Origin of the sequence: Pseudorhodoferax sp. Leaf267, from assembly GCF_001422405.1 — a bacterium.
GTDB lineage: Bacteria > Pseudomonadota > Gammaproteobacteria > Burkholderiales > Burkholderiaceae_C > Pseudorhodoferax.
Map to the genome: position 1 here is coordinate 114,887 of NZ_LMMV01000027.1, position 178,220 is coordinate 293,106.

Annotated in this window: 161 protein-coding genes, 3 pseudogenes and 1 riboswitch (1 of these 165 cut by a window edge); of the genes and pseudogenes, 73 read left to right on the forward strand and 91 right to left on the reverse strand. The window is 67.5% G+C overall.

Translation table 11 applies throughout. The features are described from left to right. The 3 genes in view from ASF43_RS28805 to ASF43_RS28815 are tightly spaced (at most 39 nt apart) and all read right to left on the reverse strand, a layout consistent with a single transcriptional unit that may run on beyond the window. Nucleotides 1-1,390 carry the 5' portion of a virulence factor SrfC family protein gene (locus ASF43_RS28805; RefSeq protein WP_056189517.1) on the reverse strand. Its footprint begins 1,328 nt before the window's first position, so the window shows 1,390 of its 2,718 coding nt (coding positions 1-1,390); its start codon is at nucleotides 1,388-1,390; its stop codon lies off the left edge, out of view. 1 nt (nucleotide 1,391) lies between these two features. Further along, complete coding sequence (locus ASF43_RS28810) at nucleotides 1,392-4,433, reverse strand: virulence factor SrfB (protein WP_056189519.1); 3,042 nt, start codon at nucleotides 4,431-4,433, stop codon at nucleotides 1,392-1,394. A gap of 39 nt (nucleotides 4,434-4,472) precedes the next feature. Then, nucleotides 4,473-5,915: an SrfA family protein gene (locus tag ASF43_RS28815; RefSeq protein WP_056189522.1), complete on the reverse strand. Its 1,443-nt coding sequence runs from the start codon at nucleotides 5,913-5,915 to the stop codon at nucleotides 4,473-4,475. A 273-nt stretch (nucleotides 5,916-6,188) separates the two neighbouring features. Here ASF43_RS28815 and ASF43_RS28820 point away from each other — a divergent pair, with 273 nt between their 5' ends. The 6 genes from ASF43_RS28820 (at nucleotide 6,189) to ASF43_RS28845 (ending at nucleotide 14,942) form a co-directional block, all read left to right on the forward strand. Continuing rightward, on the forward strand, nucleotides 6,189-7,208 hold the full coding sequence (locus tag ASF43_RS28820; protein ID WP_162241867.1) for a serine protease: 1,020 nt from the start codon (nucleotides 6,189-6,191) through the stop codon (nucleotides 7,206-7,208). 59 nt (nucleotides 7,209-7,267) lie between these two features. Then, entirely contained in the window at nucleotides 7,268-7,675 is a 408-nt protein-coding gene (locus tag ASF43_RS28825; RefSeq protein WP_056189528.1) for a 5-carboxymethyl-2-hydroxymuconate Delta-isomerase, read from the forward strand. A gap of 29 nt (nucleotides 7,676-7,704) precedes the next feature. Continuing rightward, nucleotides 7,705-8,511, forward strand: a complete 807-nt coding sequence (locus tag ASF43_RS28830) for an aldolase/citrate lyase family protein (RefSeq protein ID WP_056189531.1) — start codon at nucleotides 7,705-7,707, stop codon at nucleotides 8,509-8,511. A 113-nt stretch (nucleotides 8,512-8,624) separates the two neighbouring features. Continuing rightward, complete coding sequence (locus ASF43_RS28835; RefSeq protein WP_056189534.1) at nucleotides 8,625-9,614, forward strand: Bug family tripartite tricarboxylate transporter substrate binding protein; 990 nt, start codon at nucleotides 8,625-8,627, stop codon at nucleotides 9,612-9,614. Continuing rightward, nucleotides 9,611-10,600 carry a 2-dehydropantoate 2-reductase gene (locus tag ASF43_RS28840; protein WP_056189536.1) on the forward strand — a complete coding sequence of 330 codons (990 nt, stop codon included), beginning with the start codon at nucleotides 9,611-9,613 and terminating at the stop codon, nucleotides 10,598-10,600. Before ASF43_RS28835 ends, ASF43_RS28840 begins: the two co-directional genes overlap by 4 nt. 49 nt (nucleotides 10,601-10,649) lie before the next feature. Further along, the gene (locus tag ASF43_RS28845; protein WP_056189541.1) at nucleotides 10,650-14,942 is read left to right on the forward strand and encodes an NB-ARC domain-containing protein; all 4,293 of its coding nucleotides are present in this window, start codon (nucleotides 10,650-10,652) and stop codon (nucleotides 14,940-14,942) included. A gap of 81 nt (nucleotides 14,943-15,023) precedes the next feature. On the opposite strand, the gene ASF43_RS28850 is transcribed toward ASF43_RS28845, so the two are convergent. From ASF43_RS28850 to alr, 6 genes are all read right to left on the reverse strand, one after another. Next, the gene (locus tag ASF43_RS28850; RefSeq protein WP_056189545.1) at nucleotides 15,024-16,541 is read right to left on the reverse strand and encodes a hypothetical protein; all 1,518 of its coding nucleotides are present in this window, start codon (nucleotides 16,539-16,541) and stop codon (nucleotides 15,024-15,026) included. 25 nt (nucleotides 16,542-16,566) lie between these two features. After that, nucleotides 16,567-18,897, reverse strand: a complete 2,331-nt coding sequence (locus tag ASF43_RS28855) for a PQQ-binding-like beta-propeller repeat protein (protein ID WP_056189549.1) — start codon at nucleotides 18,895-18,897, stop codon at nucleotides 16,567-16,569. Beyond that, the gene (locus ASF43_RS28860; protein ID WP_056189554.1) at nucleotides 18,894-20,237 is read right to left on the reverse strand and encodes an NAD(P)/FAD-dependent oxidoreductase; all 1,344 of its coding nucleotides are present in this window, start codon (nucleotides 20,235-20,237) and stop codon (nucleotides 18,894-18,896) included. Before ASF43_RS28860 ends, ASF43_RS28855 begins: the two co-directional genes overlap by 4 nt. Further along, the gene (locus tag ASF43_RS28865) at nucleotides 20,234-21,223 is read right to left on the reverse strand and encodes a lysylphosphatidylglycerol synthase transmembrane domain-containing protein (RefSeq protein WP_056189558.1); all 990 of its coding nucleotides are present in this window, start codon (nucleotides 21,221-21,223) and stop codon (nucleotides 20,234-20,236) included. Before ASF43_RS28865 ends, ASF43_RS28860 begins: the two co-directional genes overlap by 4 nt. Further along, complete coding sequence (locus tag ASF43_RS28870; protein ID WP_056189561.1) at nucleotides 21,213-22,187, reverse strand: glycosyltransferase family 2 protein; 975 nt, start codon at nucleotides 22,185-22,187, stop codon at nucleotides 21,213-21,215. Before ASF43_RS28870 ends, ASF43_RS28865 begins: the two co-directional genes overlap by 11 nt. Before the next feature lie 165 nt (nucleotides 22,188-22,352). Next, on the reverse strand, nucleotides 22,353-23,456 hold the full coding sequence (gene alr, locus ASF43_RS28875) for an alanine racemase (RefSeq protein ID WP_056189566.1): 1,104 nt from the start codon (nucleotides 23,454-23,456) through the stop codon (nucleotides 22,353-22,355). Between the two features lie 148 nt (nucleotides 23,457-23,604). Between alr and lplT the strand changes: the two genes are divergently transcribed. Beyond that, entirely contained in the window at nucleotides 23,605-24,885 is a 1,281-nt protein-coding gene (gene lplT / locus ASF43_RS28880; RefSeq protein WP_056189569.1) for a lysophospholipid transporter LplT, read from the forward strand. A gap of 11 nt (nucleotides 24,886-24,896) precedes the next feature. Further along, a complete protein-coding gene (locus tag ASF43_RS28885; RefSeq protein WP_056189572.1) occupies nucleotides 24,897-25,385 on the forward strand; it encodes a glutathione peroxidase in 489 nt (162 codons plus the stop codon). A gap of 13 nt (nucleotides 25,386-25,398) precedes the next feature. Here the strand turns inward: ASF43_RS28885 and glcF are convergent, their stop codons facing one another. From glcF to ASF43_RS28910, 5 genes are all read right to left on the reverse strand, one after another. Then, nucleotides 25,399-26,637: a glycolate oxidase subunit GlcF gene (glcF, locus tag ASF43_RS28890; protein ID WP_056189575.1), complete on the reverse strand. Its 1,239-nt coding sequence runs from the start codon at nucleotides 26,635-26,637 to the stop codon at nucleotides 25,399-25,401. Nucleotides 26,638-26,655: 18 nt separating this feature from the next. Then, nucleotides 26,656-27,768 carry a glycolate oxidase subunit GlcE gene (glcE, locus tag ASF43_RS28895; RefSeq protein WP_056189578.1) on the reverse strand — a complete coding sequence of 371 codons (1,113 nt, stop codon included), beginning with the start codon at nucleotides 27,766-27,768 and terminating at the stop codon, nucleotides 26,656-26,658. Between the two features lie 194 nt (nucleotides 27,769-27,962). After that, a complete protein-coding gene (locus tag ASF43_RS28900) occupies nucleotides 27,963-29,375 on the reverse strand; it encodes an ammonium transporter (protein ID WP_056189580.1) in 1,413 nt (470 codons plus the stop codon). A 28-nt stretch (nucleotides 29,376-29,403) separates the two neighbouring features. Continuing rightward, entirely contained in the window at nucleotides 29,404-29,742 is a 339-nt protein-coding gene (gene glnK, locus ASF43_RS28905) for a P-II family nitrogen regulator (RefSeq protein ID WP_056189583.1), read from the reverse strand. 22 nt (nucleotides 29,743-29,764) lie between these two features. Next, complete coding sequence (locus tag ASF43_RS28910; protein WP_056189585.1) at nucleotides 29,765-30,502, reverse strand: TorF family putative porin; 738 nt, start codon at nucleotides 30,500-30,502, stop codon at nucleotides 29,765-29,767. A gap of 205 nt (nucleotides 30,503-30,707) precedes the next feature. On the opposite strand from ASF43_RS28910, the pseudogene ASF43_RS28915 reads away from it, so the two are divergent. From ASF43_RS28915 to ASF43_RS31090, 5 genes and pseudogenes are all read left to right on the forward strand, one after another. Continuing rightward, nucleotides 30,708-31,643: pseudogene (locus ASF43_RS28915) on the forward strand (YifB family Mg chelatase-like AAA ATPase); the annotation flags it as partial. A gap of 730 nt (nucleotides 31,644-32,373) precedes the next feature. Then, the gene (locus ASF43_RS31075; RefSeq protein ID WP_156373563.1) at nucleotides 32,374-33,582 is read left to right on the forward strand and encodes a site-specific integrase; all 1,209 of its coding nucleotides are present in this window, start codon (nucleotides 32,374-32,376) and stop codon (nucleotides 33,580-33,582) included. 553 nt (nucleotides 33,583-34,135) lie between these two features. Next, a complete protein-coding gene (locus ASF43_RS31080; protein WP_156373564.1) occupies nucleotides 34,136-35,548 on the forward strand; it encodes a hypothetical protein in 1,413 nt (470 codons plus the stop codon). Nucleotides 35,549-35,568: 20 nt separating this feature from the next. After that, entirely contained in the window at nucleotides 35,569-37,728 is a 2,160-nt protein-coding gene (locus tag ASF43_RS31085) for a hypothetical protein (protein ID WP_156373565.1), read from the forward strand. 4 nt (nucleotides 37,729-37,732) lie between these two features. After that, complete coding sequence (locus tag ASF43_RS31090) at nucleotides 37,733-38,215, forward strand: hypothetical protein (protein ID WP_156373566.1); 483 nt, start codon at nucleotides 37,733-37,735, stop codon at nucleotides 38,213-38,215. A gap of 158 nt (nucleotides 38,216-38,373) precedes the next feature. Here the strand turns inward: ASF43_RS31090 and ASF43_RS28920 are convergent, their stop codons facing one another. Further along, entirely contained in the window at nucleotides 38,374-38,658 is a 285-nt protein-coding gene (locus tag ASF43_RS28920; protein ID WP_056189588.1) for an H-NS family nucleoid-associated regulatory protein, read from the reverse strand. A gap of 1,207 nt (nucleotides 38,659-39,865) precedes the next feature. Between ASF43_RS28920 and ASF43_RS30230 the strand changes: the two genes are divergently transcribed. The 6 genes from ASF43_RS30230 (at nucleotide 39,866) to ASF43_RS30235 (ending at nucleotide 47,402) form a co-directional block, all read left to right on the forward strand. Further along, nucleotides 39,866-41,212, forward strand: a complete 1,347-nt coding sequence (locus tag ASF43_RS30230) for a metallophosphoesterase (RefSeq protein WP_082498236.1) — start codon at nucleotides 39,866-39,868, stop codon at nucleotides 41,210-41,212. Nucleotides 41,213-41,226: 14 nt separating this feature from the next. Then, nucleotides 41,227-42,294 (forward strand): GTPase-associated system all-helical protein GASH, encoded by a 1,068-nt coding sequence (locus tag ASF43_RS28940; RefSeq protein ID WP_056189599.1) that lies wholly within the window; start codon nucleotides 41,227-41,229, stop codon nucleotides 42,292-42,294. 5 nt (nucleotides 42,295-42,299) lie between these two features. Continuing rightward, nucleotides 42,300-43,331, forward strand: coding sequence for a hypothetical protein (locus ASF43_RS31095; protein ID WP_156373567.1), 1,032 nt, complete (start codon nucleotides 42,300-42,302; stop codon nucleotides 43,329-43,331). Continuing rightward, nucleotides 43,324-44,199, forward strand: coding sequence for a hypothetical protein (locus ASF43_RS28950; RefSeq protein WP_156373568.1), 876 nt, complete (start codon nucleotides 43,324-43,326; stop codon nucleotides 44,197-44,199). The genes ASF43_RS31095 and ASF43_RS28950 overlap by 8 nt, the downstream gene beginning before the upstream one ends. Nucleotides 44,200-44,206: 7 nt before the next feature. Next, nucleotides 44,207-46,264: a hypothetical protein gene (locus ASF43_RS31100; protein ID WP_156373569.1), complete on the forward strand. Its 2,058-nt coding sequence runs from the start codon at nucleotides 44,207-44,209 to the stop codon at nucleotides 46,262-46,264. Between the two features lie 112 nt (nucleotides 46,265-46,376). After that, a complete protein-coding gene (locus tag ASF43_RS30235) occupies nucleotides 46,377-47,402 on the forward strand; it encodes a DUF4365 domain-containing protein (RefSeq protein ID WP_082498237.1) in 1,026 nt (341 codons plus the stop codon). 285 nt (nucleotides 47,403-47,687) lie between these two features. Here the strand turns inward: ASF43_RS30235 and ASF43_RS31105 are convergent, their stop codons facing one another. From ASF43_RS31105 to ASF43_RS31110, 8 genes are all read right to left on the reverse strand, one after another. After that, on the reverse strand, nucleotides 47,688-48,251 hold the full coding sequence (locus ASF43_RS31105; RefSeq protein ID WP_156373570.1) for a hypothetical protein: 564 nt from the start codon (nucleotides 48,249-48,251) through the stop codon (nucleotides 47,688-47,690). A 132-nt stretch (nucleotides 48,252-48,383) separates the two neighbouring features. Then, the gene (locus ASF43_RS28965; RefSeq protein ID WP_156373571.1) at nucleotides 48,384-51,047 is read right to left on the reverse strand and encodes a DUF2726 domain-containing protein; all 2,664 of its coding nucleotides are present in this window, start codon (nucleotides 51,045-51,047) and stop codon (nucleotides 48,384-48,386) included. Between the two features lie 459 nt (nucleotides 51,048-51,506). Further along, the gene (locus ASF43_RS28970; protein ID WP_162241868.1) at nucleotides 51,507-52,292 is read right to left on the reverse strand and encodes an HNH endonuclease; all 786 of its coding nucleotides are present in this window, start codon (nucleotides 52,290-52,292) and stop codon (nucleotides 51,507-51,509) included. A 300-nt stretch (nucleotides 52,293-52,592) separates the two neighbouring features. Then, nucleotides 52,593-52,847 carry a hypothetical protein gene (locus ASF43_RS28975; protein WP_056189619.1) on the reverse strand — a complete coding sequence of 85 codons (255 nt, stop codon included), beginning with the start codon at nucleotides 52,845-52,847 and terminating at the stop codon, nucleotides 52,593-52,595. After that, on the reverse strand, nucleotides 52,844-53,545 hold the full coding sequence (locus ASF43_RS30240; protein ID WP_082498258.1) for an NIF family HAD-type phosphatase: 702 nt from the start codon (nucleotides 53,543-53,545) through the stop codon (nucleotides 52,844-52,846). The genes ASF43_RS28975 and ASF43_RS30240 overlap by 4 nt, the downstream gene beginning before the upstream one ends. Nucleotides 53,546-54,134: 589 nt before the next feature. Then, nucleotides 54,135-54,671: a hypothetical protein gene (locus ASF43_RS28985; protein ID WP_200932630.1), complete on the reverse strand. Its 537-nt coding sequence runs from the start codon at nucleotides 54,669-54,671 to the stop codon at nucleotides 54,135-54,137. Nucleotides 54,672-54,718: 47 nt separating this feature from the next. Next, nucleotides 54,719-55,588: a hypothetical protein gene (locus tag ASF43_RS28990; RefSeq protein ID WP_056189621.1), complete on the reverse strand. Its 870-nt coding sequence runs from the start codon at nucleotides 55,586-55,588 to the stop codon at nucleotides 54,719-54,721. 389 nt (nucleotides 55,589-55,977) lie between these two features. After that, the gene (locus ASF43_RS31110) at nucleotides 55,978-56,493 is read right to left on the reverse strand and encodes a hypothetical protein (protein ID WP_156373572.1); all 516 of its coding nucleotides are present in this window, start codon (nucleotides 56,491-56,493) and stop codon (nucleotides 55,978-55,980) included. 138 nt (nucleotides 56,494-56,631) lie between these two features. On the opposite strand from ASF43_RS31110, the gene ASF43_RS28995 reads away from it, so the two are divergent. Continuing rightward, complete coding sequence (locus ASF43_RS28995; protein ID WP_056189624.1) at nucleotides 56,632-56,871, forward strand: helix-turn-helix domain-containing protein; 240 nt, start codon at nucleotides 56,632-56,634, stop codon at nucleotides 56,869-56,871. Between the two features lie 305 nt (nucleotides 56,872-57,176). After that, nucleotides 57,177-57,785: pseudogene (locus tag ASF43_RS29000) on the forward strand (ATP-binding protein); the annotation flags it as partial. A gap of 4 nt (nucleotides 57,786-57,789) precedes the next feature. On the opposite strand, the gene ASF43_RS29005 reads toward ASF43_RS29000, so the two are convergent. From ASF43_RS29005 to metH, 3 genes are all read right to left on the reverse strand, one after another. Next, entirely contained in the window at nucleotides 57,790-58,623 is an 834-nt protein-coding gene (locus tag ASF43_RS29005) for a PEP-CTERM/exosortase system-associated acyltransferase (protein WP_082498240.1), read from the reverse strand. Nucleotides 58,624-58,950: 327 nt separating this feature from the next. Beyond that, on the reverse strand, nucleotides 58,951-59,610 hold the full coding sequence (locus tag ASF43_RS29010; RefSeq protein ID WP_082498241.1) for a glycine zipper 2TM domain-containing protein: 660 nt from the start codon (nucleotides 59,608-59,610) through the stop codon (nucleotides 58,951-58,953). A 163-nt stretch (nucleotides 59,611-59,773) separates the two neighbouring features. After that, on the reverse strand, nucleotides 59,774-62,548 hold the full coding sequence (gene metH / locus ASF43_RS29015) for a methionine synthase (protein WP_082498242.1): 2,775 nt from the start codon (nucleotides 62,546-62,548) through the stop codon (nucleotides 59,774-59,776). A 24-nt stretch (nucleotides 62,549-62,572) separates the two neighbouring features. Continuing rightward, a riboswitch (S-adenosyl-L-homocysteine riboswitch) is annotated at nucleotides 62,573-62,651 on the reverse strand. Nucleotides 62,652-62,770: 119 nt separating this feature from the next. Here metH and ASF43_RS29020 point away from each other — a divergent pair. Then, nucleotides 62,771-63,190 (forward strand): putative toxin-antitoxin system toxin component, PIN family, encoded by a 420-nt coding sequence (locus tag ASF43_RS29020; RefSeq protein WP_056189630.1) that lies wholly within the window; start codon nucleotides 62,771-62,773, stop codon nucleotides 63,188-63,190. Then, nucleotides 63,187-63,411, forward strand: a complete 225-nt coding sequence (locus ASF43_RS29025; RefSeq protein ID WP_056189633.1) for a ribbon-helix-helix domain-containing protein — start codon at nucleotides 63,187-63,189, stop codon at nucleotides 63,409-63,411. The genes ASF43_RS29020 and ASF43_RS29025 overlap by 4 nt, the downstream gene beginning before the upstream one ends. Before the next feature lie 10 nt (nucleotides 63,412-63,421). Here the strand turns inward: ASF43_RS29025 and ASF43_RS29030 are convergent, their stop codons facing one another. Further along, nucleotides 63,422-64,123 carry a GntR family transcriptional regulator gene (locus ASF43_RS29030; protein ID WP_056189635.1) on the reverse strand — a complete coding sequence of 234 codons (702 nt, stop codon included), beginning with the start codon at nucleotides 64,121-64,123 and terminating at the stop codon, nucleotides 63,422-63,424. An 84-nt stretch (nucleotides 64,124-64,207) separates the two neighbouring features. Here ASF43_RS29030 and ASF43_RS29035 point away from each other — a divergent pair, with 84 nt between their 5' ends. The 5 genes from ASF43_RS29035 to ASF43_RS29055 all read left to right on the forward strand — a co-directional run bounded on the left by ASF43_RS29035 (nucleotide 64,208) and on the right by ASF43_RS29055 (nucleotide 69,091). Further along, nucleotides 64,208-65,197, forward strand: a complete 990-nt coding sequence (locus ASF43_RS29035; RefSeq protein ID WP_056189638.1) for a tripartite tricarboxylate transporter substrate binding protein — start codon at nucleotides 64,208-64,210, stop codon at nucleotides 65,195-65,197. 4 nt (nucleotides 65,198-65,201) lie between these two features. Then, nucleotides 65,202-66,932 (forward strand): L-arabinonate dehydratase, encoded by a 1,731-nt coding sequence (gene araD, locus ASF43_RS29040; protein WP_056189641.1) that lies wholly within the window; start codon nucleotides 65,202-65,204, stop codon nucleotides 66,930-66,932. Nucleotides 66,933-66,947: 15 nt separating this feature from the next. Beyond that, nucleotides 66,948-67,658 carry a ribonuclease activity regulator RraA gene (locus tag ASF43_RS29045; protein WP_056189644.1) on the forward strand — a complete coding sequence of 237 codons (711 nt, stop codon included), beginning with the start codon at nucleotides 66,948-66,950 and terminating at the stop codon, nucleotides 67,656-67,658. Between the two features lie 23 nt (nucleotides 67,659-67,681). Continuing rightward, nucleotides 67,682-68,641, forward strand: a complete 960-nt coding sequence (locus tag ASF43_RS29050; RefSeq protein WP_056189646.1) for a tripartite tricarboxylate transporter substrate binding protein — start codon at nucleotides 67,682-67,684, stop codon at nucleotides 68,639-68,641. A 141-nt stretch (nucleotides 68,642-68,782) separates the two neighbouring features. Continuing rightward, nucleotides 68,783-69,091, forward strand: coding sequence for a putative signal transducing protein (locus ASF43_RS29055; RefSeq protein ID WP_056189649.1), 309 nt, complete (start codon nucleotides 68,783-68,785; stop codon nucleotides 69,089-69,091). 128 nt (nucleotides 69,092-69,219) lie between these two features. On the opposite strand, the gene map is transcribed toward ASF43_RS29055, so the two are convergent. Continuing rightward, on the reverse strand, nucleotides 69,220-70,014 hold the full coding sequence (gene map, locus ASF43_RS29060) for a type I methionyl aminopeptidase (RefSeq protein WP_255358170.1): 795 nt from the start codon (nucleotides 70,012-70,014) through the stop codon (nucleotides 69,220-69,222). Next, complete coding sequence (locus tag ASF43_RS29065) at nucleotides 70,011-70,292, reverse strand: ParD-like family protein (protein ID WP_056189654.1); 282 nt, start codon at nucleotides 70,290-70,292, stop codon at nucleotides 70,011-70,013. The genes map and ASF43_RS29065 overlap by 4 nt, the downstream gene beginning before the upstream one ends. Before the next feature lie 148 nt (nucleotides 70,293-70,440). On the opposite strand from ASF43_RS29065, the gene mprF reads away from it, so the two are divergent. Beyond that, a complete protein-coding gene (gene mprF / locus ASF43_RS29070; protein ID WP_082498244.1) occupies nucleotides 70,441-73,062 on the forward strand; it encodes a bifunctional lysylphosphatidylglycerol flippase/synthetase MprF in 2,622 nt (873 codons plus the stop codon). Continuing rightward, nucleotides 73,059-74,396, forward strand: a complete 1,338-nt coding sequence (locus tag ASF43_RS29075) for a virulence factor family protein (protein WP_056189660.1) — start codon at nucleotides 73,059-73,061, stop codon at nucleotides 74,394-74,396. The genes mprF and ASF43_RS29075 overlap by 4 nt, the downstream gene beginning before the upstream one ends. A 296-nt stretch (nucleotides 74,397-74,692) precedes the next feature. Here ASF43_RS29075 and ASF43_RS31115 read toward each other — a convergent pair whose 3' ends face one another. From ASF43_RS31115 to ASF43_RS29080, 5 genes are all read right to left on the reverse strand, one after another. After that, on the reverse strand, nucleotides 74,693-75,271 hold the full coding sequence (locus tag ASF43_RS31115; RefSeq protein ID WP_156373573.1) for a GNAT family N-acetyltransferase: 579 nt from the start codon (nucleotides 75,269-75,271) through the stop codon (nucleotides 74,693-74,695). A gap of 381 nt (nucleotides 75,272-75,652) precedes the next feature. Beyond that, nucleotides 75,653-76,432, reverse strand: coding sequence for a hypothetical protein (locus tag ASF43_RS31120; RefSeq protein ID WP_156373574.1), 780 nt, complete (start codon nucleotides 76,430-76,432; stop codon nucleotides 75,653-75,655). A 5-nt stretch (nucleotides 76,433-76,437) separates the two neighbouring features. Beyond that, nucleotides 76,438-76,812: an ASCH domain-containing protein gene (locus ASF43_RS30245; protein WP_082498245.1), complete on the reverse strand. Its 375-nt coding sequence runs from the start codon at nucleotides 76,810-76,812 to the stop codon at nucleotides 76,438-76,440. Further along, nucleotides 76,778-77,857, reverse strand: a complete 1,080-nt coding sequence (locus tag ASF43_RS30250; RefSeq protein WP_082498246.1) for an N-acetyltransferase — start codon at nucleotides 77,855-77,857, stop codon at nucleotides 76,778-76,780. Before ASF43_RS30250 ends, ASF43_RS30245 begins: the two co-directional genes overlap by 35 nt. A 725-nt stretch (nucleotides 77,858-78,582) precedes the next feature. Beyond that, nucleotides 78,583-79,449 carry a gamma-glutamyltransferase gene (locus ASF43_RS29080; RefSeq protein ID WP_369803361.1) on the reverse strand — a complete coding sequence of 289 codons (867 nt, stop codon included), beginning with the start codon at nucleotides 79,447-79,449 and terminating at the stop codon, nucleotides 78,583-78,585. 97 nt (nucleotides 79,450-79,546) lie between these two features. Between ASF43_RS29080 and ASF43_RS29085 the strand changes: the two genes are divergently transcribed. Continuing rightward, nucleotides 79,547-80,101, forward strand: a complete 555-nt coding sequence (locus ASF43_RS29085; RefSeq protein ID WP_056189667.1) for a fasciclin domain-containing protein — start codon at nucleotides 79,547-79,549, stop codon at nucleotides 80,099-80,101. A gap of 110 nt (nucleotides 80,102-80,211) precedes the next feature. Here ASF43_RS29085 and ASF43_RS29090 read toward each other — a convergent pair whose 3' ends face one another. From ASF43_RS29090 to ASF43_RS29155, 14 genes are all read right to left on the reverse strand, one after another. Next, nucleotides 80,212-80,703 (reverse strand): hypothetical protein, encoded by a 492-nt coding sequence (locus ASF43_RS29090; protein ID WP_056189671.1) that lies wholly within the window; start codon nucleotides 80,701-80,703, stop codon nucleotides 80,212-80,214. A gap of 324 nt (nucleotides 80,704-81,027) precedes the next feature. After that, nucleotides 81,028-81,930 carry an ACP S-malonyltransferase gene (locus ASF43_RS29095; protein ID WP_056189673.1) on the reverse strand — a complete coding sequence of 301 codons (903 nt, stop codon included), beginning with the start codon at nucleotides 81,928-81,930 and terminating at the stop codon, nucleotides 81,028-81,030. Nucleotides 81,931-81,934: 4 nt separating this feature from the next. After that, the gene (locus ASF43_RS29100; protein WP_056189676.1) at nucleotides 81,935-82,792 is read right to left on the reverse strand and encodes a triphosphoribosyl-dephospho-CoA synthase; all 858 of its coding nucleotides are present in this window, start codon (nucleotides 82,790-82,792) and stop codon (nucleotides 81,935-81,937) included. Then, nucleotides 82,792-83,442, reverse strand: coding sequence for a malonate decarboxylase holo-[acyl-carrier-protein] synthase (mdcG, locus tag ASF43_RS29105; RefSeq protein ID WP_056189949.1), 651 nt, complete (start codon nucleotides 83,440-83,442; stop codon nucleotides 82,792-82,794). Before mdcG ends, ASF43_RS29100 begins: the two co-directional genes overlap by 1 nt. Nucleotides 83,443-83,611: 169 nt before the next feature. Continuing rightward, on the reverse strand, nucleotides 83,612-84,319 hold the full coding sequence (locus ASF43_RS29110; RefSeq protein ID WP_056189679.1) for a biotin-independent malonate decarboxylase subunit gamma: 708 nt from the start codon (nucleotides 84,317-84,319) through the stop codon (nucleotides 83,612-83,614). A gap of 5 nt (nucleotides 84,320-84,324) precedes the next feature. Continuing rightward, complete coding sequence (locus tag ASF43_RS29115) at nucleotides 84,325-85,311, reverse strand: tripartite tricarboxylate transporter substrate binding protein (RefSeq protein WP_056189682.1); 987 nt, start codon at nucleotides 85,309-85,311, stop codon at nucleotides 84,325-84,327. 43 nt (nucleotides 85,312-85,354) lie between these two features. Next, nucleotides 85,355-86,251 (reverse strand): biotin-independent malonate decarboxylase subunit beta, encoded by an 897-nt coding sequence (locus ASF43_RS29120; RefSeq protein ID WP_056189685.1) that lies wholly within the window; start codon nucleotides 86,249-86,251, stop codon nucleotides 85,355-85,357. Between the two features lie 2 nt (nucleotides 86,252-86,253). After that, nucleotides 86,254-86,583 (reverse strand): malonate decarboxylase acyl carrier protein, encoded by a 330-nt coding sequence (mdcC, locus tag ASF43_RS29125; protein ID WP_056189687.1) that lies wholly within the window; start codon nucleotides 86,581-86,583, stop codon nucleotides 86,254-86,256. Nucleotides 86,584-86,595: 12 nt separating this feature from the next. After that, nucleotides 86,596-88,278, reverse strand: a complete 1,683-nt coding sequence (gene mdcA / locus ASF43_RS29130) for a malonate decarboxylase subunit alpha (protein WP_056189690.1) — start codon at nucleotides 88,276-88,278, stop codon at nucleotides 86,596-86,598. Nucleotides 88,279-88,286: 8 nt separating this feature from the next. Next, on the reverse strand, nucleotides 88,287-89,663 hold the full coding sequence (locus ASF43_RS29135; protein WP_056189693.1) for an SLC13 family permease: 1,377 nt from the start codon (nucleotides 89,661-89,663) through the stop codon (nucleotides 88,287-88,289). Nucleotides 89,664-89,831: 168 nt separating this feature from the next. Next, nucleotides 89,832-92,024, reverse strand: a complete 2,193-nt coding sequence (locus ASF43_RS29140) for an alpha/beta hydrolase domain-containing protein (RefSeq protein WP_056189695.1) — start codon at nucleotides 92,022-92,024, stop codon at nucleotides 89,832-89,834. A gap of 156 nt (nucleotides 92,025-92,180) precedes the next feature. Continuing rightward, the gene (locus ASF43_RS29145) at nucleotides 92,181-93,092 is read right to left on the reverse strand and encodes a LysR family transcriptional regulator (protein ID WP_056189698.1); all 912 of its coding nucleotides are present in this window, start codon (nucleotides 93,090-93,092) and stop codon (nucleotides 92,181-92,183) included. Nucleotides 93,093-93,102: 10 nt separating this feature from the next. After that, nucleotides 93,103-96,150 carry a PAS domain-containing protein gene (locus ASF43_RS29150; RefSeq protein ID WP_056189700.1) on the reverse strand — a complete coding sequence of 1,016 codons (3,048 nt, stop codon included), beginning with the start codon at nucleotides 96,148-96,150 and terminating at the stop codon, nucleotides 93,103-93,105. Between the two features lie 52 nt (nucleotides 96,151-96,202). Further along, entirely contained in the window at nucleotides 96,203-97,249 is a 1,047-nt protein-coding gene (locus ASF43_RS29155) for a homocysteine S-methyltransferase family protein (protein WP_056189703.1), read from the reverse strand. Between the two features lie 91 nt (nucleotides 97,250-97,340). Here ASF43_RS29155 and ASF43_RS29160 point away from each other — a divergent pair, with 91 nt between their 5' ends. The 3 genes from ASF43_RS29160 to ASF43_RS29170 are packed head-to-tail and all read left to right on the forward strand — an operon-like array spanning nucleotide 97,341 to nucleotide 100,160. Then, nucleotides 97,341-97,760: a rhodanese-like domain-containing protein gene (locus ASF43_RS29160; protein WP_056189706.1), complete on the forward strand. Its 420-nt coding sequence runs from the start codon at nucleotides 97,341-97,343 to the stop codon at nucleotides 97,758-97,760. Then, complete coding sequence (locus tag ASF43_RS29165) at nucleotides 97,757-99,694, forward strand: RecQ family ATP-dependent DNA helicase (RefSeq protein WP_056189709.1); 1,938 nt, start codon at nucleotides 97,757-97,759, stop codon at nucleotides 99,692-99,694. Before ASF43_RS29160 ends, ASF43_RS29165 begins: the two co-directional genes overlap by 4 nt. A gap of 43 nt (nucleotides 99,695-99,737) precedes the next feature. After that, complete coding sequence (locus ASF43_RS29170; RefSeq protein WP_056189712.1) at nucleotides 99,738-100,160, forward strand: DUF1810 domain-containing protein; 423 nt, start codon at nucleotides 99,738-99,740, stop codon at nucleotides 100,158-100,160. A 6-nt stretch (nucleotides 100,161-100,166) separates the two neighbouring features. Here ASF43_RS29170 and ASF43_RS29175 read toward each other — a convergent pair whose 3' ends face one another. Next, nucleotides 100,167-101,570, reverse strand: a complete 1,404-nt coding sequence (locus tag ASF43_RS29175; protein WP_056189715.1) for an 8-oxoguanine deaminase — start codon at nucleotides 101,568-101,570, stop codon at nucleotides 100,167-100,169. A gap of 72 nt (nucleotides 101,571-101,642) precedes the next feature. Beyond that, a complete protein-coding gene (locus tag ASF43_RS29180; protein WP_056189718.1) occupies nucleotides 101,643-103,955 on the reverse strand; it encodes an ATP-binding protein in 2,313 nt (770 codons plus the stop codon). Here ASF43_RS29180 and ASF43_RS29185 point away from each other — a divergent pair. From ASF43_RS29185 to ASF43_RS29190, 3 genes are all read left to right on the forward strand, one after another. After that, nucleotides 103,954-105,273 (forward strand): threonine ammonia-lyase, encoded by a 1,320-nt coding sequence (locus tag ASF43_RS29185; RefSeq protein WP_304437979.1) that lies wholly within the window; start codon nucleotides 103,954-103,956, stop codon nucleotides 105,271-105,273. The genes ASF43_RS29180 and ASF43_RS29185 overlap by 2 nt on opposite strands. Nucleotides 105,274-105,320: 47 nt before the next feature. Then, nucleotides 105,321-105,467, forward strand: a complete 147-nt coding sequence (locus tag ASF43_RS31480) for a hypothetical protein (RefSeq protein WP_200932631.1) — start codon at nucleotides 105,321-105,323, stop codon at nucleotides 105,465-105,467. A 340-nt stretch (nucleotides 105,468-105,807) separates the two neighbouring features. Further along, nucleotides 105,808-107,688, forward strand: coding sequence for a phosphoenolpyruvate carboxykinase (GTP) (locus ASF43_RS29190; protein WP_056189726.1), 1,881 nt, complete (start codon nucleotides 105,808-105,810; stop codon nucleotides 107,686-107,688). A gap of 159 nt (nucleotides 107,689-107,847) precedes the next feature. Here the strand turns inward: ASF43_RS29190 and ASF43_RS32390 are convergent, their stop codons facing one another. Further along, entirely contained in the window at nucleotides 107,848-108,552 is a 705-nt protein-coding gene (locus tag ASF43_RS32390; RefSeq protein ID WP_369803364.1) for a hypothetical protein, read from the reverse strand. A gap of 160 nt (nucleotides 108,553-108,712) precedes the next feature. On the opposite strand from ASF43_RS32390, the gene ASF43_RS29200 reads away from it, so the two are divergent. Beyond that, nucleotides 108,713-109,669, forward strand: a complete 957-nt coding sequence (locus tag ASF43_RS29200) for a LysR family transcriptional regulator (protein ID WP_056189729.1) — start codon at nucleotides 108,713-108,715, stop codon at nucleotides 109,667-109,669. A gap of 6 nt (nucleotides 109,670-109,675) precedes the next feature. On the opposite strand, the gene ASF43_RS31125 is transcribed toward ASF43_RS29200, so the two are convergent. Continuing rightward, entirely contained in the window at nucleotides 109,676-109,858 is a 183-nt protein-coding gene (locus ASF43_RS31125; protein ID WP_156373576.1) for a hypothetical protein, read from the reverse strand. 121 nt (nucleotides 109,859-109,979) lie between these two features. Between ASF43_RS31125 and ASF43_RS29205 the strand changes: the two genes are divergently transcribed. Next, nucleotides 109,980-110,825 carry a metallophosphoesterase gene (locus ASF43_RS29205; RefSeq protein ID WP_056189734.1) on the forward strand — a complete coding sequence of 282 codons (846 nt, stop codon included), beginning with the start codon at nucleotides 109,980-109,982 and terminating at the stop codon, nucleotides 110,823-110,825. 115 nt (nucleotides 110,826-110,940) lie between these two features. Further along, complete coding sequence (locus ASF43_RS29210) at nucleotides 110,941-111,486, forward strand: hypothetical protein (protein WP_056189735.1); 546 nt, start codon at nucleotides 110,941-110,943, stop codon at nucleotides 111,484-111,486. An 11-nt stretch (nucleotides 111,487-111,497) separates the two neighbouring features. Here ASF43_RS29210 and ASF43_RS29215 read toward each other — a convergent pair whose 3' ends face one another. Next, nucleotides 111,498-112,406: a LysR family transcriptional regulator ArgP gene (locus ASF43_RS29215; protein ID WP_056189738.1), complete on the reverse strand. Its 909-nt coding sequence runs from the start codon at nucleotides 112,404-112,406 to the stop codon at nucleotides 111,498-111,500. 193 nt (nucleotides 112,407-112,599) lie between these two features. Here ASF43_RS29215 and ASF43_RS29220 point away from each other — a divergent pair, with 193 nt between their 5' ends. The 9 genes from ASF43_RS29220 (at nucleotide 112,600) to ASF43_RS29260 (ending at nucleotide 119,420) form a co-directional block, all read left to right on the forward strand. Further along, nucleotides 112,600-113,817, forward strand: coding sequence for an MFS transporter (locus ASF43_RS29220; RefSeq protein ID WP_056189741.1), 1,218 nt, complete (start codon nucleotides 112,600-112,602; stop codon nucleotides 113,815-113,817). A 75-nt stretch (nucleotides 113,818-113,892) separates the two neighbouring features. Beyond that, a complete protein-coding gene (locus ASF43_RS29225) occupies nucleotides 113,893-114,471 on the forward strand; it encodes a DUF2889 domain-containing protein (RefSeq protein WP_082498249.1) in 579 nt (192 codons plus the stop codon). A gap of 1 nt (nucleotide 114,472) precedes the next feature. Then, nucleotides 114,473-115,123, forward strand: a complete 651-nt coding sequence (locus ASF43_RS29230; protein ID WP_056189743.1) for a DsbA family oxidoreductase — start codon at nucleotides 114,473-114,475, stop codon at nucleotides 115,121-115,123. A 107-nt stretch (nucleotides 115,124-115,230) separates the two neighbouring features. After that, nucleotides 115,231-116,937 (forward strand): M14 family zinc carboxypeptidase, encoded by a 1,707-nt coding sequence (locus ASF43_RS29235; RefSeq protein WP_056189745.1) that lies wholly within the window; start codon nucleotides 115,231-115,233, stop codon nucleotides 116,935-116,937. 107 nt (nucleotides 116,938-117,044) lie between these two features. Then, nucleotides 117,045-117,467: a hypothetical protein gene (locus ASF43_RS29240; RefSeq protein ID WP_235578408.1), complete on the forward strand. Its 423-nt coding sequence runs from the start codon at nucleotides 117,045-117,047 to the stop codon at nucleotides 117,465-117,467. A gap of 148 nt (nucleotides 117,468-117,615) precedes the next feature. Continuing rightward, nucleotides 117,616-117,942 (forward strand): hypothetical protein, encoded by a 327-nt coding sequence (locus tag ASF43_RS29245; RefSeq protein WP_056189749.1) that lies wholly within the window; start codon nucleotides 117,616-117,618, stop codon nucleotides 117,940-117,942. Next, nucleotides 117,939-118,361 carry a type II toxin-antitoxin system VapC family toxin gene (locus ASF43_RS29250; protein ID WP_056189753.1) on the forward strand — a complete coding sequence of 141 codons (423 nt, stop codon included), beginning with the start codon at nucleotides 117,939-117,941 and terminating at the stop codon, nucleotides 118,359-118,361. Before ASF43_RS29245 ends, ASF43_RS29250 begins: the two co-directional genes overlap by 4 nt. Before the next feature lie 160 nt (nucleotides 118,362-118,521). Beyond that, the gene (locus ASF43_RS29255; RefSeq protein ID WP_056189756.1) at nucleotides 118,522-119,031 is read left to right on the forward strand and encodes a GAF domain-containing protein; all 510 of its coding nucleotides are present in this window, start codon (nucleotides 118,522-118,524) and stop codon (nucleotides 119,029-119,031) included. After that, the gene (locus tag ASF43_RS29260) at nucleotides 119,028-119,420 is read left to right on the forward strand and encodes a response regulator (protein ID WP_235578409.1); all 393 of its coding nucleotides are present in this window, start codon (nucleotides 119,028-119,030) and stop codon (nucleotides 119,418-119,420) included. Before ASF43_RS29255 ends, ASF43_RS29260 begins: the two co-directional genes overlap by 4 nt. 124 nt (nucleotides 119,421-119,544) lie before the next feature. Here the strand turns inward: ASF43_RS29260 and ASF43_RS29265 are convergent, their stop codons facing one another. Both ASF43_RS29265 and ASF43_RS29270 read right to left on the reverse strand, forming a co-directional pair. Then, nucleotides 119,545-121,863, reverse strand: a complete 2,319-nt coding sequence (locus ASF43_RS29265) for a xanthine dehydrogenase family protein molybdopterin-binding subunit (protein ID WP_056189758.1) — start codon at nucleotides 121,861-121,863, stop codon at nucleotides 119,545-119,547. A 106-nt stretch (nucleotides 121,864-121,969) separates the two neighbouring features. After that, the gene (locus tag ASF43_RS29270) at nucleotides 121,970-122,221 is read right to left on the reverse strand and encodes a hypothetical protein (protein WP_156373577.1); all 252 of its coding nucleotides are present in this window, start codon (nucleotides 122,219-122,221) and stop codon (nucleotides 121,970-121,972) included. A 209-nt stretch (nucleotides 122,222-122,430) separates the two neighbouring features. Here ASF43_RS29270 and ASF43_RS29275 point away from each other — a divergent pair, with 209 nt between their 5' ends. From ASF43_RS29275 to ASF43_RS29290, 4 genes are read left to right on the forward strand one after another with little or no spacing between them, the layout of a single operon-like run. Continuing rightward, nucleotides 122,431-122,949 carry a flavin reductase family protein gene (locus ASF43_RS29275; protein WP_056189765.1) on the forward strand — a complete coding sequence of 173 codons (519 nt, stop codon included), beginning with the start codon at nucleotides 122,431-122,433 and terminating at the stop codon, nucleotides 122,947-122,949. 54 nt (nucleotides 122,950-123,003) lie between these two features. Then, nucleotides 123,004-123,903, forward strand: a complete 900-nt coding sequence (locus ASF43_RS29280) for a DMT family transporter (protein ID WP_056189768.1) — start codon at nucleotides 123,004-123,006, stop codon at nucleotides 123,901-123,903. A 31-nt stretch (nucleotides 123,904-123,934) separates the two neighbouring features. After that, nucleotides 123,935-124,513: an amino acid synthesis family protein gene (locus ASF43_RS29285; RefSeq protein WP_056189771.1), complete on the forward strand. Its 579-nt coding sequence runs from the start codon at nucleotides 123,935-123,937 to the stop codon at nucleotides 124,511-124,513. Continuing rightward, the gene (locus tag ASF43_RS29290; RefSeq protein WP_056189775.1) at nucleotides 124,513-124,905 is read left to right on the forward strand and encodes an energy transducer TonB; all 393 of its coding nucleotides are present in this window, start codon (nucleotides 124,513-124,515) and stop codon (nucleotides 124,903-124,905) included. Before ASF43_RS29285 ends, ASF43_RS29290 begins: the two co-directional genes overlap by 1 nt. Before the next feature lie 90 nt (nucleotides 124,906-124,995). Here the strand turns inward: ASF43_RS29290 and ASF43_RS29295 are convergent, their stop codons facing one another. From ASF43_RS29295 to ASF43_RS29315, 5 genes are all read right to left on the reverse strand, one after another. After that, nucleotides 124,996-125,547, reverse strand: coding sequence for a sugar O-acetyltransferase (locus ASF43_RS29295; RefSeq protein WP_056189777.1), 552 nt, complete (start codon nucleotides 125,545-125,547; stop codon nucleotides 124,996-124,998). Between the two features lie 62 nt (nucleotides 125,548-125,609). Continuing rightward, entirely contained in the window at nucleotides 125,610-126,665 is a 1,056-nt protein-coding gene (locus ASF43_RS29300) for a DUF72 domain-containing protein (RefSeq protein ID WP_056189781.1), read from the reverse strand. A gap of 63 nt (nucleotides 126,666-126,728) precedes the next feature. After that, a complete protein-coding gene (locus ASF43_RS29305) occupies nucleotides 126,729-128,264 on the reverse strand; it encodes a phospholipase D family protein (RefSeq protein WP_056189783.1) in 1,536 nt (511 codons plus the stop codon). A gap of 6 nt (nucleotides 128,265-128,270) precedes the next feature. Beyond that, nucleotides 128,271-130,286: an acetoacetate--CoA ligase gene (locus ASF43_RS29310; protein ID WP_056189786.1), complete on the reverse strand. Its 2,016-nt coding sequence runs from the start codon at nucleotides 130,284-130,286 to the stop codon at nucleotides 128,271-128,273. A 208-nt stretch (nucleotides 130,287-130,494) separates the two neighbouring features. After that, on the reverse strand, nucleotides 130,495-131,775 hold the full coding sequence (locus ASF43_RS29315) for a hypothetical protein (RefSeq protein WP_056189789.1): 1,281 nt from the start codon (nucleotides 131,773-131,775) through the stop codon (nucleotides 130,495-130,497). 158 nt (nucleotides 131,776-131,933) lie between these two features. On the opposite strand from ASF43_RS29315, the gene ASF43_RS29320 reads away from it, so the two are divergent. Continuing rightward, a complete protein-coding gene (locus ASF43_RS29320) occupies nucleotides 131,934-132,356 on the forward strand; it encodes a hotdog fold thioesterase (protein ID WP_056189792.1) in 423 nt (140 codons plus the stop codon). Between the two features lie 15 nt (nucleotides 132,357-132,371). Here ASF43_RS29320 and ASF43_RS29325 read toward each other — a convergent pair whose 3' ends face one another. Together ASF43_RS29325 and ASF43_RS29330 are read right to left on the reverse strand one after the other, a co-directional pair. Next, the gene (locus tag ASF43_RS29325; protein WP_056189797.1) at nucleotides 132,372-133,151 is read right to left on the reverse strand and encodes an SDR family NAD(P)-dependent oxidoreductase; all 780 of its coding nucleotides are present in this window, start codon (nucleotides 133,149-133,151) and stop codon (nucleotides 132,372-132,374) included. Next, nucleotides 133,148-133,732, reverse strand: coding sequence for a cob(I)yrinic acid a,c-diamide adenosyltransferase (locus tag ASF43_RS29330; protein ID WP_056189800.1), 585 nt, complete (start codon nucleotides 133,730-133,732; stop codon nucleotides 133,148-133,150). The genes ASF43_RS29325 and ASF43_RS29330 overlap by 4 nt, the downstream gene beginning before the upstream one ends. 166 nt (nucleotides 133,733-133,898) lie before the next feature. On the opposite strand from ASF43_RS29330, the gene ASF43_RS29335 reads away from it, so the two are divergent. Further along, the gene (locus ASF43_RS29335) at nucleotides 133,899-134,249 is read left to right on the forward strand and encodes a hypothetical protein (RefSeq protein ID WP_056189804.1); all 351 of its coding nucleotides are present in this window, start codon (nucleotides 133,899-133,901) and stop codon (nucleotides 134,247-134,249) included. Here the strand turns inward: ASF43_RS29335 and ASF43_RS29340 are convergent. The 4 genes from ASF43_RS29340 to ASF43_RS29355 all read right to left on the reverse strand — a co-directional run bounded on the left by ASF43_RS29340 (nucleotide 134,246) and on the right by ASF43_RS29355 (nucleotide 138,299). Then, nucleotides 134,246-134,641 carry a RidA family protein gene (locus tag ASF43_RS29340; RefSeq protein WP_056189956.1) on the reverse strand — a complete coding sequence of 132 codons (396 nt, stop codon included), beginning with the start codon at nucleotides 134,639-134,641 and terminating at the stop codon, nucleotides 134,246-134,248. The two genes, ASF43_RS29335 and ASF43_RS29340, sit on opposite strands and share 4 nt — an antisense overlap. 444 nt (nucleotides 134,642-135,085) lie before the next feature. Next, nucleotides 135,086-136,102, reverse strand: a complete 1,017-nt coding sequence (locus ASF43_RS29345; RefSeq protein WP_056189807.1) for a nitronate monooxygenase family protein — start codon at nucleotides 136,100-136,102, stop codon at nucleotides 135,086-135,088. Nucleotides 136,103-136,108: 6 nt separating this feature from the next. Beyond that, complete coding sequence (locus tag ASF43_RS29350) at nucleotides 136,109-137,272, reverse strand: acyl-CoA dehydrogenase family protein (protein ID WP_056189810.1); 1,164 nt, start codon at nucleotides 137,270-137,272, stop codon at nucleotides 136,109-136,111. Nucleotides 137,273-137,321: 49 nt separating this feature from the next. Next, nucleotides 137,322-138,299, reverse strand: coding sequence for a tripartite tricarboxylate transporter substrate binding protein (locus ASF43_RS29355; RefSeq protein WP_056189813.1), 978 nt, complete (start codon nucleotides 138,297-138,299; stop codon nucleotides 137,322-137,324). Nucleotides 138,300-138,462: 163 nt separating this feature from the next. Between ASF43_RS29355 and ASF43_RS29360 the strand changes: the two genes are divergently transcribed. Beyond that, a complete protein-coding gene (locus tag ASF43_RS29360) occupies nucleotides 138,463-139,368 on the forward strand; it encodes a LysR family transcriptional regulator (RefSeq protein ID WP_056189816.1) in 906 nt (301 codons plus the stop codon). 9 nt (nucleotides 139,369-139,377) lie between these two features. Here ASF43_RS29360 and ASF43_RS29365 read toward each other — a convergent pair whose 3' ends face one another. Both ASF43_RS29365 and ASF43_RS29370 read right to left on the reverse strand, forming a co-directional pair. Continuing rightward, entirely contained in the window at nucleotides 139,378-139,833 is a 456-nt protein-coding gene (locus tag ASF43_RS29365; protein WP_156373578.1) for a hypothetical protein, read from the reverse strand. A 12-nt stretch (nucleotides 139,834-139,845) separates the two neighbouring features. Further along, a complete protein-coding gene (locus tag ASF43_RS29370; protein WP_156373579.1) occupies nucleotides 139,846-140,055 on the reverse strand; it encodes a hypothetical protein in 210 nt (69 codons plus the stop codon). Between the two features lie 154 nt (nucleotides 140,056-140,209). Here ASF43_RS29370 and ASF43_RS29375 point away from each other — a divergent pair, with 154 nt between their 5' ends. After that, complete coding sequence (locus ASF43_RS29375) at nucleotides 140,210-141,424, forward strand: ABC transporter substrate-binding protein (RefSeq protein ID WP_056189824.1); 1,215 nt, start codon at nucleotides 140,210-140,212, stop codon at nucleotides 141,422-141,424. 389 nt (nucleotides 141,425-141,813) lie between these two features. On the opposite strand, the gene ASF43_RS29380 is transcribed toward ASF43_RS29375, so the two are convergent. Beyond that, nucleotides 141,814-142,824, reverse strand: a complete 1,011-nt coding sequence (locus tag ASF43_RS29380) for a bile acid:sodium symporter family protein (RefSeq protein WP_056189827.1) — start codon at nucleotides 142,822-142,824, stop codon at nucleotides 141,814-141,816. A 104-nt stretch (nucleotides 142,825-142,928) separates the two neighbouring features. Between ASF43_RS29380 and ASF43_RS29385 the strand changes: the two genes are divergently transcribed. Then, the gene (locus ASF43_RS29385) at nucleotides 142,929-143,822 is read left to right on the forward strand and encodes a LysR family transcriptional regulator (RefSeq protein WP_056189830.1); all 894 of its coding nucleotides are present in this window, start codon (nucleotides 142,929-142,931) and stop codon (nucleotides 143,820-143,822) included. Between the two features lie 88 nt (nucleotides 143,823-143,910). On the opposite strand, the gene ASF43_RS29390 is transcribed toward ASF43_RS29385, so the two are convergent. Genes ASF43_RS29390 through ASF43_RS29410 form a run of 5 tightly spaced genes read right to left on the reverse strand, consistent with a single transcriptional unit; the run spans nucleotide 143,911 to nucleotide 148,979 of the window. Continuing rightward, nucleotides 143,911-144,831, reverse strand: a complete 921-nt coding sequence (locus ASF43_RS29390) for an SDR family NAD(P)-dependent oxidoreductase (protein WP_056189833.1) — start codon at nucleotides 144,829-144,831, stop codon at nucleotides 143,911-143,913. Nucleotides 144,832-144,861: 30 nt separating this feature from the next. Continuing rightward, nucleotides 144,862-146,217: an MmgE/PrpD family protein gene (locus ASF43_RS29395; protein ID WP_056189836.1), complete on the reverse strand. Its 1,356-nt coding sequence runs from the start codon at nucleotides 146,215-146,217 to the stop codon at nucleotides 144,862-144,864. An 11-nt stretch (nucleotides 146,218-146,228) separates the two neighbouring features. Then, nucleotides 146,229-147,389: an acyl-CoA dehydrogenase family protein gene (locus tag ASF43_RS29400; RefSeq protein ID WP_056189838.1), complete on the reverse strand. Its 1,161-nt coding sequence runs from the start codon at nucleotides 147,387-147,389 to the stop codon at nucleotides 146,229-146,231. Between the two features lie 7 nt (nucleotides 147,390-147,396). Then, nucleotides 147,397-148,572 carry a thiolase gene (locus ASF43_RS29405; protein WP_056189842.1) on the reverse strand — a complete coding sequence of 392 codons (1,176 nt, stop codon included), beginning with the start codon at nucleotides 148,570-148,572 and terminating at the stop codon, nucleotides 147,397-147,399. After that, nucleotides 148,569-148,979 (reverse strand): Zn-ribbon domain-containing OB-fold protein, encoded by a 411-nt coding sequence (locus ASF43_RS29410; protein WP_082498250.1) that lies wholly within the window; start codon nucleotides 148,977-148,979, stop codon nucleotides 148,569-148,571. The genes ASF43_RS29405 and ASF43_RS29410 overlap by 4 nt, the downstream gene beginning before the upstream one ends. Before the next feature lie 129 nt (nucleotides 148,980-149,108). On the opposite strand from ASF43_RS29410, the gene ASF43_RS29415 reads away from it, so the two are divergent. Both ASF43_RS29415 and ASF43_RS29420 read left to right on the forward strand, forming a co-directional pair. Further along, nucleotides 149,109-150,533, forward strand: a complete 1,425-nt coding sequence (locus ASF43_RS29415; RefSeq protein ID WP_056189843.1) for an FAD-binding oxidoreductase — start codon at nucleotides 149,109-149,111, stop codon at nucleotides 150,531-150,533. A gap of 94 nt (nucleotides 150,534-150,627) precedes the next feature. After that, nucleotides 150,628-151,353 (forward strand): OmpA family protein, encoded by a 726-nt coding sequence (locus ASF43_RS29420; protein WP_156373580.1) that lies wholly within the window; start codon nucleotides 150,628-150,630, stop codon nucleotides 151,351-151,353. On the opposite strand, the gene ASF43_RS29425 is transcribed toward ASF43_RS29420, so the two are convergent. The 9 genes from ASF43_RS29425 to ASF43_RS29465 are packed head-to-tail and all read right to left on the reverse strand — an operon-like array spanning nucleotide 151,331 to nucleotide 158,252. Continuing rightward, nucleotides 151,331-152,089: a hypothetical protein gene (locus tag ASF43_RS29425; protein ID WP_056189850.1), complete on the reverse strand. Its 759-nt coding sequence runs from the start codon at nucleotides 152,087-152,089 to the stop codon at nucleotides 151,331-151,333. The genes ASF43_RS29420 and ASF43_RS29425 overlap by 23 nt on opposite strands. 2 nt (nucleotides 152,090-152,091) lie before the next feature. After that, entirely contained in the window at nucleotides 152,092-153,021 is a 930-nt protein-coding gene (locus tag ASF43_RS29430) for a ParB/RepB/Spo0J family partition protein (RefSeq protein WP_056189853.1), read from the reverse strand. A gap of 3 nt (nucleotides 153,022-153,024) precedes the next feature. Then, nucleotides 153,025-153,576 carry an alpha/beta hydrolase gene (locus ASF43_RS29435; RefSeq protein WP_056189856.1) on the reverse strand — a complete coding sequence of 184 codons (552 nt, stop codon included), beginning with the start codon at nucleotides 153,574-153,576 and terminating at the stop codon, nucleotides 153,025-153,027. After that, the gene (locus ASF43_RS29440; RefSeq protein ID WP_056189859.1) at nucleotides 153,576-154,340 is read right to left on the reverse strand and encodes a ParA family protein; all 765 of its coding nucleotides are present in this window, start codon (nucleotides 154,338-154,340) and stop codon (nucleotides 153,576-153,578) included. The genes ASF43_RS29435 and ASF43_RS29440 overlap by 1 nt, the downstream gene beginning before the upstream one ends. A 12-nt stretch (nucleotides 154,341-154,352) precedes the next feature. Further along, nucleotides 154,353-154,964 (reverse strand): LysE family transporter, encoded by a 612-nt coding sequence (locus ASF43_RS29445; protein WP_056189862.1) that lies wholly within the window; start codon nucleotides 154,962-154,964, stop codon nucleotides 154,353-154,355. Nucleotides 154,965-154,994: 30 nt separating this feature from the next. Beyond that, nucleotides 154,995-155,603 (reverse strand): 16S rRNA (guanine(527)-N(7))-methyltransferase RsmG, encoded by a 609-nt coding sequence (gene rsmG, locus ASF43_RS29450; RefSeq protein ID WP_235578411.1) that lies wholly within the window; start codon nucleotides 155,601-155,603, stop codon nucleotides 154,995-154,997. Between the two features lie 53 nt (nucleotides 155,604-155,656). Next, nucleotides 155,657-157,588 carry a tRNA uridine-5-carboxymethylaminomethyl(34) synthesis enzyme MnmG gene (gene mnmG / locus ASF43_RS29455; RefSeq protein ID WP_056189866.1) on the reverse strand — a complete coding sequence of 644 codons (1,932 nt, stop codon included), beginning with the start codon at nucleotides 157,586-157,588 and terminating at the stop codon, nucleotides 155,657-155,659. Beyond that, a complete protein-coding gene (locus ASF43_RS29460; RefSeq protein WP_056189869.1) occupies nucleotides 157,585-158,004 on the reverse strand; it encodes a type II toxin-antitoxin system VapC family toxin in 420 nt (139 codons plus the stop codon). Before ASF43_RS29460 ends, mnmG begins: the two co-directional genes overlap by 4 nt. Nucleotides 158,005-158,006: 2 nt before the next feature. Next, complete coding sequence (locus tag ASF43_RS29465) at nucleotides 158,007-158,252, reverse strand: type II toxin-antitoxin system Phd/YefM family antitoxin (RefSeq protein ID WP_156373581.1); 246 nt, start codon at nucleotides 158,250-158,252, stop codon at nucleotides 158,007-158,009. A gap of 74 nt (nucleotides 158,253-158,326) precedes the next feature. Here ASF43_RS29465 and ASF43_RS29470 point away from each other — a divergent pair, with 74 nt between their 5' ends. Genes ASF43_RS29470 through ASF43_RS31130 form a run of 3 tightly spaced genes read left to right on the forward strand, consistent with a single transcriptional unit; the run spans nucleotide 158,327 to nucleotide 159,359 of the window. Beyond that, nucleotides 158,327-158,908 (forward strand): NADPH-dependent FMN reductase, encoded by a 582-nt coding sequence (locus ASF43_RS29470; protein WP_056189876.1) that lies wholly within the window; start codon nucleotides 158,327-158,329, stop codon nucleotides 158,906-158,908. Beyond that, nucleotides 158,909-159,172 carry a YkgJ family cysteine cluster protein gene (locus tag ASF43_RS29475; RefSeq protein WP_056189878.1) on the forward strand — a complete coding sequence of 88 codons (264 nt, stop codon included), beginning with the start codon at nucleotides 158,909-158,911 and terminating at the stop codon, nucleotides 159,170-159,172. It abuts the gene before it with no gap. A gap of 46 nt (nucleotides 159,173-159,218) precedes the next feature. Continuing rightward, on the forward strand, nucleotides 159,219-159,359 hold the full coding sequence (locus ASF43_RS31130) for a hypothetical protein (RefSeq protein WP_156373582.1): 141 nt from the start codon (nucleotides 159,219-159,221) through the stop codon (nucleotides 159,357-159,359). A 16-nt stretch (nucleotides 159,360-159,375) separates the two neighbouring features. Here ASF43_RS31130 and ASF43_RS29480 read toward each other — a convergent pair whose 3' ends face one another. From ASF43_RS29480 to ASF43_RS29495, 4 genes are all read right to left on the reverse strand, one after another. Beyond that, nucleotides 159,376-162,357, reverse strand: coding sequence for an EAL domain-containing protein (locus ASF43_RS29480; RefSeq protein WP_082498251.1), 2,982 nt, complete (start codon nucleotides 162,355-162,357; stop codon nucleotides 159,376-159,378). Nucleotides 162,358-162,505: 148 nt separating this feature from the next. After that, nucleotides 162,506-163,363, reverse strand: coding sequence for a transglutaminase family protein (locus tag ASF43_RS29485; RefSeq protein WP_056189962.1), 858 nt, complete (start codon nucleotides 163,361-163,363; stop codon nucleotides 162,506-162,508). Between the two features lie 43 nt (nucleotides 163,364-163,406). Continuing rightward, nucleotides 163,407-163,625: a hypothetical protein gene (locus tag ASF43_RS29490; protein WP_056189883.1), complete on the reverse strand. Its 219-nt coding sequence runs from the start codon at nucleotides 163,623-163,625 to the stop codon at nucleotides 163,407-163,409. A 4-nt stretch (nucleotides 163,626-163,629) separates the two neighbouring features. Next, nucleotides 163,630-163,815 (reverse strand): DUF1328 family protein, encoded by a 186-nt coding sequence (locus ASF43_RS29495; RefSeq protein WP_056189886.1) that lies wholly within the window; start codon nucleotides 163,813-163,815, stop codon nucleotides 163,630-163,632. A 191-nt stretch (nucleotides 163,816-164,006) separates the two neighbouring features. Between ASF43_RS29495 and gstA the strand changes: the two genes are divergently transcribed. After that, nucleotides 164,007-164,615 carry a glutathione transferase GstA gene (gstA, locus tag ASF43_RS29500; protein WP_056189964.1) on the forward strand — a complete coding sequence of 203 codons (609 nt, stop codon included), beginning with the start codon at nucleotides 164,007-164,009 and terminating at the stop codon, nucleotides 164,613-164,615. A gap of 125 nt (nucleotides 164,616-164,740) precedes the next feature. Beyond that, nucleotides 164,741-165,841: an alkene reductase gene (locus tag ASF43_RS29505; RefSeq protein WP_056189889.1), complete on the forward strand. Its 1,101-nt coding sequence runs from the start codon at nucleotides 164,741-164,743 to the stop codon at nucleotides 165,839-165,841. An 80-nt stretch (nucleotides 165,842-165,921) separates the two neighbouring features. Here ASF43_RS29505 and ASF43_RS29510 read toward each other — a convergent pair whose 3' ends face one another. After that, a complete protein-coding gene (locus ASF43_RS29510; RefSeq protein WP_082498252.1) occupies nucleotides 165,922-166,494 on the reverse strand; it encodes a polymer-forming cytoskeletal protein in 573 nt (190 codons plus the stop codon). A gap of 223 nt (nucleotides 166,495-166,717) precedes the next feature. Here ASF43_RS29510 and ASF43_RS29515 point away from each other — a divergent pair, with 223 nt between their 5' ends. From ASF43_RS29515 to ASF43_RS29540, 6 genes are read left to right on the forward strand one after another with little or no spacing between them, the layout of a single operon-like run. Then, entirely contained in the window at nucleotides 166,718-167,749 is a 1,032-nt protein-coding gene (locus tag ASF43_RS29515; protein ID WP_056189971.1) for an ABC transporter ATP-binding protein, read from the forward strand. A 41-nt stretch (nucleotides 167,750-167,790) separates the two neighbouring features. After that, entirely contained in the window at nucleotides 167,791-169,059 is a 1,269-nt protein-coding gene (locus tag ASF43_RS29520) for a PotD/PotF family extracellular solute-binding protein (RefSeq protein WP_056189891.1), read from the forward strand. A gap of 9 nt (nucleotides 169,060-169,068) precedes the next feature. Then, on the forward strand, nucleotides 169,069-169,986 hold the full coding sequence (locus tag ASF43_RS29525) for an ABC transporter permease (RefSeq protein ID WP_056189894.1): 918 nt from the start codon (nucleotides 169,069-169,071) through the stop codon (nucleotides 169,984-169,986). Beyond that, a complete protein-coding gene (locus ASF43_RS29530) occupies nucleotides 169,986-170,870 on the forward strand; it encodes an ABC transporter permease (RefSeq protein ID WP_056189897.1) in 885 nt (294 codons plus the stop codon). The genes ASF43_RS29525 and ASF43_RS29530 overlap by 1 nt, the downstream gene beginning before the upstream one ends. A 9-nt stretch (nucleotides 170,871-170,879) precedes the next feature. Next, complete coding sequence (locus ASF43_RS29535; protein WP_056189899.1) at nucleotides 170,880-171,587, forward strand: GntR family transcriptional regulator; 708 nt, start codon at nucleotides 170,880-170,882, stop codon at nucleotides 171,585-171,587. A gap of 4 nt (nucleotides 171,588-171,591) precedes the next feature. Continuing rightward, nucleotides 171,592-172,341, forward strand: a complete 750-nt coding sequence (locus ASF43_RS29540) for an aspartate/glutamate racemase family protein (RefSeq protein WP_056189902.1) — start codon at nucleotides 171,592-171,594, stop codon at nucleotides 172,339-172,341. A gap of 7 nt (nucleotides 172,342-172,348) precedes the next feature. On the opposite strand, the gene ASF43_RS29545 is transcribed toward ASF43_RS29540, so the two are convergent. Then, nucleotides 172,349-173,314: a recombination-associated protein RdgC gene (locus ASF43_RS29545; protein ID WP_056189905.1), complete on the reverse strand. Its 966-nt coding sequence runs from the start codon at nucleotides 173,312-173,314 to the stop codon at nucleotides 172,349-172,351. Nucleotides 173,315-173,532: 218 nt separating this feature from the next. Here ASF43_RS29545 and ASF43_RS29550 point away from each other — a divergent pair, with 218 nt between their 5' ends. Both ASF43_RS29550 and ASF43_RS29555 read left to right on the forward strand, forming a co-directional pair. Beyond that, nucleotides 173,533-174,048: a Spy/CpxP family protein refolding chaperone gene (locus ASF43_RS29550; RefSeq protein WP_056189907.1), complete on the forward strand. Its 516-nt coding sequence runs from the start codon at nucleotides 173,533-173,535 to the stop codon at nucleotides 174,046-174,048. A 134-nt stretch (nucleotides 174,049-174,182) separates the two neighbouring features. After that, entirely contained in the window at nucleotides 174,183-174,965 is a 783-nt protein-coding gene (locus ASF43_RS29555) for an endonuclease/exonuclease/phosphatase family protein (RefSeq protein WP_056189910.1), read from the forward strand. A gap of 33 nt (nucleotides 174,966-174,998) precedes the next feature. On the opposite strand, the gene ASF43_RS30255 is transcribed toward ASF43_RS29555, so the two are convergent. Together ASF43_RS30255 and ASF43_RS29565 are read right to left on the reverse strand one after the other, a co-directional pair. Then, nucleotides 174,999-175,625 (reverse strand): acyloxyacyl hydrolase, encoded by a 627-nt coding sequence (locus ASF43_RS30255; RefSeq protein ID WP_156373583.1) that lies wholly within the window; start codon nucleotides 175,623-175,625, stop codon nucleotides 174,999-175,001. A gap of 771 nt (nucleotides 175,626-176,396) precedes the next feature. Beyond that, a pseudogene (locus ASF43_RS29565) lies at nucleotides 176,397-177,493 on the reverse strand (IS5 family transposase). Between the last annotated feature and the right edge of the window lie 727 nt (nucleotides 177,494-178,220).

The window sequence follows — 178,220 nt, forward strand, 5'->3', positions numbered from 1 at the left end:
ACTCGGGCGTGTCGCCGGGTTTGGGCATGAGCTCGATGTCGAACTTGGTCAGCACGAAGAACAGCGCGCAGGCAAGCCGGCTGCGCGCCTGCGGCGTCTCGCCCTGGGTCTGCGTGACCCAGTGGCGCACCAGGGAGCTCAGGTCCTTGACCTCGGCGTTGCTGGGCGGCATGCACAGCAGCATGCAGGTCAGCTCGCGCTCTTCGGTGTAGCGCTGGAACAGGTAGGACACCTTGCCCCGGCGCACCATGTTGCGCACGCTCTCGGCGCGCTTGTCGGGCTCGGCCGGCAGGTCGAACATCTGCTCGCGCGAGCGCGCGCCGGGGAAGTCCAGCAGGTCGGTGTGCTCGAAGAAGTCCCAGGGCCGCTGCGCGATCACGATGCGCAGCTCGGCCACCAGCGCGCACAGCGTGGCGCGCGGCACGTCCACGGCCGCGCCGTCCTGGCCCTTGGCGTCGATGGGCACGACCTTGAGCAGGTCCTTCTGGTCCTCGGGCGTGCCCAGGTGGTCCTTCAGGATGTCCACGTCGATGATGCTGCGCGCGCGCGGGATCAGGCACTCCAGCGTGGCACGCGCGTCGGCCGCATGGCCCAGCTTGTCGAGTGCGGACAGCATCAGCGTGAAGATGCCCGTGATGTCCGCGCCCTTGCTGCCGCCCCACAGCAGGCTGTAGAGCTCGATGCGTTGCGGTGTGGCCAGCCGGTGGCCGAAGCGGGTCAGCGCGTCCCAGTAGCCGGCGCGGGCCAGCGGGCCGATGGAGGTCGAGTAGTTGGCCTTGAAGTACTCGCCGATGTCGAACATCACGATCTCGTCGAGGTGCGGCGCCGCCTGGCGTGCCGCGTCTTCCAGCCGCGCCAGCACGCTGCGGATCTCGTCCTCGGCCGGCAGGCCCAGCTTGCGGTTGTGCTGGTCGAAGTCGGACAAAAAGCTGTTGCCCATGATCTTGACCAGGTCGGTCTCGGTCAGCAGCCGCAGCTCCACCGGGAAAGCCGCGTCCGTCGTGCCCTTGACGATGGTGAAGCGCGTGACCAGGCCCGTGGCCTCCTTGCCGCCCTCGGGGTTGATCTCCTGGATGAAGTTCTTGGGCGTGCCCGCGAAGTCCACGACCAGCGGCTGGCCCTTGGCCTTGCCCAGTACCGAGACCAGGTAGGACTTGCCGGCCTGGCTGGGGCCGAACACGCCGGCGCTGTTGCGCCGGCCGGATGACGAGGCCAGCTTGCGCGCCAGGTTCTCCGAGCGCCGCGTGGCCTCGATGAGCGAGTGCTCTTCGTTGCCGACCGAGGTGGCGCTGGTGGCCAGCCGGCGCACCCAGGTGCGGGCCTGGCCGCTGGCGCGCGCCAGCGACTGGGCGCCTTCGAGCAGGGATTGCTGAATGGGATCGATGGTCATCTCAACTGCCCAACAAAATGCCGGTATCGAGCCAGTAGCCCTGCTGCTGGCTCAAGGTCTGCAGGCGCAGGCGCATGCGGTCCTTGGCGACGGGGCGGCCTTCACGGTCTTCGACGCGCTTGATGCGCAGGTTCGGGTTGTCCATGTAGACCTCGCCCGTGCGCTTGTCGGTGGTCTTCTTGCCGGCGCGCTCCAGCGTCACCTTGAGCGGCGTGAGCGGGTTCAGGCTGTCGGCATCGGCCGGCGTGCGGTATTCGATGGCGTACAGGCGCGAGGCGGGCCAGCGGTCCACCGGCAGTTGGCGAAAGCCCAGCGGCATGGGGCCGCGGAACTCGAACGGCTTTTCGGGCAGCTCGTAGTCCAGGTTGTCCAGGTCCAGGTCGTCGTAGAACTCGTCGGCCTTGTGCAATCGGTTGGACTGGTCGAGCTTGCCGAAGTAGCGCGCCGTGGAGCGCGGGCGCAGCTCGTTGGAGCGGAAGTTGAAGTTCTGCAGTTGGCCATTGCCCAGCAGGCAGATCATCGCGCCCACGGCGGCCGTGGTCTTGGGGTCGCCCACGGTGGCGCGGAAGTCGCGGAACGGGTACCACTGGCCGACGCGGAACAGGTGCAGCGGCAGCACGCGGTGCGCGGGCAGCGCGGCACTCTCCTCGATGAGCGCGCGCACGGCCGGCAGCCGCGAGGTGCGGCCCGACAGCAGCAGAAGATCGCAGCGGTAGCGCGCGACGATCTCGCCGAGTGCCTGCAGCATCTCCTGGAACACGCTGCGCACGGTGCGGTCGATGTCGGCGGGCGCCACTTCGAAGCCCATGTCCTGCAGCTTGAAGTCGCGCGCGCCCTGCTTGGCCAACTCGCCGTTGAAGTAGGCCAAGAGGTCGGCCGAGGGCATGCTGTCGGGCGTGAAGAACTCGGCGAACGGGCGCACCGTGGTGGCCGCGGGCAGCAGCGGGTCGTAGGCCTCGTAGTCCTGCAGCAGGCCCAGCGCGATGGGCGAGGCGATCTGCGCGGCGAATTGCTGGCGGCGCACCAGCTCCACGGCGGTGATGCCGCCGCGGTCGGCGCCCAGCAGCTGGTTCAGCGCGTAGTCGGCGCGCTCGCCCATGCCGATCTCGCGCAGCCGGCGGCGGATCGGGTCGATCACGTGCTCGCGCACCACGCGCAGCAGCGCGTCGTCGCCGGCCAGGTTGAAGCCTTCGCGGAATTCCTGCTCGGGCGTGAGCGTGACGTTGGCGCCCGTGCCGTCCGCGCCGATGGACGTGACGACCAGGTCTGTCGTGCCCCCGCCGATGTCGATGGTGGCCAGGCGAAAGCGCTCGCGCGCCACCGGGTCGTGCTGGTTCTCGGGATGGCGCACGCTCTGGAAGAAGCTGCGCGCGTCGCCCGAGTGGTTCAGCGCGATCTGCGTGTACAGGTAGACGGCCTGCGTGGCCGTGGCCTCGTCCCACTGCAGGATGACCTCGGGCCCGCCCTTGCCGCCCTGGCCCTGCACGTCGTGCAGCAGCTGCGGGTGGCCGTCGTCGTCGTGCTCGACGCGGGCCAGGCCCAGCGACAGGTTGGCCAGGTCGCAGGCGGCCTCGGCCTGCTTTTTCAGGATCTCGCGCTCGGCCACCGGCATGGCCGTGGGCATGGTCATGATGATGCGTCGCAGGCGGCGCGGCAGGTTGGCGTTGGCCGGGCGGCGCAGCCGGTGCATGGGCGCGTTCATCATGGCGATGGCCTGCACGAAGATCTCGGCCAGCGCGAAGGACGTGAGGTTGCGCCGCGAGTACAGCGCGCGGATGGCCGGGAAGCCGCGGTCGGGCTCATGCTGCAGCACGTCGGGGCTGATGCGGTGCAGCGCCTCGCCGCTGTCGTTGACCAGCGTGGTGAACATCACGCCGGTGGCGTAGTCGGAATGGCCGAACTCGTCGCCGCCCACGTTGAAGCGCCACGAGTCGCGCCGTGGGTCGTCGTCCCACAGATAGCGCTTGGGGCTGGACAGGCCCGACGAACCCTCGGTGCCCGAGCGCCGCGCCGCGAGCCGTGCGGCCTCCACGCCCACGCGCACCACGGTGGGCCAGCCGAAGGCCTCGGACCGGCCGCTGCGGATGGACAGGTGGTCGCGCCCGAACTGCGCGCGCGCGAACTCGAAGCGGCTGGGGAAGGGGTCGGCATAGACCTGCTCGGCGCGGCTCAGGTCGCGCAGTTGCAGCTTCACGGCTTTGGTGATGTCGGTGCCCAGGTGCTCGGAGTCGGCCTCGATGAGGAGGCCACAGCTGCGCGAGTTGCCCAGGTCCAGCACCAGGTCCACGTCGATGGACGGCGAACGCGGCTCGGTCACGCGGTCCACGAGCTGGAACGCGGGCAGGATGTCCAGGCTGAACAGCAGATCGATGAAGGCGCGGTAGCGCGCCACGTGCTCGTTGGAGCCCTGCATCTGCTCGTGCACCTGCTCCTCGGTGAGCGGGCGGAACGAGAACTGGCGGCGGCGGCGCTCTTCGCGCTCCAGCATTTCCTTGAAGGTCTCCAGGCACCAGTCCTTGACCCAGGGCTCGGCGAAGAACCAGTCCACGGGCTCCTGCGGGCCGGGCAGCGCGAACTTGCGGCCGTTGCGCGTGTCGCCGGGTGACGGCGCGAGGTAGGCCTCGCTCTCGACGAATTCGAGCAGCGTGGTGTCGGCCGCGATGACCAGGCGGTACTGGTGGCCGTCGGCATCGGGCTCGGGCAGCTTGGCCAGGTAGGCGCGCGCCCAGTTGGTCGGGCCGCGGTAGAAGCCCTGGGCCTCGCGGCGCAGCAGCGGCAGCGGCATCCAGACACGGTCGAACATCTGCTCGATGGCCTTCACGTCGACGGCGTACGACTCCACGCCGCGCGGCTCCTCGTCGCCGCGGCGCACGCAGGGCGGCACCTTGTCGTTGTTCAGCGTGGTGCGCGGGTCGAAGTAGCCCCATTCCTTGGGCGCCGGCGTGTGCTTGTCGATCGAGAAGCCGAAGTCGAGGAATTGCACGCCGGTGCCCGGGATCAGCGGCACCACCTCGGGAAAGCGCATCAGTTCGTTCAGGGCCATGGGGCGTGGAATCGGGTGGAGGTCATGTGATGGAAAGGGTCAACGCGACTGGCGCTGCATACCCATGGAGTAGCGACTGCCGTCGGCGTTGACGCCGTAGCACTGGGTCTGCCCGCCGCGCTCCTTGGCGCATTCGATCTTGGGCGCGCCGTAGGCGCTGCCGTTGCTGCACGGGATGGACTGGTTGCCCTGGATGCCGAGCTTGCCGCCGTCCATGCGGCCCTGGACGGCGCCGCGGCAGGTCGTGCCGTCGGGCCGGCGCAGCAGCACCTCGCCCTGGCCGTCCTTGCTGAACTTGAAGGACAGGTCCAGCGGCTGCTTGGTGGTCTTGTCGACCAGGCCGTCGCCGGCCTTCCAGTCGCCTTCGAGGAAGGCCATGGGGCGCGCCTTGTCGGCCTTCTCGGGCATCTGCATCGCGCCCTGGTTGGGCGGGGGCAGCGGGTCGGTGGCGCGCGGCTCCTTGCTGCGCTCGGGTACCGGGGGGTCGGTGGCGCGGTCGGCCACGGGCGGCTCGATGGGCGCCGTCTGGCCCGGCACGGACGCAGACGATGCCGGCGGCAGCGCGGCGTCGGGCTGCAGCGTGGGCAGGCGCGTGTCGTCGGGCGCGGACGCCGATGGCAGCGCCGGGTCTGCGCCGGGCTGCGTGGGCAGCTGCATGTTCGGGCTGGCGTCGCCGCCCGGCGTTGTGGCGCCAGGCGCGGCACCCGGCAGCGGCGCGGACGGCAAGCCCTGCGGCGCGCTGGCCGCGTCGGCCGGCGCCGAGGCCGGGGCCTGGGGCGCGCTGGCCCCGGGCAGCACGCGGCCCAGGTCGATGCCGGTGGGCGTGCAGGCGCGCGGCAGCAACAGCAGCAGCGCGAGCAGCAGCAGGGCCAGCAGCAGCCACAGCAGCCACCACCACCAGGGCCGCTTGCGCTTTTCCACGGCCGCGGCATCGGGCGGCGCGGCCACGGGCGGCAGCGCAGTGGCTGCGGCCGGCGCGGCATAGCGGGGTGCCTGGGCCGCCGGGTCCACGCTGGCGCCGCTGTGGTCTTCGAAACCCCAGAACACGATCACCGGCTGGTCGCCGACGAAGTACAAAAAGTCGCCCTGCGCCGGCACGCGCGTGGCCTGCTCCAGCAGGCTGGCGAACGACGCGGCGCCGCCGGGTTGCGCGCCACCCTTCTCGCGCAGCTCGCGCGCATAGCCCATGAGCTGCGAGCGCATCACTTCCAGGTCGAGCGCGCGCTCGGCCTGCTCCTCGGGTGTCATCTCGTGCCAGCCGCGCGCGGCGCCGGTCACCTCGGCCGTCCAGCGCAGCTCGCCCAGGTCGGGGTCGAAGGTGGGTTTGGCGAAGTAGTTGGCCGCGCGCTCGCCGAGCTTGGTCTTGAGCATGGCGCGCAGCTGCACATGGCTCTGGTAGACGGGCTTGCCGAACGCGCCCAGCGAGCGGTAGCGGTCGATCTTGTCGTGGGCGAGCTGGGCGCCGGTGACGGCGCTGTTCATGGCATGGCGTCCACAGGGGCAGGGCCGAACGCATGGGCCGTTGGCAGCTGGGCATCGCGACCGGTGCAGGTCTGGCATGGAACCACGAACGCATCCCCCTTTCAGCGCCGGTCGCCTTGTAGATGGCCTTGGGTCGTCAACGCAGCGCGCGCTGACTTTACCAGCAGTGACCACGCGCCAAGGGCCGCCCGCGGCCTGCTTTTGCGCCGTATCGTGGACGCGCTGCTCCTGTGTACACTGCCCGCCACCCTCCACACCGAGCGCGCAGCAACCATGGCTGAACCGTCTCCGCAAGGCGCCTCTCCTGCCCCCGCGCGCAGGCCGTGGGGCTGGCTTGCCGCCGCAATCGCGCTGGTGCTGCTGCTGGCCGCGGCCTGGTGGTGGTTCCAGGGCCGCACACCCCCCGTCGATGCACGCCAGGCCGAGCTGGCCGCAGCGCTGGAGCGCGGCAAGACGCTCACCGCCGAGCTCGCGGCCATCAAGCCCGTCGACCCCCAGGAATGCCCGCCCGGCGAGATCCGCCAGCCCATCGCCGGCACGCCGGCCGCGCCGGCCTCGGCCGGCGCACCGGCCCCACCGGCCTCCGCCCTGCCCGCCACGGGCAGCATGCGCCCGCTCAGCGACGGCGCGCTGGCCGAGCACCTGGAGAAGGCCACGGCGCTGGTGCTGGTGCCGGACGGCAACAACCTGGGCATGGGCACCGGCTTCTTCATCACGCCCAATTTGCTGGTCACGAACCGCCACGTGGTGGAGGCCAAGTCCAGCGTGCTGCTGGCCAGCAGCGCCCTGAAGACGGTGCGCCGCGCCACGGTGCTGCGCACGACCACGGGCTCGGACATCGGCACGCCGGACTTCGCACTCGTGCGCATGGAAGAGGGCACGGCCCCGGGCACGCTGGACACGGCCGAGAACATCACCAAGCTGGCCGGCGTGGTGGCCGCGGGCTTTCCGAGCGTGGTGGTGCAGAACGACCAGCGCTTTCGCCGCCTGCTGGCCGGCGACGCCGCCGCCGCGCCCGACCTGAGCCTGACGCAGGGCGCCGTGCAGTCGCTGCAGAGCGGCGCCGGCGGCATGCCGCTGATCGTGCACACGGCCTCCATCGCCAAGGGCAACTCGGGCGGCCCGCTGGTCGACGCCTGCGGCCGGCTGGTGGGCGTGAACACCTTCATCAACGTGGACCAGAGCCAGTCGGCCCGCATCCAGTACGCGATCCGGGCGCAGGCCATGCATGCCTTCCTGCAGTCCTCGGGCGCGAACGCCCGCAACGACCCGCGCGACTGCTCGCGCGGTTGAGGGCCTGCGGGCCCCGCACCTTCCGGCGGCCGGCCCGCCGCCCCTTGAAAGACTTGCCCATGCCCCATCTCGTCGTGCTGTACAGCCCGAACCTCGAAGCCGCGACCGACATGCGCGCGCTGTGCCGCCAGCTGTCGCAGGCCATGCTGGCGCAGCGCGACGAGGCCGGCAGGCAGCTGTTCCCCACGGGCGGCACGCGCGTGCTGGCTTTCGCCGCCACGCACCATGTGGTGGCCGACGGGCAGGACGACTACGCCTTCGTCTACCTGAACCTGCGCATGGCCAAGGGCCGCAGCAGCGCCGTGCAGCAGCAGGCCGGCGAAGACCTGATCGCCGCGGTGCGCCGGCATTTCGCGCCGATCTTCGAGACGCAGCTGCTGGGCGTGACGCTGCAGATCGACGAGGGCCACGAGGTGTTCGACGCCAAGCACAGCAACCTGCACCCGCTGTTCGCCAAGCCCGCCTGAACCTTTCCACCACCAAGACGAGACACGCCATGCACACACCGGTCAACCCCTTCAAGCAAGCCCTGCGCGCACGCCAGACCCAGATCGGGTTGTGGATGAACCTGGCCGACCCGCTGGCCGCCGAGATCTGCGCCTGCGCCGGCTTCGACTGGCTGCTGATCGACGGCGAGCATTCGCCCAACGACCTGCGCAGCGTGCTGGGCGCGCTGCAGGCCGTGGCGCCTTACCCCGTGCACCCCATCGTGCGCATCCCGATGGGCCACGGCCACGTGGGCCAGGCCGCCATCAAGCAGACGCTGGACCTGGGCGCGCAGACGCTGCTCGTGCCCATGGTGGACACGGCCGAGCAGGCCGCCACGCTGGTGCAGTCCATGCGCTACCCGCCGCAGGGCGTGCGCGGCATGGGCGGGGCGCGTGCCTCGCGCTGGGGCCACATCGCGCGCTACCCGCACGAGGCCAACGACCAGGCCTGCCTGCTGGTGCAGGCCGAGACCACGACCGCGCTGGCCAACCTGGACGCGATCGCCGCGACCGAGGGCGTGGACGGCGTGTTCATCGGCCCGGCCGACCTGTCGGCTTCCATGGGCCATGTCGGCAACCCGGGCCACCCCGAGGTGCAGGCGGCGATCTCGGACGCCATCGCGCGCATCCTGAAGGCCGGCAAGGCACCCGGCATCCTGTCGCCCGACGAGAGCCTGTCGCGCAGCTACCGCGCGCAGGGCGCCGTGTTCCTGGCGGTGGGGCTGGACACCAACCTGCTGGTGCGCCACACCACTGCGCTGGCCGCGCGCTTCAAGGACGCGGTGGCCGACGCGCCCGCCAGCAAGACCTATTGAGCGCGCGCACGCAAGGTAAACACGGGTAGCGGCTGCGCAGGTCGGCTGGAAGAATGGCGCGCGCCGCGACACGAATGACGTGTACGCGCCCGAATATCCACAGGAGTTCCGACATGAGCCTCAACCGCCGCCATCTCATCCAGTCCGCCGGCGCCTCTGCCCTGCTGGCCACGCTGGGCCAGCACGCCATCGCGCAGAACCAGCCCGAGCTGCTGCGCATCATCACGGGCTTCGCCGCGGGCGGCACGTCCGACACCATCTGCCGCCGCGTGGGCACGCAGCTGGCACCCGCCTACGCCAAGACCGCGGTGGTGGAGAACCGCACGGGCGCAGGCGGCCAGATCGCGATCCAGTTCGTGAAGTCGGCCGCGCCCGACGGCGCGACCATGCTGCAGACGCCCACGTCGATGCTCACGATCTATCCGCACATCTACAAGAAGCTGGCGTACGACCCGCAGGTGGATCTGGCGCCCGTGTCGCTGGGCTGCGTGTTCGACTTCGGCCTGGCCGTGGGCCCCTCGGTGCCCGCCAGCGTGAAGACCGTGCCCGAGTTCCTGGCCTGGGCCAAGGCCAACCCCATGGGCGCGAACTTCGGCTCGCCGGCCGCCGGCTCCACGCCGCACTTCATCGGCGCGCTGCTGGGCAAGAGCGGCGGCGTGGACTTGAAGCACGCGGCCTACCGCGGCACGCAGCCGGCCATGCTGGACCTGCTGGGCGGCAACGTCTCGGCCGTGTCCGGCCCCATCGGCGACCTGACGCAGCACCTGGCCACCGGCAAGGTGCGCATCCTGGGCGTGTCGGGCAGCAAGCGCAGCCGCTTCGCGCCCGACGTGCCGACCTACGAAGAGCAAGGCATCAAGGAAGGCACACACAGCGAGTGGTTCGCCTTCTTCCTGCCGGCCAAGACGCCCGCCGACATCGTGACGCGCCTGAACGCGGCGCTCAGGACCGCGCTGGCGCACAAGGACGTGGTGGACGGCCTGGCCGGCTTCGGCCTGGAGGCGCAGTCGTCCTCGCCCACCGAGCTGGCCGACCTGGTCAAGCGCGACACCGCCAAGTGGGCGCCCATCGTGAAGTCCGTGGGCTTCACCGCCGAGGGATGACGGCGGACATCCGCCGCGTCTGCGTCTACGGCGCGGGCGCCATCGGCGGCTGGATCGGCACGCGGCTGGCGCTGGCCGGCTGCGAACTGAGCGCGGTTGGGCGCGGCGCCACCTTGGAGGCGTTGCAGACCCACGGCCTGCGGCTGGACCAGGGCGGCCAGACGCACCAGGCATCCGTGCGCGCCAGCGCCGACCCGGCCGAACTCGGCGTGCAGGACCTGGTGCTGGTGGCCATCAAGGCGCCGGCCATGGCCGACGTGGCGCGCCGCATCGGCCCGCTGCTGGGGCCGCACACCATCGTGCTGACAGCCATGAACGGCGTGCCGTGGTGGTTCTTCCAGGGCTTCGGCGGCGACTACGCGGGCCGCAGCCTGGCGGCCGTGGACCCGGGCGGCACCATCGCGCAGGCGATTCCCGCGCAGCATGTGGTGGGCTGCATCGTGCACGCGAGCTGCGCGCTGCACGCGCCCGGCCACGCGCGCCACCATTTCGGCAACAGCCTGATCCTGGGCGAGCCGGCAGGCGGCACCAGTGCGCGCGTGGCGGCGCTGGCCGCGCTGCTGCAGCGCGCCGGCATCGACACCCAGGTGTCCGAGCAAATCCAGAAGGACTGCTGGTACAAGCTGTGGGGCAACATGACGGTGAACCCGATCAGCGCGCTCACGGGCGCCACGACCGACAGGATCATGGACGACGAGCTGGTGCGCGGCTTCGTCACCGCCGTGATGCTGGAGGCCAAGGAGATCGGTGCGCGCATCGGCATCCCGATTGCGCAGCAGCCCGAAGACCGGCATGCCGTCACGCGCAAGCTGGGGGCCTTCAAGACGTCCATGCTGCAGGACGTGGAGGCCGGGCGGCCCGTGGAACTGGACGCGCTGGTGGGCGTGGTGCGCGAGCTCGGGCAGATGACGAGCGCGCCGACGCCGTTCACGGACGCGTTGATGGGGCTGGCGCGGTTGAAGTTGCGGGGCCTGCAGCTGTATTGAGGATGGACGGGGCGTTGCGGGCGGGTGCCTCGGATAGCATGGGCTCGCAATGGCCGAGCGCGACCTGATCTTCTTCAGCTACCGGCATGACGAGCAGGGCGCGTTCTGGCTCGGCCGCGTGCTGGACTTCCTGAAACCGTTCCGGCTCGGGCACGCGCTGACCGCCTGGTCGGACCTGGACATCCGTACGGGCGATCTCTGGAACACCCGCATCCAGGGCGCCATCGAACGCTGCAGGGTCGGCGTCCTGCTGGTCAACCACAACTTCTTCGGTTCCGACTACATCTGCCAGCACGAGTTGCCCCGGCTGCTGCGTGACGCCCATGCCGGCCTGTTGCGGCTGGTGCCGGTGCTGATCGGGCCATGTCCCGACCTGCTGTTGAACCAGCATGGCCTGGACGCCTTCCAGTTCACGCATCCGCTGCACAAGCCGCTGCGCGCGACGACCGGCGTGCGGCGCGAGCAGGCGTTGAGCCAGGTCGCGGTCCAGATCCACGAAGCCTTTGGCGGGGCTGCGGCGGCGCAGCCCGTCGGCCTGCAACGCCCCGCCGGACCAGCGAGCGCCGTGCCTGCCGTGGCCGTTGCCGCAGTTGCGTCACCGGGGGCGCTGCTGGATGTGCCGGCGATGGACCTGCGCCATTTCGTCGCGCGGCCCGACGATCTGGCGGCGCTGCGCGGCCGGCTGCTGCGCGGCGAGGCCCATGCCCTGGGCCTGACCGCGGCGGCCGCCGGGGTCGGCTTGCACGGGATGGGTGGCATGGGCAAGAGCGTGCTGGCACAGGCTCTGTGCCACGACGACCAGGTGCGACACGCCTTTCCAGACGGCATCGCATGGGTGGCGCTGGGGCAGCAGCCCGACATCCTGTCGCAGCAGAACCGGTTGCTGCGCCTGTTCGCCCCCGGCGTACCGCCGGCCGACCGCAGCGACACCGCGCAGCGGGCGCTGCAGGACGCGCTGCACGACAAACGCGTGCTGCTGGTCGTCGACGACATCTGGGATGCACGGCATTTCGGCGCCTTCGACGTGCTGGGCGCGCAAAGCCGGATGCTGCTGACGACACGCGATGCGGCGGTGCTGGCCCAGGCCGGCGCACAGCCGCATGAACTGCAACGCCTGCCGGCAGCGGCGGCGCGCGCGTTGCTGGCCACGTGGTCGGGCCAGGACGCCGAGGCACTGGGGGCGGATGCCGACGCCGTGATCGCGGAAACCGGCGCCCTGCCATTGGCGCTGGCGCTGGCCGGTGCCCAGGCCGCCGGTGGCCTGGCCTGGGCCACGCTGGCCCGCGAGTTGCGCCAGGGGCGGCTGCGCTTTCTGGACCACCCGTACGGCAGCGTCTTTGCCTCGCTGGGCCGCAGCGTCGACCATCTGCCGGCCGCAGACCGCGACCGCTATCTGGAACTCGCGGTGTTCCCGGAGGACGTGGCTGTGCCGGCCGCGACCGTGCACCGCTTGTGGGCCATGGCCGGCCTGGAACCGGCGGAAGGCGAACGGCTGCTGGGACGCCTGGCGCGCAGCGCCCTGCTCAGCGTGGAAGGCGCAGGGCCGACGCAGCGCGTCAGCCTGCACGACCTGCAGCACGATTTCGTGCGTGCACGCAGCGACGACCCGGGCGCCTTGCATGGCCGCCTGCTTGATGCGCACCGCGCGGCGTGGGCCCTGCCGGCCGGGCCTCAGGGCTGGGCCCGCATGCCGCGGGAGGAGCCCTATCTGTGGCATCGGCTCGCAGCGCATCTGCATGCAGCGGGACGGCAGGAGGAGCTGGAGGCGGCCTTGCTGGATCTGGATGTTCTGCAGGCGCGCCTGGCTTCGCTGACACATGGCGAGCCGCCCCGGGCCGATGTGTCGGCGTTGGTGGCCGACTGTGCGCTGGCGCGAGAGGGCTCGGCGGCGCAGGTGGTGGGGCGGGCCTTGCAACGCTCGGCCCATGTACTGGCCGCGGCACCGGAGCAGCTCGGCCTGCAGTTGTTCGGTCGGTTAGGGCGGGAAAGCGACGCGCTGTTGCAGGCACTGGCGCAGCAAGGCGTGCACGAGGCTGCGGCGCAGGCTTGGGTGCCGACGCTGCCGGCGCTGCAGCCACTAGGTGGCCAGCTCGCGGTGCTGGGCGACCAGGACTGCCTCGACGCGCTACTGCTGCCCGATGGCCGTCGCGCGCTGTCTTGGGGAATGGGCGGCACGCTGTACCTGTGGGACCTGGAGCAGCACGGCACGCTCAAGGCGCTCGCTGGGCATGAGGGCCGAGTCTTTGGCGCACTGCTGCCCGATGGCCATCGCGCGCTGTCCTGGGGGCGCGACGGCACGCTGCGCCTGTGGGACCTGGAGCAGCCCGGCACGCACCAGACGCTCACTGGGCATGAGGGCGGGGTCAGCGGCGCGCTGCTGCTGCCCGATGGCCGCCGCGCGCTGTCATGGGGCGACGACCGCACGCTGCGCCTGTGGGACATGGAGCAGCCCGGCAAGCACCAGACGCTCACCGGGCATGAGGACCGGATCCTCGGCGCATTGCTTCTGCCCGATGGCCGCCGCGCGCTGTCCTGGGGGTACGACCGCACGCTGCGCCTGTGGGACCTGGAGCAGCCCGGCACGCACCAGACGCTCACCGGGCATGCAGGCGTGGTCCTCGACGCTCTGCTACTGCCCGATGGCCATCGGGCGCTGTCCTGGGAGAGCGACGGCTCGCTGCGCCTGTGGGACCTGGGGCAGCCCGGCACGCACCAGACGCTCACCGGGCATGAGGGCTGGGTCAGCGGCGCGCTGCTGCTGCCCGATGGCCGCCGCGCGCTGTCCTGTGGGTACGACGGCACGCTGCGCCTGTGGGACCTGGAGCAGCCCGGCACACACCAGACGCTCACAGGGCATCAGGGCAGGGTCAGGGGCGCGCTGCTGCTGTCCGATGGCCGTCGCGCGTTGTCCTGGGGGGACGACCGCACGCTGCACCTTTGGGACCTGCAGCAACCCGGCACGCGTCAGACGCTCACTGGGCACGAGGGCCGGGTCAACGGAGCGCTGCTGCTGCCCGATGGCCGTCGCGCGCTGTCCTGGGGCAGCGACGACACGCTGCGCCTGTGGGACCTGGAGCAACCCGGCACGCACCAGACGCTCACAGGGCATGACGACGGGGTCTTCGGCGCGCTGCTGCTGCCTGATGGCCGCCGCGCGCTGTCCTGGGGGTACGGCACTCTGCGCCTGTGGGACCTGGAGCGGCGCGGCACGCACCAGACGCGCACTGGACATGCAGGTGTGGTCCTCGACGCGCTGCTGCTGCCCAATAGCCATCGGGCGCTGTCCTGGGGGAGCGACGGCTCGCTGCGCCTGTGGGACCTGGGGCAACGCGGCACGCACCAGACGCTCACCGGGCATGAGGGCTGGATCACCGGCGCGCTGCTGCTGCCCGATGGTCGTCGTGCGCTGTCCTGGGGGAGCGACGGCACGCTGCGCCTGTGGGACCTGGAGCAGCCCGGCACGCACCAGACGCTCACAGGGCATGACGACGGGGTCTTCGGCGCGCTGCTGCTGCCCAATGGCCATTGCGCGCTGTCCTGGGGGCACGATGGCACGCTGCGCCTGTGGAACCTGGAGCGACCCGGCACACACCAGACGCTCACCGGGCATGAGGGCCGGATCCTCGGCGCGTTGCTGCTGCCCGATGGCCGCCGCGCGCTGTCCTGGGGCGACGACCGCACGCTGCGCCTGTGGGGCTTGGAGCAGCCCGGAGCGCACCAGACGCTCACCGGACATAAGGACCGGGTCCTCGGCGCGTTGCTGCTGCCCGATGGCCGCCGCGCGCTGTCCTGGGGCGACGACCGCACGCTGCGCCTGTGGGGCTTGGAGCAGCCCGGCACGCACCAGACGCTCACCGGGCATGAGGGCCGGGTCAGCGGCGCGCTGCTGCTGTCCGATGGCCGTCGCGCACTGTCCTGGGGCGACGACCGCACGCTGCACCTTTGGGACCTACAGTACGGCACGCACCAGACGCTTACCGGGCATGAGGACCAGATCCGCGGCGCGCTGCTGCTGCCCGATGGCCGTTGCGCGCTGTCCTGGGGGTACGACGGCAGCTTGCGCTTGTGGGACCTGGAGAAGCCCGGCACGCACCGAACGCTCGCCGGGCATGCGGGCGGGGTCCGCGGCGCGCTGCTGCTGCCCGATGGCCGTCGCACGGTGTCCTGGGCAAATGACCGGACTCTGCGCCTGTGGGACCTGCCAACCCACTCTTCGATTGCCAGCTACCAGGCGGACGCCATCCCCACGGCGGCTCTCGTGACGCCTGATGGCCAGACCATCTTCGTCGGTGACGCCCTGGGCTTCATTCAAATCCTCCGGATCACGACGCCGGGGCCATAGCGCGCGCCTTCAGCCTCGCGTGATCTTGTTGCAGATGAAACCGTGCCAGCGGTGCCGAGATGAAGCCGTAGCGCTGCCCCCTCAAGGCGTGGCCGCGCACCCCGCCACACGCTCGTACACCGACCACCGCCCCTCCTCCACGATCAGACGCGGCATGCAGCGGGCACCCGCAAAGTCCGGCGCCGCCTGCGCCGGCCCGCGCCGCACGAAGAAATACCGGTAGCGGTCCGCGTCGTGGCGCTTCCAGTCGAATTCCATCGGCCGCCAGGCAAAGGCCAGCGGCAGCGGCGGCACGCGGTCGGGACGGAAGCGCACGATCTGCGGCGGCGCGACGGCGAAGTTCAGGTCCACCAGGCCGCCCTGCTCCGCCTGGTACCAGGACGCGAAGTGCACATAGGGCGTGAAGTCGGGCGTCGGCCCGACCTCGGTGGTGGACTCCAGCACCAGCGCCAGCGCGCGCTGGCCCGGCGCGATGCGGGCCACCACTGCGCGGAAGTCCGCCGACTCGCGCCCGAAGCGCCACGACCACCCGGCATTGGCCAGCAGCACCAGCACGCTAGCCAGCGCCAGCGCGCCCACCGGCCAGCGGCGCACCGCGCGCTGCGGCGCGGCCGCGAACGCCCAGGCATAGGCCGGGAACAGGAACAGTGCGAAGCGCTGGTACAGCAGCGAGATCTCCATCGCAAAGCTGGGCACGAACAGCAGCACCGGCAGCAGCACGGCCAGCGGCGCCAGTGCGATGCGGCGCGGTTGCAGCGGGATGCGGTAGCCGGCGAGCCAGGGGGCGGCCAACGCGACGGTGGCGACGAGCGCAAACACGCCGTTCCAGCCCGTGCCGAACGAATAGAACAGGTGCTCGTGGCGCAGCCCGGCATGCCAGTTCACCGCCGGCACGGTGGGCGGGATGGCATAGCGCGCGTCGGCCTGTGCCCGCAGCACCGAGTACACCGCGCACAGCAGCAACAGCAGCAACAGCGGCCAGGCCCGCGCCAGCCCCGCGCGCAGGCTGCGCGCGTGCTGGGCCATGAGCACCAGGCCCACGCCCACGACGTACAGGAACACCAGGCCGTGCGAGAGCATCACGACCACGCCCAGCACACCCAGGCCCAGCCCGCGCTGCAGCGTGGGTACGCGTGCGTGGCGCAGGCAGGCCAGGATGAAGGTCAGGCCCAGCGGCGCGGCGACCTGGAAGGTGAGAAAGCCCCAGCGGAACGCGAAGCCGAAGAAGCTGAACAGGAACAGCCAGTCCAGCGCGGCCGGAGCGCCGAAGGCACGGCGCAGCTTGATGCAGAAGAACACGAAAGCGATGTAGGCCCCGCTCATCACCAGCTGCAGCGCAACCGCCATCGGCAGCACCAGGCTCAGCGGCAGCGCCAGGCCGAAGGCGATGAAGTACGGCGTCCACAGGTTGATCTCCAGCAGGTCGGCCCAGGGGCTGGTGCCCAGCAGCAGGTCGCGCAGCAGCCGCAGCTGGCCCGCGTGCTGGGGCAGGTCGATCATGGGCGGCTGCGGGCTGAGCCAGATCGTCAGCAGGCCCAGGCCCAGGCACAGGAAATAGCCAACACGGCGCAGGGTGTTCCGACTTTCAGGCGTGTTCATGGTGCGCGCATGTCCTCCTGCTGCGTCATGGCCGCGCGGGCTTGAGCTTGAAGGCGATGACCTGGTCCGAGCGGCCCGAGAAGCCCACGTGCGAGCCGCCGGTCGCCACGACCACGAGGTACTGCTCGCCGCCATGCGTGTAGGTGCTGGGCGGCGTGGAGCCGGCGGCGGGCAGCTTGTAGGACCACAGTTCGCGGCCGTCGGTGGCGGCGTAGGCGCGCAGCTGGTCGTCCACCGTGCCGGTGGCGAACAGCAGGCCCGAGGCCGTGGCAATCACGCCGCCGGTGTTGCGCTGGCCGCGCACGGGCTGGCCGGCGCGCAGCAGCTGGTCGTAGGCACCGAACGGGACCTGCCAGCGCTGCCGGCCGGTGTTCAGGTCGATGGCTGTCAGGTGGCCCCAGGGCGGCTTGGAGCCGGGGTTGCCCTGCGGGTCCAGCAGCAGCTGCCAGTACGGGTCGACCATCAGCGTGCGGTTCTTGTCGGCCTCCAGGTCCAGCGCCGAGAAATAGCCGTAGAGCTGCTGCAGCTCGTCGGCCGTGGGCGCGGGCTTGGGGCCGCTGTACTGGTGGGCGCGCTGGAAGGCGGCGAGCGACTCCAGCTGCGCGCGCGGGCGCAGCAGGCTGATGCCGATCAGGCTGGGGTGGTAGGTGTCGCCCTCGCGCTCGCCCTCCCAGAAGCCCTGGCGCGCCGCGCCATGGCAGCTGGCGCAGCGCTGCTGGTACAGGCCGTTGGCCGGCAGCGCGGCACCGCTCTGGTCGCTGCCCTTGAGGTCCTGCAGGTTCAGCCGGATCAGCCAGGGGATCTGGTTGCTCGGCAGGTACAGCGTGGCACTGCGCGGGTCGACCGCCGCGCCCGGCCATTCGGCGCCGCCCTGCAGCCCGTAGGCGGCCACCGTGCCGCCCAGCACCGGCGGCTGGAACAGGCCGAACTTGGCGTCGCGCAGCTTGTGCTGCACGTAGGCGCGCGCCTCGGGGTTCAGGTCGGTCACGTCCTCGGGGCGGAACACCTGTTGCGTGAACGGCTCGGGCAGCGCGACGGCCGGCTGGTAGGGCGCGGTGCGCTCGTTGGGCACGGTGGACGTGGGAGCGCGTTGCAGCCGGTAGTCGAACAGCGGACGGCCGCTGTCGCGGTCCAGCACCAGCGTGTTGCCCAGCTTGGTCACGGCCACGACGGCGTCGACGCGCGCGCCGTCGCGCTCAACGGTGGCCAGCACGGGTGGCGCGGAGATGTCCAGATCCCACAGGTCGTGCGCCACTTCCTGGAAGCTCCAGGCAATGGTGCCGGTCTTCACGTCGATGGCGACCACGCTGCACGAATGCCGGTTGTCGCCCCAGCGCTGCGCGCCGTAGAGCTGCGGCCGCGGGTTGCCGACCGAGACATAGACCATGCCGCGGCCGGCGTCCGACGACATGCCGGACCACGGCGTGCTGCCGAAGATGTAGGCGCCCTTGCGCCGCTCCAGCTTTTCCTGCAGGGGCCGGCGCCACAGGCGCTTGCCGCTGGCCAGGTCGTAACCCTCCACCGCCGGCTGCAGCGTGCCGACGACCAGGGTGTTGCCGACGATGGCCGGTGCGATCAGCGAGAGCTGGTCGGAGACGCGGCCCTGCGTGCCGAAGCTCTTGATGACCTCGCCGCTGGCCGCGTTCACGGCGTAGACGCCGTCGCCGGCCGGCACGAACAGCCGCGACTGCGCGAAGTCCGCATGCGGCTGCCAGACGAGGCCGCGGCGCGCGACCGGCGCGGGCAGCTCCAGGCGCCAGACCTGGCGGCCGGTGCCGGCGTCCAGGGCGAGCAGCCGGCCCTCGGTGTCCGTGACGAACAGGTGGCCGCCGGCGTACACGGGGTTGGTCTGCACCACGGCGCCGATCTTGCGCGCGTCGCCCAGGTCCACGCCGGAGCGGAACACCCAGGCCGGCTGCAGGCTGGCCACGTTCTGCGGCGTGATCTGCGCGAGGCTGGAGAACTTGTCGGAAAAGTCGTTGCCGTGGCTGCGCGTCCACTGCGCGTGGTCGGGCGCGTGGCCGCTGGCCGGCTTGCGCTCGGCCAGCGGCAGGGCCGGCACGGTCTTGAACGCGGGCAGGCGCGCGCGTTCCTCGGCGCTCTCCACCAGCGCCTGGGCCGAGCCGTCGGCCAGCGAGTAGCGCAGCGTGGGGATCAGGTCGCCGTCGGACATCTTGTCCAGCACGCTGTAGAAGGTGTCGCGCCAGCCCTCGTCGCGGATCTTCTGCACCAGCACCGTGGGGTTGTTCTTCTCCAGGATGAACCAGGCGCGCTCGGCGACGCCGCTGCGCCAACCGGCCAGCGCCAGCGCGCCGGCCACCACGGCCAGGCCGAGCAGCAGCCGGCGCCGCCTCATGACGCCGCGCCGGGCACCGGCCCGATCTGCCCTGCCAGCTGCCGGCCCAGGCGCCGGCCTTCGCGCACCGCGTAGTTGGTGCCGCGGTCCTCCGGGTAGATCTGCGCCATGCTGCACAGCCAGAACCCCGGCCTGGGGCCTTGCTCGGACGGGATCAGCCGGCTGTAGTGCTGCTCGACCACGGGCTGCGACCAGCGCGCCTTCCAGACGTGGTGCTTGAGCACCCAGGCCGGGTCGAACGCCGGGAACATCTTCTTCAGGTGCGGCGTCGCGTAGGCGAACAGCGCGTCCGCCGACATGGCGTACAGCACCTCGGTGTGCGGCAAATACTTGGACAGGTAGACGATGTGCCGGCCGCCATAGCTCTCGGCCTTGGCGAAGTTGGTGTGCTCGATCACGCCGACGAAGGGAAAGCTCGGGTCGTTGACGTTGAGCCAGTAGGTGCTGGACAGCGGCCGGTCCAGCTCCAGCACCAGGCAGGTGTTGGCCAGGTATTCGATGCGGCGCAGCTGGGCCTGGTAGTCGGCGCTGGCCCAGCTGCCGACCATGTCGGCCACCAGCGGCAGGGCCGGCGTGGCAACCACCTGCTCGCACTGCACCGTGCCGCCCGCGCATTCGACGACCCAGCCGCCGGCCGCGCCGGGCCGGATCTGGCGCACGGGCGCGCCGGTCTCGATGCGCCCACCCAGTTCGCGGATGCGCGCGGCCAGCGCCTCGACCAGCGCGACGAAGCCGCCACTGAAATAGGCCAGCCGCTCTTCGCCACCCTTGCCGCGGCTGCCGCCGCGCAGCTTGAGCTTGTTCCAGAACCAGACGGCCGAGATGCGCTTGGCCACGGGGCCGAACTTGCCGTTGAGCAGCGGCTCCCAGACGACGCGGTAGACGTTCTCGCCACCCAGCTCGCGCAGCCATTGCTCGGCGGTCTTGTCCTCCAGCGCACGCCAGTCCTTCACGCGCCGCGCGCGCAGGGCCAGCAGGCCCAGGCGGATGCGGTCGACCAGGCCCAGCGGCTCAAAGCGCAGCAGGTCCAGCGGGGTCGACAGCTTGAAGAAGCGGTTGGCGTAGTACACGCCGGTGTTGGTCGGGTTGATCTGCACATGGGACTGCAGGCCCAGGTCCTCGATCAGCCCCATCACGGCCAGGTCATTGGTGAACCAGTGGTGGTAGAAGCGCTCGAGTTGCTCGCCCTCGACCTCGAAGGCCGCGGCCAGGCCGCCCAGCTCGGCCTCGGCCTCGAGCACGGTCACGGGCACGCCGGCCTTGGCCAGTTCATAGGCCACGCTGAGGCCGGCGAAACCGCCGCCCACGATGGCCACGCGCGTGGTGTGCGCAAACGTCATACGGTTCGTTCCTTGGGCAGCAGCCGGTCCGGCGGCGCCATGAGCAGATAGGCCAGGCCCAGCAGCGTGGGCGGCAGCCACAGCAGCAGATGGACCACGATGGCATAGGCCGCGGCGGCGGCGTCGGGGTTGCCCAGCAGGCGCATGGCCAGCGAGGCGAAGTAGTCGAAGGTGCCCACGTAGCCCGGGCTGCTGGGCACCAGCGTGGACAGCGTGGCGACCGGGAAGGCCAGCCAGGCGCCGTGTGGCGCGGTCAGCGCGGGCACGGCCTGGGCCACGCACCAGAACATCGCGCCCTCCAGGCACCAGGACGCGGCGGACCACAGCAGCAGCCGCCCCATCCAGGCGCCGCTCGCCAGCGCCTGCAGGCTGGCCAGGCCGCGTGCGATCTCGGGCGCCAGCCGCGCCGCGAGCGCCGGTGCCAGGCGCGCGAGCAGGCGCTGGCCCAGGCCCACGGCAGCGCTGCTGATGCGCGGCACCAGCAGCAACAGCGCCACGCACGCCGCCAGGGCCAGCAGCGCGGTGCCGCCGATGCGGGCGACCTGCTGCAGCCGCAGGTCGAACAGCACCAGCACCAGGCCCAGCGCGCACAGCAGCATCAGCATGTCCAGCAGCCGCTCGACGAACAGCGTGGCCGTGACGCTGCCGGCGCCCACGCCCAGCTGCCGGTTGAAGCCGACCGCGCGCAGCACGTCGCCGGCGCGCAGCGGCAGCACGTTGTTCAGCGCGAAGCTGGCGACGAAGGGGCCGGCGCAGGCACGCCAGCGCACCGCGGGCCGGGCCGCGCGCAGCATGAGCTGCCAGCGCCGGATGCGGCAGGCGAAGCCCAGGCAGAAGCAGGCCAGGCCCAGGCCCAGCCATGCGGGGTCGACGCCGCGCAGTGCGGCCAGCAGTTCGTCGCCGCGCAGCTGGCGCGCGATCAACCAGACGAAGCCGGCGGTGACGAACAGGCCCAGGCCCAGGCGCAGCCCGCCCCTAGCGCCCATCGCCGGCCCCGGCGCCGCTGCCCGCGCCGATGCGCTCGCGCACCACGTACAGCGGCCGGCGCTTGACCTCGTTGTAGATGCGGCCCACGTACTCGCCCAGGATGCCGATGGAGATCAGCTGCACGCCGCCGATGAACAGCACGGCCAGCATCAGCGCCGTCCAGCCTTCCACCCAGGTGTCGGTGAACAGCCGGGCCACGAGCGCGTACACGATGCCGAGCAGGGCCAGCGCAGCCGCGGCCAGGCCCATGGTGATGGAGACCTGCAGCGGGCGCGTGGAGAACGACAGGATGCCGTCGGTGGCAAAGCGCACCATCTTGCGCAGCGGGTACTTGCTGACGCCGGCAAAGCGCTGGGCCCGCTTGTAGGGCAGGGCCACCTGCCTGAAGCCGACCCAGGCGACCATGCCGCGCACGAAGCGGTCGCGCTCGGGCATGGCGTTCAGGGTGTCCACGACCTGCCGGCTCATGAGGCGGAAGTCGCCCGTGTCCAGCGGGATCGGCACGTCGGACAGCCAGTTCAGCACGCGGTAGAAGCTGCGCGCCGCGCCGAGCTTGAACGCCGATTCGCCAGGCCGCTCGGTGCGCGTGCCATAGACCACGTCGTAACCCTGGCGCCACAGCGCGATCATCTCGGCGGCGACCTCGGGCGGGTCCTGCAGGTCGGCGTCGATCAGCAGCACCGCGTCGCCGACCGCATGCTCGATGCCGGCCGTGACGGCGAGCTGGTGGCCGAAATTGCGCGCGAAGGCGATCACGCGGATGCGCGCGTCCTCGGCCGCGAAGCCGCGCAGCAGCGCCAGCGTGCCGTCGCGGCTGCCGTCGTCCACGAACAGCAGCTCGATGCGCAGCGCGGGCTGGCTGGCGCAGAAGGCACGCAGCCGGCGCACGGTTTCGCCGATCACCTCCTCTTCGTTGTAGCAGGGGACGACGATGGACAGACTCTGTTCGATGTTGGATGTCATGTGTCGCAAGCGGGCCGGCCGATGGGCGGCACGGGGCACCGCCGAGCGCCGCATTCTCGTGCATGCCATGACGCACAGCCGCACAGACGCAAGAGTTGCGCCCACCCTTCGATGGAGGAAGTGGCCCGCCCCGCGCCGGGGTGCGCGGCCCGTGCGCTGGCGCCCTCAGGCCGCGCCGTCGACCACCACCGGCACGCGCTGCGCCAGGGCGCACATCAGCTCGTAGCCCACGGTGCCGGCGGCCTGCGCCACCAGGTCGACCGGCAGCACGGCGCCGCTGGCCGCGCGGCCCCACAGCGTGACCTCGCTGCCGATCTGCGCCTGCGGCACGGGCGTGAGGTCCACGGTGACCATGTCCATGCTCACGCGGCCGACCAGGCGCGTGCGCACGCCGTCCACCAGCACCGGCGTGCCCGTGCCCGCATGGCGCGGGTAGCCGTCCGCATAGCCGCAGGCGACGACGCCGATGCGCAGCGCCGCGTCGGCCACGAAGCTGGAGCCGTAGCCCACGGTGTCGCCGGGCACCAGGTCCTGCACGCTGATGAGGCGGGAGGCCAGCGTCATGGCCGGCTCCAGCCCCCAGTGGGCGGCATCGAAGGCCGGGTGGTCGGGCGCGCTGCCGTAGACCGCGATGCCCGGGCGCACCCAGTCGCCGCGCACGGCGGGCTGGTCGGCATGGCGCAGCGTGGCGGCGCTGTTGGCCACCGAGCGCTCGCCGGGCAGGTCCTGGGCGGCGTGCTCGAACAAGGCCATCTGCGCGGCCACGCCCTTGGGGCCGTCGGCATCGCTGAAGTGCGTCATGAGCGAGATCTCCTCGACCTGCGGCAACGCATCCAGCCGCGTCCATGCGGAGCGAAAGCGCTCGGCCGTGAAGCCCAGCCGGTTCATGCCGGAGTTCATCTTCAGGAACACGCGGTGGCCGACCTGCGTCTTGTGGGCGGCCAGCATGTCGATCTGCGCGTCGCAATGCACGGCATGCCACAGGCCCAGGCGCGAGCACAGCTCCAGATCGCGCGCCTCGAACACGCCTTCGAGCAGCAGGATGGGGCCGCGCCAGCCCAGCGCGCGCACGCGCTCGGCCTCGGCCAGGTCCAGCAGCGCGAAGCCATCGGCCGCGCGCAGCGCATCGAACACGCGCTCGATGCCGTGCCCATAGGCATTGGCCTTGACCACGGCCCAGACGCGCGCGTCCTGCGCGAAGCCGCGCACACGGGCCAGGTTGTGGCGCAGGGATTCGTGGTGGATGGTGGCCTGGATAGGGCGTGGCATGGCAGAAATTTCGCCTGGAAATGGGGCGTCGTCGCCGGGATTGTTTCGATTAATTCTCGCATTCGGTGCGTGATATAACCGGCGCGCACAATAAGAGACAAGTCCTTATCACTTTGCATCAGTTCGACTGATTGCTCCACGACATGCAATGAAGCGCGGTTTTTTCACCATCATGTCGGCCCAGTTCTTTTCGTCGCTGGCCGACAACGCGATCTTCATTGCCGCGATCGAACTGCTACGCGCGAGCGGCGCGCCGGATTGGCAACGTGCCGCGCTGGTGCCGATGTTCGCGCTCTTCTATGTGATCCTGGCCCCGTTCGTGGGCGCCTTCGCCGACGCCATGCCCAAGGGCAAGGTGATGTTCTTCAGCAATGCGATCAAGGTGATCGGCTGCCTGATGATGCTGTTCGGCAGCCACCCGCTGATGGCCTACGCCATCGTGGGCCTGGGCGCGGCGGCCTACTCGCCGGCCAAGTACGGCATCCTGACCGAGCTGCTGCCGCCCTCGCAGCTGGTCAAGGCCAACGGCTGGATCGAGGGCCTGACCATCGGTTCCATCATCCTGGGCGTGCTGCTCGGCGGGCAGCTGGTCGGCCACACCATCTCCACCCGCCTGCTCGCGGTCGACCTGCCGTTCCTGGACACCGGCATCGACACGGCCGCCGAGGCCGCCATCTCGGTGCTGGTCTTCATCTACGCGATCGCCGCCTGGATCAACACGCGCATCCCCGACACCGGCGTGCCGATGCGGCCGATGCCAAAGAACCCGATGGAGCTGCTGCCCGACTTCTGGCGCTGCAACTCACGGCTGTGGAACGACCGGCTGGGCCAGATCTCGCTGTCCACGACCACGCTGTTCTGGGGTGTCTCGGGCAACCTGCGCTACATCGTGCTGGCCTGGGCCGCGGCCGCGCTGGGCTACAGCACGACGCAGGCTTCCTCGCTGGTCGGCGTGGTGGCCATCGGCACGGCGGTCGGCGCGGTGCTGGCCTCCATGCGCATGAAGCTGGACATGGCCACGCGCGTGATGCCGCTGGGCATCGCGATGGGCGTGCTCGTGATCCTCATGAACTTCATCGACAACGTGTGGGTGGCTGCGCCGTTCCTGATCCTGCTGGGCGGGCTGGGCGGCTTCCTGGTGGTGCCCATGAACGCGCTGCTGCAGCACCGCGGCCACAACCTGATGGGCGCGGGCCGCTCCATCGCGGTGCAGAACTTCAACGAGCAGGCCTGCATCCTGGGCCTGGGCGCGTTCTACAGCCTGTCGACCGGGCTGGGCCTGTCGGCCTTCGGCGCGATCACGGCCTTCGGCATCGTGGTCGCCGGCTTCATGCTGGTGATCCAGCGCTGGCACGCGCACAACTGCCGCGTGCACAAGGACGAGGTCGAACACCTGCTCGCCATCGCCCGCAACGACCACACGCATTGAGAGGCAGCGCCATGGCACAGACCCTGTACGACTTCGAAGCGCTGGACATCGCCGGCCAGCCCGTGCCCCTCTCGCGCTTCAAGGGCAAGCCGCTGCTGATCGTGAACACCGCCAGCGCCTGCGGCTTCACGCCGCAGTTCGCGGGGCTGGAGGAGCTGCACAAGGCCTATGGCGGCCAGGGCTTGGTGGTGCTGGGCTTTCCGTGCAACCAGTTCGGCCGGCAGGACCCGGGCAGCAACGACGAGATCGGCGCGTTCTGCCAGAAGAACTACGGCGTGAGCTTCCAGATGATGGGCAAGATCGACGTCAACGGCAGCGACGCGCATCCGCTGTACCAGTGGCTCACGCGCGAGGCGCCGGGCCTGCTCGGCAGCAAGGCGATCAAGTGGAACTTCACCAAGTTCCTGGTCGGCCGCGATGGCCAGGTGCGCAAGCGCTACGCGCCGACGGACACGCCCAAGAGCCTGGCCAAGGACGTCGAGGCCGCGCTGGCGGCCTGACCGCGCCCGGCCCTCAGGCCAGCGCGGCGTCCAGCACCTCGACCCAGTGCCGCACGGGCGTGCTGCACCCGCCCTGCAGGTGCGTGATGCAGCCGATGTTGGCCGACACGATGGTCTCGGGCTGCAAGGCGTTCAGGTGGCCGAGCTTGCGGTCGCGCAGCTGCAGCGCGATCTCGGGTTGCAGCACCGAGTAGGTGCCGGCCGAGCCGCAGCACAGGTGCGATTCGCTCGCGGCCACGCGCACGTCGAAACCCAGTTCGCCCATGTGGCGCTCGACCAGGCCGCGCAACTGCTGGCCGTGCTGCAGCGTGCAGGGCGGGTGGAAGGCGACGACTCCGCGTGGCGCACTGGCGCTCAGGCGGCCGGCCAGGCCCTCGGCGATCTGCGGCAGCAGCTCGGTCAGGTCGCGCGCCAGCGCGCTGATGCGGCGCGCCTTGTCGGCATAGGCCGGGTCGCCCCGCAGCACATGGCCGTAGTCCTTGACCATCACGCTGCAGCCCGAGGCGTTGACGACGATGGCCTCGACCGAGGCGTCGCCACCTTGCGCCACATAGGGCCACCAGGCATCGATGTTGGCGCGCACCTGCACCAGCGCACCGTCCTGGTCGTTCAAATGGAACTTGACGGCACCGCAGCAGCCGCCGGCCGGCACGCGCACGGCCGAGATGCCCACGGCGTCGAGCACGCGCGCGGTGGCGCGGTCGATGTTGGGTGCCATGGAAGGCTGTACGCAGCCCTCGGGCATGAGCACCTTGCGCGCATGGCGGCGCTGCGGCCACGCGCCCGCATCGTGGCGCTGAGGCACCTTGGCGCGCAGCTTCTCGGGCAGCAGGCCGCGCACGGCCTGCCCCACGCGCATGGCCGGTGCGAACGCGGGCGAGGGCAGGCCCTCTTTGAGGGCCCAGCGCACGGCGCGCTCCCTGGGCGGGCGCGGCACCTTGGCGTCGACCAGCTTGCGGCCGATGTCGACCAGGTGGCCGTAGTCCACGCCCGAGGGGCAGGTGCTCTCGCAGTTGCGGCAGGTCAGGCAGCGGTCCAGGTGCAGCTGCGTGGCGCGCGTGGGCGTGGCGCCTTCCAGCACCTGCTTCATGAGGTAGATGCGGCCACGTGGGCCGTCCAGCTCGTCGCCCAGCAATTGGTAGGTCGGGCAGGTGGCGGTGCAAAAGCCGCAGTGCACGCACTTGCGCAGGATGGCTTCGGCCGCGATGCCGTCCGGCGTGCCCTGGTATTCAGGCGAGAGTTGGGTTTGCATGGCGGTGGCGGTGCGGCGTCACAGGTCGGCGACCAGGCGCCCGGGGTTGAAGATGCCGGCCGGATCGAAGGAGGCCTTGAGCGCGGTGTGGATGCGCGCCAGCGCAGGCGCCAGCGGGTCGAAGCAAGCCGCGCGCGCGCCGCTGCGCTCGCCGGGTGCCGCCAGGAACAGGGTGGCGCTGCCCCCTGCGGCCTGCGCCGCCTGGCGCACGCGCGCAGCATCGCGCGGCGCCGCGGCCAGCCAGCGCTGCCCGCCATGCCATTCGACCAGCGGCACGCCGGGCAGGTCGAGCACGGGCGCGGTCTGCGGCACGGACAAGCGCCACAGGTCGCGGGCCTGGCCGATGTCGTCCCAGGGCATGCGCAGCGCGCGGCGCGCGGCCCAGAAGGCGGCGGCCGCCGCCGGCTCGACGCGCTCACCGCCGAGCTGGCGGCAGGCGGCATCGACCGCGGCCACGGCCCCGCGCAGGCGCAGCGTCAGGCCCTCGCCCTCGCGCCAGCAGCTCGCGTTCAACGGCAAGGGCTGGCCTCCCCAAAGGTGCAATTGGCGCAGGGCCTGGTCCTGCGGCCAGTCGAAGCGCAGCGTGGCCTCGGCCGGCGCGACCGGCAGCACCTTGAGGCTGATCTCGGTGATGAGGCCCAGGGTGCCCATGCTGCCGGCCATCAGGCGCGAGACGTCGTAGCCGGCCACGTTCTTCATGACCTGGCCGCCGAAGCGCAGCAGCTCGCCGCGGCCGTTGAGCACATGCAGGCCCAGCACGAAGTCGCGCACGGCGCCAGCGTTGGCACGCGCCGGGCCGGACAGCCCTGCGGCCAGCATGCCGCCACAGGTGGCGCGGCTGCTTTCGGCGGCGCTGCCGGGCAGGTGGTGCGGTGGCTCGAATGGCAGGCACTGGCCTTGTTCGGCGAGCGCGGCCTCCAGCGCGGCCAGCGGCGTGCCGCAGCGCACCGTGACGACGAGCTCGCTGGGTTCGTAGCTGACGATGCCGGCCCAGTCGCGCGTGCTGAGCACTTCGCCGTGCAGGGCCTGGCCGTAGCCGTCCTTGCTGCCGCCGCCGACGATGCGCAGCGGCCGGCCATCGCGGGCGGCGCTGCGCACCCGTTGGGCCATGTCTTCCAAGAGCGTCTCCATGCGGACGATGGTACGCGCGCACCGCGGCTGCGGCCTTTGAGATTTTTTCAGGCGCGGCGTGAGCCTGGGTGCTGCGCGCGCACAAAAAAAAGGACCCGCGGAGTACCGTGCTCCGCGGGCCCAACCTCTTCAGGAGACCTCGCATTGAACCTTTGGATGCGGTGCGGCCGGGCCGCCCGCAGCCTTCACACACATCAGCGGTTGTAGGCAGTCTCGCCGTGCGACGAGATGTCCAGGCCTTCGCGCTCTTCCTCTTCGGTGACGCGCAAGCCCACCGTCATGTCGGCGATCTTGTAGGCGATGAAGGCAACCACGGCCGACCACACGATGGTGAACAGCACGCTCTTGGTCTGGATCCAGACCTGGGCGCCCATCGCGAAGGTGTCGGGCGTCAGGCCGCCCGTGCCACCGAGGCTCTGCGATGCGAACACACCGGTCAGGATGGCACCCAGGATGCCGCCCACGCCGTGCACGCCGAACACGTCGAACGCGTCGTCGGCGCCCAGCATGCGCTTCAAGCCACCCACGCCCCACAGGCAGACCAGGCCGGCCAGGAGGCCCAGCACGATGGAGCCCATCGGGCCCACGAAGCCAGCGGCCGGCGTGACGGCCACCAAGCCACCCACGGCACCGGACGCAGCGCCCAGCATGGAGGCCTTGCCCTTGTGCAGGCTCTCACCCAGGATCCAGGACAGCGTGGCGGCAGCGGTGGCCAGCACCGTGTTGACGAAGGCCAGGCCCGCAGCGCCATTGGCCGCACCGGCGGAGCCGGCGTTGAAGCCGAACCAGCCCACCCACAGCAGCGAGGCACCGACCATGGTCAGCGTCAGCGAATGCGGCGTGAAGGCTTCGCGGCCGTAGCCCACGCGCTTGCCCAGCACATAAGCACCCACCAGGCCGGCGACACCGGCGTTGATGTGCACCACGGTGCCACCGGCGAAGTCCAGCGCGCCGTCCTTGGCCAGCAGGCCGCCGCCCCAGACGATGTGCGCCATCGGCACATAGCTGAACGTAAACCACAGCACGGCGAACACCAGCACGCCGGCGAACTTGATGCGCTCGGCGAAGGAGCCGACGATCAGCGCCACGGTGATGGCCGCGAACGTGCCCTGGAACGCGATGAACACGTACTCGGGGATGGTCGTCAGCGCGCCGAAGGTCTCGGTGGTGACGCCCTTCAGGAAGATCTTGTCGAACCCGCCGAAGAAGTTGCCGTCGCCCGAGAACGCCAGGCTGTAGCCGTAGACGGCCCACAGGATGCTGATCAGCGAGAAGATCACGAAGACCTGCATCAGAACCGACAACATGTTCTTGGAACGGGCCAGGCCGCCGTAGAACAGCGCCAGGCCGGGCAGCGTCATGAGGATGACCAGCAGCGTGGAGGTCAGCATCCAGGCGGTGTCGCCGGAATCGACTTTGGGTGCGGCGGCGGCCGGTGCCGCGGGTGCCTCGGCCGGTGCAGCCGCGGGTGCGGCTGCGGCCGGTGCCTCGACCACCGCCGAAGCGGCTGCGGAGGCGGGCTCGGCAGCGGGCGTCTGGGCCAGCGCCAGCGTGCCGCCCATCCACATGCCCAGTCCGAGTACGAAGGAAGCCAGTATTTTTTTCATTCCCGTGTCTTTCTTTGAGGCGGGCGCTTCAGAGCGCTTCCTTGCCTGTTTCGCCGGTGCGGATGCGCACGACCTGCTCGAGGTTGTAGACGAAGATCTTGCCGTCGCCGATCTTGCCGGTGCGGGCTGCGCCCTCGACGGCTTCGATGACCTGGTCGACCAGTTCGTCGGAGACGGCCGCCTCGATCTTCACCTTGGGCAGGAAGTCGACGACGTATTCGGCGCCGCGGTACAGCTCGGTGTGGCCCTTTTGGCGACCGAAGCCTTTGACTTCGGTCACCGTGATGCCCTGCACGCCGATGCCCGACAGGGCTTCGCGCACTTCATCAAGCTTGAACGGTTTGATGATGGCCGTGACGATTTTCATGGGAGCTCCTAGCGTCAAAAAATCAGAAGGCGTACTTCAGGCCGACGACGACCATGGTCTTGCCCGCGAACTTGTCGTTGACCGTGCGGTACAGCGCCTTGTCGGCATCGGTGCCGATCAGCGCGGCAGACGCAGACCAGCCGTTGCCCAGGTCCTTGCCCAGCGTCAGCGCGTAGTCGGTGTACGAGTTGTCGCTGTAGTTCTTCACCTTCTGGTAGCCGACGTGCGGCGTCAGCGACCAGCCGTTGCCCAGGTCGAACGCGGCGGACAGGTCCAGGTACCAGCTGTTCTTGCTGTCATCGAAGCCGAACAGGTCGGTGATGGCATGCGAGTACTTCAGCGTGAACATGCTGTAGGTCACGGCGCCGTACAGCTCGGTGGTGTTGGGGCTCGCTTGCAGGTCGTGGCCGGGGTACTGGTAGCGCAGTGCGCCCACGTCGTAGCTGATGGCGCCGGCGGTGCCCTTGTAGCCACCGTAGAAGTCGATCTCGACCGGTGCGTCGCCGCCGCCGTCCTTGATCCACTTGATCGTGGTGGCCCAGGTGCCGACATAGAAGCCGCTGGAATGCGCGAAGTCGGCGCCGCCCTGCACGGCCGCCTGGTGGCGCGACTGCGTCAGGCCGCGATAGCGGTAATCGGTCACGACGCCGGCGTTGTAGCTCAGCGTGTAATCCGGGGCGGGCGCAGCCGTCTGCGCGAACGCAGCGCCGGACAAGGCAAGACTGGCAACGATGAGGCTCTTCTGGATGTTCACGATCATGGGTCTCTCCGGATGTAAAAAATGTGTGGCGGAGGCGTAAAGCACGGAGCGTGCCATTCGCTTGGGACGGCCATATTGCTGGCCGGCTGGTCATGGGAAGAGATGTAACAAGCATGTCGACACGCCGGCGCACCGGGCCGGTGCGTGGGTGGGCCGCGCAGGCGATGGGCGTGCACACCGCACCGAAATGGGGAAAGAACGATCGATGAGCCTGTCTTTGGTGCAAAGCCGCGTGTTGTTGGGGCTGGAAGCCGCCGCGGTCACCGTCGAGGTGCATCTGGCCAACGGCCTGCCCAGCTTCACGCTGGTGGGCCTGGCACACGTGGAGGTCAAGGAGGCGCGCGAGCGCGTGCGCTCCGCCATCCAGAACGCGGGCCTGGCCTTTCCACACAACAAGAAGATCACGGTGAACCTGGCGCCAGCCGACCTGCCCAAGGACTCGGGGCGCTTCGACCTGCCGATCGCGCTGGGCATCCTGGCGGCCAGCGGGCAGATCGACGGCACGCGGCTGGCCGGGCACGAGTTCGCCGGCGAGCTGTCGCTGTCGGGCGAACTGCGGCCCGTGCGCGGCGCGCTGGCCATGAGCCTGGCCTTGCACGCGCAGGGGGTGGCCGTGCGCCTGGTGCTGCCCCCGGGCAATGCCGAGGAAGCGGCGCTGGTGCCCAGCGCCCAGGTATACAGGGCCCGGCACCTGCTGGACGTGGTCGCGGCCATGCAGCCGCTGGCCGACGGCGAGCCCGCTGCAGCGCCCGGTGACGGCTGGACCGCGCTGGCGCCGACGCCCTTGCCCCCGCCCGCCGCCTACGCCGACCTGGCCGACGTCAAGGGCCAGGTGGCGGCCAAGCGCGCGCTGGAGATTGCCGCAGCCGGCGGCCACAGCGTGCTGCTGGTTGGTGCACCGGGCTCGGGCAAGTCCATGTTGGCGCAGCGGTTCGCGGGCCTGCTGCCGCCCATGACCACGGACGAGGCACTGCAAAGCGCTGCCGTTGCCAGCCTGGGCGGGCGCTTCACGATGGCGCAGTGGGCGATCCGCCCGACCTGCAGCCCGCACCACACGGCCAGCGCGCCGGCCCTGGTGGGCGGCGGCTCGCCGCCGCGCCCGGGCGAGATCTCACTGGCGCACCATGGCGTGCTGTTCCTCGTTATGTCGAACGCACACGCAGCACTAGCCGCTTGATCCGACTACGGGCGCGTGCTGTCGCTCTGCTTCCGGTATTGAACTGAATAAAAAAATAGTGGGGCAACCGAAGTGTGGGCAGCGCAGCTGTCCACACGGAGGGCGTCAGCAGCATCGGTGTGGTCAACCTGTGAACCCCGAAGGGGCTGTCCATAGGCGCGAGCCTGTGGGCAGACAGGTTGTCCATCACCCTCCACGGTCGGCGAGGGGAAGCGCACGCGACCAACACACAACCCAAGACTGCCTGCCTTCCTAGCTCCTGATCCGACAAGGCTATCCGCTGCTTCGACAGCCGTGATCAGCGGACGACTGCATGTTGGCCTGTCTTCCAGCATCGTCTTGCTCCCCTCCCCTACGAATCCACGCTCAAGGCCAAGGCTGTCAAGCACATGCGTGCGCGCGAACTCCGCGGGTTCACACACCGTCGCTGGCACTGCAACCACGCGTCATTACGTGACCTTCGTCGTAAAGCCCGTTCTCCAGCTGTTGTAAACACAGCATATTCGCATTTTGCGAATAAGTATGTCGCCTTCCAGAATGAAGTGTGGTCCTTCGTCCAAAAATCGAGTCCTATGAACTCTCAGTCAGGCACTCACTACCAGGGGGGCTTTTTGCAAGCAAGTACCCCGCTTGTGCCCACATCCCTTTCATCGTGGACAACCATGAGGTCTTTCATCGTCTAGCGAATTGGTACTTGATCGAACGCGCCCTTGGTGTATGGCACCCCAAAACTCACCTAGACGGGAACGCACCACGAATTCCTTCGCCAATTTCTCTGAAAAACTACGCGGAATGGCTAGTTAATTTTCTTGAATGGGCGGAGCTTCGCTCGGTGAGCATTTACACATGCAGGTATGAGGAGGACATTAAATACCGCTACGAAGCTGAAATGCTTAGTGGAATATGGTCCCGCAAGGGAGAGCCACTGGCCCCTAGGACTATAAACGCCCGGGTGGATCATGCCTGCTATTTCTTAGTGTGGATGCATGACCATGACCTTCGTGGCAGCCCAAACATTCCTTATAAAACAGTCAGTCTCGTCAGGGCCTCGAGCACAAATATATTCTCAACCAAACCAATTAAGGTTGTTGTTCGTCAAGGACGACTGAAAACAAAGACAAAGGCCATCCGAATGCCCAGCGACGATGCCTTGAGCATTTGGCTCGCGGCAGTCTACAAAAGGTTTGGCCACACCTACGGACTGATATGCGAAAGCATTCTGTGCACCGCTATGCGCGCAGAAGAAATTCTGTCGCTAGATGAGAACTGTATTGATAAAGACCCATCGAAATGGTTCATCGTGAATCCAACTCGACCAGTCGAAGACCAGCAAATCAAAATAGCAATCTCCAGAGGAGTCAAAGGAGCATGGGGCGGAAACACCGACGACAGAGTAAAGGTCGGACCTGAAAGAGACATTCTCATTCCTCTTTCGCTTGCGTACGCGTGGCACGATTACCGGAGAAAAGAACGAATGAAAGCTTTCGCACACTGGATGCGCAATGCGCCCCAAGGGAGGCGAAAAGAACACGCAAGCAAAGCAGCTTGCCTTTTCCTTCAGGATGGAAGCGGTGCGAAGATTACCCGGTCGCGTCTTTACTATAGATGGAAAACAATCACTCCACCCGTGCCAGGATGGTCCATTCATGACGGCAGGAATTGGTGGGCATGTGCCAAGCTCTGGCGAGCTCTGAGCCATGCCGGACTGGTCAATTCACTCGCCGAACCATACGAGGGCGCGCGAAACGCCTATGCAAAGGATGTAATCCGCCTTGAGATTATCCCTCAATTAGGTCACGTTGATGAGGACACCGTCGATGCATATCTTAAGTGGCTTACAGCGATGGTCTCTACTCCTGTGAAGCTCAAGCCTCAATTTCGATCACCCCACAATGTCAATTAGGCAACGGACCTCGAAGGATCATCTTCGAGAATTAGCGCCAACACTCAAAGCAGCACAGACGCCTAAAGCTCTAGATATACCCGACGATCCATTGCGCTTTTTCACCCGGCATTCAACGAAGTCGTGCCTAGTTGATCTCACTCCCCTATCAACCGGGCAGTCAGAAAACCCCAACGGCGAGGCTGGCACATGGGCGGGGCCCTTCGCAGGGCGCCCCAACCTCATCTTGGAATTGGCACCGGCACTTCGCGACCGACTGATGCCACTCGCGGAGAAGAGTGTCGCGGCTTATATCAATGCACTTAGGGCATGGTGGAGAGTCATGGATCGTGCGGAGGCCGCCGGCGAAGTTCCCTGCAACTCAGTACGACAGCTAAGCGACATCCATAAACAACTAGCTTACGACCAAAGAATGCGACGAACGCCCTTCACGCTGTTTCTCGCAGTAGTGAAAGTTGTCAGACAAGCACTTGGTCTTAAGCCGTTGTTTTGGCCTTCCCCCGAGGACCCCACGCCATCCAGAAATCTTCCCCCACGATGGCAAGCAGACCATTTGCGCCATGCCCTCAAGCGATCTTGGTATGCCGTGGTAGACCGCTGGAGAAACGTGGATTTTATTCGGTCGACCCCTACAACACTAAATGACGAGCAGGAGCGTTTATGGAAAAACTATAACCTTTACCGATGCACACAAATCCAGCAGAGGAACGTGCGTCCAGATCATAGCTCGATTACGAAAGGCTTCCGCTCGAACAATGCGTTCTACAACGCCGGCTTCAGCGTCAGCGAAATGATGAAGGGATTTTTCCCCGACGGAGATGATATTAGAACAGCGTTCCTCCTGTGCTTATCTTACACAGGATGGAACCCGGCGGTTCTGCTCAGCCTAGACGTCCGGGATCAATTTCTTGAAGATCACCCCAAAGACCCCGAACGCTACATCCTTCGCGGCGTGAAAGCCAAAGCGGACGACACCGAAGTCACAGCAGAGGGCCTATACAAGACAGAGGCTGGTCCAGCTTTCATCATCGACCTGCTCATTAGTAAGACTGCCCCGTTGCGACGGCAGTTGAAGCGACAACTTAGAGGCGTTCATGCCCAGCTGGCTGAGGCAACAGACGTCGATGCAGTTTTTAAGCTAACGGAGAGGGCTGCTCAGCTTGCGCGTGGGATCAGTTCCGTTTGGCTTTATGCAAATCCAAACCACTCTGAAATTCAATGGCTAGATGACAACAATTTCGTTCAAGCTGGACGAAGAAATTTCTTGCAACGCCTTATCGAGAGACTAAATCTTCGCCAACCAGTCGAACGCAGATTGGTGCAAATGGATGCGACTGACTTCCGAGACCTATATGCCGAGAACGCATACAGGGCCAGTGGGGGGTCAATCTTGGCAGTGCAAAGGGTCCTCCACCACAGAAGAATAAGAACGTCCGGCATCTACGTGGACAACAATATGGTCAGATCAGAGAACCAAATCAGGTTTCTGAAACTTACAAATGGCATCTGGAACGAAGTCGAGATTAACGGACAAATTGATCCAACGGTACTGGCAAAAATCTCTAGGACTGGGGAAATCACGTCCGAGGAAAGAGCCAGACTACAAGACTACCGCGATCTCCAGAAGACCAGAATGGGAACAAGGTGCACGGACCCAGGGAACCCCCCTCCACATATTGACCCAACCTTTAAGCCGGGCGACGGCAAGCTCTGCGGAGTGCAGCGTTGCATGCTGTGCTTAGAACATGCGATTATTGTTGAAGAGAGCCTAGATGGTCTAGCGATGCGCTGCGCCAATCTTCGAAAGAAGCGTGACACGATGAGCTTCTCCGCGTTCATGGCATCCTCGTTTAGCATAGAGCTAAAAAATACAGAGCTTGCTCTTTCATTATTCGACCCCAAAACGGTCGATCAGAAACTGATCGAATATGCTGAAGTCGCGGCGACCTGCGGCGATTTTTACTAGATCGAATTACGCGAGAACATATGAATCCTGCGACTCGTCTTACCGAGGATGTTCTGCCGGACACCGTGACAAGAAATTCCATCGGCTTCACGACAGATAAGTCCACGCTGCTGGATGCACCGGTGGAGCGGCTGCTTCAGTTGAAAGACGTTTTTGGCCACGGACAGGCCTTCGATGTGTGGGAAACGCCAGAAATGTGGCTACCCCCTAGCAGCAGACTCGCTCATCGGCGCTCCTCCAACTTGCGAAGTCGAATCACCTCGTACATCAGCGTGCTCCCGCCAGAAGCCAGCATTGATTTTCTTGACCAAGTGGTACTGCTAGGGACACGTTATCTCTTAATGCTACGCGTCGGACCTGCCAGCCTCGGAATGCGAAGCCGGTTTAACTCTCTCGACGCTTCTACTATTTCTGGGATGGCGTACAAGGCCCTCCCTGAGCTTTTGGCCTTCGGCTGCACATCCACAATTCAAAGCTCCGACTACTCTGGTGCGAATGTGCTGCAGTACGTCGACGTTGCCGCTCTCCGGACCAGGGGAGACAACTCGGCAGCGGAGATGCTTAAGGAAATCGAGCGGATGAAGATGCTGCATCAACGTGGCCTTTGGCTTGAAGTACCGGAGGAGCGTAAGGCAGGCATTGTTCCGCTTCTGAACTCAGCTGCACCGATAACGAACCGCACCAAGGATTCCGATCCGCACCTTCCGCTACCAGATAGCTACACGGCGCAGATGGGCTCTAGCAGCCTCTGGTTAAGCAACAATATATCGGATTGCTTGGTTGAAGTGTGCCAATTGATAGGCAAACAATGGGATGCCTTCTTTTTACGAAACGGCCGCCCACCGTCGAGATGCGTTGAAGGACGAATCTTCCGAAAAGTTCTCAAGCATTACAAATGGACTGATGCTGCAGGAAAGCCAATCTCGGAGCTTCCGTTTTTCTACAGGCCTCCCAAAGAAGGGCATATACAAATTAGGGCGAATGCGCGTCGGGAAAATAGCCTTGGCCCTGCTTGGACACCAAAGAACCTACGAGAACTTAAACACCTTATCGGGACCGTTCAGACCGCCCACTATTTTATTGTAGGACTAAGCATCGGACCTCGCGCGTCCGAGGCGCTGAGTCTCGAAAGAAACTGCGTACGCTACAGCCCGCGTGGAACGCCGTTCGCAACGGGTTTGACTTTCAAGCTGGTTGAGAACTTCGAAGGAGAGGAGCGTGACTGGCCAATTCCGGATGCTGCGGTCACCGCGGTTGAACGTCAGTCTCGCCTTATACGCGCAGCGGAGAGCCTCCTTGGCGCCGTGGAGTGGGGGATTGCGACAGGGGAAGTCAGAGAAGAAGCCAATCTTTGGGGCCAGATCGGCGCTCAGTCCCGCGATTCGACTGAGCCCCTGGTCCGAATCAATGCGCGGCTCCAGAATTATGCATTGACGCTCGGCATGGACGTTAATCCCGGCGGACAGAATATCCGATCACATCGTTTCCGAAAGACGCTCGCTAGGCTTGTCGCATTAGCATTGACTCAATCCCCAGAAATTCTGAAGGATATTTTCGGCCACAAGTCGATTGATATGACCCTTTACTACATTCTGAGCGATCCATCGTTAAGAGCCGAAATCGAGACTGTCACGAGAGAGCTTCGCGTATTGATGGCAAAGACTGCGGTGGAGAAAATGCTTGCAACGGAAGTGGAGCAGACCACTTCAGGCTTTGGCGGCTACGGCGGTCGCGCGGCGGCAACGATTTCATCATCCATAGAGGTTCATCGGGCCCGGCTGCATCGCAGAGGAAAAGACTGGGGTAGCGAGACCGCTTATGAATTGGCGGAGCTCCTCACTATGAAGGGCGATTCCTGGGAATGCGTTCGACCAGGTGTGATCTGCACCAAACTGCCGGGGGAAGTTGGCATCTGTAACCTGAAAAGGGGACGCCCGGATGCGTCACGATGTGGAAGCGATTGCGATCATCGCTTGGAAGAGGATTTCCTGCGTGTTGATGTGGACGGTGCAATCAAAGCATGCATTACCAACTTCAACAAGTGTGAGGCGGAAGGCGAGCATCTAGTTGCAGCACATTGGGCGATGCAAATTCGGTCCCATGTGCCTAGATTGTCAGACCTGCAAGCCAAATGGCTGAGCGATCCGACTGTTAGCCGCGTGATGTCGACAGCTGACTAGCCAAATGTCTGGTGTTCAATCTAAAACTGCTGCTGCTCGGAGAGCAAAGTCCAAGTCTGACGACGAGGTGCGCCTGCGTAACCGTAGAGCCCTATTGTCAGCAGCCGAAGCGATGGTCAGCGAACGAGACGCTAATGGCGGTGTTTACCCGCACCACAATGGCGAAATGACAATGCTGGAGGTTTGTGCGCGAGCTGGTCTTAGCAAAGGAACGATCTACAAGTCCGCATACAGAGATTTACGCGACCCAATAAAAGATTGTTGGGCGCCGTCAGTTGAGCAAGAAGTCGCGAGAACTCCGAGCAAGCGCAAGTCAGATCGCGAGCGCGCTAAGGAGTTGGAAGAGAAGTATGATGCGGCACTGGACCGGCTTCGAATAGTTGAGCTGGAAATTCTGGAGTTAAGGATCAAACTAGGCGAGGGTGAGGGAAAAAATCCGCTCCAACCCGAGGACGGCAACTTGGTCTGGCTGCATCCAAGAAGCTGAGTAGCGTCAAATCTGCTTTGCCCGTTCGCTAGACAGCGTCTTTGATTCGAAAGATGAGGCCAGCCCTAATGCATTCGCCGACACCTCAGTCGAACGGAAAATACCGGCCCAACGAAATGCTCACGGCGACACCGCTTCAGGCGGCTACGCAACCTTAGTCAGGAAATCAAGAATTCCTGTCGGTCCTTGCCCTCAATCCACTTCGGCGGCTTGCCGCGGCCGGTCCAAGTAGCGCCGGTGGCAGCGTCGCGATACTTAGGGGCAACTTTCTGGCCGGCAGTAGTTGCCTTGGGCTTGCCGAATACATCGGCCTCGGTCAACTGGTACTCCGTGACGATTGCTCGCACCTTTTCAATTGCAGCTTGGTTCTCAGTCCTGCGCAGTTCTTCGATCTGGGCGTCGAGAGCCTCGCGTTGCTGAAGGAGTTCTTTGTAAGTCGTCATCTGTGCAGTTGCCGTTTTATTGAAAGATGGCGATTTTGCCCTCTTTTCACACTCAGCAGCAACGACTCCCGATGATGCCTGTAACGTTGCGGCAAGAAGGAGGTACGCAGGCATCGCTGAAATTTCTGGATGTCGGCGTGCCTAGCCACGTCGTCGCTATTTGCGTTCGGGCACGGAACTGGCGCACCTAAGCCGACACCAACCATGGTCACTAATCTTGTTAGCGATGTCGCCCCACTACCGTGAAAACATCCTGGCGCTGGCAACGAAAACGCATCCAACAGTTGCAAACTGAGGCGCAAGGTAAAGCCCTACGCCGAATGCTGCTAATGCTGCTCCCAAGGTGACGTAGCAAAACCGCTCGCGAGCCTTTATAGGTAACAGCCTCAGTACCGCCGCGATGACATGTTCGCGGTTGGGCAATTCTGCGGAATGCGTGCCAGCTTGGTCGCTGGGCCCTTCATGCCGTCGCAACATGGCCTTCTGACATGCTCGTCTGGCCCGCGAGGGGCGCGGCTTCTCCTCGTTTGATCGCTTCACCATATGACTCCGTGCTTCCCGGCGTTCCCGATACCTGGTAGGTGCCGCCCCCGGTTGAGGACTGCCAATCAAATGCTACGGAGGGGAGTTTTTCATGCTTGGTACGGCTGTCAGGCACCCGGTCCTGGCGTCCAACGCTGGGGTTTGACCCGTGGTTGTAAGCCCGCAGTCTGTCCAGACCGTGCCGCTTGACAAAGCGAAGTGCTAGCGCCAACGGCATGCTGAATCACGAGCCGACCCGCACTCCTGGTCAGGGGCGACTCCGACACGGATACCCGCGTGGGTCCACATCGCAGGCGGAGACCGAGCTCGCCAACCGGAACTTGAATTGCCCGGGACAAGGCCCCGAAGAGCCAGCCATCGCTCGTGGTGGGAGCCCCCTCTGGCGTTTCCCACCGTCCCTGCGCTAGAAGTGGTGGCGGATGCCTACCGAGTAGGAAGTCGGATCAGACCCGGGTGACTGAAGGCTGCTCTGATGCACTTTTGAAGGCGTCAGCATTGAGTTAGTCGGCTCCATGACCACTGCGGGGCTACCACCTGAAGTCAGCCCACTGCCAGCACTGCAAGTGCCCTGCAGCCCACACGCCCTTATGTCGATCATGCTGCCTGTAAGGTGACAGTAGCGCGTCCGGAGTAGCTAGCTGTTACGGATAGTTAAGATCGTGCAATGCGTCTACTGCACCTGTCCGACATTCATTTCCGTGAACCGGATTGCCTGAGCGCACGCGGCGACCGTGACGTCCCGTACCGAACCCGACTGGAGGCCGACCTTGCTGAGCTTTGTCATGAAGACCAGACGCCGGTCGATGTCATCCTTGTAGGGGGTGACATCGCCTTCAAGGGACATCCTGACGAGTACAAGGCAGCGAAGACATGGTTGTTGCGCATTGCGGAAATCTGCGGCTGCAAGGTCGAGGGCATCCTCACTGTGCCCGGAAACCATGATGTTGACCGAGCCATCTGCGAGGAGGTGGATGTCTCCAACGCCCAGGAGGCAATCGCCAAGGAGGTTGGGTTGGCCAATCGAGACTGGCAGTTATCCAGACAACTCCGCCATGGCCCATCCGCGGAAGCGCTTTTCAAACCTCTGTCGGCATACAACGACTTCGCCGCGCAGTTCGGGTGCAGCGTTTTTCCCGAACTTCCTTCCTGGGAGAAGGACCTGAAACTTGACGGTGGCGTGACACTCCGCGTATCTGGTCTGACCTCGGTACTGATTTCTGGCCTCGGCGGAAGGGACAACGCGCCCGGCAAGCTCTTTCTCGGTACCAACCAGATCGTGTTGAATCCGCAGGAGGGTGTGCTCCACTTGGTACTGAGTCATCATCCTCCGTCATGGTTCTCGGATGCGGCCGAAGCTGAGAACGTCATCAACGCGCGCGCAAAACTGCAGTTCTTCGGTCATGAGCATGACCAGCGCTGCCTGCGCCCACCAGAGTTCTTCCGGTTTCTGGCCGGCGCGGTTAACCCTGACCGACAGGAACCGCGGTGGAACCCTGGGTACAACTTGGTGGACCTGCAGGTGGATGGCGTCGGGCTTGAACGCGCTGTCCAAGTGCACGCTCGGCTCCGGCATTTCCAACAAGCGCCGAACGAGTTGTTTGTCCCACTACTCACACAGGATCGTGAAGAAGTCTGGAAGCTTCGCCTCAAGGTCCCACAGTTGCCAACCTTTGGAGCAGGTCCAGCCGCGAAGAAGGCCCCACCGCAAGCCGAGACAGCAGTTGCTACAGCAGCTCATACTGCCATGGAGGCGGTCGCGCGCGAAGTGCCCCCCTCACCCCCGACGGAGGCCGATGTGACAGAACCGTCCACGGACAATCTCGTCTTTAGATTCTGGCAGCTTAGCGGCAGCCAGATGCGCGACATCGCTCTTGAACTCGGCCTTATAACCAAGGCCGATCTAAAGGTGCCGCCGCACCAGCGTTACCACAGCGCGTTGAAGCTCGCGAGGGAAAAGGGGCTGCTTGTCGAGCTGGCCAAGGAAATCGAGAAGCGCGAGAAATGCGCCTGAACCAAGGGGAATAAGTGCAGAAGCAGTTTTCTGGCTGGTACGCCAGCATGTCATTCCAACAGGATGCGGAGCTGACTGAAAAGCGCTTCGCAGCGATTGAGAGTCATGTCGAAGGGGTCACAACTTCCGGCCTCTCCTTGCTGGCCAGGCTTGCGTTTCGCTTGAACCCCCAGATGGGCTCGCCCGAAGTCGCGGCGCTCCGCCAGAAGCTCGCGGGCAACGCCACCCAGCCAGGCGATGACGAACTCACAATGCTTTCGGCGTCAGCGCTGGCAGTGGCCTTGGGGTCCAACGACGACGCCATCGCCGCACTCACAGCGACCGTTGTAACTTGCATGTCGTGCGGAGGGCTACGCCATCTCGAACAGCCGATGGACCTCGTTGGAATGGCAGGCAACGTTCTACGAAGGCTGTCGGAGACTGCGCGGCGGCGGCCCTCTTTAGAGCAAACAAAGTTCTCATCCCCCACTGTCGATAAGAACGACGAAGTTTTGGCCCAGGCATTGCAGACGGGGGACATGTCGAAGGTTGCCCAGGCCATTGCGACATTGACAAACAAGGCTCTCTCGTCCATGGCACGCCGTCAGCGGGAGTTCGAGGGCGCCATTCAGAAGTACGTCAATATTCAAGACGAGGAGCTCGACATCCTCTGGTGGCTAGAGGGTAACCACAGCTTCGATCTAGCTCTCGATTTTCCAGAGGTGGCTTCTGAGCACCTCGCATTGGCTATGGCCAAGGAACTAGGGGGCCTGACCAAAGTTCTGCCGGGCCCTCCTGCACTATCGTCTCTGCTGTCTCGGACCGGTTTGATGGCTGAGCCCCCCCAGTCGCTTCCCGACGCCATCCAACGCATGCCGCGCGAGTGGCTCGACAAGTCTGTCGAAGGACTGGTGACGGACCGCATCTCACCAGCGTTGACCCCGATCCTCTTTGCCCTGCAGCGCCGACACGAGGTCCATGGAGAAGACCAATGGATTGCCGCTTGGTGCACTACGACCGGCTTGTCGCGCGCGGCCCAGCTAGCGCCCCTCCAACTCGCGGTCGCCGCTTACCGCGAGTTCACGCTTGCAAGGCTCGGATAGTTGATATGGCAGACGAGGAAGAAGCGCCAGTACAGTGCGACAACCCCGAGTGCAACGTCGCCAAGGATCACCGCTGCATAGAAGGTCTGGAACTAACGACTTGCACTCACTACGGCAAGGCTCTTGTCATTGTCGATAGGCCGAAATGGAGCTCGGCTCCCACGCCGCCGCCTGGCGTGCACCTTCCCGGTGCTGAAGCGCTGTCGCGAACAGATGCGCAGCTTTTGCTGCGCAGTCAGCCATGCAACGTCATCGCTCTGGTGGGACCTTTCGATTCTGGCAAGACCAGCCTTGTTGCCGGCGTCTATGACCTCTTCCAGCACGGGCCAGTCGGCGAATTTGCATTTGCTGGATCATCCACCTCGCATTCATTCGAGCGCGCGTGCCACGACTCACGTCGAGCATCGAGGCGCAATAAGCCAAAGATGGAACGCACGCAGACTGGTGACGCAACGTACTTCCATCTCGACCTTGTCGCATCCGGTTGTCCCGACAAGCGAGCGGCATTATTTGCGAACCGGTCTGGCGAGGAGTACACCGATTCGCAGAGCGAGCCAGCGTTGGCTCGCGACTTCGTTGAGCTGCATCGAGCTGATGTACTGACCATCTTGGCGGACGGCCACAACCTGCTCGACACGGGGCTCCGCCATCAGGTGCGCGATGACGTCTGCCTGACCCTTCAAGCATTCGTCGAAGCGGGAGCCACGCGCCCTTGGCAACGGCTTGCGGTTGTCCTGACCAAGCTGGATGCGGTGCTGAAAGATGAAGCCAAGACCGGGCGCACTCTTCAGTTCTTCGAGAGTGTGTTGCGTGACGTGCAGGACCAGTTCTCTAAGAACTTCGTCGAGATTCAGTCATTCCGCGTTGCAGCCTCTCCGCAGTCGCGCAGCGCAGCGCGCGGCGCTGGCATGGTTGATCTTCTGAGGTACTGGATGTCTGCGCCAGCCCGCCTTCAGCCGACCAAGATACCAGCCGTGATTCCGGTAGCTGCGCGCTCCTTCGGCCGACTACCACTGCGCGTGAATCGCCATGACTAAGGCAATCGTTGCGATGGGCCTCCCAGAGTCGGGAAAGACCACTTTCCTCGCCGCCTTGTGGCACCTTCTCACCAACAAGAAGGTGCAGGCGCAATTGAGCCTAGAAAAACTGGCAGCCGAGGAAGCTGCCTATCTGCGTGAAATCGCTATACGGTGGGCTCAGGCCAAGAAGCAGGAGCGAACGCGAACTTCCGGAAATAGGACGGTCAAACTCACCTTGAGGTCGGGCAACGGCGAGGTCTTCGACCTTAGGTTTCCTGACATTGCCGGTGAGGCCTTTTCCGAAATATGGGAGAGGAGGGAATGCACTCCTGCTATTACTGAGGCATTGCGTGCCGCCGGCGTGCTGTTGTTCATCCACGTCGACAAGATCAAATCGCCTGGCTGGATCGCGGATGACAACGCACTTGCGGAGGAAATCGGTGATGTTCCAGAGGACGTTCCAAATGAGGAAGGGGACGATGTGTCTGTGCCCTGGAAAGCCGAAGACTCGCCCACCCAAGTTCAGCTCGTGGACCTGCTGCGCTGCTTGCAAGCGCCGCCGTTGGACGTCGGCGCCCGGAGAATTGCAGTCGTGCTTTCAGCATGGGACAAGGTCGAGGACGAAGATGTACCGCCAGAGCAGTTTCTGGAGCTCCATCTGCCGTTGCTCCATCAATACCTGGCCCACGGGCTAAGCGCTGGCTGGGAGAAGCGCATCTTCGGCGTAAGTGCTCAAGGTGCCGACTACGACGACATGAACGGAGCGCCTACTGCTGACGCCGACAGGATGCGGGACATGGAGGTACCTTCGCAACGCATCAAGGTAGTAGTCGAAGGCGGAACCTCCCATGATCTTACCGAGCCGGTCAACTGGCTCTTGGGATGACGCTGTTGTGACGGTCAAAGTTCACCAGGCGCTGCACGGCTACTCCCACGGCCATCGGCAACTGGCTTGTTCGGTCACTCTTCCGACCAAGGACGCCAGGCTGATGCTCGTGATGAGCGATGTATCCGGGCCTGGCGTCGCGTCGTTAGGATTGCCGTACCTGACCGGCTATCCGCTGACTGAATCAGGCCTGTATGCCCTAGCCAGAACCTGGCCCGCCCCTGAAATGTCACGGCCGGGATGCGTATGGACGCACACGCTGCTCATCGGCTTCGCTGACCTCGCGACATTGTTAACGCCATCAGCTATTGCGGAGTTCTTTGAGCGGCCGACGATGAAGGGCCCACTCGACGCCTTCTCTGCCGATTTTTTGGTCAAGACGCAGGACCACATTGTCGGCCCCTCGCTTTCTTCCGAGGCGACCTCTTGGTTTGCAAGGCTCGCAGGTGCTGTGTATGAGCATCCTGACGTGCCGGTTTGGGCACGTCGAGCCGAAGGTGAGGACATTGAAGACGCTGTCTTACGGCTGTGGGATCAACAGTGGCCGCGGCTCAGGAGGTCCTTCCGGTTTTGCACGCTGACGTCGCGCGACCGATCCCAAGATGGCATGCCCTTCGACCTGCAGCTAACCTCTGGCAGCGAGTCAAGTTCGCATCTGCGCTTCTCATCCACTGTGGAGGGATTCGAAGCAAGTTCAGAGTCGACTGGCCCGTGGCTCGATGACCTAGTGCACGACGCCCGATTCCCGCATGCCTCAACGCTGCGACCGTTCCTGAGGAAGTTGGGCGCTGACATGCTTGGTGGCCGTGAGGCAATGCGTCCCTTCTGCAGTCTTCATGCTGCGCTAGAGGCAACCGATGCGGTTGGCGTCTCTGAGGCGGTTGCGCGCGTTGAAGCGTCCCCGGTGCTCGCCACGTCGGACCTGGTGAAGTCCATCGTCGTACAAGCAGCGATGCCAAACCTCACGGAGATGAAGGGTCAGGTGTTGGACTTCGTCATCGAGAATGTTTCGCTACTTCCTGGGGACTCTGTCAGCAGAACTCAAGGTCAGCTGGCAAAGATGCTTTGGGAGCGTGACCCAAGACGGCTTTTGGAATTGAGCAGCGACTCACGCCAAGGAGTTCGCGAGGCAATCCGAGCAGGGGCAGCGGCGATCCCAGTGGATGCAGTGATAGAGAAGCTCCCAGAGGTCAGCGACTTCGCGGAGCTTCTTTTGACACTCCTTCCTGCCACGGCTGAGGCTCCGGAGTTTTGGAGCAGCACAAACTTGCCGCCGTCTCTTGCAACACGAGCTGGCGTTGACCTCTCAGACGACGCCGTTCTACGGGCAATGATGCTTGGGCTGCGAGCGACTTCCTCGATCTATGCTGCGGTTCATGCTGTGGGTCCGCTTGCATCGCTCGATTGCATCCAACGCTTGCTTGCCTCGTCGCAATTCCGGGATCGCGCCCTCCCTTGGCTTAGAGCCGTGTGCGCGGACACCAACCTAGTGGCGGAGTTCCTGGCCAGGGGGGCCGCGCCCACCGCAGAGTTGTTATTGTTGCTGGCAGACAACCTTGAGCCTGATGCCGTTCCGAACGACCTAGGCGCCGACCCTTGGTACACAGCACTGGAGACGCTCGTCAACGCAGGCGGCGACGTTCCATTTGAGTTGCAGGTCTTCGCATTTCGGCGAGCGCTGGGGCGGCGCTCACGCAGCGTTGGGGAGCTTCTCGAACTCGTCTTCGAGCCGCTGCACCAAACCGCCGAACAAGGGGCCTTCCCTGAGGATCAATGGCGGCGGCTTGAGGTCGCCTTGCCATGGACGCCCTTCTGGCAGCAATGGGACCGAGCGATCAGGCTGCGTCGTGCCGCTGCGCGGAAGTGCTTCGAACTAGACCTTGACGCTGAGACATTGACCAACCTGGTCCGTTCCGACGAGCTGTTTCTTCAGTTAATGGAAGAGATTTGGGAGATTTGGGGGGGCCTGAGATACCTTCGTACGGTGAGCAGTTCACTCGACCGCTACTCCCCCCGCGGCCGATTGCTCAGGCAGTTTCTTAAGCGACGCTCAGCACTGACCTAAGCGTCCGATGAAGCAAAACCTTCCGGAGTAAATCAATAGCATCAGCACTGCTGACGCCTCCCATATCAAAACTTAGGCTTTGCTTTTCCGCAATCAAGAATCATAAAGACCCGTGACCTCTGAGAGCAATCGAATATCGGCTGCAAGCACAGCATTCGTGGATCGCGTGTGCCGAGCCTGGGGCTGGTCGTGGAACGTCGTTGATCAATCTGACGATGATGGTCTCGATGGAATAATTTATCTTCGCAAGCTCAATGTCAATGAAGAAAATCCCAATGATCGAAGATCATGGACGCACTCATTCACGGGCGGCATCATTAGCGTGCAGGTCAAAAGCGGGGCGAGTTATGTCGTGCGCTCCGGGGTCGAGACAGTCGAACTGCGGATAAAGAAATTGGCTGAAAAGAGGGAGTTCTGGACAAAATCCCCCCTGCCCGTTGCACTTGTTTACGTTTTGGATGGTCCCGAGGCGGCCCCAAATCAAGCGTACTGGGTGGACCTGAAGGTTGCAACCAGCTATACGGCGGCGGGCACCATTCTGATACCAAAGAAGAACCGCTTTCAGCCGGGAGTGGAGTGCCGCGCCCCATTCTCCCGACTTGCGAGCGGCCAACTTAGACGGCTCGCATTAGACCGGGTGGATATGACGCTGCCAGGAGCCCTGCCTTCGAAATTAGATTTCAGACTCCCCCTTAAGAAGGCTGCCAGAGAATTTTACAAGCAATGGAGAGAGAATCCCCCATCCATTGCTGGGTTAGGCCCCATCACTGTAAACCGAACAGGCTGGGCCCACATTACGCGGCAAGGCCGCCCCGTCAGCCGAGTCTTAAACAGTTTCGAACTTCTGCCAGCGGCAGCCAGACTTCTATCTGAGGTAAAATCTTGGAAGGTCCTTCGCCGCAGCAACGCTGTCCGTGTCCTAGATTCCCATTCATGGGAGGTGTATGACTATCTAGGAGTATCGGCAATCGTGAAATGGCCAGCCCGAACCGCCTCGGAAGTAATGGTTATTCTCCGGCGAAGAACCACTTATATCGACAATAAAATTATGTCGAATGGCTCTACAGGTACCGTTTTCACCAAACAAGAAGTCTGGTTTTACTCCGTATACGAGCCAGGGCGGCGTCGAAATTGTTGACCGGTGCAGCACCTTCAGTCTGATCCTGACACGCCAAGTCCTGACGGACTCGACGCCGGCGGGCTAAATGGAGCCCTGTAACGCGTGTGCACCGATCAACAACAGTGTAACCGACATACATCTTTGCGACTGGCCTGCACTGCAACTCATCACCTGCTCATGCCCAAAACTGCACTCGCGGCAAATCACAAGAGCGAGCCGCTATCCGAGTAACGAACCAGGCCGCCATCAAGCTCAGGTCCCGGACATACACGACATGGAGAGTCGAGCTGAGCCGCCGTAGAGTCAAGGCACCAACCGATACAAGCGGGACACCAGAGCGGTGTGTTTCCCTCGTACTGCTGGCAGCTTGTAGACGGTCGCTTGCAGCCTAGTTTGAAAGGCCGCCAAAACTTCGTCATCCAGCAGGCTGGAGGTTGCGGCAATGGCTTGCGACAGCGACTTGGAATTCGTCTGCTTGTAGAACTTCTCAATCAGGCGTGGGTAAATGTAAGGCTGCTCCGACCGCAAATCACGAACGGCAATTAGCCAGAGGAACCATGAGGAATCGCCGCGACGAAGCTCATCGTGGACCGCCTTCGAAGCAGAGTTCCAGCCCTTGCTGTTGTAGGAAAAATTTGTGGAGGGTGCGAATGACTCGATGACCTCATGAAGATCGCCTTCGACGTGGTACTTCGCCTCGACATGCTGGCCATTGACTTTGATGTCATAGCGACGGTGCTTCACAGTGACCTCGCGGGTGGAGTCGACGCCCTGTTGCCGAAGGGATGCCGACAAGTATGTGCAGATGAGGCCCTCGTGCTTCAGTTCGGGAACCCAGTCCAGCGCTTGTTTGATGCAGTCACGCATCTGCTCTCGAGCAAAGGCGCATTTGAACAGTCGGGGGAGTGAGAGAGACGGTTTCATGAGGCCCGATGTGCTTCACTGGCGGGGGCTGTAGAAGCTTTTCAACGCGGCAACCATACCGTGCCGGCCGCAGTATCAGCCGACTACGGACAGATTTTCCAGAAGCCGACGTGCTTGGTCATACCCGGGCAAGTCAGCGCGCAGACTACGCACTAGCTCGTCCACATGCTCGGCCACCTGAGCACGGACAGTGCTTTCGGACGGGCTGCCTACCGGTCGGAGGCGCATGAAGGGGACACCCGCGGCAGCGAACAGCCGATCCTTCTTCTCGTCATTTTTCTGCTGCCGCTCCGTGTCGTGCCATACCGAGTCAACCTCGATTGCTAGCATTGGAAGGTAGGTTGTAGACGACACCACCACGATGTCGACGCTCGCTCGCAGGTAGTAGCCAAAATCATCGTCGTTCACCAGCTCCTTCATCCGCTCGTAGGCCATGAGGCTCTGCAGCGAGCAATTTGGAAAGACGAGGTGGTTGGGGCACAGTTGCACCAACACTTGGTAGATGGTGAACTCGCGCTGACTGTTGAACACCTGCTTGATCGCGCTGGTTCCCTGAGCGCGAACGATCCTGCCGACGACCGCATGTTGTGACTCACGCTCGAGCAGCGGTGCTATGTGCGGGTTGATGCGAAAGCTGTGGTCCGTCACGAGCAGCATGCCTAGTTCCACCAGCTTGCTGTAGTGACGTTGCGCCCACGCCATCTCCATGCCTGCATACTCGGCGACCTCTGCCAGCCCGTTATAGCTGTTGATGCTGGCGAACACGCTGAGCAGCTTGCGGGCGGGCGCCGTCAGCGACGGCCACCGATTGACCGCGGTACGTTCGAACTGGTCCTGTCGGTTGAGAAGGCTTGCCCGTGCTTTTGCGTCGGCCAGAAGTTCTCGCACAAGGTCGGCCCGGCGTGACGTTTTCGCGTTCTCGTCCAGGATTTCGACGAGGTCCTGGACTCGCCTGGCCTCCGCCCGGGACCACAGCAGCTTCGCGTTCTTGACCGCTACCTCTGGCACGTCCTTGGCTGAGTCGATGTTGACGAGGTAGTAGCGCAGAGCCTCGGAGGGGTCGCCAGCAACTTGCTCCAGATAACCAAGTTGGAACGACTCGCCTTTTGCGAGCAGGTCGGCGCTGAACGCTCGAGCGAGGTCAACGGCTCGGCGGCGCACGTCATCGCTGACGTGTGAAAGAGCTTGAAAGATCGGCGCAACAACATCGCGCCACAGCCGTTCGGCACGCTCATCCATCGCGCCACGCCTCGGGACGAGTTGGCCCAACGCCTCGAGGACCCGGCCCGCACCAACATCGTCAAGGTCTTCGCCCGCCAGTTCGCCCGTGTAGTAGTTGTATGGCACGGGCTCGTCGGCATCCACTGCTCGCCGCAGGGCGTCAAGCAGTAGGCGCATACGTCCAGCGACACCTTGAACCACGCACGCCGCCGCGAACTGAAACGAAAGGCTTTGCACACACAGCCAAGGCAGGCCTGGCATGTTTTCGTCGCCGTTCTGCTCGTTCTCCAGAGGAGCGTACTCGGTACTGGCAACAAATATCCGGTACAGGCTGCAAAGCTCGTCGAATCTCGAAAACTGCTCCGGGGAGCCCTCATACAGCCGAAGCAGCAAGTCGCCTACCGAAGCCATTCGAAGGCCGTTGGCTCCGATGTCCAGTTCGCGCGGCCCTTCGGACAACTGCACTGTCACGCTCTCACCCAGTGAGTCTGGACTGTCGTTGGCGAACCGCATCAAAGCTCGGACGCCCTCCGCCAGGTATCCATCCGTTATCGCAGGGGGCACCACAAGGCTCGCCACGACCAATCGCAAGCCCTCGCAGGCATCACAGATGAAGGGCTCTTGGTAGCGCTCCAGCACGCCCGGCAGCTCCTCGAACGACGTGTGTTCGAGCTCCCACATGAACGCCCAGGCATTTGGTGTCAGGTGTTGATAAGCACCTCCCCGCGGGTCGTCCCGCGGCAATCCACGCAAGTCAGTCTGCAAGGGGGAGGGCAACGCAAACACCGCATCACCTACCCGGCCGTAGTCCCAAGGGTCCGCCATCCGCAGGTCGAGGTCGAGCCGCAGCACTTTTATGAACGCGCGGCCCTCTTCATCAAGAGCGCCCCCTGCTTCCGCAGACGCGTAGACCTCACTGAGCGGCAAAGTCATATCTGGCAAGGATTCGAGCAACGCGCGTTGCTCCGAGGTCACCTCCTCGTCGTCTTCGTCTCTGGCATTCATCAGCCTCAGCGCTCGGTCTCGGAGCTTCAGAATCCAACCAACGTTAGTTATCTCCATGCACGCCCGCGTCAAGCGGTTGAACACTTGCAGGTTGTCTTCCACCGACCAACGGCGAGTTGCCAAATACAGGTCGAACTGCGGCAGGGTGTGGAAGGCGTCCACTCGCTCAGCCAACTCCTCAAGGGCCTGTTCAAGCTCCTCGCGAACCTCTTTGGTCAGGCTGTGAACCGATTCTGTCCCCGGTGGATGGAGCGCGAGAGTCTTGACGCGCAGCAGCCAAATGGCGGCTCTCGGCCGGTCTTCCACATGAACCGATGTCATCGGGAGCCGCCCCATCTCCAGAACCTTGGCCCAGTCTTGCCCTTCCACGTGTCCACGAACCAACGATTCCAGGTCCGACATCCGATGCAGCGGCTGCGCGGACGCAGGTAGATTCAGAGCGTCATCGACCACCCTCACGGCTTGTCTTGCATTTGCGCCAAGCGCCTGCTTCTTCTTGGACTTCTTGGTCACAGCTGTCGCCTTCTCTCCAGGCGGAGGCGACTGTGCCTCCCTTGTTGTCGTCCACCCCTGATGCCGAGTCCAAATTGGGAACTAGGTTCTTCAAGGATGCCCGGCGCGCCCATCAGAACTGGTGACGGAACGCAGCGCGCAGCCACAAGCTTAAGCGTTAACGAGCTGGAGCACGACCGCATGCCGGGATGCTAGCCCTTGCCGCACTGAGGGTGTCGGGCGAGCACCACCGGAGGTCCCGCTTCGGTCGTGGTCGATAACCACCTGCTGCAGACCGTGTAGACCCGGTCTCGGCCAACTGCTGCCAGTTGCGAACGACTGCTGACAGTCATCGAGCTCTCAAAGTGTCCCAATCCTGCTTGGCTGGTGGTTTCCGCTGTGAAGAGATGACCCGCACCGGCGCAGGTCACTATTCTGATAGTCCCGCGACAGAGGTCCGGCGGCGAGAAAGCGGACCGATCAAAAAGGTCTAGCGTTTGGCCACGTGAACTGGTCGACGATGGTCACAGGCTTCGCGCCTCGCGCCAGGTTGCACGGTGCGCACAGGATTCGAAAATTCGTTGGGTCGTTACCTCCACTGTGCGCCAACGCAATGACGTGATCGACGTGGGGCGATTCTGCGCTGCCAAGAGCTGCAGCGACCGGGCGACCGCATTCGTGACAAAGTCCGGTTTCGCGCGCCAGGAGGTTGCTCATCAACCATGCAGGCAGTCGGCTAACACGCGGAAGCCGTCCGTCGGCCACTAAGCGTTTGTCGTCGGTCACCCTCAGCGGGCGGATCGTCGCGGCAAGTCGCTCGTTGAAGGCTGACAAGATTGCCCGCATCCGCCATGCGATGGCGAACGCGTCATCGACTATGAAATAGAGACCGCGAGCAAAAAGTTCGGCGTGCTTGTCACGAGCAGCCCTAAACGCGTCTGGGTCTTCCGTGGCGAACTCCGAAGGCATCGGTATTCGCATCTCCTGGAATGTGATCGCTAGAAAGTCGCGGGCCTCGGGCAGCAAATCTGCTGCGAACTCAAGGTCATCGTAAGCCACATACCAACTGTTGTAAGCCAAGTCATAGAGAACTCTGTGAAGCGCCGTCTGCGGCAGCGGCTCTGCCGCAGCCAACGCGTAATCGAGTAGCGGCACATCTTCGAACATCAACCTTTCGTTCATGTCCAGAGGATTGCCGTAAACGTACCTGTGCAAGGAGTCGAGAAGCTGTGTCGCCGCAGCGGTACGCACTTGCGAACGTGTCAACCTGTGTCTCATAAAAACGTAGAGTCGAGCCGGATCGGCGAGTTTGCCCGACTTTGGCTGCGTGTCGGCGGCGGTTCTGCCGGAAACCGTTAGACGCCATAGGTGGCTACAAACCGATGGTGTGCCAGTTGATGGTGGCGTACCAAAATGACATCTGCGGAGTTGGTGTCAGTTCAGCGCTGGTGCATTCGCCAGAATCTGATCCTCACCCTTGACTGCCGTGCTGCCCGGCGACTGCAACACGTCATTGAGCGGCGACGACGATAGCCCGATCTGTTTTGTGCGTCGGAAGACCATACCTCATTGCGCGTCAAGGTTCTGCGCCTGCAATGCTAAGTCCAGCAGCTTGCCTTTCTCGCTGTAGTAACGCGGCATCCGCCACTCGGCGATGAGTTCGAAAGAGAGAACGAAGTCGGCAAGCTTCAGGGCATTGAGGCGTTCCAGCAAGAACGGCGTTTCCGATTCCAGCGAGATGACTAGATCGGCCAATACCATAGCGGCCTCAGCGCGCGGGTTCTCTTCGATCCGCTTACGAGCGTGCTTGAGGCCAGTCATGCAGGTCCTTCAACAAGGGGGACGGTGGCTGGCCCATTTCGATTGAAGCCGATCCGCTTGCGCAGCTCATGCAGAACACGAACCAGCTCGACGTCATCATCACCTGGCGGTTCGAAACCCTGAATCGGTACCCATTGCTCCCGTTGAGACGGCTGGACATACAGCTCAACGTCATCCACAAGCAACACCTCCTCGATCTTCGCCAACGGGACGAAGGAGAGGTCTTTCCGGGGCCCTGACCACGCAACGTACTCGACGGATGCAAACCATGTCGGAGCGTGCCGCTCGCGCACGAGCAGCTCAGCGATAGAGCGGAACCGAGATTCGCTGACGGTCGTGAACATGACGATGCGTTGGACCAGGTCTTGGCAGCCGGTGAGGAAGTCGAAGAGATGCGGCCGCGGAAACTGCGACACGGCGCTGCTGATGAGCGTGCCCTCCAGGTCGAGCGCGATAACAAGAACTTTTGAGCTGTGCGCACTGGGGATGACCACTGGCTGGAGCGTCGCGCCAATGGGAGCATCATCAGGCCCGGCCGGTACGAACGTGGCGCTTGGCGCTCTGCATCGAAAGCAGCGGTAGTACCGTTCCTGTTGCTCTTGCGAGCCACCATCTGACACCACTGTCACCGGCACGGAAACATGAACCCAGCCGCATTCTGGGCATCTGACTTCTGCGTAGTGCGAAGGGGTATTCATACGCATCCCCTGGTCACTCCCGGCCGATTCAAACTGGGCGGCATCGCCAGCAGCCCAGCCGGGCGCGGACGGATGCGAATGTTTTCGAATCGTTCGTTACGAAGAAGCTCAGCGAGTCCGTCTCGGCCAGCAGCCAAGCTCAAGTACGCCCACCTGGCCTTTCGCCCAGGCAAGGTGCTTCGAGCACGCAACCAGTGAAGAAGCCATATTCCCGACACGAAGAAACTGCTCGCGTCACACCAGCCCGCGACCGCTTCGTCCACCTGCCCGATGAGTCTTGCCAAGCCTACAAGCTTCTCTGCATCGCACAGCGGTAGCGCCTCCGAACCTACTGCGGAACCGGAAAGCTGGAGCCAGCGCGCGATCAATTTGGGGGAGGTTCCCATCGCCACTGCCAGCGCAAAAACGCATTCCGCAGGACAGCTCGCGGGCATCAGCAACTCCAGAATTTCGCTCGTCGGTGTCCGATACAGTGCTTGTCGCATCCTCGGCCCGGTCATGAGTTCCATCCAGCGGATTTGATCCTGGGCTGTGAACTCAGTCGGTTCTTCGGCCTCCCGAGGAGCCCTGTCAGTGACCGGCCGTGCCATCACCGCGCTGTGCCTCGTGCGCCCCTTGGGACCTGCGGCATGACCTTGCTGCAGGCCTCCGCCCAAGTAGAGACCCGGGTCAGGCGCTTGTCGATGATCGTCCGGTCTTGAGGGCCGAAGAGGTACCTGTGCTGCACCACGCCTTCCATGTGCCGCAGCACGTCCTCGCGGTCGTCCACAAAATGGGTCAGGCCAAGCTCGGCGCAGTGGGTTGCCTTATCCCGCCGCTCCAGGCAAAAGCGGACGTTCTCGCGCCGGATGTTTGTGCGCTGGTAGAAGTTGTGATGGTCGAGCCATTTTCGTGTTCGCTCTTGCACCCTTGGACCAGCCTTCGAAACTAACCAGACAGCCCGCTCGAATCTCTGGACGATCACTGGGACGCACTCAAACATTCCAGGGTGGGGAGGCGTGGAAAGTGCGTCTTTCAATGACCCGCCGATGAACGACGTATCGTCGCTGCCGTTGTCGCACGGTGCTATGAGGACGCGGCCGATGTCCAGGCCTAGCCGGGGCTCAGGAACGTGGATCGGACTCATCGCATCAGGTCCTCGCCGACAACATTCAATCTCGAGTGCGACATGTCTCAATCTGCAGTAGTGCTCTGAGGCTTCGAACCTCGCCTGGGCCCTTGAGCTAGCAGTAGCTCGTCGTCGTAGAGGCCCAGCTTGGTGGAAGCTTCCATCATTTGCTTCAGGCCTCGGGCCTGCCTCCTTTTCATCGCCGCCCGATGTTCGAGAACTGCGCTTCTCGACACGCGCTCGTCCCCAAACTGCGTCGTTCGAATGACATCCAACGCACCAGCATTGACGAGCTTGCGGATCGCGGTCCGAGAAACATGCAGCAGTCGCGATGCCTCGCGTAGATCAATCACATCGTCAATACAGCTCGGTCTCTGCCCCCCCTCGCCGACGCGGGGGTCCATCGGCGCGGTCAATCCGTTCGGATCATCCATTTCGATGGAGTGCGCAGAGTTGAACCGGGCACGCAACGCAATGGCGTCAGCAAGCGCATGGTGTCGTCGGAGGCCGCGTGACCGTTCGAGTTCTGCCCAGCAGGCATCTGCGGCCAGCGCTGCATCCGCATCGCCGAGCAGGTAGGCTACGTGAACCGCCTCGAAACCGAAACGGGGAGACAGCGACGCCGAATCGACGAGCTCTTCGAAGGCAAGTCGGTCGACATGGAAGTCGTAGCAAAGTTCGATACGCTCTCCTTCGAAACGGCGGAGCCATTCGACCAAGGCGCTCCGGATCGTCTCCTGGCTTCCGCGGAGGCCCAGACCCTTGTTGAGTTGCGGCAGTACGTGCTCGACAACGAAGTCGTTCTCCGATGCGTCGACTGCGGTCTCCAGCTCGCCGTAGAACTCTTCGCCCAACGGCCCACACATGCCGATGCTGAGCAGCATGTGCGAATCGCCCGGAAGCGGCAGAAACTCTGCATCAACAAACAGGTACATGTTGAGCTTTCACTTCACCTGCAACCGGAGGATTGCCAGGTCTACAACCGTTGGGATTGGTCCCGACTTTCGTTCCGGCTCCATGAGCGGATGAAACTCGACAGAGAGCCTCAGTTCGAAGGCGACGTCGCAGAAGAGCCCGAACCCAACGTCATCGTCTCCGTGAAGGATTCTTGCCATCACGGTTCTGCTAACGCCTGCGCGCCAGGCGATGGTTGCGGCGTTCCAAGGTGTTTCTCGAAGACGTGCGCGAATCGTCCGAGCGAGATAGCGGTTCCGCGCCATAGAAGCCTCCGAACGATGAACAGATTTAACCGCCACGGTCGAGGGCCACCAGCCGTCCTATGAGGACGAGGTCCAACGGTTGCCCGACTTTCGGAGCATGCATCTCAGGGCGCTCCGTCCGTGCCGCGGCTCGCCTCTGCACCCTCTCGCAACGAGACCCCCGCAGTCGGGGCATCGGCTCGTTGACGTCCTATTGCATCCGCAATCGCTTGGTGGAAGTGCGCATTCGCGCTAACAACCACTGGTGGGACTACCGCCTGCGGCAACGCGACTTTCGCGACTGAGACTAGGGATGCAATTTGGTTGGCTGGGACGGCAGGCGCATCCGGACAGAAATCCAGTCCCTCGTGATCTCTGAACACTGCCACGGAGGCCTCACCCAGCATCCCCACCAGCACCTCGGACACGCGACGCATGTTCCAGCTTTCGCCCTCAATGACAAAGCATTCAATACTCACCGGCGGGTTCTCGTTGGCCGCGAGGGCCCCAGCCAACTCTAAGCCGCTGTCGGCACTCATGGTCTGCAGATGCGCATCGAGTCCGTTGTTGTTCAGAGTGGTCGCCACGATCCAAGGCTTGGTGCTCTCTGGCCACCTGAATGCGGCCGAGGACACTTCCATGATCGACTGCGACAGGCTTAAGCAATGCATCGTTACGAGGAGGTCCGCGCCAAATTGAGATGTATAAGCAGTATATGTTTAAACCGTAGATTTTTACGCTGTAGACGTTTAGTATGAAGTTGTAGAGGCTTGGCCTCTATGAAGAAGAAGAATGTGGCGCGGACGCTCCTGGCGCTGAACGTGCGCCGAATGCGCCAAGAGGCCGGACTCTCTCAGGAACGGCTTGCTGCGGAGTGCGGCTTTCACCGTACCTACATCAGCCAGGTGGAGAGGGAGGTCTCGAACATCACCATCGACAACCTGGATCGCATAGCCGCGTACTTTGACGTCGAAGCAGCCAAGCTGCTGGAGATGCCTCAGGGCCGCGTGACACCCTGATACGAACTGCCGCTCGTGACATTGGCCGCCAAGTGACCGGCGTGGGTACGTTTGGAAGGCGCCAGCTTGTCTGCGGTTCCAAGCGTCCGGCCGCCGTTCATCGCGCGGGCACTTTGCCTGGTCAAGAGAGCGCTTCATTGTTGGACGGCTGGCCCCTCGACTAGCTACCTCCTACTTCTGCCATGGGCGAGGGCCGGCCCCAGTCTCGCATCGCCCCCTGCACATGCGGCTAGCGCAGCTCCACTAGCCGACTGTGTCTACAGAGGGAAGACGTCCAGTCGGATAGCGCACGCTCAAACATAATCATGGACGAGCTGGCCGAGTTCCCGAGGGCGGCGCTCGAGGCACTGCGTGAGCCGCTGGAGACCGGCAGCATCGTGATCGCGCGCGCGACCCGGCGCGCGGAGTTCCCGGCGCGCTTCCAGCTCGTCGCGGCCATGAACCCCTGCCCGTGCGGCTACCTGGGCTCGCCCCAACGCGCCTGCCGCTGCTCGCCGGACCAGATCGCGCGGTACCAGGGCAAGCTCAGCGGGCCGCTGCTCGACCGCATCGACCTGCACCTGGAAGTGCCGGCGCTGGCGCCGCAAGACCTGCTGCAGGCCCCGCCCGGCGAGGGCACGGCCGCCATCCGCGCGCGCTGCACGGCCGCGCGCCAGCGTGCGCTGGAGCGCCAGGGCAAGAGCAACCAGGCGCTGCAAGGGCAGGAGCTGGACATCCACCTGCAGCGCACCGACGAGGCCACCAGGTTCCTGAACACGGCCGGCACGCGGCTGGGCTGGTCGGCGCGCAGCACGCACCGCGCCCTGCGCGTGGCCCGCACGATTGCGGATCTGGCGGGGTCGGAACGGGTGGAGGTCGGCCACGTGGCCGAGGCCGTGCAATACCGCCGTGCCTTGCGCACGGCGACGGCTTGAGCGATCAGGCGTCGACGACTGGCCCGAGCGGCACGGACACGCTGACCGTTTCGCGCTCCTGCAGCGACTGTTCGATGGCGTGGTGCACCAGGTAGGCGGTGTCGATCTGCGCGTGCACCTCGTGCCAGATCGGGCGCACCATCGCGCGCAGGCTGGAATACAGCTCGGACACGCGCATCAGCGACGGCACGCGCAGGCCGCGGTGCTCGATCGGTGCACCAATGGCCTGGATGTTCACGCCGCCACGGGCGAAGTGCTTGGCCAGCCGGGGTTCGGTCAGCGTGAACAGGTATTCGATGCCCTGGCGCTGGGCCATCGCCACGGCACCGAAATACAGGCTGACCGGAATGTTCGGGAAGCGGGACATCGGGTTGCCCGGCTGGGCGGCCGCGCTGTCTGCCGTGGACAGCGCCACCGGGCGGCGGTCCTCGCCCTTGCGGCGGCGGAACTCACCCATCACGGCGAGCCGGGAGACTTCGGCGATGCGGTCGCGCGGCAAGCTGGCCGGGTCGATGATGCTGCGGTCCAGCGAATCCTTGCAGGCGATCTCGAATGGCAAGGGCGCCTGCGGGTTGCGCGGGTCCACCAGCACCACACGTGCACAACCCACCGGTCGCACGTTGTCATCGTTCGTCCGCACCACGCAGTGCAGCGAATGGCGGTCGTAGACGTCCATCTCGCGCGCGTCGGGCCGCACCGGCTCGAAACCCAGCTCACGGGCGTAGACATCGTGGCGAATAAAATACACTTCGTCGCGCGCCGCATCGTCCAGCGCAGGCGACACGCGGAAATATTGCCCAAAACGCTCATTTACAGGGGTGGTCTTGGGGGTATTCATACGAAGATGTGAAAAAAAGGGTTGTGTGTAGGCTGCGACTCGGTGTAGGACAATGCTATTAGTTTTTGTAGGTCGACTCCACCACAAATTGTCAGCAACCGTGAAAAGTTCCCTTGTGCGCGCAATTCACATCATCTTTTTTTGCGTGACACGAAGCCGCCCCCCTCTGTGAGCGGAGCTTGGCTGACCGCCAACTGACGGCTGCACGCTTGTTACAACCTGATCGGGCGAATTAGCAGCTTTTCCCGCCCGAATGGCAAAAAGCCGAGGCACCAGGCCTCGGCTTGCGGAAAACGGGGGTTGCGCAGGGCCCAGCCCTGCAACTGGTCAGCCTCGGGTCGCGACCACCCGGCCCGAGGCCGCCGCGATGCGCGCCACACCGCCTTGCACCACAACGGGGCTGCCGGCGGATACGGGTTCGGCCTGTTCCAGAGTCCGCACGCTGCCGTCTTCCATGCGCACGCGCACGGCGTAATGCGTGGACTGGCGGACCTTCTTTTCGACCGCGTTGCCGGCCCAGCCGCCGCCCAGCGCGCCCAGCACCGTGGCCACGGCACGGCCGGAGCCGCCGCCCACCTGGTTGCCGACCACGCCGCCGACCACCGCACCGGTCACGGCGCCGATGCCGTTGGCCTGCCCTTCATGCGCCACGGGCGTGGACGACAGCACGGTGCCGCAGTTGTCACAGCGCGCCGCGGCCTGCACGACGGGTGGGGTGCTGCGCACGGGCGCGGGTTTGGCACGGACCGGTGCGGCGGCCGCTTTCCCGCCAGCCTCCGCGGGCTCCAGCGCCGAGCCCTGGGCGCCGCTGAGCCTGGACTGCAGGCCCGTTGCGGGTGCCGGCACGGCGTCGGTCAGGTGCATGCCCATGACCACGCCACCGAGCAGTGCGACCAGAAGGCCGAGCACACCGACCGCGAGCCACAGCGGGCGCGCGTTGGATGACTGGGTTGGGGCTGTCGGGATGGTTTGCAGTGCGTCGTGCATGGTGTCCTCTTCTACGGTTCGACATCGGGTTCGGGAACGCACGCGGCATTCCCTTGCGCACCAAGGCTATGCAACACAGCGCTCGCGCCGATGTCGGCTGTGTAATTCCGCGTAAAGAGTTGGTGACAGGCGGGAAACCCGTTCGGCGCGCGGCCGAAACCGCTCAGAGATTCGGTGCCAACGCGCGCTGCATCTCGGCCACGTCCACGCCACGCCGGCGCGCCAGGTCTTCCACCTGGTCTTGCCCGATCTTGCCGACGTTGAAGTACACGCTGTCCGGGTGGCCGATGTAGAAGCCGCTCACGCTGGCCGCCGGCAGCATGGCCAGGCTGTCGGTCAGCGTCATGCCGATCTCTTCGGCCTGCAGCACGTCGAACAGCGCGCGCTTGACGCTGTGCTCGGGGCAGGCCGGGTAGCCCGGCGCGGGGCGGATGCCGCGGTATTCCTCGCGCACCATGGCGTCCACGTCCAGCGCCTCGCGCGGCGCGTAGCCCCACAGGTCGGTGCGCACGCGGTGGTGCAGGCATTCGGCGAAGGCCTCGGCCAGCCGGTCGGCAATGGCCTTGAACATGATGGCCGAGTAGTCGTCCAGGTCGTCGGTGAAGAACTTCTCGCGCTTCTCGGCGCCGATGCCGGCCGTCACGGCGAACATGCCGGCGTAGTCGGCGATGCCGCTGCCGGCGGGCGCCACGAAGTCGGCCAGGCAGCGGCTGGGCCGCATCACGCCGTCGATGGCCTGCTTCTCGGTCTGCTGGCGCAGGCCGTGCCAGGTCAGCGCGACCTGGCTGCGCGACTCGTCGGTATAGAGCGCAATGTCGTCGTCGTTCACCGTGTTGGCCGGGTACAGGCCGATCACGCCGTTGGCCGTGAGCCAGCGGCCTTCGATCAGGCGCTTGAGCATGCGCTGGCCATCCGCGTAGACGCGCACGGCCTCGGAGCCGACCACCTCGTCCTTCAGGATGGCCGGGAACGGGCCGGCCAGGTCCCAGGTCTGGAAGAACGGACCCCAGTCGATGTACTTCGCCAGCTCCGTCAGGTCGAAGTTCTTGAACACGCGCCGGCCGATGAACTTCGGCTTGGTGGGCTGGTAAGTGGACCAGTCCACGCGCGTCCTGTTGCTGCGCGCCTTGGCGATGGGCCACAGCGGCGTCTGCTTCTTGTTGGCGTGCTGCTCGCGCACCTTCACGTAGTCGGCGTTCAGCTCGTCGATGTACGCCGCAGCCTGGTCGGACAGCAGGCTCTGCGCCACGCCCACGCTGCGCGAGGCATCGGGCACGTAGACGACAGGACCTTCGTAATGCGGCGCGATCTTCACGGCGGTGTGCACGCGGCTGGTGGTGGCGCCGCCGATCAGCAGTGGAATCTTCTTGATGCGGAAGTGCGCGTCCTTCTGCATCTCGCCAGCCACGTACTGCATCTCCTCCAGGCTGGGCGTGATGAGGCCCGACAGGCCCACGATGTCCGCGCCCTCGACCTTGGCCTTGGCCAGGATCTCGTGGCACGGGACCATCACGCCCATGTTCACCACCTCGAAGTTGTTGCACTGCAGGACCACGGTCACGATGTTCTTGCCGATGTCGTGCACGTCGCCCTTCACGGTGGCGATGATGATCTTGCCCTTGGTGCGCACGTCGCGGCCGGCGGCCTCGTCCTGGCGCTTTTCTTCCTCGATGTACGGGATGAGGTGGGCCACGGCGGACTTCATCACGCGCGCTGACTTCACCACCTGCGGCAGGAACATCTTGCCGGCGCCGAACAGGTCGCCCACGATGTTCATGCCGGCCATCAGCGGGCCTTCGATCACGTGCAGCGGCCGGCCGCCCTTGGCCAGCACCGCCTGGTAGGCCTCCTCGGTGTCGGGCACGATGAAGTCGGTGATGCCGTGCACCATGGCGTGTGCCAGGCGCGCCTCGACCGTGACCGGCGCCTCGGGCGTGCCGCGCCAGTCGTTCTTCCTGCTCTCGTCCTTGGCACCGCTCTTGGCGCTTTCGGCCACCTCGACCAGGCGCTCGCCGGCATCGGGCCGGCGGTTCAGCACCACGTCTTCCACGCGCTCGCGCAGCACCGGCTCCAGGTCGTCGTAGACGCCGACCATGCCCGCGTTGACGATGCCCATGTCCATGCCGGCCTGGATCGCGTGGTACAGGAACACGGTGTGGATGGCCTCGCGCACCGGGTCGTTGCCGCGGAAGGAGAAGCTCACGTTGGACACGCCGCCCGACACCTTGGCACCCGGCAGGTTCTGCTTGATCCAGCGCACGGCCTCGATGAAGTCCACCGCGTAGTTGTTGTGCTCCTCGATGCCCGTGGCCACCGCGAAGATGTTGGGGTCGAAGATGATGTCCTCGGGCGGGAAGCCGACCTCGTCCACCAGGATGCGGTAGGCGCGTTCGCAGATCTCGATCTTGCGCGCGAAGGTGTCGGCCTGGCCCTGCTCGTCGAAGGCCATCACCACGGCGGCTGCGCCGTAGCGGCGCACGAGGCGCGCCTCGTGCTTGAACTTCTCCACGCCCTCCTTCATCGAGACGGAGTTGACGATGCCCTTGCCCTGGATGCAGCGCAGGCCGGCCTCGATCACGTCCCACTTGGAGCTGTCGACCATGATGGGCACGCGCGCGATGTCGGGCTCGCTGGCGATCAGGTTCAGGAAGCGCACCATGGCCGCCTTGCTGTCCAGCATGGCCTCGTCCATGTTGATGTCGATGACCTGGGCACCGTTCTCCACCTGCTGGCGCGCGACCGACAGCGCCTGGTCGAACTCGCCGTTCAGGATCATGCGGGCGAAGGCCTTGGAGCCGGTGACGTTGGTGCGCTCGCCGATGTTGACGAACAGCGTGCCGGCGCCGATAGCGACGGGCTCCAGGCCCGACAGGCGCATGGGGGGCGGGGCCGCGTTCTCGGGCGCGGGGGAAAAGGCAGCGGTTTCGTGGGTCGTCATGGTCTCACCTGGGCATCCGTAAGGGGCCGGTGAGCGTCGTTGTTCGATCCCGAGCCTGGCGCCGGGCTGCCCTGCAGCCGCGGCGATGCAACGCTCCTCGGGGGCGGCGATTTTATGGCGGCACGGATGCTGGCGCGTCATGGCGTGGACAAAGCACGACACGCCGGCCGCCGCCAACCCGTCGTATGGTGGCAAAAATGCCACCAGTAGTAGCATTCCGACATGATCGTCGTGTTGGACACCAATGTCTTTGTCGGCGCTTGCCTGGGTGCTGGCGCGGCCCATCGCGTCGTGGCCGACTGCCTGCGTGGTGTCCACACGCCGCTGATGGGCGCGGCACTGTTCGCGGAGTACGAAGACGTGCTGGGCCGCGAAGCGCTGTTCGCCGGAAGCCGACTGACCGCAGACGAACGCGGTGAACTCCTGGACATTTTCGCCGCCACATGCCGCTGGACGCGCATCTACTACATGTGGCGTCCGAATCTGCCCGACGAAGGCGACAACCATTTGATGGAGCTTGCCGTGGCTGGCAATGCGGCATGCATCGTGACACGCAACCTGCGCGATTTCACCCGCACCGAGTTGAAGTTCGCATCCATCCAGGTGCAGTCGCCCGAACAGTTTTTGAAGGAGTCCGCATGAGCGCACTGACGATCCGACTTCCCGACGACAAGTACCAACGCCTCAAGGCACTGTCGCAGCAACGCAAGATGAGCGTGAACAAGCTGATCGACGAGATGGCCACCCTGATGCTGGCGGAGTTCGATGCCGAAACGCGCTTTCAGCTGCGCGCCGCGCGTGGTGCCGCGCAACAGGTGCGGGGGCTGGAATTGCTGGACAAGGCGGCTGGCAAGCGTTCCTGACCGAACGCCCTTACACAGCGCCCTCGTCCACCACGTAATCCGGATGCAGGCGCCGAATTTCCTCTACCGCCGACAGCGTGCCTGACAGGTGCGCGCGCAGGGCCTCCTGCGCGGCTTGTGGACCGCCGGCTGCGATGCCGGCCACGATGGCACGGTGGTCGCGCAGGATGGAGGCCGTCTTGCCGGCCGTGGGCAGGTGCAGGCGCCGCAGCCGGTCCACATGGCCGGACACGCGGCCCACCAGGTCGACCAGGGCCGCCATGCCCCCTGCCTCGTACAGCAGCTGATGGAAGCGCCGGTCCGCCGCCACGAACTCGCCGTACTGCTGCGCCTCGGCCAGCGCCTGCTGCAAGGCGATCTGGCGCTCCAGGGCCTGGACCAGGCCGGCGGGCGGCTGCAACGCCAGCTCGCGCACCAGCTCCAGCTCGATCGCGCGCCGCAGGAAGTGCGCCTGCCGCGCCGCACCGATGTCGATGCGGCTCACCAGCGTGGCGTGCTGCGGGAACACGTCGACCAGGCCCTCTTCGTTGAGCCGCATCAGCGCCTCGCGCACGGGCGTCTGGCTCACGCCGAACTGCTCGGCCAACTCCTGCCGCGCCAGCACCGTACCAGGCGCCAGATCCAGCGCCATGATGGCCTCGCGCAGCCGCTCCAGCACCTGCGGCGTGGCCAGCCGGGTGCGGTCGAGGCGGAACTTGGGCAGCGCGTTCATGGGGCGGGATTCTGCGTTGACACACTAATATATTAGTGTTTCAATGCCGCCGCTACAAGCTGAACCACCGAAACAGGAGAGACCATGCACCGTCGCACGATGATCCACGGCGCGATCGCCACCCTGGCCGCCATGGCCGGCGCCCTGGCCCTGCCGGCCCTCGCGCAAAGCAGCTGGCCCACCGGCAAGGCGATCACCTATGTGGTGCCCTTCCCGCCCGGCGGCAACACCGACACGCTGGCCCGCGTGATCGCCCCGGCGCTGTCGACCGCGCTGGGCACGCCCGTGGTCATCGACAACAAGGGCGGTGCGGGCGGCAGCGTGGGCTCCACCTTGGCGGCGCGCGCCGCGCCGGACGGCTACACCATTCTGGGCGGCACCATCAGCTCGCATTCCATCAACGGCAGCCTGTACGCCAAGCTCGACTACGACCCCATCAAGTCCTTCACGCCCGTGGCGATGCTGGGTTCCGGGCCGCTGGTGCTGGTGGTCAACGCGAGCAGCCCGTACAAGACCCTGAACGAGGTGCTGGCCGCCAGCCGCGCCAAACCAGGCGGCCTGTCCTCGGCCTCGCCCGGCAACGGCACCTCGCCGCACATGGCGCTGGCCTTGCTGAGCTACCAGTCGGGCGTGGCGTTCACGCACGTGCCCTACAAGGGCAGCGGCCCGGCCGTGCAGGACGTGGTGGGCGGCCAGGTGGACATGATGTTCGACACCACGCTGATCGTCGGCCCACACATCCAGTCCGGCAAGCTGCGGCCGATCGCCGTCAGCAGCGGCAAGCGGCTCGAATCGCTGCCCGACGTGCCCACCATCGCCGAGGCCGGCCAAAAGGGCTTCGACATGGGCTCGTGGCAGGCGGTGTTCGCACCGGCCGGCACGCCCAAGCCCATCGTCGACAGGCTGCATGCCGAGATCATGAAGATCATCGCCACGCCTGAGGTGCAGGCGCGGCTCAGGGGCTTCGGCATGCTGCCCTCGGACATGACGCCGGCCCAGCTCGGCGACTACCAGAAGAGCGAAGTCGACAAATGGGCCAAGGTGATCAAGGCCGCCGGCATCAAGGCAGAGTGACCCCATGACACGACGCACCTACGAGAGCCTGCGCAGCGCGCGCTGGTTCGCGCCCGACGACTTCCGCTCCTTCGGCCACCGCTCGCGCGTGCTGCAGATGGGCTATGGCTACGAGGACTGGGTGGGCAAGCCCGTCATCGCCATCGTCAACACCTGGAGCGACGCGAACCAGTGCCACACGCACTTCAAGCAGCGCGTGGACGACGTGAAGCGCGGCGTGCTGCAGGCCGGCGGCTTCCCGCTGGAGCTGCCGGCGATCAGCCTGTCGGAAAGCATGGTCAAGCCGACCACCATGCTGTACCGCAACTTCCTGGCGATGGAGACCGAGGAACTGCTGCGCAGCCACCCGGTGGACGGCGCCGTGCTGATGGGCGGCTGCGACAAGACCACGCCGGGCCTGACCATGGGTGCGCTGTCCATGGGTATCCCCTTCATCTACCTGCCGGCCGGCCCCATGCTGCGCGGCAACTGGAAGGGCAAGGTTTTAGGCTCAGGCTCGGACGCGTTCAAGTACTGGGACGAGCGCCGCGCCGGCCGCCTGAGTGACCAGGCCTGGAACGAGATGGAAGCCGGCATCGCGCGCAGCCACGGCACCTGCATGACCATGGGCACGGCCGCGACCATGATGGGCATCGCCGAGTCCATCGGCCTCACGCTGCCGGGTGCCAGCAGCATCCCCGCGGCCGACGCCAACCACGTGCGCATGAGCGCCGAATGCGGCCGCCGCATCGTCGACATGGTGTGGGACGACCTCACGCCCGCCAAGATGCTCACGCGCGCCAACTTCGAGAACGGCATCGCCTGCGCCATGGCCATGGGCTGCTCGACCAACGCCATCATCCACTTGATCGCCATGTCGCGCCGCGCCGGCCACCCCGTCACGCTGGACGACTTCGACGACTTCAGCCGCCGCGTGCAGGTCATCGCCAACATCCGGCCCAGCGGCGACGCCTACCTGATGGAGGACTTCTTCTACGCCGGCGGCCTGCGCGCGATGCTGGAGCGCATCCGCCCGCACCTGAAGACCGAAGCCCTCACCGTCAACGGCAGGACCCTCGGCGAGAACATCGCCGGCAGCGAGGTCTACAACGACGACGTGATTCGTCCGCTCGACAACCCGATCTACGCCGAGGGTGCGCTGGCCGTGCTGCGCGGCAACCTGGCGCCGGACGGCGTGGTCATCAAGCCCAGCGCCGTCGCGCCGCACCTGCTGCGCCACACCGGCCGCGCCATCGTGTTCGACGACTACCCCAGCCTGAAGAAGGCCGTGGACGACCCGGATCTGGACGTGACCGGCGACGACATCCTGGTGCTGCGCAACGCCGGACCCTTGGGCGCCGGCATGCCGGAGTGGGGCATGCTGCCCATCCCGACCAAGCTGCTGAAGCTGGGCGTGAAGGACATGCTGCGCCTGTCCGACGCGCGCATGAGCGGCACCAGCTACGGCGGCTGCCTGCTGCACTGCTCGCCCGAGGCGGCCATCGGCGGCCCGCTGGCGCTGGTGAAGACCGACGACCGCATCACGGTCGATGTGCCCGCCCGCACCATCCACCTGGAGATCAGCGACGCGGAGATGGCCGCACGCAAGGCCGCCTGGACACCGCCGCCCCCGCGCTACGAGCGTGGCTACGGCTGGATGTTCGGCCGCCACATCAAGCAGGCCAACGAGGGCTGCGACTTCGACTTCCTCGAAACCACCTTCGGCAAGCCCGTGCCCGAGCCCGATATTTTCTGAACCCGAGAGACCGTCATGAAACAAGACACCCGCGACGCGCTGATGAAGGTCAGCACCGCCACGCTGTGCACCGCCCTGTTCAAGCGCGGCCTGCGCAGCCAGATGATCCAGAACGTGCGCCCGCTGAACCCTGCCGGCCCCAACATGGTGGGCGAGGCCTTCACGCTGCGCTACATGCCGGCGCGCGAGGACCGCAACGGCATCGAAGTCTTCAAGAACCGTGACCATCCGCAGCGCAAGGCGGTGGAGGAATGCCCACCCGGCGCCGTGATGGTGATCGACAGCCGCAAGGACGCCCGCGCCGCCTCGGCTGGCGGCATCCTGGTGGCGCGCCTGATGCAGCGCGGCGCGGCCGGCGTGGTGACCGACGGCGGCTTTCGCGACAGCCCCGACATCGCCAAGTACAAGATGCCGGCGTACCACGCACAACCCAGCGCGCCGACCAACCTGACGCTGCACGAGGCCATCGAGATCAACGGCCCCATCGGCTGCGGAGACGCACCCGTGTTCCCCGGCGACGTGGTCGTCGGCGATGCCGAAGGCGTGCTCGTGATTCCCGCGCACCTGGCCGACGAGATCGCCGCCGAGGCCACCGAGATGACGGTGTTCGAGGACTTCGTGCAGGAAAAGGTCATGGAGGGCCGCAGCATCCTGGGCCTGTATCCGCCGACCGACGAGAAGAGCCGCACGGATTTCGCCGCATGGCGCCAGGCCAAGGGCCGTTGAACAACCCGAGAGGAGACAAACGCATGCAACGCAGAACCTTCGCCCTGGCCGCCACGCTGATGCTGTCCGCGACCGCCTTCGCCCAGAGCTTCCCCACCAAGCCCATGACCATCGTCGTGCCCGCCTCGCCCGGCGGCGCCATCGACCTGGCCGCGCGCCTGATCGGCCAGAAGTTCAGCGAGGCCTGGGGCCAGCCGGTCGTGATCGAGAACAAGACCGGCGCCACCGGCGTGATCGGCACCGATTTCGTGGCCAAGAGCGCGCCGGACGGCCATGTGCTGGCCCTGGTGGCCAGCAGCCACGCGATCAACCCCAGCATGTTCAAGAAGCTGCCGTTCGACACGGTCAAGAGCTTCGAGCCGGTGGCGCAGACCCACACCGTGCCGCTGGTGCTGGTGGTGGCGCCGGACTCGCCGTTCAAGACCATGCAGGACGTGATCGCCTTCGGCAAGAAGAACCCGGGGCAGCTGAGCTTTGCCTCCAGCGGCAACGGCGGCGCGCCGCATTTCTCGGGCGAGCTGTTCCAGAGCATGGCCGGGCTGCAGATGCAACACATCCCCTACAAGGGCAGCACGCTGGCGCACCCCGACCTGATGAGCGGGCGCGTCTCCATCATGTTCGACACGCTGGCTGCGACCAGCGCCCAGATCAAGGGCGGCAAGCTGCGCGCGCTGGCCGTGACCACGCCCAAACGCCTGCCGTCCCTGCCCGACGTGCCCACGGTGGCCGAGGCCGGCCTGCCCGGCTACGAGACCAGCACCTGGGGCGGCCTGCTGGCCCCGGCCGGCACGCCCAAGGCCACGGTGCAGAAGCTGGCGGCCGAAACCACCCGCATCCTGGCCCTGCCCGACGTGCGCGAGCGCATGCTGGCCGCGGGCGTGGAACCGGTGGGCGGCACGCCCGAGCAGTTCGCGGCCTTCATCGGCAGCGAGATGGTCAAGTGGGGCAAGGTGGCGAAGGCGGCGGGGATCGAGCCGGAGTGAGCGCGTCCAGTGTCGATGTGCTGCAGCGGCAAGGCCATGGTGGCCGGCACGCGGGCTGACGCTGGAAGACGAGGACCATACGGACGGCAAGCGCCGCCACGGCCCGGGCTCCCCTCGCCTGCCGTGGCACCATGCGGCCCCATGAAGCGCGTTGTGCGAGCCCCGAACCTGATGGTCGCCACGCTGTGGGCCGACATGCTGACCCACGCGGGCATGCCGTCCACCGTGCAGCGCGCATTCGCCAGCAGCATCGCCGGCGAGCTGCCGCCGGACCAGGCGCTGCCGGAGGTCTGGGTCGACGAAGACGACCACCATGGGCGTGCGCTGCGCATGGTCGATGAACTGCAGCACCCGGTGGACCGGCGCTGGGTGTGCCAGCGTTGCGACGAGGTCATCGAGGGGCCGTTCGAGCAATGCTGGAACTGCGGGTCGTTGCGGGTGGGGGCCTGAAGCGGCGGCCGGTGAACGCCGGCAGCGGCTGCGCATGGACCGGACGTCCGCACCGCAAGGAGATCTGCGCAAAGCCCACCGGGCCCAAGAGCCGCACCCGTGCAGTCGCGCGCGGCCTTCAGCGTCCCTCAGATCGCCGGGTAGCGCCCCGTGCCATCGGGCCAGGGCGTCAGCACTTCGACGCCCTGCTCCGTCACGGCCACCATGTGCTCCCACTGTGCCGACAGCGAATGGTCGCGCGTGACGACCGTCCAGCCGTCGGGCATCTCCTTGATGTCGCGCTTGCCGGCGTTGAGCATGGGCTCGATGGTGAAGACCATGCCGGGCTCCAGGGGCATGCCCTGGCCGCGCACGCCGTAGTGCAGCACCTGCAGGTCGTCGTCGTGGTAGACCTGCCCGATGCCGTGGCCGCAATACTCGCGCACGATGCTGAAGCGCTCGCGGTGGGCCACGCTCTGGATCGCATGGCCGATGTCACCCAGCGTGGCGCCCGGCCGCACCGCGCGGATGCCCGCGCACAGCGCCTCGTAGGTGGCGTCCACGAGCCGGCGCGCGAGCGGTCTGGGCTCGCCCACGCAATACATGCGGCTGGTGTCGCCGAACCAACCGTCCTTGATGACCGCCACGTCGATGTTGACGATGTCGCCGCGCTTGAGGATCTTGTGCGCCGAGGGGATGCCGTGGCAGACCACGTGGTTCACGGACGCGCAGATGGTCTTGGTGAAGCCCCGGTAGCCCACGTTGGCCGGGATGGCCTGCTGCACGTTGACGATGTGGTCATGGCACAGGCGGTCCAGCTCCTCGGTGCTCACACCGGGCTGCACGTGCGGGGCGATCATGTGCAAGACGTCGGCCGCCAGAGCGCCGGCGGCACGCGCCATTGCGATCTCCGCGGGGGACCGGATCAGGTTGGGCCGGGTCACGGGTGCACCCTGCGGCCAGCAGCCTTGCGCGCCACGGCGCGCGCGGGCCCCCGGGCCGTGGCAGCGCCCAGCGTGAACAGCGCCTGATCGTCGCCGCCTTCCAGGCGGTTGCGCACCATCAGCTGGCAGAGCTCGCCGTGGCACAGCCCGGGGTGCAGCTCGGCCAGCATGCCGATGCGCATCCAGTGCTCGGCCTGCGCGTTGATGGAGCGGCTCAGCGCGCCGCTGGCCACGCGCAGGTTCTCGTGCAGTAGATCGGAGATGTTGACGATGCCCATGCTCAGGCGCGATTGATACGGTTCATATACGAATCATATGTTCCGCCGAGGCCATCTACGACCGCCCACGCACCAGTAGCCTCTCAAGGCATGAGGGATTTCCCGGGCACTACATTCGCCCGATGCGTCCACCCCCCTCCATGGCGCCGTGACCGCCCCCGACCTCGCCGCCCAAGCCGGCCCGCGCGCTCCCGCACAGTGGGTGCGCGACAACTGGCTGCGCTGGCAGTCCTGGGTGTACGGCGGCCTCGCCGTGCTGCTGCTGGCCCTATTGTGGGGCGCGCTGAGCGAGCTGCTGCACGAGGTGCGCTATGGCGAGGTCATGGACGCCGTGCAGGCCACGTCCCTGCCGCAGATCGGGCTGTCGCTGCTGGCCACCGCCATCAGCTACCTGGCGCTGTCGCGCTACGACGCGGCCGCGCTGGCCTATGCCCAGGCGCAGGTCTCGCGCGGCATGCTGCTGCTCACGTCCTTCGTGGCCTATGCGCTGGCCAACACCATCGGCCTGGGCACGCTGACCGGCGGCGCCGTGCGCATGCGGCTGTACGCCGCCGCGGGTGTGGAGCCCGCCAAGATCGCACAGGTCGTGGCCTTCAACGCCAGCGCCTTCATGCTCGGCATGTCGGCCTTCGGCGCGCTGGCGCTGCTGTGGGGGGCGGCCGAGGTGGCGCACCTGCTGCAGTGGCCCACCGGCGCGCTGCGCGCCATCGCGCTGGTGCTGCTGGCCGGCGTGGCGCTGCTGCTGTGGCTGTGCGGGCGCCAGCGCGTGGTGCTGATCGCGGGGCGCTGGCCGCTGCGCCTGCCGCCGCTGCCGCTGGCGCTGCGGCAGCTGGCCGTGTCGGCCTTCGAGCTCGTCGCCTCGGCGCTGGCGCTGTGGGTGCTGCTGCCCGGCGACCGCATGCCGCTGGCCAGCTTCATGGCCTTCTACGCGATCGCCATCAGCGCCAGCCTGCTGAGCCATGTGCCGGGCGGCCTGGGCGTGTTCGAGGCCGTGATGCTGCTGGCCGCCGGCCCCTACCTGCCGACCGACGCGATGCTGGGGGCGCTGCTGCTGTACCGCGCGCTCTACTACATCGTGCCGCTGGTGCTGGCCACGGTGCTGCTGGCCGCGTTCGAGGTGCGCGCCGGTGCGGCCGCGCCCGTGGGCCGGGCTGCGGCGCCTGTGGTGCGCGCGGCGGCGCGGCTGTCGCCCCGGCTCATGGCGGCGCTGACGCTGGTGGCCGGGCTGTGGCTGATGGTCTCGGGCGTGACGCCGTTCACCGAGGACAGCAAGCTCCTGCTCCATTCGCTGGACGTGCCGCTGCCGATCGTGGAGGCCGCCCACTTCCTGGCCAGCGTGGCCGGCCTGGGCCTGCTGCTGGTCGCGCGTGGGCTGCTGCACCGGCTGGACGCGGCCTGGTGGGCTGCGCTGGTGCTGTCCGTCATCGCCGCGCTGCTGGCGCTGCCCAAGGGCATCGCGGTGGGCGAGGCCGCGCTGCTGGTGGTGCTGGCGCTGGTGTTGGTGATCTCGCGGCGCCAGTTCGACCGGCCCTCCTCGCTGTTCGCGCAGCGGCTCGAGCCGGGCTGGCTCATGACGGTGGGCGCGGTGCTGGCCGCCTGCGTGGGCATCCTGTTCTTCGCGTACCAGGAGGTGGACTACAGCAACCGGCTGTGGTGGCAGTTCGAGCTGGACGCGCAGGCGCCGCGCTCGCTGCGCGCGCTGCTGGGCGTGGCGCTGCTGGCGCTGGCCTATGGCCTGTGGCAGCTCATGCGGCCACCGGCCGGCGAGGTGCCGCCGCGGTCGGCCCAAGAGCTGGCGCAGGCAACCGCCATCGTGCGCGCCGACCCGTCGTCCGACGGCTGCTACGCGCTGATCGGCGACAAGCATTTGATGTTCTCGCCCTCGGGCAAGAGCTTTCTGATGTTCGGCAAGCAGGGCCGATCGTGGGTGGCCCTGTTCGGCCCCTTCGGCGAGCGGCGCGAATGGGCCGACCTGGTCTGGCGCTTCATCGAGCATGCCAATGCGCATGGCGGCCGGCCGGCCTTCTACCAAGTGCGGCCGGCGACGCTGCCGCTGTACCTGGACTGCGGGCTGCAGGCCTTCAAGCTCGGCGAGCATGCGCACGTGCCGCTGGCCGAGTTCAACCTGAAGGGTGCCAAGCGGCAGAACCTGCGCTCGGGCGTGAACCGCGCCGACCGCGAGGGCCTGTCGTTCGAGGTGGTGCCGCCGGCCGGCGTGGCGCCGCTGCTGCCCGAGCTGCGCGCCGTCTCCGACGCCTGGCTGCGCCAGCAGAGCGCGCGCGAGAAGGGCTTCTCGGTCGGCCGCTTCGACGAGGCCTACTTGCAGCGCCTGCCCGTGGCCGTGGTGCGGCGCGAGGGCCGCGTCATCGCATTCGCCAACCTCATGCTGACCGACCAGAAGCAGGAGGCCAGCGTGGACCTGATGCGCCACCTGCCCGACACGCCGCCCGGCACCATGGACTTCCTGTTCGCCAAGCTGATGCTGCATTTCCAGTCGGAAGGCTATGCGCGCTTCGGCCTGGGCATGGCGCCCATGGCCGGCATGGCCGAGCGGCGCCGCGCGCCACGCTGGCAGCGGCTGGGCCGGCTGCTGTTCGAGCACGGCGGGCGCTTCTACAACTTCCGCGGGCTGTACAGCTTCAAGGACAAGTTCGAACCCGTGTGGGAGGCGCGCTACCTGGCCGCGCCCAGTGGCGCCGCGCCGCTGTTCGTGCTGGCGGACGTGGCGACGCTGATCGGCGGTGGGGTCAAGGGAGTGGTGAGCAAATGAACGGATTCCAACGCGTGTGCGTCGGCGTCGCCTGCGCGGCGACCCTGGCCACGGCCCATGCACAAAGCCCGGCGCCGCAACGCTTCACGCATGGCCTGTTCAGCGACGTGCCGGTGTACCGGCCGGCCGGCGCGGTGCAGCAGTTCGTGCTGCTGCTGGTCGAGGGCCAGGCCGCGTCGGAGCCCGAGCAGGCCCTGCGCCGCAGCATGCTGGCCGGCGGCGCCGTGGTGGCAGAGGTGCCCATGTCTGCCTACCTGGCCCAGGTGCGCCAGCAGCGCGAGGCCTGCAGCTACGCCGGCGGCGACTTCGACAACTTTGCGCGCCACGTACAGGCGCGCCTGCAGCTGCCGGCCTACTTCGCGCCCATGGTGGTCGGTGCGGGCGACTACGCGGCCTACGCGTACGGCCTGGTCGCGCAGTCGCCGCCCGGCTCGTTCGGCACGCTGCTGACACCGGGCTTCTGCCCGCGGCTGCAGGTGCAGCCGCCGCTGTGCGCGGTCAACAAGCTGGCCTGGCGCGTGGTCGACGGTGCCAAGGCCGTGGACCTGCAGCCGGCCCCGATCGGCGTGCCCTGGATCGCGCAGCCCGGCGCGAGCTGTGCGCAGGACGCGCCAGGCTTCGTGGCCCAGGTGCCGCAGGCCCGCTGGCTCGCGCAGGGCAGCTTCGACGCGGCCTATGCCCAGGCCGCGGCCGGCCGCCCGGCGCTGGACGTGGCCCCGGCGCAGCTGACCGGCATCCCCGTGGTGGAGGTGCCCGCGCAGAAGCCCGGCCCGCGCTTCGCCGTGCTGCTGTCCGGCGACGGCGGCTGGGCCGGCATCGACAAGGACATCGCCGCCGCGCTGGCCGCGCAGGGCGTGCCGGTGGCGGGCTTCGATTCGCTGCGCTACTTCTGGAACGCGCGCACGCCCGAGGGCCTGGCGGCCGACCTGGACCGGCTGATCCGCTACTACGCCGCCAAGTGGCAGCGCAGCGAGGTGATCCTGATCGGCTTCTCGCAGGGTGCCGACGTGCTGCCGTTCGCGCTGAACCGGCTGCCCGAGCGCACGCGCGCCGCGGTCAAGCTGACGGCGCTGCTGGCGCCGGCGCAGAAGGCCTCGTTCGAGTTCAAGGTGAGCAACTGGCTGGGGCCGAGTGGCGACAAGCCGGTGCTGCCCGAGGCGCAGAAGCTGCAGGCGGCCGGCACGCTGTGCGTGCATGGGAAGGAAGAGAAGGCTTCGCTGTGCCCGCAGCTGGCGCCGCGGCATGCGCGGGTGGTGACGCTGCCGGGGGCGCATCACCTCGATGGGGATTACGTGGGGTTGGCGGGGAGGATATTGGGGGCGGTGGGGCCTTGATGGAGGCCGCAAGCACTATCGCTGGACTTGGCCCCGGCCAGCCACTGCCGCTCTCACCCGGGGCGGCCGGCGCTTAGCCAACACCGATTTAGATCGCGCGGTCGCCTACTCACGCATGTCAACTGGCTAGCGGGCCGCGGTCTGGGCCTTCCACTCGGATGCCTAACTATCGAACCGGGTGCCGTGTTACGAATGTGTAGTCCCCTCTTGACGAATCCGGCTGGCCCAAACCTTCCGCCGGTTCGTACTCATAGCTAAAAAATGGCAGCTACGCGCCTGTTGTTTCCCGGACCCGCTCAAACCGTTGGAAGCGCGCAGGCTGTCTCCGTGAGACGAAGAAGGGGACGGGGACGCGATACAACGTCCAATGCACATGGCAGCGGCCGATGGGAATTTTCATCCTCGATGAGCAACCCGTTGTACGAGAATTCCTGCACCTGTGGCAAATAGAGCCCTTGATAGGCGCCCGCACAAGCAAATCCGAAATGGTCAAAAATCCGAGAGAACTTGGGCAGTGCCATCTCCGAAACGGACAACAATGGTCGGGTCGTATTCAAAATATCGAATGCTCTAGTGAATAGCCGCACTCCCATCCCTCGAAACTCAAACTCAGGACGAACACGCAGCGTGCAGAGCTTGCTCTCGTCAACAGTGTGCTTCACGATCAATAGGCCTACGGCACGTCCGCCCCTCCGCTCGACGACAACAGTCCGCTCGCCTGCCGATATTCCGGGCAACACTTTAGTTTGCAGCCAAAAATCGAAACTCGGGTAAGCGCCTCTCAAGAAATCGACATCGTCGCGGACCAAACGAAGTAATTCCTCGCGCTGGTGTGGCGAAGCCAGCAAACTTGCGCGATCGAGCGTGAGTGTCACTTCGAAATCTCCTTTGCTGGGGGCTGAGAGCCGGTCATGATGCCCTGTCTTGGTTCGTTCGGCTGACCCGACGATCCCTCAGAACTATACTCCGATCTGGATTCCGCCGCATAGGATAACGTCCACTTGAGCAAATCATACACGCCGTTACCACCCACTCCCAGAGCTAGGGCACTAATAACAAAAAGCGCGATGGTGTACTTCTTCAGTTTGAATGACTTAAATCTCGCCAACATTCCGAACTCAGAGAATGAAGATCCCCCTCCAGGCTCAGGTGTCTTTTTCCATTGATAGCCCAGGCTACCCTGTACCTGCTTTCGACTATTCTTAATCGCAGCCGAAGACGAACTCAGCGGCAGAATATATCCAGCCCAAAAAGCTTCATCTTTCAATGATCGACATGCCCCTAAACAGCTTATCCTCAAACACTATGTCCTGATCCCGAGATTTCATTAGGAAAAGCTGGACCTTGGAAAACTGAACAAATCGGCCGTGCAAAATCGCCTCTATCGTCGGCGGAACCCCTCGACGGACATTAACGCGGAAATCAATAATCTCGGTTCGATTCAACGCGCCACCGCCAAATGCGTCCCCCTGATCAATTCCAACTCGATAGAAATGCTGAGGTACGTCCTTAACCCTAAAACGCACATACATCTGTTGTGCATTTTTCTGGGCTGTCGCTTGGCAGACCGCATTAGCACCATCTCGAAGTTGCTTGACAGTAAGGACGATTGAGTGGAGCACCCCCAACGTGGTTTGCCGCACTTTCACCTCCGGCTGATCCAGCGGAATTATTGCGAGCAATGAGCCATTAGAACGAGTAACAGCGCCACCAGGAGTACTAGGTGACGTGGCACTTGCCCAAACTTCGTTGAATATGGCCGACACGCCATTCGATCCTAGAATTCTTGCCGAAAGATCCTCAATTTTGGCCCTATCTAATGGCCACGGCAAAAAAATCTCAATATTCTCAGCCGGCTCAGTCGCATCGAGCATGACGCCTATGTCAAGAAACGGCGTCGTATCAATGCCTTCCTCCCAAATGTTGAAATGAACTTCTGGATCAACTCCCCTAGCACTAGCTTGCGCAAGTGAGTTACCACTTGAAGCAGTTTCAAGGCACAAACACCCGTAGAACGGCTGTATGGGAGGAGACATAACTTTTACAGATAGCAGAAGGATTGGGGCGGGACGTTCGATTCCAGATAACCCCCCAAAAGACGCGCCCGCGCGAATCGCACGGGGTTGCTGACCTTAATGGCGTGGGCCAACTTGCGATCCCGAAAATAGTCTCGGAAGAGTTCACGAGAAATCCCAGAAACCTCCCTTGCCCGTGTCCACACGGCATCAGGATGTGCGCTGTAGATTTCTTCCACTTCGAAAGTTCCAACGACCCGGCACACTGGTGACGTCGCATAGATTACAACCTCGTCGACTACTTCTCTAAAGCGAACTTTTCTGAATTCGTAACGCTTTCGGCCTGCAAGTATTGCCTCGGCATGTTCAGGATGAATAGACAAGAGAACTCGCTTTTTCATAATCTCCCGAGAGTTTTAAAACATGCTCAAATTGCGTTATGGTAATTTGAAAGAAGCCCCAATAAATACTGGCAGGAATTTTGACTTCCTCCAGCAGAGCCTTTCTATTGGGACGTCTAGATAGTGCCAAATTGTATGTGAATCTTATCAACCAAGGGTATTTTCTCGTCTTATAAAAGTTCCGAAGTTCAGCCTCCGTAAAAACGCTGTACGGATCGCAGTACTTCAAGAAGTCCGCCTCGTCGGAGAAGCTTAGTATATGTCGGAGTTCCTCAACAACACATACCGACGTGACGACTGAGGTGTAGTAGCCCGAGCCTCCATCCGCGGTCCTATAAATTAGGAGCGTATCGCCGCGCTGCAATTGGTGGACTCCACTCATTGCAGCAAGGTAGATTTTGTGGATGCTGTTAGTATGCGAGATGTCCTGTAGGATGCTAGATGATTCTGTCTTGAGTAAAGAATCAGGAAGCAATCGGCTGTGCCAAACGGGGTAAAGCGAAAGAATAAAGTGTCGACCTTGCTTTAGCGGAATACGTGGGTAGTCCAAGACGACATCCCCCTTTACTTCATCGAGTCTTCGCTCAAGCACCAACTCGCTTCCAGAAAGTCCAGGTTTGCTTGCAACCAAGAAAAATCCATATCGCCCGAACAATTCTACTAATGCTTTGTGCTTTGAAAAAACTGTCACATATAGGGCTTGCACCTTCTGAGCCACGGCCACGTCAAACGCCCTCTTAAGAAACCGCTCTCCTAGACGCGTGCCGTGTGGATTAATTTTAAATGTACCAATCTTGAGGCGATGAGCGGAGGGCAATGGCGGAATCACGTCATCGACGACGCCCGTTTCATTCTTCAAATAAAGAAATCCATCCAAGTTCCCATTCGACTTGTTCCGAAAGGTATACGCAAAATTTTCCGCTTTGCTTTTCTTACCCTCAAACCATTTGTCAAATGCAGGGTAGTCAGACTTTAGGCTATCAAAAAATGGGTCATCCAGCGAAATATTCGCAAAGGACTCGAATGCTAGTGGCGGCTGAACCATAGGAATTCTCGGCCTTCTATGAGTCTGCAATGGTGACTAGCCTACTCGGGGAACCACGATTTTCTCTGCCCTTCGCCGATAGACCCGCCTGGAGCGAATATAACGACAGACTGGAGGTCCGGCAACGCAAAAGTCTACGTAGCGTATTCGTGCTACTTCTCACCAATCCTTCTGAGTTAGAACGGCCTTACCTCGCTATTCATTCTGACGTCGTGCACCACCGATGTCCCTGACCTCAATCCCAGTTGACAAACTCGGCGGCTCGTACGCTGGACATGTTTGTCTGAGTCTAGCCGCCGACCAAGTCTTCTTTCGTGGCAATGCAGCTGTCAGGAGGGGCCATACCGCTGCCGGATCACTTATCCTCGGAGTTCTTTGATCGGACAAGTTTGCTCGGTGACTCGCGGAGAGAACCACGGGCTTGTGCCTCAATCACGGCTCGACGTTCCTAATGATCAAAGTAACAACTAAAACAAGTCTGTACCCAATCTTCGCGACCGCGCGCGTGGCGCCGCAACTGGCCAACTTCTGCTGCTCAACCCCCTGCCCGGCTCGCAGGAGGTCAAGGCCCCAAGCCATGGCCGCCTCATCGCCCGCTTTAACTCGCTACACCGTGCCCGCAACTGATGCGCGGTCATCCGCGCATGCTTACGGCGCCAGGGTATGCACCGTTTCGACAACGACGACCCGAGGTTGGCGGCGCACATCCCGCGCGCCGCCAGTCCTCAGTACCCGTTCGCCCCACCCGCGCGCCGGTTATCCGCCGCACCGTGGTACGTCGCCCGGCCATCCGTCCCGTAGCTGACCGCAATCCCAGCCAACCCGCTCGTCAGCCCCGTCTCGTTCAGCGTCCCCGCCGTGTACCCATAGCGGCTGCGCATCCCCGCAATCAACTGCGTCACCGGCTTGCCCCGCTCCAGCTGCGCCACCGAGTTGGCCGCGCCCTGCCCGGTCCAGTTGTCGGAATTGATCGCCGCCTGGATGTCCATGCCGTAGACCTGGTTGGCCAGGAAGGTCTTGACGATGTAGTCGGGGATGGGCCCGCCGCCGGCCGCGCCCCAGGCCAGCCCCACGCGGCCCTGCGCGTCCAGCGCGATGGCCGGCGCGATCGAGCTGCGCGCGCGCTTGTTCGGCGCGTAGCCGTTCACTTCGCCGCCCACCGCGCCCGCCGAGAAGTTCGACATGGCGTTGTTCAGCATCATGCCGCCGGCCTCGATGTGCGCGCCCCAGTGGGTGTTGATGGTGGTGGTCATGGCCAACGCGTTGCCGTGGCCGTCGACGATGGCCAGGCTGCTGGTGGTGTTCCAGTCTTCGTCACGCTCGGCGCGCTGGGCCAGCATCAGCGGCCCGGGCGCCGGCACGATCACGCTGGCCAGCGGGTCGAACAGCGCCGGGTCCGTCGCCACGAAGGCGGGGATGCCTTCGGCCACGCCGCCGGCCGCCACACTGGCCAGCGCCGTGCCGTTGAGCTGCGCGGCGCGGCGGTCCAGGTAGGCGCTGCTGAGCAGCGCGTCCACGCGGGCGTTGACGTTGGAATACGCCGGGCGCCGACGATGGCGTGGCACCCCATGTAGGACGTAGCCCCCTTCCACCGGCTCAGCCGCGCCGTGCCTGATCCGTCAGCACACCGGCCGCGTAAGTGAAGAGCCGCCGCGCATTCCCGTGGCGGACCTTCCAACAGGAGCTCGCATGTACCGCTTTTCCCAACTCGCCCCATTCGCCCTGGCCGCCGTTCTGTCGGTCAGCGCCGTGACTGCCATCGCGCAGGTCACCGTCGGTGGCGCACCGATGCTGCCGACCAAGGACATCATCGACAACGCCGTCAACTCGAAGGACCACACCACGCTGGTGGCGGCCGTCAAGGCGGCCGGCCTGGTCGACACGTTGAAGGGCACGGGCCCGTTCACCGTGTTCGCGCCGACGAACGCTGCCTTCGCTGCGTTGCCGGCCGGCACCGTCGACACGCTCTTGAAGCCGGAGAACAAGGCCACGCTGAGCGGCATCCTGACCTACCACGTGGTGCCGGGCAAGGTGGACGCGAAGTCACTGATGAAGATGATCGATGACGGCAAGGGTTCCGCATCGTTGAAGACCGTGGCCGGCGGCACGCTGACCGCCAAGTCCAGCGGCGGCAAGGTGATGGTCACGGACGAAAAGGGCAGCACCGCCACGGTGACGATTGCCGACGTGATGCAGTCCAACGGCGTGATCCACGTGGTCGACAAGGTGTTGCTGCCCAAGTAAGCCGCCTGCTGGCGGGCGGGCGGGCGCATGCGCCGCGGCGCGCCGGTGCCGAGCCCAGGCGGCCCACACGCGGCCGCCTGCGCATCGCCGCAAGCGGGCCAAGGCGCTGCTCACACGCTGCCGCGCAGGGCTTGGCACAGCGCGCTGTCCGGCTGCTCGAAGCCCTGCACCGCCTGCAGATGGTCGGCGCCATCCTCGGGCGCTGGCGCGCTGCGGTTGCCAGCCGCCTGCCAGCCCGCATGGAAGCCGTGCGACTGCTGCGCAAACGCATCCTGCGCGGCCCCGCCCCAGGCCAGCACCACCGGCGTGGCACACCGCCGCACATGGCGCACGGGCGAGCTGCGCTGCACGATGCCGTCGTCCAGCTGGATCGCCGGCTGCGGGTAGCCGCCGCGGATGAAGAAGAAGACCGGCGCATCGGGCACATCGGCCGTAAAGATGTCCAGCGTCTCGCCGCGCGTGGGGCCGTGGGCGATGCCCAGCCGGTGCGGCAGCTCGCGGCGCGCCTGCTCGCTGCGCTCGGCCAGTTGCCGGTTCGAGGCCGCAGCGTCGGCCACGCGGCGCAAGGGGTCGTAGGCCTCGTCGATCTCCGGTTGACCCATGAACCTAGATTCGGCAGTTGACCGCTCGCAACCTTAAGGAATGCCGAATGAACACTCAACTTTGCGTCTTCGATGGCCTTCACCTTCTGGGTGACAGCGCTATGCACCCGCCGGCACCACGCTCGCCACGCCATGCGGCGTTGCTCCTCCTCGCGCACAGGAGTGCGCCGCGTCGTCGCGCCTAGCCTGGCACGCCGATCGCGGCACCTTCGGGCGCATCCAACTGCCGAATCTAGGATGAAGCCGTGGGGAAAGGGCGTGGGCATGGCGCGCAGGTCCGCGTGCGTATGGGGGCCACGATCGTGCGGCCAGTCGCCGCGCCGGCTATGCGTGGCGCGCCACCCACTGCACCAGCGCATCCACACGCCGGAACTCATCCGCCGAACGCGCCTGTACGTCCGGGTAACGCTGGTTCCACATGCGCGCCAGCGCGGCGCCGGCGCCGATCTCCAGCACGCAGTCCACGCCGCGCGCGTGGAGGTTCTCCATGCATTCGTCCCAGCGCACGGTGGTGGCGATCTGCGCGGCCAGTGCGCTGCGGGCCTGCTCGGCGCTGGCGATGCGGTCGGCTGCGTTGCTGAAGAGGGCCGTGCGCGGCCGGGCGCACGGCACGCCGGCCAGCACCTGGGCGAAGGCCTCGGCCGCGGGGCGCATGGCGGGCGTGTGCGAGGGCACGGTGACTCGCAGGCGCGTGCAGTGGGCGCCTTCGTGCACGGCGGCGGCTTCGATGCGGTCCAGCGCGGCGGGCGGGCCGCCAAGCACCACGCTGTCGACCGCGTTGCGGATGGCGATGGCCACCGGGGTGCCGGCCAGCAGGCGCGCGAGCGTATCCGGCGCGATGTGGCTCACGCCCAGCAGGCCGCCGGGCGCCTTCGCGGCGCAGCGGTCCATGGCAAGGGCGCGGGCGTGGGCGAGGTCGAGGGCCGTGCCGGCGTCGAACACACCGGCCGCGCTGAAGGCCGCCAGCTCGCCCACGCTGTAGCCGGCCATGGCGGCGGGGGGTGGCAAGTGCGGCGCCAGCTGGAACCAGGCGGCTAGCGCCACGCCGGTGAGCAGGGTCTGGGCGTTGGCGTTGCGGGCGGCCCAGTCGGCATCCATCAGGCTGGTGCGCCAGTCGGCCACGGCCAGGCTGGCGTTGACGCGGCGGGTCAGCGCGTCCTCGGCCAGCCAGGGCAGCATGTCGGGATGCTGGCCGCCCTGGCCGGAGAACACGAGCGCGTAGGCCATCAGGTCACAGCGCTGCGACGCGCTGCAGCCAGCAGGCCGCGGCCACGGTGTCGGCCGCGCCGCCGGGCGACAGGCGACGTGCCACGAAGTCGCGGCCGATGGCAGCGGCCACTTGCAGCGCATCGGGCTGCGCGGCGCCGCCAGCCGCGAGGAAGCCGCGCGCCGCCGACTGCGCATGGCGCAGGCCTGCCAGGCCGCCGCGCAAGGCGAGGTTGCTGTCGTCCAGCACGGCCATCACGTGGAACAAGGTGTCGAGCCGGGCCAGGCGCGGGGCCAGGCCGCGTGCACGCGCGGCGGCCAGCGCGGGCATCGCCGTGTCGAACAGTGCGGGGAAGCCCGCCGCCGCTTCATGCGATGCGCCTCGCAGGCCCAGGCGGCGCGCGACCAGGCCGCCGGGCAGAACAGGCACACGTTGCGCGCGGGCCGTGAGCGCATCGCCCCAGCGCTGCCGCAGCATCGTCCGCGCTGCGTCGGGCTGCAGCGGCTGGCCGGCCTGCGCGAGCGCGCCGGCCGAGGCGCACAGCAGGCCCAGCATGAACACCGCGCCGCGGTGCGTGTTGATGCCGCCCGTGGCCGCCAGCATGCGCGCCTCGGCGTCCATGCCGCAGCGCTCCAGGGCCGCGAAGGGCGCGCCGGCCGCGCCGAGTGCGGCGATGCGCGGGAAGTAACTGCGCAGCGCGAACAGGCTGCGCACGAAGGTGCTGGCGTCCATGTCGGTGTGGCTGCCGTTGTCGGTCAGCGTAACCAGGCCGGGCTTCGGCGCCAGCGCGAGTTCGTCGTACAGCGCCAGCGTGGCGGCACGGCCGATGGCCTGCGGTGTGATGGCGCCGTGCGCGAGCGGGCTGGGCTGGTGGGCGTGCATCACACCGTCTCCGCCAGGGGCCAGAACGGCGCGTGGGCCAGGGCCACGCCGTCGAGCCGCTTGACCAGCACGGAGGGCGTGCGCCTCGCGCGCCAGGCCAGCCACTCTTGCCAGGCGACCGCGCTGCCGCACGGGAACATCAGCTCGCCATCCAGGCGCAGGCCGTAGGACCACGATTGCAGCAGCACGGCCACGGCATCGGCCTGCGCGGGGCCGTCCACGGCGATGCAGAGGTCGATGTCGGAGCCTGCACGCAGGTGGTCCAGGCCCGTGAGCAGTTGCCAGCCGTGGCTGCCGTAGACATGGGCCGGCGAGCCGAACGCGGACAGGCCGCCACACAGCGCGCGCCAGGGTTGGCGCTGGGGCGCTGGCAGCAAGGGCGACAGGCGGCAGGCGAGCGGGAAGGCGTCGAGCCGCGCGATGTGGTCACGCGGCACCGCGAGTGCGATGCGCCGGCGCTGCCAGCGGCCCGGCGCGGGCAGGCCCAGGCTCACGCTGTCGTCGCCCTGCGGGCGTTGGCGCGTGACGACCAGCGGCAGCCCATGTCCTGCCCAGTGCGCCAGACAGTCGCGCGCCTCATCGTCCCAACAGCCCGCCAGCACGCGCTGCCAACCGGCATCGGTGAGCAGGGCGAGCTGGTGGCGGCGCAGCGGCTGCTCTTGCTCCCTCTCCCCTCGTGGGAGAGGGCTGGGGAGAGGGGGCGGCGGCCGTGTCACACACTGCGTTGCCTGATCGGCCACCCCCTCTCCCCCAGCCCCTCCCCCGCGAGGGGGGAGGGGAGCCAGAGCGCGTGGCGCGTGGGGGTGGAGGAGGCCCATGTCAAACCGCTTCGAGTACCCGCTGCGCCACGGCCGCCGCCAGCTTGCGCCCACCACGCGCCGCCCCGTCGCGCGCGCGCTCGTCCACCACCGGCGTGTCCACCAGCGCCTCGCGCAGCGCCGCCTGCAGGTCGCCCTGCCACAGCGCGCGCACGCCGCCCATGGCCACGTAGTTGCCCACGCCGGGCGCGAACACGGGGTTGGCCTTGGACAGCTCCGTGAGCATCGCCTCGGGCAGCTTGGTCACGCGCGCCATGGCCGGGATGCGCATCACGCGGATCTCGGCCTCGGGCAGCGCGTAGCAGGCGTCGGCGATCAGGCCCGAGGTGATGAAGCCGCCCGACAGCGCCTGGTCGTACACCAGGCCGATCACGCGGTGGCCGCTGCGGCGTGCCAGGTCGATGGCCATGCCCAGATGCGCCATCGCGCGGTTGATGCCCAAGAGCTCGTCGCGCCGGCGCAGTTGCTGGCCCTGCGTGTCGATCAGCAGCACGATGGGCCGGCCGGGGTGTTGGGCGATGGTGTCCAGCACCACGCGGGCCTGGGCCAGCGCCAGCGCCACGCCGATCGGGGCGTGGCCCGTGGTGCCGACCACCGTGATGGCCGCACCGTCCAGCGTGGCCGTGCCGTGCAGGAAGTCGCCCTCGGCGCGGATGCCGTGCGCGGCGCCGAAGAGCGTGGTGGCCAGCGTGTTCCAGTCAGGTGTCATGGTGTTCAGTCCAGTTTGATGTCGGCGGCCTTGACGACGGCCGCCCAGCGCGTGATTTCGGCCCGCACGTAGTCGCCGAACTGCGCCGGGCTCAGCGTGCCGTAGTGCGCGCCGTTGCTGGCCCACACGGCGCGGATCTCTTCCGCTGCGCCGGCGCGCTTGACCTCTTCGACGATGCGCGCCTGCACGTCGGCAGGCGTGCCCTTGGGCGCCCACAGGCCGTACCAGGTGACGACCTTGTAGTCCGGCAGGCCGACCTCGGCGGCACACGGCACATCGGGCAGCGAGGGGTTGCGCTGGCTGCCGGCCACCATCAGCGCCTTGATGCGGCCGCCCTTGATGTGCGCGGCCGACGAGCCCAGGCCGTCGAACATCATGTCCACGTTGCCCGAGATCAAATCCTGCAGCGCCGGGCCCGCGCCGCGGTAGGGGATGTGCGTGATGAAGGTGCCGGTCTGCTGCTTGAACAGCTCGCCCGCCAGGTGGTGCGAGGTGCCGCCGCCGGCCGACGCGTAGTTGAGCTTGCCCGGGCTGCGCTTGAGCTCGGCGAGCAGGGTCTTGAAGTCCGGCGCGGTCACGCGCTTGGGGTTGACCACCAGCACCTGCGGCACCTCGGCCAGCAGGGCCAGCGGCACGAAGTCGCGCTGCAGGTCGTATTCGAGCTTGGGGTAGACCGAGGGCGCGATCGCATGGTGGATGGCGCCCATGAACAGCGTGTAGCCATCGGCCGGCGCGCGCGACGCGATGGTGGCGCCCAGCGTGCCGCCCGCGCCGCCGCGGTTGTCCACCACCAGCGTCTTGCCGGTCTGCTTGGCGAACTGCGCCGACAGCGGCCGCGCGAATGCGTCCGTGCCGCCGCCGGCCGGGAAGGGTACGACCAGGTTGACGGGCTTGGTCGGCCAGCCGGACTGGGCGCGCGCGCCCAGGGCGGCAAGCGTGAGGCCGGTGGCGCCGGCGCGCAGCAGGGTGCGGCGTTGGAAGAGCGTGTGCATGGTCGTGTCTCCTGTCGTTGTGAAGCCGTGGTGGGTGTCGTGCTCAGGTACCGCGTGCGGTGAATCGTTGCTGCAGGGCCGCCACGTCCAGCGCCGGCACCTGCGCTGCATCGGCCACGCCCAGGCGCTGCCACAGGCGCACGGCGTCGTCCTCGCCGCCGTCGTTCCAGGTGGCTTCGGGCACGGCGTCCAGGCGCGCGGCCAGCAGCGCGTGCTCGGCTCGCAGCGCGGCCAGCGTGACGGGGCGCGGCTGCGCCAGCGCAGAGATGGCTGCAGCGCGGAAGGCCGCCACGTCGTCCTCGACCAGCGCGTCGCAGTCGCCGCTGATCCAGCGGTGCTTGCCGCCGCTGGTGCGCCAGACCAGGGCGCGGTCGCGCGCGTCGTACTCGTCCACGCCATGCGAGGCCTCGATGACCTCGGGGCCGGACATCGCCAGGCGCCCCATGTCGCTCATGACGATGTGGTCGGCACAACGCGCCACGATGCCCATGCCGCCGAAGCAGCCGTTGGCGCCGCCGATCAGCACGATGACGGGAATGCCGGCGGCGCGCACGTCGAGCACGGCGCGCATGACTTCGGACACGGCGATGAGGCCGGCGTTGGCCTCGTGCAGCCGCACGCCGCCGGACTCGGCCAGCAGCAGCACGGCGGAAGGCTTGTCGCGCAGCGCACGCTGCAGCAGGCCGACCAGCTTGGCGCCATGCACCTCGCCCACGCCGCCGCCCATGAATTCGCCCTCCTGCGCGGCGACGAAGACGGTGCGTCCATCGAGTTGCGCGCGGCCTATGGCCACGCCATCGTCGAAGGCCGAGGGCACGCCCAGCTGCGCCAGGTGCGGGCTCGTCAGCCGCTCGGCCGGGGGCAGCCACTCGTGGAAGCTGCCGGCGTCGAGCACCTGCGCGAGGCGTTCGCGCGCCGAGCATTCTGCGTAGCTGATCATGGTCATGCTCCCTTCGGCAGTTCGGCCACGGCCTGGTCCAGCCGCAGACTCACAACGGCGGGCGTGGCGCCCATGTCGTTGATGGACACGCGCACGCCGGCCAGCGGGTGGCGGGCGTGGAAGTCGTCCATCACGGCCTGCCAGATCGGCGCAAAGCCGCGGGCCGAAGTTTCCACGCGCACGGTGCAGTCGTCGTTCGGCGTGGACTCCAGCATCACCTCCAGGTTGCCGGAGCCGACCACGCCGACCAGCACGGGCGCGAACTTGCCGGCGGCACGGCCACCGTCGTAGGAGAAGTCCAGGGTTTCGAGCCCTGCGGGGATGTCGCTCATGGCTATGGCTCCTTACCAATTCCGGAAACGTTTCGGCGGCTGGTACAGGCCGCCGGATGCGCGCACCAGGTCACGCATGCTGCGCGCGGCCAAGAGGTTGCGCGTGGCTTCGCGTGGGTCGATGCCCAGGTCGGCAGGCCGCTGGATGATCTTGCGATCCCGCAGGTTCTCGACCATCCGCTTGTCGCGTGCCAGGCCCACTGCTGTGTAGCCGGCCACGCCGCGGATCGCCTGGGCGCGCTCTTCATCGCTCCTGCACAGCAGCAGGTTGGCGATGCCCTCCTCCGTCAGCACATGCGTCACGTCGTCACCGTAGACCATGATGGGCGGCAGGGCCATGCCGGTTTGCTCCTGCAGCGTCCACGCGTCGAGCTTTTCAACGAACGCGGGCTGCATGTGTTCGCGGAAGGTCTCGACCATCTGCACCACGAGCTTTTGCCCGCGCGGCGTGCCTGCTGCGCCTGTGCGGCCCGCCCGCGCCTGGGCACCGGCCTTGAGCCAGGCTTCACTGGCATGGCGCCTGCCCCTTGCATCGGCCCCCATGTTGGGCGCGCCGCCGAAGCCGGCGATGCGGCCCAGCGTCGCGGTCGAACTGTTGCCGTCCAGGTCCATCTGCAAGGTCGAGCCGATGAACAAATCGCAGGCGTAGTGCCCGGCCGCCTGGCAGAACGCGCGGTTGCTGCGCAGGCTGCCGTCCGGCCCGGTGAAGAACACATCCGCCCGCGCGCGGATGTAGTCCTCCATGCCCAGCTCGGAGCCGAAGGAATGCACCGACTGCACCCAGCCCGCCTCGATGGCCGGAATCAGCGCGGGGTGCGGGTTCAGCGCCCAGTGCTGGCAGATCTTGCCCTTCAGCCCCAGCTGCTCGCCGTAGGTGGGCAGCAGCAGCTCGATGGCCGCCGTGTCGAAGCCGATGCCGTGGTTCAACCGCTGCACGCCGTACTCGGCGTACATGCCCTTGATGGCCATCATCGCCATCAGCACCTGGATCTCGCTGATCTGCGCCGGGTCGCGCGTGAACAGCGGCTCGATGAAGTTGGGCGTGGGCGCCTTCACGACGAAGCTCACCCAGTCGGCCGGGATGTCGATGCGCGGCAGCTTGGTCGTGGTGCCGTCCACCAGCTCGTTGACCTGCGCGATCAGGATGCCGCCCGAGAAGGCCGTGGCCTCGGCGATGGCCGGCGTGTCCTCGGTGTTCGGGCCGGTGTAGAGGTTGCCTTGCGCGTCGGCCGCATGCGCCGCCACCAGCGCCACCTGCGGCGTGAGGTCGACGAAGTAGCGCGCAAACAGCTCCAGGTAGGTGTGGATGGCGCAGATGGCGATGCGGCCGCTGGACGCCAGCTTGGCCAGCCGCGCGCCCTGCGGGCCGGAGAAGCTGAAGTCCAGCTTGGCGGCGACGCCGTTCTCGAAGATGTCCAGGTGTTCGGGCAACGCCAGCACCGACTGCACCATGTGCAGATCGTGCACGCGGGCCGGGTCGACCTGCACCAGCGCCTTGGCCAGGAAGTCGGCCTGCTTCTGGTTGTTGCCCTCCAGGCAGACGCGGTCGAAGGGCTCGATCACGGCCTCCAGCAGCGCGCCGATGGCTTCGGCCTGCGCCAGCTTGCCGCGCAGTTGCGGGCCGAGCGCCTGCGCGGCGCGCGCCAGCCGCGCGGCGCGGTTGTCGGCACGGGTGTTCCAGTCTCTGGTGGTCATGGGAACTTTCAAAGAACGACGAAGAGCAGCCACACGACGACCGGCGCGATCAGCGTCACCGCCGCGCCATACATCATCAACTGACGGAAGAAGGCGTCACGGTTCACGCCGCGGGCGTTGGCCAGCACGAGCGCGCCGTTGGTGGAGAAGGGGCTCACATCCACGATGGTGGACGACACCGCCATCGCCGCGATGAAGCCGATGGCGCTGACCCCTGTGTCCCCCTGCAGGAAGGGCACGGCCAGCGGGATCAGCGAGCCCAGCACGGCAGTGGACGAGGCGAAGGCCGAGATCACCGCGCCGACGAAGCACAGCAGCAGCGCGGCGACGAGCGGCGAGGTCAGCGCCGCCACGCTGTGGCCCACGAAGTCGATGGTGCCCATCTTGTCCATCACGCCGACGAAGGTGGAGACGCCCACGATCAGCATGATCTCGGGCCACGAGACCTGGCCCAGCGCGCGCTTTTGCAGGTTGGGCGCCAGCAGCGTGAGGATCAGGCCGATGGTGATGGAGACGAAGCCGATGTCCTGCTTGAAGAACAGCGTGAGCACAGCGAGCGCCAGCAGGCCGATGACGGTGGCCACCTGGTACCAGCGCTGGCCCTGAACCTCCTGGCTGGCGGGGGCGGCGTCCATCAGCGAATCGTCGGCGCCGGGCTGGGCGGTGCGGCGCTCTTCGGCCATCGACTCGCCCTCGGCGTCGCCGTAGACCTGCGCGCCGCCCTGGCCGTGCGCCACCTGCGGCACGTCGAAGCCGGTGTTGCGCGCTTCGCTGCGCTGGCGGGTGAGCTTCATGCCGCCCATCATCACGAACAGCAGCGCGGCGACGGCCAGGTTCACGGCCAGGCTGGCCGCCATGGTGACGAGCGGGTTCAGCGGCAGGCCGGCCGCGGCCACCACCTTGTTGGTGATGCCGCCGTAGATGCTGATCGGCGAGAAGCCGCCGCCCTGCGCGCCGTGGATGACCAGGAGGCCCATCATCAGCGGGTTGATGTTGTAGCGCGCCGCAAAGCCCAGCGCGATGGGCGCGATGATGGCCACGGCGGCCGGGCTCACCGCGCCCACGCCGGTCAGCAACGCGGCGATGAAGAACATGATCCACGGGATCGCCGCGATGCGCCCGCGCACGGCCCGCACCGCGCCCTTGACCATCCAGTCGATGGTGCCGTTGTTCTGCGCCAGCGCGAACAGATAGGTGATGCCCACCAGCGTGAGGAACAGGTCGGCCGGGAAGCCCGCCATGATGGCCTTGGCGTTCATGCCGGCCACCAGCGTGCCGACCAGGAAGGCCCCGACGAAGGCGATGACGCCCATGTTGATGGGCAATACCGTGGCCAGCACGAACATTCCTCCGAGTGTGTAGATGGATAACCAGTGGGCCGTCATGTCATGTCTCCTGCGGGCTTGCGCTCTGACCGGGTGGCACCTGCTGCGGGCAGCAGCAGGGCCGTTTCTTGTTGGGGTCGAAGATACGCAGGCCCCCCTGTCCCATCAATCAAGCGCGGGGCGGAATGCTTACGCGCAGAGAAACGGTCGAGGGTTAACCCTCAAGGCTCAGGGTGCGGAGATCAGTGCGGCCGAGATATTGGCCGCACCCGCCTTGTAGGCCGCCGCGTCGATGGCGCCCAGGTAGCCGCCTGCCACCAGCGCATCGGTGGCGGCGCTGAACCTGGCCACGTAGTCTGCACGCCCGGTGTAGAGCCCCTCCAACGTGCTGCGCGGGTCCGTGGCCGCCTTGGCCGCGGCGGTGGTGGCCAGCGGGATCGCACTGCCCGCGCTGGGGCAGTTCTCGCCCGGCGTGTGGCCGTCGCCGCGCAGGTTCCAGCCCGTGTAGGTGGCCAGTGGCGCCACGATCTCGGGCACGCGCAGGCCGCCGAGTTCGTTGCCGTTGGCATCGACCCTGGGCACCAGCACGGTGTAGGGCTTGGCCACATCGACCGCGGGCGCGGGCGTGCTGTAGTCGGTCACGAAGACCTGGCTGACCTTGCCCAGCGGCACGCTGAGCGCCAGCGGCGTGGCGGTTGCGCCGTTGGGCACGCTGATGGCCGTGAGGTCCGCGAAGCCCGTCGCCGTGGGCAGCACGGCCGTGCCGGCTGCCACCGTGGGGTGGCTGGAGGCCGGCGGCGCGGTGTTCTTCACCACCCAGTCCTCCAGCGCCGGGATCAGCGCCCGCTCCACCTGCGCCATGGAGACCGGGCTGTTGGCGAGCCGGCAAGTGGCCGTGGCCGCCGGCTGCGTGACGATGCCGGTGGTGACACCCGCGCCGCCGCCGTGGCCCGTGCCCGGGATCAGGTAGTAGCGCACGTTGGCTGGCAACGCCAGGTCGCGGCCCGCGCCGTCGGTGACGACCAGCGAGGCGCGCCCGCCCCACCATTCGTAGCTGCCGTCGACCTGCATGATCTTGGGGCAGGTGCTGGTGGCCAGGCAGCGGCGCAGCAGGCCGTCGGTGGCGCCGCTCACGGGGTCGGTGGTCACGTTGTAGGCGAACGGGAACTGGTCGCCCAGCATGAAGTGGTCCTCGTGCTGCTTGGACCAGCGGCCCGGCTGGGCGAAGCGCGCGTTGATCCAGGTGCGCCGCGCGGCCGGGATCAGCGACATCACCCCGTCGAACACGGGCTTGCCCGCGCTGTCCTGGTTGAAGCCCTGGTACAGGAAGTCGCGCAGGAAGCGGCCCGACTGCGACAGCCCCTCGCCCAGCGCCACGTCGAAGTTGGTCGTGGGGTTGGTGGGGCAGTTGCTGCCGGCCGCGCAGGTGGCGGCCTTCAGGTCGGCCACGGGGTTGGCGTTGCCCTGCGCGTCGGTGGCGTCGTTCTTGAGGAAGCCCACGAGGTCGCGCACGGCCGCGAAGCCGATGCCCATGACCTTGGGGTCCTTGGCGCGGTAGGTGAAGTTGTAGACCGTGCCGGCATCGGCGGCCACGCTGCCACCTTGCGCGTCGGGCACCGTGGCAGGCGCCGTGAACTGCACCGAGACCGAGCCGTTGGCATTGGTCACGTAGCTCCAATCGGCGACGGCCACCGACGGCGAGGCGTAGGTCTGCTGCCCCGCCGCGTTGTAGTAGGACGGGCGCGCGGTGAACGTCACCTCGGAACGGTCCGTCAGCGAGGCCGGCAGGTAGTTGAGCGGAATGTTGGGCACACCGGCCGTGTCGGCGATGTACTCCTCGCGCGACAGGCCGGTGATGGCGCTGCCGTCCGCGTTCTTCGCCAGGGGAAATGCCGTGCCCAGCGCGGCCGTGGCGCCGTTGCCGGACTGCGCCACGTCGCCCTGCCAGCCGCTCCACACCACGGTGTAGCCGCGCCGCAGGATGGACGCGAAGTTGTCGGCCGGCGCGGCGCCGTTCGTCAACGCGCCACCGCCGATGAAGAGGTTCTGCGCCAGCTTGTTGCCGCGGTTGACCACGTCGTAGAACAGCACGCGCCGGGCCTGCGTGGCGTTCTTGGGGCGCAGGATCACGACGTCGGTCGTGTAGCGCACCTTGCCGTTCGCATCCAGCGCGGCCTTGTCCAGGTCGACGATGCCGGCGTTGTCGGGGTGTTTCGGGTCCAGCGTACCGTGCACGATGCCGGTGACGACGGTGTAAGGGCCGGCGGCCCCGGCGGGCGTGGCGCCGTTGTAGGCGTCCGTGGTCGAGACGACCTCGAACCGGTCCACCCGGCCGGCGCGGCTGGCCTGGGGCGGGTCGTCGCTGCCCCCGCAGCCCCATAGCAACAGCGGCGCAGCCGCGAGCGCGATCAGTGATCTCATGCCTTGTCTCCTCTGTAGTGGTCGCGGCCTGGCAACCCTGGATTCGAGCGGATGCCGGCCGCGTGCCCACCTTACGCAGGCGGGGGCGTCGCATCAATTACGGCAGAAGCGCAACGCTTACGCTGCGCGGAACGATCGGGGGTTAACCCGCGCGCGTCAGCTCAACGAGGCTTTGACGCTGCGGCAGACCGCCAGCAGGGCCAGCAGGTTGGGGTCGCGCTCGCGCATGCGCAAAAAGCACAGCGCGATGGTGTGGCGCACGCGGTAGCGCTCCTGCAGCGGCACCAGGCGCACGTTGGGCGGCAGCACGTTGCGCACACGGCCGGGCAGCAGCGTGCAGCCCACGCCGCCGTCCACCAGGTTCATGAGCGTGTAGATGTCGCCCGTGTGCATGGCGATCTGCGGCGCGTAGCCGGCGCTGCGGAAGGACGCGACGAAGCTGTCGTGCGTGGCGAAGCCCTCGGTCAGGCTCACGAAGCGCTCGTGGGTGCAGCTGCCCAGGTCCACCTCGGCCAGCTGTGCGTAGGCCGACTGCGCGGGCGCGGCGAAGAAGGTCTCGTCCTCGAACAGCGGCTCGCTCTCGATGTCGGCCGCGCCCGCGGGCACCGCCATCAGCGCCGCCTCGATCGCGCCGTCGCGCAGCTTGGCCAGCAGGTCGGCGTTGGAGCCCAGCATCAGCTCGGTCTGCACCTCGGGCTTGCGCTGCTTCAGGCCCAGCACCAGGGCCGGCACGGCGCGGCTGGTCAGCGAATACAGCGAGCCCATGCGCAGCCGGTCGGCCGCATAGCCGGCGATCTCGCGCGTGGAACGCACGCCGTCGGCCAGCAGCCGCGCCATGTCGCGCGCGGTCTCGGCCAGCCGCTGCGCCGCGGCCGTGGGCACGAGGTTGCGCCCCTCCTGGCGGAACAGCACGCAGCGCACCGCCTCCTCCAGCCCATGCAGGGCGCGGTGCACGCTGACGCTGCTGGTCTGCAATCGCTCGGCCGCGCGCGCCAGGTTGCCGGCTTCCATGAAAGCCAGCAGCACTTGCAACTGCCGCAGCGTGATGTCGTCGTCGGGGGTGGACATGGGCTCTTTTTCAGTGGGGCGAGGCGGCGGTGGGCAACCAGCGCAACAGCATCGCATACAGCACCAGCGGGTCCACGGGCTTGGACACGTGGTCGTCCATGCCGGCCTCCAGGCAGGCGTGACGGTCATTGACGAAGGCGTTGGCCGTCATGGCGACGATGGGCACGGCGTTCACGTCGGCGCGGATCGCGCGCGTGGCCTGCAGGCCATCGACGTTGGGCATCTGCATGTCCATGAGCACCAGGTCGAAGCGCTGGGCCTTCACCATGGCCACGGCTTCTTCGCCGTCGTGCGCGGTCATGACGGCCAGGCCCACGCCTTCGAGGAGGGCGACGCCGACCTCGCGGTTCACCGGGTTGTCCTCGGCCAGCAGCACGCGCCGGCCGCGGTGCAGGCTGCGCAATCGCGACTCGAGCTCGGCGATGCGGGCCGGCCTGGCCTCGGCGGCCGGCGCCAGTGCGGCGCGGGCGCTGCGGCCCTGCCCCGCGTCCAGCCACACGGTGAACCAGAAGCGGCTGCCCACGCCGGGCGTGCTGTCCAGGCCGGCCTCGCCCCCCATGGCATGGGCGAGCTGGCGCGACAGGGCCAGGCCCAGGCCCGTGCCACCGTGGCGGCGCGTGATGGAGCTGTCGGCCTGCGCAAACGCGCCGAACAGCTGCGCCTGCTGCGCCGCGTCGATGCCGATGCCGGTGTCCTGCACCTCGAAGCGCAGTTGGTGGCGCTGGTCCACGGTCTGCAGCAGCCGCCCGCGCAGCGTGACGGAGCCGCGCTCGGTGAACTTGACGGCGTTGGACAACAGGTTGATGAGGATCTGCGACAGGCGCAGCGCGTCGCCGCGCACGGCCGGCGGCAGGCCCGTCACGTCGCGCGAGAGCACCAGGCCCTTGGCCTGCGCCGCACCGCGCACCATCTCGACGGCCCAGTCGATGGTCTCGGGCAGCACGAAGTCGTTGCGCTCGAGCAGCAGCTTGCCGGCCTCGATCTTGGACAGGTCCAGCACGTCGGAGATCAGGCCGAGCAGGTGTTTGGCCGCGCCTTCCAGTTTGCCGAGCTGCTCGAGCTGGCCCGGGTCCTGGATGCGCTGCGACAGGATGTGGGCCATGCCCAGGATGGCGTTGAGCGGCGTGCGGATCTCGTGGCTCATGTTGGCCAGGAACGCGCTCTTGGTGCGGCTGGCGGCTTCGGCGGCGTCGCGCGAGCGCGCCAGGTCGGCGTTGGCTTCTCGCAGCGCGAGCTCGGCCTCCTTGATGGGCGTGATGTCCATGGCCATGAGGTAGAAGCCGGGCCGGCCGGCCGAAACGCCCTCCTCGGGCACGTAGTTGACCTGGCTGTGGACCACGCTGCCGTCGGGCCGCGCCGAGCGTGCCTCGAAGCGTTGCGGCTCGCCGGCCAGCACGCGGTCGATGTGCTGCTGCAGGCGCGTGAAAGTTTCGCGCGGGTAGATGTCGTAGGCCGAAGCGCCTTCCACCTGCGCGCGCGGGCGGCCCACCCAGTCGCAAAAGCGCTGGTTCGCGAACCGGCAGACCAGGTCGGCGTCCCAGTAGGTGATGCGGCCGGGCACCATTTCGGTCACGTTGCGGTTGAAGGCGACGGCCTGGCGCAATGCCTCGTTGGCGGTGTTCATGGCGCTGTTCACCTCCTGCAGGTCGTGCGTCCTGGCGCGCACGGTCTCCTCCAGGGTGTCGGCCCGGGCCTGCAAGTCGCCCAGCCGGTCGCGGTGCCAGGTCTCCAGCGCCTGGCGCGTGCGCACCTGCTCGGTCAAATCGACGACGATGCCCATCATGGCGTAGACATCGCCTGCAGCGGTGCGCATCGGCTGCAGGTTGAACTGGAAGTAGCACTGCTCCAGCTCGCCGTTGCCGTGCTTGTCGAGCAGCACGGGCGTCTCCGGGCTGACGTAGGGCTTGCCGGCTGCGTAGGTCGCGTGGATCAGGGCGGACAGGGGGGTGCCCACGAGCTCGGGAAACGCGGCGTTGAACGACCTGCCGATCAGGTCGCGCTTGCCCACGTACTGGCAATACCGATGGTTGGCCAGCGAGAACACGAGCGAAGGGCCGGTCCACACCGCTGCGCCGATCGGCGCATCCATCAGCAGGGCATCGCGTTCGCTGGCGCTGTCCGTGCGCGCATGCACGGCCTCGATGCGGTCGCAGGCCTGGCCGATGCGCTGCGTGATCTGCACGACGTACTGGCGGTAGGCGTCGTCGAAGGGCAGGCGCGGGTCGAGCTCGAATGCGGCGAAGCGGACCACGTCGGCGCCGGGCTGGTCCAGCAGCGGCACCAGCACGCGCTGGTCGTCGTGCGCTTCGCTCCCTGCCAGCAGCCGCAGCCACAGCGCGGGGTCGGCATCGGCCCAGGCCTGCAGGGCCGGGTCTGTGCCCGGCGAGGCACCCGCCACGCCCGCATGCGACCACGCCGTGGGCACGAAGCTGGCCCGTGGGCTGCGGTACAGACGCAAGCGGGTGGCATCTTGCGAAGCTGCTGACAACGCATGCACGGCCGCATCGGCCAGGTCGCCCACGACCGCGACCCGCGCGAGCGCGTGCGAGACGGCCTCCAGCGCCGCCTGCCGCTGCGCGGCGAGGATGCGCTGGGTGGTGTCGATCGGGGTGACGAGCACGCCGCGGATGTCGCCCTGGGCGTCGACGAACGGCGTGCAGGCGTAAGAGTGGTAGGTGATGACCAGGCGCCCCTCGCGGACCATCGGGATCAGCGAGTTTTGCTCGGCGGTCGGCGTGCCGTCACGCAGCACGGCGGCGAACCTCTCGCCCACCAGGTGCATCACCTCGGGCCAGCTCTCGGCCAGGGGCACCCCCATCTGCCCGGGGTGCCGGCTCAGGCCCTGCTCGATGTAAGCGTCGTTGTAGAACTGGATCTGCTCGGGCCCGAGCAGCAGCGCCATGGGCTGGCGCGAGCGCGTCATGGTGCCGAGCAGGCTCTTCAGGCTGTCGGACCACTGTGCGACGGGGCCGACCGGCGTGGCGGCCCAATCGATCTCACGCATGCGTGCGGCGGCTTTGCCCTCGGCCAGGAATCGGTACGGGTTGCTCGCGTCCATGCGTTCTCTCCGTGTTGCGGCCATGCCGCCGGCCCCAGGGTGGCTGCGCAGCTTACGCGGCTTCCTTGTAGAAGTAGCCGCGCTGCACGGCGCGCACCGGCAGCGGCGAGACCGCCTGGCCGATGGCGGCGATGTGCTCGGGCGTGGTGCCGCAGCAGCCGCCCACGATGTTGACCAGCCCTTCGGCCGCGAACTCGCGCACCAGGGCCGAGGTGACCTCGGGCGTCTCGTCGAAGCCGGTCTCGCTCATGGGGTTGGGCAGGCCGGCGTTGGGGTAGCAGCTGATGAAGGTGTCGGGCGCGACGCGGTTCAGCTCCTGGATGTACGGCCGCATCAGCGCGGCGCCCAGCGCGCAGTTCAGGCCGATGGCTAGCGGCTGCGCGTGGCGCACGCTGTGCCAGAAGGCGGTGACCGTCTGGCCCGAGAGGATGCGCCCCGAGGCGTCGGTCACGGTGCCGCTGATGATGAGCGGCAGGCGCTGGCCGCTGGCCTCGAAATACTCGTCCACCGCGAACAGCGCGGCCTTGGCGTTCAGCGTGTCGAAGATGGTCTCGACCAGGATCACGTCGCTGCCGCCTTCGACCAGCGCCTCGGTCTGTTCGTAGTAGGCCGCGCGCAGCTCCTCGAAGCTCACGTTGCGCGCGCCGGGGTCGTTCACGTCGGGGCTGATGCTGGCGGTCTTGGGCGTGGGGCCGAGCGCGCCGGCCACGAAGCGGGGTTTGTCGGGCGTGCTGAACTTGTCGCAGGCGGCGCGCGCGAGCCTGGCGCTTTGCAGGTTCATCTCGCGCGCCAGGTCGGCCATGTCGTAGTCGGCCTGGGCCACGGTGGTGGCGCCGAAGGTGTTGGTCTCGATCAGGTCGGCCCCGGCAGCCAGGTAGCCCTCGTGGATGGAAGCGATGACGTCGGGCCGCGTCAGGCTCAGCAGCTCGTTGTTGCCCTTCACGTCCTTGGGGAAGTCCTTGAAGCGCTCGCCGCGGTATTGCGCCTCGGTGAGCTTGAAGCGCTGGATCATGGTGCCCATGGCCCCATCGAGGATGGCGATGCGCCGCGAGAGGATCTCGGGCAGTTGCTGGGCGCGGGTGTAGGGCGGGGTTTTCATGGCCGGGCGATTGTAGAAAGCGGCCCGCGGCCACGCCGGCCCGGGGCCTTGGCGCGCGGGCAACTGGCTTTTTTGACAGGACAATGCGGGCATGAAGAATCTGCTCCCCCCGCAAGCCTGGTCGCTGCTGCAAGAGCGGCAGCAGGCCGCCGCCCGAGGCGCGGGCGAGCCGCCGCTGTTCGTGGACGTGCGCATGGAAATCGAGTCGCTGTACGTGGGCCGCCCGCCCGGGGTGGAGAACATCCCCTGGTACGAATACCCCGCCCTGACGCCCGACCCGCCGGCCTTCGCGGCCGCCGTGGAACGCGAGGCCGGCGGCAGGCAACGCACCGTGGTGCTGATCTGCCGCAGCGGCAAGCGCAGTGGCGATGCGGCGCGCGTGCTGGAGGCGGCCGGCTTCACCGACGTGGTCAACGTGGTGCATGGCTTCGAGGGCGACCTGGACGAAGCCTTTCAGCGCTCGCGCCTGAACGGCTGGCGCTTCGATGGCCTGCCGTGGGAGCAGATGTGAGCGAAGCCACTGCGTCCATCCTGCAGCAGACCTTCGGCTACGCGCAGTTCCGCGGCGCGCAGCAGGCCATCGTCGACCACGTGACCGGCGGCGGCGACGCGCTGGTATTGATGCCCACGGGTGGCGGCAAGTCGCTGTGCTACCAGATTCCGGCCATCGCGCGCCAGCGCGCGGGCCAGGGCGTGGCCATCGTGGTGTCGCCGCTGATCGCGCTGATGCACGACCAGGTCGGCGCGCTGCACGAGGCCGGCGTGGACGCGGCCTTCCTGAACTCCACGCTGGACTGGGCCGCGACGCAGAACCTGGAACGCCGGCTCGCGCGCGCCGACATCACGCTGCTGTACGCCGCGCCCGAACGGCTGACGACGCCGCGCTTCCTGGAGCTGCTGGACGGCCTGGCCGCGCGCGGCCAGCTGTCGATGTTCGCCATCGACGAGGCGCATTGCGTGAGCCAGTGGGGCCACGACTTTCGGCCCGAGTACCGCGCGCTGACGGTGCTGCACGAGCGCTATGCCGGGGTGCCGCGCATCGCGCTGACGGCGACGGCCGACGCGCTGACGCGCGCCGACATCGTGGAGCGGCTGCAGCTGGAGGACGCACGGCAGTTCGTGAGCAGCTTCGACCGCCCGAACATCCGCTACGCCATCGTCGAGAAGAAGGAGGCCGTCACGCAGCTGCTGCGCTTCATCGAGGGCGAGCATGCGGGCGATGCCGGCGTGGTCTATTGCCAGTCGCGCAAGCGCGTGGAGGAGGTGGCGCAGACACTGCAGAACGCCGGCATCCGCGCCCTGCCCTACCACGCGGGCCTGGACGCCAGCGTGCGCCAGCTGCACCAGGACCGCTTCCTGCGCGAGGAAGGCATCGTGATGGTGGCGACCATCGCCTTCGGCATGGGCATCGACAAGCCTGACGTGCGCTTCGTGGCCCACCTGGACATGCCCAAGAACATCGAGGGCTACTACCAGGAGACCGGCCGCGCCGGGCGCGACGGCGAGCCGGCCGACGCCTGGATGGCCTATGGCCTGCAGGACGTGGTGAACCAGCGCCGCATGATCGACGAAAGCCCGGCCGGCGAGGAGTTCAAGCAGGTCATGCGCGGCAAGCTCGACGCGCTGCTGGCGCTGGCCGAGGCGACCGACTGCCGGCGCGTGCGGCTGCTGAAGTACTTCGGCGAGGACTACCAGCGCCGGCCCGCCGCCGGCCTGGCCCAAGGCGGGCCAGCCCCCTCGGGGCGCAGCGAACCACGCGAGGCGGGGAGCGTGGGGGTCACCTGCGGGAACTGCGACAACTGCCTGTCGCCGCCCGACGTGTGGGACGGCACGGATGCGGCGCGCAAGCTGCTGTCCACCATCTACCGCGTGCAGCAAATGAGCGGCATCAGCTTCGGCACGGGGCACGTCATGGACATCCTGCGCGGCAAGGTCACGGACAAGGTCAGGCAGTTCGGGCACGAGCAGGTGAGCACCTTCGGCATCGGCGCAGAACTGAGCGAGGCGCAGCTGCGCGGCGTGCTGCGCCAGCTGGTGGCGATTGGCGCGGTGGCGGTGGACGCCGCGGCCTTCAACACCCTGAAGCTGACCGACGGCTCGCGCGCCATCCTCAAGGGCGAGCAGGCCGTGCAGCTGCGCGAATCGGTCTCGGCGCCCGCGTCGCGTAAGACGCGCCAGAAGACGCGCAGCGACCGCGTGCCGCCCGCCGCGGCGCAGCTCGATGCCGAGGGCCAGGCGCGCTTCGCGGCGCTGAAGGCCTGGCGCGCCGAGGTGGCCCGGGAACACAACCTGCCCGCCTACGTGATCTTCCACGACGCCACGCTGGCTGCCATCGCGGCCCGCGCGCCGCAGACGCAGGAAGACCTGCAGGGCATCAGCGGGATGGGGGCGAGCAAGATGGACAAGTACGGGGAAGAGGTCTTGCGGGTGTGCGCAGGCGCGTAGGAGCCCGGCGCAGCCCGCGCCCACGAGCCAAGGAGGACAGACCATGCAGGACACGCCCGATCTGACGCATTTCGTCGACGCCCAGGCCCCCGTCTGGCCGCAGGTCCAGGCCGAGCTGCGCGCCGGCCGCAAGACCAGCCACTGGATGTGGTTCATCTTCCCGCAGCATGTGGCGCTGGGCCACAGCCCCATGGCGCGGCGCTTCGGCCTGGCCTCGCTGGCCGAGGCGCAGGCCTATCTGGCGCACCCCGTGCTCGGCCCGCGGCTGCTGCAGGCTACGGCGCTGGTGCTGGCCGTGCGGGGCCGCAGCGCGCATGACATCTTCGGCTCGCCGGACGACTTGAAGCTGCGCTCCAGCATGACGCTGTTTCAGACCGCCGCACCCGAACAGGTGGTGTTCGGCCAGGTGCTGGACCGGTACTACGCCGGACAGGCCGACGAGAAGACGCTGGCGCTGCTGCGCTGAGACCGCTCAGGCCGTGTGCGGGTGCCGTGCGGCCTCATAGAGACTGCGCGCCAGGTCGCGGTGCCGCGTCAGCAGCGGCGCCAGTTCCACATCCACCAGGCGCCCCTCGCGCACGCGCACGCGGCCGTTGATGACGCTCAGCGCGACGTCGATGGCATGGCAGAACACCAGCGCGGCCACCGGGTCATGGCCGGCGCCGGCATGCGTCACGCCGCGCAAATCGAACGCCACCAGGTCGGCCGACATGCCGGGCGCCAGCGCGCCGATGTCGTCGCGGCCCAGCACTTGCGCACCGCCCAGCGTGGCGATCTCCAGCGCCTCGCGCGCTGTCATCGCGGCCGGGCCGTGGCCCACGCGCTGCAGCAGCAGGGCCTGGCGAGCCTCGCCCAGCATGTGTGCGCCGTCGTTCGACGCGCTGCCGTCCACGCCCAGGCCCACAGGCACGCCGGCTTGGCGCATGGCGCGGATGGGGGCGATGCCTGAGCCCAGCCGCATGTTCGAACACGGGCAGTGCGCCACGCCGGTGCCCGTGCGCGCGAACAGTGCGATGCCGGCCGCATCGAGCTTCACGCAGTGGGCATGCCACACATCGCGGCCGACCCAGCCCAGGTCTTCGGCGTACTCCGCCGGCGTCATGCTGAACTTCTCGCGCGAGTAGGCGATGTCGTTGTCGTTCTCGGCCAGGTGCGTGTGCAGCGAGACGCCGCGTGCGCGGGCCAGTACGGCGGATTCGCGCATCAGATCGCGCGAGACCGAGAACGGCGAGCACGGCGCCAGCACGATGCGGCGCATGCTGTGGCGCGCAGGGTCGTGCCAGCGGGTGATCAGGCGGTCGCTGTCGGCCAGGATGTGCTGCTCACGTTCGACCACGCTGTCGGGCGGCAGGCCGCCCTGGCTGCGGCCCACGCTCATGCTGCCGCGCGCGGCGTGGAAGCGCATGCCCATGGCGTCGGCGGCCTCGATGGCATCGTCCAGCCGCGAGCCATTGGGGAACAGATAGAGGTGGTCACTGGTCGTGGTGCAGCCTGACAGCATCAGCTCGGCCATGGCCGTCTGCGTGGACACGCGCACCATCTCGGGCGTGAGGCCGGCCCACAGCCCGTACAGGTTCTCGAGCCAGCCGAACAGCTCGGCGTCCTGCGCTGCGGGCACGGCGCGCGTCAGGCTCTGGACCATGTGGTGGTGGGTGTTGACCAGGCCCGGCAGCAGCACATGGCCGTGCAGGTCGATGGTCTCGGCGGCGTTGGCCAGCCAGGGCACCGGGATGTCGGCGCTGGCACCGACCCAGGCGATGGCCGTGCCGTCGACCACGACCGCGCCGTCACGGATCTCGCGGCGCTGCGCGTCCATGGTGACCACGACGTCGGCATGGCGCAGGATCAGCGGGCGGCGTTCATCGGTGGGGTGCATGGGGTCTTTCCTGGCAAGGCCGTGTGGCGACCCGCGGGCCGCAAGCCAGAAGCATGCCGCAGGCGCGGCCGGCTACTGCATGAAGCCGATGCCGCGCGATTCGCGCACCTCGGGCTTGATGCGGTGCTCGGCTTCGAGCTGCTCCATGAACTCGGCCGGCGTGAACGCAGTGGCCAGGATGTCGACCTGCCGGCGCACGGCGGCGAAGTCGCCGGGGCACAGGTGCTCCAGCTTGTGCAGCCGCGTGCGCAGCGCGTCTTCGAAGGCGGCCGCGTCGCCCGCCAGCGCCTCGACGATGAACATGCGCTCGCGCTGCGCGGGCAGCAGCGGCTTGAACTTGAGCTTGAACGAAAAGCGGCGCAGCGCGGCCTGGTCGAGCCGGTCCATCAGGTTGGTGGTGCAGATGAACACGCCGCGGTGGCGCTCCATGCCCTGCAGCATCTCGTTGACCTCGGTCACCTCGTAGGTGCGCTGCGCGCCGCGGCGGTCCTGCAGAAAGCTGTCGGCCTCGTCGAGCAGCAGCACGGCTTTCTCGGCCTCGGCCTCGCGGAACATGGCGGCCATCTGCTGTTCGGTCTCGCCGACGAACTTGCTCATGAGGTCGCTCGCACGCTTGACCATGAGCGGCTTGTCGAGCACGCGCGCGATGTGCTCGGCCAGCGCGGTCTTGCCGGTACCGGGTGCGCCGTAAAAGCACAGGCTGCCGTGGCCGCGCGTCTTGAGGGCCTGCACGATGCGGTCGATCTCGAAGCGGCTCTCGACGTTGAGCATCTCCAGGCTGTAGGTGGTCACCGTGGGCAGGTCGGCACGCTCCTCGCTGTGCCGGCCCAGGGCCTTGTCGGCGTTGCGCAGCTGGCGCTCGATCAGCGGCTCCATGTCGCCGTCGCAGGTGCGCGCCAGGCCGGCGAAGCGCACGGCGGTGCGGATCTGCGCCGGCGTGAGGCCCTTGCGCTCGGTGAGCTTGGCCACGAAGGCGTCGGACACGGGAACGCCGTCCAGCGTCTTGCGCACCAGGCCTTCGCGCGCGCCGGGCGGCGGCGACTTGAGCTCCAGGTGGTAGGCGAAGCGGCGCCGGAAGGCCGGGTCGATCTGCTCGATGCGGTTGGTGACCCACAGCGTGGGCACGGTGTTCGATTCCAGGATCTGGTTGACCCAGGCCTTGCCGCTGACCGAGCCGCTGGAGGGCGCGGCGATCTGGTCGGCGCGCGCCATCAACTGCGCGGCCTCGGTGCTGATGGGCGGGAACACGTCTTCCACCTCGTCGAACAGCAGCGCGGCCTGCACGCTGCCTTTCAGGAACACCTGCGCGATCTGCAGCGAGCGGTAGCGGTCGCGGCCCGACAGGCTGTTGCCATCGCGGTCGGCGTACTCGACCTCGAACAGGTCCAGCCCCGCGACCTGGGCCACGACGCGGGCCAGCTCGGTCTTGCCGGTGCCGGGCGGGCCGTACAGCAGGATGTTGACGCCGGGCTCCTTGCGCGCGACCGCGTGGCGCAGCAGCGAGACGAGGACCTGGGCGTCCTCCTGCACGAAGCTGAAGTCGCTGAGGGCCAGCGCGCTCTTGGTGGCGGGCCGCGTGAACACGGCCATGAGCTCGCTCTGGTCGCGGTACTCGCGCATCAGCACGGGCGGCAGCTTCTCGCTGACCTTCATGAGGTCGGCCAGGTCGGTGATGTTGTGCTCGGAGATCAGGTTCTCCACCAGGCCGATGCGCTCGAGCCGCGAGCCCGCGCGCAGCGCCTCGCCGACCTCGGTGGCGCTGACGCCGGCGACCTCGGCGATCGCGGCATAGGCCTCGGGCGCGTTGTTGACCTTGACCTCCACGAGGATGGTGCGCAGGTCGCGCTGGTAGCGCGCCAGCGTGCCGTACAGCAGCAGCGCACGCTCGGCGCGGTTGAGCTGCAGCAGGCCCGACAGCGCGTCGATGTTCTTCTCGACCAGCGTGGACTGCTTCTTGAGCACGCGCGTGAGCCAGGCCCCCGTGACGGACAGCGCAGCCAGCAGGTCCTTGGGCTGGTCCTTGGCGTACTCGTCGAGGTAGAAGAACAGGGTGCCCTCCTCGTACGGGCCGCGCCACACGCCGTGGCGCTCCATGAATTCGGCGGTGCTGAGCGCGGTGTGGCCGCGCCAGAACTCGTTGTCCTTGCAGCGCCGGGCGAGGAATTCGCGCAGGCGGTCCAGCACCGGCTGCGGCCACACGAGGTGGCGGCCCGCCATGGCCAGCAGGCTGTTCAGGTCGCGCCGCACATTGAACTTGGGGCCCTGGCGCGCCACCAGCGTGAGCACGAAATGCGAACACATCAAGTCCAGCACGGGCGCCGCCTCCAACCCCGGCGACGCGATCGCGTGGGGGGCGGACGAATCCTGGGCCAAACGCTTCACCATGGAGGTTCTCCAAGTACGAAGGACGGTCCACGATAACGCAGCGGCCAGGGCTTTGGAAGCAACCGGCCGCAATTCACCCAGGTTGGGCGTATTTGAAGCTCACAATGCGCGCATGGTGACCATCGACGACATCCGGCAAGCCGCCGAACGCCTGCAGGGCCAGGTACTCAACACGCCGTGCGTGGAATCGCGCACCTTGTCGGACATCACGGGTGCGCAGGTCTTCCTGAAGTTCGAGAACCTGCAATTCACGGCCTCGTTCAAGGAACGCGGCGCCTGCAACAAGCTGACGCGGCTGGTCGAGGCCGGCGGCGCCATGCAGGGCGTGATCGCGATGAGCGCGGGCAACCACGCCCAGGGCGTGGCCTACCATGCGCAGCGGCTGGGCCTGCGCGCGGTGATCGTGATGCCGCGTTTCACACCCGGCGTGAAGGTGGAGCGCACGCGCGGCTTCGGCGCCGAGGTGGTGCTGCACGGCGACACGCTGGACGATGCGCGCGCCCATGCCTTCGCGCTGGCCGAACGCGAGCAACTGGCCTTCGTGCACCCCTACGACGACGCCGACATCGTGGCTGGCCAGGGCACGGTGGGGCTGGAGATGCTGGCGCAGCTGCCCGAGCTGGACACGCTGGTGATCGCGGTGGGCGGCGGCGGGCTGATCGCCGGCATCGCCACGGCGGCGCGCGCGCTCAAGCCGGGCATCGAGATCGTCGGCGTGCAGACGGCGCGCTTCCCCGCCATGTTCAACGCGATCAAGGGCGAGAACCAGCCGCAGGGCAGCAGCACGATCGCCGAGGGCATCGCCGTGGGCTCGCCGGGCCGCATCACGCAGGACATCATCGGCCGGCTGGTGGACGACATGCTGCTGGTGCAGGAGGCCGACATCGAGCAGGCGATCCTGATGCTGCTGGAGATCGAGAAGACGGTGGTCGAGGGCGCGGGTGCCGCGGGCCTGGCGGCGCTGCTGCACACGCCCGGGCGGTTCCAGGGCAAGAAGGTCGGGCTGGTGCTGTGTGGCGGCAACATCGATCCGCTGCTGCTGGCGGCCATCATCGAGCGCGGCATGGTGCGCTCGGGCCGGCTGGCGCGCATCCGCGTCAGCGCGACCGACCACCCCGGTTCGCTGGCTCGCATCACGGCCACGGTGGCCGAGGCCGGCGCCAATATCGACGAGGTGCAGCACCAGCGCGCGTTCACGGCGCTGGCGGCGCAGAACGTGGACATCCAGCTCGTGGTGCAGACGCGGGGGCGGTCCCACATGGCCGACGTATTGGCGGCGCTGCACAGGGCCGGCTTCGAGGCCGAGGAGCTGCGCTGAGCACGCTCGCTAGAATCCGCGCCACATTCGAGAACCAAGGAACCACCATGTCCGCGCCCCACGCTTCGCACGAACCTGCCGCCCACGACCTCGATCCCGTGGAAGCCGTCGTGCCGCTGATTCCCATCGTGCTGCCCATCGTCGGTGGCGTGCTGATGTTCCTGCTGGCGTTCATCGCCGTGTCGATGGCCTGACCATTCGCTCACGCAGGCCGTGCAACGCGGCCTGCACGTTGTCCCCGGGCGCGGCTCCTGCGCCCTCGTTTCCCCCTCGTTTTTTAGTGGATCGGCCGGTTCCAGGGCCCGTCGCGGCGTGGCCGGCGCACCATCCAAGGGCACATAACCTCATGCGTCTTTTGCATGGTTTTCGTCGCAGAAGCGTCATCCGCATCGCGGCCCATCCCTAGAATGGCCTCCCCGACCGGCCTTGCGGCAGCGCCCGTCGGCCTGCAGACAGTCGTTTTCCCCAAGGTTTTGCGCGGCCCGCGCGGCCATCTCTCTTGAGAAAGACGATTTTCAACTTAGGAGTTTTCCGATGAACGCACCCGCGATGCAGGGCCTGACCATCTCCCCCCCCGCTTATGTCAAGAACGCCAGGCTGATCGCCTGGATCGCCGACATCGCCGCACTGACCCAGCCTGCCGACATCTATTGGTGCGACGGCAGCGACGAGGAATACGCCCGCCTGTGCCAGCAGCTGGTGGACGCCGGCACCTTCACCAAGCTGAACCCGGCCAAGCGCCCGAACTCCTTCCTGGCCCTGTCCGACCCGTCGGACGTGGCGCGCGTGGAAGACCGCACCTTCATCTGCAGCGCGAAGAAGGAAGACGCCGGCCCGACCAACAACTGGACCGAACCGGCCGAGATGCGCAAGCTGCTGCAGACCGGCGACAACGCGCTGTTCAAGGGCTCCATGAAGGGCCGCACCATGTACGTGGTGCCTTTCAGCATGGGCCCGCTGGGCTCGCCCATTGCGCACATCGGCATCGAGCTGTCCGACAGCCCCTATGTCGCCGTGAACATGAAGACCATGACGCGCATGGGCAAGGCCGTGTACGACGTGCTGGGCGTGGACGGTGACTTCGTGCCTTGCGTGCACACCGTGGGCGCGCCGCTGGCAGAGGGCCAGGCCGACGTGAAGTGGCCCTGCAACAAGACCAAGTACATCGTGCACTACCCCGAGACGCGCGAAATCTGGTCCTACGGCTCCGGCTACGGCGGCAACGCGCTCCTGGGCAAGAAGTGCTTCGCGCTGCGCATCGCCTCCACCATGGGCCGCGACCAGGGCTGGCTGGCCGAGCACATGCTGATCCTGGGCGTGACCAAGCCCGATGGCCAGAAGTACCACGTGGCCGCCGCGTTCCCGAGCGCCTGCGGCAAGACCAACTTCTCGATGCTGGTGCCGCCAACCGGCTTCGAAGGCTGGAAGGTCACGACCATCGGCGACGACATCGCCTGGATCAAGCCCCAGGCCGACGGCTCGCTGCGCGCGATCAACCCGGAGGCCGGCTACTTCGGCGTGGCCCCGGGCACGAACTTCAAGACCAACCCCAACTGCATGCGCAGCCTGGACAAGAACGTGATCTTCACCAACGTCGCGCTGACCGACGACGGCGACGTCTGGTGGGAAGGCATGGAAGACGACGTGGCCGGCAAGGCCCTGCCCGCGCACCTGATCGACTGGCAAGGCAAGGACTGGACGCCGCAGATCGCCAAGGAAACGGGGGCCAAGGCCGCCCACCCGAACGCGCGTTTCACGGTGGCCGCCACCAACAACCCGGCGCTGGACGAAGCCTGGGACGACCCCAAGGGCGTGAAGATCGACGCCTTCATCTTCGGTGGCCGCCGTTCGACCACCGTGCCGCTGGTGACCGAAGCGCGCAACTGGACCGAAGGCGTCTACATGGCCGCCACCATGGGCAGTGAGACCACGGCCGCGGCCGCTGGCCAGCAGGGCGTGGTGCGCCGCGACCCGTTCGCGATGCTGCCGTTCATGGGCTACAACATGAGCGACTACTTCCAGCACTGGCTGAGCCTGGGCGAGAAGCTGGCCCAGTCCGGTGCGACGCTGCCGGCGATCTACACCACCAACTGGTTCCGCAAGGGCGCCGACGGCAAGTTCGTCTGGCCCGGTTACGGCGAGAACATGCGCGTGCTGAAGTGGATGATCGACCGCATCGAAGGCAAGGCCCAGGGCGTCGAGCATGTGTTCGGCGTGAGCCCCACGTACGAAGAGCTGAACTGGACGGGCCTCGATTTCAGCGCCGAGCAGTTCAAGACCGTGACCAGCATCGACAAGGCCGCCTGGCAGGCCGAGCTCAAGCTGCACGAAGAGCTGTTCACGCAATTGGCTTACAACCTGCCCAAGGAAATGGCCCAGATCAAGCAGCAGATCGAAAGCCGCCTGGCCGCCTGAGCGCCCTCGCCCCTCGAGAGCCGCCGCGAGGCGGCTTTTTTGTGGGCGCGCGCCACGCAGGCGTGCGCCTGTGCGCAACACACGCCCACAAAAAAGGCCACCGCTGGGGTGGCCTGGAGTGGGGGCCCGGGTGCGAGACCGGGCTAGCGTGTCAGACGCTCAGAAGTAGTAGCTGCGGCGTGCGCCCAGGTTGTGGGCCGCGTCGCGCAGGGCTGCGGTCTGGTCGGCGCGCAGCAGAGTCTGCGTCTGGGCCGGCACGGACTCTGCGCGGGTCGCAGCGGCACGCAGGTCGGCCATCACGCGGTGGTCGGCATCGGCGGCTTGCAGCAGCGCGATGTCGGCACGTGCACGCTGGATGTCACGGCGCCAGCCGGCCATCAACGTACGCAGGCTCACACGTTCCACGGCCGGTGCCTTCGCGGCGGCCAGCGCGGCGGCGATGCGCGGGGGCTGTGCGTCGCTGCGGGCGATCGCGGCTTGCAGGTCGGCCATCACGCGGGAATCGGCACGTGCCGTTGCCCACAGGCGCTGGTCGGCGCGGGCGTCGGCGATGCTGGCGGACCAGGCGTCCAGGCCCTTCATCACCAGGTTGGCCACACGGCGTGCGGGCGTGGCGAACAAGGCCAGGGCGGCGAAAGCCACGACCCACAGCATCATCCAGGCGGCGAGCAGGCCGCTGCCCGTGTCGACCAGGCGGTCGGCGAGCACGATCAGCAGCGACACCACGGCGGCGAGCAGCAGCGCAGCAATGCCGCGCGCGCCGTCGAAACCCTGGCTCAGGCGGCCGGCGGCAGCGAAAGCGGCCTCGGCGCGGGCGACACCAGGATGTTCCTGGGGGTAGTCAACATGGACAAAACTGGTCATTTGGAATCCTTTTAAAAAACCGCGACTAGTGCGGCATGGGTCGAATATTAGGGTTCACCCTAGGTATCTTCAAATTTATATTGATGATGCTGGACATTCACAGGAGTGATGAATAGAGTTCCTTGCTCAGTTTTTCACGCTCCACAGCCTCCAGGACACCATGTCACCGCCGAACTTCCGAACGCTCGATCTCAATCTGTTGCGTGTTTTCGACGAAGTGCTGGCCGAACGCAGCCTGACCCGCGCCGCACGCAACCTGTCTCTGACGCAGCCGGCCGTCAGCAACGCCATGCAACGCCTGCGCGACGCGCTGGGCGACGAGCTGGTGCAGCGCAGCGGCCAGGGCATCGAGCCCACGCCACGTGCCATGGCGCTGTGGCCGGCTGTCCGCGAGGCGTTGCGGCAATTGCAGGCGTCCCTGGCGCCCAGCGCCTTCGATCCGTTGTCGGCCGACAACACTTTCGTGCTGGCCATGGCCGACGCGACGGCGGCGATGCTGGTGCCGGGCCTGATCGACATCGTGGAAAACGAGGCGCCGGGCGTTTCGCTGCGTGTCGTGCCGCTGCTGACGCGGGACCCGCGCCGCTTGCTGGACGACGAGCAGGCCGAGCTGGCCGTGGGCTTCTTCCCGGCCGTGCTGGCCGACCTGACGGCGCGCGCCCAGGTGGGCAAGGCGATTCCGTTCGAGCACCAGCGGCTGTACGACGGCACCTATGTCTGCGTGATGCGCAAGGACCATCCCTTGGCCCAGGGCGCGTTCACGCTGGACAAGTTCTGCAACGCGCGCCATCTGCTGGTCAGCTTTTCGGGCCGGCCGTATGGCTTCATCGACGAATCACTGGCGTTGCTCAAGCGCGAGCGCCGGGTCGTGCTGACGGTGAACCAGTTCTTCACGGCGGGCCGCGTGGTGGCCAACTCGAATCTGCTGACGGTGCTGCCGCGCAAATTCATCGACGCCACCGGCATCGCCGAGCAGCTGGTGTTCCGCGAGTTGCCGTTCCAGGTGGCCGAAGTCCATGTCGAGGCGCTGTGGCACCGTCGCATGGACCTGCAGAGCGATCACCAGTGGCTGCGCCAGGCCGTCATGCGGGCGGCCGAACAGGCCGGGATGGGCTGAGCAGGGTCAGCGGACGACGCTCAGCCACGCCTGGGCGGCGTTGCGCAGTTGCTGCGCTTCATGCGGGTCGGTGCCCGCCAGGGAAGTCGCGCTCTGCAGCAGGCTCGTCGCCACGCTGTGGGCTGCAGGTTCTGCGGAGGCGGCAGTCCACCCGGGAAACAGACGGGTGAACCAGGAAACGATCAACATACAAACAACCGCGTGGGCGGTCCAAAAAGCTAAGGTGAACGAAGAATAAGGGTTATCCCTAGGATTACAAGGACAGGCCCATACCGTTCGCGCATAACCTTGCACCCCCCGAACCGCCCTCATGAAAATCCAACTTTTGTCCGATCTGCACCTGGAAGTGCACACTGACTTCTCGCCGGAGCCTTTGCCTGGCGCCGATGCGCTGGTGCTGGCCGGCGACATCGGCTCCTACCAGCCGGGCTCGCAACTGCGCGATACGGACTTCGGCCTGGCCCGCTTTTCCCCCTTGCCGGCCGGCGCGGGCTGGCCGACGCCCGTCTACTACGTACCGGGCAACCACGAGTACGACGCGCTGGACGTGGACGCCGGCCACGCCCGGCTGCGCGCGAGCTGCGACCGTCTGGGCATCGTCTGGCTGGACCGCCAGGTGCTCGCCTTCCCCGGCGCGGCCGCCGACGGCGGCGCGGTGCGGTTCGTCGGCACGACGCTGTGGGCAGACTTCGATGCGCTGGGGCCTGCCGCCCAGGGCAAGGCGTTCTCGCTGGCCGAGCAGCTCAAGGCGCGGCACAAGGCCTTCCGCGCGGCGGACCACTACCTGCGCCGCACGGGCACCACGCGCGGCGGCCAGGAATGGCTGGCCGCCGGCGTGCGCGAGGAGGCACTGAACTGCCAGCGCTGGCTGCGCGCCGCGCTGGCCACGCCGTTCGAGGGCAAGACGGTCGTCGTGACGCATTTCGCGCCCAGCCTGCACAGCGCCGACCCGCGCTACGGCCTCACGCCGGGCACCGCGGGCTTTTGCAATGCGCTGGACGACCTGCTGTCGCTGGCCCAGGTCTGGCTGCACGGCCATCTGCACGCGCCCAGCGACTACGTGCACCGCGGCTGCCGCGTGGTGGCCAACCCGCTGGGCTACGCGGGCAAAGGCGAGCAGTTGGGCTACCGGTCTCGCCTGCTGGTGGAGGTATGACCACTTTGCAGCACCCTGTGGCGCCGCTTACGTCTTGTATTCACCTGCGGATTCTGGGGTTGTCGCCCGCCGGTTATCTTGTGGCGTCATTCCCCGTCATCCCAGGAGCCGCCGTATGAAGAACGTCTGGTCGAACACCCTGGCATGGTTCGCCGCTGTGGCGCTGGCGCTGTTCCTGGCAGTGGCCGCGCCGACGGAATCGAGCGTGATGGGGCGACTGCCCACGCTGCAGGCCAAGTTCCTGGACCAGCGCCCGCTGGCCCTGCCCGGCGGCCTGGCGTCGGACCGCACGCTGGCCCTGATCAGCTTCCACCGCGACCAGCGGCCCGACGTGGAGAGCTGGATCCAGGGCATGCAGCTGGGCTCGGACCCATCGATCCGCTGGCTGCGCATCCCGGTGGTCAACGACCCGGGCAGCGACGCTGGCCGCAGCGAGATCGAGGCGCGGCTGCTCGCCCACTACGCGACCGACGCGGCCAAGACCATCGTGGCGCCCGTGTTCACCGACCGCTCGGCCTTCGTGCGCTCGGCAGGCCTGTCGGGCACGGAGCGCCCGTACGTGATGGTCGTGAACCGCCGCGGTGACGTGCTGGCCCGCGTGGTGGGCAAGTTCGATCCGGTCAAGGCCGAGACGCTGCGCGCCACGTTGCGCGGCGAATAGCCTGCGGCGCTTCAGCCCAGCACTGCCTGGGCGGTCTGCGTCAGTGCGGCGCTCAGGCTGTCCAACACCTCGGACTGCAGGTTCCAGCAGTGCCAGTACAGCGCGATCGGCAGCGCATGGCCGGGCGCCACATCGACCAGCTTGCCCTGCGCGAGCAGCCCGCGCACCAGCACCTCGGGCACGACGCTGATGCCCCAGCCGGCCAGCACGGCGCGCACCTGGCCCTCCGAGCTCGGCACGAACAGCTGGCGCAGCGACACGCGCTGCAGGCCCAGCCAGGACGCGACGAACTCGCACTGCATGTCGTCCTTGCGGTTGAACGCGACGAAGGGCACGCGCTGGAAGTTGTAGGCCGTCAGCTGGCCGCCGAGCTGCTCGTGCGCCAGGGCCGGCGTGGCGACCGCGACATAGCGCATCGCGCCCAGCGCCTGCACGCGGCAGCCGCGGATCGCATGCGCCAGCGTGGTCACGCAGCCCAGCACCTTGCCCTCGCGCAGCCACTCCTGCGTGAAGTCCTGGTCGTCGGCGATGACTTCGACCGGCAGGCCCTGCGCCACCAGACCGTTCAGCGCACCCATGGCCCAGGTGGCGATGCTGTCGGCATTTACGGCAATCGAGATGCGCTCCTCGTCGCGCGCCTTGCCCAGCGCACTGGGCGCCAGCTCCTGCATGTCGCGCTCCAGGTCGGCGCGCAGCAGCCGCAGCTGGCGCGTGTGCTTGAGCAGCAGCAGGCCGGTCGGCGTGGCGCTCAGCGGGCGGCGGCGCACGATGAGCACCGTGCCGACCTGCGCCTCCAGCGCGCTCAGGCGTTGCGAGACGGCCGACTGCGTGATGTGCAGGCGCTGGGCCGCGCGCTCGAAACCGCCCTCCTCCACGATGGCGGCCAGGCATTCCAGCGCTTCGGGGTCAAACATGCTCATGGCGATCGGGGCAGTACAAATGCAGCGGCGGGTTGTGGGGCCGGGTTCGGCGCGAGTCTAATGGCGGCTCCCTCGGGGAACCGATCCAAGCAAGTCACGCGCCACCATCGCCCATGCACCAGCCCAAGCCCGCCCACCGCCCCGCCGCCACGCACCGCCCAGGTGCGGCCCCCGGGGCCTGCGCGGCCGCGGCATGAAGGTGTTCCACGGCTGGCGCATGGTCGGCGCCGGTGGCGGCCTGCAGTTCCTGCAGGCCATGCTGCTGCAACAGGCCTTCGGCGCCTACGTCGCCGTGCTGTCGGAAGAACGCGGCTGGAGCAAGACCGCGCTGTCCGGCGCGGCCGCCATGCAGTCGGCCGAATCGGCGCTGCTGGGGCCGGTGCTGGGCTGGGTGGTGGACCGCTTCGGCCCGCGCGCCATGATCCGCGCCGGCGTCGTGGCCTTCGGCTGCGGCTTCATGCTGCTCAGCCGCATCGACAGCATCGCCGGCTTCTACATGGCCGTGGCCGTGATCGCGGTGGGCACCAGCCTGTCGGGCTACTTCCCGATCAACGTGGCGGTGATCCGCTGGTTCGCGCGCAAGCGGGCGCGCGCGCTGTCGGCCATGAACCTGGGCATGGCCATGGGCGGCCTGTTCGTGCCCGTGGTCGCATGGTCGCTGCTGGCCAACGGCTGGCGCTTCACGGCCTTCGCCTCGGGCGTGGCCGCCATCGTGATCGGCTGGCCGCTGGCCGGCATCTTCCGCAGCCGGCCCGAGGACCATGGCGAGACCGTGGACGGCGTGCCGCCCGCGCCGGCGCCCGCCGTGGGCGAAGCGCCAGCCGCCCCGCCGCAGCGCGAGTTCACGGCGCGCGAGGCGCTGCGCACGCGCGCCTTCTGGCTGCTGGGCCTGGGCCACGGCTTCGCGCTGCTGGTGGTCACGGCCGTCAACGTGCATGCCATCAGCCACATGAAGGAGGGCCTGGGCTACAGCGTGGCGCAGGCCGCGCTGGTGATCACGGTGCTGACCGGTGCACAGCTGGGCGGCGTGGCGCTGGGCTGGCTGATCGGCGACCGCTACGACAAGCGCTACCTCTCGGCCGGCTGCATGCTGGCCCACGGCCTGGCGCTGCTGCTGCTGACCTACGGCCACCACACAACCATGGTGGTGGCCTTTGCCGTGCTGCACGGCGCGGCCTGGGGGCTGCGCGGGCCGCTGATGCAGGCCATCCGCGCCGACTACTTCGGCCGCAACGCCATCGGCATGATCCTGGGCCTGTCCACGCTGATCATCGCCATCGGGCAGGTCGCCGGCCCGCTGGTGGCCGGCGTGCTGGTGGACCTGACGGGCAACTACCGCGCTGGCTTCACGGTGCTGGCATTGACTGCGGCCAGCGGCTCGCTGCTGTTCCTGCTCGCCCGCAAACCGTAGTGCTCTGTCGCACGGGTGTCCCCGGCACAGCGCCTGCTCGAGCAGGGCCAATCCTGCACTCCTAGAATTTCTGCCATGCCCCTGCCCCCTCCCGCCCCGCGCATCCAAGCACACACGCGCCGCATCGAATACCACGGCTACCACCGCGAGGACGGGCTGTGGGACATCGAAGGCCATTTGCGCGACACCAAGGCCTACGACCAGACCACGCGCCTGGGCCGCGTGCGCCTTGCCGGCGACCCGGTGCACGACATGGAGGTGCGCGTGACCATCGACGACGCCATGACCGTCGTCGACATCCATGCCTCCATGCGTGCCACGCCGTTCGAGGAATGCCCGCAGGCCGAGGCGCCCGTGCGCCAGCTGATCGGCGCCACGCTGGGCCGCGGCTGGCGCAAGGCCCTGGACGAGGCGATCGGCAGCACGCGCGGCTGCACGCATCTGCGCGAGCTGCTGTTCGGCACCGCCACGGCCGCGTTCCAGACCCTGGGCGGCTACCGCGACCACCTGCGCCAGCAGCGCGGCGAGCCCGAGGCCGCACTGACCGTGCCGCCGTTCTTCATGGGCGGCTGCATGTCCTGGGATTTCGACGGCCCCGTCGTCGCGCGCGTTGCGCCGCAGTTCATCGGTTGGCATCACAGACAGGCGAAATGACATGCACACACTGACCATCGACGTCGTCTCCGATGTCGTCTGCCCCTGGTGCTACATCGGCAAGCGCAAGCTCGAAGCCGCGCTGGCCAGCCCCGAGGCCGCGGGCCTGCCTCCGGTGCAGATCCGCTGGCACGCCTTCCAGCTCAACCCCGACCTGCCGGCCGAGGGCATCGACCGCAAGGCCTACCTCGAAGAGAAATTCGGCGGCCCGCAGCGTGCGGCCGCCATTTACGAGCGCGTGCGCGCGGCCGGGCGCAGCGTGGGCCTGGAACTCAACATCGACGGCATCACACGCCAGCCCAACACGCTGGCCGCGCACGCGCTGCTGGCGTTCGCCCAGCAAGATGGCGCCGACGGCAGCGCCGTGAAGGAGCGGCTGCTGCAGGCCTACTTCATCGAGAACCGCTTCATCGGCGACCTCGACGTGCTGGCCGACATCGCGGCCCAGGCCGGCCTCGATGCAGCCGCTGCGCGCGCCTACATCGAAGACCCCGCCGCTCGCGACGCCGTGGCCCAGGCCGACCAGGAGGCGCGCCGCATGGGCATCAGCGGCGTGCCCTTTTTCATCTTCGACCGCAAGCTGGCGGTGTCGGGGGCGCAGGACCCGGCGACGCTGCTGGATGCCATGCAGCAGGCCGTGGCGCAGGGCTGACTTGCTCCAGCGCCCCGGTGAGGGACGGGGATGGGGACGATCCTGCGGCAGTGGGGAGCATGCAGGGCTGCGATACAGTTTTTGGCCTCGCATCCGAGAAGAACCGCATGACGCACCCCACCAGCCTCGCCCACCGCACGCCCTTCGAATGCGGCAATGGCAACCAGACCACCACCTGGGCCGCATGCATCGCCTTCTACGAGCGGCTGGCCGCGCAATTCCCGGGGGTGCTGCGGTGGTGGCAGATCGGCACGTCCGACACCGGGCTGCCGCTGCACGCGGGCCTGGTCTCGGCCGATGGCGTGTTCGACCTTGGCAGCTTGCGCGCGCAAGGGCGCCCGGTGTTCTTCAACAACAACGGCATCCATCCCGGCGAGCCCGAAGGCATCGATGCGTGCATGGCGCTGGTGCGTGATTTCTGCCTGCAGCCCGGGCGGCTGGCAGCGCTCGGCGACACGGTGTTCCTGTTCATCCCGGTCTACAACGTCGACGGCTGCGTGAACCGCCAGTCCACCTCGCGCGCGAACCAGCTCGGCCCCGAGTCGTTCGGCTTTCGGGGCAACGGCCGGCACCTCGACCTGAACCGCGACTTCATCAAATGCGACAGCCTGGCCGCCCAGGTGTTCAACCGCTTCTTCACCGAATGGGACCCGGCGGTCATGGTCGACACACACACATCCAACGGTGCCGACTACGCCTGCACCATGACCCTGATCCCGACCCAGCCCGACAAGCTGGGCGGCGGCCTGGGCGACTTCCTGCGCGAGCACATGCTGCCTGCGATCTACGGCGACATGCAGCAGCGCGGCTGGCCCACCTGCCCCTACGTCAACCTGCTGGCCGAAACGCCGGACGACGGCATCGAGGACTTCCTGGACCTGCCGCGCTTTTCAACCGGCTACGCGGCGCTGCACCACACCATCGGCTTCATGCCCGAGACCCACATGCTCAAGCCCTTCGCCGACCGCGTGGCCGCGATGCGCACGCTGGTCGAGGTGGTGCTGGACTTCAGCGTGGCACATGCAGGGCGCATCCAGCAACTGCGGCGCGATGCGCGGGCGGATGCCGCGCGCCGCACGCAATGGCCGCTGCGCTGGCGCAACGACCATGCGCGGCCGGCCAGCCTGCGCTTCCAGGGCTTTGCTGCAGTGCGCACGCCGAGCCGGCTGGGCAACTACCAGCGGCTCGCCTATGACCGCAGCCAGCCGTGGGAGAAAGACATCGTCCACTTCGACCGCTGCGTCGAGGAACAGGTGGTGACCGCGCCCACCGCCTACCTGGTGCCCCAGGCCTGGCGCGAAGTGATCGAGCGGCTGGCGTGGAACGGCGTCGCGCTGCAGCGCCTGCAGGCCGACCAGGTATTCGATGCCGCACGGGTGTACCGCGTGGTGGAGGTCGGCACGCGCCCCACCGCCTACGAAGGACACATGTTCCATGACCGGGTGGTGCTGAGCACGCACACCGAGGCCCTCCAGGCACGCGCGGGCGACGTGCTGGTACGGCTCGACCAGCCCGGCGCCCGCTACGCGGTCGAGACGCTGGAGCCCGAAGCGCACGACAGCTTCTTTCGCTGGGGCTTCTTCAACAGCGTGCTGGAAAGGAAGCAGGCTTCCATCTCGGCCTACGCGTTCGAGGACACGGCCCTGGAGATGCTGGCCGAAGAGCCGGCGCTGCGCCAGGCATTCGACGCCTGGAAGGCGGCGCATCCGGAACTGCTGTCCGACCCGCAAGCCGTGCTCGGGTTCGTCTTCGCCCATGGCCGGCGCCATGCCGAGCCTGAATGGCGGCGCTATCCGGTGGCTGCGTTGGTGTAGCCAGCGGCGCGGCCGCAGCCTGCCCGCCTGCGGCGGGCTCCTTGCGACAGAGGTCCCTGCAGATGGCACTCCTGGGTGGTGGACCACGAGGAAGGATGCAGGAAGTCATGCGCGAAGCCGACCGGCTCCTGCTGCCACATCAGGACGCAGGCCGGCTCGACCCCGATGGCGCGGTGGTGCAAGCCTGCGCCCCAGATCACAAGTCGCCATGCAGTCGCGGGGTCTGGCCCAAGCTGGCCTCGGTTGCGCAGTCTGCGCGGATCGAGAACTCGATCCTGGACGCGCTGGCCGGGCGCACGAGGATGGACATGGCGCGCCTTTCGCTGAGCGGCTTGGGCTCCACGTTGGGTTGGCACGCTGGATGCGCGAACCATTTGATCCACAAGGCCGTCCTGGTCGCGTCGAGCGGCAACATGCCGCAGGCCGGCTGCAGAGCCCTGCGTCCGATCGGCGAAGCCGATGACCCGACCGGCGCCATGGGTCTCGGCGTCGTCGGCGTTGCCGAACGCGATGCGCTGAGCAAGATCTGAGGCTTGCCGCATGTGAAAGCTCCTTTTTCGAACGGGACACCGACCTGGGTGCATGCCGCCTACGCGGGCCGGCCTGACACGGTGGCGTCCGCCGTCACCATCTGCCATGCGATACACTTTGACTACTTGTATCGCACAGGAGCTTGCCATGCCCATCTCCCTACGCCTTCCCCCGGAGCTTGAAACGCAGATCGCGGGTTATGGCGCGCGCGAGGGCATATCGAAGTCGGCTGTGATCGTGCGCAGCATCCATGAGTTCTTGGCGAAGCATGCGCAGCCGTCGGCCTTGCAAATCTACGACGAGGTCATGCAAGAGGCAGCAGCTTCGCTCGAATCTGCGCGAGCCCGCGCACCGGAGCAACGCTCCCGCAAGCTGCAGGTCCGCAAGGCCATTGCGCGCAAGCACGCCGAACGCTCCGAGCGGGCCACCCAGGCACTGGCCACCCCACGCAGCAGTTCCCGCAAATCCGCATGAACATACTGGCCGATTCCGGCTACTTCGTCGGGCTGTTCGATCCCAAGGACAATCACCACCAGCGCTGCAAAGCCTTCTTCTCGGCCTACACCGGCCAGACGACGACTACCTGGGCCGTGTTTGTCGAAGTCTCTGCTTTGTTGGCGCACACGTGGCTGAAGGCCTTCTTCAACTGGGCAGCGAAGAGCCAGGCCTTGGGCCATCTGCGCATCGAATCACCGCCGGCCGATGCCGTGAACGCGCTATGGCAGATGATGGACAAGTACGAGGATCTGCCCATGGATTTTTGCGATGCAAGCCTGGTGTACCTGGCCGTCCATCTCAAGATCCACCGCATCGCGACGACGGATGTGCGGGATTTTTCGGTGTATCGCCTGCCGGGCAACAAGCGGTTTGTCCACGTGCTGGATGCCGGCTGAAAGTCCCCTCACGCAGTGCAGCGCGCTCGGCGCTAGCTGAAGCACGACAAGGCACGGACCAGATTCGCCACGCCCGCAGCGACGAACAGCCCGGGCCGGTGCCACGCACCGCGGGACGGTCGCGTGCGCATGCGGCCCGGGGCTGCTACGCTGGCCCCCCATGACACCTGCACCCCTCCCCGCCGACGAAGACGCGCGCCTGCAGGCCCTGCATGCGCTGATGGTGTTGGACACCCCACCCGAGGAACGCTTCGACCGCGTCGTGCGTTTCGCGGCCGAGCAACTGGAGATGCCGATGGCGCTCGTGAGCCTGGTCGATGGCGACCGGCAATGGTTCAAGTCACGCGTCGGGATCGATGTGCCGCAAACTGGCCGCGACGTCTCCTTTTGCAGCTACACGATCCTGCAGGCCGGCACCTTCGTGGTGGAGGACACGCTGCTGGACGCGCGCTTCGCCGACAACCCGATGGTCACCGGCGGGCCGAAGGTGCGCTTTTACGCGGGCACTCCCCTGAGCGCACCGGGCGGCGAACGCGTGGGCGCGCTGTGCGTGCTCGACAGCAGGCCGCGCGCGCTGGGGCCGGTGGAACTGGCCGTGCTGGACGCGCTGCGCACGCTGGTCAACGAGGCCCTGGCGGGGCAGGACGCGGACACGGGGGATGCCCAGTGAAGCCCGCGCAGGCCCTGCCTGCCGTGTTGCTGGTCGAGCCGCAGTTCGTCATGCGGCGCACGATGGTGGCGGTGGCACGCGAGATGAGCCTCGTGGATTTCCATGAGGCCACGAGCGTGGCACGCGCGCTGCCGCTGCTGGCCACGCGGCCGTTCCGCGGCCTGGTGCTGGACATCGGCGACGGTGCCGAGTCGCTGGCGCTGCTCGAGCAGCTGCGGGCGGGCGCCCTGGCAGGCAACCAGGCCGACCTGCCCGTGATCGCCCTGACCTCGGCGCCCACCCCGGACGTGGCCAGCCGGCTGGAAGCCTTGCGCCCGCTGCGCACCTTGAACAAGCCCTTCAGGGTCGGCCAGTTGCTGGACTGCGTCTCCCGGCTGCGGGCGGCCTAGCCGCAGGCGCACGCGGCCCTGGCGCAGACGGGCCGATCGGCCAGCGGCCCGCCCACCTTGGCCATGGTGAGAAAGACACCGCGCGCGCCGGCCGTGGGGTCACGCCCGCACGACGCCATGGCCCTCACCCGTGCATGAGCTCCCACAGCCGCGCCGGCGACACCGGCATTTGCAGCTGCGGCGCCTTGGCGGCCAGGCCGTTGCGCGCGAGCGCGTCGGCCACGGCGTTGACGATGCTGGGCGTGGCGCCGATGGTGCCCAGCTCGCCCACGCCCTTCACTCCCAGCGGGTTGTTCTTGCACGGCACGCTCTGGTCCATGCGCGTCACGAAGTCGGCGCGCACGATGTCGAAATGCGGCACGGCGTAGTCCATCAGGCTGCCGGCCACGGGCTGGCCGGTGTCGCCGTCATAGACCACGCGCTCGCACAGCGCCTGGCCGATGCCCTGCACGGCGCCGCCGTCGAGCTGGCCCATCACGATCAGCGGGTTGATGACGCGGCCGACGTCGTTCATGGAGGCATAGGCCACGACCTCGACCGCGCCGGTGGCCGGGTCGACCTCGACCTCGCTGATGTGGCAGCCGTTGGGCCAGGTCGGGCCGGCCACGGTGCTGGTGGAGTCCATGAAGATGCGCTTGTCCGGCTGGCGGCCGGCCAGCTCGAACAGGCCGATCTTCAGATCGGTGCCGGCCACGGTGAAGGCGCCCTGCGCGTACTGCAAATCCTCGGCCGACGCCTCCAGTTCCTTGGCCGCGAGTTCGCGCGCCTTGTCGATGGTGCGCTCGCTGCCGATGCGCATGGCCGAGCCGCCCGTGAAGATGGAGCGCGAGCCTGCGCTGCCGAAGCCGTCGCCACGGTCGGTGTCGCCCAGCACCACGCGCACCTGGTCGATGGAGACGCCGAACGCGTCCACCACGAGCTGCGCGAGCGAGGTGGCGATGCCCTGGCCCATGGCGTTGACGGCCGAGAAGACTTCGATCACGCCGTCGGCCTGCACGCTGACGGTGACGCGCTCCTCGAACACGTTGCCGCCCGTCCATTCCAGAAAGGTGGCGATGCCTTGGCCGCGCCACTTGCCGCGCGTGGCCGCGTCCTTGGCGCGGGATTCGAATCCGCTCCAGTCGGCCAGCGCCAGCGCCTGGTCCATCTGCTGCTCGAAGGCGCCCGTGTCGTAGGTCTGCGCCATCGGGTTCTTGTAGGGCATCTGCGCCGGCTGGATGAAGTTGCGCCGGCGCAGCGCGATCCGGTCGATGCCGGTCTGGCGCGCCGCCTCGTCCATCAGGCGCTCGATGTTGAAGATGGCCTCGGGCCGGCCCGCGCCGCGGTAGGCGCCGGTGGGCGCCTGGTTGGTGAGCACGGCCTGGTAGTGAAAGTCGATGGTCTGGATGTCGTAGACGCTGGTCTGCACCCAGGGGCCGATCAGCAGCTGGATGGCGACCCCGGTGCCGGTGGCGTAGGCGCCGCAGTTGGCCTGCGAGGCGATGCGCAGGGCCAGGATCCTGCCGTCGGCGGCCAGGGCCAGCTCGGCCCGGCTCTGCACGTCGCGGCCATGGTAGGTGGCGAGGAATTCCTCGCTGCGCTCGGACACCCATTTCACGCTGCGCTGCAGGGTGTGTGCGGCAAAGCCCAGGGCCACGTCCTCCACGTAGGCGCCGGTCTTCATGCCGAAGCCGCCGCCCACGTCGCCCACGACGACCCGGGCCTTGGCGCGGTCCAGGCCCAGCGCGTCGGCGATGGTGTTGCGCACGCCCGAGGGCATCTGCGTGGACATGCGGATGGACAGGCGGCCGTCCTCGACCCCGGCCAGCACGGTGCGCGGCTCCAGCGTGAAGGCGGCCAGGCGCTGGTGCGTGATGTCCAGCGCGACCACGTGGGCGGCCTGCGCGAAGGCGGCCTCGGTGGCCTGGGCGTTGCCGTGGCGCATCTCGGCTGCGATGTTGTCGGGCGCGGCATCGGTCAGGGTGGGGGCGCCGGGCGCGGTGGCCTGGGCGAGCGTGGCCAGAGCCGGCAGCTCTTCGTAGTCCACGGACACGGCCTCGGCCGCGTCGCGCGCCTGCTGCAGCGTGTCGGCCAGCACCAGGGCCACGGGCTCGCCGACGAAGCGCACGCGCTCGTGGGCCAGTGCGTGCAGGGTGGGGCTCACCCCGGGGCCACCATCGGCGCGCTTGAAGCCGGCCGTGGTGGGCAGCGGCTTGACGCCAGCGGCCACCAGATCGGCACCCGTGTAGACGGCGGCGACGCCGGGCAGTGCGCGCGCCGCATCGGCGTCGACCGACACGATGCGCGCATGCGGGTAGGGGGAGCGCAGGAACACGGCGCGCAGCTGGCCCGTGGGTGCGACGTCGTCGGTGAAGACGCCGGCACCGGCCAGCAGAACATCGTCTTCGAGGCGGCGGACGGCCTGGCCGCTGCCGAAACGGGTGGGGGTGTTGACGGGATCCAAGCTGCGCCTCTCGTGGGAATCTGGGTCGATCGGGCTGCCGCGCCGCCGCAGGGGGTGGTGCAAGGCAGACCGGAAATTACCAGAATTCCACGGCGCGGCGTGTCGCCTACTTTTGGCGCTGGTAGGTGCGGTCCATCTCGGGCGACTTGCTGGTGTCCTTCACGCCGCGCTCCAGGTCTCGGTGCGCCTGCTGTACGTCGGGGCTGGCAATGCCGCCGGTCATGCCTTCTTCGGTCTGGTCGCGCTCGTGTGGCAGCGCCAGATCATCGGGCGCGCGCACCAGGCCACCGGGCCGCGGCCGGCGCCGCAGATAGTTCACGCGTGGCTTGGGAGCCGATGGCTTGTCGGATGCAGGCATGGCAGATTCCTGTGGCGGCCGGGCAACGGCCGTGGGGTCAAACGCGGGGGGGATGCCCCACTGTTGCCGCAAGCCTGTGGCGCAGCTGTGGGATGGGCGCGAGGCGGTTTGTAGGAGAACACGCCGCTTCCTGCCTGCTGGGCACGCACCGTGCGCACCGTTGGACGCGCGCGCAGCCCGGGCGTGACGATTCGGGTAGATTCGCGGCCATGCCCTCCCCCGCCGCGACGCGCCAGGCGCTCGCCCCGAGCTTTTCCTCCGACGACTTTCGCCGCAGCCTGTCGATGTTCGCCACCGGCGTGACCATCGTCACGGCGCGCCATGCCGACGGCAGCCTGCTGGGGCTCACGGCCAGCTCGTTCAACTCGGTGTCGCTGCACCCCCCGCTGGTGCTGTGGAGCCTGGCGCAGACGGCCTCGTCGATGGACGCGCTGTCCACCGGCTCGCACTACGCCATCAACATCCTGGCGTCGGACCAGAAGGACCTGGCCGAGCGCTTCGCCTCGCGCAGCGGCGACCGCTGGGCCGGCGTGGCGTTCCGCGCAGGCCTGGCCGGCGCGCCTGTGCTGGACGGCGCGGCCGCCGTGTTCGAGTGCTTCAACCGCAGCCGCTACCAGGAAGGCGACCACGTCATCTTCGTGGGCGAGGTGGAGCATTGCGAGCACCGGGCCGGCGCTTCACCCCTGTTGTTCCACGGTGGGCGCTTCTACACCGAACATCCCCTGTAGCCCGCCGGTGCCATAGGGTGCGATTGGGCGCATCACAACAAGAGACAAGAACCGATGCACGCACAACGCAAGGACCACCTGGACGGGCTGGCCATCGGCATCCTCTTGGTCTGCTGCCTGGTCTGGGGCGCGCAACAGGTGCTGGTCAAGGCCACCATTCCGATGATGCCGCCGGTGCTGCAGGGCGCGCTGCGCTTCGTGGCCGCCACGCTGCTGCTGATGGGCTGGTGCCGCTGGCGCGGCATCGCGCTGTTCGGGCGCGACGGCTCACTCAAGGCCGGCCTGGCCGCCGGCCTGCTGTTCTTTGGCGAGTTCGTCTGCCTGTACCTGGGCCTGGTGCACACCACGGCCTCGCGCGCCACGGTGTTCCTGTACACATCGCCGTTCTGGGTGGCGCTGCTGCTGCCCTGGTGGGTGCCCAGCGAGCGGCTGCGGCCGGTGCAGTGGGTGGGCCTGGCCTGCGCGTTCGTGGCCGTGGCCTTCGCATTGCGCGAGGGTTTCGGTTCCGGTCTGGACACCTGGCGCGGCGATGTGCTGTCGCTGCTGGCCGCGCTGCTGTGGGGCCTGACGACGGTGACCATCCGCGCCACCGGCCTCACACGGCTGGCGCCCGAGAAGCTGCTGTTCTACCAGCTGGGCGTGTGCGCGCTGCTGTTCCCGCTGCTGTCGCCGGCGCTGGGCGAGCGCTGGGACTGGCAGTTCACGCCCTTCGTCGTCACCTCGCTGGTGCTGCAGACGCTGGTGGGCGCCTTCGCGAGCTACCTGGCCTGGATGTGGATGCTGGGGCGCTACCCGGCCACGCGGCTGTCGGCCTTCATCTTCCTCACGCCACTGTGCGCGCTGGGCTTCGGCGCGCTGGCGCTGCACGAGCCGCTGACGCCCAGCCTGCTCGGCGCCATGGCCCTGGTGGCGGCCGGCATCTGGCTGGTCAACCGCGCGCCGGTTCGGCGATGATGGCGGGCATCGTCCTTTTCGAGGTGTTCCCATGTCCCTGATCGAGATCCGCAAGCGCAGCCTGACCATCGAGACCATCCACCACGAGGGCGGCCCGCCGGTGGACGTGCCGCTCAAGCTGGCCGCCTCGTGCGCCGTGATCCGCAACCCCTACGCGGGCCGCTACGAGCCCGACCTCATGCCGTTCATGGCCGAGCTGCGCAGCCTGGGCACGCTGCTGGCACAGGAGCTGGTGGACACGCTGGGCCGCGACAAGGTGGAGGTCTACAGCAAGGCCGCCATCGTGGGCCTGGACGGCGAGATGGAACACGGCGCCGTGTGGCACGAGGCCGGCGGCTGGGCCATGCGCTCGGTGCTGGGCGAGCCCAAGGCCATGGTGCCGGCCGCCAAGGCCGTGGCCGCGGCCGGCTACCGCCTGATGGTGCCGCTGCAGTACATCCACGCCAGCTACGTGCGCAGCCACTTCAACAGCATGGAGATCGGCATCCAGGACGCGCCGCGGCCTAAGGAGATCCTGTTCGCGCTGCTGATGGGCACGGGCGGGCGCGTGCATTCGCGGCTGGGTGGGTTGCTCAAGGAAAACGTATCGGTGCACGACGGGCAGCGCTGATGGCCACGCCCGCCTGGCATGGCGCTGCCGCTGCGCTGCTATTGGCTTGTGCGCTGGGCGGTTGCGCCAGCGTGAACACGCCCTGGCCCGAAACGGTGGTACGCGCGGAGGACATGAAGCCGCTGACGCCCATGCGCACGCAGGTGCGCTACAGCACGCGGGAAGTCGAGCGCGGCGCCGCCAGCACCGTCGTGCTGCGCCTGCTGGTGGACGCGCAGGGCCGCACCCAGCGGCTGGCAGTGTTCCAGTCCAGCGGCATCGCCGAACTGGACGAGGCCGCGCTGCATGCCGCCCGCGACGCGCGCTTCGCGCCCTACATGAAAGATGGCGTGGCCGAGGCCGTCACGCTGGTGCTGCCCATGCACTTCCCGCTGCGCAAGCGCGAACTCTGAGGGCGGCCCGCACCCCCTCGCCAACACGAGCGCTTCTCGCGGCTGCTCCAGCGGATCGGGCACCGCAGGAAGCGATTTGGCTGAAGGCCCTCAACCCCGCACGCGCGCCGGATTGCCCACCACCGTGGCGCCGGCCGGCACGTCGCGCGTGACCACGCTGCCGGCGCCGATCAGCGCGTCGTCGCCCACCGTGATGCCGGGCAGCAGGATGGCGCCGCCGCCGATCCAGACGTTGCGGCCGATGATGACGGGCCGGCCGAACTCCAGGCCCGTGGCGCGCTCCTCGGGCGAGCGCGGGTGGTCGGCCGCGAGGATCTGCACGCCGGGGCCGATCTGGGTCTTGTCGCCGATGCGCACCTCCACCACGTCCAGGATCACGCAGTTGAAGTTCAGGAACACGCCCGCGCCCAGGTGGATGTTGAAGCCGTAGTCGCAGTGGAACGGCGGGCGGATCACCGCGCCGGGGCCGGCACTGGCCAGGCGTTCGAGCAGCAGCGCGTGGCGCTCGGCACCGCTGGCCGCCAGCGTGGCGTTGTAGCGCGCGAGCCAGGCGCGCGTGGCCTGCAGGTCGGCCTGCAGCTCGGGGTCGCCGGCGTCGTACAGCGCGCCGGCCAGCATCTTTTGTTTTTCGGTCTGAGGCATGCCGGCGATTGTGGGCAGCCCACCGCCGCGCAGGCGTGACAGCCTGCAACACGTGTGGTGTTTCAGGGCACGAGCAGGCGCGCCATGGCCTCGACGGTGCGCGGCGCCGAGCCCTCGGCCTTGTTGTTGATGGTCAGGTAGGCGGGCTGGCCGGCGCCGGTGGTGGCGCGCAGCACGCGGGCCAGCACGGCCCGGGTCTGCGGGTCGGGGTCGACCAGCTGGTCGAACGGACGGTACAGGGCCTTGGCGTCTTCGTAGCCGTAGCGGCCGTGGCTGCGGTGCAGGTTCCAGCGGCACACCAGCGGGCCGGGCCACAGCGCGCGCAGCACGGGCAGCTGGTCCTCGATCGGCGGCATCTTGGCGTGGCCGCCCAGGCAGTAGGTGGCGCCCACCGCGCGCAAGGCGTCGGCAAACGCGGGCACCAGCCACTCGGGGTCGCGCACCTCCACCGCGATGACCAGGTCGGGCGCGCGTTCGCGCAGTTGCGCCAGCGGCGGCAGTGCGGCCAGCATGGCGCCCAGCCGCGCGATGGTCTCCGGCATGCGCGCGAGCATGGCCACAGGCAGCGGGCTGAGCTGGAACACCAGCGCGCCGGCCTTGGTCGCGAGGCCTTGCAGCGCGGGATCGACGAAGGCCGACCAGGCCAGGCGCGGGTCGAGGAACGCGGCGTTGGCCCGCATGCCCTTGCCGTCTTCGGCGCGTACCAGCGCGTCGGCCACGACGCTCGGTGCCTTGACCACGAAGCGGAAGTCGCCCGGCACCTGTTCGGCGTAGGCGGCGTACTGCGCCGGCGTGAGCGGTTGGTAGAAGGCCCGGTCCAGCGAGACGGTGCGCAGCAGCGGGTGGCGGGCGTAGGCGGCCAGCCCGCGTTGGGCGAGCATGGACTCGCTGTAGTCGCCGTCCCAGACCAGGCCCTTCCAGCCGGGGAAGGACCAGGAGGAGGTGCCCAGGCGCAGCAGGGGCGGCAGGCCGGCGGCGAGGGCGTGCAGCGCGGGCGGGCACTCGACGGCCTGCACTTGCCGCGCGCGGCTGGCGCGGGTCGCCGTGGCGGGCGCCGCCGCGGGCCCGGCGGCGGCGGGCGCTGGCGGGGCGTCGACAGGGAAGAGCGAGTTCTGCATGCCGCGGGGGATTGTGGCGCCGTGCATGCCCTCACGCCAACCCTCTGCCAGGGGGCGCGGGCGTCAGAGCAGCCACTCGATCGGCAACCACGACAGCACCACCACGCCGGCGCGCTTCCAGATGCTGGCGCCGGGCTCGGTCGTGTGGCGCACGGCCTGGCCGTCGACCTGCTCGGTCCAGACCAGCGCGCCCCGCGCGTCCAGCCCCACGGTGTAGGACTGCGCGGGCACCGGGCCGTCGAATGCATCGTCCACGCGCTGCGCCAGGGCCGGGCTGTCGATCACGAAGCCGAGCTCGGTGTTCAGGTGGATGGAGCGCGGGTCGAAGTTGAAGGAGCCGACGAAGACGTGCTGGCCGTCCACCGCGAAGGTCTTGGCGTGCAGGCTGGAGCCCGAGCTGCCGAACGGCCCGGTCTTCATCTTCGCCTCGCCGGAGGCGGCCTGGCGCCGCAACTCGTAGAGCTCGACACCGGCCTGCAGCAGGCGCTGGCGGTGCCGGGCATAGCCGGCGTGCACGGCCGCCACGTCGGTGGCCTCCAGCGCGTTGGTGAGGATGCGCACCTGCACGCCGCGCGCGCGCAGCGCCTCGAAGGCCTCGACGCCGGCAGCCGTGGGCACGAAGTACGGCGAGACCAGGTCCACGTGGCGGGCCGGCTGGCCGAGGATGGCGGTGAGCTGGCGCAGCATGAGGCTGCCGTCACGCGCCTGGCCCAGGCCCTTGGCCGGGTCGTCGCTGACCATGCGCGTGGGCGCCCAGTGCAGCGCCAGCCGGCCTTGCACGAGATCCTGCACGAACGGCAGCGCGCGCACCGCCTCGACATAGGCGGCCGCCCGCGGGTCGCTCTCCACGCTGCGCGCGCGCGTGCGCAGCGCCTGCAGCTGCGCCGCGTCCACGGCCGGCAGCACCTGCGCGGCCGGGTACGCCGAAGCGCTCTCCCAGTAGCGGTCGAAGTCCTGCGAGATCTGCGGCACCACCGGGCCGGCGGCCAGCACGTCGAGGTCGGCGAACAGCACGCCCTCGGTGGCGCCGAAGTATTCGTCGCCCACGTTGCGCCCGCCCACGATGGTGGCCTGGTTGTCGGCCGTGAACGACTTGTTGTGCATGCGCCGGTTGGCGCGCGAGAAGTCGGTGAGGTAGCCCAGCCACTTGGGGCTGCGCACGCGGAACGGGTTGAACAGCCGCACCTCCACCAGGGGATGCGCGTCCAGCGCGGCCAGCAGCTGGTCCATGCCGGCCGTGCCGTTGTCGTCCAGCAGCAGGCGCACGCGCACGCCGCGGTTGGCGGCGTCGTGCAGGGCTTCGAGCAGCAAGGTGCCGGTGGTGTCGGGCCGCCAGATGTAGTACTGCACGTCCAGCGTGCGCTCGGCCGCGCGCGCCAGCAGCACGCGCGCCGCGAAGGCCTCGCGCGCATCGGACAGCGAGAAGATGCCCGACCGGCCCGGGTGCGCCGCGGCCAGTGGCGCAATGGCCCGGCCCAGCGCGGTGCCGTGGGTCTCGGCCTCGGGCAGCGCGGTGGAGACGCTGCGGCCCTCAGGAAGCGGCATGCTCCCGCAGCCCATCAGCAGGCTGGCGCACAGGCAGGCGAGCAGGAAGCGCATGGGCCATCATGGCATGGCGCGTGCGGCATGCGCACGCGCAAACGCCACGTACCAGTCGAGGCAGCCCGGGTTGGCCATGGCCTCGCGGTTCAGCACCTTGTCGATCGGCTGGCCCAGCAGCAGCTTCTTGATCGGCAGCTCCTGCTTCTTGCCCGACAGCGTGCGCGGGATCTCGTCCACCTGGTGGATCGCATCGGGCACGAAGCGCGGCGACAGCGCGTGGCGCACGGCGTCGTTGAGCCGCGCCTTGAGCGCGTCGTCGAGCACGAGGCCGGGGCGCAGCACGACGAACAGCGGCATCCAGCTGTCGCGGCCCAGGTATTCGAGGTCCACGACCATCGCGTCCAGCACCTCGGGCAGGGCCTCGATGGCGCTGTAGATCTCGCTCGTGCCCATGCGCAGGCCGTGGCGGTTGATGGTGGCGTCGCTGCGGCCGTAGATCACGCAGCTGCCGTCGGCGTCGATCCTGAGCCAGTCGCCGTGGCGCCACACGCCGGGGTACATGTCGAAGTAGCTCGACAGGTAGCGGGCATTGCCGGGGTCGTTCCAGAACTGGAGCGGCATCGACGGGATGGGCTGCGTGCAGACCAGCTCTCCGACCTCACCGATGACGCCTTGCCCGGCCTCGTTCCAGGCCTCCACGGCCGAGCCCAGCATGCGGCACTGCATGGTGCCGGGCACCTGCGGCAGCGTGCGCAGGCCGCCGATGAAAGCGCCCGCGAAGTCGGTGCCGCCCGAAATGTTGCACCACCAGATTTCGGGCACGCCGAGCTTCTGGAACTCCGCGATGCCCCAGCGCTGCACGTCTTCCGACAGCGGCGAGCCCGTCGTGCCCAGCGTGCGCACGCGGGCCAGGCCCGGGAAGCGTGCCAGGTCCACGACGGCCTTCATGCAGTTGGCATAGAAGGCCGCGCCCGCGCCGAAGAAGGTGACGCCCGTGGCCTCGGCAAAGCGCCACAGCACGCCCCAGTCCGGCGCCTCGCGCGTGCCGCCGGGGTTGCCGTCGTAGATGCAGCAGGTGGTGCCCGTGAGCAGGCCGCCGACCTGGCAGTTCCACATGATCCAGCCCGTGGTGCTGTACCAGAAGAAGCGCTCGCCGCGGCCGCTGTCCCGGTAGCTGCAGCCCACGTCGTTGTGCAGCGTGGACAGGGCCAGCGCCACGATGACGATGCCGCCATGGCCGTGCACGATGGGCTTGGGCAGGCCGGTCGTGCCGCTGGAATAGACGATCCACAGCGGGTGGTCGAACGGCAGCCAGGTGGGCGTGAACGCGGCGGTGGCATCGTCGTCGCGCGCCAGCACGGCTGCCAGCGCCTGGCTGCCGGCCACGCTGGCCAGGCCGCCCAGGTTCTCGTGCACGAGCAGGTGCCGCACGCTGGGCAAGGCGGCGCGCAGCTCGGCCACGGTGGCCGTGCGGTCCAGGTCCCGGCCGCCGTAGGTCACGCCGTCGCAGGCGATCAGCACCACGGGCTCGATCTGGCGGAAGCGGTCGAGCACGGCGGCCTGGCCCATGTCGGGCGCGCACACGCTCCACACGGCGCCGATGCTGGCCGTGGCCAGGAAGGCGACCATGGTCTCGGGGATGTTGGGCAGGTAGGCGGCCACGCGGTCGCCGGGCTGCACGCCCTGGGCCTTCAGGTGCAGCGCGAGCGCGGCCACCTGGCGGCGCAGCACGGGCCACGCCATCTCGCGCCGCTGGCCGCGCTCGTTGTCGCTCACGATGGCCGGGCAGCCGGCCGCATGGGCCGCGTCCACATGGCGCAGCACCTGGTGGGCGTAGTTGGTCTGCGCGCCGGGGAACCACTGCGCGCCAGGCATGCCGCCCTGCCCCAGCACGGCGCGGTGCGGCGTGGGCGATTGCATGGCGAAATAGTCCCAGATGCTTTGCCAAAAGCCCGCCAGGTCGGTCGTGGACCAGCGCCACAGCGCGTCGTAGTCGGCAAACGCAAGGCCGCGCTCGGTGCGCAGCCAGTCCAGGTACAGCGTGATCTGCGGCGTGCGTTGCGCGGGGCTTTGGGCCATGGGGCGTGTCTCCTTGTTCGGGCAGGCGAGCATGATAGGGGCCGCTCCTGCAGGGCTGGGTGCACGCTTTCAAGTGGTGGCGACGCTGCGTCTGCCGATGGTGCGCGCGCGCGGCCACCAGGGCGACTGGCGCAACTGGAACGCGCCGGCGCCGCGGGGGCTCGGTGGGCGTGCGCCGGGCCGCGCCCAGCGTGTGCAAAGGGTGTGCTCAGGGGCGCCGCGGCGCGGCTGCAGGCGGGCCATCGCCCCCCAGCACCCGGCCGATGGCCGCGCCGATGGCCGTGCCCACGCCGGGCAGCACGGCCGTGCCGACGGCCGCGCCCACCAGCGGCGCCTTGGAGACGGTGACCTTGAGCTGGCCCATGGGGCCTTCGATGGTCATGGGCAGGCCGACCACGCCATCGACCAGGTCCACGGCCGCGCGCGCCTGCAGGCGCTGGTCCTGCAGCCGCGCGTCGCCCGAGGCGCTGAACTTGCCGGCGCTGGCCTGGATGTCCAGGAAGCGGAACACCGTGCCGTCCGGGCTGTTCTGCGTCTCCACGCGGCCGCGCAGCTGGTCCAGCCGCGTCTGGCCCTGGTGCTCGCGGCCCAGCGTGGCGATGGCGCGGTCCAGGTCGAAGCGCAGCGCGGTGGCCGGCCGGATCGTGAAGCGCGTCTCGGTGTGCAGGCGCTGCACCAGTTGCAGCGGGTTCGCTCCGTCGGCCGAGAAGCGGGTCTCGCCCTCGGCCTGGCCAGCCAGGGGCGAGCGGCGGTTGAAAGCGGCCAGCGCGGCCTGCACCTCGATGCCGCGCGGCGCCAGCATGCCCTGCAGGCGTAGCTGCCCATCGGCCGCGGTCCGCACCTGGGCCTGGCCGTCCGCATGCCCGCCGGCCAGCCGCACGCGCAGCGTGAAGCGCTGGGTGCCGGCCTCCGCGCCATCGGTCTCGCGCGTGACGACGAGGTCGGCGGCCGGCGTCAGGCCGGGCCGGCGCAAGGTGGCCGTGCGCAGGGCCAGGCCGCGCTCGAAGTCGGCCTCGCCGGCGTAGACCACGGGCACACCGCTGCGCGAGACCCAGGTCAGGTCGCGGAATTCCACACGCGACAGTTCCAGCGGCGGGGCGCTGCCCTGCCGCTCGGGCTTGGCCGCGCCGCCGCCCAGGCCGCGCAGCGAGCGTTGCTCCACCGTGGCGCCGTCCAGCACGACGCTGGCCAGTTCGATGCGGCCCGACAGCAGCGGCAGCAGTCGCGGTGCGACCGTCAGGCGCTCCAGCCGCAACGGGCGCTGCTGGTTCGTGGCCACGTCGCGCACCACCACGCGCGGCGTGGGCAGCACGTGCCAGTCCAGCGCGCCGACCGTGACCTGCACGCCCAGCGCCTCGGTCGCCGCCTGCGCTGCGCGCAGCGCCAGTTCCTCGTTCGACGGCAACCACCAGGCCGCAGCCGCGCACAGCAGTGCCGCAGCCGAGCCCAGCGCGAGGGCGGTGATCTTCCAGGGGCGGGCAAGCGGCATGGGTGGGGTGCGACGGTAGCCGCCGCAGTGTGCGGCGCGGTCTGCGCCGCCGCAAGCGCGCGCCCCGCGTGCACGCGTAGGACCGGGGCGCGTGCGCGACCGCCTGGGCCGCGGGCTGCCACTTATAGTGGCGCCTTCTCCGATCGCACGACACCGCCATGGCCATCTGGAAAAAACCGATCTCCGTCGAAGAACTGTCCTCGATCCACGTGGGCACGGCCGTGGGCCACCTGGGCATCGAGTTTCTGCAGGTGGGCGATGACTTCATTCGCGCGCGCGTGCCCGTGGACACGCGCACGCGCCAGCCCTATGGCCTGCTGCATGGCGGCGTGAGCGTGGTGCTGGCCGAGACGCTGGGCTCGTGCGGCGCGGCCTATGCCACGCCCGAGGGCTACCGCGCCGTGGGGCTGGACATCAACGCCAACCACCTGCGCGGCGCCACCAGCGGCTGGGTCACGGGCATCACGCGGCCCGTGCACATGGGCCGCAGCACGCATGTCTGGCAGATCGACCTGTTCAACGACGCAGGCGAGATGACCTGCGCCTCGCGCATCACGATGGCGATCCTGTCGCCACGCTGAGGCGGCGCCTGGCCATCAGCCGCGCGTGATGCGCACGCCGGCGTCGATCAGCAGCACCTCGCCCGTGGTCTTGGCAGCGCCCACGCCCAGCCACCAGGCGGCCTGGGCGATGTCTTCGGGCGTGATCACGTCGGCCAGCGCGGCGCGCTGCTTGTAGCTGTCCACGGCCTTCTCGTAGGCGACCTCGCCCAGCCCGTTGCGCAACCAAGGTGAGTCGACCAGGCCCGGCGCGATGGCGTTCACGCGGATCTTGGGCCCCAGCGCGCGCGCCAGGCCCACCGTCATCGCGTTGAGCGCGCCCTTGGACGCCATGTAGGCGATGGACGAGCCCGTTCCCATGAACGAGGCGATGGACGAGACGTTGACGACGGCCGCGACCGGGTGCTGCTCCAGCAGCGGCACGAAGGCGCGCGTCATCTGGTAGGCACCCACCACGTTGACCGCGTAGATGCGCTGGAAGTCCTCGGCCTGCAGGCCGTCCAGGTCCTTCAAGGGCACGAAGCGCGTGGTGCCGGCGTTGTTGACCAGCACATCGGCCCGGCCCCAGCGCGCCTGCACCTGGGCGGCCAGGCGCCGGCAGTCCGCATCGCTGGACACGTCGGCCTTCACCACCAGCACCTCGGCACCCAGGTCGCGGCACTGCTGTGCGACCTCTTCGGCCGGCGCCGGCTCACGCGAGTAGTTGATGGCGACGTCCCAGCCCTGTGCGGCGTACAGCCGGGCGGTGGCCGCGCCGATGCCGGACGACGAACCGGTGACGACGCAGACCTTGCGGGTGGCGCTCTGGGTGCTCATGGTGCTCCTTGCGGCGTGGAGGACGCGGCGAGCGCCATGCGCTCGCTCTTCCAGTACACGTCGTCGCCGCCGTCCATGCGGTTGGCCACGCGGGCCAGCACGAACAGCAGGTCGGACAGGCGGTTCAGGTAATGCCGCGGCGCCTCGCGCACGGCCTCGGCACGGCCCAGCGCGACCACGGCGCGCTCGGCCCGGCGCGCCACCGTGCGGCAGACATGGGCCTGGGCCGCCGCGCGGGTGCCGGCCGGCAGGATGAACTCGGCCAGGCGCGGCAGCGTGGCGTTGTGGTCGGCCAGGGCCTGGTCCAGCTGCAGCAGCGCCTCGGGCTTGAGCAGCTCGTAGCCCGGGATGGACAGCTCGCCGCCCAGGTTGAACAGCTGGTGCTGCACGTCCACGAGCAGCTGGCGCACGGCATCGGGCAGCGGCTCGCACAGCAGCAGGCCCAGGTGCGAGTTGAGTTCGTCCACGTCGCCGATGGCTGCGATGCGCAGGCTGTCCTTGCCCACGCGCGTGTTGTCGCCCAGGCCGGTCGTGCCATCGTCGCCGGTGCGCGTGGCGATCTGTGTGAGTCGGTTGCCCATGGCGGTTCCTATCCGATAAATCGGTCGATTCTGCTTTACCCAGCGTGACCAACTGTCACGCCGTGCGCGCAAACCTGTGAGTGCCGCAACAGGAAGCAAGTGTGCTGGCCCCACGGCACCGCTTGCGTTGCAATGGCGCTCCATCCACTGTCAGGAGCCTTCCGGCATGCGCAAGAACCGCCACACACTCGCCCGCTTCGAGGAGCACAGCCTGGCCCTGTTCACCGCCCTGGTGATGGGCAGCAGCGGCGTGGCGGCACAGACGCAGACCGCTGCCGAGGGCAGCATGGTCCATGCGCAGGCCACGGTGCCCGTCAGCCGGCCCGTCACGCCGGTCGTGCAGCGCAACGCCAGCGCCGAGCAGGCCTTCGGCCGCGCCGACAGCAACGGCGACGGCCAGCTCAGCCGCGACGAGGCGCAGCGCCTGCCGGCCATCTGGGAGCGCTTCGACGACATCGACGCCAACAAGGACCGCATGCTCTCGCGCGACGAGTTCCACCGCGGCATCGCCAACTAGGCGCTGCGGCTGTCCGCCAGCGCCACGCATTCGATCTCGATCAGCATGCGCGGGTCGGGCAGCGCTGCCACCACGCAGGTGGTGCGGGCCGGGTACGGCGCGGGGCCGAAGGCCTCGGCGTAGCGGCGGTTCATCTCGGCCACGTCCTGCGGGCGCGTGAGCAGCACGTTGACCTTGACCAGCGCACGCAGGCTGGAGCCGGCGCGCGCCAGCGTCGCGCGCAGCGCGGTGACGGTCAGTTCGAACTGCGCGCCGAAGTCCTCGTCCAGCTGTCCGTCCGCGCGGTAGCCCGGCGTGCCCGAGACGAAGATCAGCTCGCCCACGCGCGCGGCGGAGGACAGCGGCGGTGTCTTGAGGCGGCCTTCGGGTGCGAAGTAGTCGATGGTCGGCATGGGGTGCTCCTGCAAGGTGTTGAACGCCGCGGCATGTTCGCACGCGGCCACGCGACGCCGCGCCCGCAGACATCGCCCGGCTCGCCCAGGGCCACGGGCTGCCCGTCCAGCCCGGCAGCGCCGCCGTGCAGGCCGAGATGGCGAAGCCGCAGCCGGCCTGCAGCGCGTTGGTGCCGGTCACGTGGCGGATGGGCGCGTCTTCCAAAGGTTGGCGCTGAGCAGGGCCACGGCCCAGGCCGCGTGCGTGCAGCACGGGCTGGGCGCGGCCGATGAAGTCGGCCGCCTCGGCGCAGGAGACGCGGCGCGTGCCAGCCTGGAACGCGATGCGCTCGGGGAAGCCGGCCAGGGCGTGTGCAAAAGGCGCAGCGTCTCGCCAGCGCCGCCCGCCCTCACCCCTGCCCTCTCCCAGAGGGAGAGGGAGAAAGAGCGCGGCGCCACGGGACGTCATGGCGGCGACGTCTTGCTCCCTCTCCCCGCGCGCGCGGGAGAGGGAGCAAGAGCAGCTGGCATCCAGGCCATGGCCTCGCGGGCGGCATCGAGGTATTGCGCGCTCGTCTGCTCGACCAGCGCCGCCACGCTGCCGCGCGAGGTGACGCCCGACACGCTGTGCCCCGCGCTCCAGATGTCGCGCCAGCGGCGGATGCTGCCGTCGCCGCCGCTGCCGTACAGCGCGTCGGCACGCTCGGCCGTCATGTCGGTCGGCAGGGCCTTCGGGTCCAGCCCGGCCGCGCGGATCGAGGGGATCAGCGTGTTGGTCTCCAGCCCGGTGAACGCGCGCGACAGCAGCACGTCGTCGAGCCGGCTGTCCACCAGCATCTGCTTGTAGCCTTGGGCCGCCATGCTCTCGTCGGTGGCGATGAACTTGGTGCCCATATAGCCCAGGTCGCAGCCGGCCACGCGCGCGGCCAGCAGCGCCGCGCCGTCGGACACACCGCCGGCCAGCACCAGCGGGCCGTCGTAGAACTGGCGCACGGCGCGCACGAAGGCCAGGCCGTTGGCCCAACCCGTCTGCCCGCCCGCGCCGGCCGTCAGCAGCACCAGGCCGTCGACACCGGCCGCGATCGCCTTCTCGGCATGGCGCACCGAGGCCACGTCGGCCAGCACGCGGCAGCCGATGTCGTGCAGCGGCGCGACCACCGGGTCGGGCGCGCCCACGCTGGTGATGACCAGCTCGACCTTATGGCGCAGCAGGCAGGCCAGCTCTTCGCGCAGGTTCTCGCGCCGCATGATGAGGTTGGGGCAATACGGCGCGTGCTGCGGCCCGAGTGCCGCGCCGATGCGCGTGAGCCACTGGTCGAACGCGTCGACGCTGCGGCAGTTGGCCGTCGGGAACGCGCCGATCACGCCGGCCCGGCAGGCCGCGATGACCAGCTCGGGGCCGGACACGCGGAACATGGGCGCGGCGATCAGCGGCAGGCGCAGCCGCTCGGCGAACAAGGCGCGCAGAGCGTGCGAGGTCACGGCGGCTTACGAAGCGGCGCGAATCATGTTGCGGGCAATGACGAGCTGCTGGATCTGGCTCGTGCCCTCGTACAGACGGAACAGCCGCACGTCGCGGTAGAAGCGCTCGATGCCGTGGTCGGCCACGTAGCCTGAGCCGCCGAAGATCTGCACCGCGCGGTCGGCCACGCGGCCGCACATCTCGGAGGCGAACAGCTTGCAGCACGAGGCCTCGGTCGACACGTTCTCGCCATCGTCGCGGCGGCGCGCGGCGTCGATGACCATGCAGCGCGCGGCGTAGACCTCCATCTTGCTGTCGGCCAGCATGGCCTGCACGAGCTGGAACTCGGCGATGGGCTGGCCGAACTGGCGGCGCTCCATGGCGTATTGCAATGCGTCCTCCAGCATGCGCTCGGCCGCGCCCACGCAGATGGCGGCGATGTGGATACGGCCCTTCTCCAGCACCTTCATCGCGGTCTTGAAGCCCTGGCCCTCCTTGCCGCCGATGATGTTCTCGGCCGGCACGCGCACGTTGTCGAAGGTCACGTCGGCCGTGTGCGCGCCGCGCTGGCCCATCTTCTTGTCGGGCTTGCCGACCGTGATGCCGGGCGTGTTCGCTTCCACGATGAAGGCCGACACGCCGCCCGCGCCCTTGTTGTTCGGGTCGGTGCGCGCCATCAAGGTGAACATGCCGGCCGTGGGCGCGTTGGTGATGAAGCGCTTGCTGCCGTTGACGATGTAGTGGTCGCCCTTCTCGTCGGTTGCGCGCCGCGCCGTGGTGCGCAGCGAGGCCGCGTCCGAGCCGGCCTCGGGCTCGGTGAGTGCGAACGATGCAGTGAGTTCACCGCTGGCCAGCTTGGGCAGGTAGTGGTCCTTCTGCGCCTGCGTGCCGTCGATCAGGATGCCCTGCGAGCCGATGCCCACCGTGGTGCCGAACAGCGAGCGGAAGGCCGGCGAGGTGCGGCCCATCTCGAACATCACGAGCGACTCTTCCTCCATCGTGACGCCCAGGCCGCCGTACTCCTCGGGCACGGTCAGGCCGAACAGGCCCATGGCCTTCATGTCGGCCACGATGTCGTCAGGGATCTGATCGGTCTCGGCCACCTCGTTCTCGGCGGGCACGAGGCGCTCCTTGACGAAGGTGCGCACGCTGTCGAGGAAGGCCTGGGTGATGTCGGGGTCGCGGATCATGGTGTGTGGTGGCAAGGGTGAAGAAAAGAGGCGAACAGGCGCGCGCCCGTCATTCGAACTTGATGTCCTTGGTCACGCCGCGCCACATCTCCAGGTCCTTGCGCTGCTGGTCGGCCAGCACGGCGGGCGCGCCGGTCCACATGTCGTAGCCGTGCTCGGCCCATTGCTTGCGCAGGCCGTCGTCGGCCAGCGTGCGGTTCACGGCGGCGTTGATCTCGGCGACCAGCTCGGGCTTCATCTTCGCGGGGCCGTAGACGCCGTACCAGCCGATCACCTCGTAGCCCGGCAGGCCGGCCTCGCGCATGGTGGGCACGTCGGGCAGCGAAGCGTTGCGCTCGCGCGAGGTGACGACGAGCGGGCGCACCCGGCCGGACTTCACATAGTTGCTGGCGGTGCTCACGATGTCGAACATCATCGTGAGCTGCCCGCCGATCACGTCCGTCATGGCCGGTGCGTTGCCTTTGTAGGGCACGTGCGTCATCACGAGGCCGCTCTGCTTGGCAAAGAGCTCGCCGCTCAGATGGTTGGACGCGCCCATGCCGGCCGAGCCGTAGGACACCTTGCCCGGGTTGGCCTTGGCGTAGCCGATCAAATCCTGCAGGTTCTTGATCGGCAGGTCCTTGTTGATGACGAGCGCGTTGGCGTAGGTGAGCACGGGCGACAGCGCCGTCAGGTCCTTGGCCGGGTCGAACGGCATGGCCTTGAGCACATGCGGGCTGATGGTCAGCGTGGGGCTGGCGCCGAAGTACAGCGTGGCGCCGTCCGGCGCGGCGCGTGCCACGGCCTCGCCGCCCAGCGCACCGGCGGCGCCGGCCCTGTTCTCCACGATCACGCTGCGGCCCAGCTCGCGGCCGAACACCTGGGCGAACTGGCGGCCGGCCGTGTCCACCGGGCCGCCGGCCGCGTAGCCGACGACGAGGCGCACGGGCTGCTGCTGCGCGAAGGCGCTGCCGGTGGCCAGGGCACTGGCGCACAACAGGCCCGCGAGCACGCGACGTCGGGCGAGAGGATGGGCCAAGGGGTTCATGCTGGGTTGTCTCCGGGTCGTTGTTGGAAGTACGCACCCACCGTGATGCGAGCGGCGAGGATGGCACCGGCCAGCATGGCCCGCCATCAGTCTTTGGCAAAGGGGGTGTTCATCGAGGGGCGATGGGGGAGAACCCGATGCGTTACGCTCGCCGCCCGACGCCATGCACTTCGACCTGTTCGACCTCCGACTGTTCGTGTTCGTCGCCGAGGAATCCAACCTGCGGCGCGGGGCTGAGCGCGCCTGCATCTCGCTGGCTGCGGCCAGCACGCGCATCAAGCAGCTGGAGGACAACATCGGCACGCGGCTGTTCTACCGCAAGCCCCAGGGCGTGGAACTGAACCCGGCCGGCGAGGCATTGCTGCACCACGCGCGCAAGGTGCTGCAGCAGGTGGACCACCTGAAGATCGACCTGCGCGACTACGCCCAGGGCGCCAAGGGCCATGTTCGCGTGCTGGCCAACACCACCTCGATCACGAGCGCCCTGCCCTCGGCGCTGGCCAGCTTCCTGGCCTTGCAGCCCGACGTGAGCATCGACCTGCGCGAGCGCCTGAGCGCCGAGATCGTGGTGGCGATCAACGAGGCCCATGCCGACATCGGCCTGGTGGCCGGCGACGTGGACACGCAGGGCCTGGAGGTGCGCGACTTCGTGGCCGACGCGCTGGTGGTGGTGTTGCCGGCGCGGCATGCGCTGGCCAGGTCGGCGCAGCTGTCCTTCGTGCAGACGCTGGACGAGCCCCACATCTCGCTGGCCGAGGGCAGCGCGCTGGCCAGCTTCCTGCCGCCGCTGGCGCGCGCCATCGGCCGGCCGCTGGAGTTCCGCATCCAGGTGTCCAGCTTCGAGTCGATCTGCCTGCTGGTGGAGGCCGGCGTGGGCGTGGGCATCATCCCGCGCTCATCGGCCGTGCGCCATGCGCGCACGATGCAGCTGGCGCTGGTGCCGCTCACCGACCCCTGGGCGCAGCGCGAGACCAAGATCGTGAACCGCGCCGGGCAGCCGCTGCCCAGGCTGGCGGCGGAGCTGGTGCGGCACCTGGCGAACTTTGGGTTGGCGGATCGGTTGTTGTAGGGCGCCCGGCTATAGCTGCGATTTGAGCCGACGCAGTACATCGCGGTCGATGCGGTCCTTGTCACGGTAGTCCGTCTTGGTCTTGAGCAGGCCTTCGATGTCCAGCGTGCGGATGTCCACGCCGTCCACCGTCACGGTGCGCACGTGCGGCTGCAGGCTGTCGTAAGTCTGGCCATTGGCCGCGAACAGCAGGTCGATCAACAGCGCATCGGCCACGCGTATGTTCTCAGGCTCGTCTGCCGGCACATCGAACCATTGCGGGTCCAGCTCCTGGCTGGACGGCAGAAACGACAGAGCCCTGATCACGCGGCGGCCGTTGTCAATGGACGAAGGCAGAAGGATGTCGATGTCCTCGGTGGCACGCACGAAGCCATTCAGGCGCACGGCATGCCCGCCGACCAGGATGTACTGCACACCTTCGGCCTGGAAACGCCGTAGCAGGTCAAGCAGGTTGTCCGCGTCCATGGCCTCTGCCAATCAACGCGGCCCGTTGAGTCGGCGCGCGATCTCCAACTGACGCGCATCGTCGGCCTGGTTCATGGTGCGGTGAGTGGCCCGGGTAATGCCTCGCGGACGTGCGGCGTGCAAGCCGGCCAGCATCGCATCAAGCGCACGGCCGCGGCGCAAGGCCTCGGCAGGATCGAGGATCAGCTCGGAGCGGTCTTGGCGGCCGACGGTGCGGGTCATATGGGCCATCGTAGCAGTTGCACTTCACATCCCGCGAACGCTTCAGCCAATGCCCGTGATCGCTTCGGCCATGGCGCACCGCCCGCGTCAACGCCATAGTGCGCCAGACCCGCGCGCACGGCGCGGACATAAGCACAACACGGAGACGACCACCATGCCCATCACCCGCCGCACCCTGGCCCTCGCCTCGACCGCCCTGGCCACCACCCTGCTCGCCCCCACCGCCTTCGCCCAGAAGAAATACGACCCCGGCGCCAGCGACACCGAGATCCTGCTCGGCATGCCGATGCCGCTGTCGGGCCCCGTGTCGGGCTACTCCATCATCGGCAAGGTGGCCGAGGCCTACTTCAAGAAGATCAACGAAGCCGGCGGCATCAACGGCCGCAAGATCAAGGTGCTGGTCTACGACGACCAGTACTCCCCACCCAAGACGGTGGAGGTGGCGCGCCGCATGGTCGAGCAGGACGAGATCCTGGCCTGGTTCAGCAGCCTGGGCACGGCCAGCAACATGGCGGTGCAGCGCTACATGAACGCCAAGAAGGTGCCGCAGCTGCTGCTGCAAAGCGGCGCCAGCCAATTCGACGACGCGCAGAAGTACCCGTGGACCACGCCCATGCTGGGCAGCTACAAGGGCGAAGGCAAGGTGTTCGCGCGCCACATCGTGGCGAACAAGCCCGGCGCCAAGATCGCCGTGCTGACGCAGAACGACGACCTGGGCCGCGAGATCCTGAGCGGGCTCAAGGACGGGCTGGCCGGCAAGAGCGCCAGCATCGTCGCGCAGGCCACGTTCGAGGTGACGGACCCGACGGTCGATTCGCAGATCGTGCAGCTCAAGGCCAGCGGCGCCGACGTGCTGGTGCTGGCCTCGACCGCGCGCACCACGGCGCAGGCGCTGCGCAAGGCGGCCGAGATCGGCTGGAGCCCCGAGCGCTACGTGAACATCGCCGGCGCCTCCGTCAAGATGGCCATGGAGCCGGCCGGCGCCGACAAGGCCAAGGGCGCGATCACGCTGGCCTACTACAAGGACCCGGGCTCGAAGCGCTGGGACGAAGACCCGGAGATGAAGGCCTACAAGGAGCTGCTGAAGACCTACGCGCCCGGCGTGGACCCGTACAACAGCTCGGGCGTCACGGGCTACGTGGCCGCGCAGCTCATGGCGCATGTGCTGCGCGAGTGCGGCGACCAGCTCACACGCGACAACATCCGCCGCATCGCGAGCAACATGAAGAATCCCAAAGTGGACCTGCTGCTGCCGGGCGTGACGATCTCCAACAGCCCGGCCGACCTGCACGCCGTGGCAGCGATGCAGCCGGTGCGGTACAACGGGGTGGACATGGAGCCGATCGGGCCGGTGGAGAGCTTGAAGTAAGACCTCAGGCTTATCGCAGTCAAGGTCTATGCCGCCGATCCATTTCCGGTTGTTCCTGGGCTGCCCGCGTCAAGCGCGCTGTCCCCCTGCGGCGCTTGAACCACCACCCACGTAGCCCGGCCTGGGGTGCCCGCCGTGGCCAGCCTGTGGCCGCGCCGAGGAGCGCAGGACTGCGAGCGGCGGCGCAGCACGCCTCGTTGACTGACTCATTGCACCTGTGCGAGCTGAACGAACGAAGTGAGTGGTGCGAGTCGTGCAATGCGCCCGCGGGCCGAGCACCGCAGGCTGCCTGAGCCCCTGGGCGAGGGACGCGTCCACCGGGCGGCTGCGGCGGGCACCCCAGGCCGGGCGGCACCAGCGCACCCCCTGCAACAGCAAAGAGCTGGGCCTCAAGCCTTGGTGCCGACAGCACCCGCGACGGTTGCGTCAAGCACAGGCACCACCCGCCGCGCATACCGCGCCGCCAGCACCCCGCACACCATCAGCTGCAACTGGTGGAACAGCATCAGCGGCAGCACGATGGCGCCCGCCACGTTGGCCGCGAACAGCACGTTGGCCATGGGCACGCCGCTGACCAGGCTCTTCTTGGAGCCGCAGAAGACGATGGTGATCTCGTCCTCCTTCGAAAAGCCCATGCGCCGCGCGCCCCAGGTGGTGAGCGTGAGCACCAGTGCCAGCAGCACCGCGCACACCAGCAGCAGGCCGGCCAGCGCGCCGGGCGGCACCGTCGACCACAGACCGTCGATGACGGCGTGGCTGAAGGCGGCGTAGACCACGAGCAGGATGGAGCTCTGGTCCACCACCTTCATGACGGCGGCGCGGCGCTGCAAAAAGCCGGCGATCAGCGGCCGCATCAGGTGGCCGACCACGAAGGGCAGCAGCAGCTGCAAGCCGATGCGCCCGACGGCCTGCAGCGGATCACCCATGGCCGCGCTCTGGCCCAGCAGCAGCCCTACCAGCAGCGGCGTGAACACCACGCCCAGCAGCGTGGACGCCGAGGCGCTGCACACGGCCGCCGGGATGTTGCCGCGTGCCATCGACACGAAGGCGATGGCCGACTGCACCGTGGCCGGCAGCGCGCACAGGTACAGGATGCCGACGTACAGCTCGCGCGTGACCAGCGGCTCCAGCACCGGCCGCAGCGCCCAGCCCAGCAGCGGGAACAAAAGAAAGGTGCTGGCCACCACCACGAGGTGCAGCCGCCAGTGCCCGATGCCGGCCACGATGGCCTGGCGCGACAGCTTGGCGCCGTGCAGGAAGAACAGCAGGCTCACAGCCACGGTGGTCGCCACCTCCAGCCCCTGGGCGAAGCGGCCCGAGGCCGGCAGCAGGCTGGCCAGGACGACGGTGGCCACCAGGTACAGCGTGAAGTTGTCGGGCAAAAAGCGGGAACGGGCCATGGTGCGAAACGCGCGCGGCGCATGTGGGGGCAATGGCCGCAATTGGACCGCGCCGCGCGCCCCAAGGGAAATGGATTGATCTGATGAATCTATGATTCGGCCGCATGAATGTGAGCCTGCGTCAATTGCGCGTGTTCCAGGCCGTGGCCGCGCACCAGAACTTCACGCGCGCCGGCGCGCAGGTGGGCCTGACCCAGCCCGCCGTGAGCCGCTGCGTGACGGAGCTGGAGCAGCAGCTGGGCCTGAAGCTGCTGGACCGCACCACGCGCGAGGTGGCGCTCACGGACGCCGGCCGCAGCCTGGCCGTGCGGCTGGCGCGCGTGCTGGACGAGCTGGACACCGTGCTGCTGGACGTGGCCGGCCTGGCCACGCAGCGCCACGGCCGCGTGCGCGTGGCCAGCAGCCCCACGCTGTCGGCCAACCTGCTGCCCGCCTGCATCGCGCGCTGCCGCGAGGAACACCCGGGGCTCGAGCTGGTGCTGCTGGACCGCATGCAGCACGACGCGCTGGCCAGCGTGCTGTCGGGCGAGGTGGACTTCGGCGTGGTGATCGACCCTGCCCAACGCGATGAGCTGCACACCGAGGCCATCCTGTCCGAGCCCTTCTGCCTCGTCTGCCCGCCCACGCACCGGCTGGCCAGGCGCCGCAACGTGCGCTGGACCGAGCTGGCCGGCGAGCCGCTGGTGCTGCTGGACCATGCCTCAGGCAGCCGGCGGCTGATCGACGAGGCGCTGCGCGACCAGGGCGTGCAGGCGCCCGTGGCGCAGGAGGTCGGGCATGTCACCACCATCTTCCGCATGCTGGACGCGGGGCTGGGCATCTCCATCGTGCCCACGCTGGCCTTGCCGCCGGCCGGTCTGCAGGGGCTGGTGGTGCGGCCGCTGGTGCCCAAGGTAGAGCGCAGCATCGTGCTGGTGCGGCGCGCGAACCGTGGGCTGGGGCCGGTGGCGGAGGTGGCGTGGGGGTTGGTGCGGGACGTGGCTTCGGAGCGCGCCTGAGCTGCGCCATGCACCACGGCAACGCGGCGTCACCGTGGGCAGAGGGCTGACGTGTCAGGCGCCTGCCAGTGCGGCATTCACGCCGTGGTCACACCGGGTCCCACGTGAACACATCCCCCGACCGGTCCAGCCCAAAGTAGTCCGCCTTCATCGACGGCAGCGCATGGCTCAGCACCGACTCCGGCGTCCAGCCTTCCGAGCGGTGCACCGACCGGATCGGCCGCGGCTGGCTGATCAAAAAGATCTCGTTGTTGCGCACCGCGAAGATCTGGCCGTTCGTCTCCTGCGCCTTGTCGCTGCACAGCGCCACGGCCAGCGGCGCGATCTTGGCGGGCGTCATCTGCTTGATGCGTTCCACGCGGGCCTTCTCGGCGTCGGTCTCGGTCGGGATGGAGCCGATCATGCGGCTCCACGCGAAGGGCGCGATGCAGTTGCTGCGCACGTTGAACTTCTGCATGTCCAGCGCGATGGACTTGGACAGCGCGGCGATGCCGAGCTTGGCCGCCGCGTAGTTGGCCTGGCCGAAGTTGCCGATCAGGCCGGAGGTGCTGGTCATGTGCACGAACACGCCGCTGTTCTGCTCCTTGAAGTGCGTGGCGGCGGCGCGGCTCACGTAGTAGCCGCCGTACAGGTGGACCTTGATGACGGCGTCCCATTCGTCGTCGCTCATCTTGTGGAAGAAGCGGTCGCGCAGGATGCCGGCGTTGTTCACCACGCCGTCGATGCGGCCGAAGCTGTCGAGTGCCGTGGTGACGATGCGGCCCGCGCCGCGCGCGTCCGACACGCTGTCGGTGTTGGCCGCGGCCTCGCCGCCCAGGGCCTTGATCTCATCGACGACCTTTTGCGCGGGGCCGGCGTCGTTGCCCTCGCCGCTGACGGACGCGCCGATGTCGTTGACGACGACGCGCGCGCCGGCCTTGGCCATGGCCAGCGCGATGTCGCGGCCGATGCCGCCACCGGCACCGGTGACGACCATGACCTTGCCGGCCAGCAATGCAGATTCACTCATGTGTGTGCTCCTTCGTTGTGATTCAGAAATTCAGCGCAGCAGCGCTTCGACGCGCGGCCATTCGGCCAGGCGCCAGACGCGCTCGGACAGCGCGCGCATCTCGTCGGCGCTGGCGCCGTTCGCATAGGCCGCCAGCTGCAGCGCCTTGGCCTCGATCTCGGGGCGGCTCAGCGTGTTGCCGGGGTCGCCCTTGGGCTCGTCGACGCGGCCCTGCAGCGTGCGCCCATCGGTGGTGAGCACGGTGACCTTGCCGATCCAGCGCTGCGGGTAGGCACCGTCCACCTCGGCGTCCAGCACCATCGTCACCTTGTCGCGCAGCGCGACCACGTCGGCGCTCCGGTAGTGGCCGTCGAACTCGGCCAGGCCCGCGCGGTCGAACGCGCCGATCAGGCCCAGCACGGTGCCCATGGAGAACTTGCTCTGGTGCACGGTGCGCGGGTCGGTCACGGGGCCCAGCACGTCGATGGCGCCCTGGTGCACGTGCGTGGTCACCTGGGCGATGTCGGCAATCTTGAGGCCATGCGTGCGGATGACCTGCTGCAGCGCGTCGGCGGCCGGGTGGGTGTGGCGGCACGAGGCGTGGAACTTGAACGAGGTCTCGGCCAGCGTCCAGCGTGTGTAGAGGCCATCGGTGAGCTTGGCGGGGTTGGCGTCGGTGGACATGCCGGCCGCCATGCCCTGCGGGCCTTCGAGGATGCGGCTGGCGCCCGTGAAACCGTCCTGGGCGAGGTAGGCCGCCAGCAGGCCGTCGGACGCGGCCTTGGCCGTGTGCAGCTGCTTGCTGTCGGCCGCGTCGCGCAAAAATTCCCACAGGCCCGCGGCCTGCGTGCCGGCCGAGCCGAAGGCGTGCAGCATCTGCGCGGCGTCCAGGCCCAGCAGACGGCCCACGGTGGCCGCGGCGGCCACGGTGCCGGCCGTGGCCGTGGTGTGGAAGATGCGGTAGTGCGAGCGGCCCAGGAACTCGCCGACGCGGATGCCGACCTCGTAGCCGACGACGGAGGCCACGAGCAAGTCCTTGCCTGAGGCGCCGATGGCCTGCGCCACGGCCAGCGCGGGCGGGAACACCACGGCCGCGGGGTGGAACACCGAGCCGTTGTGCACGTCGTCCTGTTCGGCGTAGTGCGAGGCCGCGGCGTTGACCATGGCGGCGAACAGCGGGCTGCTGCGCGTGCGCGAGATCAGGATCTCGCTTGGGCCATCGGCCGGCCCCATGGCGCGGGCCACGCTGGCGATGCTCTCGACCGGGCGTGCGCCCTTGCCGGCCAACACCGAGCCGGCCCAGTCCAGGAACAGGTCTTCGGCGCGACGCAGCACGGGCGCGGGGATGTCGTCGAACCGCAGGCCGGCGGCGAATGCGGCCAGGGCCTTGCTGGGGTGTTCATGCATGGCGGGCTTTCTCAGAACGAGCGCGGCAGGCCGAGCACATGCTCGGCGACGAAGGAGAGGATCAGGTTCGTGGAGATAGGCGCGACCTGGTACAGCCGCGTCTCGCGGAACTTGCGTTCCACGTCGTATTCGTTGGCGAAGCCGAAGCCGCCGTGGAACTGGATGCAGGCGTTGGCCGCCTCCCAGCTGGCCTTGGCCGCCAGGTACTTGGCCATGTTGGCCTCGGCGCCGCAGGGCTGGTGCGCGTCGAACAGCGCGCAGGCCTTCCAGCGCATGAGGTTGGCGGCCTCGACCTCGATGTAGCTCTCGGCAATGGGGAACTGCACGCCTTGGTTCTGGCCGATGGGGCGGCCGAAGACCATGCGTTCCTTGACGTACTTGCTGACCTTGTCGATGAACCAGTAGCCGTCGCCGATGCACTCGGCGGCAATCAGCGTGCGCTCGGCGTTCAGGCCGTCCAGGATGTACTTGAAGCCCTGGCCTTCCTCGCCGATCAGGTTCTCGGCCGGGATCTCCAGGTTCTCGAAGAACAGCTCGTTGGTCTCGTGGTTGACCATGTTGGGGATGGGCCGCACGGTGAGGCCGGTCTTCTCGGCCAGGCGCAGGTCGACCATGAAGATGGACATGCCCTCGGACTTTTTCTTCACGTCGGCCAGCGGCGTGGTGCGCGCGAGCAGGATCATCCACTCGCTGTGCTGCACGCGGCTGATCCAGACCTTCTGGCCGTTGATGACGTAGCGGTCGCCCTTCTTCACCGCGGTGGTCTTGATCTTGGTGGTGTCGGTGCCCGTGGTGGGCTCGGTCACGCCCATGGACTGCAAGCGCCATTCGCCGGTGGCGATCTTGGGCAGGTACAGCTCTTTCTGCGCCTTGGAGCCGTGGCGCAGCAAGGTATTCATGTTGTACATCTGGCCGTGGCAGGCGCCGCTGTTGCCGCCCGATCGGTTGATCTCTTCCATGATCACCGAGGCCTCGGCCAGGCCCAGGCCGGAGCCGCCGTACTCGGTGGGGATCAGCGCGGCCATCCAGCCGGCCTTGGTAAGCGCGTCGACGAAGGCCTCGGGGTAGACGCGCTGCTCGTCGACCTTGCGGTGGTATTCGCCGGGGAATTCGGCGCACAGCGCGCGCACGGCGTCGCGGATGTCCTGGTACTGGTCGGGTGCTGGGCTCATGGGGTTCTCACAGGGTTTCGGCCAGGCCGAGGATGGCGGTGGATTGGCTGGACAGCGTGCCGCCGTTGCCGTGCGCCAGGGCGGTCTTCGCGCCGGCGATCTGGCGTTCGCCGCAATCGCCGCGCAGCTGCCGCACGCCTTCGATCAACGCGAAGATGCCGTACATGCCGGGGTGCACGCACGACAGGCCGCCGCCGTTGGTGTTGACGGGCAGGCGCCCGCCCGGGGCGATGCCGCCGTTCTCCACGAACGCGCCGGCCTCGCCCTTCTGGCAAAAGCCCAGGTCCTCCAGGAACAGCAGCACGTTGATGGTGAACGCGTCGTAGAGCTGCACCACGTCGATGTCTTTGGGCTGCAGGCCGGCCATCGCGAACGCGGCGGCGCCGGAGTCCTTGGCCGCCGTGACGGTGAGGTCGTGCATGGACGAGATCTGGCGGTTCCACACGGCCGTGCCGTTGCCCAGCACGTAGACGGGTTGGTGCGGTAGGTCCTTCGCGCGGTCGGCGCGCACCAGCACGTAGGCGCCGCCACCGTCGGTGACCAGGCAGGAGTCGCGCACCGACAGCGGATCGCTGACCATGCGGGCCTTGAGCACGTCGTCGATGCTGAGCGGCTCGCGCATGAAGGCCTCGGGGTTCTTCTGCGCCCACTGGCGCGCGGCCACGGCCACCTCGGCCAGCTGGCGGCGCGTGGTGCCGTACTGGTGCATGTGGCGCGACGCGGCCAGCGCGTAGGCCGACAGCGGCATCATGGGCTCGTAGGGCGCCTCGTAGGGCTGCGGGTCCAGGAACTTGCGGCTGGCCACCACCTCCTTGCGGCCGAAAGTGGCGGTGCGCTGCGTGCTGCCGTAGCAGACCAGCACGGCGTTGCACTGCCCCGATTCCAGCGCGTGCATGGCCGGCAGCAGGTGCGCGATGAAGCTGGAGCCACCGATCATGGTGCTGTCGATGTACATCGGGCGGATGCCCAGGTACTCGACGACCGGCATGGACCACATGGTGGCGCTGGCGCTCGCGGTGCACAGGCCGTCGATGTCGCGCATCTGGAGGCCCGCATCGGCCACCGCCTGGCGGGCCGAGATGGCCAGCAGTTCCATGTCGGTGTAGCCGGGGGCTTCGCCGCAGCCGAAGGTGGCCACGCCGGCAATCGCCGCGCTGCCGCGCAATTTTTTCCAATCGCTCATGCGGCGACTCCTTCGTTCACGAGGTCGAACACCACGATGGCCGCCGCGCCTTCGCGCTGCAGCACGCGCGCCTTGACGCGCTGGCCGATGCGCACGTCCGACGTCGGCACGCCCTCGACGCGGCTCATCAGGCGCACCCCTTCGTCCAGGTCGATCAGCGCCACGTTCAGGTCGCCGCCGGCCTCGGGCTTGCGCCGCACGGTGGTCGTCGAATAGACGGTGCCGGTGCCGGCCGGGGCCACGAGTGCCAGCGCCTCGCTGCCGCAGTGCGGGCACAGTTCGCGCGGGAAGTAGACATGCTGCTGGCAACCGCCGCAGCGCTGGATCAGGAACTGGCCCTGGTTCAGCGCAGCCTGGTGCCGCGCCGCGATGCCGCCGGCGGCATCGGGGGGAGTCGGGAGGGTCATGGAGGGCTTGTCTCGCTCGGGTCGGAAAGGCTGGAGCATGCCGGCCACGCGCGGGGGGCGCCATCGGTATTTGGTGAACGGGGTGTTCAGGGCCTCCCTAGAATGGCCAACCCCCTCAGGAGACACGCCATGAATGCGCCCGCACAGTCCCAGCATCTCGTCCCCGAATTCCATCCGCGCGAGGTGCCGGCGGTGCTGGTGGAGGCGCTCAAGGCCCGCTTCGGCGAGCGCTGTTCCACGGCACTGGTGGTGCGCGAGCAGCACGGGCGCGACGAGTCGTCCTTCACCGTGCCGCCGCCCTCTGCCGTGGTGTTCGCCGAAAGCACCGAGGACGTGGCCGAGGCGGTGCGCCTGGCCGCCGCGCACGCGGTGCCCGTGATCCCGTTCGGCGTGGGCTCGTCGCTGGAGGGGCACCTGCTGGCTGTGCAGGGCGGCATCAGCATCGACGTGTCGCGCATGAACAAGGTCGTCGCCGTGAACGCGGACGACCTCACGGTGACGGTGCAGCCCGGCGTCACGCGCAAGCAGCTCAACGACGAGATCAAGAGCACGGGGCTGTTCTTCCCGATCGACCCGGGCGCGGACGCGTCCATCGGCGGCATGGCGGCCACGCGCGCCAGCGGCACGAACGCGGTGCGCTACGGCACCATGCGCGAGAACGTGCTGGCGCTGCAGGTGGTCACGGCCTCGGGCGAGGTCATCCGCACCGGCACGCGCGCCAAGAAGTCATCGGCCGGCTACGACCTCACGCGGCTCATGGTGGGGAGCGAGGGCACGCTGGGCGTGATCACCGAGGTGACGTTGAAGATCTATCCGCTGCCCGAGGCGGTGTCGGCCGCGATCTGCTCGTTCCCCAGCATCGAAGCCGCCGTGCGCACCGTGATCCAGACCGTGCAGCTGGGCGTGCCGATCGCGCGCGTGGAGCTCATCGACGTGAACACCGTGCGCATGGTGAACGCCTACGCCAAGCTGGGCCTGCGCGAGGAGCCCATGCTGCTGATGGAGTTCCACGGCTCGCCGGCCGGCGTGCAGGAGCAGGCCGAGACGGTGCAGGAGATCGCCAGCGAATTCGGCGGCAACGCCTTCGAATGGGCCAGCACGCCCGAGGAGCGCACGCGGCTGTGGACGGCGCGGCACAACTCGTACTTCGCGGCCGTGCAGTCGCGCCCGGGCTGCAAGGTGATCTCCACCGACACCTGCGTGCCGATTTCGCGGCTGGCGGACTGCCTGCTGGACTCCGTGGCCGAGGCCGACGCCAGCGGCATCCCCTACTTCCTGGTCGGCCACGTGGGCGACGGCAACTTCCACTTCGGCTATTTGCTGGACCCGAACATCCCCGAGGAACGCGTGAAGGCCGAGCAGCTCAACCACGACCTGGTGGCGCGCGCGCTGCGGCTGGAGGGCACCTGCACCGGCGAGCACGGCGTGGGGCTGCACAAGATGGGCTTCCTGGTGGACGAGACCGGGGCCGGCGCGGTGGACATGATGCGGGCCATCAAACGGGCGCTGGACCCGCTGAACATCATGAACCCGGGCAAGATCTTCGCGCTGTAGCGGGGCCGGGCTGCATCCTCCGTTCGGTGGTTGATCGCGCAGGAGGCAGCGGCTAAAGTGCCGCTGCTTACAACACTTGCGAACGAGGGACTTCATGCAAAAACAATTTACGACTTCCGTTCTGGCGGTGGTCGCCCTGGCGCTGGGTGGCTGCAACACCATGCCGCAGGCCGGCGCGGGTGGCGGCGGCGGCGCGGCGGCGCCAGCGCCCATGGTGGCCGAGCAACGCGGCCCCGACGGCTGCAAGTACCTGCCGCAATCACGCCCCGCGCCCGCGACGACGAACACGCAAAATGCCGTGATCGGCGCTGCCGTGGGGGCGGTGGCCGGCGCGGCCATCGGGCGCTCGAGCGCCCGCACCCGCTCCGTGGGCACCCGCAACGGCGCATTGATCGGCGCGGTGGCCGGCGCCCTGGCCGGCTCGCAGTTCAACAACGTGATGGGCATGACCGAGCAGGCCGATGGCTCGGTGAAGCTGGACATCCCGGGCAAGGTGCTCTTCAAGACCGGCAACGCCGACATCAGCCCCGACTTCCAGTCCGTGCTGACCACGGTGGGCGGCACCATCCGCGAATGGTGCGGCGTGACGGCCACCGTCGTCGGGCACACCGACAGCACCGGCTCGCCCACCGGCAACCAGCGCTTGTCGGAACGCCGCGCGGCGGCGGTCGTCACCTCGCTGCGCAACCAGGGCCTGGACCCGTCGCGCCTGAGCTCCGAGGGCCGCGGCCAGAACGAGCCGATCGCGGACAACAGCACCGAAGACGGCCGGTCGCAGAACCGGCGCGTCGAGATCTTCATCCGCCCGCCGGTGATGTAAGCACGCCAGCGGCTCGCCGCCGTAGCGGCGCCCGGTACAGCCAGACCGGCCGGCCGTCTGGCGCCACCAGGCGGTGCTGCGGCACCAAGGCGCGGGCCTCGAATTCCAGGCTGACCAACCAGGCACCCGGCTGCAGTTCGGCCTCGGCCTTGGCGGCTGCGCGGTCCATGCTCTCGGGCCGCTGGAACATGTAGACCATGGCGTGCACACGCCAGTCGCTGCGCCACAGGTCGCCCTGGCGCACGCGGGCCCAGGGGCAGCGCAGTGCGCACAGCGCGCGCAACGGCCAGCTCCATTCCACACCATGAAATCTGGCGCCCGGATAGGCGCGGCGCAAGGCGAGCAGGCCGTCGCCCACGCCGCTGCCGGCGTCGAGCACGCTGGCGCCAGCAGGCAGCGGTGCCAGTTGCTTCAATTCCAATAGCGCATCGCGCGGCGTGGGGAACAGGGGGGCATCGCGCCAGGCGTTGAGCGGGTACACCAGCAGCAGCAGCCCCAGGGGCAGCAGCCAGGCCCAGGCCGGCACGGCGGCGCCGCCGGCCAACAGCAGCGACAGGGGGAAACCCAGCGCGATCAGGCCGCGCCGCCATGGGGTCGTGCCCAGCACGCTGGCCAGCACACCGCAGGTGGTGGCCAGGCCCAGTGCCAGCCACAGCGGCCAACCCAGCGCCGCACCCGCCCGGTACAGCAGCCAGGCCCCGCCCCAGGCCACCAGGGCTGGCAGCGGCCAGGGCATGGTCAGCGCGCGACGCCCTGCGACAGGCGTTCGATCAGCCCGTTCAGTTCTTCGAGCGAGCCGAACTGGATCGCGAGCTCGCCCACCTCCTGCACGCGGCCGCCGCGCTTGACGCGCTTCTTGATGCGGATCTCGACATCGGCGGCGAGCTGATCGGACAGCTCCTCCTCGACGCGCTTGAGGTCGCGCGACTTTTCCTTCTTGGGCTTGGGCGAGGTCAGGTTGAACTCGGCCGACAGCTTCTTGGCCAGGCCCTCGGCCTCGCGCACGGAGAGCTTCTTGGCCGCGATCTGGTTGGCCGCCGTGATCTGCGTCGCCCGTTCGAGCACAAGCAGCGCGCGCGCATGGCCCATGTCCAGGTCGCCGGCCATGAGCATGGTCTGCACAGGCTCGGCCAGCTGCAGCAGCCGCAGCAGGTTGCTGGCGGCGCTGCGCGAGCGGCCAACCGACTGCGCAGCCTGCTCGTGCGTCATGCCGAATTCGCGCACCAGGCGCTGCAGGCCCTGGGCTTCTTCCAGCGGATTGAGGTCTTCGCGCTGGATGTTCTCAATCAGCGACATCGCCGCTGCCGACTCGTCCGGCACGTCGCGCACCAGCACGGGCACCTGGTCCAGGCCGGCCAGACGGGCCGCCCGGAAGCGCCGTTCGCCTGCGATGATTTCGTACTTGCCCGCCTCCGGCCCGCTGGTCAGCTGGCGCACCAGGATGGGCTGCATGATGCCCTGGGCCTTGATGCTCTCGGCCAGCTCGTACAGCGCGCCCTCGTCCATGCGCGTGCGCGGCTGGTACTGGCCGGGCACCATCGCCTCCAGCTGGAGCGTGGTCGGCAGCGCCGGGGCGCCCGTGGCGTCGGCCGCAGCCGTCTCGTCCACCTTGGGGCCGAGCAGGGCTTCGAGCCCGCGGCCCAGCCCCTTGGGTCGTTTGGTGACCATGTTCTAGTTGCTTTCCTGGTTCAGATCCAACAGCAGGGCGCGGCCTTCGGGCCAATCGCCCAAGCCGGACTCGGCATTCAAATGGCCGCGTTCGCCCATATCGCGGTAATCGGCGCCCCAGTCCGCCGCCAGGGCGCGGGCCTTGTCGGCGCCGCAATAGGGATCGTTGCGGCTGCCCAACAAGGTGCTGGCGAATGGCAGGCGCTGGCGCACGATGGGCGACCAGCTCGGCAACTGGGCGGCCAGATCGGGCCGTTCGGCGTCGCCGGGCGCCACGAGCAAGGCGCCCTGCACGCGCGCGGTGAGCCGGCTGTGCGCGGCCCAGGCCGCAACCTGGATGCAGCCCAGGCTGTGCGCGGCCAGCAGCACACGCGTGCCGGCCGGCTGCGCCAGCAGCACCTCGTCCAGCCGCGCGATCCAGTCGCCACGCAGCGGGCGCATCCAGTCGTGCTGCTCGACACGCCGGTCGCCATAGCGCTGCTCCCACAGCGTCTGCCAGTGGCCGGGGCCCGAGCCTTGCCAGCCCGGCAGGGTCAGGACGATGGGCGTGGCCATCACAGGTCGCGCGCCACCATCTCGCGCGCGAATTCCAGGTAGGCCTGGCTGCCGCGCGCCGAGGGGTCGAACACGACACCCGGCAGCCCGTAGCTGGGTGCCTCCGCAAGACGCACGTTGCGCGGAATGACGGTGTCGAACACCTTGTTGCCGAAGTGCGATTTGAGCTGCTCGCTGACCTGCTGCTGCAAAGTGATGCGCGGGTCGAACATCACGCGCAGCAAGCCGATGATCTTCAAATCCTTGTTCAGGTTGGCGTGCACCTGCTTGATGGTGTTGACGAGGTCGGTCAGGCCCTCGAGCGCGAAGTACTCGCACTGCATGGGCACGATCACGCCGTTGGCCGCACACAGGCCGTTCAAGGTGAGCATGGACAGCGACGGCGGGCAGTCGACGAGTACGAAGTCGTAGTCGCCCTGCACCGCCTCCAGCGCCTGCTTGAGCCGGCGCTCGCGGCGTTCGATGCTGACCATCTCCACCTCGGCGCCGGCCAGGTCGCGGCTGGCACCCAGCACGTCGTAACCGCATTTTTCGGAGCTGACACGCGTCTCGGCAATGGAGGCCGACTCCAGCAGCACGTCGTAGACCGACAGCTCCAGTTGCCGCTTGTCCACGCCCGAGCCCATGGTGGCATTGCCTTGCGGGTCCAGATCCACCAGCAGCACGCGCTGCCCGGCCTTGACCAGACCGGCCGCGAGATTGACGCTGGTGGTGGTCTTGCCGACCCCGCCCTTCTGGTTGGCGATGCAGAAAACTTTGGCCATGGAATGTCGTTCTTATTGGGTCGCGAGCTTGATGCCGAAGCCGACCAGGAACAGGCCGGCCAGCTTTTCGAGCGCCGTGGAGACGCGGCGGTTGGCGCGGATGCGGTCGGCCAGGAAGTGCGTGAGCAGCACGACCGACAGGCCGTAGGCGAAGGTCAGCACGGCGATCGTGAGGGCCATGGCGCCGAAGGTCAGCAGTCCCTGGTGCCGGGCCGGGTCCACGAACAGGGGGAAGAAGGCCATGTAAAACACCACGGCCTTGGGGTTCAGCAACGTGATCACGAAGGCCTGGCGCAGGAAATGGCGGGGCTGCATGTCCAGCACGGGCGCGGCACCCGGCTTGGCCAGCAGCATGCGAAGGCCCAGCCATGCCAGGTAGGCGGCGCCCAGCCATTGCACGCCATGGAAAAGGGCCGGGTGTGCCGCCAGCAGGGCCGCCACCCCTGCCACCGCCAGCCACATCAGCGCCTGGTCGCCGACGATCACGCCCGCCGTACACGCCAAGCCACCCCGAATGCCACCCTTGCCGGTCGAGGTGATCAGCGCCAGGTTGCCTGGGCCGGGGATCATCAGGAAGACGACGATGGCGGCGACAAAAGCGCCGTAGTCCGCGATGCCGAACATGATGAACTCCGGGAGAAAGAAGGCGCGAGTTTACGTGAGGGGTTCTGCGGCAGGCCGCATCCAGACGAGGCAGCGCTCGGCCTGCAGGCCGGGCACGGCCAGGTGTTCCACGTGAAACACTTCGACATCGGCCGGTAGGGCGGCGATCTCGTCATGCGGTTCCTTGCCCTTCATGGCCATCCATGCGGCCCCTGGGAGCAATGCACCGCGGGACCATTGCGTGAAGTCCGGCAGCGATGCGAACGCGCGGCTGCACACGATGTCGAAGCCCGCCTCCAGGCTTTCCACGCGCGCGTGCACACCACGCAAATTGGGCAGCTCAAGCTCGGCCGCAGCTTGCTGCACGAAGGCCGCCTTCTTGGCCACCGTATCGACACAGTGGACCTGCAGCCCCTCGTGCATCAGCGCAAGCACGACCCCCGGCAGGCCGGCACCAGCGCCCACGTCGAGCACGCGCGCCCCGCTCTTTCCCATGGACTGCAGGTAACGCAGCAGCGGCGGCACCGCCGCCAGGCTGTCGATGACGTGGTGCGTCAGCATGTCCGCCGGGTCGCGCAAGGCGGTCAGGTTGTAGACCTTGTTCCATTTGGCGATGAGGTCCAGATAGCGCAGCAGCGCGTCGGCCTGGGCATCGGCCATCGGCAGCGCCAGCGCCTCTGCGGCACTGCGCAGGGCCGCCAGTCGATCTGCGGTCACGACGCAAGCGCCCTGCCGCTGCGCTTTTTCAGGTGCACCATCAACAGGGACACAGCGGCCGGCGTCACGCCTGAAATGCGCGAGGCCTGGCCCAGGGTCTCGGGCCGTTGCTTTTGCAGCTTCTGCCGCACCTCGATGCTCAGGGCGGGCACGGCCATGTAGTCGAAGTCGGGCGGCAAGCGCAACGCCTCCAGGTGTGAGGCGCGTTCCACCTCGTCCTTTTGCCGGTCGATGTAGCCCGAGTATTTGGCGGCGATTTCGATCTGCTCGACGACGTCGCCGTCCAGCAACTGCGACTGCGCGAAGCGCCCGCCATCCAGGCTCATCAGCGATTCATAGCGAATGCCCGGCCGCCGCAACAGGTCGGCCAGGTTGTACTCGTGCTCGATGGCCTTGCCCAGCACGCGTTCGGCCTCGGCCGCAGCCAGGTTGCGCGGGCTGATCCAGAGCGACCGCAGCCGCTCTGTTTCACGTGAAACAGCATCGCGCTTGCGGCTGAACACGTCCCATCGCGCATCGTCCACCAGGCCCATGGCGCGGCCGGCCTCGGTCAGCCGCATGTCGGCGTTGTCTTCGCGCAGCTGCAACCGGAACTCGGCCCGGCTCGTGAACATGCGGTAAGGCTCGCTGACGCCCTGCGTCACCAGATCGTCCACCAGCACGCCCAGGTAAGCCTGGTCCCGGCCGGGCAGCCACGCGTCCCGGCCCAGGCATTGCAGCGCCGCGTTGGCCCCGGCGAACAGGCCCTGGGCTGCGGCCTCCTCGTAGCCGGTCGTGCCATTGATCTGGCCGGCGAAGAACAGGCCGCCGATGGCGCGCGTCTCGAAGCTGTTCTTCAGCGCGCGTGGGTCGAAGTAGTCGTATTCGATGGCATAGCCCGGGCGCAGGATGTGGGCGTTCGCCAGCCCCGGCATCGAGCGCACCAGCTCGTACTGGATGTCGAACGGCAGGCTGGTCGAAATGCCATTCGGGTAGATCTCGTGCGTGGTCAGCCCCTCGGGCTCGAGGAAGATCTGGTGGCTGTCCTTGTCGGCGAAGCGGTTGATCTTGTCTTCCACGCTGGGGCAGTAACGCGGCCCCACCCCCTCGATCTTGCCCGTGAACATCGGGCTGCGGTCGAAACCGGAGCGGATGATGTCGTGCGTGCGCAGGTTGGTGTGCGTTGTCCAGCACGACACCTGGCGCGGATGCATGCCCGCATTGCCCATGAAGCTGAACACGGGCACCGTGTCCCGCTCACCGCCCGGCATGCCGTCGCCGGGCTGCTCGGTGCACTGCGACCAGTCGATGCTGCGCCCGTCCAGCCGCGGCGGCGTGCCGGTCTTGAGCCGGCCTTGCGGCAGCTTGAGCTCCTTGAGCCGAGCGCTCAGCGAAACGGCCGGCGGGTCGCCCGCCCGGCCGGCCGCGTAGTTGTTCAGCCCGACATGGATCTTGCCGTCCAGGAAGGTACCCGCTGTCAGCACGACGGTGCGGCTGCGAAAGCGGATGCCGACCTGCGTCACGGCGCCGACCACGCGGTCGCCCTCCACCACCAGGTCATCCACCGCCTGCTGGAACAGCCACAGGTTGGGCTGGTTCTCCAGCATGCGGCGGATCGCAGCCTTGTACAGCACACGGTCGGCCTGGGCCCGCGTGGCGCGCACGGCAGGGCCCTTGCTCGAATTGAGGATGCGGAACTGGATGCCGCCTTCGTCGGTGGCCAGCGCCATGGCGCCGCCCAGCGCGTCCACCTCCTTGACGAGGTGACCCTTGCCGATGCCGCCGATCGACGGGTTGCAGCTCATCTGCCCCAGCGTCTCGATGTTGTGGGTCAGCAGCAAGGTCTTGCAGCCCATGCGGGCGGCGGCCAGGGCGGCCTCGGTGCCGGCGTGGCCGCCACCGACGACGATGACGTCGAATTCCTGGGGGTAGGTATAGGGGGTGCTCATACGCAAATGAGCCGGGTCTTGAGCCCGGCCGCCTGTGCTGCGGCCGCCTGGCGACGGTCCGCTGTGACGAAAAGATCGACGGCAGCGTGCTGCGCTGAGCCGATGTGCAAAGCATCCATGGCGCCCAGGCGGATCCGCTCCATCGCGGCGATGGACAGCGTATGCACCGTCCCGTCCAGCGCCACCCGGGTGAAATCTTCGAAATCCCGGTGCACCTCGGCCATGATCCGGGCATATCCGTCGCCCGGCACCAGGCCGTCATGGCGTTGCCGGTTCAGCACCGAGGCGATCTCGGTCAGGCAATGGGCCGCCACGCAGACCTCGTGCGCGGACTCGCTCAAGGCCTGCACCTCGTCGGTGCCGCTCTCCGCCGCATAACGCTTGTAGAGCGCTGAAGTGTCGAACAAGACACGCATGCTCACCAGCCGCCCTCACGCTCTTCGATGATCAGCTGCGCGCCCGTCTTTCCATCGGGGCGCACGATGTGCAGCGGCTCGATCCGGCGCTTCCAGCTCGGCACTTTTTGCACGGCGTCGGCCTGCACCGGCACCAGGTCGGCCACCGGCTTGCCATGGCGCAGGATGCGCACGGTCTCGCCTTTTTCCACCAGGTCCAGCATGGCCGAGGCGTTGGCGCGGAATTCACTCAGGGATAGCATCTGCATCTGTACAACTTTCTGGAATTTGTACATTTTAGTCAGGCCCAGTCGCTCAAGCCTGCCTGTGCTCCAATCGCCGGATGAAACTCCTGGTCTTCGCCGGCAGCACCCGGCAGCAATCGTTCAACCGCCGACTCGCGCGGGCCACGGCCGGCTTGGCGCGGGCCGCAGGCGCCGACGTCACGCACATCGAACTGGGCGACTTCGACGTCCCCATGTACAACGCCGACCTCGAAGCCGAGGCCACGCCGCCCGACGTGATCCGGCTCAAGCAGCTGATGTTCGCGCACGCGGCGTGGGTCATCTGCACGCCCGAGTACAACGCCAGCTACCCGGCCCTGCTCAAGAACACGCTGGACTGGGTGTCCAGCCCCGTCAAGGCCGACCCGGACTGGGCAGACGGCTTCAAGCCCACGCGTGGCAAGGTGGTCGGCGTGCTGTCGGCCTCCCCCGGCAGCCTGGGCGGCCTGCGCTCGCAAAGCCATCTGCTGCCGCTGCTGCACAACCTGCACTGCTGGGTGGCGCCGCAGACCTACGCGCTGGGGCGGGCCGGGGAGGCCTTCGATGCCGACGGCGCACTCATCGGCGACCACCACCGCCAGCAAGTCCAGGCCGTGGTCGACCAGGTGCTGTGGGCCGGCGCCCGCCTGGCTGCTGCCTGAATGGACTGCCGCAGCGGCTGCGGCGCCTGCTGCATCGCGCCCTCCATCTCCTCGCCCATCCCGGGCATGCCGCAGGGCAAGCCGGCAGGCGTGCGTTGCGTGCAGCTCACGCACGACCTGCGCTGTGCGGTCTTCGGCCAACCGGGGCGCCCGGCCTGCTGCGCCGGGCTGTCGGCGTCGGCCGAGATGTGTGGTGCCGACCGCGCCGGGGCCCTGCACTGGCTCACGCAGCTGGAGTCCGCGACCGCGCCTTCATCCGGCTGAAGCGCCCTGCGCCCGGTGCGATGCCAGCACCGCCGCAGGCCAGTCCGTGCACGCGCGCAGCCGCGGCGACGACGGCGGCCACAGCGTGAACCGGCCCTGCGGCCTGGCGCGCTTGGCCATGCCCGGCTGCGCTGCCTACGCCGCGATGAAAGGCGGCCCCGAGGCCGCGTGCAGCATCTTCCTGTGAAGCGGCTCGCCGGCCCTCAGTAGCCGGAGGGGCGGAAGCTCTTGTGCCGCACCATCTGGCTCCAGCAGGCGTCCAGGATGACGTTGCGCAGGGCCTCCGGGTCGACCGGCTTGCTCAAGAAGTGCGCGGCGCCGCCCACGTTGATGGCATCGCGCAGCACATGCGGGTCGTTGCTGGCCGTCACCAGCACCCGCACGGTCTGCGGCATCAGCCTGCGGATCTGGCCCAGCAGCTGGATGCCGTTCTCGCCGGGCAGCCAGTGGTCGACGATGGCCACGGCATAGGGGTACTTGTGGAACAGCTCGACCGCCTGCTCGGCGCTGGAGGCGCTCACCACCTTCACGCCGAACGAGACCAGCAGGTTCTCCATGATGCGCAGCGTGACCTCTTCGTCCTCCACCAGCAGCACCACGGGCAGCGCGTCACGCTGCATGAAGGTGGCCGGGTCCAGCAGCGTGGGCTGGTCGAAGAGCCGCTCCACGGCCTCGGCCGTCTGCGGGCGCGCCATCCAGTAGCCCTGGATCTCGTCCACGTCCAGCGAGTACAGCAACACAGCCTCGTCCTCGGTCTCCACGCCCTCGGCGATGGCGCGCATGTTCAGGTTGTGCGCCAGCTGGATCACGGCGGCCACGATGGCCCGGTCCTGCGGGTTCTTCATGAGGCCGCGCACGAAGGACTGGTCCACCTTCAGCCGGTCGGCAGGGAAGCGCTTCAGATAGCCCAGGTTGGAGTAGCCCGTGCCGAAATCGTCGATGGCCAGCAGGATGCCGGCGCTCTTGAGGTCACGCATGAGCTCCAGCGCCGCGTTCGGGTCGCGCATCGACAGGCTTTCGGTCACCTCCAGCTCCAGGTAGCCGGCCGGGATGCCGTAGCGCGCCATGGTCGAGGTGAGCTCGGCCTTGAAGCCCGGATCCGAGAACTTGGTGGCCGCCAGGTTCACCGCCGTGCGGATCCAGCCGTAGCCCTTGCGATGCCAGTGCTGCATCTGCCGGCAGGCTGCGTTCAGTACGAAGGCATCGAGCGCGTCGATGAGCTTGGACTCCTCGGCCAAGCCGATGAACTGCCCCGGCATCAGGAAGCCGTAGTGCGGCGAGTCCCAGCGCAGCAGCGCCTCCAGGCTGACCAGGGTGCCGGTCTCGAAGTCCACCTGCGGCTGGTAGTGCAGCACCAGTTCCTCGCGCTCGATGCCCTCGCGCAGCCGCGACTCCATCTGCACGCGCACGTCGATCGCATCCTGCATCTCGGGCGAGAAGAAGCACACGCCAGAACCGCCCCGCCCCTTGGCCTGGTACATGGCGATGTCGGCGCGCTTGAGCAGCGTCTCGGTGTCCTGGCCATGCTCGGGGTACACGGCCACCCCCACGCTGCCGCCCAGCGTATGGTGTTCGCCGCCCAGCTTCACGGGCGCGTTCAGGGCCTGGCTGATGCGCGCGCCCATGGCCTGCACGTCGGCGCGGCCCAGGCCCGCGCAGGCCACGACGAATTCGTCGCCACCCAGCCGGGCCACGGTGTCGCCGCCACGCGCCAGCGCCACCAGGCGCCGGGCCATCTCGCACAGCACCTTGTCGCCCGCGCTATGGCCCAGGCTGTCGTTGATCTGCTTGAACTTGTCCAGGTCGATGAAGAACAGCACCACCTCGTGCTGCTCGCGCCTGGCCTGCGCGATGGCCTGGCCCACGCGGTCCAGCAGCAGCACGCGGTTGGGCAGGTCAGTGAGGCCGTCGTGCGTGGCCTGGTAGTGCAACGCGTCCTCGTGCCGGCGCTGCTCGGTGATGTCGACACAGACCGCGATGTAGCGCACCACCTCGCCCGCAGCGTCCTTGAGCGGCACGATGGCCGCGTCCACCCAGTACAACGCACCCTCGTTGGCCCGGTTGCAGATCACATCGCGCCAGATCTCGCCGCGACCGATGGTCTCCCACATCTTGCTGAAGAAGGCCCGGCTGTGGGCGTTGGAGTTCACGATGCGGTGGTCCTGCCCCAGCAGCGCCTCGCGCCGGTAGCCGCTGATCGCGACGAACTTGTCGTTCACCTGCACGATGCGGCCGCTGCGGTCGGTCACCGACACCAGCGCATGCTGGTCGATGCCGCGCATGTAGGTCGACAGCTCGGCGAAGGCCTGCTCCACGCCCTGCTGCGCATTGAGCCGCTCGTTGGCGCTGCGCGCGTCCAGCGCCACGCGGGCCAGTTCCAGCTTGGCGCGGCGCAGGCTCGTGCGTTGCAGGCCGATGCGCCAGTTGAACCAGACCATCGCCACGAAGCTGGCCAGCAGGATCGCGAAGAAGAACACCGTGGCCTGCCTGATCTGCCGGCCCGCCACCGCCTGGCTCTCGTCCAGCGGAATCGTGACCGACAGCCCGCCCATGAGCTGGTGCAGCGCGAAGGGCTGGACCGGCGCCAGGCCGCTGGCCGTGCGCAAGGCCATGACGGCTGGCGTGCGCTCGTAGGCGTTGTGACAGGCGATGCAGGCCGGCTGCGACGCCGGGTCGGCCGCCAGGTAGCGCAGCACACGGCGACCGCCCTGCTCCTCGATGCGCGAGACCGCCGTCCATGTGATGGGGCCTGTGGGCGCGGCCTGGTTCTGCCGCTCCAGCTGCGGCCAGGCCCACCGCAGGAAGTCGTCGTTCAGGCCACGCGCGGGCTCCAGGTTCCATGGGCTGACGGGCGTGAATTCAAACAGCTGGTCCTCGGCTGCCGCCGCGCCAGGCCCGCTGAACGTCATGAAATGCGGCGGCAGGCTCGCCTGGCCGGTCGCGGGGTCACGCGCTAGCGTGCCGTCCGGCTGCAGCTGGCCGGCGATGCGCTGCGCATAGACCGAACGCAACTCGGCCGCCTGGCTGGCTACGACCTTGGCGATGCTCAAGGCCTGGTGCTCCACGGTCTTGTTGACCGCATCGCGCACGACCAGGTAGCCCAGCCCACAGGCCAGCGCGAACACGCCGGTCAGGATGACCACGGTTCTCGAACGCAAGCCGGCGAGGCCCGAACCTGGTGACATGCTCCCTCCACCGCGCTGCGTGGAGCGGCAGGCCCCGCAGGGTGCCCGCCGCGCGCAGTCACGCTATTTGCAGATGGCAGCTGCGGCGACACCTCTTCGCGGTGAAGCAAAGGCCGCGGCAGCCTGGCCGCTGCATTCTAGGAGGCTGTCAGGCGACGATGCGCAAGGGCGTGACGTTGGACTTCTGCGCCGCAAGCTCAGTGGCCTGCGCTGGGTCATAGGGGGTCTCGCGCACGACGATGTCCTTGCTGGTCAGTGCGGCCGAGCCGAACAAGGTGGCAAAGGCCACGTCCTTGGCGTCGCGCCCCGTGCCCACCCGCACCAGCCGCTCCACGGGCGCCATGCGCGTGGGGTCGAACAGCACCCAGCGGCCGTCCAGCCAGGCTTCGAACACGGCATGGAAGTCCTGCGGTGGCTCGTCGAAAAAGACGTAGCCGGCCACCAGTCGCGCCGGGATGTTGAGCGCACGGCAGAAGGTGATGCCCAGATGGGCGAAGTCGCGGCACACGCCCTGGCGCTGCACGAAGATCTGCTGCGCAGTCGTCGTCGCATCACTGGAGCCGGCCACGTACTCGATGTTCTCGTGGATCCAGTCGGAGACCGCCTGCACGCGCGCCACGCCGGGCGGCGCTTTGCAGAATTGCTTCTGCGCGGCGTTGGCCAGCAGATCCGACTCGCAGTAGCGCGTCGGCGACAGGAAGTGCAGCACTTCGTCCGGCACCTCGTTCACAGGCGACTCGCCCAGGTCTGGTGGGGGTGGCACGTAGCCAACCTCGACCTGCGCCGTGTAGGCGATGGTCAGCGGTCCGGGCACGGCGTCGAAGCGCACGAAACGGTTGCCTTTGGCGGCGTCGTGGTAGTCGTGCAGCGGCAGTGCGGGCTCGACCAGCAGTCGCTCCTCGCGCACATGCTGGCCCACGTGCCGTGCCGCCTGCAGGTGCAGGCAGAAATGCGTCGGGGTTTTAACTTCGTAGGACAGCTTCACCGAAATGTCGGACAGGAACATGGCACGCACCGAGTGAGTAAAAAAGCGAAGACCCGGGTACGGGTCAGGCACGCTGCAGCGCACGGCCGCGCGGCCCAGCGTGGTCGGCATGCGCCCTGGCGGCGCGAGCTGCTGCCCGCCGGCCGGTTGGTGGTGCGCCGTCGGGCCACCAGGAGGCGGTCGTCACGTCCAGCACACGGCGCACGCGCTGTGCAGGGCTGTCCAGCCAGGCCTGCAGCTGGTCGTAGCGCCCATTGCCGAGCGCCCTGCACACCGTTTCCATCCCGTCAGTCCAATACCTTCTTGGCGGCGCCCACGCCCAGCGCGGCCAGCACCACGAACAGGACCGCCAGGATGAGGAACAAACCGAACAGCACCTTGGCGATGCCAGCGGCACCCGCGGCCACGCCGCCGAAACCCAGGCCCCCCGCCACCAGGGCGATGAGCGCAAAAATGATGGCCCACTTCAACATGTTCGACTCCTTTGAGCGGCCACGCCGCGATGTGAAGCAACTTTAGGCAGCCTCGCGCGCACGCCACATCGGCGGCCAGCACGGGGATGTGTAGGACAAGCGCGCGGGGGCCTGCAGCGGGCGCAGAGCCGGTGGCACACTACCCGGCCGTGACGGCCGTCACGCCCAAGATCACCTCTCAGGACCCAGCCATGAAGCTCTACTACTCTCCCGGCGCCTGTTCGCTCTCACCCCATATCGCCCTGCGCGAAGCCGGCATCGCCTTCGAAGCCGTCAAGGCCCCGACCAAGACGCACCAGCTCGACGATGGCACCGACTACTACACCCTCAACCCGCTCGGCTACGTGCCGATGCTGGAGTTGGACGACGGCACGCGCCTGACCGAAGGCCCGGCCATCGTGCAGTACATCGCCGACCAGTCGCCCACCAAGAACCTGGCACCGGCCAACGGCACGCTGGCGCGCTATCGCCTGCAGTCGCTGCTGAACTTCATCGGCACCGAGTTGCACAAGAACTACGGGCCGCTGTTCAGCCCGGCCACGCCCGACGCGTACAAGACCGCCTTGCGCGAGAAGCTCGCGTCGCGCTACAAGTGGGTCGACGAACAGCTGGCCGGCAAGGACTACCTGACCGGCGATCACTTCTCGGTGGCCGACGGCTACCTGTTCACCGTCACCAACTGGGCCAAGCCACTGGGCCTGGACCTGTCGGCCTACGCCAATGTCGCGGCCTTCATGGCGCGCGTGGCCGCACGCCCTGCCGTGCAGGAAGCGCTCAAGGCCGAAGGCCTCGCCAAGTAAACCGGCACGGCAGTGCCAGGGCCCGCGCGGCCCTTGCAATGCAGCCCGTCGACCCCACGTCGGTTCTTTGCGCGCGCCGCCCGGACCGGCGGCCGCGGTCCCGAAGAACAACCTCTGGAGAGTCGATGCCTTCCCTGTTTGATGCAACCCAGGCCGGAAGCCTGCACCTGGCCAACCGCGTCGTCATGGCGCCGCTCACGCGCAACCGCTCGCCGGGCGCCGTGCCGTCCGCGCTGACGGTCGAGTACTACCGCCAGCGCGCCAGTGCCGGCCTGATCGTGACCGAGGCCACGGCCATCAGCGCCCAGGGCCAGGGCTACGCCGATGTGCCGGGCCTGTATGGCAAGGATCAGCTGGACGGCTGGCGCAAAGTCACCGATGCCGTGCACGCCGCCGGCGGCCAGATCGTGACCCAGCTCTGGCACGTGGGCCGCATCTCGCATGTGGAACTGCAGCCCGGCCATCAGGCCCCGGTCGCGCCCTCGGCCATCGCCGCCAAGGCCAAGACCTACCTGCTACGCGACGGCCAGGGCAGCTTTGTTGAAACCTCGGTGCCGCGTGCGCTGTCGGCCGACGAGCTGCCCGGCATCGTCAACGACTTCCGGCTCGCGGCCCGCGCCGCGCGCGACAGCGGCTTCGACGGCGTGGAGATCCACGGCGCCAACGGCTATTTGCTCGACCAGTTCCTCAAGCTCGGCGCCAACCACCGCACGGACCATTACGGCGGCAGCATCGCCAACCGCGCGCGCCTGATGCTCGAAGTCGTGCGCGCGGTCGTGGCCGAGATCGGCGGCGGCCGCGTGGGCCTGCGCCTGTCGCCCGTCACGCCGGCCAACGACATCTCCGACCCGGACCCGCAGCCGCTGTTCGACTATCTCGCGGCCGAGCTCGCGCCGCTGGGCCTGGCCTACATCCACGTCATCGAGGGCGCGACCGGCGGCCCGCGCGAGATCGCGGACCGGCCTTTCGACTACGGCAAGTTCAAGGCCGCCTACCGGGCCGCGGGTGGCAAGGCGGCCTGGATGGTCAACAACGGCTACGACCGCAGGCTGGCCGACCAGGCCCTGGCCGACGGCGCCGACCTCGTGGCCTTCGGCCGGCCCTTCATCTCCAATCCCGACCTGGTGCACCGCCTGCGCGAGAACGCACCACTGCAGCCGCTGGACAAGAACACGCTGTACGGCGGCGGCGCCGAGGGCTACACCGACTACCCCACGCTCACCTGAACTGGCGTAGCGACCAAGCAAAACGCCGGCAGGATCTGCCGGCGTTTTGTCTTGTGCGCGGCCACGCAGGCCGCTGCAGCTCAGGCCGCGGCCAGTGCCGGCTTGCCGCTCTTGGTGGGAGCCGCCGCGCCGAACGTGATCTCGCCGGACAGCTGGCCGCCCTCTTCGATCACGATCTTGCCGTAGCGGATCTTGCCCGTGACCTTGCCGGTGGCAAAGATGGTGAGCTTGTCGCGCACCACCAGGTCGCCATCGAACGCGCCTCGGATCTCTGCCAGGTCGACCTCGGCCTTGCCGTTGAACGCACCCTGTTCGGCGATCTGCATCAGGCGCGAGTCCATCGTCGCCTCGACCGTGCCCTCCACGACCAGGGTGTCGCAGTCGGTGATCTCCACACCCTTCAGCTTGATGTTGGGGCCGACGATCAGCTTGCTGCCGGGCTCCTTGGCAGGCGCACCCGTCGCCGCGCTTGCGGATGCCGTGCTGGGGGTCGACGGGGTGGTGCTGGTGCTGGGTTCGGTCACGGTGCGTACCGGTGAGGGCGTGGTCGATGCGGACGGCGCAAAGGAGGACGGGTTGTTCTGCGGCGTGCTGGAACGTGGGGTCAGGGGTTCGTTTTCGCGCTTGCCGAAAAAGGGTGATTGCAGAGCCACTGGGCTTCCTCCGGACAAAAGGCCATCCTAAAGAACATCCGGGGCAAAAGCGCCATTGCCCCTGCAAGTTCTGTAACCAAAGCCTGGGCCCGCAGCACGCACCAAAGCGTTCATCCTCAGCGGCGCACGTGCCGGATGGATGCACCTGCGCGGTGCTTTTTGTACGCATTCGTTGCACGGCATTGCGTACAAAGCTGGCATGGGCTTTGCGTTCAACCGGCGCATGGCAGCACCCAACACCAGTAGCGCACCGCCCCACCCCGTGGCGGTCGAACTCGTGGCCCTGACCAAGCGCTACGCGCAGGGCCAGCCGGCCGTGGACAGCATCAACCTGCGCATCGCCAGCGGCAGCTACTGCTGTTTGCTCGGGCCCTCGGGCTGCGGCAAGAGCACGACGCTGCGCATGATTGCCGGCCACGAGAGCGTGACCACCGGCGACGTGCTGCTGGAGGGCCGCAACATCACCGACCTGCCCGCCGCCGCGCGCGGCACGGCCATGATGTTCCAGAGCTTCGCGCTGTTTCCCCACCTGAGCGCGCTGGACAACGTGGCCTTCAGCCTGAAGATGAAGGGCGTGGCCAAGGACGAGCGCCGCCAGCGTGCGCAAGACCTGCTGGAGCGCGTGGCCATGGGCCACCTGGCCGAGCGCAAGCCGGGTGAACTCTCGGGCGGCCAGCAGCAGCGCGTGGCCCTGGCCCGCGCCCTCATCACACAGCCGCGCGTGCTGCTGCTCGACGAACCTCTTTCGGCCCTCGACCCCTTCCTGCGCATCCAGATGCGCGCCGAGCTGCGCCGCTGGCAGAAGGAGCTGGGCCTGACCTTCATCCACGTCACGCACTCGCAGGAGGAGGCGATGGCGCTGGCCGACACCATGGTCGTCATGAACCACGGCCTGATCGAGCAGGTCGGCTCGCCGCACGAGGTCTACAACCGGCCCGCCACCGAATTCATCGCGCGCTTCATGGGCGGCCACAACGTGCTGGACACGCCCACCGGCAAGATCGCCGTGCGCAACGACCATGTGCAGATCGCGCCCGCGGCCAGCACCGAGGCCGGCGTGCAGGCCAAGGTCACCGACGTCGAGTACCAGGGCACCTACGTGCTGCTGGGCCTGGATGCGCAGAACGCAGGCGGCACCACGGGCGTCTCCGTGATGCTGCCCGAGGCCGCCTTCGCCACCCGCCCCTACCAGCTCGGCGACGACGTGCGCCTGTCGTGGGCACCGCCCCACGCGCACGCGCTGGCCGCTGCCTGAACCCTTTCCCCACCGTCCACCCCGCCACAGGAGCATCCACCATGTCCGACACCACCAACACCACCACCGGCCTGCAGCGCCGTTCCGTGCTCAAGGGCACGGCTGGCATCCTGGCCAGCGGCATCGCGCCGTTCGTGCACGCGCAGGAGGCTATCACCCTGCGCTACCTGGGCACGGCCGTGAACCAGGACAAGGCCATTGCCGAGAAGTTCAAGGCCGACACCGGCATCACCATCCAGTACGTGGCCGTGACCACCGACGACGTGACCAAGCGCGCCGTCACCGCACCCAACAGCTTCGACCTGATCGACACCGAGTACTTCTCGCTCAAGAAGATCGTGCCCACGGGCAACCTCAAGGGCATCGACACCAAGAAGATCAAGAACGCCGACAAGATCACCACGCTGTTCACCACCGGCCAGGTCGGCGGCAAGGCCGTGGGCGACCAGGGCACGGCGCCCAAGAAGGTGATCTTCCTGGAAGGCGAGAAGAGCAAGGTCTTCGCCAAGAGCCCCACGCAGTTCATGTCGCTGATTCCCACCGTCTACAACGCCGACACGCTGGGCATCCGCCCCGACCTGATCAAGCGCCCGATCGACTCCTGGGCCGAGCTGCTGAACCCCGAGTTCAAGGGCAAGGCCGCGATCCTGAACATCCCGTCCATCGGCATCATGGACGCGGCCATGGTGGTGGAGGCCAAGGGCATCTACAAGTACCCCGACAAGGGCAACATGACCAAAAAGGAGATCGACCTCACGATCAAGACCTTGATCGAAGCCAAGCGCGCCGGCCAGTTCCGCGCCTTGTGGAAGGACTTCAACGAGTCGGTCAACCTCATGTCGTCCGGAGAGGTCGTGATCCAGTCCATGTGGAGCCCCGCCGTGACGGCCGTGCGCACCAAGGGCATCGCCTGCAACTTCCAGCCGCTCAAGGAAGGCTACCGCGCCTGGGCCGCCGGCTTCGGCCTGCCCGCCACCTTGTCGGGCCGCAAGCTCGATGGTGCCTACGAGTTCATCAACTGGTTCCTGGACGGCTGGGCCGGCGCCTACCTGAACCGCCAGGGCTACTACAGCGCCGTGCTGGACACCGCCAAGGCGAAGATGGAAGCCTACGAGTGGGCCTACTGGATGGAAGGCAAGCCGGCAGCGCAGGACATCAAGAGCCCCACGGGCGACGTGCTGGCCAAGGCCGGCGCCATCCGCGACGGTGGCTCGTACGAGCAGCGCATGGGCGGCATCGCGTGCTGGAACGCGCTCATGGACGAGAACACCTACATGGTCCAGAAGTGGAATGAGTTCGTGGCGGCGTAAGGACGTTTCATGAGCGCACCTGCCACTACCGCCCACGGCGCGCCCGCCGCCGCGCCCGGCCGCAGCATCGCGGCGTGGTGGCAGGCGGCCCCCTTCACGCTGGTCTTCGCGCTGTTCTTCCTGGTCCCGCTGGCGCTGATCGTGATGGTCAGCTTCTGGGACTTCAACGAGTACGAGCTGCTGCCCGGCTTCACGTTCAAGAACTACGTGAGCATCTTCGAGGGCTGCGGCGCGCTCGGCGACGACATGTGCACCACCGTGCGCACCTACCTCTCCACGCTGAAGTTCAGCTTCCTCGTCTGGGCCATCACGCTGGTGCTGGGCTTCGCGGTGTCGTACTTCCTCGCGTTCCACGTGCGCAGCCCGGGCATGCAGACGGCGCTGTTCGTGCTGTGCACCATCCCGTTTTGGACCAGCAACGTGATCCGCATGATCTCGTGGGTGCCGCTGCTGGGGCGCAACGGCCTGGTGAACCAGGGGCTCATGGGCGCGGGCCTCGTGGACCGGCCCGTGGAGTGGCTGCTGTTCTCCGATTTCTCGGTCACGCTGGCCTTCGTGCACCTGTACACCATGTTCATGATCGTGCCCATCTTCAACAGCATGATGCGCATCGACCGCAGCCTGCTGGAGGCCGCGGCCGACAGCGGCGCCACGGCTTGGCAGACGCTGTGGAACGTGATCGTGCCGCTGTCCAAGACCGGCATCATCATCGGCTCGATCTTCGTGATCACCATCGTGATGGGCGACTTCGTGACCATCGGCGTCATGGGCGGCCAGCAGATCGCCTCCATCGGCAAGATCATCCAGGTGCAGACCTCGTACCTGCAGTTCCCGCTGGCCGCGGCCAATGCCGTGATCCTGCTGGCCATCGTGCTCATGATCATCTGGGCGCTGACCCGGCTGGTCGACATCCGCAAGGAACTCTGATGCAAGCCCGAATTTCGGAGAAGCGCGGCCCTGGGTTTGTGCCGCTGGCCATCATCTTCGCGCTGTTCGTGCTGTTCATGTACGGGCCCATGCTGGTCATCGTGCTGCTGAGCCTGCAAGGGCCCGAGGGCGGGCTGACCTTCCCGATGCGCGGCTTCTCGCTGCACTGGTTCGGCAAGTTGGCCGAGGGACTGGGCGTGGTCGACATCGGCGCTGCGCTGCGCCGCTCGCTGGCGCTGGGCGCGGCCGTGATGCTGTGCACCGTCGCGCTGTCGGTGCTGGCCGGGCTCGCATTCCGCAAGAAGCTGGCCGGCGGCAACGTGCTGTTCTACATCGTCGTGGCCAGTTTGATCATGCCGTCCATCATCGTGTCGCTGGGCATCGGGCTGGAGTTCCGGCTGCTGGACACGGGCATCAAGTCCCTGCTCGGCGCGCTGGGCATGGACGGCACGCTGGAAAACTACGGCACGGCGCTGGGCCTGTTCACCTCGGCGCTGGGCGCCCACCTCACCTGGACCCTGCCCTTCGGCCTGCTGATCATGTTCGCCGTGTTCAACCGCTTCAACCCGGCCTACGAGGAAGCCGCGCGCGACCTGGGCGCCACACCGTGGCAGGGCTTTCGCCACGTCGTGCTGCCGCTGATCGCGCCCTCGGTGGTGGGCATCGGCATGTTCGGCTTCACGCTGTCGTGGGACGAGATCGCACGGACCTCGCAAGCCATCGGCGACGTGAACACCCTGCCACTGGAGCTGCAGGGGCTCACGTCCACCGTGACCACGCCGTCCATCTACGCGCTGGGCACGGTGACCACCATCGTGTCCTTCCTCGTCATGGGCCTGGCGATCGGGCTGGCCATGCTGCTGGCGCGCCGGCGCAAGGGATAAAGTCAGCGCATGTCGCACAACGAAGCCATGCCCACCGTCTCCGACAGCGAGATCTACGAGCGCATGGTCTCCGCCATCCTGGACCACAAACTGCCGCCCGGCACCAAGCTGGTCGAGGACAAGCTGGCCAGTGCGTTCGGCGTCTCGCGCACACGCATCCGCCCGGTGCTCGTGCGCCTGGCCAACGAGCAGGTCGTCACGCTGACGCCGAACCGCGGTGCCTCGGTCGCGCAGCCCACGGTGCAGGAGGCGCGCGAGGTCTTCGAGGTGCGCCGCCTGATCGAGCCCACGCTGGTCGAGCGCTTCATCACCACCGCGCAGCCGGCCGACATCACGCGCCTGGCCGACTGCATCGCCGACGAAGAAAACGCACGCCTGGCGGGCGACATGCGCCGCGCGATCCGCCAGGCGGGCGACTTCCACCTGCACATCGCGCAGGCCGCGGGCCACGACACGCTGGGCCGGATCCTGCGCGAGCTGATCTCGCGCACCTCGCTGGTCCTGATGACCTTCAGCGCCGACCATGCGAGCGAGCGCGAGGAGGCCACGGCCTGCGGCTGCCGCGAGCACTGCATGCTGCTGGACGCCATCCGCCTGGGCGACGCGCGCGAGGCCTCGCGCCTGATGCGCAAGCACCTGGACCTGCTGGAGTCGCGGCTGCAATTCCAGCGCACGGCTGACGAGAGCCTGGACCTCGTCACGGTGCTGATGGGCTGATGCGATGCGCCAGCTGCTGGTCCTGAACCCCAACACCTCCACGTCGGTCACCAAGCTGCTGCAGACGCACGTGCAAGCCGTCGCCGGCCCCGCGGTGCGCGTGCGCAGCGTGACGGCACGCTTCGGTGCGCCCTACATCGCCTGCGAGGCCAGCTATGCCGTGGCCGCGCATGCCGCGCTGGATGCCTGGGCCGCAGCGCTGCAGGAGGGCGAAGAGCCCGCGCCGGACACCGTGCTGATCGGCTGCTTCGGCGACCCCGGCCTGTTTGCGCTGCGTGACAGCAGCCCGGTGCCCGTCACTGGCCTGGCCGAAGCCGCCTGCGTCGAGGCTGCGCGGCACGGCCGCTTTGCCATCGTGACCGGCGGCGCACGCTGGGTGCCGATGCTGGAGCGCCTGGCGCTCACGCTGGGCCACGGCGACGCGCTGGTCGGCATCCACACCGTAGCACCCACCGGCGCGGAACTGGCGGCCGACCCCATGGGCGCGCAGGCCTTGCTGGCGCAGGCCTGCCGTGAAGCCGCCGAGCGCTGGCAGGCCCGGGCCGTCATCGTCGGCGGAGCCGGCCTGGCAGGAGTGGCCGCTGCCATCCAGTCGCAGGTGGATGTGCCGTTGATCGACAGTGTGGCGGCCGGCACGCGGCATGCGCTGGCTCTGGCCGCACCACCGCATGCAGGCGCGCGTGCAGGATTCGATGTCGCGTGGCAAGGCCTGTCGCCCGAGCTCACGGCGCTGGGCCACGCGGCTCAGCCTTAGCCAGGGCTCAAAAGGGCGCGTCGGCCGGGTCCATGGCCAGCGCTGCGGGTGCAGCGGCGGGCGCCGCCTCGGCGGCAATGCCGATCTGGATCTCGCCGCCCAGGGCTTCGAGCAGGTCCGGGATCAGCCGGCCGATCTCGCCGGTCGCGATGGCCGCATCGGCGTCGAAGCCGTCTTCCTTCTCCTTCGAGGTCTTCTCGAACACGCCGTCCTGGAACTGCAGCTTGCGCAGCTGCATGCCCTCGGTCAGCACGAAGGACACACGCTCGTCCCAGGTCATGGCCAGCTTGGTCGGCAACTTGCCCTCTGCGATGTGCTGGCGGATCTCCTCGATGTCCAGTGGATGGTGGGCATAGCGGATGACCGACTTGGATGCGTCCGTGGCCTTGAGCTCGCACTCGCGGTCGATGCTGAAGCCAGCCGGTGGCTCCTGGCTGCTCAGCCAGGCCGACATGGCGGCGCCGGCCGCGGTCGCCGTGTGCAGCTCCTGCACCACGAAGCCGTCGAGCACCTTGACCAGCGCGCTGATCACCTCGTCGGCGCGGCCCTGGCTGCCGGCGTCCAGCACCAGGCGCTGTGCCTGCACGTCCAGCCACACGGTCACGCTGCCGCGCTTGGAGAACGCGTAAGGCAGCAGCGTCTGCTTGGCCTCTTCGCGCAGGTCGCGCACTTCCCTCTTGCCAGGCTTGCGGCCCGTCGTGGCCTCGATCTCGGCCGCGCGTTCCTCGGCCTTGCGCTTGACCACCGAAGACGGCACGGCCTTGCTCTCGATCGCCAGCTTCAGCAGGTACTGGCCGCCGATGGATTCGACCAGCGCGCCGTGTTCCTCGCCGCGCGGCGGCACCCAGCCCGCTGAACGCTCCTGCGTCGGCCCGCATTCCACGAAGCGCTGCTGCTCCACGGCCTGTTCGATCTGCTCCGCGGTCGCCGACCAACCGGCGCCGAGCTTGTACACCATCACGTTCTTGAACACTGGGACCCTATCGATATGTCGTTGCAATGCCGGCAGCCCGGCGAAAGCCGCGTATTGTCGTTGCAGCGCCCGCCACGCCCCAGACCGCGAACTTCCTTGCGTGATCTTTACAAACCGGGGTCAAACCGTGACGGCCGCGATACAGCGGATCGCCACACTTGCCTGGCGGGCTGCTTCCCGGCAGACCGATGTCACAGTTCCAGGAAAGGACAACTTCCATGACACGCATCTCTTTCAAGCACATGGTTCTCAGTGGCCTGCTGGCCAGCGTGGCGGCGGCTGCCGTTGCACAGCCCGCGCCGGCAGCAACGTCCAACGCACCCATGGCACAGCCAGCCGAACGCGGCGCGCGCAAGCCCATGCCGCACCACGATCCCGCCCAGATGCAGGCCAGGATGGCCGAGCGCCAGGCAGCCCTCAAGAGCCAACTGCAGATCACCCCCGCGCAGGAGCCGGCGTGGAGCGCGTTCACCGCCAGCCTGCAACGCCCCGCACACGCAGGCCCCCGGCCCGACCGCGACGCACTGCGCAGCATGACCACGCCGCAACGCATCGAGCTGATGCGGGCACGCCATTCCGAGCGTCAGGCGGCGATGGAGCGGCGTGCCGACGCGACGCTGCGCCTGTACGCGGCGCTGACACCGGAGCAGCAAAAGGTGTTCGATGCACAGCGGGGCCCGCGCGACGGCGGCCATGGTCCACGCGGCCACCATGGCGCACCCGCCAAGGGCTGACACGCACACCTGTGGTGCGCGCTGCGACCAGGGCTCGCGCGCAGCGCGCCATGGGCACTGGTGTCTGGCGAGTGTCCTACAGGTGTTGGCGCGCAAACTGCGTTACAACAGACTTCCGCCTTTGTGTTCCAGACATGCCCACCAGTACCCCCCAGCCCACGCCCGGCACCGGCGCCCAGATCAAGGTGTTGACGGTCAACATCCACAAGGGCTTCACCACCTTCAACCGCCGATTCATGCTCCACGAATTGCGCGAGGCCGTGCGCCATGTGCACGCCGACGTGGTGTTCCTGCAGGAGGTGTTGGGCACGCACGCACGCCATGCGGCTCGCTTTCCCGACTATCCCGAAGCGCCGCACTATGAGTTCCTTGCGGACTCCATCTGGCCGCAGTTCGCCTATGGCAAGAATGCGGCGTATCCGCACGGCCATCACGGCAACGCCGTGCTGTCCAAGTTTCCCATCGTGCACCAGGAGAACCGGGACGTCTCGCAGGCAGGGCCGGAACGCCGCGGCCTGTTGCATTGCGTGCTGGCAGTGCCGAACTGTGAGCAGAATGTGCATGTTTTCTGCGTGCATCTGGGCCTGCGCGAGTCGCACCGCCGTGAGCAGTTGCATTTGCTCGCCCAGATGATCGAGAAGGAAGTGCCCGTCGGTGCGCCCGTCATCGTGGCTGGCGATTTCAACGACTGGCGACGGCGGGCCCACGGCATCCTGGAGAAGCATGCGGGCCTGCGCGAGGTGTTCGTGCACGCGAATGGCAAGTCGGCCAAGACCTTCCCGGCCAAGTTCCCAATGTTGTCCCTGGATCGGATCTACGTGCGCAACGCGAGCGCGCACTCGCCACTGGTGTTGCCCGGCGAGCCGTGGAGCCGTCTGTCCGACCACGCGCCCTTGGCCGCCGTCATCAACCTATGAGCACCGTCAAGAGAGGCTCGCGCGCAGCCCCTCTCACAACGCGTAGCCGTAGCGTAGCTGGTAGAAAGTCTCGCCGGGATTCGGGTCGCTCAGGCCACCGTTGGAGACGTGCTTGACGTAGACGCCCAGCGCGTGGCGGCCCTGTGCGCCGAAGTGTCTGCCCACGCCCACATGGTCGCTGAAGTTCCAGCGCGTTCCGAAGCGCTTGTTCACCGTGGTGTAGCCCTGCGTCAGGTAGGAAGCGCCGACACCGGCTTCCACAAACCAAGGTGAGCGTCCTGCATCGAAGCGCCAGCGGAACATGGGCACGATGCCGACCTGGCCAAAGCTCTCACGCTGCCCAGGCAAGGCATCGGCGTGCCACAGGCTTGCGTATGCATCGACTACAAGCGACAGCCGCCCATTGAACCAGGCAGTGCCGGTGGGCATGCGCAGCCCAACGGTGGCCGCGTCAGTCGTTGCGCCATGGTGCGGAGCTCTGCCCAGCTCCAGATAGACCGACGTTCCGCTGTCCTCAACGTTCGCTTGGGCGCGTGCGCTCAGCGCCAATAAGCCCATGCCCGCAACAAGAGCCATCGTCCTGGTTACGTTGCCCATCGCCCCATCCCTCGCCTGTCGGTAATCGTTGTTGGTCGTGCCGGACTCGCCGGCCAACGGCATCGTAGCGATCCGATCGCTCCGAAGCTGTAGGAACAAACCGTGTCAGCGAGGCTGGCGAACGTCGCATACAACCCTGTTGATAGATCCGGCACAACCCTTGGCTTATCCACAGCAAGTGCACGATTCAAAAAGTTGTTCATTCAGGCCAGCGGCCTCAAAAGCCCACCACCCACACCCGTTCATACGAGCTAAGGTGTTGATCCACAACGAGAATTGCCACTTGCCCACAGCGCAGCGTCGCCCTTACTACTACTACTATTTATTAAATTAAGAGTTAGACAAGAGATAGCAGTAGCGGCGCCGGCCGGCCACAACCTGAGCGATCGACGGTTGGACGCTTCGGCCGAGGGCTGACTGCGTGCGGGAAATGATCCGGAGGACGCATCGGCGCGACCGCCGCATCGGTGGAGGCAAGGTGGTCGTCGACATGAGTTAAAAAAATGGACGGTGGGCCCTGCGGAACTTTTGCTTAGACGCAAATCACGACGAGCAAGGCCACCGAATCCATGTAGCTGGTTGAGCTGGTCGAGCTGGCGCTGATCGCTGTGATTCAGGAGATCAGTTTGCGAGGCAGATTCGGGCTTCAGGGGCAAGTCGATCTGCGCGAGGTGCTAGCAGGCCGTTGAAGTACCGCTGATGAACGCGAGTTCGGCCTTGGAAGTTCGGCTCGGCAAGGTCATGCTGCGATCTGGAACCGCCCGATTGCGCCGCAGACGCCTGTTGCGAGGCCGTCTATGCGGTCAGAGCCGACCGTTTCGACGTCCTTTGCCCTTACTGGGCGCACGGCGGACGCAGTTGGGCCAAGGTACGCAGCCGCGTGAGGTTGTAGGCCGCCATGGTCAGCGTCAGCAGCTGATCGACCTTGTCCAGTCCTTGCACCATGACCTGGCGGATCTGGCCGATCACCTTGCCCCAACCGAAGCACTGCTCGATGCGCTTTCTTTTGCGCTGGCTGACCTCGTAGCCAGGGTGGCGGGTGGTGCGCGAGTCGATCGCGCTGCCGCCGTTGCGCTTGGTGTTCTGGGCCACGCGCGGCGTGACCTTGATGGTTCGGCATGCCTTGACGAAGCCTTTGGTGTCGTAAGCCTTGTCGGCACCGACCGTCACGCGCTTGCCCGGGCCCGCTACGTCGGCCAGCATTTGCGCGGCCACTTCGCGCTCGGCCGTTCCGTCCGAAGTGCTGGCTTGCACATTGACCACCAGGCCATGGCGGTTGTCCGTCAGCACATGGCCCAGGTAGCTGGGCAGCGCAGGTGCTGCATTGCTCTCTTGCGGTACAGCCGCGACTCGGGGTCGCTCTTGGATTCGTGCGTGGCATTGCTGCGCGGCTCGCCGTGCCAGTTCTCGGGCGGGCGGCCGTCGTGCGAGCCGTCCTTGCGCCGCATGCTCTTGTGGCTCGCCCAGGCCTGGATCAGCGTGCCGTCCACGCTGAAGTGCTCGCCCGACAGCAGCCCGCGCTGCTCGGCCATCTCCACCGTCGCATTGAACAGTTCGGTGACCGCGTCGTGCTCGATCAGCCTGTCGCGGTTCTTGCTGAATACCGAGTGGTTCCACACTGTGTCTTCGATGGCCAAGCCCACGAACCAGCGGAACAGCAAGTTGTATTGAATCTGCTCGACCAGTTGGCGCTCGCTACGCGCGCTGTACAGCACCTGCAGCAGCATGGCGCGCATGAGCTTCTCAGGCGCGATGCTGGGGCGCCCGCCCTTGATGTCGACCGCGTACATCGCAGAAAACGTTGCATCCATATTGGCCAACGTGTCGTTCAGCAAAGTGCGGATCGGGCGCAGCGGGTGGTTGACTGGCACGAAGCTCTCCAGCCGAACCGTGGTGAACAAGCTCTCGTTGTGGCTGTCGGCGCCTCGCATGACGGGCTGGCTCGTCTTCGAACAATGCACCGATGGTCAGATGAGATAGCCGGCGCGTCGATAGGTATTTCAGCGGCCTGCTAGACGGCGCGGAGCCCGCAGGGTCCATCAGTCAGCACGGCGTACGGTGGGCGACCGCGTATGCCCCCGTGCATATCGTCCTTTTCACGATGCCGAAGCTGGTATCCACAACTTTTCTTGCCCGCCCTCTCCGAGTTGTTGTATAGTCGAGGGCTTCGCTCTTCACGGCGCTGCCTTCTTCGGAAGCTGGTTGCAAGAAAAGCGAAAAAGATTTGACGAAGCTAAAAATTTTGTGTCATAATCTAAGGCTGCGCTGATCACAGCGCACCGCAAAAAANGATGCACCGGGCCGTGCACCCATGTTGTATAGTCGAGGGCTTCGCTCTTCACGGCGCTGTCTGCTTCGGAAGCTGGTTGCAAGAAAAGCGAAAAAGATTTGACGAAGCTAAAAATTTTGTGTCATAATCTAAGGCTGCGCTGATCACAGCGCACCGCAAAAAAAGCATGTTGGACGATGAGTCTGGTGTGCTGAGATCTTTAAAAACATACAGCCGATAAGCGTGGGCGTTTGGGTGAAGTTGCCAAGTTCTTCGGAACAAGTGCTACTGCACTTAAATGCTCATGAGAATGGAAGTGGATTCACTTCAATTCCGTTTTAATGAGTGAACTCGAGAGAGTATAAATTTCAAGATCGAACTATAGAGTT

What these genes read in the sequence shown, in the direction of transcription:
- ASF43_RS28810 (WP_056189519.1), bottom strand. Translation starts at nt 4,433, where the DNA reads ATGGCCCTGAACGAACTGATGCGCTTTCCCGAGGTGGTGCCGCTGATC.
- ASF43_RS28815 (WP_056189522.1), bottom strand. Translation starts at nt 5,915, where the DNA reads ATGAACAGCGCCGTCACCGGCGCCCAGCTCGCCCACGACAAGATCGAC.
- ASF43_RS28820 (WP_162241867.1), top strand. Translation starts at nt 6,189, where the DNA reads ATGGCTGAACCGTCTCCGCAAGGCGCCTCTCCTGCCCCCGCGCGCAGG.
- ASF43_RS28825 (WP_056189528.1), top strand. Translation starts at nt 7,268, where the DNA reads ATGCCCCATCTCGTCGTGCTGTACAGCCCGAACCTCGAAGCCGCGACC.
- ASF43_RS28830 (WP_056189531.1), top strand. Translation starts at nt 7,705, where the DNA reads ATGCACACACCGGTCAACCCCTTCAAGCAAGCCCTGCGCGCACGCCAG.
- ASF43_RS28835 (WP_056189534.1), top strand. Translation starts at nt 8,625, where the DNA reads ATGAGCCTCAACCGCCGCCATCTCATCCAGTCCGCCGGCGCCTCTGCC.
- ASF43_RS28840 (WP_056189536.1), top strand. Translation starts at nt 9,611, where the DNA reads ATGACGGCGGACATCCGCCGCGTCTGCGTCTACGGCGCGGGCGCCATC.
- ASF43_RS28845 (WP_056189541.1), top strand. Translation starts at nt 10,650, where the DNA reads ATGGCCGAGCGCGACCTGATCTTCTTCAGCTACCGGCATGACGAGCAG.
- ASF43_RS28850 (WP_056189545.1), bottom strand. Translation starts at nt 16,541, where the DNA reads ATGAACACGCCTGAAAGTCGGAACACCCTGCGCCGTGTTGGCTATTTC.
- ASF43_RS28855 (WP_056189549.1), bottom strand. Translation starts at nt 18,897, where the DNA reads ATGAGGCGGCGCCGGCTGCTGCTCGGCCTGGCCGTGGTGGCCGGCGCG.
- ASF43_RS28860 (WP_056189554.1), bottom strand. Translation starts at nt 20,237, where the DNA reads ATGACGTTTGCGCACACCACGCGCGTGGCCATCGTGGGCGGCGGTTTC.
- ASF43_RS28865 (WP_056189558.1), bottom strand. Translation starts at nt 21,223, where the DNA reads ATGGGCGCTAGGGGCGGGCTGCGCCTGGGCCTGGGCCTGTTCGTCACC.
- ASF43_RS28870 (WP_056189561.1), bottom strand. Translation starts at nt 22,187, where the DNA reads ATGACATCCAACATCGAACAGAGTCTGTCCATCGTCGTCCCCTGCTAC.
- alr (WP_056189566.1), bottom strand. Translation starts at nt 23,456, where the DNA reads ATGCCACGCCCTATCCAGGCCACCATCCACCACGAATCCCTGCGCCAC.
- lplT (WP_056189569.1), top strand. Translation starts at nt 23,605, where the DNA reads ATGAAGCGCGGTTTTTTCACCATCATGTCGGCCCAGTTCTTTTCGTCG.
- ASF43_RS28885 (WP_056189572.1), top strand. Translation starts at nt 24,897, where the DNA reads ATGGCACAGACCCTGTACGACTTCGAAGCGCTGGACATCGCCGGCCAG.
- glcF (WP_056189575.1), bottom strand. Translation starts at nt 26,637, where the DNA reads ATGCAAACCCAACTCTCGCCTGAATACCAGGGCACGCCGGACGGCATC.
- glcE (WP_056189578.1), bottom strand. Translation starts at nt 27,768, where the DNA reads ATGGAGACGCTCTTGGAAGACATGGCCCAACGGGTGCGCAGCGCCGCC.
- ASF43_RS28900 (WP_056189580.1), bottom strand. Translation starts at nt 29,375, where the DNA reads ATGAAAAAAATACTGGCTTCCTTCGTACTCGGACTGGGCATGTGGATG.
- glnK (WP_056189583.1), bottom strand. Translation starts at nt 29,742, where the DNA reads ATGAAAATCGTCACGGCCATCATCAAACCGTTCAAGCTTGATGAAGTG.
- ASF43_RS28910 (WP_056189585.1), bottom strand. Translation starts at nt 30,502, where the DNA reads ATGATCGTGAACATCCAGAAGAGCCTCATCGTTGCCAGTCTTGCCTTG.
- ASF43_RS31085 (WP_156373565.1), top strand. Translation starts at nt 35,569, where the DNA reads ATGAATCCTGCGACTCGTCTTACCGAGGATGTTCTGCCGGACACCGTG.
- ASF43_RS31090 (WP_156373566.1), top strand. Translation starts at nt 37,733, where the DNA reads ATGTCTGGTGTTCAATCTAAAACTGCTGCTGCTCGGAGAGCAAAGTCC.
- ASF43_RS28920 (WP_056189588.1), bottom strand. Translation starts at nt 38,658, where the DNA reads ATGACGACTTACAAAGAACTCCTTCAGCAACGCGAGGCTCTCGACGCC.
- ASF43_RS30230 (WP_082498236.1), top strand. Translation starts at nt 39,866, where the DNA reads ATGCGTCTACTGCACCTGTCCGACATTCATTTCCGTGAACCGGATTGC.
- ASF43_RS31095 (WP_156373567.1), top strand. Translation starts at nt 42,300, where the DNA reads ATGGCAGACGAGGAAGAAGCGCCAGTACAGTGCGACAACCCCGAGTGC.
- ASF43_RS28950 (WP_156373568.1), top strand. Translation starts at nt 43,324, where the DNA reads ATGACTAAGGCAATCGTTGCGATGGGCCTCCCAGAGTCGGGAAAGACC.
- ASF43_RS31105 (WP_156373570.1), bottom strand. Translation starts at nt 48,251, where the DNA reads ATGCGTGACTGCATCAAACAAGCGCTGGACTGGGTTCCCGAACTGAAG.
- ASF43_RS28975 (WP_056189619.1), bottom strand. Translation starts at nt 52,847, where the DNA reads ATGACTGGCCTCAAGCACGCTCGTAAGCGGATCGAAGAGAACCCGCGC.
- ASF43_RS30240 (WP_082498258.1), bottom strand. Translation starts at nt 53,545, where the DNA reads ATGAATACCCCTTCGCACTACGCAGAAGTCAGATGCCCAGAATGCGGC.
- ASF43_RS28985 (WP_200932630.1), bottom strand. Translation starts at nt 54,671, where the DNA reads ATGAGTCCGATCCACGTTCCTGAGCCCCGGCTAGGCCTGGACATCGGC.
- ASF43_RS28990 (WP_056189621.1), bottom strand. Translation starts at nt 55,588, where the DNA reads ATGTACCTGTTTGTTGATGCAGAGTTTCTGCCGCTTCCGGGCGATTCG.
- ASF43_RS31110 (WP_156373572.1), bottom strand. Translation starts at nt 56,493, where the DNA reads ATGGAAGTGTCCTCGGCCGCATTCAGGTGGCCAGAGAGCACCAAGCCT.
- ASF43_RS28995 (WP_056189624.1), top strand. Translation starts at nt 56,632, where the DNA reads ATGAAGAAGAAGAATGTGGCGCGGACGCTCCTGGCGCTGAACGTGCGC.
- ASF43_RS29005 (WP_082498240.1), bottom strand. Translation starts at nt 58,623, where the DNA reads ATGAATACCCCCAAGACCACCCCTGTAAATGAGCGTTTTGGGCAATAT.
- ASF43_RS29010 (WP_082498241.1), bottom strand. Translation starts at nt 59,610, where the DNA reads ATGCACGACGCACTGCAAACCATCCCGACAGCCCCAACCCAGTCATCC.
- metH (WP_082498242.1), bottom strand. Translation starts at nt 62,548, where the DNA reads ATGACGACCCACGAAACCGCTGCCTTTTCCCCCGCGCCCGAGAACGCG.
- ASF43_RS29020 (WP_056189630.1), top strand. Translation starts at nt 62,771, where the DNA reads ATGATCGTCGTGTTGGACACCAATGTCTTTGTCGGCGCTTGCCTGGGT.
- ASF43_RS29025 (WP_056189633.1), top strand. Translation starts at nt 63,187, where the DNA reads ATGAGCGCACTGACGATCCGACTTCCCGACGACAAGTACCAACGCCTC.
- ASF43_RS29030 (WP_056189635.1), bottom strand. Translation starts at nt 64,123, where the DNA reads ATGAACGCGCTGCCCAAGTTCCGCCTCGACCGCACCCGGCTGGCCACG.
- ASF43_RS29035 (WP_056189638.1), top strand. Translation starts at nt 64,208, where the DNA reads ATGCACCGTCGCACGATGATCCACGGCGCGATCGCCACCCTGGCCGCC.
- araD (WP_056189641.1), top strand. Translation starts at nt 65,202, where the DNA reads ATGACACGACGCACCTACGAGAGCCTGCGCAGCGCGCGCTGGTTCGCG.
- ASF43_RS29045 (WP_056189644.1), top strand. Translation starts at nt 66,948, where the DNA reads ATGAAACAAGACACCCGCGACGCGCTGATGAAGGTCAGCACCGCCACG.
- ASF43_RS29050 (WP_056189646.1), top strand. Translation starts at nt 67,682, where the DNA reads ATGCAACGCAGAACCTTCGCCCTGGCCGCCACGCTGATGCTGTCCGCG.
- ASF43_RS29055 (WP_056189649.1), top strand. Translation starts at nt 68,783, where the DNA reads ATGAAGCGCGTTGTGCGAGCCCCGAACCTGATGGTCGCCACGCTGTGG.
- ASF43_RS29065 (WP_056189654.1), bottom strand. Translation starts at nt 70,292, where the DNA reads ATGGGCATCGTCAACATCTCCGATCTACTGCACGAGAACCTGCGCGTG.
- ASF43_RS29075 (WP_056189660.1), top strand. Translation starts at nt 73,059, where the DNA reads ATGAACGGATTCCAACGCGTGTGCGTCGGCGTCGCCTGCGCGGCGACC.
- ASF43_RS31120 (WP_156373574.1), bottom strand. Translation starts at nt 76,432, where the DNA reads ATGTCTCCTCCCATACAGCCGTTCTACGGGTGTTTGTGCCTTGAAACT.
- ASF43_RS30245 (WP_082498245.1), bottom strand. Translation starts at nt 76,812, where the DNA reads ATGAAAAAGCGAGTTCTCTTGTCTATTCATCCTGAACATGCCGAGGCA.
- ASF43_RS30250 (WP_082498246.1), bottom strand. Translation starts at nt 77,857, where the DNA reads ATGGTTCAGCCGCCACTAGCATTCGAGTCCTTTGCGAATATTTCGCTG.
- ASF43_RS29085 (WP_056189667.1), top strand. Translation starts at nt 79,547, where the DNA reads ATGTACCGCTTTTCCCAACTCGCCCCATTCGCCCTGGCCGCCGTTCTG.
- ASF43_RS29090 (WP_056189671.1), bottom strand. Translation starts at nt 80,703, where the DNA reads ATGGGTCAACCGGAGATCGACGAGGCCTACGACCCCTTGCGCCGCGTG.
- ASF43_RS29095 (WP_056189673.1), bottom strand. Translation starts at nt 81,930, where the DNA reads ATGGCCTACGCGCTCGTGTTCTCCGGCCAGGGCGGCCAGCATCCCGAC.
- ASF43_RS29100 (WP_056189676.1), bottom strand. Translation starts at nt 82,792, where the DNA reads ATGCACGCCCACCAGCCCAGCCCGCTCGCGCACGGCGCCATCACACCG.
- ASF43_RS29110 (WP_056189679.1), bottom strand. Translation starts at nt 84,319, where the DNA reads ATGACACCTGACTGGAACACGCTGGCCACCACGCTCTTCGGCGCCGCG.
- ASF43_RS29115 (WP_056189682.1), bottom strand. Translation starts at nt 85,311, where the DNA reads ATGCACACGCTCTTCCAACGCCGCACCCTGCTGCGCGCCGGCGCCACC.
- ASF43_RS29120 (WP_056189685.1), bottom strand. Translation starts at nt 86,251, where the DNA reads ATGATCAGCTACGCAGAATGCTCGGCGCGCGAACGCCTCGCGCAGGTG.
- mdcC (WP_056189687.1), bottom strand. Translation starts at nt 86,583, where the DNA reads ATGAGCGACATCCCCGCAGGGCTCGAAACCCTGGACTTCTCCTACGAC.
- mdcA (WP_056189690.1), bottom strand. Translation starts at nt 88,278, where the DNA reads ATGACCACCAGAGACTGGAACACCCGTGCCGACAACCGCGCCGCGCGG.
- ASF43_RS29135 (WP_056189693.1), bottom strand. Translation starts at nt 89,663, where the DNA reads ATGACGGCCCACTGGTTATCCATCTACACACTCGGAGGAATGTTCGTG.
- ASF43_RS29140 (WP_056189695.1), bottom strand. Translation starts at nt 92,024, where the DNA reads ATGAGATCACTGATCGCGCTCGCGGCTGCGCCGCTGTTGCTATGGGGC.
- ASF43_RS29145 (WP_056189698.1), bottom strand. Translation starts at nt 93,092, where the DNA reads ATGTCCACCCCCGACGACGACATCACGCTGCGGCAGTTGCAAGTGCTG.
- ASF43_RS29150 (WP_056189700.1), bottom strand. Translation starts at nt 96,150, where the DNA reads ATGGACGCGAGCAACCCGTACCGATTCCTGGCCGAGGGCAAAGCCGCC.
- ASF43_RS29155 (WP_056189703.1), bottom strand. Translation starts at nt 97,249, where the DNA reads ATGAAAACCCCGCCCTACACCCGCGCCCAGCAACTGCCCGAGATCCTC.
- ASF43_RS29160 (WP_056189706.1), top strand. Translation starts at nt 97,341, where the DNA reads ATGAAGAATCTGCTCCCCCCGCAAGCCTGGTCGCTGCTGCAAGAGCGG.
- ASF43_RS29170 (WP_056189712.1), top strand. Translation starts at nt 99,738, where the DNA reads ATGCAGGACACGCCCGATCTGACGCATTTCGTCGACGCCCAGGCCCCC.
- ASF43_RS29175 (WP_056189715.1), bottom strand. Translation starts at nt 101,570, where the DNA reads ATGCACCCCACCGATGAACGCCGCCCGCTGATCCTGCGCCATGCCGAC.
- ASF43_RS29185 (WP_304437979.1), top strand. Translation starts at nt 103,954, where the DNA reads ATGGAGGTTCTCCAAGTACGAAGGACGGTCCACGATAACGCAGCGGCC.
- ASF43_RS29180 (WP_056189718.1), bottom strand. Translation starts at nt 103,955, where the DNA reads ATGGTGAAGCGTTTGGCCCAGGATTCGTCCGCCCCCCACGCGATCGCG.
- ASF43_RS31480 (WP_200932631.1), top strand. Translation starts at nt 105,321, where the DNA reads ATGTCCGCGCCCCACGCTTCGCACGAACCTGCCGCCCACGACCTCGAT.
- ASF43_RS29190 (WP_056189726.1), top strand. Translation starts at nt 105,808, where the DNA reads ATGAACGCACCCGCGATGCAGGGCCTGACCATCTCCCCCCCCGCTTAT.
- ASF43_RS32390 (WP_369803364.1), bottom strand. Translation starts at nt 108,552, where the DNA reads ATGACCAGTTTTGTCCATGTTGACTACCCCCAGGAACATCCTGGTGTC.
- ASF43_RS29200 (WP_056189729.1), top strand. Translation starts at nt 108,713, where the DNA reads ATGTCACCGCCGAACTTCCGAACGCTCGATCTCAATCTGTTGCGTGTT.
- ASF43_RS31125 (WP_156373576.1), bottom strand. Translation starts at nt 109,858, where the DNA reads ATGTTGATCGTTTCCTGGTTCACCCGTCTGTTTCCCGGGTGGACTGCC.
- ASF43_RS29205 (WP_056189734.1), top strand. Translation starts at nt 109,980, where the DNA reads ATGAAAATCCAACTTTTGTCCGATCTGCACCTGGAAGTGCACACTGAC.
- ASF43_RS29210 (WP_056189735.1), top strand. Translation starts at nt 110,941, where the DNA reads ATGAAGAACGTCTGGTCGAACACCCTGGCATGGTTCGCCGCTGTGGCG.
- ASF43_RS29215 (WP_056189738.1), bottom strand. Translation starts at nt 112,406, where the DNA reads ATGAGCATGTTTGACCCCGAAGCGCTGGAATGCCTGGCCGCCATCGTG.
- ASF43_RS29220 (WP_056189741.1), top strand. Translation starts at nt 112,600, where the DNA reads ATGAAGGTGTTCCACGGCTGGCGCATGGTCGGCGCCGGTGGCGGCCTG.
- ASF43_RS29225 (WP_082498249.1), top strand. Translation starts at nt 113,893, where the DNA reads ATGCCCCTGCCCCCTCCCGCCCCGCGCATCCAAGCACACACGCGCCGC.
- ASF43_RS29230 (WP_056189743.1), top strand. Translation starts at nt 114,473, where the DNA reads ATGCACACACTGACCATCGACGTCGTCTCCGATGTCGTCTGCCCCTGG.
- ASF43_RS29235 (WP_056189745.1), top strand. Translation starts at nt 115,231, where the DNA reads ATGACGCACCCCACCAGCCTCGCCCACCGCACGCCCTTCGAATGCGGC.
- ASF43_RS29240 (WP_235578408.1), top strand. Translation starts at nt 117,045, where the DNA reads ATGCGCGAAGCCGACCGGCTCCTGCTGCCACATCAGGACGCAGGCCGG.
- ASF43_RS29245 (WP_056189749.1), top strand. Translation starts at nt 117,616, where the DNA reads ATGCCCATCTCCCTACGCCTTCCCCCGGAGCTTGAAACGCAGATCGCG.
- ASF43_RS29250 (WP_056189753.1), top strand. Translation starts at nt 117,939, where the DNA reads ATGAACATACTGGCCGATTCCGGCTACTTCGTCGGGCTGTTCGATCCC.
- ASF43_RS29255 (WP_056189756.1), top strand. Translation starts at nt 118,522, where the DNA reads ATGACACCTGCACCCCTCCCCGCCGACGAAGACGCGCGCCTGCAGGCC.
- ASF43_RS29270 (WP_156373577.1), bottom strand. Translation starts at nt 122,221, where the DNA reads ATGCCTGCATCCGACAAGCCATCGGCTCCCAAGCCACGCGTGAACTAT.
- ASF43_RS29275 (WP_056189765.1), top strand. Translation starts at nt 122,431, where the DNA reads ATGCCCTCCCCCGCCGCGACGCGCCAGGCGCTCGCCCCGAGCTTTTCC.
- ASF43_RS29280 (WP_056189768.1), top strand. Translation starts at nt 123,004, where the DNA reads ATGCACGCACAACGCAAGGACCACCTGGACGGGCTGGCCATCGGCATC.
- ASF43_RS29285 (WP_056189771.1), top strand. Translation starts at nt 123,935, where the DNA reads ATGTCCCTGATCGAGATCCGCAAGCGCAGCCTGACCATCGAGACCATC.
- ASF43_RS29290 (WP_056189775.1), top strand. Translation starts at nt 124,513, where the DNA reads ATGGCCACGCCCGCCTGGCATGGCGCTGCCGCTGCGCTGCTATTGGCT.
- ASF43_RS29295 (WP_056189777.1), bottom strand. Translation starts at nt 125,547, where the DNA reads ATGCCTCAGACCGAAAAACAAAAGATGCTGGCCGGCGCGCTGTACGAC.
- ASF43_RS29300 (WP_056189781.1), bottom strand. Translation starts at nt 126,665, where the DNA reads ATGCAGAACTCGCTCTTCCCTGTCGACGCCCCGCCAGCGCCCGCCGCC.
- ASF43_RS29305 (WP_056189783.1), bottom strand. Translation starts at nt 128,264, where the DNA reads ATGCGCTTCCTGCTCGCCTGCCTGTGCGCCAGCCTGCTGATGGGCTGC.
- ASF43_RS29310 (WP_056189786.1), bottom strand. Translation starts at nt 130,286, where the DNA reads ATGGCCCAAAGCCCCGCGCAACGCACGCCGCAGATCACGCTGTACCTG.
- ASF43_RS29315 (WP_056189789.1), bottom strand. Translation starts at nt 131,775, where the DNA reads ATGCCGCTTGCCCGCCCCTGGAAGATCACCGCCCTCGCGCTGGGCTCG.
- ASF43_RS29320 (WP_056189792.1), top strand. Translation starts at nt 131,934, where the DNA reads ATGGCCATCTGGAAAAAACCGATCTCCGTCGAAGAACTGTCCTCGATC.
- ASF43_RS29325 (WP_056189797.1), bottom strand. Translation starts at nt 133,151, where the DNA reads ATGAGCACCCAGAGCGCCACCCGCAAGGTCTGCGTCGTCACCGGTTCG.
- ASF43_RS29330 (WP_056189800.1), bottom strand. Translation starts at nt 133,732, where the DNA reads ATGGGCAACCGACTCACACAGATCGCCACGCGCACCGGCGACGATGGC.
- ASF43_RS29335 (WP_056189804.1), top strand. Translation starts at nt 133,899, where the DNA reads ATGCGCAAGAACCGCCACACACTCGCCCGCTTCGAGGAGCACAGCCTG.
- ASF43_RS29340 (WP_056189956.1), bottom strand. Translation starts at nt 134,641, where the DNA reads ATGCCGACCATCGACTACTTCGCACCCGAAGGCCGCCTCAAGACACCG.
- ASF43_RS29350 (WP_056189810.1), bottom strand. Translation starts at nt 137,272, where the DNA reads ATGATCCGCGACCCCGACATCACCCAGGCCTTCCTCGACAGCGTGCGC.
- ASF43_RS29355 (WP_056189813.1), bottom strand. Translation starts at nt 138,299, where the DNA reads ATGAACCCCTTGGCCCATCCTCTCGCCCGACGTCGCGTGCTCGCGGGC.
- ASF43_RS29360 (WP_056189816.1), top strand. Translation starts at nt 138,463, where the DNA reads ATGCACTTCGACCTGTTCGACCTCCGACTGTTCGTGTTCGTCGCCGAG.
- ASF43_RS29365 (WP_156373578.1), bottom strand. Translation starts at nt 139,833, where the DNA reads ATGGACGCGGACAACCTGCTTGACCTGCTACGGCGTTTCCAGGCCGAA.
- ASF43_RS29370 (WP_156373579.1), bottom strand. Translation starts at nt 140,055, where the DNA reads ATGACCCGCACCGTCGGCCGCCAAGACCGCTCCGAGCTGATCCTCGAT.
- ASF43_RS29375 (WP_056189824.1), top strand. Translation starts at nt 140,210, where the DNA reads ATGCCCATCACCCGCCGCACCCTGGCCCTCGCCTCGACCGCCCTGGCC.
- ASF43_RS29380 (WP_056189827.1), bottom strand. Translation starts at nt 142,824, where the DNA reads ATGGCCCGTTCCCGCTTTTTGCCCGACAACTTCACGCTGTACCTGGTG.
- ASF43_RS29385 (WP_056189830.1), top strand. Translation starts at nt 142,929, where the DNA reads ATGAATGTGAGCCTGCGTCAATTGCGCGTGTTCCAGGCCGTGGCCGCG.
- ASF43_RS29390 (WP_056189833.1), bottom strand. Translation starts at nt 144,831, where the DNA reads ATGAGTGAATCTGCATTGCTGGCCGGCAAGGTCATGGTCGTCACCGGT.
- ASF43_RS29395 (WP_056189836.1), bottom strand. Translation starts at nt 146,217, where the DNA reads ATGCATGAACACCCCAGCAAGGCCCTGGCCGCATTCGCCGCCGGCCTG.
- ASF43_RS29400 (WP_056189838.1), bottom strand. Translation starts at nt 147,389, where the DNA reads ATGAGCCCAGCACCCGACCAGTACCAGGACATCCGCGACGCCGTGCGC.
- ASF43_RS29405 (WP_056189842.1), bottom strand. Translation starts at nt 148,572, where the DNA reads ATGAGCGATTGGAAAAAATTGCGCGGCAGCGCGGCGATTGCCGGCGTG.
- ASF43_RS29410 (WP_082498250.1), bottom strand. Translation starts at nt 148,979, where the DNA reads ATGACCCTCCCGACTCCCCCCGATGCCGCCGGCGGCATCGCGGCGCGG.
- ASF43_RS29415 (WP_056189843.1), top strand. Translation starts at nt 149,109, where the DNA reads ATGAATGCGCCCGCACAGTCCCAGCATCTCGTCCCCGAATTCCATCCG.
- ASF43_RS29420 (WP_156373580.1), top strand. Translation starts at nt 150,628, where the DNA reads ATGCAAAAACAATTTACGACTTCCGTTCTGGCGGTGGTCGCCCTGGCG.
- ASF43_RS29425 (WP_056189850.1), bottom strand. Translation starts at nt 152,089, where the DNA reads ATGCCCTGGCCGCTGCCAGCCCTGGTGGCCTGGGGCGGGGCCTGGCTG.
- ASF43_RS29430 (WP_056189853.1), bottom strand. Translation starts at nt 153,021, where the DNA reads ATGGTCACCAAACGACCCAAGGGGCTGGGCCGCGGGCTCGAAGCCCTG.
- ASF43_RS29435 (WP_056189856.1), bottom strand. Translation starts at nt 153,576, where the DNA reads ATGGCCACGCCCATCGTCCTGACCCTGCCGGGCTGGCAAGGCTCGGGC.
- ASF43_RS29440 (WP_056189859.1), bottom strand. Translation starts at nt 154,340, where the DNA reads ATGGCCAAAGTTTTCTGCATCGCCAACCAGAAGGGCGGGGTCGGCAAG.
- ASF43_RS29445 (WP_056189862.1), bottom strand. Translation starts at nt 154,964, where the DNA reads ATGTTCGGCATCGCGGACTACGGCGCTTTTGTCGCCGCCATCGTCGTC.
- rsmG (WP_235578411.1), bottom strand. Translation starts at nt 155,603, where the DNA reads ATGGCCGATGCCCAGGCCGACGCGCTGCTGCGCTATCTGGACCTCATC.
- mnmG (WP_056189866.1), bottom strand. Translation starts at nt 157,588, where the DNA reads ATGAGCACCCCCTATACCTACCCCCAGGAATTCGACGTCATCGTCGTC.
- ASF43_RS29460 (WP_056189869.1), bottom strand. Translation starts at nt 158,004, where the DNA reads ATGCGTGTCTTGTTCGACACTTCAGCGCTCTACAAGCGTTATGCGGCG.
- ASF43_RS29465 (WP_156373581.1), bottom strand. Translation starts at nt 158,252, where the DNA reads ATGCAGATGCTATCCCTGAGTGAATTCCGCGCCAACGCCTCGGCCATG.
- ASF43_RS29470 (WP_056189876.1), top strand. Translation starts at nt 158,327, where the DNA reads ATGAAACTCCTGGTCTTCGCCGGCAGCACCCGGCAGCAATCGTTCAAC.
- ASF43_RS29475 (WP_056189878.1), top strand. Translation starts at nt 158,909, where the DNA reads ATGGACTGCCGCAGCGGCTGCGGCGCCTGCTGCATCGCGCCCTCCATC.
- ASF43_RS29480 (WP_082498251.1), bottom strand. Translation starts at nt 162,357, where the DNA reads ATGTCACCAGGTTCGGGCCTCGCCGGCTTGCGTTCGAGAACCGTGGTC.
- ASF43_RS29485 (WP_056189962.1), bottom strand. Translation starts at nt 163,363, where the DNA reads ATGTTCCTGTCCGACATTTCGGTGAAGCTGTCCTACGAAGTTAAAACC.
- ASF43_RS29490 (WP_056189883.1), bottom strand. Translation starts at nt 163,625, where the DNA reads ATGGAAACGGTGTGCAGGGCGCTCGGCAATGGGCGCTACGACCAGCTG.
- ASF43_RS29495 (WP_056189886.1), bottom strand. Translation starts at nt 163,815, where the DNA reads ATGTTGAAGTGGGCCATCATTTTTGCGCTCATCGCCCTGGTGGCGGGG.
- gstA (WP_056189964.1), top strand. Translation starts at nt 164,007, where the DNA reads ATGAAGCTCTACTACTCTCCCGGCGCCTGTTCGCTCTCACCCCATATC.
- ASF43_RS29505 (WP_056189889.1), top strand. Translation starts at nt 164,741, where the DNA reads ATGCCTTCCCTGTTTGATGCAACCCAGGCCGGAAGCCTGCACCTGGCC.
- ASF43_RS29515 (WP_056189971.1), top strand. Translation starts at nt 166,718, where the DNA reads ATGGCAGCACCCAACACCAGTAGCGCACCGCCCCACCCCGTGGCGGTC.
- ASF43_RS29520 (WP_056189891.1), top strand. Translation starts at nt 167,791, where the DNA reads ATGTCCGACACCACCAACACCACCACCGGCCTGCAGCGCCGTTCCGTG.
- ASF43_RS29525 (WP_056189894.1), top strand. Translation starts at nt 169,069, where the DNA reads ATGAGCGCACCTGCCACTACCGCCCACGGCGCGCCCGCCGCCGCGCCC.
- ASF43_RS29530 (WP_056189897.1), top strand. Translation starts at nt 169,986, where the DNA reads ATGCAAGCCCGAATTTCGGAGAAGCGCGGCCCTGGGTTTGTGCCGCTG.
- ASF43_RS29535 (WP_056189899.1), top strand. Translation starts at nt 170,880, where the DNA reads ATGTCGCACAACGAAGCCATGCCCACCGTCTCCGACAGCGAGATCTAC.
- ASF43_RS29540 (WP_056189902.1), top strand. Translation starts at nt 171,592, where the DNA reads ATGCGCCAGCTGCTGGTCCTGAACCCCAACACCTCCACGTCGGTCACC.
- ASF43_RS29550 (WP_056189907.1), top strand. Translation starts at nt 173,533, where the DNA reads ATGACACGCATCTCTTTCAAGCACATGGTTCTCAGTGGCCTGCTGGCC.
- ASF43_RS29555 (WP_056189910.1), top strand. Translation starts at nt 174,183, where the DNA reads ATGCCCACCAGTACCCCCCAGCCCACGCCCGGCACCGGCGCCCAGATC.
- ASF43_RS30255 (WP_156373583.1), bottom strand. Translation starts at nt 175,625, where the DNA reads ATGCCGTTGGCCGGCGAGTCCGGCACGACCAACAACGATTACCGACAG.